The organism is Citrobacter sp. RHBSTW-00944 (assembly GCF_013615435.1).
Classification (GTDB): domain Bacteria; phylum Pseudomonadota; class Gammaproteobacteria; order Enterobacterales; family Enterobacteriaceae; genus Citrobacter; species Citrobacter braakii.
In genome coordinates, this window is record NZ_CP055418.1 from 2,014,290 (window position 1) to 2,241,754 (window position 227,465).

Sequence of the window (227,465 nt, forward strand, 5' to 3'; positions counted from 1 at the left end):
GGTAAACGCGCTGGTTTGCGGTATTAAACGGGCATTGATGATGCCAAAAGTAAACACGGTGGCACGTGATTATGCCGAACGCACGCTGGATAAAGAAAACGTGCTGAGTCAATTTCTTGCAGATATACGGGGTACATGATGAGTCAAAGCAAACTCTTTCCGGTGGTGATGGCCGGTGGCTCAGGGAGCCGTTTATGGCCACTGTCCCGCGTGCTGTACCCAAAGCAGTTCCTGTGCCTGAAAGGCGATCTCACCATGCTGCAGACGACGATTTGCCGTCTGAACGGCGTGGAGTGCGAAAGTCCGGTGGTTATCTGTAATGAACAACACCGTTTTATCGTAGCGGAACAGCTACGACAACTGCACAAGCTGACTGAGAACATCATTCTCGAACCTGCCGGGCGTAATACGGCACCGGCGATAGCGCTGGCCGCGCTGGCGGCAAAACGTCAAAGTCCGGGTGAGGATCCGCTGCTGCTGGTCTTGGCGGCCGATCACATGATTGCCGACGAAGAGGCATTCCGCGAGGCGGTTCGCAATGCGATGCCCTATGCCGGAGCGGGTAAGCTGGTGACGTTCGGTATCGTGCCGGACCAGCCGGAAACCGGCTATGGCTATATCCGCCGGGGGGACGTCTCGCCGACGAATACTGACGCCGTGGCTTTTGAAGTGGCACAGTTTGTTGAAAAGCCCAATCTGGAAACCGCGCAGGCTTACGTGACGAGCGGCGACTACTACTGGAACAGCGGCATGTTCTTGTTCCGGGCCGGACGTTACCTGGAAGAACTGAAAAAGTATCGTCCCGACATTCTTGCAGCCTGTGAGAACGCCATGAGTACGGTCGACCCCGATCTCGATTTTATCCGCGTTGATGAACAGGCGTTTCTCGCCTGCCCGGAAGAGTCTGTGGACTATGCGGTAATGGAACGTACCGCCGATGCGGTGGTGATGCCAATGAATGCAGGCTGGAGCGATGTTGGCTCCTGGTCATCGCTGTGGGAAATCAGTGCCCATACCGCTGAAGGCAATGTGCATCACGGCGATGTCATAAGCCACAAAACGGAAAACAGTTACGTGTATGCCGAATCCGGCCTGGTGACGACCGTCGGGGTGAAAGATCTGGTGGTGGTGCAGACCAAAGACGCGGTGCTGATAGCCGATCGCAACGCGGTGCAGGACGTCAAAAAAGTGGTAGAGCAAATTAAGGCTGACGGGCGTCATGAGCATCATATTCACCGCGAAGTTTATCGTCCGTGGGGCAAGTACGACTCAATTGATGCCGGAGAACGTTACCAGGTGAAGCGAATTACCGTCAAGCCTGGTGAGGGATTGTCTGTGCAGATGCATCATCACCGGGCTGAACACTGGGTTGTGGTTGCCGGTACCGCGAAGGTGACAATCAATGATGATATCAAACTGCTTGCTGAAAACGAGTCTGTCTATATTCCGCTGGGGGCGACCCATTGTCTGGAGAACCCCGGGAAAATCCCGCTCGATCTGATTGAAGTGCGCTCCGGATCTTACCTCGATGAGGATGATGTGGTGCGGTTTGCGGATCGCTACGGGCGCGCGTAACACAACATCATCGTTGCCGGATGGCGGCGTGAACACCTTATCCGGCCTAAAAACTAACGGCTAGTCATTTTGTGAAAAATATCTCCAGTCAGGAGAGGGCTAACTGTTGCCTGAAGAAGGGGAAATCATGACGAAATTAACCTGTTTCAAAGCCTACGATATTCGCGGCAGGCTGGGCGAAGAGCTGAATGAAGAGATTGCGTGGCGAATTGGCCGCGCTTACGGCGAGTTCCTGAAGCCTAAATCTATTGTTCTGGGCGGCGATGTGCGTCTGACCAGCGAGACGCTAAAGCTGGCGCTGGCGAAAGGGCTGCAGGATGCGGGGGTGAATGTGCTGGATATTGGCATGTCGGGCACCGAAGAGATTTACTTCGCCACCTTCCACCTTGGCATTGACGGCGGTATTGAAGTGACCGCCAGCCATAATCCGATGGATTACAACGGCATGAAGCTGGTGCGGGAAGGGGCGCGGCCCATCAGCGGTGATACCGGTCTGCGCGACGTGCAGCGCCTGGCGGAAGCCAACGACTTCCCGGCGGTTGATGCGACAAAACGTGGCCACTATCAGCGTATTACTACCCGCGATGCCTACATCGACCACCTGCTGGGTTACATCAATCCCGGCAGCCTGAAACCGATGAAGCTGGTGCTCAACTCCGGCAACGGTGCGGCAGGTCCAGTGGTTGACGTCATTGAAGCCCGTTTTAAGGCGCTGGGGGTGCCGGTCGAGTTCATCAAAATTCACAATACGCCGGATGGCAACTTCCCCAACGGTATCCCCAATCCTCTGCTGCCGGAATGCCGGGCCGACACGCGCAATGCGGTGATTGAACACGGTGCGGATATGGGGATTGCCTTCGACGGTGATTTTGACCGCTGCTTCCTGTTCGATGAAAAAGGTCAGTTCATTGAGGGCTACTACATTGTCGGCCTGCTGGCAGAAGCGTTTCTGGAGAAGAATCCGGGGGCGAAAATTATCCACGACCCGCGCCTGTCCTGGAATACCGTGGACGTGGTGACGGCGGCAGGCGGTAAACCGGTGATGTCAAAAACCGGGCACGCGTTTATCAAAGAGCGCATGCGCCATGAAGATGCCATTTATGGCGGTGAAATGAGCGCGCATCACTATTTCCGTGATTTTGCTTACTGCGACAGCGGAATGATCCCGTGGCTGCTGGTGGCGGAACTGCTGAGTCTGAAAGGACAGTCGCTGGGTGAACTGGTCCGTGACCGGATGGTGGCCTATCCGGCGAGTGGGGAAATCAACAGCACGCTGGCAGAGCCGGCGGCAGCGATTGCGCGTGTGGAGCAGCACTTTTCCCGTGAGGCGCTGACGGTGGACAGAACGGACGGTATCAGCATGGCGTTTGTCGACTGGCGCTTTAATTTACGCTCTTCCAATACCGAACCGGTGGTGCGCCTGAACGTGGAATCGCGCGGAAATATTCCGTTGATGGAAGCGCGAACGCGCACTCTTCTGGCGTTACTGAATCAGTAATGCCGGTGCTTCCTTTGCCCGCTTATGGGCAAAGGGTGACTAACAGGAACCACGATGACACATCTAAAAAAGCGCGAACGCGCCAAAACCAATGCGTCGTTAATTTCGATGGTGCAACGCTTTTCAGATATCACCATCATGTTTGGCGGGTTGTGGGTGATCTGCGAATTAAGCGGTTTGCCTTTCCTGTATATGCACCTGCTGGTGGCGCTGATCACGCTGGTCGTTTTTCAGATGCTCGGTGGCATAACGGATTTTTATCGCTCCTGGCGCGGCGTCAAAATTTCCACTGAGCTGGTGCTGTTACTACAAAACTGGACGCTGAGCCTGATTTTTAGCGCAGGTCTGATCGCTTTTAATAACGATTTCGATAACCGTCTCGCCGTCTGGCTGGCATGGTATCTCCTTTCAAGCGTCGGCCTGGTGTTGAGTCGTTCGTTTATTCGCTACGGTGCGGGGTGGCTGCGTAATCGTGGTTACAACACCCGCCGGGTGGCGGTGGCTGGCGACCTGCCCGCCGGACAAATGCTGCTGGACAGTTTTCGCCATGAACCGTGGCTGGGATTTGAAGTGGCGGGGGTCTATCACGACCCAATCCCTGGAAAAAACTCCCGCGACTGGGCCGGTAATCTGCAACAACTGGTGGACGACGCCAAAGCTTCACGCATTCATAACGTTTATATCGCCATGTCGATGAGCGATGGCGCCAGCGTAAAAAAACTGGTGCGTGAGTTGGCCGACACCACCTGCTCGGTGATCCTCATTCCTGATGTCTTTACCTTCAACATCCTGCATTCACGGATTGAAGAGATGAACGGCGTTCCGGTCGTACCGCTGTATGACACGCCGCTCTCGGGGATTAATCGTCTGTTAAAGCGCGCGGAAGATATCGTGCTGGCTTCACTGATCCTGCTGCTTATTTCCCCGGTGCTGTGTGGTATTGCGCTGCTGGTAAAACTGACCTCCAAAGGTCCGGTGATTTTCCGCCAGACCCGCTATGGCATGGACGGGAAGCCGATCAAAGTCTGGAAGTTTCGCTCGATGAAAGTGATGGAGAACGACGCGGTGGTAACGCAGGCGACGCAAAACGATCCGCGCGTTACCCCTGTGGGAAATTTCCTGCGCCGGACGTCGCTCGATGAACTGCCGCAGTTTATTAACGTCCTGACCGGGGGGATGTCTATCGTCGGCCCACGTCCGCATGCGGTGGCGCATAACGAACAGTACCGCCAACTGATCGAGGGGTACATGTTACGCCATAAGGTGAAACCGGGCATTACCGGCTGGGCGCAAATCAACGGCTGGCGCGGTGAAACCGATACGCTGGAAAAAATGGAAAAACGTGTGGAGTTTGACCTCGAATACATTCGCGAGTGGAGCGTGTGGTTCGATATCAAAATTGTTTTTCTGACGGTATTCAAAGGCTTTGTGAACAAAGCGGCGTATTAACATGAGCTTACGAGAAAAAACGCTTAATGGCGCAAAGTGGTCGGCGATTGCTACGGTGATCATTATTGGTCTGGGACTTATCCAGATGACCGTCCTGGCGCGAATTATTGATAACCATCAGTTTGGGTTGTTAACCGTGTCGCTGGTGATCATTGCGCTGGCCGATACGCTGTCGGATTTCGGTATCGCCAATTCAATTATTCAGCGCAAAGACATCGGTTATCTTGAGCTGACAACGCTGTACTGGCTCAACGTTGGGCTGGGTATGGTGGTATGTGTGGTGATGTTTCTGCTTAGCGGGACGATTGCCAGCGTGCTCAATAATCCCGAACTGGCGCCACTCATCAAAACCTTATCGCTGGCGTTTGTGGTGATACCGCACGGGCAGCAGTTTCGCGCGCTGATGCAAAAAGAGCTGGCCTTCAACAAAATTGGCATGATTGAAACCAGTTCGGTGTTGGCCGGTTTTACCTTTACCGTGGTCAGCGCCTATTTCTGGCCGCTCGCGCTGACGGCCATTCTCGGGTATCTGGTGAACAGTACGCTACGAACGCTGCTGTTCGGCTATTTTGGTCGCCGGATTTACCGTCCGGGACTGCATTTTTCGCTGGCATCCGTTTCGTCGAACCTGCGTTTTGGCGCGTGGCTGACGGCAGACAGCATTATCAATTACCTCAATACCAACCTTTCCACGCTGGTTTTAGCCAGAACGTTGGGCGCTGGCGTGGCGGGCGGATTCAATCTCGCCTGGAACGTGGCGGTTGTTCCCCCGATCAAACTGAACCCGATTATTACCCGTGTCCTGTTTCCGGCGTTTGCCAAAATTCAGGACGATAGTGAAAAGCTACGGGTGAATTTTTACAAGCTGCTGTCGGTGGTCGGGATCATCAACTTCCCGGTACTCCTGGGGTTGATGGTGGTGTCGAACAATGTGGTGCCGCTGGTATTTGGCGAGAAGTGGAACGGTATTATTCCCGTCTTGCAACTGCTGTGCATTGTTGGACTGCTGCGCTCTGTGGGGAATCCGATCGGTTCACTGCTGATGGCGAAAGCACGGGTCGACATCAGCTTCAAATTCAATGTGTTCAAAACCTTTCTGTTTATTCCCGCCATTTTCATCGGTGGTCATCAGGCCGGGGCGATTGGCGTGACGCTGGGCTTTTTGCTGGTCCAGGTGATTAACACGATCCTCAGTTACTTCGTGATGATCAAACCTGTTCTTGGCTCCAGCTACCGCCAGTACATGCTCAGTCTGTGGCTGCCGTTATATCTCTCTTTACCTACCCTTGTGGTGAGCTATGCGCTGGAGGTAATGCTGCGCAGCCAACTGTCGCCAGGCGCGTTGCTGGGGATCCAGGTAGCGGCAGGAGCGCTGGCGTTTGCGGCGATGATTGTGGTGTCGCGCCATCCGTTAGTGGTGGAAATAAAACGCCAGCTTTGCCGCAGTGAAAAAATGAAAACCTTGCTTCGTGCAGGATAAGAACAACGCTTTAAGAGGTCATAATGAAACTATTAATTTTAGGCAACCATACCTGTGGGAACCGTGGGGATAGCGCGATTCTGCGCGGTTTGCTGGATGCCATTAACGCGTTGCGTCCTGAGACTGAAGTGGATGTTATGAGCCGTTATCCGGTGAGTTCTTCGTGGTTGCTGAACCGCCCGGTGATGGGCGATCCGCTGTATTCGCAGATGAAGCAACACAATAACGCCGCGGGCGTTATGGGACGCGTGAAGAAAGTGCTGCGTCGTCGCTATCAGCATCAGGTGCTGCTCTCGCGTGTCACCGATTCCGGTAATCTGCGCAATATCGCGATCGCCCAGGGGTTTACCGATTTTGTTCGTCTGCTGTCGCGCTACGACGCCATTATCCAGGTCGGCGGATCGTTTTTTGTCGATTTGTATGGCGTACCGCAGTTTGAACATGCTCTGTGTACGTTTATGGCGAAAAAACCGCTGTACATGATTGGCCACAGCGTGGGGCCATTCCAGGATGAACAGTTTAATCAACTGGCGAACTACGTTTTTGGACACTGTAATGCGTTGATTTTGCGTGAATCCGTCAGTCTGGATCTGATGAAGCGCAGTGCAATAAACACGGATAAAGTCGAAACCGGGGTAGATACCGCCTGGCTGGTAAATAACCATGATGAGGATTATGAGCCTGGTTATGCTGTACAGCACTGGTTACACATGGCGGCAAAACAGAAGACCGTTGCCATTACTCTGCGTGAGCTGGCTCCTTTTGATAAGCGTCTGGGGACAACGCAGCAGGCCTATGAGCAAGCTTTTGCTGGGGTAGTGAACCGCATCCTTGATGAAGGTTACCAGGTGATAGCGCTGTCAACCTGTACCGGTATTGATAGTTACAACAAAGATGACCGCATGGTGGCGTTGAACCTGCGCCAGTATGTTAACGACCCGGGCCGTTATCACGTGGTGATGGATGAACTCAACGACCTGGAGATGGGGAAAATTTTGGCTGCATGCGATCTGACGGTGGGGACTCGTTTACACTCGGCCATCATCTCGATGAATTTTATGACGCCAGCCATCGCCATTAATTATGAGCATAAATCGGCAGGTATCATGCAACAACTGGGGTTAGCAGAGATGGCCGTCGATATTCGCCATCTGCTCGATGGCAGCCTGGAAGGAAAGGTCGCCGATGCTCTCGGACAGCTACCTGAGTTGAACATACGTCTCGGCGACGCGGTTAGGCGTGAGCGTGAACGTGGGGTGAACATGGTGCAATCGGTTTTAACGCGTATTGAGGGGGAAAAATGAAGGTTGGCTTTTTCCTGCTTAAATTTCCGCTCTCCTCCGAGACCTTTGTACTCAATCAGATTACCGCATTTATCGACATGGGCTACGACGTGGAAATTGTCGCGTTGCACAAGGGCGATCTTGAAAATACCCATGCTTCATTTAATACCTACCGTCTGGGTGAAAAAACGCGCTGGTTACTGAATGAGCCGAACAGCAAACTGGCGAAGCTTAAGTATAGGGCAGTGGCGGCCCTGCGCGGTATTACCCGCTCAGCCACCTGGAAAGCGCTGAATGTTTCACGCTATGGCGATGAGGCGCGCAATCTGATTTTGGCGGCCATTTGTGGCGCGAACCCGCGGGCGTTTGAAGCGGATGTGTTTATCGCTCATTTTGGACCCGCAGGTGTAACGGCCGCCAAACTGCGTGAGCTTGGGATGATCCGCGGCAAAATCGCCACGGTATTTCACGGCATTGATGTTTCGCATCGGGATGTGCTTGCCCACTACACCCCTGAATATCAGCAACTGTTTGAACGTGGGGATTTGATGTTACCCATCAGCAACCTCTGGGCCGGACGTTTAAAAAATATGGGGTGCCCGCCGCAGAAAATCGCGGTCTCGCGCATGGGAATCGATATGACGCGCTTTACGCCCCGCCAGTTGAAATCGCCAGCCGCCCCGCTGGAGATTATCTCTGTCGCCCGGTTAACTGAGAAAAAAGGACTGCACGTCGCCATCGAAGCCTGTCGTCAGTTGAAAGAGCAGGGCGTTGCATTCCGTTATCGCATCCTTGGCATTGGCCCCTGGGAGCGTCGTCTGCGTACGCTAATTGAGCAATATCAACTTGATGATGTGATTGAGATGCCTGGCTTTAAACCCAGCCATCAGGTGAAGGAAATGCTTGAGCAGGCGGATGTCTTTTTGCTGCCGTCGATCACCGGAAGGGATGGCGATATGGAGGGGATCCCGGTGGCGCTGATGGAGGCGATGGCAGTGGGGATCCCGGTGATTTCCACCGTCCATAGTGGGATCCCTGAACTGGTCGAGTCGGGCAAGTCTGGCTGGCTGGCACCGGAAAACGATGCGCAGGCGCTGGCAGAGCGATTAGCGGCATTTAGCCTGCTCGACAGTGAGCAGGTGCAGCCGATTGTGCAGTGCGCGCGAGAAAAAATTGCAGCTGAATTTAATCAGTTAGCGATCAATAAACAGTTAGCCAGTCTGCTGCAAACGATGTAAATCGAGGTTGTATGTCAGAGAAAAAACTCTCACGCCGTACTTTTCTGGCGGCAGGCTCTGCGCTTGTCGTGCTGCATTCTCCCGTTGTTCGGGCGCTAGAATCACCGGGCAGCGTCAACATTCAGGATTACAACCCACAGGATTGGGTGGCTTCTTTCAGGCAGGCGTTCAAAGAAGGACAAACGGTCGTCGTACCAACAGGCCTGGAATGTAAGGATATCAATACCGCCATCGTTATCCCGCCAGGCAAAACGCTATTCCTGCAAGGGCGAATAAGTGGCAATGGCCGTGGGCGCTTTGTTCTGCAGGATGGATGCAAGGTGATGGGCGAGCAGGGCGGGAGCCTGAGGAACGTTACCCTCGATGTGCGGGGGTCGGACTGTGTGATAAAAGGGATTGCCATGAGCGGTTTCGGTCCGGTGACGCAAATCTATATCGGCGGTAAAACCTCGAGGCTGATGCGTAATCTGACTATCGATGATATTACCGTCACGCGCGCTAACTATGGCATTTTGCGTCAGGGTTATCATAACCGAATGGACGGCGTAAAGATCACGAACAGCCGTTTTAGCGATTTACAGGGTGATGCTATCGAGTGGAATGTAGCGATAAATGACAGCAACATCCTCATTTCTGACCATGTCATTGAACGTATCAACTGTACCAACGGCAACGTGAACTGGGGCATCGGCATCGGTCTGGCGGGGAGTACCTATGACAATACCTATCCTGATGAACTGGCGGTAAAAAACTTTGTGGTAGCGAATATCACCGGTACCGACTGCCGACAGCTAGTCCATGTAGAGAACGGCAAACACTTTATTATTCGTAATATTACCGCGCGAAATATCACCCCGGATTTCAGTAAGAAAGCGGGCATTGATAATGCGACGGTCGCTATTTACGGATGTGATAATTTCGTAATTGATAATATCAATATGGAGAATAGCGCAGGTATGCTCATTGGTTACGGCGTAATCAAAGGGCGTTATTTATCCATTCCACAAAACTTTAAGTTAAATAATATTCATCTGGATAATACGAAACGTGAATACAAATTGCGCGGTATTCAGATCTCCTCTGGTAATGCGACTTCATTTGTGGCGATCACCAACGTGGAAATGAAGCATGCCACGCTTGAGTTGCATAACCAACCACAGCACCTTTTTTTACGTAACATCAGGGTGATGCAGCAATCCGCGACGGGACCCGCACTCAAGATGCACTTCGATCTCCGTCAGGATGTGCGCGGCAAGTTTATGGCTAAACAGGACACATTACTCTCGCTGGCGAATGTTCAAGCGGTAAACGAAACCGGGCAAACCTCAGTTGACATCGACCGGGTAAACCATCAGGTGGTGAATGTCGAAGCGGTGAATTTTCGACTCCCGGGGGAGGAGAGGTAACCTCACTATAATCTTACTGGATATCATTGGCTAAAAGATTATAATCACACAATTACTGTTAAAGCTGGGACTGGGCAGCATTGACTACTCAGGGAAGACGCTCATCTTTATCATATGTTTCTTGTGTTACGAACAGACAAAGTGATTTATGAACGATAAAGTTTTGCTCATCGGTGCCTCTGGATTTGTGGGGACCAGACTCCTGGAGACGACTGTTGCGGATTTTGATATTAAGAATCTGGATAAACAGCAGAGTCATTTCTATCCGCAAATCACGCAAATTGGCGATGTTCGCGATCAACAAACTCTGGATCAGGCGCTTTCAGGCTATGACACAGTCGTTTTGTTAGCGGCTGAACACCGTGATGATGTCAGTCCTACTTCACTCTACTATGATGTGAATGTTCAGGGGACACGCAATGTATTGGCTGCTATGGAAAAAAATGATGTTAAAAACATTATTTTCACTAGCTCTGTTGCGGTCTATGGCCTGAACAAGATCAACCCTGATGAAAATCATCCTCACGATCCCTTCAACCACTATGGTAAAAGCAAGTGGCAAGCGGAAGAGGTCCTGCGTGAGTGGCATGCTAAAGCTCCAGATGAACGTTCGCTGACCATTATCCGCCCGACGGTTATCTTTGGCGAGCGCAACCGCGGCAACGTTTATAATCTGCTGAAGCAGATAGCTGGCGGTAAGTTTATGATGGTTGGAGCTGGTACGAATTATAAATCAATGGCTTATGTAGGCAATATTGTTGAGTTTATCAAGTATAAACTGAAGAATGTGACTGCTGGTTATGAGGTTTATAATTACGTTGACAAACCTGATCTCAATATGAATCAACTGGTTACAGAAGTTGAACAGAGCTTAAGTAAAAAAATCCCCTCAGCACACTTACCTTACGCTTTAGGCATGTTAGGTGGTTATTGCTTTGATATTCTGGGAAAAGTGACAGGCAAAAAATATGCCGTCAGCTCTGTGCGCGTGAAGAAGTTCTGTGCCACAACACAGTTTGATGCAACAAAAGTCCATTCCTCTGGTTTTGTCGCTCCTTACACATTGTCCCAGGGACTGGATCGCACTTTAAAATACGAATTTTTGCACGATAAGAAAGATGACATTACGTTTGTCTCTGAGTGATTGGTGTTTGTAGAGTGTCCGAGGCTTAGTTAACTACGATTTTTCGGAAATGTTATAAAATTGACGAGATTAGCTCGTTTCCGAAGAATCCGAGTTCACCTCGGTGCTGGTGAAGTGTAGAGTTTGCATTCGGTTTACCTTAACCCAGTTATTTCGTGTTAAGGATGGAGCCAGCAATACTGGCTAACGTACGGCTAAAGTCTATACTTTATCAGCCGTTAAGAGGTAGGAGAGAGAATGACTAATTTGAAAGCAGTTATCCCGGTAGCGGGCCTGGGGATGCATATGTTGCCAGCCACGAAGGCAATCCCTAAAGAGATGCTACCGATCGTAGACAAGCCGATGATTCAATACATTGTCGACGAAGTTGTAGCTGCAGGTATCAAAGAAATTGTTCTGGTGACTCATGCGTCTAAGAACGCGGTTGAGAACCACTTCGACACCTCTTACGAACTCGAATCGCTGCTTGAGCAGCGTGTTAAGCGTCAGCTATTAGCCGAGGTTCAGTCTATTTGTCCTCCCGGCGTGACTATTATGAACGTTCGTCAGGCACAGCTGCTCGGTCTGGGTCATTCCATTCTTTGTGCTCGCCCAATTGTTGGGGACAACCCGTTCGTCGTGGTGCTTCCTGATGTTGTTCTTGATACCGCGAGTGCGGACCCTCTGCGTTACAACCTGGCTGCCATGGTTGCCCGCTTCAATGAAACCGGGCGTAGTCAGGTACTGGCTAAACGCATGGAAGGCGATCTGTCCGAGTACTCTGTTATTCAGACCAAAGAGCCTTTAGACAACGAAGGTAAAGTCAGCCGCATCGTTGAGTTCATTGAAAAACCAGACCAGCCGCAAACACTTGATTCCGATCTGATGGCAGTAGGGCGCTATGTGCTGTCTGCTGATATCTGGGCAGATCTGGAAAAAACTGCTCCAGGGGCTTGGGGACGTATTCAGTTGACGGATGCCATTGCAGAACTGGCGAAAAAACAGTCTGTAGATGCTATGCTGATGACCGGCGACAGCTACGACTGCGGTAAAAAAATGGGCTATATGCAGGCGTTCGTGAAGTACGGGCTGCGGAATTTGAAAGAAGGGGCTAAGTTCCGCAAGAGCATTGAGAAGCTACTTAGCGAGTAGAGATTTACAGTTCTTCGTGACGGTAAGCCAGAAAAATAGCGGCAGCTAACATTCCAAAGCCTATGATTTATGCAGCGGAGTGTTACTGTCGTTTTTCATATGAAAAATAAAGAATTACAACAAGTTAACCTACTAAATTTAATCTGTTTTTTGTTGTTTTTTTCCTTGTTTCTGGCTGAATTTGGTAAGACAATTAGCATTTACATTTATTAGAGCTTTGCGATAGCAAACGAAGCAAATTACATCTTAGACATTTAAGTAGTGCACTGGTAGCTGTTAAGCCAGGGGCGGTAGCTTTTTTTTATTTAATAAAGGTCAGTAATTACTCTGCGAGAAAAAATATATGAATGTCACAATTGAGAGAGTGTCAGAGGGATTGCTTAAAAAAATAATCCCATTCTATAAAACAGCCTATGACTCAGAAAATAGGATATTTAATAGTGAATATTTACCATGGCTGTTATATAAAAACCCACATGGAGAGGGAGTAAGTGTAAATATAAAATTAAACGGGGAAATAATATCTAATATGTTCCTCATTCCTATAAATATGATAAAAAATGGGGGCGACAGGAAGGGATATTATGTTGTAGATGTGCTTTCTCACCCGCTACATCGAGATAAAAATCTATTTGTCAAAATGATTCGAGTGACAGTTGAAAAAATCAAAAGTGAAAGAGCTATTTTAATCGGCCATCCAAATAGTAATGCTTTACCAGGCTGGCGCCGTACTAAAATGAATTTTATGCCACCATTGCAGTCATATTTAACAAAACCGAATTGGAAGCTTACTATAAAAAATATAAAAGCAAATAGAGAGTTGGTTTCATCATCAACTATAGGTAAAGAAATAGATAATATAATCGGGAATAGTAGAAATCTTATTATTAATGCCGATGCGCAATTTATTAATTGGCGTTATATAGATCACCCTTGCAAAAAATATAAAGTTACTTTTGTCTATAAAAATAATTCAATGATAGGTCTCAAGGTATCATTTAAATACATGGGTTTTATAGACCGGATTGTTCATTATTTAGTTGAAAGTGGTTGTGAAAAAGAAGTGTTAAGTTCACAAATTACCCCTCAAATTATTTCATTTTCTGGGGCGGTGGGCGTAAAGGAATATAATGATGCTTTCTTTAAAAATAAAATAGGAGGGAAAATAAATTTTTTCTTTACGGATTCTGCTTCAGAATCAGATGTTGGGGATTTTATAACGTTTGCAGCTAGTGATAATTAATCAGAAATGAAGGGTTGTGATGACTAGTTTATTATATAAATTATTTGGACAGGATATTTGGCGTATCGGTTTAGTCAAACTTGACGGTGAAATAAACAATCTTTTGTGGGAGGGCGTGAACTGGCTAGATATACACGGGGGAAGTGATTACGAGGCTGATCCTTTTATTTTTATGTTAGGGAGTAAGTATTATATAGCTTATGAAATATTTAATTACTGCAAAGGTAATGCAAAAATTGAATGTATTGATCTTTCAGGAAAACATTACAATTTCTTTGATGATGTAAACTGTAAACATGGACATAAATCTTTTCCGTTTATTTTTTATGACAATGATTGCTTATATTGCCTACCAGAAACTGCTGATATGCATGCTCTTGAGTTATATAAGTTTGATATTAATAAAAATAAATTTATATTTCACTGTGACTTAATGAAAGATGTAAGGAAAGTGGATTCATTTATATATAAAAAAAATAGCACCTATTTTTTATTTACATCAGAGATTACATCACCTCAGCGCTTGGAATTATTTTTCTCCGAAGACATTGAAGGTCCATATGTGTTACACCCAAGTTCACCTATTGCTGATAACAGCGCATTTGGAAGAAATGGTGGAGGTATTATAAATATTGACTCATCCTTATATAGAGTAGCGCAAAATTGTAGTACTACCTATGGCGGCGGATTGAATTTAATGAAGATTGATGTTTTTGATGAGCTAAATTATAAAGAGACGTTAGCGAGTGAAATTTTGCCTATTAGTCCATATAAAGATGGAATCCATACGTTTTCTAGATGTAATGAGTATATAGTAATTGATGGGAAAGTTTCGATATATAGGTTATCAAATCTATTTCGCAAGTCTATGTATAAATTACTTAAGCTCTTGAAAGTTGAGCTATGATTATATATTTTTCCATAATAGAAAATACCACATGAATCTATTTATTAAAAATTCAGTTGCAGTATTACTTATGCAGGGATTGAATTATGTTATTCCACTTATTTCATTGCCGTATCTAACAAGAGTATTGGGTGTATATGATTATGGTATCTTAAGTACTATACTTACGGTTGGTAGTTATCTTGTACTTTGTATTGACTTTGGTTTTAACCTTAGTGCCACTAGAAAAATTTCAGCCAATAAAAATAATAAAAAAATAATTGAAGAAATATATTGGAATGTGATTCTAGCTAAGTTAATTATTTTAATCGCTGTTACAATAGTAATGTTTGTATTGATTTTTTTTATAGGTCTATTCAGAGAGGTAAGTATATATTTTTTATATATAATTCCTCAGTTGGTTGGTGCGGTTATCTTTCCGTTGTGGCTTTTCCAAGGAGTTGAGCGACTTTATTTAATTTCCTTTTTTTCGGTTTTTTCAAAACTGCTGGCTCTTCCTCTGTTATTTATATTTGTTACAGCGGCAGATAAGTTACATTTTGCGATAATAATATTAAGCCTTCCATCTTTAGTCTCTGGTATCATTAGTTTGTTTTTTATAAGAGATATAGGGATTAATATACTTAAGCCTGTATTCAACTTCCAGTTCATTAAAAAATTAGTTTTAGAATCTTCACCTTTATTTTTTGGTACAGTGGCAATAAGTTTCTATACAGCTTGCACACCCTTAATTTTATCATTTGTTAGTACGTTTACTGAAGTTGGGTATTATAGCGCAGCGGATAAACTTAGAATGGCTATTATCGGCATTTTCTTGATATTAGGGCAAGTTATTTATCCACGGGCAAATTATTTAATGGCGTATAATAAAATAAAATATTATGCCTTTATGCGAAGATTGATAACTTGGCAAATATCAGTTTGTCTATTTGCTTCAGTAATATTTTACTTTATTATGCCTCTGTTAGCGCCACTTATATTAGGTGCGGAATTCAATAATCTTCATTTAATAATGAGAATAATGGCCCCAATGATTATATTAATACCCTTATCGGTTATTCTTTCTAATTGCCTTCTTTTACCTATGAATGATAATTTTACATTCGCAATGGCTCCATTTATTACAGCGGCATTACATTGTACATATGCAATTTTTCTCAGTAAATTATATGGCGCATTAGGGGCTAGCGTGGCAGTGTTGATAACTGAAGTAATTAGTTTAATGATATTGGTGTTTGTTTGTTATAAACGGAAATATCTACATATGATATTTGGAAATTCTGATGGGTAATTATATGGATTATAAAATTTATGTTGTTTCATTACAAAATGAAATAAAAAGAAGAGAGATTATAACTTCTCGGTTAAAAAGTCTGAGATTAGATTATGAATTTGTCAATGCAGTAGATCTACGTAATAAAAGTCATAGGGATCTTGAAGATATAAAACAAGGATATGAAATAAAATCATTGCGAGATATAACGCCAGGTGAATTAGGATGTTCTTTAAGTCATAAGGAAGTATATAAAAGAATAATAAAAGATGATGTGAAATGCGGTATTGTTTTAGAAGATGATGCAATTCTGACTAGTGGCTTTGAAAAACATATAATAGATATTATGAAATTAAATATTTCAGACGATATCGTTATACTAGGATACTCAAAACTATCTGAGAGTGATCAATATTTATTCTACAAAAAGGAACCTATAAAAGTTAAGCATAGAGTGTCCAACTGTAATCTGGGAAAAGTATGGAAAGATTGGTCATGCGGAACAGTTGGCTATCTTATTACAAAGGAAGGTGTGAAAAAAATGATAAGTAAAAACATATTATCTATAGCTGACGATTGGTCCATGCATAAAAATAATTGTGACATAACAATACTCCATTGCCGTCCTTGCATTGTTTTTGAAGATTTTGTTAATATCCCGAGTAGTATAGAATGCGAAAGAAAGGATTACATGAAAAAAAATAATGTGGTTAAGGATATAGCAAGAGTAATAAGAGGTATAATTAGACACATCATGATGTTTTTTATGCGGTAAAAATATGAATAAAACCTTATGTTATTTTATTATTGGACTGCTTTTATGTCTTTTTATCTATAAACCCCCCTTCGACCTTACTGTTCTCAATGCACTGATTATACATTTTTTTGCATTCGTGGCATTATTTGTAATTATTAAACAGGGAGTATATCGAAACGTATTTTATTGTATGTGCGCATTAATAATACCACTTCTATTTTTAACTGTTACTAGCGGTATAGTTGCTGCGTATCCAATGGCAGTAGCTGTAGTGGCAATGTTAGCACTTTCTAATAGTAAATATACGAGACCTATACAACAAGATGATTTTTTTAGCATTCTAGCTTTGTTGATCCTGATTTGTTCTTTTTGGAGTTTATACGAATCACATACTGGAAGATATTCCCTTTTAAATGGAGATCCCAACTATACTAGTTAAATTTTATTAACCATTAATTTGTTAATGTTAAAAATAGTAAAATCTAAAATTTTAAAAAACATAATTTATATGACTATACTTTTTTCGGTGCTTATTACTGGTTCAAGGACTGCTGTATTAGCGCTTCTTGCATATTGTATAGCGTCAAAAATAAAGAGCAAATTTTCTTTCTTTTTAGTGTTGTTGTTTATGTCAGTAACAATACAGTATGTCGCAGCATATATATTGCCTAATCTCTTAACTTATTTTAATTTTGGCCACATTCGCTATCTCAATTTAGATGACCCCAGTAACATAGAAAGGACGATGATTTATAAAGATGCTGTGGATTTCATATTCAATAGAATGGACTATTTTTGGATCAATGGAACTACAGATTATTTTAGTATGAATCCTGACGCTACTAATATACCACATAATTGGTTTGTACAGAGCATATTAGGATTTGGTTTTACATATACTATTATTTACACTCTGGTTTTAATTTTGGTTGTGAGAAAAATTCATTTCGTAAACTATTATTTATATCCTTTTATCTGTTTTTTTATCGTGTATAGTGCTTTTTTAAGTTATTATTCCTTAACTACTCCTCTATTGTTCATCACAACAATTATGTTGATTTTAAATGAAAGATGGAAATTAAAATGAAAATAGCATATGTTATTACAGGGCTGGGACTTGGTGGGGCAGAAATACAGGTTTGCAATTTAGCGGACCAAATGGTGGAAAATGGTCATGAAGTAGTCATCATATCTTTGACTGGTAATGCGATAATAAGCCCACTGAATAATGTCAAGGTGATTGAATTAGGAATGACAAAAGGCTTGTTTAGTGTCGTTGCTACTTTATTTAAAATGCGAAATTTTCTTGTAAATGTAGATGTTGTTCATTCTCATATGTTTCATGCAAATATTTTTTCAAGACTGCTTAAACTTTTTTTCAAAATACCTCCTCTTATTTGTAGTGCTCATAGTAGTAACGAGGGAGGTCGCGCACGTATGTTTGTTTATAGAATTACTGATTTTTTATCTGATCTTAATACTAATGTTAGCCAATCAGCCCTTAATTCATTTATTGAATTAAGGGCTATGCGCAGAGATAATTCTAAAGTAGTTCATAATGCCATTAATCATGAGATATTTTCAAAAGACATCTCAGTCAGAGATAAGTTGCGTAAAGAATTAGGCATCGAAAGTGATTTTGTTTTTATTACTGTTGGAAGGCTTGAGCCTGAAAAAAATCATAAACTATTGCTTGAGGCATTTCATAAAGTCAGTCAGCAAGTTAATTGTGCAAAATTATTAATAGTTGGTAATGGTTCTTGTCGTGAAGAGTTGATGAACATTATTAGAGAGAAAAACCTTAATAACAAAGTTATCATGTTAGGAGCTTTAAGTAATGTAAGTGACTATTTGAATGCTGCTGATGCTTTTGTTTTGTCATCTATATATGAAGGCTTCGGAATGGCACTTGCTGAAGCTATGTCATGCGAAAAAATAGTTTTGTCTACAAGTTGTGGTGGGGTTGAATCTATAGTTCGTTACTCATCTGATATTGTAAGTAATAATTGTGATGAACTGGCTGACAAAATGTTTGAATTAACAAAGAGTTCGGTGTCAGAGCGATGTGAAATTGGAAAAAATAATAGACTATATATTATTGAAAATTTTTCTTTTGACTCTATTGTTTCATCATGGTTAAAATTTTATAGCGGGCTTATTAAATGAAGAATATTGTATTTGTTGTGACTAAAGCAGAAATTGGTGGTGCACAGAAATGGATACTTGAACAAACAAGCATATTGAAAAATGAGTATAATGTATTTATTGTAACTAGCTCCGAAGGTTGGTTAACTGAACATTTCGATAAACAGAAGATTTTTCTAATACCTTCGCTTATTTCATTATTTAGTATTCGTGGCTTAATTCAGTTCTCTGCATTTTTAAAATATATTTCTGCTGATATCGTAGTTAGTAGTTCTGCTAACGCAGGATTATTAGCGAGGATGTCTAAGTTGTTTTATCGACATAGATCAATTTATGTATCACATGGCTGGTCATGTATTTATAATGGAGGGAGATTTAAAAAGATATATTGTTTTATTGAAAAAATACTATCTTACATGACAGATGTGATTCTATGTGTTTCAGAAATGGATAAAATAAATGCCATTAATGTCATAGGTATTCCAGAACAGAAAATAAGAGTTATAAAAAATGCTGTATTGCCCATAGAGTCTAACAAAGTAAATAATGCAGAAAAAGATGTTTTTAAAGTTCTTTACTTAGGAAGAATGTGTCATCCGAAACGGCCTGAATTATTAGCTAAGGTTGTAAATGGTAATCCTAGGTATGAGGCGCATTTTTTCGGAGATGGAGAATATCTTGATCATCTTAAAGATGAGTATAAAACATCAAAAAATATTATTTTCCATGGTTCTGTTTACAATTTTAATGATTTTAACAATTATGATATTTTCGTTTTAGCTTCTGATAGTGAAGGATTACCTATGTCGGCAATTGAAGCTGGCGTGGCAGGAACACCATTATTACTCAGCAATGTAGGGGGATGTAGTGAACTTATCTATTTTGAACCATCAACTAAATGCCATAATGGACGAACTTTTTTAAACAATGTGCAATCGCTGCAAACTGAATTGGATGAAATTTCATCCAATTTTCTTGGTTATGCTTTATCTGCTCAAGCACTTAAATTTAAATTTGATTTGAATCTAAGAGGAAATGAATACATTGACTTATATAATAACTCACTTGACTGATGGTTGGTTATATATTTCTTAATTTTAACAATCCCGTTTAAATACGACTGTATAGTATGAAAATTTAATGTTTTAGTTATAATGCATGATTTTTTTGTGTTTTTTTTGTTGATGCTCAAAAGGAAGTGGTTTTTTAATGTCAGCAAACCTTGAATCTATTTTAGATATGTTTTTGAAAAAGTAGCATTACATAAATTAAATTTATGCGTTAATATATACGGCACGATATTGACCTGTGTTATGATTCGCAGTACCACACCTGACAGGAGTATGTAATGTCCAAGCAACAGATCGGCGTAGTCGGTATGGCAGTGATGGGGCGCAACCTGGCGCTCAACATCGAAAGCCGTGGTTATACCGTCTCCATCTTCAACCGCTCCCGCGAGAAAACTGAAGAAGTTGTTGCCGAGAATCCGGGTAAGAAACTGGTTCCTTATTACACGGTGAAAGAGTTCGTCGAGTCTCTTGAAACCCCACGTCGTATCCTGTTAATGGTGAAAGCGGGTGCTGGCACCGATGCTGCCATCGATTCCCTGAAGCCGTATCTGGATAAAGGCGACATCATCATTGATGGCGGTAACACCTTCTTCCAGGACACTATCCGTCGTAACCGTGAACTGTCCGCCGAAGGCTTTAACTTCATCGGTACTGGTGTTTCCGGCGGTGAAGAGGGTGCCTTGAAAGGTCCTTCTATCATGCCTGGCGGCCAGAAAGAAGCGTATGAGTTGGTTGCACCGATCCTTACTAAGATTGCTGCAGTAGCTGAAGATGGTGAACCGTGCGTAACCTATATTGGTGCTGACGGCGCAGGTCACTACGTGAAGATGGTGCACAACGGTATCGAATATGGCGATATGCAGCTGATTGCTGAAGCCTATTCCCTGTTGAAAGGCGGTCTGAACCTGTCTAACGAAGAGCTGGCTACTACTTTTACCGAGTGGAATGAAGGTGAGTTGAGCAGCTACCTGATTGACATCACCAAAGACATCTTCACCAAAAAAGATGAAGAGGGTAAATACCTGGTTGATGTGATTCTGGATGAAGCCGCGAACAAAGGCACCGGTAAATGGACCAGCCAGAGCTCTCTGGATCTGGGGGAACCGCTGTCTCTGATCACTGAGTCCGTGTTTGCGCGTTACATCTCTTCTCTGAAAGACCAGCGTGTTGCGGCATCTAAAGTACTTTCTGGTCCGCAGGCTAAGCTGGCGGGCGATAAAGCTGAGTTCGTTGAGAAAGTGCGCCGTGCGCTGTACCTGGGCAAAATCGTCTCCTATGCACAAGGTTTCTCTCAACTGCGTGCCGCGTCTGACGAATACAACTGGGATCTGAACTACGGTGAAATCGCGAAGATCTTCCGTGCTGGCTGTATCATTCGTGCACAGTTCCTGCAGAAAATCACCGACGCCTATGCTGATAACAAAGGTATCGCAAACCTGCTATTGGCGCCGTACTTCAAAAATATCGCTGATGAATATCAGCAAGCGCTGCGTGATGTAGTGGCTTACGCTGTGCAGAACGGTATTCCGGTTCCGACTTTCTCTGCAGCGGTAGCGTACTATGACAGCTACCGTTCTGCGGTACTGCCGGCTAACCTGATCCAGGCCCAGCGTGACTACTTTGGCGCACATACGTATAAACGCACTGATAAAGAAGGTGTATTCCACACCGAATGGATGGAGTAAGTCTTCTGACGTGAACTGGCCCGGTTTTTTGACCGGGCTTTTTTTTATCTCAAATTTTATTGATTTAAGTTGATTGCTTAATCTTTACTTAATATTTCTAGCGTACTCTGATAAAGAAAATCTGAATTGTTTTAACTTTCGTTGACCTAATATTCAAAAAAACGTTAAAACATTACCCTCTTATCAAGATGTACGACATCATGATTAAATATTAAGATAATACTGAGAGCATGAAATGAAAATTACCATTTCTGGTACTGGGTATGTTGGTCTGTCAAATAGTCTTCTTATCGCCCAACATCATGAGGTCATTGCTCTGGACATTGTTCCTTCACGTGTCGAGATGCTAAATAATCGGATATCTCCGATAGTTGATCAAGAAATTGAACAGTTTCTGCAATTAAAAGATATAAAATTCGAAGCTACACTAGACAAACACTACGCTTATCAGAGCGCAGAATTTGTCATTATTGCAACCCCAACAGATTACGATCCTAAAACTAATTACTTTGATACTAGCAGCGTCGAGTCAGTCATACTGGATGTTATTGAAATAAATCCAGATGCCTTAATGATAATAAAATCGACAGTTCCTGTCGGTTTTACTCAATCAATGCGTCAAAAATATAGCTCAGACAATATCATCTTTTCCCCCGAATTCCTGCGTGAGGGTAAAGCGCTATACGACAACCTGCATCCGTCTCGTATCGTTATTGGTGAACGTTCCGAACGCGCCGAGCATTTTGCCGCGTTGCTGCAGGAAGGCGCGGTGAAAAAGGACATCCCAACGTTATTTACCGACTCGACTGAAGCGGAAGCAATCAAACTTTTTGCTAATACTTATCTGGCGTTACGCGTGGCCTATTTTAATGAACTGGATAGCTATGCAGAAAGCCTTGGTCTGAACTCACGCCAGATTATCGAAGGGGTGTGTCTGGATCCGCGTATCGGTAATCATTACAACAACCCGTCATTTGGTTATGGTGGCTATTGCCTGCCGAAAGATACTAAGCAGTTGCTGGCAAACTATGCTTCTGTGCCGAATAATATCATTGGCGCGATTGTCGATGCCAACCGCACGCGCAAAGACTTTATTGCAGACTCTATTCTTGCGCGTAAACCTAAAGTGGTTGGCGTGTATCGTTTGATCATGAAAAGTGGCTCCGATAATTTCCGAGCATCCTCTATTCAGGGAATCATGAAGCGCATAAAAGCCAAGGGGGTTACCGTAATTATTTATGAGCCCGTCATCGAGGAAGATGAATTTTTCCACTCTCGGGTGGTTCGTGATCTTAATGCGTTCAAAAATGAAGCAGATATTATTATTTCTAACCGCATGGTGTCAGAATTAGCTGATGTCGCCGATAAAGTATATACCCGCGATTTGTTTGGTAGTGATTAATCTCATCTCCATAAAAAAGGCCTTATAAAAGGCCTTTTTGTTTTAATCAGGTCAGTGATTAAACTTTGTAGCAATCACGGTGCCAGTAAACAAAGTTCTTAACCACAACTTTAACTGTTGTTTCAGACGCAAAAACAATAATATCACTACTGTGCTTTAGTCTCTGCGCTGGTTTCCAGTACATCGCCAGGTTGTAGCGGTAGCATATTTTTCGTAGCTTCAATGCCCAGTGCATCTTCAAGGGCTTGGATGTAGTCCATTAACTCAACCGGTGAGCTATTACCGATATTGTAAACCCGATATGGTGCAATGCTGGCCGCTGGTGTTCCTGTTTCAACGGTCCACTGCTCGTCTGCTTGCGAAATGACATCCTGCAGGCGAATGACTGCTTCGGCGATATCATCAATATAGGTGAAATCACGCTTCATTTTGTTGTAGTTAAAAACGTCAATACTTTTCCCTTCCAGCATCGCTTTGGTGAACTTGAACAGCACCATATCCGGGCGACCCCAAGGGCCGTACACGGTAAAGAAACTTAGGCCGGTGGTGGGCAATCCATACAAATGGGAATAAGTATGGGCCATCAGTTCGTTGGCTTTTTTAGGTTACCGCATACAGAGATACGGGGTGATCGACGGAATCAGCCGTAGATAAAGGCATTTTGCGATTCAGGCCATATATCGGACAGGAGGATGCATAGAGTAAATACTGAATTTTGTTATGGCGACAACCTCCCAGTATGTTTAGAAATCCTGTGAGATTTGAGTCTGCATATGCATCGGGGGGCGAGTGAATAACGTACGGAAGCGTTAGGCATGTCCCTTGACCACTATTTAACCTGTCGTTCGATATTTTGCTCAGAGTAGGAACCCAGAGTATTGACTCTTTTAGTAAACTACTTCTTTTTTTAGTGGTGATTAAGGGTAATGACTCCAACTTATTGATAGTGTTTTATGTTCAGATAATGCCCGATGACTTTGTCATGCAGCTCCACCGATTTTGAGAACGACAGCGACTTCCGTCCCAGCCGTGCCAGGTGCTGCCTCAGATTCAGGTTATGCCGCTCAATTCGCTGCGTATATCGCTTGCTGATTACGTGCAGCTTTCCCTTCAGGCGGGATTCATACAGCGGCCAGCCATCCGTCATCCATATCACCACGTCAAAGGGTGACAGCAGGCTCATAAGACGCCCCAGCGTCGCCATAGTGCGTTCACCGAATACGTGCGCAACAACCGTCTTCCGGAGCCTGTCATACGCGTAAAACAGCCAGCGCTGGCGCGATTTAGCCCCGACGTATCCCCACTGTTCGTCCATTTCCGCGCAGACGATGACGTCACTGCCCGGCTGTATGCGCGAGGTTACCGACTGCGGCCTGAGTTTTTTAAATGGCGGAAAATCGTGTTGAGGCCAACGCCCATAATGCGGGCGGTTGCCCGGCATCCAACGCCATTCATGGCCATATCAATGATTTTCTGGTGCGTACCGGGTTGAGAAGCGGTGTAAGTGAACTGCAGTTGCCATGTTTTACGGCAGTGAGAGCAGAGATAGCGCTGATGTCCGGCAGTGCTTTTGCCGTTACGCACCACCCCGTCAGTAGCTGAACAGGAGGGACAGCTGATAGAAACAGAAGCCACTGGAGCACCTCAAAAACACCATCATACACTAAATCAGTAAGTTGGCAGCATCACCTGATTAAGATGCCAATTAAAATCACATAAATAATCTGTTTTTTTTATCAATAATCCTATGGCATTACACATATTTATGACTAAACTAATGCCAGTTTTAGTCTTTCCTCATTTAGGATATCTATGTCTGTGAGTGATAATAACGTATCCGGGCGCAGTAACGATCCGGAGCAGATTGATCTGATTGATTTATTGATGCAGCTGTGGCGTGGGAAATTGACGATTATTGTTGCTATCGTTATTGCTATTGCCTGTGCTGTCGGTTATTTAGTGGTTGCTAAGGAGAAATGGACCTCTACAGCAATTATCACTCAACCGGATGTTGGACAGATTGCCACGTATAACAACGCACTTAATGTGTTGTATGGTGCCAGCGCGCCTAAGGTGACTGAACTTCAGACCAACGTTATTGGTCGTTTCAGTACCTCTTTCTCTGCATTGGCGGAAACGCTGGATAATCAGGAAAAACCGGAAAAACTGTCGATTGAGCAGTCTGTAAAAGGCCAACAACTGCCGTTAGCGGTTTCTTATGTTGGTGCTTCCCCAGAAGAAGCTCAGCGTCAACTCGCCGAATACATTCAACAAACAGATGAAAAGGTTGCCAAAGAGCTGGAGCTGGACCTCGCAGATAATATCAAATTGCAAACAGCCACGCTGCAGGACTCTCTGAAAACTCAGGAAGTGGTTGCTCAGGAGCAAAAGGATTTGCGTATCAAGCAAATCCAGGAAGCTTTGCGTTATGCAGAACAGGCTGGGGTGGTGAAGCCACAAATTCAGCAAACTCAGGATGTCACGCAGGACAGTATGCTACTGCTGGGCAGTGATGCACTGAAATCAATGATTGAACACGAAGCGACTCGTCCCTTGATCTTCTCTGGTAATTACTACCAGACCAAGCAAAACCTACTGGACATTGAGGCGTTAAATCTTGAAAAGGCAAAACTGCACTCCTACCGCTATGTGTTGAAACCAACGTTACCGATTCGTCGTGACAGTCCGAAAAAAGCAATCACCCTGGTGCTGGCGGTTCTGCTCGGCGGGATGATTGGTGCCGGGATCGTGCTGGGGCAAAATGCGCTGCGCGGTTACAAAGCCAAAGCACAGTAATCCTAAAGCAGTTTTATTCTGACAACAAAAAACCGGGCGAGCCCGGTTTTTTTACGTCTACAGATTACTGATGTCTTTTGCGTAAATTCTCAATCACCGTCGTCAGGTCGAGGTCCTGATCCTGCAGCAGAACCAGCAGGTGATACATCAGATCAGAGGCTTCATTGGTCAGTTCGAGACGATCGTTCACGGTTGCGGCCAGCGCGGTCTCTACGCCTTCTTCGCCTACCTTCTGGGCAATACGTTTAGTGCCGCTGGCATACAGTTTCGCGGTGTAGGAGCTTGCCGGGTCAGCGGTTTTACGTTCGGCCAGTAGTTGCTCCAGTTGATACAGGAACAGCCACTGGTGGCTGGCATCGCCAAAGCAGCTTGAGGTGCCTTTATGGCAGGTCGGGCCAATCGGGTTAACCAGCACCAGCAGGGTGTCGTTGTCGCAGTCAGGCGCGATGCTCACCACGTTCAGGAAGTGACCGGAGGTTTCTCCTTTGGTCCACAGACGCTGCTTGGTCCGCGAGAAAAAGGTCACTTTGCCGCTTTCAAGCGTTTTATCCAGTGCTTCCGGGTTCATATAACCCAGCATTAGTACCTCACCGGAAACCGCATGCTGCACGATGACTGGCATCAGTCCGTCGGTTTTTTCCCAGTCCAGCTCGCGGCATTGTTGCTTCGTTAACATATCCTGATCTCCACGCCCTGTGTTGCCAGGTACGCTTTTAATTCGCCAATATTAATAATTTGCTTGTGAAAGACGGAAGCGGCAAGCGCGCCGTCAACGTCGGCGTCCCGGAATGCTTCAAGGAAGTGTTCCATGGTGCCCGCGCCGCCGGAGGCAATCAGCGGTACATGGCAAACGTCGCGCACTTTTTTCAGTTGCTCCAGGTCATAACCGTTACGCACGCCGTCCTGGTTCATCATGTTCAGGACGATTTCACCCGCGCCGCGCTTCTGTACTTCCTGCACCCAGTCCAGCGTTTCCCACTGCGTGACGCGGGTACGGCTTTCATCCCCGGTATATTGATTAACATGATATTTGCCGGTTTCAGCGTCATACCAGGTATCAATACCCACCACGATGCACTGCACGCCGAAGCGGTCCGCCAGGCGGGTGATAAGCTCCGGTTCGGCCAGCGCCGGGGAGTTGATAGAGATTTTATCCGCCCCGAAGGAGAGGATGCGCGCCGCATCGTCGATGGATTTAATGCCACCGGCAACGCAGAACGGAATATCGATCACTTCCGCCACGCGAGATACCCAGCTTTTATCCACTACGCGGCCATCGCTGGAGGCGGTGATATCGTAGAACACCAGTTCATCTGCGCCTTCATCGGCATAGCGTTTTGCCAGCGGGACAATGTCGCCAATAATCTCGTGATTGCGAAACTGGACGCCTTTTACCACCTGCCCATCACGAACGTCCAGACAAGGAATTATGCGTTTTGCCAGCATTGAATGGCCTCCTCAACGGTGAACTTACCTTCCAGCAGGGCGCGTCCGACGATCACGCCGCGTACGCCGGTTCCACGCAGGGCTGCTACGTCCTCGATCCCGCCAATGCCGCCAGATGACTGGAATGCTACCTGCGGATATTTGGCGCACACTTCTTCATAAAGCGCGACGTTTGAGCCAGCCAGCGTGCCGTCGCGGGAGATATCGGTGCACAGCACGTGCTTCAGGCCGACGGGTAAATAGGTCTCAACCAGTTCTTCCAGAGAAACCCCGGAATCCTCCTGCCAGCCGCTAACCGCTACCTGTTTATTACCACGCTCGTCAATACGCACGTCCAGCGCCAGCACCAGCGCGTCGGCGCCAAAACGGGCAAACCAGCCCTTGACTACCTCGGGGGATTTTACTGCCGTCGAACCTACCACCACGCGCGCCACGCCTGCGTCAAGCAGCGCCGCAACGTCCGCTTCAGTACGCACGCCACCGCCAACCTGTACCGGAACATTGACACCAGCGACCAGCGTTTTAATCAGCGGGATCTGCCGCTGCGCCGGGTCTTTCGCGCCAGTTAAATCAACCAGGTGCAGTACTTCGGCACCCTGAGCTGCGTAATCCTGTAAACGGGGGAGAGGATCATTGCCATAATCACGTTGCGTTGCGTAATCGCCCTGATGAAGACGCACCACCGTGCCGTCGATTAAATCTAATGCCGGAATAATCATTACATCTCCAGAAAGTTTTTCAGCAACTGCGCCCCAGCCGCGCCCGAGCGTTCAGGGTGAAACTGCACGCCAAAGAAATTGTCCTTTTGTACTGCCGCGGTAAACGGTTCGCCGTAATGGCACTGGGCGATGGTCCACGGGTTCACCGGCATAGCATAGCTGTGTACAAAGTAGAAATACGCGCCATCTTCAATGCCCTGGAACAGACGATTTCCCGCCTGCGGATAGACGCGATTCCAGCCCATATGCGGCAGCGGCAGACCGAAATCGGTCATCTTCGGAACGTCCTGCTCAATAATGCCCAGCAGAGAGACACCGTTACTCTCTTCGCTGCGGCGGCCCAGCAGTTGCATGCCTAAGCAGATCCCCAGTACCGGTTGCGTACAGGCTTTAATCAGTTCAATCAGTTCACGCTCGTGCAACTGGTCCATAGCCGCCTGGGCAGTACCGACGCCCGGCAGAAACAGTTTATCGGCACGCAGCACCACGTCCGGGTCACGGTTGACAACCGGGTCGTATCCATGGCGTGCGACGGCGGATTTCACCGAGTGCAGGTTGGCGCAGCCGGTATCAAGGATCACCACGTTCATTACAGCACTCCTTTCGAGGAGGGCAGCGTATCGCCTTCTACGCGAATAGCCTGACGCAGCGTACGACCAAAGGCTTTAAACAGGCTCTCCACACGGTGGTGGTCATTTTTCCCTTTGGTTTTCAGGTGCAAGGTGACACCCATGGTGTAAGAGAGTGAACGGAAGAAGTGTTCAATCATCTCTGTGCTCAGATCGCCAACGCGCTGGTAGGTAAACTCCGCGCGGTATTCCAGGTGCGGACGCCCCGAGATATCCAGCGCGCAACGTGCCAGGCACTCGTCCATCGGCAGCACAAAACCAAAACGGTTGATACCGCGTTTATCGCCTAATGCCAGCTTTAAGGCTTCACCCAGCGCCAGACCGGTATCTTCAACGGTGTGGTGATCGTCAATATAAAGATCGCCCTTGACGGCAATCTCCATGCGAAAACCGCCGTGGGTGGCGATTTGATCCAGCATGTGGTCAAAGAAGCCAACGCCGGTATTGATTTTGCTACGGCCTTCGCGGTCCAGCCAGACTTTGACGTCAATCTGCGTCTCTTTGGTATTGCGCTCAACGTGCGCGTAGCGGTCTCGCTTGGTCAACTGCTCGCCGATCATCGCCCAGTTCAGGATGTCACGGTGGTAGCGTAATCCGCTAATGCCCATGTTTTCTGCGAGCTGAATATCGGTCGCCCGATCACCAATGACGTAGCTGTTTGCCATATCCATGGCCTGTTCAACCAGATACTGCTCAACCAGTTTCACTTTTGGCTTACGGCAATCACACGCGTCTGCTGGCAGGTGCGGGCAGATCAGCACCTCATCAAATGCTACGCCCTGAGAGGTGAAAATTTGCATCATCAGGTTATGCGGACCGTCAAAATCGGCCTGCGGGAAGCTCTGCGTACCGAGTCCATCCTGGTTAGTAATCATCACCAGTTTAAAGCCTGCTTTTTGCAGCTTCAGCAAAACGGGAACGACGTCCGGCTCGAAGGCGAGTTTGTCAAAGCGATCGACCTGAAAGTCACTTGGCGGTTCTGAAATCAGGGTTCCATCACGGTCAATAAAAAGATACTTCTGGCTCATACTTGCTCCGCACGTAAGGCGTCAATGACGCGCTGGCTCTCTTCGCGGGTTCCGACAGTAATTCGCAGGCAGCCGCTTAATGAAGGTTGTTTATTCTGATCTCGTAAGATAATGCCCTGATCCCACAAAGATTTAAATACGCTGCTTGATGCGGTGAAGCGCGCCAGAACATAGTTGGTTTCAGAGTCGAAAACCTGCTCTACACAGCGAATGGTTTTCAGGTTCTCCACCAGATACTGACGCTCTTGCAGGATCTGCTCTACGCGTTCGCGCATGGCGGAAATCCCTTGTGGCGTCAGCGCCTGGGCGGCAATATCCGCTACCGGGGTAGAAAGCGGGTAGGGGGCAATCACCTTTAACAGCAGATTGATAACCTCTTCATTCGCCAGCGTAAATCCGCAGCGTAAACCGGCGAGAGCAAACGCTTTGGACAGCGTACGTAATACTGCCAGATGCGGATACTCAGACAGCCAGCCTGCCAGCGTAGCCTGCGGACAAAACTCAATATAGGCCTCATCAGCGACCACGATGGCTTTACCCTGCGTCATTTCGAGCAGTGAACGTAGGTCCTGCGGATTTATCAGCTGGCCGGTTGGGTTATTGGGGCTGCATACGTAGACCACCTTCACGCCATCAAGCTTGTCCGCGATGCCTTGTAAATCCAGCTGCCAGTTATCCAGGGTCGGGACGGTGCGGCATTCAACGCCAATCGTTTCGGCGCTGACGCTGTACATGCCGTAAGTCGGCGGACAGTAGAGAATGGCATCTTTACCGGGTTCGCAAAAAGCGCGCACCAGCAGTTCGATCCCTTCATCTGCGCCGCGGCTGACCAGCACCTGCTCTGGTTTGACGCCAGCATACTGCGCGTAATTCTCAATTACGGCTTTCGGCTGACACTCCGGATAGCGGTTCAGCGTCTGCTGGCGTAGCTGGAACTCAACGGCGGTTGGGTACTCATTCGCGTTGAGCCACACGTCCCCGTTACCGCCAAGACGACGGGCAGACTGATAGGGCGTTAACTCGCGAACATTCTTACGGGCTAAATCAGTGACGCTGAGAAAGTTGTCAGTGCTCATGCTTGCTCCTTCAGGGCGTTAACGCGCAGGGTGACGGCATTTTTGTGGGCAGTCAGTCGTTCAGCCGCGGCCAGTGTTTCAATGGTGGAGGCCAGGGCAGAGAAACCTTGGGGAGTTAATTCCTGTACCGTCATCCGTTTCTGGAAATCAGCCAGCCCAAGGCTTGAGCAGGTTGCGGTATAGCCGTAGGTCGGAAGAACGTGGTTGGTGCCGGAAGCATAGTCACCAGCTGACTCAGGAGACCAGTCACCCAGGAATACCGAACCAGCGCTGGTGATATCGTCAACCAGTTCACGCGCGTTACGGGTCTGAATAATCAGGTGCTCCGGGCCGTAGGCGTTAGAGATGGCCACGCATTGCTCAAGATCTCTGGCGACGATCAGTCGACTGGCGGCGAGCGCCTGACGTGCGGTGTCGGCGCGGGAAAGCTCGGCAAGCTGGCGTTCAACGGCTTTGGCCACGCCTTCGGCAAGCGTAGCGTCTGGCGTCAGCAGGATAACCTGCGAGTCGGGGCCGTGTTCGGCCTGAGAAAGCAGATCAGAGGCAACAAAGTCAGGCGTCGCGCCGCTGTCGGCGATAACCAGCACTTCAGACGGGCCCGCAGGCATGTCGATAGCCGCGCCGTCAAGACGTTGGCTGACCTGACGTTTGGCTTCGGTCACATACGCATTGCCTGGCCCGAAGATTTTATCGACCTTAGGAATAGATTCGGTACCCAGCGCCAGCGCGGCAATGGCCTGCGCGCCGCCCACGTTGAACACCTCTTTTACGCCACACAGTTGCGCGGCGTAGAGGATTTCATCGGCAATCGGCGGCGGTGAGCAGAGCACCACTTTTTTGCAGCCGGCGATACGCGCCGGGGTCGCCAGCATTAATACGGTCGAGAAGAGCGGTGCCGATCCCCCTGGAATATACAGGCCTACGGAGGCGATAGGGCGAGTAATCTGCTGGCAGCGCACGCCAGGCTGAGTTTCAATATCCACTGGCGGCAGAATTTGCGCGGTGTGGAACGCATCAATATTACGCACCGCCGCCTGCATGGCTTGTTTCAGCTCGTCGCTCAGGCGGCTACTGGCTTGCTGAATTTCTTCTTCGGTGACGCGCAGCGCGCCGACCTCGGTTTTGTCAAACTTCGCACTGTATTCACGCAGCGCCCGGTCGCCGTTATTTTTGACGTTCTCAAGAATCTCGGCCACCGTGCGGCTGATGCTTTCAGAGGCGGATATCGCCGGGCGCATCAGCAGTTCGCGCTGCTGCTCGGGGCTACAGCTATTCCAGTCGATCAGGGTATTGAAGCTCATGGCTATCACTCCATCATCTTCTCAATCGGCAGCACCAGAATGGAGCTGGCGCCGAGCGCTTTCAGTTTTTCCATCGTTTCCCAGAACAGGGTTTCGCTGCTGACCATGTGCATGGCTACGCGCTGTTGGTCACCTGCCAGTGGCAGAATGGTAGGGCGCTCAGCGCCTGGCAGCAGGGCGATGACTTCGTCCAGACGTTCGCTCGGCGCGTGCATCATGATGTATTTTGATTCACGTGCCTGAATGACCCCCTGAATACGGGTCAGCAGTTTGTCGATCAGTTGTTGCTTGGCTTCGGCCATTTCGCCGTCGCGCTGAATCAGGCAGGCTTTAGAGCGGTAAATCACTTCCACTTCACGCAGACCGTTGGCTTCAAGCGTGGCTCCGGTTGACACCAGATCGCAAATCGCATCAGCCAGACCTGCGCGGGGAGCGACTTCTACAGAGCCGTTTAACAGACAGGATTTAAACGACACCCCTTTTTGATCAAGATAACGTTTAAGCAGGTGTGGGTAAGAGGTAGCGATACGCTTACCGTTCAGCGCTGCCGGGCCATCCCAGGCTTCATCAACCGGGGTAGCCAGCGAAAGACGGCAACCGCCGAAGTCCAGACGACGCAGGGTAAAATAGCGCGGATCTTCACCCTGTGCCCGGCGGTTGAGCAGTTCCTCTTCGAGAACGTTTTCCCCGATGATGCCGAGATCTACGACGCCGTCCATCACCAGACCCGGGATATCATCATCACGCACGCGCAGAATATCGATCGGCATATTCTCAGCCATCGCGATCAGGCGCTGGGTGTGAAGATTAATTTTAATGCCGCAACGGGCCAGCAATTCGCGTGAATCATCGCTTAAACGACCTGATTTCTGCATAGCTATGCGTAAACGGGTGTTATCTAACATTCTTTATTCCTCGTTATCCTGTCTGAATCAGTTTGGGTCACGCACAAAAAAAAGCCCCCGGAAGAAATCTTCCGGGGGCTTTCTCATACGCTCATGCACCGCTGGAAGATTTAAATGTCTCCCAGCACACATCGCCTGAAAGACTAGTCAGGATGATGGTGATGATGGTGTTTGAATTGAGCGCGTGTCATAAATTTTCTCGATGAATGTTTATTCATTTGATGTCTTTTAACCTAAACCACTTTAGCTACGGAAAGCAAGGGCTTTTTTTGATCATTAATTCATTTCATATTGATACTATGAATTGTCAGCCACTGTGGGCTAGCGTAGCCTTGCGTTATAGGCCAAAAGTCAGGAGAGAAGGCATGAAAAAGGTCGCAATTGTCGGTTTAGGTTGGTTAGGCATGCCGTTAGCTATGTCGCTGGCGGCGAGAGGCTGGCAGGTTACCGGCAGCAAAACCACATTGGATGGGGTGGAAGCGGCCCGCATGAGTGGTATAGAGAGCTACTCGCTGCGCCTGGAGCCTGAACTGGTCTGTGAGACAGACGATCTCGACGCACTGATGGACGCCGACGCGCTGGTTATTACGCTACCTGCGCGCCGTAGCGGTCCGGGGGAGACATTTTACCTGCAGGCTATGCAGCAGCTGGTCGACAGTGCGCTGGCGTACCGTATCCCGCGGATTATTTTTACCAGTTCGACGTCGGTCTATGGCGATGCACAAGGCATCGTGAAAGAAGGGACTCCGCGTAACCCGGTCACGGCAAGTGGTCGTGTTTTGAAAGAACTTGAAGACTGGTTGCACAATTTACCCGGCACTTCGGTGGATATTTTGCGCCTGGCCGGACTTGTCGGCCCGGGAAGACATCCCGGTCGTTTTTTCGCTGGCAAGACAGCGCCAGATGGACACCATGGCGTCAATCTGGTGCATCTGGATGATGTGGTTTCCGCCATCTCTTTGCTGCTGCAAGCGCCAAAAGGGGGACACATCTATAATATATGTGCGCCTATGCATCCGGCGCGCAATGTGTTCTATCCACAGATGGCCCGCCAGTTGGGGATGGAGCCGCCGGAATTTCGTGGCAATGAGGATAACGGTAAAGGTAAAGTCATTGATGGCAACCGTATTTGTAACGAGCTTGGGTTTGAGTACCAGTATCCTGACCCGCTGGTGATGCCGATGGAGTGACAGACCAGCAGAGTGCCGCTGATACCGCCAGGAGGCGAGTATGAAACCACTGCTGGACGTTCTTATCATCCTCGATGCGTTGGAAAAAGAGGGCAGTTTCGCAGCGGCGTCGGCAAAATTGTTTAAGACGCCGTCCGCGCTTAGCTACACCGTCCATAAGCTGGAAAGCGATCTTAATATTCAGCTACTCGATCGCAGCGGCCATCGGGCTAAGTTTACCCGTACCGGGCAGATGCTGCTGGAAAAGGGGCGGGAGGTGTTGCACACCGTCCGTGAACTCGAAAAGCAGGCGATTAAACTTCACGAAGGCTGGGAGAATGAACTGGTTATTGGCGTAGATGATACGTTTCCCTTTTCGCTGCTGGCCCCACTCATCGAATCTTTCTATCAACACCACAGTGTGACGCGCCTGAAATTTATCAATGGCGTGCTGGGCGGCTCCTGGGATGCCCTCACTCAGGGGCGGGCAGATATTATTGTCGGCGCCACGCATGAACCACCTGCCGCGAGCGAATTTGGCTTTGCGCAGCTAGGGGTTCTGGAGCAGGTGTTTGTGGTTGCGTCGCATCATCCGCTGGCGCAGGAACAGGAGCCGTTAAATCGTCGCACTATTCGGCGTTTTCGCGCGATTGTGGTGGGCGACAATGCACAGCATGCCAACGTCTCCGGCTCCCAGGTGCTTGACGATCAGGAAGCCATCACCGTTTTTGACTTCAAAACCAAGCTGGAACTGCAAATCAGTGGTCTGGGATGCGGCTATATTCCGCGCTATCTGGCGCAGCGATTTCTGGAGAGTGGCGCTCTGATTGAGAAAAAGGTGGTCGCACAAATTATCTTTGAACCCGTGTGGATAGGTTGGAATGAACAGACTGCCGGGTTGGCCAGTGCCTGGTGGCGGGATGAGATTTTAGCAAATAGTGCTATTGCGGGGGTGTATGTTAAAACGGCTGCTGATAAATCAATCAGTTAAGAAAAAATATTCTTTTGTAGTAGCTTCAATCTCTTGTTATTTCTCTCCAAATTAGTGCAAAATACGCCGCTTGCAAAAAATGACATTAACCGACGTTTTAATACGCGTCGGTTATTTTTTTGCATCAAACCAATCATTCATAAAAGAGGCCGGGCTTCGTACCGGATAGATACTTACTTAAAAATCGACAGTTGTTGTCGCTGAGGATTAACAAAAAATGGGGCAATTTTTTGCTTACGCGACGGTTTTCGCCGTAATGGGGGATAACCATGTCGCATAACGCTACTCCAAACACCTCTCGCGTGGAATTACGTAAAACGCTTACGCTGGTTCCGGTTGTCATGATGGGCCTTGCCTATATGCAGCCGATGACGCTGTTCGATACATTCGGTATCGTATCAGGAATGACCGATGGTCACGTCCCGACAGCTTACGCCTTTGCACTGATCGCCATCCTCTTTACCGCACTGAGCTACGGTAAACTGGTGCGTCGCTATCCGTCTGCAGGCTCTGCCTACACTTACGCCCAGAAATCCATTAGCCCGACCGTTGGCTTTATGGTGGGTTGGTCATCACTGCTGGACTACCTGTTCGCACCGATGATCAACATTCTGTTGGCGAAAATTTATTTTGAAGCTCTGGTGCCGTCGATACCGTCATGGATATTCGTGGTGGCGCTGGTGGCCTTTATGACCGCCTTTAACCTGCGCAGCCTGAAATCTGTTGCGAATTTCAACACCGTCATCGTGTTGTTGCAGGTGGTGCTGATTGCAGTGATCCTCGGCATGGTCGTTTATGGCGTGTTCGAAGGGGAAGGTGCCGGTACGCTGGCGAGCAGCCGTCCGTTCTGGTCAGGTGATGCGCATGTGATCCCGATGATCACGGGAGCGACTATCCTGTGCTTCTCGTTCACCGGTTTTGACGGTATCAGCAACCTGTCTGAAGAAACCAAAGACGCTGAACGTGTGATCCCGCGGGCGATTTTCCTGACCGCGCTGATTGGTGGCCTGATCTTTATCGTCTCCACCTATCTGTTGCAGCTGTACTTCCCGGATATCTCGCGCTTCAAGGATCCGGACGCTTCGCAGCCGGAAATCATGCTGTATGTCGCTGGTAAGTTCTTCCAGGTCGGCGCGCTGATTTTCTCTACCATTACCGTACTGGCGTCAGGTATGGCGGCGCATGCAGGCGTAGCGCGTCTGATGTATGTGATGGGGCGTGACGGTGTGTTCCCGAAAAGTTTCTTCGGTTATGTCCACCCGAAATGGCGTACTCCGTCCATGAACATCATTCTGGTTGGTGCGATTGCTCTGCTGGCAATTAACTTCGACCTGGTGATGGCGACGGCGCTGATTAACTTCGGTGCGCTGGTGGCGTTTACCTTCGTTAACCTGTCGGTGATCTCCCAGTTCTGGATCCGTGAGAAGCGTAACAAGACGCTGAAAGACCACTTCCAGTATCTGTTCCTGCCAATGTGCGGTGCGCTGACCGTTGGTGCGCTGTGGGTGAACCTGGAAGAGAGCTCAATGGTTCTGGGTCTGATCTGGGCCGCTATTGGTCTGATTTACCTGGCTTGCGTGACCAAAAGCTTCCGTAACCCGGTGCCACAGTACGACGAAGATATCGCGTAATAGCTGTATTTAGATAAAAAAAACCGGAGACATGTTCTCCGGTTTTTTTATACGTGGGAGTTATACAATCTCTTGCGCATACTGCCAGAGTGACTTCAGCAGCATCAGTTTCTCTTTGTTATCTGCATATTGCTGGCTCAGCATCTGCAATTCATTGGCGTAATTTTGCAAAAACTCCGGCGTGAATATTTGACGACGATGGTCCAGCCAGCGCTGCTGTTCGGCTTCATCCAGCGTTCCGGGGAAGTTACGTGCGCGGTAGTTAAACAGCAGCTTTTCAATGCGCTTATCGACAAAGGAGATATCCAGCGCCGGTAAATTGCGCGGCTCAGTTTCCAGAACGATTTTCATCGCGGCACGGTCGGCATCGCTGAAAAAACCATTGTACAACTGTGCGTCTACGTTATCTGATGGCGTAAAGGGTTCCGCATCGGCGAAGATGGCCACCACTTTGTCGCGAACCTGCGGGTTTTCGCGCAGTATTTTGAGATTATTCAGACAATGCTGGCGGTTAATGCCAAGGCGATCGGCATCTTCCGGGCGCAAGGTATTCGCCTGTGCCAGTACCGGGCATTTGTTGATGTGCACCAGTTTAACCGGCACGGCTGGGTTATCTCCCAGATCAGCTTTAGCAGTGTAGAGCCGCTCACGTAGCGCGTCGCTGTCCAGTTCGAGCAGCGGTGAAATATCACCGGCTAAGTCGACCATAATCACCGCGTTGCGATTCTCAGGATGCCAGGCCAATGGCGCCACCCAACTGGTGTTGCCGCGCCATGCGCCGAACATCCCTGAAACATGGACCAGCGGCTTCATTTGCGGGACATCAATCAGTGCGGCCAGCTTGTGCTTATTGCGATGGCTGTAGAGATAATCAAACAGGCGCGGCTGGCGCGACTTCACTAATTGCGCCATCGCAATTGTGGCGTATACGTCGGCCATCGCATCGTGGGCATTGGCATGTTCAATACCGTTGGCTTTGGTCAAATGCTCCAGGCGAAAGCTGGGTAAGCCGTCGTCGTTTTCCGGCCAGTTAATTCCTTCAGGACGCAGGGCATAGCAGGCGCGCATCACATCCAGCAGATCCCAGCGTGAATTATCGTTCTGCCAGCTCCAGGCGTAGGGATCGTAGAAATTGCGATACAGGATGTTGCGCGTCACTTCATCATCGAAGCGCACGTTGTTATAGCCCAGGATACAGGTTTTCGGCACGGTGAACAGGGCGTGGATGCGAGCAGCAAAGGCGGCTTCATTTTCTCCTTTTTCACGCGCTTCCTGCGGTGTGATACCGGTTATCAGCACCGCCTCAGGCTGCGGCAGATAGTCGTCTACGGGTTTGCAATAAAAGACTTCAGGTTCACCGATAATGTTGAAATCGCTATCTGTGCGGATAGCCGCAAATTGCGCGGGTCTGTCCAGCGCCGGATGGGTACCAAAGGTCTCGTAATCGTGAAAGAGAAAACCAGGTTGCTGCTTGCCGTCATTCATTGTTCAGTTATGTCCGGGATCAATTTAGCGCTCGTCCAAGAATACCAAAAAATAGCGAGGTAATCAGCAAAGCGATTATCAATGCTGAATGATGTACGCAATAAAATTGAGATGAACAGGCTTTAATAGAATTGATTAATAAATTTTGCACTGTTAAGGGAAATTACTGGAATAAATTGTCTGAAATCTATGAGCTGATAAATAATATAAATGAGAACCATTATTGTTATTTGGTGCTGATTTGTTGTGTTCTGGAAATTTTAAAATTCTTTTATAAACAATGGGTTTTTATTTTGGCGGTTAGCTGCTCTATATTCTAATGAAATGTGAGTGAGGTTAAAAATTAATAATTTAAACACCATATAATAATTGGATATATCTAATAACAGGAGGTTATATGAGCATTAGTCGGCGTAATTTTTTGCGAGGAGTGGGTATCGGTTGCTCAGCCTGCGCGATAGGCAGTTTTCCGCCAGGCGCACTGGCGCGAAATTCTCCAGAGAGCATTAAGGGGAAAACATCTCTGACGCCAAGCTTGTGCGAAATGTGTTCTTATCGTTGCCCAATACAGGCACAGGTAATTAATAACAAGACGGTTTTTATTCAGGGGACCCTAATGCGCCTCAACAAGGCACGCGTGTCTGCGCGCGCGGAGGCAGTGGTGTTAGCCTGGTCAACGACCCGCACCGTATTGTCAAACCCATGAAACGCACAGGGCCTCGCGGGAGCGGAGAATGGCAGGTTATTAGTTGGGAACAGGCTTACAAAGAAATTGCCGAAAAAATGACGGCAATAAAAGCGCAGCATGGCCCTCAGGGGGTCGTATTCTCTTCCAAATCCGGTTCGCTTTCGGGTCATTTATTTCAGCTGGCAACGGCGTTTGGATCGCCAAACACCTTTACGCATGCGTCGACATGCCCTGCCGGAAAATCGATTGCCGCCAAAGTGATGATGGGCGGCGATTTGGCTATGGATATCGCCAATACCCGTTATATGGTCTCTTTTGGCCACAATCTCTATGAAGGTATTGAGGTTGCCGAAACGCATGAACTGATGACCGCGCAGGAAAAGGGCGCAAAAATGGTCAGCTTCGATCCCCGTTTGTCAGTTTTCTCCAGCAAGGCGGATGAATGGCATGCGCTCAAGCCGGGCGGCGACTTGCCGGTGTTAATGGCCATGTGTCACGTCATGATTAATGAACATCTGTATGACGCGGACTTCGTTGCGCGCTACACCACAGGGTTTGACCAACTGGCCGAAGCGGTACAAGAGACCACGCCAGAATGGGCGCAAAAGCAGGCTGACGTGCCTGCTGATGTCATTGTTCGGGTCACCCGCGAAATGGCCGCCTGTGCGCCTCATGCTATCATCAGCCCTGGCCATCGCGCGACGTTTTCGCAAGAAGAAATTGATATGCGGCGTATGATTTTCACTCTCAATGCACTGCTGGGAAATATTGAGCGTGAAGGGGGCTTGTACCAGAAAAAAGCCGCGGCAACCTATAATAAGCTGGCCGGAGAGAAGGTCGCTCCGGTGCTGGCAAAACCTGATGCCAAATTGCCCAAACCAACGGCGCAGCGCATCGATTTGGTTGCCCCACAATTCAAGTACATCGCGGCGGGCGGCGGCGTGGTGCAAAGCATCATCGATGCCGTGTTAAACCAGACACCGTATCCGGTGAAGGGATGGATTATGTCCCGTCACAATCCTTTCCAAACCGTGACCTGCCGACCTGATCTGGTCAAAACCGTCGAACAACTCGATCTGGTGGTCAGTTGCGATGTCTATTTAAGCGAAAGCGCGGCATATGCCGATTATCTGTTACCCGAATGCACCTACCTTGAACGCGATGAAGAAGTCTCTGACATGTCGGGCCTGAATCCGGCCTATGCCCTGCGCCAGCAGGTTGTAGAGCCGATTGGGGATGCGCGTCCGAGCTGGCAAATCTGGAAAGAGCTGGCCGTGCAGTTAGGTCTTGGGCAGTTCTACCCCTGGCAGGATATGCAGACACGGCAGCTGTACCAGCTTAATGGCGATCATGCGCTTTCCGCTGAACTGCGCCAGAAAGGATATCGGGAGTGGGGTGTTCCGCTGCTGCTGCGGGAACCTGAAGCAGTGCGTCAGTTTGTGGCGCGTTATCCGGGCGCGGTGGCGGTTGACGGCGACGGTACCTATGGTGAGCAACTGCGCTTTAAATCCCCGTCTGGAAAAATTGAACTCTACTCTGAAGAGCTGGAAGCACTTTTGCCTGGCTACGGTATTCCGCGCGCCCGCAATTTTGCCCTCAAAGGCGACAATGAACTCTATTTTATTCAGGGAAAAGTGGCGGTGCATACCAACGGCGCGACGCAATATGTACCGCTGCTGAGTGAGCTGATGTGGGATAACGCGGTGTGGATCCACCCGCAAACGGCTCGTGAAAAAGGCATCAAAAACGGCGATGAGATTTGGCTGGAAAATGCGACCGGTAAGGAAAAAGGCAAAGCGCTGGTTACTGCCGGAATACGACCCGATACGCTGTTCGTTTATATGGGATTTGGCGCCAAGGCGGGAGCTAAAACAGCGGCGACGACGCACGGTATTCACTGCGGTAATTTGCTGCCGCATGTTACCAGTCCGGTTTCCGGTACGGTGGTGCACACCGCTGGCGTCACGCTTCGTCGGGCATGAGAAAGGAGAACATCATGAATCAATCAACAAACCCTTATGTCATGCTGCATGACGAGAAACGCTGTATTGGCTGTCAGGCGTGTACGGTTGCCTGCAAGGTACTGAATGACGTGCCGGAGGGATTTAGTCGCCTACAAGTGCAGATCCGTTCACCCGAACATGAACCTGAGGTGCTGTCCCACTTCCAGTTTGTTCGCGTTTCCTGTCAGCATTGTGAAGATGCGCCGTGCGTCAGCGTCTGTCCTACCGGTGCTTCATTTCGTGACGAAAATGGCATTGTGCAAGTGGATAAGTCTCGCTGTATTGGTTGTGACTACTGCGTTGCCGCTTGCCCGTTCCATGTCCGCTACCTCAACCCACAAACGGGGATTGCCGACAAATGTAACTTCTGCGCCGATACTCGCCTGGAGGTCGGACAATCGCCAGCCTGCGTTTCCGTTTGTCCGACGGATGCGCTGAAGTTTGGACGTCGCGATGACCCGGAAATTCAGCACTGGATTAATCAAAAAGAGGTTTATCGCCAGCAGGATACGCGTAGCGGCCCGGTAAGTGTCTATCGGCGTAAAGAGATCCATCAGGAGGGTAATGTATGAATTCTATCTGGGGAGCAGAGCTTCACTATGCGCCGGACTACTGGCCGCTGTGGCTCATTTATGCAGGCGTTATTATTGTGCTGATGATTGCGGGCCTGGTCACGCACGCGCTGTTACGTCGGATGCTGGCGCCCAAAACGGCAACCGGGGAAGAGCATCGGGACTACCTTTATTCGCTGGCGGTCCGCCGCTGGCACTGGGGTAATGCGCTGCTCTTTATCCTGCTTCTGCTGAGCGGCCTGTTTGGCCACTTTTCTGTCGGACCGGTGGCCTTAATGGTGCAGGTACATACCTGGTGTGGCTTCGCATTGCTGGCCTTCTGGATTGGCTTTGTGTTAATAAACGCAACCAGCGGCAACGGCTGCCATTATCGCGTGAAATTTAGCGGGTTGATATCACGCTGCCTGCTGCAAACACGCTTTTATCTGTATGGCATTATGAAAGGTGAGCCGCACCCGTTTGCCGCAACGGCAGAGGACAAATTTAACCCGCTGCAACAGCTGGCCTACCTGGCCATCATGTACGCACTGGTTCCACTACTGATCATCACCGGGTTGCTATGTCTCTACCCGCAGGTGGTAGGGGTTGGGCCGGTGATGCTGGTGCTGCATATGGCGTTAGCGATTGTGGGCTTACTGTTCATCTGCGCGCATATTTACCTGTGCACGCTGGGTGACACGCCAGGGCAAATTTTTCGCAGTATGATCGATGGTTATCACCGCCATCGCAGTCATCACGCAGAGACCGCGCCGCGTAAAGGGTAGTTCCGGCGAGATTTGTCTCTGAAACCCTTTCCTGATAGCAAGAAAATGTGCCTTATGTCACATTTTCTTGCAATTTATCCATGTTTGTTCGACAGAACTTCCGTAAAAAGAACGGCTATTTCTCCCTTTCCTGAGGACATGCTGTTGAAACGCCGTTTGTTTATTGCCGCTTCACTATTAACGATGAGTTTTTCGCCCGCCTACGCGAGCGATGCCGTGAGCTTCGCCCCACAACCTCCTGCGATTACTGCCGGGGCATGGGTGTTAATGGATTACACCACGGGCCAAATCCTGACAGCCGGTAATGAACACCAGCAGCGCAATCCTGCCAGCCTGACGAAACTGATGACTGGCTATGTTGTCGATCGCGCAATTGACAGCAAGCGTATTAGTCCGACAGATATTGTGACCGTCGGGCGCGATGCATGGGCAAAAGATAATCCGGTATTTGTCGGTTCATCCTTGATGTTCCTGAAAGAAGGGGATCGCGTTTCGGTACGCGACCTCAGCCGTGGGTTAATTGTTGATTCCGGTAATGATGCCTGCGTGGCACTGGCGGATTACATCGCCGGAGGGCAGCCGCAGTTTGTCGCGATGATGAACAACTATGCGCAAAAGCTGAACCTGCAGGACACCCATTTTGAAACGGTACATGGTCTGGATGCGCCGGGTCAGCATAGCTCCGCGTACGACCTGGCCGTGCTGTCTCGCGCTATCATCCACGGGGAACCGGATTTCTACCATATGTACAGTGAGAAAAGCCTTACCTGGAACGGCATCACACAGCAAAACCGTAACGGTTTGTTGTGGGATAAAACCATGAACGTAGATGGCCTGAAGACAGGGCATACGTCCGGTGCCGGGTTTAACCTGATTGCTTCCGCCGTCGATGGTCAGCGCCGCCTGATTGCGGTGGTGATGGGCGCGGAGAGTGCGAAAGGGCGCGAAGATCAGGCGCGTAAACTGCTGCAATGGGGGCAACACAACTTCGATACAGTGCAGGTTTTGCGTAGCGGTAAGCAGGTTGGCACTGAACGCATCTGGTATGGCGATAAAGAAAAAATCAGCCTCGGAACCGAGCAGGATTTCTGGATGGCCCTGCCTAAAGCAGAAGTCCCTAACATCAAAGCAAAATATGTCCTTGATAAGAAAGAGCTGGTTGCTCCCATCACTGCGCATCAACGTGTGGGGGAAATTGAACTCTACGATCGGGATAAGCTGGTGGCACATTGGCCTCTGGTTACGCTGGAATCTGTCGGCGAAGGCGGCGTTTTCTCGCGCCTGAGCGATTATTTCCACCACAAGGCGTAGTTTTTCCTGATGCGTCTGACTGGCAAGAGTGCGAATCTGCTCACATAATAATCAATATTTCCTTGTGGCCGACATAGCCAGAAATTACACTGTATATAAATACAGTGTAACAGTGGAGGTTGTATGGAGTACGAGATAAAGCTGGTCGAAAAACGCATGATTGCCGGTTTCCATATGGTTGGACCGTGGGAACAAACGGTGAAGCAGGGGTTTGAGCAATTAATGAAGTGGGTCGACGGAAAACAGATTGTGCCGTTGGAATGGATTGCTGTTTATTACGACAACCCTGATGTTGTTCCTGCGGAAAAACTGCGCTGTGATACCGTGGTTTCTGTGCCTGAAGGTTTTGAAATCCCGGAAAACAGCGAAGGGGTGATCCTCACCGAACTGGCGGGTGGCGACTATGCTGTCGCCGTTGCGCGCGTTGAGAATCACGATTTTGCGACGCCTTGGTATCAGTTCTTCGAGCGCCTGTTGCAGGATACGACTTATGCGATAGCCGCTAAACCCTGCTTTGAAGTTTATATGAACAATGGCATGGAGGACGGTTACTGGGACATTGAAATGTACGTGCCAGTGCAGACGAAGTAACTGTTTGGGGTGTAAATCAGGATGATCTTTTCACGCTAAAAACAGGTACAATTCGCTTCTTTGCTATTCCCTGACGGAGTGCATGAGTGCGTGCAGACAAATCGCTGAGTCCTTTTGAAATTCGTTTGTATCGTCATTATCGTGTGGTGCATGGTATTCGCATTGCGCTGGCGTTTCTCCTTACTTTTCTGTTGGTACGCCTGTTAAACATTCCCGAAGGTACATGGCCTCTGATCACGCTGGTGGTGATTATGGGGCCAATATCTTTTTGGGGTAACGTTGTTCCCAGGGCCTTTGAACGTATAGGCGGCACGATCCTGGGCTCGGTCCTGGGACTGGTTGCCCTGCGTCTGGAACTCTTCTCGCTGCCGTTAATGCTGATATGGTGCGCGGTAGCGATGTTTCTCTGCGGCTGGTTGGCGCTGGGTAAAAGGCCGTATCAGGCGCTGCTGATTGGCATAACGCTTGCCGTGGTCGTGGGTGCGCCTGCCGGAGATATGAATACCGCGTTATGGCGCGGTGGTGATGTTATTCTGGGGTCGTTACTGGCGATGCTGTTTACCGGCATCTGGCCGCAGCGAGCATTTATACACTGGCGTATCCAACTGGCGCATTGCGTCACGGGGTACAATCGGGTGTATCAGGCCGCGCTATCCCCCAATCTGCTCGAGCAACCGCGGCTGGAGAAGCATTTACAACAACTGTTGAGCGACGTTGTCAAAATGCGTGGGCTCATCGCTCCTGCCAGCAAGGAAACCCGCATTCAAAAGTCGATCTTTGAGGCTATTCAGACGGTGAATCGCAATCTGGTCTGCATGCTCGAGCTGCAAATTAATGCGCTGTGGGCCAGCCGTACCAGCCACTTTGTCATGTTGAATGCGCATACGCTGCGTGAAACTCAGCTCAGGACCCAGCAGGCACTACTGACAATAACCCACGCCTTGTATGAAGGTAATCCGCAGCCGGTGCTTGCCAATACGGAAAAGCTCAATGACACCGTGGCAGAGCTGCGTCAGCTTATTGCTGAGCATAAAGGCGATAATGTCGCAGAAACGCCCATTCACGGCTACGTTTGGTTGAACATGGAGATGGCTCGACAGCTGGAGTTACTGTCACATTTAATCTGTCGCGCACTGCGCAAATAAAGAGCAGATGAGGGGATTGGTTCTACTGCTGCTTCGATTCAGCAAAGATTAGAGGTATGATACTGAAAAAGGCTAAAACCATTGGTAACTGCAATGGCTTTACCCTCGATAACTCAGGTTTCAACCATGCATTGTCGATGCAGATGCAACTTGAAGTATGGCGGGCATGAAAGTAATGTTGACCCACTTTAGCCGTTGTTTTAACGAATCCGAATCTCACATTATCAGGGGTGTAAAAATGGAAACTACCAAGCCTTCTTTCCAGGACGTGCTGGAATTTGTTCGTCTGTTCCGTCGTAAAAACAAACTGCAACGTGAAATCCAGGACGTTGAGAAAAAGATCCGTGACAACCAGAAACGCGTTCTGCTGTTGGACAACCTGAGCGACTACATCAAGCCTGGTATGAGCGTGGAAGCGATTCAGGGCATCATTGCCAGCATGAAAAGCGATTATGAAGATCGTGTTGATGACTACATCATCAAAAACGCCGAGATCTCTAAAGAACGCCGCGATATCTCTAAAAAGCTGAAAGCCATGGGCGAAGTGAAAAACGGCGAAGCGAAAGCCGAGTAACGATTTTATGCTTGTCCGGGTCGCTGCCGTGCGGCGACCCTTATTGCAGTTCGACCCCGCCCGTTACCATGCGTAACAAATGCTGTTCTGGCCAGTGAATCGTAAGTTTTTTCTGCGTCAGCATCCATTTAATGTAATCCACATCATGACGATTTCTGTCCAGCATCAGTCCGACTACGCTGCCGCTGTGCGCGACGTTGACGCCGTATAAATCACATTCTTCCACCAGTGCTAATAGTGAATCAAAATCTGGCTTTGGTAACAGCAGTTGGCTGGCGATTGCGCTAAGCGTAGCCGCTTCTCCCAACCGGTAAGGATTTTGGCTAATACAGGCTTCCTGTACTTTTTCCCATGCCCGTTGGAGGGCCGCAGCTCCCGCCTGCAAGCCGGACTGACGTGGAATACGGTGATAATCCGCGGTACGCAATGTTTCAGGGCTTTCGAGAACCAGCAGATCGAGTTGAGGCTGAGCTTCACAACCAATTTGCGTGGAGGCGTTGTTATGGTCGAAAAGAGTTAGCTTACGAAATACGGTGCTGTCGGTCGGCTCCAGCGAAACGCAAAGCTGCGCCAGTGTTGGCTCGTCCAGCTGATGGCCCAGATAATGCGCCGCGGCGATGGCCGTGGCGGCAATATCCGCAGTGCTGCTGGCCATTCCTTTCGCGATGGGAATGGTTGACTGAACATCTATCCGGATATCCTGACTGAGATGCGCCGGGTACTGCCAGTGCTGTAATAACCTGTCAACCATTGCCCGAGAAAGTGGACGTTCATCTGTCAGCGGTGAGCCTGAAGTGACCTCAACGGTGCTATACCATTCGACCGGGCAGGAGACCAGTTTCTCACTGCCCAGAATCCAGCCCTGGATAAGTTCTCCGCACGATGCGGGACATTGCGCAACAGCCACGTCTTCACCTTTGTGTTCAGCAATCCTCGGTGCATAGTGTCATGGCGATCGCGCTATTACCATGATTTGCCGCAATTTGCGGTGCGGCAATATCAGGCGGGAATGCCCAATGTCACAGTTTCTGATATCGCTAAACGCATAACGTCCTGGGCTATCATCAGCTCTTCATTGGTATTAATCACCGCCACTTTAACTACCGCATTTTCCGTCTGAATAAAGGTGGCGTTACGCTGATTTTTTTCTTCATCAACGGCCAGACCTAAGAAATTCAGGTTGTGGCAAATCGCGGCGCGAGCCCGCGCTGAATTTTCACCAATTCCCCCGGTAAACACCAGCGCATCCAGACCGCCCATCTGCATAATATAGCTGCCAATAGTGGCGCGAATCCGCTCGGCAAAAAGCGTCAACGCCAGTGCTGCCTGGTGATTGCCCGTATCTGCGGCATGTTCAACATCCCGGTAGTCGGGTGAAACACCAGAAACTCCGAGTAATCCGGACTCATTGTTGAGCAATTGGTTGAGCTGCTGCGGGGTTTTGCCTTCACGCAGGGCAATCCACGGCAGAATGGATGGATCAATATCGCCACTTCGCGTGCCCATCATTACGCCAGACTGCGGCGTAAAACCCATGGAGGTATTTACCGAGTGTCCGCCTTTGATAGCGCAGATGCTGCTGCCGTTGCCCAGATGACAACAAACAACCCGCAGGGCGCTGAGCGGCACGCCCAGCTTTTCAGCAAGCTGAGCGCTGACATACTTGTGGCTGGTACCATGAAAACCATAACGACGAATACCGAGCTCTGAGTAGTAGCGCCAGGGCAGGGGATAGATGAAAGAAGGCTCATCAAGGGTCTGATGAAAAGCTGTGTCAAAAACCGCAACGGCTGGCGTTTTCGGCAGTAGCTGGCGAAATATCGCAATCCCCAACGCATTAACCGGGTTATGAAGCGGTGCCAGTTCCGCTAGGCGTTCGATTTCCGCCAGTGTTTCATCGGTTACCCGTGCGGAATCTTTGAAGGATTCTCCACCGTGTGCGACGCGATGGCCAACGCCGTCGATCTCTTCCAGACTGCTGATAATATTGTGACTGAGCAGTTTTTCCAGTAGCAGCGTTACTGCTTCACGGTGATCGGCTACGGGCAACGTCTCCTGCCATTTTTGCGCTGGTGCTTTTAGGGTGACCTGCGCATCAGACATACCGATACGCTCGATCAGTCCCTGGCAAATCATTTCACCCTGCGGCATCGCCAGGAGCTGAAACTTAAGCGAGGAACTACCTGCATTAATGGCCATTATTTTGTGAGACATGAAGGTTCCTTTGCATTCAGAAAAATGAACATCTCATCGACCCCGGTATTCTCCAGCGCGCTGGTGACAAATACTTGTTGCGCGCCAGCCTGAACTAGCCAACTCTCCACGAGAGAAATACGCTGCGGGCTGGCTAAATCGGCTTTGGTGACGAGGCCGATAACGGGTCGGTTCATCGGGCCAGTAAAACCTGGAGAAAAAGGTGACCACGGCGCGTCAGCATTGAGAACCAGCGCGATGATGTCTGCCTCACAGGCGCTGGCCAGCAGCGCGCTGTACAGGCAGCGGTTTTCGAGATATTCACCCGGTGTGTCTATCGTTGTGGGAGACCAGACAATGGCCTGGGTCTTCTGATAGTGAAGCGCCTCTCCCCGCAGGCACTGCGTGAGTGACGTTTTACCGCACTGGCTGGGGCCAATTAGCATTATGCGTTTCATGAGATTATGTCCGGGTGATGGGACAGGCGGTAAAACGCATCATTTCGCCCAGCGTCCGGGTTACCTGTTTCAGCGCGTACTCAACAGCGGAAACATCGCCTGTCAGTACCACTGCGCCGGTAAAACGGTCGAGAAAACCAATCTCTACCGCCCCGGATTTCGTGGCGATATCACAGGCGATGATTGAGGCTTCGCTGGGGGTAATCGTCAGAATACCGATTGCGGAAACCGACTCTGGTAATCCCAGTTTCTTGAACAAATCTTTACCCGGATTAGCGATAAGATGCGCCAGCGTAACCTGCTTGCCAGGAACATATTCCTGAATCATACGATCCGTGGTGGGTTGTCTTTCCATTATCCCTCCACCATCTGTCGCCACATGCTTTCATGCGGACGAGGGATGACCGAACGGTAAACCAACAGACCTTTTTCACCTGCACTTTCACTGGCAACTGTCACTGCGTTATTCACATCAGACACATCGCCAGCGACAACCATGTAGCACTTGCCGCCAATACCAAATGCCATATGGACGCGTACCAGCGTGACATTGGAGGCTTTAACCGCACGGTCGGCGGCACAGATGCAGGCCGCAACGCTCCATGTTTCAACAATGCCCACGGCCTGACGCTTATCCACGCTGTTAAGTCCACTGATCGCAGGAAGTACGCTGGCGTGAATGTTGGGTAGTACCAGACTATCAACGAGCATATCGCCAGCAAGAGAAGTTCCGGTGGCGATCGCCTGTTGTACTGCGCCTACGTCACCACCGAGCATGAGCAGAAATTTACCCGGGCAGATGGTCTTGCTGACCAGTAAATTAACATTCGCGCTTTTTAACATGGCATCGCCAGCTTCCATTCCTTTGGCAATGCTGGTGAGTTCTAAAATCCCTATAGCCTGAGACATGATTAACCTCTTATTACCGTGATGGATTGCTCAGTAATTTCGCTGACAATACCGTCAATACTGGCGTGGACAGGTGCGCCTAATGCACCGGACGGCACATCGGCAACGCATTGACCGCGAACAACGTGTTCGCCCTGCAGTACACATGGGATGGCGCTGGCACCAATATGCTGGCGTAGCAACAGCGTCGTTTTATCTGTGGGATAATCAGTCTCAGCCAGTGGCGCATCGTGATACCAGTCGCTAAGGCCCAGTTTGGTAATAAGGCGCTTCACCGGAATAAGCCGATACTTCGCCATTTCATCCTCAGGATTTAACGGCCCTTCATAACGATGGTTGAGCGCCCGTAGCTCGCGTTTAAGCATGCGGTTAATTCGCATCGGTGAAATCCCAACCGGACAGGCTACGCTTTCACATACATTGCATTCTGAACAGGTCAGGGCCGTGAGCAGTAACTGCGGTGTGGCCGCCTGCTGATAATTAACCGCGCGAACCAGCAGGTGCGGCGATAATTCATGGCCGATCAAATGTCTTGGGCACAAATCCGTACACAAACGACACTGCTCGCAAACGGTTTTTGCGACGGAAAGCACGGTGCGTTCATCCTGCATCCGCCGCTGAATCAACGCATGAGACTTTGGTAAAACCAGCAGTCCCCCGGTGGTCTTGCTGACTGGGGTATCAAGTGAGGTAATCAGGCCGCCCATCATCGGGCCACCGTTAATAAAACCGGGATCGTCAACGGTAGCACCACCGGCCAGCGCCAGAACCTCACGTAAAGACATTCCGATAGGGACGGTAAGAGTGATTGGTCTGGCGACCGCGCCGTTAACGGTCAGGGTACGACGCGTAACCGGGTATTGCTGCTCAACGGCTCTGGCGATGTTGAGTACAGTCTGGACGTTATTGACCACCACGCCGACGCTGACCGGCAGCGCGGCAGGCGGAACTCTCCGGCCCGTCGCCATCCAGATGGTCAAAACCTCGTCACCAGCCGGGTAGACATCAGGCAAAATATGTAAGCGGATCCCGGCAGGCAGAAGGGGCGTTAACGCATTGATAGCCTTTTGATATTTCTCTTTGAGCGCAATAATACCGGCCCTGGCCCCGGTAGCCGTCATGGCATATTGAACGCCGCGGATAAGTCGCTCAGCCTGAACGGCCATCAATTGCTGGTCAACTTTCAGCATCGGCTCACATTCTGCCGCATTGACCAGAAACGTATCGACCTGCGCCTGTAATTTTACGTGAGCTGGAAAGCCTGCGCCTCCGGCCCCGACAACACCCGCTGCGCGAACGCGTTCGCGAATTGTCTGCGCATCATAAAGCGTGGACTCTGCCGTCATGGCTGTCTTCATAATAATTCCTCAAGCAGTTCCTGCATGGCGCTGGCGCTGGCGTCGGCAACACGAGGATTGGTTTGCAGCGTGACATCAGCCAGCGTGGCCTGAACCATCGACGGTATACGTTGTGACCAGGCTTGCTTTCCGTCTTTAAGCGCGTCAGCAAAAGAAGGTAACGCACACTGTTTTTTGAGTAGCTCTATATGACGAATTAGCGCATTCAGTGCCGCCGTATCGTTCGCGTTATCCGGGCATAGGTGGCAGGCTTTAGCGAAACGGGCGTAGCGCTTCGCGGCCCGCGGATCGCGGGCATTAAAATGAATGACATGGGTCAGCAGCAGCGCATTGGCAAGTCCGTGGGGCAGATGAAACTGGCCGCCCAACTGATGGGCAATCGCATGATTGATACCCAGACCAGCCTGACTGAATGCCATTCCCGCGAGCGTTGACGCGTTGTGCATTTTTCCTCTGGTTGCCAGGCAGTCGCCTTTGCTGACGGCGACAGGCAGGTACTGGAAGACAATTTGTGCCGCTTTTTCAGCCAGCGCATCAGTGAAGTCGCTGGCTTTCGTGGATACGTAAGCCTCCAGCGCATGCGTTAATACGTCCATGCCGGTATTCGCTGTTATGGCTGGTGGAACGCTGACGACCAGCGTCGGATCAAGGATGGCCATGTCCGGATAAAGCGCATTATTAAATAATGGATACTTAATGCCTTTATCCGGATCGCTAATCACGCAGGCGCTGGTCACCTCCGATCCCGTGCCGCTGGTGGTGGGAATTGCAACGCAGGTTTCAATCTCAATACCGAACTGTCGGCTGAACCAGACGATGGCTTTTGCGGCGTCCAGTGCAGATCCACCGCCAAAACCAATGACGACGTCCGGTCGTAGGGACTGCATTTGCGCAATCCCTTGTACTACCGTGCTAATGGTGGGATCGGGGGTGATATCGCTGAAAATGCTGATGCGGTTATCCGCTGGCAGCGCGTCGCGCAGCTTTTCAATCAGGGGAGAACGCGCGAGAAAACCATCGCAGATAATCCAGATATGCTTATTCGTGAAGCGCTTAAGCACATCCAGGCTTCCCTGGCCGCTGTACAATCGAGTTTGCAGTGAAAAGCTTTTCATAACGGCCCCATTAGCGAATAGAAAAACCGTTTGTCAGCACGCAACGACGAGAGCGTGCGAAAGTGCGCGCAGATGTCGTTCCTTCGCCGGTCGGCGTTGCGATGGTGAAGGTGGTAAAGCCTTCACCACCAACGCCAATCCCAGCATAAGAGGGGCCATTTTTCACAAAAATGGAGGTCTGAAGCGTGCGCGCGGCAAGGTTCAGACGTGACACATTTTGCGAATGCATAATGGCGGTGTGATGCAATCCCTCTTCAACCTTCAGGGCCAACGTTAACGCGCTGTCAAAATCGCTCACCGTTACGATGGGGAGCATTGGCATCAGTTGCTCGCTGGTAACCCATGGGTCGTCAGCCTTGACGATACCTATCAGTAATCGAGGTGCTTTTGCCGGAACCGGTATTCCCGCGGCTTCCAGTAAGGTTGCCGGGCTTTTCCCTACCAGTTGTTTATTGGCTATTCCTTCTGGCAGACAAACTGCGCGCAGTTTGTCTATCTCTTCGCTATTGAGTCGCATCGCGCCAAAAGACTGCATTTGTTGAACCAGTCGTTCGGCAACGGCATCAACAACAATCAGACTCTTCTCAGCAATGCAGGGGAGGTTGTAATCAAAGGATGCGCCATTGATGATATCTTCCGCCGCCTTAACCAGGTCGGCTGTTTCATCAACAATGCAGGGAGGATTGCCTGCGCCTGCGCCAATGACTTTTTTCCCGCTTTTCATGCCCATAGCAACAATGCCTGGACCACCGGTAATCGCCAGAACTGCGATTTTAGGGTGCGCCATCATCTGCTGGGTAGCCTCAAAAGTGGGTTCTGTGACCGTGACGACAAGATTCCGAATCCCGCAGCAGCGAAAAGCAATATCTTCAATCATGGTAATCAGCTTCAGTGAGACCGCTTTTGCACCTGGATGTGGGCTAAAATAAACGCTATTTCCCGCAGCCAGCATACTGATGCTGTTGTTAATAATGGTTTCCGTCGGGTTGGTACTGGGGGCGACGGAACCAATCACGCCAAAGGGTGAATACTCGAATAACACCATGCCGCCGTCGCCGGTAAGCGCCGTGGTGGTGAGATCTTCGATACCCGGGGTATTGTCCAACGCAGCTTTATTTTTAAGGAACTTATCCTCTTTGTTGCCCATTCCCGTTTCGGCAGCGCTTTCAGCAGCCAATGAAGCAAGGTGAGGCGTCAGTTCTTCTCGCAGGGCGTTAATGATGGCGCTGCGGGTTTTCAATGGACATTGCTGATAACGCAGAAAAGCCTGATGAGCGGCATCGATCGCTTCGCTAACGGACGGAAAAATTCCATTACCCTTAACTTCTGCTTTTGCCGGTGCAAGTTGCTCACTCAAAATGTTACGAATAAGGGTTTCAAGTTCTGAAGTGTTCATTGATGTGTTCTCACGTTAATTGCCGCAATGGCCGTTTCTGCAATGTCCATATCCTGCTCAACGCTTCCCCCGCTGATGCCAAGACCCCCAAGGAGTAACCCCTCACGCCATAATGCGTACCCGCCACCGAAGGTGACGACTTTTCCCTGCATATGGCTTTCCAGACCGTAAAGCGCGGCGCCTGGCTGCACTGCCGATGTCAGCTCATGCGTGGCGGTTTTCATTGCCACGGCGGTCCAGGCTTTTTTCGGTGCCAGTTCGCTACTGACGAGTAATGCGTCAGGCATGCGCCAGGTCACCGTTTGGGTCCCATTCGCATCAACAATGCTGATGACGACCGGAACCTGAAGTTCTTCTGCTCTCGTTACCGCAGCGCGAGTGAGTTGGTGGAGTTCCTGAAAAGACAGAGACATAGCCGGCTCCCTGGTAGCTGATGTACGGATGGCTGCGAGATAACGCTCCGCCACTTTCTGAATAATGTTGTTTTGATGGGCGTCATGATCTTCTGCTCGTGCAAGCGCATATAAGCAGTCGGACAGGCGATTGATATAACGCATCAGCACGTGTCTGACGGAAATCTCGGTGGAGAGTTCGACCAGTCGCCTCTCTGCGCGGCGGGCCAGCGTGCGGGCAAAGTGCAGACGGCTGGCGGCTTCGCTGCGGCCAGGTAAAATAAAGCTGCGTAGGGAGGGGACTCTTCCCATCGCTGTATCGATAGCGGCCTCCAGCGCGGCAATTTCTTCTGAGCTGATGTAGCGCTGCTCTGGCGCTGGCTGTTCGCTTTCGCTTGCCAGCTCGGCGCTGAACCAAAAAAGCTGCAGTTGAATGTTTTCGAGTAACTGGCGGTGCTGCGGGTTTTTCGCTGCGCAAACACACAGGCTAAGCGCCGCATTAAGTTCGTCCAGCGTACCGTAAGCCTCGACGCGCGGGTGCGTTTTGCTCACGCGTTGCCCGGTAAAGAGGGCCGTTGTGCCGGCATCGCCAGTGCGGGTATAAATCGCCATAGTTCCTCCTAACGAGAAAGCGTGTCGACAATGCCGACGATAGCCAGATCGATGGCCTCATTAGGGCCGGAAAAAACGTGTCTGGCGCTGGAGCCACTGCTGAGTAATACCAGTTCTCCAGTTCCAGCGCCGACAGAATCAACCGCGACTTCATCTCCACTCACAGGGGACGCGGGAAGTTCTTCGTCCGCACTCACCCGACGTACCAGCAACAGTTTCTTCCCCACCAGTGATGGAGATTTTTGCGTGGAAACCACAACGCCTGTAACCCGTGCCAGATGCATAGCTCACTCCTGCTTAATTAATTGGACATTTCGCGTACCGACGGCGTCCTGAGCCAGAGCCGTCACGACACATCGACGACGTAGCACCAGAACGCCCCCCTTCAGTTGGGCGACGTCGGCATAGCTGAGAAGTTTGTCAGGATGCAAAACGATGATTCGCCCCAGCTCGTCACTGAACTCCAGAGGCAGACGCGCGAGTTTTCTAACGGGGATTGCGGGTAACAATCGGTGTTGTAGTGAAATTTTCACGCGGACTCCGCATGCCAGCGCTTCGTGGATCGTTACCACCGATATGTTGTCCGCGCAGCCCTCGGCAATTTGCTCCAGCAATGGCAGGTCCGCCTGCAGGAGGTGGAGCGACGAGTACTGGCAGCACAATGTCCGTGGTTCGATTTCCCGTAACTGCGCGACGCTAAGCGAGAGCGTGCTTTCCGCGCGTTTTTTTAATCGGGAAACAACCTCCTCGATAATGCGTTGCAGCAGTTCGTTGTTCATCGTGGGCTCACCAGTGTGGCAAATGCCTGCGGATTATCTGCGCCCGCAGCATTGGCTTCGTCGGTATCGATATGCATCTCAAGGCGCATATCCGGCGAAACGCGTACGGCGACGTTATCGAAAATCAGTCGACGTTCATCGCCATTAATGGCAACAGAGACTTTATCGCCATGGGAAACGCGCAGGATTAGGGCATCGAGCGGCGACATATGGATATGGCGTTGGGCGACGATTACCCCGGATGCTAAGTCCAGTTCAGCAAATGGACTGATAAGGCGAACGCCTGGCGTGCCCTCGATACTGCCTGACATCCGTAGTGGAGCAGCAATTCCCAACGTACGAGCGTCGGTACGAGAAATTTCGACCTGACTGGTGCTACGCAGTGGGCCGAGTAAGCGCACATTTTTTAACTGACCTTTTGGTCCCACCAGTGTGACGGTCTGGTCTGCTGCATATTGTCCGGGCTGCAGCAGCTCTTTTTTCTCACTAATAGGGTGATTGGGAAACAAGCGGTCGTAATCTTCAGCGCATAGATGAATATGACGATTAGAGATCCCTAGCGGAATAGGGCGCTCACGCATTTCATCCAGAACTTTGGTGACCGTTGTCTCCAGTTGCTGTTTATTCATCACGCTTCACCTCGTTTGCCTGAGTGCAGACAAAGAGAGCGCGGCTCGCCCTTTTGACGGGGGCAGGCAGGGTCAAGACACAGATTGCAGCTAATCAACTCTGCATCTTGCGGCACTTCGGGCGCTGCATGGTCCTCAGGCATCTCTTCATGTGGTACGACCGGTGTCGGGGCGGGCGCTGGCTCAGACTCCGGGGTGACGCTATGTGACAGAATGCCATCCCCTGGTCTGGATATGACTTTATGAGCCACCAGTCCATCTCGCTGGTCAGCGAAACTGACACCGGTGGAAATGGCCGCCTGGACGGAGGCCACATCCCCGATTATCTTGATCACCATCCAGCCTGAACCGTTGGTTTTTTCGAGGCCCACCAGCGTGATGGAGGCGGCTTTCGCCATGACGTCCGCGCAACTGATGGCTAATGCCAGACCACTAACTTCAAGTAATCCCAGTGATTGCTTCACGCTGTGCTCCTTGGTTGCAACGACTTATGCGGATTTAGGTAAAATGGCTTCAACGTCGCTGTGCGGACGTGGGATAACGTGGCAGGATTTCACCTCGCCAACGGCGCTTGCTGCGGCGCTTCCTGCATCTACGGCAGCTTTCACTGCGCCGACATCGCCGCGAACCATAACGGTGATAAGGCCTGAGCCGATTTTTTCGTAACCAACCAACTGCACGTTTGCGGATTTCACCATGGCATCAGCGGCTTCAATAGCGCCGACGAGCCCTTTTGTTTCAACCAGTCCCAGTGCGTTATTCATACTGCTTTTCTCCTGTGGGTTATGAGTGGCATTCCCGAAACGGAATGCCTTTAACCAGCCGCGCAGCGTTATTACCAATGCTGCGTCGAGCATGGTTATCTTGTTGATACGTCAGCGTAAATAGTGGCGCTGATGTGGGTAAGTTTTTATAGTGCACGACCAGTTTTTCGCGACTGCAGCCAATGCCAACCAGCAGCGGCGATTGGCAAGCTGCCAGCCATGCGTTGTGGATAACGTCAGTTGACGGGCTCTCCTGAATCACAAAGGGGATCCCTTCTTCTTCAATACCCAGCAGCACATCACTCCAGACGTCAGTGCATCCAGCAGTGGCGAAGATAACGATGGCTGGCGTGGTGAGATTACTTTCCATGAGCGAATGCCTTGTACCAGGAGAGAATCAGCCCTGTCGCGACCGCGTTGCGCGGACCTTCGGTGCCACGAATGTTGCCGCGCCCGGCAACCAGGCGATAGTGTGCCAGCGCATCGGTGACCAGTTGCGGAACTTCAAAGTCCAGGGATGAGCCGCCAACCAGCACCACAAAGGGAATATCCCGAATGTTCCCGGTCGGACTCACCTGACGTAGCGCTCTGAGTGCGTTGGTGACGAAAACGCGTTCCTTAGCGCTGCGGCGAATGGCCCGGACTTTCTCCAGCGCCAGTTCGCCTGGCAGTGGCACCAGTTCATCGGGTTTTACTACGCATACGCGGGCAAAAACCGTTGGTGGGAGAGGTGTAGGGAAGAACTGGACGCTGCCATCTTCGTGGCGAAGATGGAACAAGCTCTCGACTTTCGCCAGCGGGTACTTTTTGATCTCTTCAGCGAGATAACGGTCTTCCAGCCCCAGTTCACGGGCAATAATCATCGTGACCATATCGCCCGCACCCGCCAGGTGCGTGGCAATAATTTCGCCTTTCGGGTTGATGATGGAGGCATCGGTCGATCCTGCACCGAGGTCCAGAATAGCCAGTGGCCGCGTCGTGCCGGGGGTGGTTAAGGCCCCCAGAATGGCAGCTTCGGCTTCGGCGCCGCCAACCTGGACGTCAATGTTGAGCTTTTGCGTGATTTCCTGAGCAATCATCGCCATTTGCAGGCGGTCTGATTTCACCATGGAAGCAATGCCGACAGCTTGTTCCAGCGAGAACTCACCGGCTAGCCCGCCGGTCACGCTGACGGGAACCGAGGTATCGACTGCCAGCAGGTCCTGAATAAAAATTTCGTGGCTGGGTTTGTTAGTTAATTCAGCCATTGTCTGGCGCACATGCTCCAGCATGCCGCCAATATTGGTGCCAGCCTCTCCGGTGACGTTATCCAGTTTCGGGCATTCACCAACCGCTTTCATAATCGCTTCAGCGCCAGCTGCAACGTCGACCCGTACGGTACGACCCTGTGACTGTAGCTCCAGATTTCCGGCAGGAATGGCTCGTGCTTTCACATCACCTGACGGTGTTTTCACGACCACGGCAGAACGGTTGCCAATCAGCGCCCGCGCCATCGGGACAATGTTTTTAGTCTCGTCGGCGTTGAGGCCAAAAACGGTCGCAATCCCGTAAGGGTTAGAAAGCGTTTCAATGACTTTTCCTGGAATTGCGACCTCAATGGCAGCCAGCATACCTAACGGGATGCGGTCGATATGAAGGACTTCATCGACGATAGGCAGGGGGTGGGTCAGACGATTACTGACCAACACGCCATCGTCCTGCTGCAAAATAACGCCAGTTAACTGGTATCCGGCGCGGACGGAGGCATTAATCATCGTGGCGACATCGGCGAAATCAAAGGCCGATGACACCACCAGAATATAGGGCGTATCCGCCGGACGGCTGAGCAGGTCTTCCGGCGTAATAGTGACGCCAACGCCTAATCCGACGCCGCCCGGCGTTTTAGGGTTATGGCCGATCATGGTGGATTCAGTGATGATGGTTTCGGTTATCGTTTCCATCGCGACGTCGCCAATGACCGGGGTGGCTTCGTTAATACGGATTAGCGAAATATCGCTGACATTGATACCGGCATTTTTTGCTGCCAGCGAAAGTGCCTCCTGAATACCAAACACATTACGTAATGTGCCTTTAATTCCGGTGGTTTCTGCCAGCGCGCTGCCGGTGATGCTCAGTGCGCCAGACTCATCGAGGGTAGCCAGAGCGACTTCCGTTGATGAGTTGCCTATGTCAATGCCAGCTATATATCGCATGATCCTGTCCCTGAGTTAGTCGTCGCCTTTGAGTTTTTTACGCTCAACGTACAGCGCTGCCGCTTCACGAACGAAAGCTGCACAGATCTTTGCCTGATAACGATTTTCGAGATCGTCAGCGATAGCCATCAGCTCGTCTTTCGTTGAGCGGTATGGGCGCAGCGCGTTGTAGATCTCAAGAATGCGATCGTCAGGTACAGCGGTTAGCTCAGCGGCACGCTCGAAGTTCATCGCCAGTCTGTCACGTCCGGCATCTTTGGCGATTTCCGCCTGAAGGCGCAGCGTTTCAGGGGTGATGCGCATGTCCTGCGCCGTCACTTTGTTGCTCAGAACATTTTCGAGCGTGAAGTCATCCAGAGTTTTGTTGGTTGCGGTTTTTACCCACTCAGGATGTTTATTCGCGAGAGGGTAATCCGTGACTTTCGCGGTATGTGCTGATGAACTCGCCGCGGCCGGCGTCGCGGGCTCGCCTTGCAGGCTGTTCATCCGGCTCAGCACATCCCGAACCATCGATTCAATTGCGTCGGTATTCATGGAGTTATCCTTTATCAAAGCGCCACGCGCAGTTCCTGCGGGTTTTTGCCCGTCACGACGTATTTGGTCTCTTTAATGTGCAGAATGGCCGATTTCGCCTGGTACTTAGGACGAGCCATCTGGTCATTCAGAGTAGGGACCGGTTGCGGAGATTCACGCTTGGCATAACGCGCGGCGTTTTTACCGATCTGACGATAGGTTTCCAGCGTCAGAAGTGGTGCCTGAGGGAACAGCTCCAGGTTAGAAAGCGGCGGTAACCCCTGCTGGTGGATTACCGTGGTGCCTTTTGACTGGATGCCGATAGAGATCCCGGAACCGCTCAGACGGTTACCTTCCACGGCGACAAATGCCACATCGGAGGATTTAAAGCAGCGGATAACGCGCGCTTTAATGCCTTCTTCTTCAATACCCGCAATCACTTCGCGCAAGATGTTCTTATGCGGGATCCCTACGATATTGACGGTTTGCGACAGTCCAAACGCGGGACCTACGGCAATAATCACTTCGTCTTGCTGCTGGCCTTGTTTGGCTTCGCCAATCTCGGTCAGAAAGCTGTCGCCCTGCGCCGCTGCAGCCTGTGGCGCGCTAGCCGCTGTCGATGCGCGGAATGAGACGGGTTTGTCGCTGGTTTGCATTTCAGACAGTACGTCTTCAATTATCTGGCGCAGCAGCTTTTCATTGATTTCCATTTTTCACCCCTTAGCCAAGTTCGTTGGGATCAAGTGCGCCAGGGATGTTTTTGATCTCTTCCCAGCGTTCGCCTTGTAGGCGATAACCTGTTGCCGGACCGGCATAGTCATTGACGTCATTTACTGCGGATAGCACCTGTCCGTCGCCAACGATAATGGCGGAGGTATGCAGATAATCCCCGGTTAACTTGGCTTTCTGGATGTTGAGCATGTCCTGAGCGACATCGGTAAACCCGCCCTGAGCAAGGGCTTTCACCACTTCCAGACCGTTACGGTTTTTATTGATGATCTCTTGCGCAAACTTGATATCTTCAACGATGTTTCGCTCCGGCATATCTTTCGAACCGTGGGCGTAAGTCGCCGCTTCCACTTCTTCATCAGTGATTGGCGGTAATCCCATCCCGGCAAAGACGGCCTGCAGTGCACGTGCCGCTTTATTACGAATGGCGATAACGTCTTCTTCACGAACCGGACGCAGACCCCCATCTACCTTGAGGTCTCGCTGGAGAACGTTGTAGTCGTCAAAATCTTCGGCATCCTCGTTCGAGCCCGCAAACATGTTGTCGTAGTTCGGTACAGCGGAATAACCGGAAGAGATGAAGTCAGTACCCGGCAGGAACTGCATCAGCAGGCGGGCAGTACGACGCATATCCGAGTGGGTAAAGGTTTGGTCGTTGCTGGAGGCACACTCCAGATCCAGGGAGGAACAGATCAGGTTTTCAGCTAACACCGCACGAATGCCTGACGGCACAGCGGAAGGCACGCCGATGCAGCTTACTGAGCCATTTTGTAAACCCTGTACGCCAGCGGCTTTGGTGATGTAAATACAGCGGGCTTCAAGGTAAAGCATCGATTTACCTTCGGCGTAACCCATCTGAACTTCTGAGCCAGAACCGGAGGTAAAGCGCATTTTCAGACCGCGTGAGGCGTAGGAAGAGGCGAGGAAACCTTTCGACCATGGCGTGTCATCGCCGTCGGTAAAGACGGGTTCAGTACCATAGACAGAGATGGTTTCCGCGTAACAGGTGTGGCCTAACATACCGAGTTTAAGTTCGGTCGCTTCTTCCAGCGAGCACTGGGTTAATACGCCAGGGCGCCCAACCTGTGAGCCGACTAACAGCGCAATGGCGTTAAAGGGTGCATAACGCGCAACGGCAACCGTCGTTTCTTGTTCGTCAAATCCGCGCCAGGCGCCTTCAGCCGCATCAGCGGCAATCTGCACCGGATTATCTTTAACGTTAGTGACGTGCGCCTGCTGAGACGGTGTACGACGAGCACGCATTTTCTGCATGGCCATCATCATCTCAACGACGTTCATATGGGACACCACTTCGACAATTTTTGCCGGGGTCATTGCGGTGGTCAGCGGCACAATGTCTTTGCGCTTCACGTTAGGGTCGCAAAGCATATTGGCAAGTTTTACTGAGTCCATCGCCATGACTTCTTCAGCGCGCGCCAGGTTAATGCCATAGCGGGCAATGAAATGGTCAATTAAGTCAAATTCACTGGCGGATTTGCCGTCCAGTTCTGTGACTGTACCGTTGACGATTTTAATCGACGGTTTAGGGTCGTTCGGGCTTTCCATCGCAATGAAGCCTTCTTCGATCCACTCCTTAACGAAGCCATCCTGATTCACAGGGCGCTTCGCCAGTGCTTCAAATCTTTTCGATCTCATGAATCAGCCTCACTGATATCAGATGTAGGACGGACGATCGTTTTTCGGTTCTGAGCCGAGGGTCCCGAGTACGGTTTTACCGATTTCGCGGGCGGAGATAACGGCCTGACGCACAGCGCCGGAATCGCCTGAAATGACCAGAATGGCTTCGTTACTGAAGCTGGTGCCATGGGCTGGGGAGCTGTAGGCCACTACTTCCACGTTGGCGGATTTCAGCGCAGTATCAGCCATCAGGACACCAACGGATGCCGGGGCGCCGACGATCACGCCACAGGCACGGCCAATCGGTGCACCAAAGGCTTTTTCCAGCGCGTAGCTGGCGCGTGCGGTGTATTGCATCTCGATGTGACCGGCTTCGTTGGCATACACATCGCCAAAGGTGCGATCCAGTTCTTTCAGCGCAACCTCAATTCCGCGTTTCACGTCGGAAACATCGTTGCCGCCGAGAATAATCAGCGAACCGTGACCCGCGCCGCCTTTGGTATCACGTGGCAACTCAATACTGACGACTTCAGTATTGGTGGCTTTTACCGCTTCATCTGCGGCCATGATGTGCGGGCCTGCACCAGTACGCGCGCCCAGGATGCCAATGGAGCGATACCGTTTTTCAAGTTTCATTGCGTCCAGTAGGGCGCTGTCCACGTTGGCGATTACCAGACCGACGGTGTCGCCAATCGCAGTACCGACAAACTCCGTTAAACTGCAGCTTTTCTCTGCCATAGCCGTTTCTCGTGTTGGAGGATTATTTTCAGGGATAGCCTGCTGTTCCGGCGTTGCCACGCGAGCAATCACCTGCGCCATGATCTGATCAACCAGCTCATTGCTGCTCATTAGCTAATTCCCTTCGGTAAGATTTTTTCTACATCGGTGTGAGGGCGTGGGATGACGTGTACGGCTTTCACTTCTCCCACATTACGTGCTGCGGCGGCACCTGCATCTGTTGCTGCTTTGACTGCGCCAACATCGCCGCGGACAATGACTGTTACCAGCCCCGAACCAATTTTTTCGTAGCCGACCAGCATTACATTGGCTGACTTCACCATTGCATCTGCGGCCTCTATGGCTGCAGTCAAGCCTTTGGTTTCTACCATTCCTAACGCTTCTTGTTGCATAAAGACCTCGCCTGGGTTGTCCCGATGTTCATGACTATAAAAAGAAGCGAGGAAAAAGAATGGCTGACTTGAAATTGAGAGTGAAAAAATAATAGAGGAAAGGTGATGTAAAATTGCTATTAATTATTTTAACTTGTTGTTTTTAATGGGTGTGTTAAATTTTATTAATATGATTATTTAGTTATGTCAGTTCCACATTTACACTTTTTCTGGTGACATTATAAATATCATTTGCTATGCGAAAAAAATGAAATTGTGATGGTGGTTTGAAAACGGATTTCTGCTAATAGCAATATTTTATTGTTTTGAAAATGTCCGTGTAATACGCGAAACCCCGATTGTCTCTAATGTTTTAATAAAGTGTGTAGCAAGAATTTGCTATTGCGCCACGATTTTAAAGGGCAAGCTATCCGCAGAATGCCAACAATTTGCTGATATGGCCTTTTATAGTAAGCCTCGAAGTATTCTACTTGCCAGTAAGGAGTCCGCTGGTAAAGACACGAACTCTGCTTAGAAGGTGTCACAATGAACGATTCACTAAAAGCGCAATGCATTGCTGAGTTTTTGGGTACCGGGCTGTTTTTGTTTTTTGGTATTGGCTGCCTGAGCGCTCTGAAAGTCGCAGGTGCCAGCCTGGGATTGTGGGAGATCTGCATCATTTGGGGTCTGGGGATCTCGCTTGCAGTCTACCTGACGGCCGGGATTTCTGGCGCGCATCTCAACCCTGCTATCACCATCGCACTGTGGCTGTTTGCCTGTTTTCCGGGGCGCAAAGTTTTACCTTACACTGTGGCGCAGGTCGCGGGGGCCTTTGGTGGCGCTTTGCTGGCTTACTTGCTCTACGGCAGTCTGTTTACCGAGTATGAGTCGGCCCACCAGATGGTGCGCGGCAGTCTGGAAAGCCTGCACCTTGCCAGTATTTTTAGTACTTATCCTGCGGCGGCGCTCAGCGTCTGGCAGGCAGCATTGGTCGAAGTGGTGATTACCTCCATTCTTATGGGGATGATCATGGCGCTGACTGACGACGGTAACGGCGTACCTAAAGGTCCGTTGGCACCATTGCTGATTGGTATTCTGGTTGCTGTTATCGGCGCATCCACCGGTCCGCTCACCGGATTTGCGATGAATCCGGCGCGTGATTTTGGTCCTAAATTGTTTGCCTGGATGGCCGGGTGGGGAGATGTTGCGATGACCGGCGGGCGTGATATCCCTTATTTCATTGTACCGATTGTGGCCCCTATCATCGGCGCGTGCGCGGGTGCAGCAATTTATCGTTATTTGATTGGCAAAAATTTACCGTGTAATACGTGTAAGCTGGACGAAAATGAGAGCTAGCTTCACAGAAGAAGTTTATTTTTGAAAAGTAAAAACTGTTTTCGTGATCCGGTATCCTGAACTGCCCAAAAAGTCTCCCAAGAATGGGAGACTTTTGTTATGTTCAATTACGACTTTCATCAATGCTCAGGATGGCAGGGTGAAAATGAATGTGAATAATATGTTTTATTTATAACAATAAATTAACTGAGAGGTTTTATCATGATTTCTGCGAGTGCCCTGAACTCAGAACTCATTAATAAAATCGCACAGGATTTTGCGCAGGCCACCAGTCTGGCCGTTGTGGTTGTCAATATTCACGGTGATGAAATTTCTGAGCTTTTTAATTTCACCCCTTTTTGCCAGTTGATGCGCCAGCATCCTCAGCACAGTACCTGTTGTCGTATGAGCGATCGCTGTGGAGGGCTGGAAGCCTCTAAATCCGATCAACCCTGCATCTATCGCTGTCACGCCGGACTTACCGATTTCTCAATTCCGCTGGTCATTGCGGGGCACCTGGTAGGGTTTGTGCTTTGTGGCCAGGTACGCTTAAGTAACGATGTTGGTTTGGTTGATATTCTGAATGTAGATGACCGCTGGCAAGCCGATCCCGAACTGGTCAACGAGTTTCGTAATGTACCGGAAATGGACTATTCGCGAGTCATCGCCTCAGCGGATCTGCTGAAGCTCATCGTAGAAAATTGCCTTAAGAAACAACTTAATTTTGTGGTTATCAAAGATAACCCGCAGCAGTCAGAGCCGGTACGCGCTAACCGCAGCACCAATCCTCATGACAGCAAAATGAAAAAAGCACTGCGCTATATTGATGCGCATTTATCAGACGAATTGCGTCTGGAGGATGTCGCCTCTCATGTTTACCTTAGCCCTTACTATTTCAGCAAATTGTTCAAAAAATATCATGGTATCGGTTTTAACGCATGGGTAAACCAGCAGCGAATGGCCAGTGCAAAAGAGCTGCTTTGCCACAGTGACTGGAGCATAGCCAGCATTGCGCGCAATTTAGGATTTTCGCAAACCAGTTATTTTTGCAAAGTTTTTCGTCAAACGTATCAGGTCACGCCGCAGGCATTTCGCCAGCAAATAAATGTCATTTCACGTGGCGAATCCGCTTAAATGGCAATATTTTGCTATTGCCGATTTTTGATATAGGGCGCTATGCCAGTCATGGTAATGACTCCAACTTATTGATAGTGTTTTATGTTCAGATAATGCCCGATGACTTTGTCATGCAGCTCCACCGATTTTGAGAACGACAGCGACTTCCGTCCCAGCCGTGCCAGGTGCTGCCTCAGATTCAGGTTATGCCGCTCAATTCGCTGCGTATATCGCTTGCTGATTACGTGCAGCTTTCCCTTCAGGCGGGATTCATACAGCGGCCAGCCATCCGTCATCCATATCACCACGTCAAAGGGTGACAGCAGGCTCATAAGACGCCCCAGCGTCGCCATAGTGCGTTCACCGAATACGTGCGCAACAACCGTCTTCCGGAGCCTGTCATACGCGTAAAACAGCCAGCGCTGGCGCGATTTAGCCCCGACGTATCCCCACTGTTCGTCCATTTCCGCGCAGACGATGACGTCACTGCCCGGCTGTATGCGCGAGGTTACCGACTGCGGCCTGAGTTTTTTAAATGGCGGAAAATCGTGTTGAGGCCAACGCCCATAATGCGGGCGGTTGCCCGGCATCCAACGCCATTCATGGCCATATCAATGATTTTCTGGTGCGTACCGGGTTGAGAAGCGGTGTAAGTGAACTGCAGTTGCCATGTTTTACGGCAGTGAGAGCAGAGATAGCGCTGATGTCCGGCAGTGCTTTTGCCGTTACGCACCACCCCGTCAGTAGCTGAACAGGAGGGACAGCTGATAGAAACAGAAGCCACTGGAGCACCTCAAAAACACCATCATACACTAAATCAGTAAGTTGGCAGCATCACCGCCAGTCATTATAAAATGAAAAGTAGCGACAGCAGTCAATAAATTGTCATAGCGCAACAAAATATTAGTATTAGAGGGATAAACTGCACCAGTTTTTATTTTTGTGATGAGATACAGTGTCTCTGTGAATGACTTTCTTTATTCTTTGTTGGCACTTTCATTCAGAATGCGAGCATATGAATAAGTGGGTTTATGCCAGGTAATTGGTTGAATGAACCCGGCAAGATATTAAATTGAATTATTGTCATGAGGTCGTGAATTTACCTCATAACAGAGAGCTTAATTAATCAGGCTCTTGAACTGACAGGTTTGCCACATTTGTGGTAGGGAAGGGGGTGAGAATCCCCCGCAGCCCCCGCTGCTGTGATGCTGACGACCCCGTATTGACCACTGATCGCAAGATTGGGAAGGACGGGTGAGGATGACGCTAAGCCAGAAGACCTGCCTGTCAGTGACTACCAACAACTTCGGTGGGAAGTGGGTGGTTCAGATGCATACAGTCGAGAGACTGGGTATCTTTACACCCCTACCACCCTGAACAGGATCAGGGTATGGCGGCCAATTTTCACGCTTTTGTTCTTGCAGGTACCGGAAGCGGCTGTGGTAAAACCACGGTGACGCTGGGCTTGTTGAGCTTGTTGAAAAAACGCGGTTTACGCGTCCAGCCTTGCAAAGTAGGCCCCGATTACCTTGATACTGGCTGGCATACCGCGGTATGCGGCACTGCTTCCCGCAATCTTGATAGCTTCATGCTTCCCGTCCCCACCCTGAATGCTTTATTTCGCGAGCACATGAAACATGCGGATATCGCCGTTATTGAAGGCGTTATGGGGTTGTATGACGGATATGGCACCGACCCAAACTACTGCAGCACCGCCGCGATGGCCAAACAGTTAGGCTGTCCGGTTATCCTACTGGTTGATGGCAAAGCCGTTTCCACCTCGATCGCCGCGACGGTAATGGGGTTTCAGCATTTTGATCCAACCCTGAATATTGCCGGCGTTATTGTTAATCGGGTTAACAGCGAAACGCATTACCAGCTCCTGAAAGTGGCAATTGAGCGTTACTGCGCTGTACCCGTCTTAGGCTACGTTCCCCGTATGGAAGGCGTTGCGCTTCCTGAGCGTCATCTGGGTTTGGTTACCGCGCGTGAGTCGGTTATCAACCAGCAGCCGTGGCAGGCGTTTGCTGCGACGCTGGAGCAAACCCTTGATATCGACGCGCTGCTGAGATTAAGCCAGTTAGACACGCTTCCTGCGGGTGAATGGCCAGCGCTGCCCGCCGCAGACGCCGGGGCAGGGCTAACGCTTGCCATCGCCGATGACGAAGCGTTCAATTTCTACTACCCGGACAACATTACGCTACTGGAGCGCACGGGGCTTAAGATTGTCCGTTTTAGCCCGTTGCACGACACCTGTTTACCCGACTGTCAGATGATCTGGCTGGGGGGGGGCTATCCTGAGTTACATGCTGCGGCGTTGGCCCGTAATATTGCAATGCTTAACCAACTGCGGGCGGCGCACCAGCAGGGTGTCGCGATTTATGCCGAGTGCGGGGGGCTGATGTATCTCGGCAGTTCGCTGGAAGACAGCCAGGGTGATACCTGGCTGATGGCGGATATCATTCCCGGTCACAGCAAAATGGGAAAACGTCTGACCCGATTTGGCTACTGCGAAGCGCAGGCCGCGCAGCAGACGTTGTTAGCTGCAGAAGGCGAAGTGCTGCGCGGACATGAATTCCACTACTCCGATTTTACCCCTGAAACCTCCGCGGTGATGAACTGTCGCAAAGTGCGCGATGGCAAAACGCTGCAAGCCTGGTCCGGCGGCTGGCAGGTGGGAAATACCTTTGCCAGCTATCTACACGTTCATTTTGCTCAACGTCCGCAGATGCTTAACCACTGGCTGGCAGCCGCGAGGAGCGCACTATGACCATCCTCGCGTGGTGTGTTGCCTGGCTGCTTGATTTTATCATCGGCGATCCGCAGAACTGGCCGCATCCGGTGCGCTGGATTGGCAATCTGATTTCTGCGGTGCAACGGGTTGTTCGGCGTTACTGCCATAGCGACCGTGCGCTACGCATCGGTGGCGCGGTGATGTGGATTGTGGTGGTGGGGCTGACCTGGGCTGTGTCCTGGGGAGTACTGGCGCTGGCGCACTCTATTCATCCCTGGCTTGGTTGGGTGGTGGAAGTCTGGATGATCTTTACCGTGCTGGCCGGGCGCTGCCTGGCAAATGCCGCGCAGGATGTCGAGCGTCCGCTACGTGCCGGTAACCTTGCTGCAAGTCGGGAAAAGCTGTCATGGATTGTGGGACGAGATACCTCGCAATTACAGCCACAGCAGATCAATCGCGGCGTAGTGGAAACCGTGGCAGAGAACACCGTTGATGGCATCATCGCGCCGCTGTTCTTCTTGCTCCTCGGCGGTGCGCCTCTGGCGATGGCCTACAAAGCGGTAAACACCCTTGACTCCATGGTGGGCTACAAACATGAAAAATACCGCGCTATCGGTATGGTCAGCGCTCGTCTGGACGATGTCGCAAATTATATTCCCGCGAGACTAAGTTGGCTGCTGCTGGGCGCAGCGGCATTTTTATGTCGCCAGGACGGCGCGCGTGCTTTGCAGATTGGCTGGCGCGATCGCTACAACCACAGCAGCCCAAACTGCGCGTGGTCAGAAGCGTCCGTTGCCGGGGCATTAGGAATTCGTCTGGGTGGTCCTAATGACTACTTTGGCGAGCGCGTTGAGAAACCGTGGATCGGTGATGCACAACGCGACATTTCGGTAGACGACATTTCCCATACGATTCGATTGATGTGGGTGGCATCGATGCTGGCACTGGCGCTGTTTATTGCGCTGCGGTGGCTGCTGGTCGGTGTAGCCTGAGGACAACACAATGCAATATATCCAGCAACCCCAGGCGATTGAGGCCAAAAGTTTCGACATTATTGGCGAGATCATCCGTGAAACCCGCCCGGACTATCAGTTTGCCAGCCCGTTACATGAAGCCATTATCAAGCGGGTCATTCACACGACAGCGGATTTCGACTGGCTGGACATTCTGTGGTTTTCCAGTGATGTGCTGGAGCAGTTCTGTGCGGCGCTTAGCCGTTCGAGCGTGATTTATACCGATACCACTATGGCCCTTTCCGGGATTAATAAAACGCTGCTGGCAAAATTCGGTGGCGAATGCCGCTGTTACATCAGCGACCCGCGGGTCGTGCGGACGGCAAAAGAGCAGGGCATTACCCGGTCAATGGCAGCCGTTGACATTGCGGTGAAGGAAGAGGGTGAAAAGCTGTTTGTGTTTGGCAACGCGCCGACAGCGCTGTTCCGCCTGCTTGAGCATGATGTGGACGTCAGTGGTGTCGTTGGCGTACCGGTTGGGTTCGTCGGTGCAGAAGAGTCGAAAGATGCACTGACCCAAAGCAATCTACCCGCCATTGCTGCGTTAGGTCGTAAAGGGGGAAGTAACGTTGCCGCCGCGATCGTCAACGCCATGCTTTATCACATGCAGGGGGCGCGATGAGCGAGTCCTTCGATACGCCGGTGTGGCACAACGGTAAAGCGCTGCGTAAAGGATATACCACGGGATCGTGCGCGACGGCGGCGGCAAAAGTGGCGGCGCTGATGGTATTGCGCCAGCACCTGATCCATCAGGTTTCTATCGTGACGCCATCAGGTGTGACGCTGTGTCTGAACGTAGAGTCACCGCATATCGAAGGACAGCAGGCGATAGCCGCCATCCGCAAAGACGGTGGCGATGATGTGGATGCCACCCACGGCATGCTGATTTTTGCCCGCGTGACGTTAAACGATAGCAAAGAGATAACCCTTCAGGGCGGGGAAGGCGTTGGCACGGTAACCCGCAAAGGGATCGGCCTGCCAGTGGGCAGTTCGGCGATTAATCGCACACCTCGCCAGACCATTGAGTCTGCGGTTCGTGAGGCGATTGGTCCGAATCGTGGGGCGCAAATTGAAATTTTCGCGCCGGAAGGCGAAGAGCGGGCACAAAAAACCTACAACTCCCGCCTTGGCATTCTGGGCGGCATTTCGATCATTGGTACGACTGGGATCGTCACGCCGATGTCAGAAGAAAGCTGGAAACGTTCACTGTCGCTGGAACTGGAAATTAAACGAGCGGCGGGGCTGGAGCGTGTCGTACTGGTGCCAGGAAACCACGGCGAACGTTTTGTGCGTGAGCAGATGGGGATCGACACCCAGGTTGTGGTCACTATGAGCAATTTTGTCGGCTACATGATTGAAGAAGCCGTACGCCTGGGGTTCCGACAAATTGTGCTGGTGGGACACCCTGGTAAGCTCGTCAAAATTGCGGCGGGGATCTTTCATACCCACAGCCATATTGCCGATGCTCGCATGGAAACGCTGGTGGCCCACCTCGCGTTACTGGGTGCGCCGCTGGAACTGCTCACGCTGGTCAGCGACTGCGATACCACCGAGGCGGCGATGGAACACATAGAAGCATACGGTTTTCAGCACATTTACAACCATCTGGCTAAGCGCATCTGTATGCGCGTCCTGCAAACGTTGCGCTTTACCAAAAATCCCCCGACCTGTGACGCCATCATGTTCTCTTTTGATAATCAGGTGCTTGGAAGTAATCGCCCGGTCGCAGAGATTGCTGAGGAGATGCAATGTTAACCGTTGTAGGGATGGGGCCAGCCGGTTTGCATTTGATGACGCCTGCTGCGCGCGAAGCGGTCGCAACGGCTGATGTTCTGGTCGGTGGAAAGCGACATTTGCAGCAATTCCCGGATTTTACCGGTGAACAGTTTGTTCTCGGCGCCAATATTCTCGAACTCTTGAACTGGATTTGCGCGCACCAGGAGCAACGCGTTGTGGTGCTGGCATCTGGCGATCCGCTGTTTTACGGCATCGGGACGCGCATGGTGGCGCATTTCGGTATTGAAAATGTGCGCATTATTCCCGGTATTAGCGCGGTGCAGTACCTGTGTGCGCAGTCCGGTATTGATATGAACGATATGTGGCTGACCAGTAGCCATGGTCGCAGCGTCTGTTTCGATGAACTGGCGCGACATAACAAGGTGGCGATGGTGACAGATGCGCAGTGTGGCCCGCGTGAAATTGCGCAGCAGCTCATTGCACGAGGCAAGGGACATCGCTGGATGGTGATTGGCGAAAACCTGGCAATGGAAAACGAACGGATCCATTTCCTGCCTGTGAACGAAGTTAACGCCGACTATGACATGAATGCAGTGGTGATCCTTGATGAAAGATGAGCTGTTTTTACGTGGAGAGAAAGTGCCGATGACCAAAGAAGCGGTACGTGCACTTGCCCTCTCAAAACTTGAATTACACCGCGCCAGTCACCTGATTGATATTGGCGCGGGAACTGGCAGCGTGTCGATAGAAGCCGCGCTGCAATACCCTGGATTGCGCGTGACGGCAATCGAGCGTAACCCGGCGGCGCTCAGGTTGTTGGATGAAAACCGCCAGCATTTTGCCTGTGCAAACATCGACATTTTTCCCGGTGTTGCGCCGATGACCATCGCTGAAAAAGCCGATGCCATTTTCATGGGCGGCAGCGGTGGCCATTTGACTGAACTGATTGACTGGTCAATGCGTCAATTGCATCCCGCAGGGCGGCTGGTGATGACATTCATCCTCCAGGAAAACCTCAACACCGCGCTGGCACATCTGGACCATCTTGGCGTACCGGGAGTGGATTGCCTGCAGCTACAGGTTTCCTCGCTTACCACGCTTGGCAGTGGTCACTATTTCAAACCGAATAACCCCGTATTTGTTATCGCCTGTCAGAAGGAAGGAAACCATGTCTGAGATTTTTGATCCCCGTAACGTGTGGTTTGTTGGCGCAGGTCCTGGCGATCGCGAGCTGATTACCCTCAAAGGTTACCGGTTGCTACAGCAGGCGCAGGTTGTTATCTACGCCGGATCGCTGATTAACACCGAACTGCTGGAATATTGTCCTGCTGGTGCTGAATGCCACGACAGCGCTGAACTGCATCTGGAGCAGATCCTTGATCTGATGGAAGCCGGAGTGAAAGCGGGTAAGACCGTGGTGCGTCTGCAAACCGGCGATGTTTCGCTGTACGGTTCCGTGCGCGAGCAGGGCGAGGAACTGACCAAACGCGGGATTGACTGGCAGGTTGTGCCCGGCGTCAGTGCATTCCTTGGTGCGGCGGCGGAGTTGGGCGTTGAGTATACCGTGCCTGAGGTCTCACAGAGCCTGATCATTACCCGCCTGGAAGGACGCACGCCGGTGCCGGAGCGCGAACAGCTGGAGTCATTTGCCAGTCACCAGACATCTATGGCGATTTATCTGTCCGTTCAGCGTATTCATCGTGTGGCCGAGCGTTTGATTGAAGGCGGTTATCCGGCGACCACGCCCGTGGCGGTGATCTACAAGGCAACCTGGCCGGAAAGCCAGACTGTGCGCGGTACCCTGGCGGATATTGGTGACAAGGTTCGTGATGCGGGCATCCGTAAAACGGCCCTTATTCTGGTCGGTAATTTCCTGGGCTCGGAGTATCACTACTCCAAACTCTATGCGGCGGACTTTAGCCATGAATACCGTAAAGCCTGAGTCAATTGCGCTTTTTTGCCTGACCCCGGGAGGCGTTACGCTGGCAAAACGTCTGGCGGCCATGCTGCCGGTCACCTGTTTTACCAGTGAAAAGCTGCTGGAGGAGGGATTCATTCCTTTCGAAAACGGCTTTGCGAATACCGCCCGCGAAGCGTTTGCGAATTACTCGGCGCTGATTTTTATCGGTGCGACCGGCATTGCGGTGCGCGTGCTGGCCCCGCTGGTCAACGACAAATTTTGCGATCCGGCGGTGGTGGTCATTGATGAACGCGCCCAGCATGTCATTAGCCTGCTCTCCGGTCACGCGGGCGGTGCCAATGCGCTGGCGCGGTATCTGGCGGGCATGTTGGGCGCCGATCCGGTGATCACCACTGCGACGGATGTCAACGATATGGCGGCACTGGATACGCTGGCATTTCAACTGAATGCCCGGATGAGTGATTTCCGTTCGGCGGTGAAGATCGTTAATCAGATGCTGGTCAGTAATAGGCGGGTGGGGCTGTGGTGGGATGATGAACTGACGCAGGATGTCAGTCATTGCGACCGGCGCGGATTTATCACGGTAACCGATCTCAATCAGCTTCCTGAACTGGATGCGCTGGTGTGTATCACCTTACGCACCAATTTGCCCGATCTGCCTGTTCCGCACTGGAAGCTGGTGCCACAACGTGTTGTGGCCGGAATTGGTTGTCGTCGTGACACGCCGTTCCCGTTGCTGGCCGCGCTGCTTGCCAGGCAACTCGAAGCCCAACAGCTCGATCCGCTGGCGCTAAAAGCGATTGGCAGTATCACGCTGAAAAAAGATGAACAGGGACTTATCCAACTGGCTTCGTGCTGTCGCGTTCCTTTCGAAACCTTTACTGCTGACGCGCTGCGTGAGCATGAACACCGTTTTCCGGCCTCATCGTTTGTTCGCAAAACGGTGGGTACAGGGAGCGTTTCCGGTCCTGCAGCCTGGCTGCTGAGCCACGGAAAACTGTTAGGCGAGACCCTGCGAGAACAGGGCGTCACTATCACTTTGGGAGTTTCACACTGATGTTAAGCGTAATTGGAATTGGCCCTGGCTCGCAGGCAATGATGACCATGGAAGCCGTTGAAGCATTGCAGGCAGCGGAAATCATCGTTGGCTATAAAACCTACACCCACCTGGTAAAAGCGTTCACTGGCGACAAGCAGGTGATCAAAACCGGGATGTGCAAAGAGATTGAACGCTGCCAGGCGGCGATCGAACTGGCGCAGGCAGGTCACAATGTGGCGCTGATCAGCAGCGGTGATGCAGGGATTTACGGTATGGCCGGGCTGGTGCTTGAGCTGGTCAGCAAGCAAAAGCTAGACGTTGAGGTCAGGCTGATCCCAGGAATGACGGCCAGCATTGCCGCCGCCTCTTTGCTGGGCGCGCCGTTGATGCACGACTTCTGCCACATCAGCTTAAGCGATCTGTTAACACCGTGGCCAGTTATCGAAAAACGCATAGTGGCTGCCGGCGAAGCAGACTTTGTAATCTGTTTCTACAACCCGCGCAGTCGGGGTCGCGAAGGTCATCTGGCGCGCGCATTTGAGCTGCTTTCTGCCAGCAAGAGCGCGCAAACGCCGGTGGGTATTGTGAAGTCAGCCGGACGTAAAAAACAGGAAAAATGGTTGACCACCCTGGGTGAAATGGACTTTGAACCGGTTGATATGACCAGCCTTGTGATCGTTGGCAACAAAACAACCTATGTTCAGGACGGCCTGATGATCACGCCACGAGGTTATGTGCTGTGAATTACGGTGATGTGTTGGTCATGGGCGGTACCAGCGATGCGCGCATGCTGTGCCAGCAACTGGACGCAGCCAATGTGGCCTACACCCTGTCAGTTGCGACCCCAACGGGGAAGCAGCTGGCGGGAGATATCAAAGGTCAGGTGCGCTGCGGGCGTCTGGAGCGCGAACAAATGATTGCCTGGCTACAGGAAAATCAGACGCGCTGGGTGATAGACGCCTCGCATCCGTATGCCGAGGTGGTGAGCCGCAACATCATGAACGCCTGCGAAGCAGCGGGGGTATTGCTGAGCCGCTATCAACGTCCTGAGCAGTTGAGCGGTTTAACCCATCCGCAGCTTTATACCGTACAGAGTATTCAGCAAGCCTGCGAGGTTGCGCGCCGTTTCGGTGACCGCGTGCTGCTGACGACCGGCAGTAAAGATCTGGCTATCTGGCGCGAAGGGTTGCCTGAAAAAACGCTGTTGGCGCGCGTCCTGCCTGTACCCGAGGTTATTCAGCAATGCGCGGACCTGGGATTTGGCGTCGGTGAGATTTTTGCATTGTGCGGGCCGTTTAGCGCCGAGTTCAACGCTGCGTTTTATCGCCAGTGTCAGGCTGATGTGGTGATCACTAAGGCATCCGGTGCGGAAGGTGGTTATCAGGAAAAAGTTCAACCCTGTCTGGATGCTGGTATCCCCTGCATCGTGATTACACGTCCGGCACCGTTGGTGACGGGAGAAGAGTTACTGGAAAGTCAGGCCGCCTTTGGGGCGCGTTTAACGCGCTGGCTGGCCGCTGCTTAAGGAGTTAGAGATGAAAAAGGCGCTTCTGGTGGTCAGCTTTGGCACCAGCTATCACGACACCTGTGAGAAAAATATTGTGGCTTGCGAGCGCGATCTCGCAGCCAGTTGCCCTGACCGCGACCTGTTTCGGGCGTTTACCTCCGGGATGATTATCCGCAAGCTCAAGCAGCGCGACGGCATTGAGATCGACACGCCGCTGCAGGCGCTGCAAAAGCTGGCGGATCAGGGGTATCAGGACGTGGCTATTCAGTCGTTGCACATTATTAACGGTGATGAATACGAAAAAATTGTCCGCGAAGTGCAAAGCATGCGCCCGCTTTTTTCTCGCCTGACGCTGGGTGTTCCGCTGCTGAGCAGCCATGACGATTACGCCCAGCTGATGCTGGCGCTGCAACAGCAAATGCCGGTGCTTGGCGAAAATGAAAAAGTGGTGTTTATGGGACACGGTGCCAGCCATCATGCCTTTGCCGCCTATGCCTGCCTCGACCATATGATGACGGCACAGCGCTACCCGGCGCGGGTTGGGGCGGTGGAAAGCTACCCGGAAGTCGATGTGCTGATTGAAAGTTTGTCTCAGGAAGGGGTGACGGCGGTGCATCTGATGCCGCTGATGTTAGTTGCTGGCGATCATGCCATCAATGATATGGCCTCTGACGAAGAGGATTCCTGGAAAACATTGTTCAATGCGGCCGGGATACCGGCTACGCCGTGGCTCAGTGGTCTGGGTGAGAATCCTGCGGTTCGCGCTATGTTCGTGGCGCATTTACAACAGGCGCTTAATGTGGCGCTGGAGGAAGCAGCATGAGCGGAAAACTGTACGCATTAAGCACCGGGCCAGGCGCTTCCGATCTTATCACCGTGCGGGCCGCACGCACGCTGGGTACGCTGGATATTCTCTATGCGCCCGCTGGGCGTAAAGGTGGCGACAGTCTGGCGCTGTCGATCGTACGTGAATATATCGGCGAGCAGACCGAAGTTCGCTGCTGCCATTTTCCTATGAGTGCTGACAGCGCCGAAAAAGAGGCGGTATGGGATGACGTTGCGGCCGCGCTGGTTCAGGAAGTCGAAGCGGGTAAGCAAGTGGGCTTTATTACACTTGGCGACGCCATGCTGTTCAGCACCTGGGTTTTTTTACTCCAGCGTATTGGCTGTCCTGACTGGTTAGAAATCGTCCCGGGCGTGACCTCTTTTGCTGCGATTGCCGCGCGCTCAAAAACGCCGCTCGCCATGGAGCAACAGTCACTGGCCGTGGTCTCCTGTACCGCGCCGGAAGCGGAAATCCAGCAGGCGTTAAAGCAGCATGACAGTCTGGTGCTGATGAAGGTATACGGTCGTTTTGCGCGCATCAAAGCGCTGCTGCAACAAGAGGGTTTGTTGGGCTGTGCATTGATGATGTCTGAAGCCACGCTGCCGGGTGAACAGTGCTGGCGTCATCTCGATGAGGTGAGCGACGATCAGCCGCTGCCTTATTTCTCGACCATTCTGGTCAATAAACAGTGGGAGTATGCACAATGAAGCTTGAACAACAGCTAAAACAGCTGTCTTTCAGCGGGTTGGCTGCGGCGCTATTACTGATGGTTGTTCCTGAACAAGCGTTCGCCATGCACATAATGGAAGGTTTCTTGCCGCCGATGTGGGCGCTGGCCTGGTGGCTGCTGTTTTTGCCGTGCCTGTGGTACGGGCTGGTGCGGCTGCGCCAAATCGTGCAGGAAGATAGTCACCAAAAAGTGTTACTGGCTCTGTGCGGCGCGTTTATTTTTGTGCTGTCGGCGCTGAAAATTCCTTCTGTTACCGGAAGTTGTTCGCACCCTACCGGGGTAGGCCTGGCGGTTATCCTGTTTGGACCGGGCGTGGTGGCAATCCTCGGGGCAATCGTCCTGCTGTTCCAGGCGCTGTTACTGGCGCACGGTGGTTTGACAACGCTTGGCGCTAACGGCATGTCGATGGCGGTGATTGGCCCGGTGGTGGGTTACATGGTGTGGAAAATGGCCTGCCGTGCGGGGTTGCGTCGTGATGTTTGCGTCTTCCTGTGCGCGATGCTGGCGGATCTCGTCACCTATTTCGTGACCTCGGTGCAACTGGGCGTGGCGTTCCCGGACCCATCCGCCGGTGCTACGGGTTCAATCATCAAGTTCATGGGGATTTTCTGCCTGACGCAGATCCCAATTGCGATAGCGGAAGGTCTGCTCACCGTAATGATTTATGACCAGTTAACCAAACGGCAGTTGATTACCGCTCAAGGACATTAACGATGAAAAAGACGCTGATTTTGTTAGGGATGGTAGTGGCGCTGGTGATCCTGCCGTTCTTTATCAACCATGGTGGAGAGTACGGTGGCTCAGACGGTGAGGCGGAGAGTCAGATTCAGGCAATTGCCCCACATTATGAGCCGTGGTTCCAGCCGTTGTATGAACCGGCAAGCGGTGAGATTGAAAGCCTGCTGTTTACGCTTCAGGGATCGCTGGGCGCAGCCGTGATTTTCTACATTCTGGGTTACACCAAGGGCAGGCAACGCCGTGATGACCGGGCTTGACAGGCTTAGCTATCAAAGCCGCTGGTTTCATGTCTCACCCGTGCGGAAATTTCTGCTCTGGCTGATGATGATGATTCTGGCGTTTACTCTGCCCCCGTTGGGGCAGGGTATTGAGCTGTTACTGATTGCCGCGCTGAGCTGCTGGCTGCTGCGCATTTCCTTCTGGCGCTGGTGTCGCTGGATGGCATTACCGTTTGGTTTTCTGACGGTCGGCGTCGTGACCATTCTGTTTAGTTTTAGCCGCGATCCGCAGACGCTGCTGGCCAGCATCCCCGTTGGAAACTATTGGTTAGGCGTTAGCGCGCCAGGGCTTGTCACCGCCAATGAAACCTTCTGGCGCAGCCTGGCTGCGCTGGCGGCAACGTTCTGGCTGGTACTGAATCTGCCGTTTCCGCAATTGATTATCTTACTCAAACGCGCGCACGTTCCTCGCCTGCTCACTGAGCAGATCCTGCTAACCTGGCGCTTTATTTTTATCCTGTTAGACGAGGCGCTGGCTATTCATCGCGCACAAACGCTACGTTTTGGTTATCGTAGCTTGCCGTTGGGCTATCGCTCGCTGGCGATGCTGGTGGGATTGCTGTTTACCCGCGTGTTGATCCGCTACCAGCAAATGACCACCACACTGGATATCAAACTGTATCAGGGTGATTTTCACCTGTAAGGAAAAGTATGCTTGCCACTTCAGCGCTTTGGTTTCGCTATCAGGATGACCCGATCCTCAAAGGGCTAACGCTGGACTTTTCAACGCATGCCGTCACCGGGCTGGTCGGTGCTAATGGCTGCGGGAAATCCACGCTGTTTATGAACCTGAGTGGTTTACTGCGCCCGCAGGAAGGCGCGGTGATGTGGCAAGGCAAACCGCTGGATTACAGCAAGCGCGGCCTGCTGGCGCTGCGTCAGCAGGTGGCAACCGTATTTCAGGATCCCGATCAGCAAATTTTTTATACCGATATCGACAGCGATATTGCCTTCAGCCTGCGCAACCTTGGGGTGGATGAGACTGAAATCTCCCGCCGGGTGGATGATGCGCTCACGCTGGTTGATGCCCAGCATTTTCGCCATCAACCAATTCAGTGTTTAAGTCACGGGCAAAAAAAACGTGTGGCGATTGCCGGGGCGTTGGTGTTGCAGGCGCAGTATTTGCTACTGGATGAACCTACTGCGGGCCTTGACCCATCAGGCCGCACGCAGATGATTGAGATAATCAAACGCATCGTAGCGCAAGGAAACCACGTGGTTATCTCCAGCCATGATATCGATCTTATCTATGAAGTCAGCGATGCAGTGTACGTTTTACGCCGGGGTGAAGTGCTAACGCACGGCTCGCCGGGTGATGTGTTTGCCCGGACGGATCTTATTGAACAAGCGGGATTAACTCAGCCCTGGCTGGTGAAGCTGCATACCGAGCTGGGCTTCCCGCTGTGTAAAACAGAGGCTGAATTTTTTAGCTGTATGCGAGAGAACGCACTGAAGGAGGCGTCATGACGCAGGCAATAATGTTGCAGGGAACGGCATCTGATGTAGGTAAAAGCGTGTTGGTCGCCGGTCTGTGTCGAATTTTTTATCAGGATGGACTGCGTACCGCACCGTTCAAATCGCAGAACATGGCGCTGAACTCTGGCATTACGCCAGAGGGCAAAGAGATGGGCCGCGCGCAAATTTTTCAGGCTGAGGCCGCCGGTATTACGCCAGATGTGCGTATGAATCCGGTGCTGCTTAAGCCGACCAGCGATTGTAAAGCGCAGGTTGTGCTGATGGGCAAAGTGGCAACCGATATGGATGCGGTGAGCTACCACGAGTACAAACCGAAACTACGGGATCAAATCCTGTCTGTTTATAACAGTCTGGCGCAGGAGTTCGATGTGCTGGTACTGGAAGGGGCGGGAAGCCCGGCTGAGATTAACCTGCGCGATCGCGATATCGTCAATATGGGGATGGCTGAAATGGCACAGTGCCCTGTCGTCCTGGTGGCGGATATCGACCGCGGCGGGGTGTTTGCCTCCATTTACGGCACGCTGGCGCTACTGCACGACCATGAACGCGCCAGGGTAAAAGGGGTGATCATCAATAAGTTTCGCGGTGATGTGGCGTTGCTGTATTCCGGGATTGAGCAAATTGAAGCGCTGACCGGCGTTCCGGTCCTGGGCGTCATGCCATGGCTGGACGTTGATCTGGAAGATGAAGATGGCGTTGCGCTGCAAAAGGGCAAATATTTGCGCACAGACAAACGCGACATCGACATCGCCGTTGTTCAGATACCACACATTTCTAACTTTACTGATTTCAATGCGCTTGCCGCACAGCCGGATGTGCGCGTGCGCTATGTTCGCCAGCCTGAAGAGTTGGCGGGGGCCGATCTGGTGATTCTACCCGGCAGCAAAAACACCCTGGGCGATCTGGTGTGGCTGCGTGAAAGCGGGATGGCGCATGGCGTGGTGCAATTACATCGTAATAACGTACCCGTAGTGGGGATTTGCGGTGGCTATCAAATGCTCGGCGAAACCATCATTGATGAAGTTGAGTCAGGACTCGGTACGTTGCCGGGTCTGGGCTTGCTCAATACCGTAACGCATTTTGCCCAGCACAAAACCACGACCCTGGTTGAAGGACAAATGTCCTCCTCGCTGCCGGACTGGCTGGCGGGTACCGCGGGATTATCCGTTCGCGGTTATGAAATTCATATGGGCGAAACGGCATTAACTGAAGAATGCCGGTCGGTGATGACGCTGCGTAAAGACGGCGGTAACGTGGCTGATGGCGCGGTCACTGCCGATGGCCTGGCGTTCGGCACCTATCTTCACGGTCTGTTCGACAGCGATGAATTTACCCGTGCGCTGGTTAATGGCCTGCGAGAACGTAAAGGGTTAGCGCCGCTGGATTCCACCTTCCATTACGCGCAATATAAATCGCAGCAGTTTGATCTGCTGGCGGATGCGATGCGGCAACACATCGATATTGAGAAAATTTATACCATCATGCAGCAACACCGGGAGCCAGTATGATGATTCTGGTGACTGGCGGCGCGCGAAGCGGCAAGAGTCGGCATGCGGAAGCGCTGATCGCAGATTCTCCAAACGTTTTGTATATCGCGACTTCGCAGATTTTTGATGAGGAGATGGCTGCGCGAATTCAGCATCATCGTGACGGACGTCCTGCGCACTGGCGTACAGCCGAACGCTGGCAACATCTCGATGAACTGATTACGGCAGCAAACGATCCACAAGAAGCCATTCTGCTGGAGTGCATCACCACGATGGTGACTAACCTGCTGTTTGCGCTGGGCGGTGACAGCGACCCGGATAGCTGGGATTACGCGGCGATGGAGCAATCTATTGAGGATGAAATTCGTTCGCTGATTGCAGCCTGTCAGCGCTGTCCGGCCAGGGTTGTGCTGGTCACTAACGAAGTCGGAATGGGGATTGTTCCGGAGAACCGTCTGGCACGGCATTTTCGCGATATTGCAGGACGCGTGAACCAGCGACTGGCGGCGGCGGCTGATGAGGTCTGGCTGGTGGTATCAGGAATTGGAGTCAAAATTAAATGAGTAAGTTGTTCTGGGCAATGCTCTCTTTTATTAGTCGCTTGCCCGTTCCTGCTCGCTGGTCGCAAGGACTGGATTTCGAGCACTATTCACGTGGCATTGTGATGTTCCCGCTAATTGGCGTGGTGCTGGGAGGGCTGACGGGGCTGGTCTTTATGGCGCTGCAGCCCTGGTGTGGGGTGCCGTTGGCGGCCCTGTTTGCAGTCCTCACGCTGGCGTTATTGACCGGGGGATTTCATCTCGACGGTCTGGCGGATACCTGTGACGGTATTTTTTCGGCCCGTCGACGCGAGCGGATGCTGGAAATCATGCGTGACAGCCGCCTGGGGACCCACGGTGGACTGGCGTTAATTTTCGTGTTGCTAGCGAAAGTGCTGGTGGTGAGCGAACTGGCTTTGCGGGGCACGCCGATGCTGGCGGCGCTTGCTGCCGCTTGTGTCGCCGGGCGGGGTACCGCTGTTTTGCTGATGTATCGACATCGCTACGCCCGCGAAGAAGGGCTGGGCAACGTCTTTATCGGTAAAGTCACCGGGCGTCAAACCTGCGTCACGTTGGGATTCGCGGCGATCCTGGCTGCCGTGCTTCTTCCTGGCATGCGCGGCGTGGCGGCGCTGGTTGTTACGATAGTGGCGATTTTTATTCTTGGGCAGTTATTAAAACGCACGTTGGGTGGGCAGACCGGCGATACGCTGGGCGCAGCCATTGAACTTGGCGAGTTGATTTTCCTGCTGGCTCTGCTCTGAGTCAGCCAACATACTGGAACCCTTATGCAGACTTTAACCTCTTTACTCCACGCAATCCCTTCACCTGATAGTGCTGCGATGCTGCGTGCACAGCAGCATGTCGATGGCTTGCTTAAACCGCCAGGAAGTCTTGGTCGGCTCGAGTCGCTCGCCGTGCAACTGGCCGGAATGCCGGGTCTGAAGGGCGTACCGCATGTGAATGGCAAAGCGATGCTGGTGATGTGCGCCGATCACGGTGTATGGGATGAAGGGGTTGCTGTTTCGCCTAAAATCGTCACGGCTATTCAGGCTGCTAATATGACGCGTGGCACGACAGGCGTTTGTGTGCTGGCCGCTCAGGCGGGGGCAAAGGTACATGTGATTGATGTCGGCATCGATGCTGAGCTTATCCCTGGCGTGGTGAATATGCGTGTGGCGCGCGGTTGCGGCAATATTGCACAAGGCTCGGCAATGAGTCGTTCGCAGGCCGAGGAACTGCTGCTGGAGGTTATCCGCTATACCCATGAGCTGGCCAAAGATGGCGTAACGCTGTTTGGCGTCGGTGAACTTGGTATGGCAAATACGACACCAGCGGCGGCAATCGTCAGCGTACTGACCGGCAGCGATGCCGAGGATGTAGTGGGTATCGGCGCTAACCTGCCGCTTTCAAGAGTAGGCAATAAAGTCGATGTTGTGCGGCGAGCAATTGCCGTCAATCAACCGGATCGCAATGACGGTATTGATGTGCTGGCTAAGGTAGGCGGGTTTGATCTGGTCGGCATGGCGGGTGTGATGTTGGGGGCGGCCTCCTGCGGCCTGCCGGTCGTGCTGGACGGTTTTCTCTCTTATTCCGCTGCGCTGGCGGCCTGCCAGATTGCGCCGCAGATTAAACCTTACCTGATCCCGTCACATTTCTCCGCCGAGAAGGGGGCTCGCACCGCGCTGGCGCATCTTGAACTGGAGCCGTATCTCAATATGAGGATGCGTTTGGGCGAAGGCAGCGGGGCCGCGCTGGCGATGCCGATTGTTGAAGCCGCCTGTGCAATGTACAACAACATGGGGCAGCTTGCCGCCAGCAATATTGTGCTTCCGGATGGTAAGGAAGCATAGTTACGTGAGTTCCTGATCCCGCCTTATGGCGGGTTTTTTTATGCGGATTTTAGGCGTAACCCACTAAAACAGATAATAAAAGCTATAATTAACGGATATCTGCTGCGGCGAAGGAAAGGAAAAAGATGCGTCGTGTGAAACTGCTTTGTTCACTCATTATGCTGCTCGTGAGTCAGAGCGCGCAGGCGGTGAGTTATCCGCTCCCGCCTGAAGGCAGTCGCCTGGTGGGGAGCCCTTTGACCATTACGGTACCTTCAGGAAACACTCAGCCGTTGGAAGCTTTTGCCGCGCAGTACGGACAGGGGTTGAGCAATATGCTGGAGGCCAATCCCGGCGTGGATGTTTTTCTGCCTAAGTCTGGCTCTACGCTGGTTGTGCCACAGCAACTGATATTACCGGATACTGTACGCGAGGGGATCGTAATCAACGTCGCAGAAATGCGCCTTTACTATTATCCCGCTGGCAGCAATACGGTTGAGGTTTTACCCATTGGCATTGGCCAGGCGGGCAGAGAAACGCCGCGTAACTGGGTGACGGCGGTAGAACGTAAGCAGGAAGCACCAAGCTGGACGCCTACGCCGAATACCCGGCGCGAATACGCAGCACGTGGGGAAAGCCTGCCGGCGTTTGTTCCTGCCGGGCCAGATAACCCGATGGGACTGTATGCGATTTATATCGGCAGGCTTTATGCCATTCATGGCACAAATGCGAATTTCGGTATTGGTCTGCGGGTAAGTCAGGGGTGTATCCGTTTGCGTAATGACGACATTAAATATCTGTTTGATACCGTACCGGTAGGGACGCGTGTGCAACTGATAGACCGACCGGTGAAATACAGCGTAGAGCCGGACGGTAGTCGCTGGGTGGAAGTGCATGAACCACTGTCACGAAACCGGTCGGAATACGAGTCTGACAGAAAAGTTCCCTTGCCAGTCACCCCCGCGCTGCGCACCTTCATCAGCGGGAATGACGTGGATATGAGTCGCGGAAATCAGGCACTGGAAAGACGCTCCGGCATGCCGGTGAATATCAGTCTGATTCAGACCCATTACTAATTTTCAAGGCGACCCTGTGACCTTTAGTCTGGGTGGGTCGCTTTTTTAATTTGATATTGTCCCTTTTTTACCACGCCAATATGGTCTGCCATTAGCTGCGCCTCGTGTTCGCTGTGTGTAACCAGCAGTGCCGTTTGCCCGGCGGCACGCAAAATATCCCGCACCTCGTTGCCAAGACGCTCACGCGTGCGCTTATCAAGGCTGGAGAAAGGCTCATCGAGCAGCAGGATTTCCGGATGCGGCGCCAGCGCGCGCGCAAGAGCGATACGCTGCTGTTGACCGCCGGACAGTTCATGCGGATAACGGCTGGCATGACTGTGCAACTCCACCATTTTTAACAGCTCCGCCACCCGGACCTGCTGCTGCTCACGCGGCATACGTCGTAACCCAAAGGCCACATTTTGTTGCGCCGTCAGGTGAGGGAATAACGCATATTCCTGAAAGACCATGCCGACATGCCGTTTTTCCGGCGGCAGATGAACACCGGAACCGGCAACGCGGCGCTGCGACACATAGATCTCTCCGCTTCTCAGCCGTTCAAATCCGGCAACTGCGCGTAACACGGTGGTTTTTCCGCAACCTGAAGCGCCCAGTAGACAGGCGATCTCTCCTTTACGTACCGACATTGAAAAACCGCTCAGCACCGATTGCTGGCTGTTGCCGTAGGCAACATGCACATCCTGGAGTCGTAATGCAATTTCTGACATTGTTACTCTCTTAACCACGGCGAGTCATCTGGTGACGCACCAACAAAATAACCGGTAGCGTGCCAGCTAAAACAATCATTAGCGCGGCGATAGCACCTTCTTCATAGGTTCCACGGGCGGCTTCTGCATACAGCAACGTTGCCAGCGTTTCGAAGTTTACCGGGCGCAACAGCAACGTTGTTGGCAGTTCTTTCATAGCATCGGCAAAAACCAGCAGGGCGCTACTCACTAACGCCGGGCGCAGCAATGGGAAATGAACTCGTGCAAATGTGCCGGCACCATTCTCACCCAACAGACGAGAAGCCTGCTCCAGCGAAGGCGGAATGCGGCCCAGGCCGGAATCCAGTGCGCCGATAGCAATCGCCTGGAAACGCATGGCACAACAAATTACCAGCAGGATCCCCGCAGACATCAGCGGCAGGCCGCGAACATCCAGTAAATCTGCCAGCCAGCGGTCGACTGCCATGGCGGGGGTTAAAAAACCAATCGCCAGAATTGTACCGGGAACCGCGTAGCCTAAAGAAGCCAGACGCATCACACCACGGCGAAATCCTGGCATCGCGTTATCTGCGGCGCTATGCCGCGCGCTCCAGGCCACCAACATACTGACGCAAACCACCACCAACGTGGTTCCCGCGGCCAGTGATAACGTATTTTGTAATGCAGCCAGTAACGAGGAGGATATAGGGCTCTCGTCACCTATACGTTTGGCGCTTTCCCAGATTAAAAACAGCACCGGGGCCAGAAAGCCCAGCACAACCGGCAGCGAAATAACGACACCGAGTAGCCAGCCACGCCAGCCTTGCACGCGGGTGGGTTGAATTTCCCGCAGGCTACGGCTGCTGAATCCCTGTTTTCTGCGGCCATAAAATTCCAGCGTCAGAATAAAGAATATAAACATCAGCATCATGCAGGCGATTTGCGCTGCGGCAGATAAATCAGAGCGAGAGATCCACGTGGTGTATACGGTAACGGTTAACGTTTGTACCCCGAGAAATTCCGACGCGCCAATATCGTTAAGCGTCTCCAGCAGCGCCAGACTGATCCCGACGGCCAGTGCCGGGCGTGCCATGGGGAGTGCAACACGAAAAAAGGTCCCGGTCGCGCTGCATTCCAGCGTACGCGCTGCTTCCAACAGATGGGCCGGCTGGCTGATAAACATGGCGCGGGTTGTCAGGTACACGTAAGGATAAAGTACTAATCCGAGCAGGATTATTGCGCCGGAAAGGGAACGTAAATCGGGCAGGCGGAACTGTCGCGGGCTGTCAAAGCCCAGTATGAAACGGATAAAGGTTTGCAGGGGGCCAATCGGATGCAGCAGATCGAGCCATGCAAAGGCAACGATGTAGGTCGGCATTGCCAGCGGCAACAGCAGCGCCCAACTGAGAATTTTTCGCCCAGGGAAATCCCATGCCGTTACCGCCCATGCGCTGCCTACGCCAATAACGCCAACCATTATCGCGACACCCGCTAGCAACAGCACGGTGTTTTTGAGCGCTGAAGGCAGTACATATGTCATAAGATTATCCCAGTGGGATAAATCAGCCTGGGTAGCCTGCCAGATCAGCGCAACGATGGGGGTCAGGACGCCAAGCGCGACGCACAACGCGCCAAGATGCAACGGCGTTAATAATGACTGCGGCCCGGAAACCAGGCCGCGTAACGTCGGAAACTGCAGCGATTTATTGATCGAATCCAACTTTATCTACCAGCAAACTAGCTTGTTTACGATACTTCACGATCTCGGTGAGCGGTGTTTTATCGACGTCGATTTCACCGATTGTGGCGCTAATGACCGGGTCAAGCGTTACGCCTTTCAGTACCGGATATTCGAAGTTCGCTTTCGCGTACTGCTGCTGGGCAGGCGCGGAAACCAGATATTCCATCAGCTTAACGGCATCGGCTTTATTCGGCGCATAGCGGGCAACGGCTGCACCGCTGATGTTGACGTGCGTACCACCATTTTCAAAGGTGGGTTTAACGACTTTTATGGCATCGCCCCACTGACGCGCATCGCTGCCTTCTTTGGCGTTCTTCATATGACCGACGTAATAGGAGTTAGCCAGACCAATATCACAAATTCCGCCGAGGATATCGCGGGCAACATCGCGGTCGCCGCCGGTGGCTTTACGTGCCAGGTTAGCCTTCACGCCGCGCAGCCATTCTTCGGTTTTGGCTTCGCCATGATGGGCAATCATCGCGGCGATCAGCGCCGTGTTGTACGGATGCTGGCCGGAGCGAATACAGACTTTTCCTTTGTATTCAGGGCTGGCGAGCTGTTCGTAATGCCAGTTATCGATTGGCAGCGACTTCTCGGCATACAGCACGCGAGCGCGCATAGAAAGCGCAAACCACTGATTATCCGCGCCGCGCAGATTCGCAGGAATGGCGGCTTTCAGTACTTCTGACTCTACCGGCTGGGTTACACCGGCTTCCACTAAATCGATGAGATTTCCGGCATCGACGGTCATCAGCAGGTCGGCAGGGGAGTTTTTGCCTTCAGCCTTAACACGCTCAAGCATACCGTCTTTGATATAGACCGTACTTACTTTGATACCGCTGGTTTTAGTCCAACTATCAAGTAAAGGCTGGATCAGGCCCGGTTCACGGGTGGTGTAAAGCGTTAACGTTTCCTGAGCGAAAGCCGGCAGGCTGACAGAGAAGAGGAGGGCAGAGGCAAGCGTGATACGGCGCAATCCGGTGCGAGTCAGAGCATTCATCGTTTTTATCCCAGAGTAATTGGAACATGCAGTGAACCGAGTCGGGGCTCGTTCTTTTGGCTCGCGTACAATAAATGATAATCACTAGCACTTACAATAATTGCAAAGTTTAAACGATTTACATTTACACAACTTTAATCAACGATGTGATGCGGCATGGAATAGGGAGTTATGGCAGACTGAGCGCTTATAGAGGCAGCTTTTACACAGACATGAAAAGCAAAAAGCCCGCTTAAGTTTCCTTAAGCGGGCTTCTTAAATTTGGCTCCTCTGACTGGACTCGAACCAGTGACATACGGATTAACAGTCCGCCGTTCTACCGACTGAACTACAGAGGAATCGTGTGAACGAGGCGCATATTACTGACCTCATCATGAGGTGTCAACAGTAAAATTAGCGCGTCATTTCAATTGGTTAATTAATCTTCAAATTCAGTGTTAATGCGTGTTTGGTGAGCGATAATCGTCGTCTCCCCGGGTATCGCGTAACCGCTCCATGGGGTTCTGGCGATAAAACTGGATGAAACGCTGCCATAAGGCAGGAAAACGCGGAGCAAATAATTCAGGAGCACTGAAAAAATACTCCGATAGCACGGCAAAGCATTCAGCAGGGTCGGTCGCTGCGTAGGCATCTATACTGCACGCAGTTTCTCCAACCAGATCGATCTCATCCTGAATATTGTTCATTGCAGCATGCAGGTCGTGTTCCCAACCGGCGATATCGCGCAGGGGAATCGCCGGAATACCGCTGGCACGATCGCCATTACGCATATCAAGCTTGTGCGCCACTTCATGGATGATCAGATTAAAGCCGGAGGCATCAAAGGAATCCTGAATATCAAGCCAGTTGAGGATTATCGGGCCTTGTTGCCAACTCTGCCCGGACTGTACCACGCGTTGATTATGCACCAGCCCAATATCGTCTTCCCATTCATCGTCTACGACAAATGGGGCAGGGTAGATGAGAACTTCATGAAACCCGTCGAGCCACTCAATCCCCATTTCCAGAACAGGTAAACAGAATAGCAGAGCAATGCGCGCACTTTTTAGCGGGTCCAGCTCAAACCCCTGAAGAGCGACTAATCTTTTTTGTTGTAAAAAGCGCTCGGCCAGGGCAATAAGTCTGGCTTGTTCTTGCTCGGTGAGATTCACCAAAAGGGGAATAGCCAGGGCGTCGTCCCACGGCCAATCGTCACTCCGGGTTGCTTCTTGTTCTTTCCAGGGCCACTTAATCATCGTTTTGCTCGCAAACTCGTCACTTGAACGAAATTGACGGAACTGGGTCTGTTAAAATGCCAAATTACCTGGCATCATGGCAACCGCCAAAACGGAGAGATGCCAGAGCGGCTGAATGGACCGGTCTCGAAAACCGGAGTAGGGGTAACTCTACCGGGGGTTCAAATCCCCCTCTCTCCGCCACTATTCAAGCACTTAGCACACTTCCTTTCAACGACTCATGTCACACTTGGTATAGTGTTGGTATATTCACTTGGTATAAAACTCGCCATCATCATCTTCTGATTTGCCCAATACTGGAAGATCCAATGTGGGAGAAATTTTCACTTTTCTGTCATAAACCACAACCTGGCTTTCAGTTTTGTGACCTGAGAATACTTGCTTTTACTTACTCTAGCCTTCGTAATCCGATATTCCCTTGGCTTTGAGATGATGAAAAGTACACGGCAGTTTTCTATCTGGTTTTTTTCCTGCTACAGATGACCGTTTCCCGTCCGTCCAAAGTCTTTGCAAGTTCGATGGCGTTATGAAGCCGTTCGGTCCAGACCTTTATTTGCTTAGTCCCGGTCTTTCCTTACTGAATAAAATGCCTTCCTCGCTTACTTGCGACCATTTGAGTGAAAGAACATCAGACAACTATGCGAACAGTTTACGTACCAGCGCAATACACCCCGATACCGGGAACGCTGACCCAGCCGGTGGTAGCTCCATTACCTCCAGTGCGCTGACGTACTGCGAGATCGTAATCTGGATTAAACCTCTTCTTGCAGCAATAGAGAAGGCAAACAACCAACTTGCAGGGATTAGATAAATTGAAGAGATAAAAAGGCAGAGGCCGGTTGGAAGCGATGCGGGTAATTAGAAAGCATAAAAATAATCTCGCCCTATCGGATCATGTAAATTAATTGTAAGTGTGTTTTTTTAATTTCTCATTAATTAATGACATGAACGTGTTTGTCCGAGATAATAACCGCCTCGTTAATTCTTTATGGTTTTTTTTACTATACTATAACCACAGCGACGTGCTGGAAAATAAATTGGAGTTTTCCATGAAATTTTACTCAATGAACATATCTCCTGATCAATCTAAGAACAAGGATAGAAAAAATGATGATGAGGAAAAGAATAAAACTAAAAAAACACAAAAGTAAACATAATGCTTTGTTGTTTTCTTAGTAAGTTAAAGGTGGTTTTATGACAGACCGTCCTGATATAGTTGAACCGATACCTGAAGATTTACCCTTCCCTGGAGAAGATAAACCAATTTATCCAGATGATGGAGAACCCTCAGAGCCAGAGAATCCCGAAATTGACAGGGATTCTCCTAAATGATATGTATCATAATAAACCGTCGTAATCTAGGCGGTTTATTATGTGATGAGAAATCGATGAGAACTGTGTGTGAATGAATTTAAAAAATATAAACTGTGAGTTTTTATTTTCGCTGGTTAAGTGTTCTACGTTATAAATGGCTCGGTATGAGCCATTTATGCTTTAACGGCGGCCCAACAAAAAGCCAATTATAAATGCGGTAGTCGCGGCTACGGCGACGCAAGTTATTGGATTGGACTCTATCTGACTCTTGATGTTATCTGTACTGGTTCGCACTGCATCACTTGCTCTGGATGCGTATTTTCTTGCAGTATCATTAAATTTATGGTCAGGTGACTCCAGAGCCTCACCGTAACTTTCCTCTAGTTCACCATGAATAATATGGTTTTTATCTTTTTTTGTACCAAACATAAACTAAATCTCCAATAATTAATTATCTATAAAGTATAGCAGTTAGAATAAATATACATGGAAATCGCTGGTAATGATTTAACATATATTAAAATGTTCTAATGAACTCCATATGATATAGATTCAAGAACTATATGGAATGCTGTGTGATATCTAACCTAGAATCAAAGTGAATCGATGCCTAAAATTATTGGATAAATAGTTATGACTGTTTTTTTGCGTAGTGCTGTAACAGGAAAAATCGTGACACAAGATGAATGGTTACATTCGTTAAATGAGTGGGAAGATGAAGGCGGTTCATATTATCATGCTGATGAATTTGTAAATAGACCCGTTTTAGTTCCATGCGTTTTTTGAGATCTCGGTAAATAATGGTGCTGTCGGTATTCCTCCGGTGTCATATTGTTCAGTGATTCATGCGGACGTTCACAGTTATATTCTGACACCATTTCTCCGTGATTTCCCGCACTTCATTCAGCATTCTGAACAGATAAAAATCGAGTATTTCTGTACGGTATGTCCGGTTAAAGCGCTCAATAAAAGCGTTCTGTGTCGGCTTACCCGGCTGGATAAATTCCAGTTTTACTGCATATTTCTCTGCCCATTCAGCCAGAGCCAGTGAGATAAATTCCGGATCATTATCAATGCGTAGCATGACAGGATAGCCGCGATTTGCGGCGATCCTGTCGAGTACACGGACCATCCGCAGAGCTGGCAGATTCAGATCGATTTCAATCGACAATGCCTCACGGTTAAAGTCATCAACAACATTGAACGTGCGAAAACGACGGCCACAGACCAGGGCATCATGCATAAAATCGACAGACCAGCTCTGATTCAGCGCTTCCGGCGTGGCCAGTGGCGAGGGATTACGCACCGGCAACCGCTGTTTGCCCTTACGACGAAAGTTCAGCTTCAGCAGACAGTAAATACGGTGGATCCTTTTGTGATTCCACGGGTGTCCCTGCCGCCTCAGAACCTGAAAAAGTTTCGGAAAACCGTATCGTGGGTATCGCTCTGCCACTGCCTGCAACGCGACAATAACGGGTTCGTCACGCGTGGTATCCGGACGGTAAAGGTAAACCGTTCTGCTCAGGTTCAGACTCCGGCAGGCCTGACGGATACTGAGTCCAAATGTCGTTATCAGATGAGTGACCAGCTCACGTTTAAAGGCTGGTTTTAAAGCTTTTTTTCGATAACGTCTTTCAGCGCCCGGCTCTCAAGGCTCAGGTCGGCAAACATCTGTTTGAGACGTCGGTTCTCGTCCTCAAGATCCTTGATCTTTTTAATATCAGAAGCCTCCATGCCGCCGTATCTGGACTTCCTGTTGTAGTAGGTGGCTTCAGAGATACCAGCCTCCCGGCAGACATCTTTAACAGTTCGTCCGGCTTCAACCGACTTAATCACTGCGATGATCTGATGCTCAGTAAAACGGGCTTTACGCATAGCGATCTCCTATGTTGGCAGAGTGATTATGCCGGATGATCTCTAAATGTGAATGGCACGATTATGCGGGATGTTTACATAATGCCTGTGTGATTAAAAATACGCTTCGTTGAACAAAAAAGCCCGCAGCGCGGGCTTTTGAGTTTGTGGAGATTAGAACTGGTACACAATACCCATGGCAAACTGATCGTCAACTGCGTTGCCAGTAATTGCGCCGTCTTCTTTATCCAGCAGGTTAAATTTATACGCTGTGTAGACGTTCATATTTTTATTGAAGTAGTACCAGGTGCCGAGCTCGACGTAATTCACGCGGTCAGCGTTAACACCGCCGGCCAGGTCTTTACCCTGCGAATAAACGTAACCCAGGGATGGACGCAGACCAAAGTCGAACTGATATTGAACGACTGCTTCAATGTTTTGCGTTTTGTTTGCAAAAACCGGATCGGTTCCGGTTCCGATTCTGGTCATATTACGCGTTTCGCCATACATCGCTGCCGCATAAACGCTGTTGGCGTCATATTTTGCTGCCAGGGACCAGACTTCAGCGTTGCTGCCATAGCCATCGATGGATTGTTTGTCCGTACGGTCGGATTTACCATATACCGCAACGAAACCAAAGCCATCTACGTTGTAGTCCACCGACATGCTGTAGCCGTCGCCATTTGCTTCAGTGACAGCGTCATCGTGATTCTTACCCTGGTACTGTAGCGCGAAATCAAGACCCTCAACCATGCCGAAGAAATCTGTGTTGCGGTAGGTCGCCACGCCGTTGGTACGACCGGTCATGAAATTATCCGTCGCAGACCAGGAATCGCCACCCCATTCAACCAGCATATCGGTGTAGGCTGCCGCATCGTAGGCTACGCCATAGTTACGACCATAATCAAATGAGCCGTAATCCGCATATTTCAGACCCGCGAAGGCCAGACGAGTTTTTTGCTCCTGAACTCCTTCCGCATTGCTGGCGTCGAGGTTGTGTTCAAACTGACCAAAACCTGTCAACTCGTTGCTGATCTGGGTTTCACCTTTCACCCCAAAACGGGCGTAAGAGGTGTCAGCATTTTCACTGTTACTGCTATCCGTATTCGACCAGATGCGTTCGCCTACCATCTTGCCGTAAAAATCAATTTTATTGCCGTTCTTATTATAAATTTCAGCCGCATTTGCTGCGCTTGCAGCTAATAAGGCAGGGAGAAGCAGTGCCAGTACTTTTCTTTTCATTATGTATTCCCTTTATATAATAATTAAAATGAATATGTAGCGCTATCTGAAAGACTACATTTGAATACTATCTATGAAGTTCATTTAATTTTAAATATAACATGTAACAAATGTATTTAAGATATTTCAATATGTTTCATTGTTGCTTTTATATAATTAAAATTGCATGGCGTTTGAATTAATATAATTCATATAAATGTATTTTTATCATATAGTTATGATTTCTTTTATTCTATCTTGTTGAATGTATATTATTGATATTTGTTATTTATTTTGCATGCGAGATTATAATTGAACTGCTTGTTTTGAATAATGGATTTATATATTCGTGAGGGTGATGGTTATTAAAGGAATGATATGTGGTGATGATAAAAAAGCGTCGACGGTAGTCTGACATGAGAATTGTTGCTAAGGTTGTTTTCTTTCTGCGAAGAGCGAGAGTATGGAACTACAGTACTGGCAGTCGAAATTTGAAGCCTGGTTACGTGACAATCATTCCGGGCACGACGCTGCCCATGACATCTTTCATTTTCGTCGCGTCTGGATGACATCACAAAAGTTGAGCATGGATGTGACCGTAGACTGGCTGGTGGTGCTGACGGCGTGCTACTTCCACGATCTCGTCAGTTTGCCGAAGAACCATCCCGATCGTCATCGTTCGTCGGTACTGGCAGCCCAGGAAACGCGTCGCGTTTTGAAGCGTGATTTCCCTGATTTCCCACAACAACGATTACCTGCCGTGTGCCATGCTATTGAGGCGCACAGTTTCAGCGCCAAAATCGTACCAGAGACCCTTGAAGCCAAAATCGTGCAGGATGCTGACCGGCTTGAGGCGTTGGGCGCAATTGGTTTAGCACGGGTATTTGCCGTGTCCGGCGCGTTAGGCATGGCGCTGTTTGATGCGGAAGATCCGTTTGCCCGACAGCGTAGCCTTGATGATAAACAGTACGCACTCGATCACTTCCAGACCAAATTGTTGACGCTGCCGCTGACGATGCAAACTGAACACGGTCGGCATTTGGCGCAACATAATGCTGACTTCTTACTGACGTACATGGCGAAGCTGAGTGCGGAGTTAAAAGGAGAATATGAAATGCTGGATCTTGACGCGATTCAACCCTTTAAGCTGCGTTAGTCGCCAGTACAGCCGCAACGTCAACCGCGCTAAATTATGTTAACCTGTCAGCTATCCATTTCGGCCGGTTAAATGTATGCAGGATAATTTTTCAGTAGCAGGTTCCATGAACCCGATGACAGATGATAACGAGGCCGCCGCACAGGTGATTTTGGCTAAGTTGCTTGAAATATATGACGTGAAAACGCTGGTTGCTCATCTGAATGGTGTTGGCGAGAACCGCTGGAGTCCGGCCATCTTCAAACGTGTGGTTGCCAATGAAACGTGGCATCGCCTCAGCGACGGTGAGTTGGCTCATCTGAACGACTTGCTGCCGAGGCCGCCTGCGCATCATCCACATTATGCTTTTCGCTTTATCGATCTTTTTGCCGGTATTGGCGGCATTCGTCGCGGCTTTGAGGCGATTGGCGGGCAGTGCGTGTTTACCAGTGAGTGGAACAAGCATGCGGTGCGCACCTACAAAGCGAATCACTACTGCGATCCTCACCAGCACCATTTTAATGAAGATATTCGCGATATCACCCTCAGTCATCATGATGGTGTGAGTGACCTGCAGGCGGCGGAACATATTCGCCAGCATGTTCCGCAACATGACGTGCTGCTGGCGGGATTTCCTTGTCAGCCATTCTCTCTGGCCGGTGTATCAAAGAAAAACGCGTTAGGGCGGGCTCATGGCTTCGCCTGCGATACGCAAGGCACACTTTTTTTTGACGTGGTGCGCATCATTGATGCGCGTCGGCCGGCAATATTTGTGCTCGAAAACGTCAAAAACCTGAAGAGTCACGATCAGGGGAAAACGTTCCGCATCATTATGCAAACGCTGGATGAGCTGGGTTATGACGTGGCTGATGCACACGATAACGGGCCGGACGATCCGAAAATTATCGATGGGCAACATTTTTTGCCCCAGCATCGCGAACGTATTGTGCTCGTCGGCTTTCGCCGCGATCTGAATCTGAAATCAGACTTCACGTTGCGCGATATTGTCTCCCGCTATCCTCAGCGGCGTACGACGCTGGCGGACCTACTTGAGCCGACCGTCGACGCAAAATATGTGCTCACGCCGGTGCTGTGGAAATATCTGTATCGTTATGCGAAAAAGCATCAGGCACGGGGCAATGGATTTGGCTATGGCATGGTGTATCCCGGCAATCCCGATTGTGTAACGCGCACATTATCGGCGCGTTACTATAAAGATGGGGCGGAGATCTTGATCGACCGCGGTTGGGATATGGCGCTGGGTGAAAAGGATTTTGATGATCCGCACAATCAGCGATACCGTCCGCGCAGGCTGACGCCCAGAGAGTGCGCGCGCCTGATGGGATTTGAATCACCTCAGGGCTATCAGTTCAGGATCCCGGTGTCGGACACACAGGCTTATCGTCAGTTTGGTAATTCGGTGGTCGTCCCGGCATTTGCGGCGGTTGCCAGACTGCTGGAGCCAAAAATCAAACAGGCGGTTGCTATTCGCGAGAAAGAGAAACTGCATGGCAGACGTTCACGATAAAGCGACGCGCAGTAAAAATATGCGGGCGATAGCAACCCGCGATACCGCAATTGAAAAACGCCTTGCCAGCGTACTGACAGAGCAGGGGGTAACGTTTCGCGTGCAGGATGCGACGTTACCCGGTCGTCCCGATTTCGTGGTGGATGATTATCGTTGTGTGATTTTTACCCACGGCTGTTTCTGGCATCATCACAACTGCTATCTATTCAAAGTCCCCGCCACACGAACAGCGTTCTGGCTGGAAAAAATAGGCAAGAATGTCCAGCGTGACGCGCGGGATTGTGAAAAATTGCAGGCTTTGGGCTGGCGCGTACTGATTGTCTGGGAGTGCGCCCTGCGTGGGCGCGAAAAGCTGGGGGAGGACGCGTTGTCCGAACGCGTCATCGAGTGGATCTGCGGCGGTGGCGACAGTGCGCAGATCGACCCCCTCGGTATCCATTTACTGTAACGTCTTTTCCGACGGGGTCGCAACGGCGTCCGCTTTAATGGGAAATAAGTATTTACCGAGTGTGACCAGTACCACCGCAAATACAATCACGCCAAGCGCCAGCCATTCGATGGGTGCCAGACTTTCTCCTCCCAGGCCGGTACCTAACAGTACGGCGACAACCGGATTAACGTAGGCATAGCTAGTGGCTAATGCCGGGCTGACGTTGCGGATCAAGTACATATACGCGTTGATGGCAATAATAGAACCAAACACGGCCAGATAGGCGACCGCCATAAAGCCTGAAAACGTCGGCATAGTGGTCAACTTTTCCCCGGAAATCAGCGAGGCGCACATCAGCACAATACCGGCGGCTAACATTTCAATGGCTCCGGCCATCATGCCAACGGGTAACGTTATGCGCGAGCCGTACACTGAGCCAAACGCCCAGCTTATCGAACCTATCAGGATTAAAATTGCTCCCCATGGATTACCACTCAAATTACCACCGCTGTTCAGCATGATGATCCCCGCGAGTCCAATTGCGATCCCCATCCATTCAAGTTTGCGCGTTTTGATGCCAAAAAAGTGGCTAAAACACAGCGTAAACAGCGGGACGGTGGCGACCACCACGGCGGCAATACCGGAAGGCACATTTTGATGTTCTGCGACGGTGACCAGTCCGTTACCGACAGCCAGCAGCAGGATACCAATTAACGCGGCGTTCAGGAGCACGCGCAGAGGCGGCAGCTTATGTCCGCGGATAAGTAAGAATGCTGTTAATAAAATCCCCGCAGAGAGAAAACGAACGCCAGCCATCATCAACGGCGGCCAGCTTTCAACGCCAATGCGAATAACGAAGTACGTGGAACCCCAAATGATGTACAGCGCGAAAAGCGCACTGAAAAGCGGTAGCAATTGCCTGAAACGCATAATCCCTCACGGTGGAAATAAAAAGGTGCAACATAGTAAACGTCAAAACTATCTTGCTGGCGAGATTTATAATTACGTGCCGATGTTAAAAATTTGTTGACCAGAAAGGTCAGTTTCAGCATTGCGTGTTTTACTTCATACTTATGACTGCAAAAAAATAATATTGAGGGTAAAAATTTTGGCAGGAAGTAGCTTATTGACCTTACTCGATGATATCGCCACTTTGCTGGATGATATCTCTGTCATGGGAAAACTGGCCGCGAAAAAAACCGCGGGTGTGCTGGGAGATGATCTGTCGCTTAACGCGCAGCAGGTGTCGGGTGTGCGGGCGAACCGCGAACTCCCGGTGGTCTGGAGCGTAGCGAAAGGATCGTTTGTTAACAAAGTTATCCTTGTGCCGTTGGCGCTATTGATAAGCGCCTTCATTCCCTGGGCGATCACCCCCTTATTAATGGTAGGCGGGGCGTTCCTCTGTTTTGAAGGTGTAGAAAAAGTTCTCCATACCCTGGAAGCGCGTAAGCACAAAGAAACCCCGGAAGAGCGTCAGCAGCGTCTGACATCTTTGGCAGCGCAGGATCCACTCACCTTTGAGAAAGATAAAATCAAAGGAGCGATACGTACCGACTTTATTTTATCTGCTGAGATTGTCGCGATTACGCTGGGGATCGTAGCGGATGCGCCATTGTTGAATCAGGTGTTGGTGTTATCTGGCATCGCATTAGTGGTGACAGTGGGGGTCTACGGCCTGGTCGGGATTATCGTTAAGCTCGATGATATCGGATACTGGTTGGCAGAAAAGCGCAGTACGCTGGCCCAGTCGCTGGGTAAAGGATTGCTGGTTGTTGCCCCCTGGCTTATGAAAACACTTTCCGTGGTCGGCACGCTGGCGATGTTTTTGGTTGGCGGCGGAATTGTGGTGCACGGAATAACACCGCTGCATCATGCGATTGAACATTTTGCCCAACAGCAAAGTGCATTGATTGCGCTGATGCTTCCGACCCTGCTGAATCTGGTGCTCGGTTTTATCATTGGCGCAATAGTGGTGCTGCTGGTGAAAGGCGTCGCCAGAGTGCGCGGAGTTTCGCATTAATTGTCGCAGGGTTGATTACGCAAAACCCTTCTTTGTCGTCTAAGGTGTAAAGGTTTCTCTTGATACAGGAGGCAGGTATGGTCTTTTCTGTCAGTGAGGAAGTCACATCCAAAGAGGGTGGCCCACGCATGATCGTTACCGGGTATGCCAGCGGAATGGTGGAGTGTCGCTGGTACGACGGCTTTGGCGTCAAACGGGAAGCATTCCGTGAAGATGAACTGGTGCCGGGCGAGCGAAGAAAGCTCTGCCAGGATGCCTGAACACCTGGGGTGCGCGTAACCGGGTGATCTTTCAATCATTAGTTATATTTATCATTTTAGTGAGAATTATTTACTTGTCAGGCAAAAAAATTGCAGATAAGGTTTGTTTCACATCAGATTTCCTGGTGTAACGAATTTTCAAGTGCTTCTTGCATAAGCAAGCTTGATCCCGACCCGATAAGGGCCGGGATTTTTTGTGCACAGAAAACCCCCAGCTAGGCTGGGGGTTCCGGAAAGCTTTCCGCTTTGGGCCAGTTATTAAAACCCCTTTTGATTTGTTAAAACACATTGCGGTCTGGCAACTGCAAATGTTTAACAAGAAATCAAAAGGGGGTCCCAATGGGGGACGAAAAGAGCTTAGCGCACACCCGATGGAACTGTAAATATCACATAGTTTTTGCGCCCAAATACCGAAGACAAGCATTCTACGGGGAGAAACGCAGGGCGATAGGCAGCATTTTAAGAAAGCTGTGTGAGTGGAAAAACGTGCGGATCCTGGAAGCGGAATGCTGTGCGGATCATATCCATATGCTTGTGGAAATCCCACCCAAAATGAGCGTATCCGGCTTTATGGGGTATCTGAAAGGGAAAAGCAGTCTGATGCTGTATGAACAGTTTGGGGATATGAAATTCAAGTACAGGAATAGAGAGTTCTGGTGCCGGGGATACTACGTAGATACGGTGGGTAAGAACACGGTGAAGATACAGGAATACATAAAGCACCAGCTTGCAGAAGATAAAATGGGTGAGCAGTTATCGATCGCTTATCCGGGTAGCCCGTTTACGGGCCGTAAGTAACGAAGTCTGATGCAAATGTCAGATCGTATGCGCCTGTTAGGGCGCGGCTGGTAACAGAGCCTTATAGGCGCATCCGAAAAACCTCCGGCTATGCCGGAGGATATTTATTTTTCGCCCTCAGTCAGCGATTGATCTCCGACACGCTAAAATCATGGATATCAAGCTCGAACGCGTCGGCCAGTTCATGCCACGTGTGGTAATCACGTCCGTCGACGCTGACGCGTTCAGGGTCATCCTGACTGCGATGAATTTCACTCTCGCAGATTTCGTTGATTGCCTTCAGTAGCGCGTCCACATCGACGCTGACTTCACGTTTGGCCGTATCGCTGTACTCTTTCGCGGTTTTCATCCTCATACCTCTCAACCGTTAAGGATACCGGGGGAGCGCATCCAAACATCAGATACGCACAACTTAAGTATAGACCGTCGATAAAACCCGCAATCGCGCGAGCCGGGCGCTGCCAGAAAAAGGAAATTGTTCTACACTGGCACAAAGCCACAGGAGGAAAACTATGAAGGTGAATGATCGGGTCACAGTCAAAACGGACGGCGGTCCTCGTCGACCGGGCGTGGTACTGGCTATCGAAGAGTTTAGTGAAGGCACCATGTACCTGGTTTCGCTGGAAGACTACCCGCTCGGTATCTGGTTCTTTAATGAGTCAGGTCATCAGGATGGTATCTTCGTGGAAAAAGTAGAATAAGGTGAGTTTTGCTGCATAATCCTGACTGGTGGATTCGCCACCAGTCAGAACGTGTTAGCGCGTATTCACAAAGATACCATTGGTAACGTTATCGGTGAGTCTCACAACGTGATAGATAACTTGCTTATTATGCGTCTTTATCTTTCGTTTTATATTCCCCTTATGGGATGACACGGTCTTGGCTTTGATATTCATTTGGTCGGATATCTGTATTGTGCCCTGACCCTCCATCCACATGCGTAGCATGCTGGACTCGGTACGGCTCAATGATAATGTCGGCAGATTCACATCAATGACAAAATCTACTTCTTTTTTCAGAATATCGCCAAGGAGTTCATCCAGTGAATCTGGTTTAATCGACTTAGAACTAATCAATAAATTTTTTCTGACTAATAGATACTCATCAAAATGCACGTTGGCAATTGCCATAAACACAATAAATAATGTGCCAGGATGCTGATTAATGATTTGCTTTATTTGCTGGCTATTAGCAGGATCGTGGATAAAGCAGTCCTCATTAATAAACACCACAGCGGGCTGTTGAGAGACACAGGCGAGACTGAGCTCCTCAACGTTGGAAATGTTGTTGATTTCCCTTTTCTTCACCCCCCGACTTACCAGATATCCGGTCAACCCTAGCCGGGTGTAACTGCACAAATCCATAATAATCGTTGACATGGCATACCCTCACTCAATGCGTAACGATAATTCCCCTTACCTGATTATTTTCATCACAACTAAACGGAATAATAACGACCCAAGATGACGCTTTCGCTGTTTTTCAGGCGAAATTACTATCCCGTAAAGTTGCGTATAATTTGCCAGGAAACATCTTAAAGTAAAGTAAATGTTGCGTTATGTGAGTGAGTCAATAATAAATAAACCGCGACAGAGATATCCTGGTGGATGTTGTCGCTTTTTAAATTTAGGACAATCCTTAGTAAAACAGGATAAAAATTAAGGGTTATTATTTTCCGGGCATTTCGCTGACAATATCAGCCAACAAATTAAAAATTTCGCTGAATAATCGCTCGCAGAATGGCGCAATTAATGGCATCAGGGCCGCCATTAATGAAATACCCACGGCGAGGGTGAGTGGAAAACCGATAACGAAAATCGACAGTTGAGGAGCCATGCGATTCAACAGACCGAGTGCGAGGTTTAGGGTGAGTAGCAGCGTCATTATCGGCAGGGCCAACATTAGCCCGTTGAGGAAAATCAGGCTACCCGCCCGCGCCAGCGCGAGAAACGCATTGCTGTTCACCGGATTGCCGCCGATTGGCAAGGTATGAAATGTATCCACCAACAGCGAAATAAGCCACAAATGGCCGTTAAAAGTCAGGAATAACAGCATGGCGAGCATGTCGATCAGTCTCGCCAGTACCGGCATATTCAGACGGCTGCCGGGATCAAAGAAGGTTGCGAAGGAGAGACCCATTTGCAGACCAATTAATTCCCCGGCGGTACGTACTGCCGCGAAGGCAAACTGCATAGTGAAGCCCAGAGCGATGCCGATCAGGATTTGTTGCATTGCCTGCCATAGCGCCCCGATAGAAAAGATAGGGACGTCTACCGGGGGAATCGACGGAGCGATAACGACGGTTATCATTAACCCCAGCCCCAGTTTTACTCGTTTGGGGATCGCGCGCTCGCTGAGAATTGGAGCCGTTGAGATGAGCGCCAGGATGCGCAGCAAAGGCCAGAAGTAAAGATTCAGCCAGTGGAGCCACTCAACGCTGGTCACCTGCAGCATAATGTCATCTACCCGATGATGTAGGGGATATTGCTGAACAGCGTACGCACGTAGTCGAGCAGCAGGTTAAGCATCCACGGGCCGGCAACAATGATGGCAATAAAAACCGCAACAATTTTGGGAATGAAGGACAGCGTCATTTCGTTTATCTGGGTCGCCGCCTGCAAAATACTGATGATAAGACCTGTGACGAGGGCGACCAACAGCAAAGGCGCGGCAAGGGCCAGGGCGACTTTCATCGCCTCTGTGCCCATCATCATGACCGATTCAGGTGTCATTTCGCGCCTCTAACTGTAAAAGCTTTGAGCTAGCGAGCCGACAAGCAACTGCCAACCGTCTACCAACACAAACAGCATCAGCTTGAACGGTAGCGCGATCGTGGCCGGGGGGACCATCATCATCCCGAGCGCCATCAGCACGCTGGCGATGACCAGGTCGATAATCAGAAACGGAATAAAAATGGTAAAGCCTATCTGGAATGCCGTCTTCAGCTCGCTGGTGACATAGGCTGGAAGCAAAATCCGCATCGGTACGGCTTCTGGTCCCTGTAGGGGACCGCTGTTTGCTAAGCGCGCGAAGAGTGCCAGATCGGCTTCACGGGTCTGGCGCAACATAAACTCACGCAGCGGCTGTGCGCCTTTCTCCATGGCTTCCTGCATAGAGATTTTCTCTTCGCTGAACGGCTGATATGCGTCGACGTAGATTTTGTCGATTACCGGCGACATGATGAAAAAGGTCAAAAATAGCGCCAGGCCCAGTAGCACCTGGTTCGGGGGGGCCGAAGGGGTTCCCAGCGCATTTCGTAACAGACCGAAAACGATGATGATGCGGGTGAAGCTGGTCATCATCAATAAAATGGCGGGCAGGAACGTCAGCGAGGTGATAAACACCAGCGTTTGCACGGGCAAAGACCAGCTTTGTCCGCCGCCAGGCAGCGGCTGGCTAACCAGACCCGGGAGCTGGGCGAGGGCTACTGGGCTGAAAAGCCATAAGCCTGCCAGCGTGATGGATAACAAACGGCGCATCAGGATCTCCCGGGACGCTTAAGCAAACTCTTCATCATGGCCTGGAAATCCGCGGGGGAGGCCGGTTTTTCTTCTGCATCAGCAGGCACCGGGGGCAGGGTGTGCAGCACGTTAATTTGCGAGGCCGTGACGCCCAGTACCAGGCGCGCATCTTCAACCTCAACAATCACCACGCGCTCACGTGGACCCAGTGAGGTACTTGCCGCAACTTTCAGTCCGCGCGTACCGGCGCTTTTTGGGGCAAACCCCATACGCTTAATCACCCAGGCTGCAGCCAGGATCAATACGATGATCCCAAGCAGCGCGCCGCTTACCTGAACCAGCGGTGAGCCGGGTACGGCGGCTGGCTGAGAAACTGTAGCCTGGGTATTCATGATTAACGGCTCAGACGGCGCATGCGTTCAGATGGGGTAATAATGTCGGTGATACGTACGCCGTATTTGTCTGCGACAACCACCACTTCACCCTGGGCAATCAGGTAACCGTTGATCAGGATATCCAGCGGCTCGCCCGCCAGACCATCCAATGCGACGACCGAACCCTGCGTCAGACGCAGCAGCTCTTTGATGGTCATGCGGGTTCGGCCCAATTCGACGGTCAGTTTGACCGGAATGTCCATGATCAGGTCGATGTCCTGCAAGGCACCGCTGACGTCGCCGCCACCTAACTGCTGGAATACCGCATCGGCCGCACTTTTGGTGGGCGTGGTTTTTTGCTCGTTTAACGCGTCAGCCCACAGATCGTCCAATGCACCAGTGTTCTCATCGGACGGATTATTCATATCACTCATTTGGGCTGTTCCTCATTCAGCGAATTCAAAATCGGGTTTATCAGATGTTCTACGCGTAACGCATACTGACCGTTCACCGTGCCATACTGGCTGGTCAGTACAGGCACGCCGTCCACATGAGCAATAATGCGGTCGGGTTTTTCAATCGGCAGTACATCGCCGGGTTTCAGTTTTAAAATCTGGGATAGCCGCAGCGGAATGTCAGCAAAGTTTGCCACCAACTCCAGCTCAGAATGCTGAACCTGACGCACCAGATTATTGCGCCAGTTCTGATCTTCATTACGCGAGTTTTCCAGCGGCGGGTTCACCAGCAGCTCACGCAACGGTTCAATCATGCTGAATGGCAGACAGATGTTAAATTCACCGGTCAGGTTGCCAATTTCAACGTGGAATGGGGTATTGACCACGATGTCGTTAGGAGACGTGGTGATATTGGTAAATTTCACCTGCATCTCGGAACGAACGTATTCCACTTCCAGCGGATTGATGGCCTTCCACGCGTCGCTGTAGCTTTCCAGCGCCAGCTTCAGCATGCGGTTGATAACGCGCTGTTCGGTATGGGTAAATTCGCGGCCTTCCACTTTCGTCGGGAAGCGGCCATCACCGCCAAACAGGTTATCGACGGCGATAAATACCAGACTCGGTGAGAACACCACCAGACCCGTACCGCGCAGCGGCTTCAGGTGGATTAAGTTCAGGTTGGTCGGAACCGGTAAGTTGCGCGCAAACTCGTGGTATGGCTGGATACGGATCGCACCCACGGTAATATCCGGGCTACGGCGCAACAGGTTAAATAACCCCATACGGAACTGGCGCGCGAAGCGTTCGTTAATGATCTCCAGCGCCTGTAAACGCTCACGTACCACGCGGCGCTGGGTGTTGGGATCGTAAGGACGAATATCGCTTTCTTTTGCGATACCGGAAATGGGTTCGTCTTTAGTTTCGCTATCGCCATTAAGCAATGCGTCGATTTCAGCCTGAGAAAGAATACTGTCGCCCATGTCTTTACCGCAGAATAAAAGCTGTATAAAGAACGTCGGTGACAACCTGTTTGGGTTGCCCAACAACGAGCGGAGTCGCAAGCGTCTCTTTGATGGCGGCAATGAGCTGTTGCTTACCTTCTTCGGTGGCAAGCGTAGCCGCGTTCTGACGAGAGAACAGCAGCAGCAAGCGGCTGCGCACTTCCGGCAGATATTCGTTAAGACGTGAACGCGTTGCCTCGTCTTTCATGCGCAGCGTGATACCGATATACAGTACACGGTCCGCATCACCCAGATTGACGGTAAAGGTATCCAGCGCAAAGAATACCGGGGCTGGCGGTGGAGCCGGTTCCGCTTTGACGCTGGCGGACGGTTGCTGCTGCATGCGCCAGTAGCTATAACCCGCAGTTGCGCAGGCGGCGAGGGTAATCAATACCAGCAGAGGGATCCAAATAGCGCGTTTACTTTTTTTGTTAATCGCGGAGTCAGTCATCAGATACGGGCTTCCTGTTTCGGTACAGCTTATGGGCTGATTATCCCGTGTCCTGTCCACGACAAAGCGTGGAAAAGACGCGGATAATCATGCTACCTCTGGCGTTAGGCGAAGATGTCTACTGCTCCATCACCGCGTGCTGCGGCTTGCAGTGAGGCTGGCGCTGCCAGTACGGCGTCATCTTCAGCGGCAAAAATGTCTTGTCCCTGAGCGCGACCCGCCTGCTGTTGCTGCCCGGAAGACTGCTGATTACCGGCAAAGCTTTCACTACTGATACTGCTTTGTCCAAGCTGGATACCGCTTTCAGCCAACTGCGTACGCAGCATCGGTAATGCAGCTTCCAGCGCAGCGCGCACGTGACTGTGTGGCGATACCATTTGCAACTGCGCGAGGTTGTCATCCAGCTTGAGGGAAATGTGCACTTGGCCCAGATCCTGTGGATGCAGACGCAGTTCCGCGCTTTGCTGGCCCTGGCGAGTAAACAGAGTGACGTGCTGGCTCAGTGATTGCTGCCATTCCTGGCTACCCAATGGCGCGCTTAGCACTGGTGCGGCGGTCGGTAACGGCTGAGCGTGGGGCTGCGGGCTACTTAACGGCGCCGTCGCCATGCCAATGCTGGTCGGCGAAGGGGCGCTTTCAATTTCCGCTCTGGTCGTCGCCGCTGCCGTCAACGGGGTTAATGTCGGATTGTTTGTCTGATCTACGCTGCTGGCAGGCGTTGCAATATCTGCTTTGCCTTTTTTGGCATCACCTGGCAGCAATTCGCCAGCATTATCGGCGATAGCGCTGTGTACCGAGCCTCGTGACAACGCCGAAAGCGTCGCATCAACGGGGGCTGGCGCGCTGTCGACGGCCGGCGTGGTCTGCGGTTGTCCTGGCAGCATGGCGAACAATGCGCTCAGGTTGGCGAGATCCTCATCGCTCAGTGCGGTGTTTTTTTCATCCTGCTGAGCGACTTTGCCCAGAGTCGTCAGGGCATTAACTTTCAGTGAGGGCGTGAGGGCAGACAACAGTTGCTGAGCGTCTGTCATGTCGACAAGAGAAGCATCAGTGTGCATCTCTTTTTGCGCCAGTAGTTCGGTCAACTTGAGCGACGGTGCTGAATCGCCATTTTTTTGCAATAACCCTTTTTGCAGTTTGCTACCGGCCGCCTGTAAGTCGGCAAACGACAGCGGGGCGTCTTTACCCTGCGCGTTGTCCGCACCTAATGCACCCGCCAGCAGCGCTAAAAAATCCTCGGGTGAATCAACCGCTTTGCCTGACTGAAGACCTGCGGCTACGTCGGTGTCGGTGGTAATCAGTTGGGGTAAAGTAATCATTCGGGTTTCCTCATAGCTGCACGCTGAGCAAATTCATCCATTTTTTTCTGATCCAGGCGGTTTTCGGCCAGTAACGCCGCCGAGGTTTGTCTGTCCTGCAGAGTCTGCCACGCCTGTAAACGTTGTTTTTTGTCGCGCCAACTGTTCAATGCCTGGTCTACTTTCTGCGTCCACTGATTGAGCTGTTGGCGGTGTTGCTCAATCGCTTTTTCCAGCGTCTGAATAAATTGTTGGTAATTGATCCAGCGATTACTGGTAATACCCTGACCCATGTCACTGTTCAGATTGTTGCGGTACTCATGCTGATAATCGATCAGCATTTTCAACTGCTCTTCCGCCTGCTGACAGCCACGACGCATCTCTCCCAATAAGACAGCGGCGTCATCTACCTCTTTTTCAGCCAGGTCTTTCAGTGTGGCTAATGCACCATGTTGTGCCATGACCTATGCTCTCCTGCTTACTCACACACCAGGGAAAATCAGTTCTAACGCGTGCAGAGAATCTTCCCAGTCCGCTCGTTCAAAAATGCCTTGCTGTAAGAATGCTTCCAGTTGTGGCCATAGGGCGATGGCTTTATCCAGCATGGGATCGCTGCCTTTGGCATACGCCCCCACGCTGACCAGATCGCGGTTGCGCTGGAAGCTGGATAGCAGCTGTTTAAAGTTACGTACCCGCGCATAGTGTTGTTCACTAATGAGCGCGGTCATGGCGCGGCTGATCGAAGCTTCAATATCGATGGCCGGATAGTGACCCGCTTCGGCCAGATGACGGGACAGCACAATGTGGCCGTCCAGAATCGCGCGCGCGGAATCCGCAATGGGGTCCTGCTGGTCGTCACCTTCGGTCAGTACCGTGTAAAACGCGGTAACGGAACCGCCGCCGTGAATACCGTTCCCGGCACGTTCGACCAGCGCCGGTAATTTGGCGAATACTGAGGGGGGATAACCTTTCGTTGCCGGCGGCTCTCCGATCGCCAGGGCGATCTCACGTTGCGCCATCGCGTAGCGGGTGAGGGAATCCATAATCAGCAATACGTGCTGTCCACGATCGCGAAAATCTTCGGCGATACGCGTGGCATAGGCCGCGCCTTGCATACGTAACAGCGGCGAAACATCTGCGGGAGCAGCAATCACCACCGAGCGCGCACGACCGTCGGTACCGAGAATATTTTCAATAAAATCTTTAACTTCACGACCACGTTCGCCAATCAGACCTACGACGATAACATCGGCCTGGGTATAGCGCGCCATCATGCCGAGCAGAACGCTTTTACCGACACCGGAACCTGCGAAAAGTCCCATACGCTGACCGCGACCGACGGTTAACAACGCGTTGATGGGACGTACGCCGGTATCCAGGACGTGTTCAATCGCGGTGCGTTGTAGCGGGTTAAACGGCGGCGTAATCAGCGCCCCGGTTTCGGTGGTATCCGGGGCGGGCAGACCGTCGAGCGGTTTGCCGCTACCGTCAAGCACACGACCCAGCAATGCAGGACCAAGCGGTAATTGCTTCCCGCTTTGCAGGCCTTCTCCGGCAATGTTCTTCGCGTAAACGCGCGCGCCGGGCAGAACGCCTTCAACCTCTTCGAGGGGCATCAGAAACAGACGCTGACCGTTAAACCCCACGACTTCACTTTCGACCTCCTGGGTTTCGTTGCCGTCCTGGCGTTCAATAACGCAGGTGGCGCCCAGCGGCAACTGTAATCCCGTGGCCTCCAGCACCAGCCCAGTGGCGCGGGTCAGGCGACCGTAACGGCGCACCGCAGGCAGCAGCGACATTTTCTCTTCGAAGCTGTCCAGCGTGTTGAGCCAGCGAGTCAGGCGAGTGGTCATTACACGACTCCCGGCGCTGCCAGACGGCAGAGTTCTTGCCAGCGCGTGGCGACGCTGGCATCCAGATCGCCTTCATCGGCTGAGACTTTACAGCCGCCGTGATGCAGCGTCGGATCGCCGCGCAGCCGCCAGCCGTGCAGGCTGAGGGTCGCACCGAGCATTTCTTCTACACGCTGGAGATCGTCCGGATGTACGCGTAGCTGCGGTTTACCGCTAAACAGCGGTTCTTGCTGTAACAGCTGTTGGATTTGTTTAATCAGCGCAGCGTTATCCACAATAGGCGTCTGACCTATAACCTGACGCGCAGCTTCCAGCGCCATTTGCATCAGACGCGAGGCAATGACGCTGTCCAGCGCGTCCAGCGTATTCTGAAACTCGCTCACCAGTTGCTGCATGCGGGCATGGATCGGCGCATGCTGAGCGCGCGCCTGGTTCTGGCCTTGCTCCAGCCCCTGACTCAGTCCTTCCTGATAACCTTGTTCGTGGCCTTTTTGTCGACCTTCCGCCAGACCCGCGTTATAACCTTGCTCATGGGCCTGCAGTTGCAGCTGTGCGAGCTGCTGTTCAAGCTGTTGCTCTGCGGAAAGCTCTGGTTCTGCTGCTTCTTCTGACAGCGGGTTTTCGCTGTGCTCAGCCAGTACGAACTCCGCCATCGGTGGGGCGAGGTCGTCCGGGGTCCAGACTTTCCACGGCAGTTCGTTAGACATAGGTATCCTCGCCGCTGCCTATCACCATCTCGCCGGTTTCCGCCAGACGACGCACAATAAGCAGAATGGCTTTCTGTTCGTTTTCCACCTGCGACAAACGCACCGGGCCGCGGTTGGCGAGGTCGTCGCGCAGAATATCGGCAGCACGTTGCGACATGTTGCGCAGGAACTTCTCGCGCAGCGGCTGTTCGGCACCTTTCAGGGCAATCAGCAACGATTCGGAATCCACTTCCTGCAGCAGGCGCTGGATACTGCGATCGTCGACATCCACCAGGTTCTCGAACAGGAACATCTCGTCGATAATTTTCTGCGCCAGCTCGCCGTCGAATTCGCGTACGGCGGTAATAACCGCTTCTTCCTGCTGGGTTTTCATCAGGTTGATAATTTCTGCCGCCGTTCTCACGCCGCCCATTTTGCTGCGCTTGAGGTTCTGGCCATCGAGCAGGCCGTTGAGTACCTCGGTCAGTTCTGCCAGCGCGGCAGGCTGTACGCCGCCAAAGGTGGCGATACGCAGCATCACGTCGTGACGTAAACGCTCGTCGAACAGTGCCAGTATATCGGCAGCCTGGCCCCGCTTGAGGTGCACCAGAATGGTGGCGATAATCTGCGGATGCTCGTCGCGGATAAGGTCGGCGGCGCTTTGCGGCTCCATAAAGTTAAGCGTTTCAATGCCGCTGGTGGTATCGCGGGTTTCCAGAATATCTTCCAGCAGACTGGAGGCACGTTCTTCGCCCAGCGCTTTCACCAGCACGGAGCGCAGATATTCGTTGGCGTTGATATTCAGCGCGGCAAACTGTTCGGCTTCTTGTTCAAATTCGGCCAGCACTTCCGTCAACTGCTTGTTGGAAATCTGGCGAACGTTGGCCATCGCCGTACTGAGCGCCTGAACTTCGCGCGTGGAAAGGTGCTTAAACACCTCCGCCGCGCGATCTTCGCCAATGGTCATCAGCAGGATGACGCTTTTATCGGTACCGGTAAGATTACTCATGATCGTTACTCATCCACTGGCGAATGACCAGCGCCACGACGCGCGGATCGTTATCTGACATTTCACGAATACGCTGACTCATGACTTCTGCTCCCAGACGCTGATTAGTACGACGCTGCTGGGTTTGTTCGTCTTTGCTGAGGCGAACTTCTACCGCTTCTTCGGTTTCCTGACGGACACGCGTTTGTTCTTGTACGGCTTTCGCTTCTTCACTGCGACGGACCAACTGCGGACGAACGGCTTTCCGCCACAGGATCCACGCCACCAACAGAACCAGCAACCAACGACCTGCGGACATTAACTGATCAATAAAGAACGGCTGTTTCCAGAACGGTAGCTCGCCCATGGAATCGTCGGTCGCCGTGAAGGGAGAGTTCACCACGTTCAGGGTATCGCCACGCTTGTCGGAGAATCCCATCGCTTCGCGGGTCAGATCCTCAATCTGTTTCATCTGCTCGGCGGTTAACGGCAACGGTTTGCCGTCTGGTAACGTTTTGTAGTTGACCACAACAGCCACCGAAAGACGCTGCACATCGCCAACGTTCATTTTGGTATGACGAATGGTGCGGTCAACTTCATAGTTGCTGGTTTCATTGCGCTGAGTATTGCGCGGGCCGGCATTATTACTGTTATTCGCCGTCTGTGCGTTTTGCGTATTTTGCGCGTTTTGCTGATTAGCGGGTGGGTTGGCGATTGGCGCAGTATTTGCCGGAGCGGGCTGATTTGACAACGCGCCCGGTACGCCGCCTGGTGCTCCGCTACCGACCTGCTCACTGACGTTCAACTGACGAGAACGCAGCACGGCCTGGGACTCATCACCGTTTGGACGATACTGTTCTTCGGTTTGCTCTTTGTTGGCAAAATCCAGCTGCGCGGTGACCTGCGCATGTACGTTACCATTGCCGACAATCGGCGACAGAATCGATTCGATACGACGCTGAACGCGGCCTTCGACGTCGCTGGCGTATTTCAGCTGCGCATCGTTAAGATCGCGGCTACTGGTATTTGACTGGGTTAACAGATGACCCGCCTGGTCGACCAGCGTAACGTTGCCCGGCGGCAAGCCTGCAACAGCGCTGGAAACCAGATGCGTGACCGCACTGATCTGACCTTCATCCAGCGCGCGACCCGGTTCCAGGTTGACGGTGACGGAGGCTGAAGGCGCTTTTTGCTCACGCACAAACAGCGACGGTTTCGGCATAGCCAGATGCACGCGGGCGCGTTTTACCGGTCCCAACGTTTCAATCGTACGGGCTAATTCACCTTCCAGCGCGCGCTGGTAGTTGACCTGCTCGCTAAACTGGCTGATACCAAACTTTTCCTGATCCAGCAGTTCAAAACCCACCGCGCCGCCTTTGGGCAGACCTTGCTGCGCCAGGCGTAAACGCAGTTCGTGGACTTTATCGGCAGGAACTTCAATGGCGCCGCTTCCCTCAGTAAAACGGTAGGGAACGTTCATCTGCGTCAGTTGGGTGACGATCGCGCCACCATCCTGATCGGAAAGATTGCTGAACAGCGTGCGGTAGTCAGGTGCTTTGGCCCACAGGACCATCGCCACGATGATCGCGACGGCAGCGGCTCCCGCCACAATCAGAGGAATTCTGGGATTCGCGCGCAGGCGGTTTAACCACTCGAGAGGTTTAAGCTGGGTTGCAGTCGATGCTGTCGCACTCATCTCGCACCTCGTGGCTTATCGTGGACGGCGTTTTTTGCAAAGTGGAACAAGACTCACTCCCGGGTCAGCAAACTCGAAAAATTGACGGTCTCATTATTTGCGGTTTCGAATTTTTCTATGCGTTAAAAACCGTGGTTTTTTATCGTTATTTAACGCCTTTATCTTATTGACTAACTGGTAATCTCAACTACGTAAAAAATTATCCAGGGGATCAGAATGTCGGCAATACAGGGGATTGAAGGGGCCATCAGCCAGCTACAGACCACGGCGATGTCAGCAAAAATGCAGGATATGCAGCCACAACCGACCGTGAGCTTTGCCGGTCAACTGCATGCGGCGTTAGACAGGATCAGCGATGTACAAACCGCGTCCCGTGTGCAGGCTGAGAAATTTACCCTCGGTGAACCGGGTATTGCGCTGAACGATGTGATGACCGATATGCAAAAAGCGTCGGTATCGATGCAGATGGGGATCCAGGTGCGCAACAAACTGGTGTCGGCGTATCAGGAAGTGATGTCGATGCAGGTGTAGCAAGCCGAACATTCTCCCGCTGCGTCGGGCAACGGGAGAATCGCATTACTTCTGAATTAAATAACGAATCGTTGGACCATCCTGCTGAATATCCAGCACCGTATAGCCGTGATTACGCGCATCCAGTGGAATATTGTTGATTGACTGCGGGCAATCGCTCACCACTTCCAGAATCTCACCTTTCTTCAATTGCGGCATCGCTTCCAGTGTGGCGACAGCCGGATACGGACACGGCTCGCCGACCATATCGAGGCGATAATCAGGCACGATATTTTTCATACAGACTCCTTGGCAGGCGTCAGCCCAGCGCGACGGAAGAAGCGTTTTTCCCAGCCGATGATGAGCATCAGCGCGGTAAATAACAGCAGATAGGTTACCAGCAGGCCACCGAGCGGGCCGAAGGTGTTGAGCAGATTCACTTTGTCCCAACTGGTGGCAAGCGCGGGAGCAAAATCATCCCAGTAGTAGGCCAGAATGGTCGAGCCAATAACGTTGCCCAGACCCACCCACCAGTAATGCACCTGGCCTTCAACGGCGCGGTACATCCAGCCTGTTTCACACCCGCCCGCCAGAACAATGCCGAAGCCGAACAGCAAGCCGCCGATCACCGCATTCGGACCTGCCCACATGATTTTAGGCTCGACGCCCAGTTGTACGTAGCTAAAGATACCGATGGCGCTGACCGCCATCCCGAAGATGATCGCTTTCGCCATATGGGTGCGACCGGAAATCCACAGGTCGCGGAAGGCGGAGGTGAAGCAGATTTGCGCCCGTTCAATCAGCAGCCCGAACCCAACGCCGAACAGCATGGCCAAACCAAGTTTGGGCTTATCCATCGCAGTGAGTAGCGCCCAGCCGATCATGGCGATAAACACCAGCATGCCGAGGCGGAAACGGCGACGGGCCTGATCTGGCTTTTGCGTTAACGGAGAAGCGGCGGAGACTTTCTGCATTTTAACCGGAATACGAAACATCGGCAGCAGGGTAAAGCGTGCGCCAAACCATGAGCCAATAGCCGTTGCCAGGGCGAAAAACCAGGCGTGTAGCGAGAACTGTGGAATACCGGTGAAGAATGCGGCCAGGTTACAGCCCATTGCCAGCCGGGCGCCGAATCCGGCAATCATCCCGCCGACAATCGCCTGCATAATGCGCACCCGACTGCGCGGCATGCGTAATTTGACGTTGTTTGCCCACAATGCGGCAGCAAAACAGCCCCCGAACATACCGAGGATCATCATGCCGTCAATGCGGGTCAGGGGTGAGCCTTCGAGATGGATCAGCTTGTAGTATCCCCATTCTTCGGCGTGAACGCCAAACAGTTGCAGGATTTGACCACCCCAGCGAGTGAATTCGCCGGTAACGGCCCAGAAGGTTCCCGTAATGCCGAAATAGTAGGTAGAGAGAATACCCGCTGCGATGACCGCAGGGGCGGGGGCCCAAAATTTGATTAACCAGGCCTGTTTGAAGTGTTGCCATGACATGCGTTGTGCCTCTGAACTCAGAAGGTATGTAACAAGAAGTGTGGATACTACACCGATCAGAATTTTTGACTATGAGTAATAGGAGGTAACACCGTCTGGATCAATCTTTCTCAACCCTGCCGAAAGGCTGGCGACATCAGGCCTTTAATGCCACAATCCCATTTTCTTCGCATGCAGGATGAATGATGAAAAAATTAGCAATCGTTGCTGTATTTCTGGCGCTTACCGGATGCGCCGAAGTAGAAAATTATAACGACGTGGTGAAAACGCCAGCGCCAGCCGGTCTGGAAGGATACTGGCAGTCAAAAGGTCCGCAACGCAGTCTGGTGAGCCCGGAAGCGATTGCCAGCCTGGTGGTAACAAAAGTGGGCGACACGCTGGATTGTCGCCAGTGGCAGCGAGTGATCGCGCTGCCGGGGAAACTGACGATGATCTCTGGCGATCTCACCAACGTGACGGTGAAACGCGAGCTGTATGAAATTGAGCGTGAAGGCAATACGCTGGAATATGACGGTATGACGCTGCAGCGGGTCGACCGCCCGACGCAGGAATGTGCTGACGCGTTAAAGAAAACGCCGCTGGCCACGCCACTGCCATAAGCTATACGCCCCGGTAGCCAACGGCCACCGGGGTTGAGCTTTACAACACGTCTTCAATCACCCACACGCTGACGCTACCGCCGTTACAATAAAACGTCGCTTCACCGTTCTCATCGGTGACCACGCTTTCTTCGCGATTTCCCAGATAGTCGCGCCAGGTTTTATTCCCGTAATTCGCACCGAGATTGATGGTCTTTTCCCCGTCATCGCCGTTAGAAAGAACAACCACACAGCCGGGATCCTCGTCCGTTCCGCTGCGGCTAAAAGCGATACAGTTAGGGTGATCGAAAAAAAGCGTCTGTACGCCGTGCGCGAAGCGCTGGCGCGCGAGGATCAGTTCATCAAGCTGTTCAATGATCGGCATGTCGATAGGATAGGTTTCGCCATCACCCCCGGTGTCTTCGTAATGCGCCCCGTAGAGGTCAGGATAAAACACTGACGGCACGCCGTTTTCGCGCAACAGGATCAGCGCATAGGCCAGCGGCTTAAACCATGGCTCGACAGGGGCTTCCAGCGCCTGCAAGGGCTGAGTGTCGTGGTTGGCCACCAGCGTGACGGCATGAAACGGATCGGCTTCCACCAGGGTGTCGGTGAAAATCTGACTCATGTCGTAATCGCGTCCCTGACGAGAGGCCTCGTGGAATTTCATCTGCAAAGGGGCGTCGAATAACATGGTTTTCCCCTCCACCTGATTAATGTAGGTTTGCAGCTTGTCGACTTCATGCGACCAGTATTCCGCGACGATAAACAGCGGCTTGGGGGCGACTTCCTGCACATGCTCAATCCACTCTTTATAAAACCATGCCGGAATATGTTTCACGGCATCTAACCGAAAGCCGTCACACTGGGTTTGCTCCATCACCCAACGCGCCCAGTATTTGATCTCCTCAGTTACGGCGTGATTGCGAAAATCGATGTTTTCGCCCATCAGATAATCAAAATTACCCAACTCATCATCAACCTGATCGTTCCAGCCTTCGCCGGTGTAGTCGTTCACGATTTTAAAAATGCCGTCTTCGGTTGGGTTTTCGATATGGTCAATACCGCTGAAGCATTTAAAGTCCCAAATGAATTGCGAGTACTGGCCCGCGCGGGCAGGGAAGGTGTAGCGCGTCCAGCCTTCGCATTCGACAATCTCATCGTCTATTTGCGTGCGATCCTCGGCGTTAACCCGCTGTACACGAATATTCTCTTTCTCATCTGCACCCATTTTGTGGTTAACCACCACGTCGAGCAGTACGGCAATATCATTGTGTTTTAGCGCGTCTATCGCCGCCAGCAGTTGGTTTTTATCGCCATATTTGGTAGCGATGGTTCCCTTTTGGTCGAATTCGCCCAGATCAAACAGATCGTAGGAGTCGTAGCCAACGGAATAGCCGCCGGAAGCGCCTTTATAAGCGGGAGGTAACCACACCATATTGATGCCGATGTCATTGAGTCCACCTGCGCGTTCGGCAAGTTCGGGCCAGAGTTGACCGCCCTCGGGGTAATACCAGTGAAAATACTGCAATAACGTGGGATTTTTCATCTTCCGTGCTCCAGAAGTCGTTTGGCCGACCTCTGGAGTATGGAAGATTATTCAGACGAGACGGGAAATTATTGTGGGGCAGTGGGGGCGTCGGGAACTAACAGCATGCCGGAAAGACGGCCATAAGCGTTATTTAGCGTCTTTTGGCGCGTCGACTGACCGATGAGATTGCTGAGTTCATCCAGACGCTGCTGCAACAATGTTTTGAGCAGTTGTTCGTTATCCAGCGTCTGTTTAATGTACCCGGCCACTAAATCCTGAATACTTCGCGTAATGCCTGGTGGAGTTTGCTCTTCCATGACCACTTCAATACTTTGCAGATAGGTAACTTCCTGTTCCAGTAAAAGGTCCCATTCACCGCGCTGCGCCAGTTCCAGCAGTGAGTGACTGAGCAGCGCGATGCGCTGCCAACGGTTGATAAACTCCACGGCTGAGGTCATTAACAAGACTCCTGGGAAGATGCTTTCGGTGAGATCTGTTTCCAGGCATCTGCAATGTTGCCGAGTAACCCTTCGACTTCTTCAATGGCCTGACAATCATTACGCAAGTTAGCTTGCAGTAAACGGCGAATCATATAGTCGTACAGTGAAGACAGACTGGTGGCGATTTCGCCGCCATTCTCTTGATCAAGTCCTGCCTTCAGGCCATTGTCGATAATATTAATGGCTTTACTTAACGCTTCACCTTTAGCGACGATATCACCCTGTTGCATAAACAGGCGAGCGCGCACCAGGGCACTGTTCGCGCCATCAAATAACATTTCAATCAGCTGATGTGGGCTGGCGCTCATCACGCCACTCTCTATGCCGACCTGTGCATAGGCTTTGGTACCGCTCGCGGTATACATGCTTACCTCGTGTTATCAGGATTTATTCATCGCCGTAAATTGCTGACTCAGATAAGTACTGGTGTTGTTGAGCTTGCTCATCATGGTGTCTAACTGCGTAAACTGTGCCGTGTAACGCGCTACCGTGTCATCAATGCTGGCGCTGACCGACAGATACTGTTTGGTCAGTTTTTTCAGCGTTGAGTTAATGCTGTCTTGCGCGCTGTCGATAATACCGTCGTCTGCTAAATAGCTTTTTACTTCGGTGGCAATTTTGGTGGTAATACCGGTTTCTTTGCCGTCGCCGACCAGCAATTCACGCACGGATGCTGTATTTTCGTTCAGGACTTTTTTCAGCTTATCATCGTCAATTTTCAGCTTGCCGGTTGCGCCGTCCTGCTTAATACCAATTTCATTTAATGTCTTAAAAGCGCCATCACTGGCACCGTTGGCAAATTGTGCACGAATTCCACTTTGGATTGTACGAACAACGCTGTCACCAAGCAGCGCTCCGTTATTTTTGTCTTGCGCTTCAGCACCCGGATCAACTTCTTTATATTTGGTCAGCGTGTTAAAGGTATCAATAAGGGAGTTATATGAATCCACCCAACCTTTAATGGCTTCGGTTGCTTTGTCGTTATTCTTTATCACCGTAACGCGAACGTCAGTGACTTTTTTGGTCAGATCAAGCACCACACCCTGAGGGGCATCGGTAATTTTATTACTGGAGCGTTCAATATCGATACCGTTCACGGTTAACAGCGCATTCTGTGCGTTAACCTGTTCCTTCATATTCCCGGTACCGGTTTTGCTGTCATAAGCCAAAAGATCATTGAGTTTGCTGTCTCCCTCAACGGAGATAGTCATTTTATTGGCTTCGCCTTCACTGGCGGTCAGTACCAATTGATAGTCGCCGTCTTTGACTTTGACGATACTGGCTGAAATTCCGCTATCAGCATCGTTTATCGCTTTGCTGATCTCATCCAGTGAGGTCTGATCTTTATTAAGCTTAATTTCCAGCGGGTCTTTACGGCCATCCTGCGTAATTTTAATGGTGCGTGTTTCTGCTGAAGTATCACCCAGCGCGTCTTTTGTTGATGCAATTGTTGTCGTTGAGTTAGTTCTTAAAGATTGCGCTTGTGCCAGTTGGGTGACGCTAATTGTATAGATACCCGGTGCCGCCCCAGCTTCGGTGGTGACTTTCAGGTCTTCATTACTGCTGGTAACGGTCGTGCTTTTGAATATGTCAGCTTTATTCAACGCAGTGTTTGCCGTCTGGAATTTTTCCAGCGCGCTCTTTAATGTGCCGTACGCTGTCAGACGCGCTGTATTGTCGCTTTGCTGCTGCGTGATCGGGTTTAAGCGTTTTTTTTCAGCGATGGTCAGATTGTTTAGCAAGGTATCCAGCGGCAGGTTTGAACCGACGCCGAGAGATGTAAATGAAGCCATGCCTAATTCCTTTTGATTGCAAACAGTAGTTAAGCGGGTTATCGGCAATCTGCGCGCAAAGTTTAATGATAGTTTTGCAAAAATAATGCGCAGAATAGTGGGGCATATTGCGGGTATTTCTGGGGCTAAGAAAAAAGAGGGCGGAAAGTAAAAATTTTCTAAAGTTCGAAATTAAGGTGCCGATACATGGGTTACGGTGAGAAACCGTGGGCAACAGCCCAATAACATCAAGTTGTAATTGATAAGGAAAAGATCATGGCACAAGTCATCAATACAAACAGCCTGTCGCTGTTGACCCAGAACAACCTGAACAAATCTCAGTCTTCCCTGAGCTCCGCTATCGAGCGTCTGTCTTCTGGCCTGCGTATCAACAGCGCCAAAGACGATGCTGCTGGTCAGGCGATTGCAAACCGTTTCACTGCCAACGTTAAAGGCCTGACCCAGGCTTCCCGTAACGCCAACGACGGTATCTCCATCGCGCAGACCACTGAAGGTGCACTGTCCGAAATCAACAACAACCTGCAGCGTGTGCGTGAACTGTCCGTTCAGGCAACCAACGGTACTAACTCCCAGTCTGACCTGGACTCCATCCAGAACGAAATTACCCAGCGTCTGAGCGAAATTGACCGTGTTTCCGGTCAGACTCAGTTTAACGGCGTGAAAGTACTGGCGTCCGACAGCTCCATGAAAATTCAAGTTGGCGCGAACGACGGCGAAACCATCACCATCGACCTGAAAGAAATCACTTCTTCTACACTGGGTCTGAATGGTTTTAACGTGAATGGCAAGGGGTCCATTGCCAATAAAGCAGCAACAGTAAGTAATCTTACTGCTGCTGGGGCAGCAGAAACAGCGACTGGTAGTGGGATTTACACTAAAACCACTACTAATAATGCGTTGAAAGCGAGTGACGCTATCGGAAAAATGAACGATGGCGATAGTATTGCAATTGGTGCAAGCACTTATACTTACAATGCGAAGGACGGCAATTTCAAAACTCCAGTTACAATTGATGATGCAAATGCAGCTGACAGAACTGCTTTAAAAGGTAGTTTAAAGGCTAGCGTTGCTGGTTCTACCGAGAAAGGTACTTGGACGACTCAAACGGGTTCCGTTGATTTTGAAGCAGATTCTTCAGGTAATATTACCATTAACGGCAAAGCCGCATTTGTCGATGAGGATGGTAACTTAAGTACTAACAATGCTGGTAACACAGCAGCAACCACTTCAGTATTGGTTGACAAAGCTATCAATGAAAAAGGCAATGGTGGGACACTCTCTTTTAAAGGGGTTGACTATACCCTTAAAGCTGGTACGACTGGCAAAGAGGGCGATATTAGTTATACAGGAACAATTTCTAAAGATGAAGTTGTAGCAAAAGCAGAAGCAGCTGCCTCTACAGTAACACTGAAGTCAGGTGTATTGTCTTCTACTATTAACTTTGCTACTACAGGTGTATCTGCAGATACGTATCTTGATAGTAATGGTGACATTACCAAGACTAAGGCATATACAACAGGCTATGCTGTTGATAAAGATACTGGTGCTGTAACAGTCAAAAGTTATTCAGCTGTAAATAGTGCTGATACAGCGATTAATGATAATAAGTTCAAACCTGAAGTTGGCGCTGCGGTATTTGTGACTAATGACGGTAAAATTACTACTGAAAAAACAAGCGGTGGCTCTGCAACAAGTGATCCTCTGAAAGCTCTGGATAAAGCGCTGGCACAGGTTGATGCCCTGCGTTCTGACCTGGGTGCGGTGCAGAACCGCTTCGATTCTACCATCACCAACCTGGGCAACACAGTAAACAACCTGTCTTCTGCACGTAGCCGTATCGAAGATGCTGACTACGCGACCGAAGTGTCTAACATGTCTCGTGCTCAGATCCTGCAACAGGCGGGTACTTCTGTTCTGGCACAGGCTAACCAGACCACGCAGAACGTTCTGTCTCTGCTGCGTTAATTTACGCTCATCGCGCAAACCCCGCTCTGGCGGGGTTTTTTACATTCAGCTTTACCCGTAACCCCTAAATAACCCCCCATTTCACCCACTATTCACCCGATTAAAACCCCTGCAGAAACGGATAATCATGCCGATAACTCATTTAACGCAGGGCTGTTTATCGTGAATTCACTGTATACCGCTGAAGGTGTAATGGATAAACACTCGCTGTGGCAGCGTTATGTACCGTTGGTGCGTCACGAAGCATTGCGCCTTCAGGTGCGTTTGCCGGCGAGCGTAGAACTGGATGACCTGCTACAAGCGGGCGGCATCGGGTTATTGAATGCAGTCGACCGATATGACGCTTTGCAAGGAACGGCATTTACCACTTACGCAGTGCAGCGTATTCGTGGAGCGATGCTGGACGAACTACGTAGCCGGGATTGGGTGCCGCGTAGCGTTCGGCGCAATGCTCGCGAAGTGGCACAGGCGATGGGGCAACTGGAGCAGGAATTAGGGCGTAACGCGACGGAAACCGAAGTGGCGGAGCGTCTGGCTATTCCTGTGCAAGAGTATCGTCAGATGTTGCTTGATACCAATAATAGCCAACTCTTCTCCTACGACGAGTGGCGGGAAGAGCATGGCGATAGTATTGAGCTGGTGACAGAAGAACATCAGCAGGAAAACCCGTTACAGCAGCTACTTGAGGGTAACCTCCGCCAGCGCGTGATGGACGCGATCGAAGCGTTGCCGGAACGCGAAAAGCTGGTGTTAACGCTGTACTACCAGGAAGAGCTGAATCTGAAAGAGATTGGCGCGGTACTGGAAGTGGGGGAGTCACGGGTTAGCCAGTTGCACAGTCAGGCCATCAAACGTCTACGCACCAAGCTGGGTAAGCTATAGGGGTACACCATTACCCCTGAACAATGCCGCATTACGAATTGACTACCAGGAGTTCTCATGACGGTGCAGCAATCAAAAAGACGGCCTCTAAGCCGCTACCTCAAAGATTTCAAACACAGCCAGACGCATTGCGCCCATTGCTTTAAGTTGCTCGACAGGATCACGCTGGTTCGCCGCGGGCAAATTGTGAATAAAATCGCCATCGCCCGACTGGACACGTTGCTGAATGAAGCAGAGTGGGAACAGGAGAAAAAAGAGTGGGTGGCACTGTGTCGCTTTTGTGGTGATTTGCACTGCAAAGAGCAGAGCGACTTTTTTGACATTATCGGCTTCAAGCAATTTTTATTCGAGCAGACCGAAATGAGTCACGGCACGGTACGCGAATACGTTGTGCGCCTGCGTCGCCTCGGGAATCATCTGACCGAACAAAATATCTCTCACGATCTGCTGCAGGAAGGGTTTCTCGACGAAAACCTTGCCCCGTGGCTACCGGAAACCAGCACCAACAATTACCGCATCGCCTTGCGTAAGTATGAGCAGTTTAAAGCCCATACGCATATGGGACATATGCAGAAATCCTCCTGGACAGCCAGTTCTGATATATATTAAAAACGAATAAGGTGTAACAGAGTCGTGTTTGTGGATCACGGCAAACGCTTTACACTGTAGTCATAAATGATAGTCACTAATGACAATATTCGGGGTAACTATGAAATTAGCACTTCTGGGACGTCAGGCTCTGATGGGTGTAATGGCTGTTGCACTTGTCGCCGGAATGAGCGTGAAGACTTATGCAGATGAAGGTCTGTTAAATAAAGTTAAAGAGCGCGGCACGCTGCTGGTGGGCCTGGAAGGGACCTATCCCCCGTTTAGTTTTCAGGGCGATGACGGCAAGCTGACCGGTTTCGAAGTGGAGTTTGCCGAGGAACTGGCCAAGCATCTTGGAGTGAAAGCCACACTGAAGCCGACCAAATGGGACGGTATGCTGGCTTCTCTTGATTCCAAACGCATTGATGTGGTCATCAACCAGGTGACTATCTCTGATGATCGTAAGAAAAAATACGATTTCTCTACCCCGTATACGGTCTCTGGTATCCAGGCGCTGGTGAAGAAAGGCAATGAAGGCGTTATTAAGACTGCTGCCGATCTGAAAGGTAAAAAAGTCGGCGTGGGTCTGGGAACCAACTATGAAGAGTGGCTGCGCCAGAACGTGCAGGGCGTGGATATTCGTACCTATGATGATGACCCGACCAAATATCAGGATCTGCGTGTAGGTCGTATCGACGCCATCCTGGTTGACCGTCTGGCCGCGCTGGATCTGGTGAAAAAAACCAAGGATACGCTGGCCGTTACCGGTGAAGCATTCTCCCGCCAGGAGTCCGGCGTGGCGCTGCGTAAAGGCAATGAAGATCTGCTGAAAGCGGTGGATGCAGCCATTGCTGAAATGCAGAAAGACGGTTCGCTGAAAGCCCTGTCTGAAAAATGGTTTGGAGCAGATGTGACGAAATAATCGTCATCTGATGAAAAAAGGCGCCTTTAACAGCGCCTTTTTTTATTTCATTGCGCCTGAACGTGCATAATAAAAGAACATCACAACAACGAATACCGGAGGCTGTATGCCGCTGCATAATTTAACGCGCTTTCCACGTCTGGAATTTATTGGCGCGCCAACGCCACTCGAATATCTTCCGCGCCTCTCAGATTACCTCGGGCGCGATATTTTCATTAAACGCGATGACGTCACGCCGATGGCTATGGGCGGCAATAAGCTGCGTAAGCTGGAGTTTCTGGCCGCAGACGCGCTGCGTGAAGGCGCGGATACGCTGATAACCGCGGGTGCGATTCAGTCTAACCACGTTCGTCAGACGGCGGCGGTCGCCGCTAAGCTTGGCCTGCACTGCGTGGCGCTGTTGGAAAATCCGATAGGCACCACTGCCGAAAACTATCTGACCAATGGCAACCGTCTGCTGCTGGACTTGTTTAATACGCAGATTGAAATGTGCGATGCGCTGACCGATCCGAATGCACAGCTGCAGGCGCTGGCGACGCGGATTGAAGCGCAAGGGTTCCGCCCGTATGTGATCCCGGTTGGGGGTTCCAATGCACTGGGTGCGCTGGGCTATGTGGAAAGCGCGCTGGAAATTGCCCAACAGTGTGAAGGGGCCGTTTCGCTCTCTTCCGTAGTGGTGGCCTCGGGTAGTGCGGGAACGCATGCCGGACTGGCCGTGGGCCTGGAGCAATTGATGCCAGACGTCGAACTCATCGGCGTGACCGTCTCACGCAGCGTGGCGGATCAAAAGCCCAAAGTTGTTGCACTGCAGCAGGATATTGCCCGGGAGCTGGAACTGACGGCCTCAGCGGAAATCCTGTTATGGGACGATTATTATGCGCCGGGATACGGTACGCCAAACGAAGAGGGCATGGAGGCGGTAAAACTGCTGGCGCGTCTGGAAGGCATTTTGTTGGATCCGGTGTATACCGGCAAGGCGATGGCGGGTCTGATTGATGGCATCAGCCAGAAACGCTTCAAGGATGAAGGGCCAATTCTCTTTATTCATACTGGTGGGGCGCCTGCGCTGTTTGCCTACCATCCTCACGTGTAACGACCAGGTAGAAAAACGCTAATGCATGAAAGTATCCAACTGGTGATTGATTCTCTGCCGTATCTGCTCAAGGGCGCAGTTTTTACGCTGCAACTGAGTATCGGTGGGATGTTCTTTGGTCTCGTGCTGGGTTTTATCCTGGCGCTGATGCGTCTGTCGCCGCTGCTGCCTGTGCGCTGGCTGGCGCGCTTTTATATCTCTATCTTTCGCGGAACGCCGTTGATTGCCCAGCTGTTCATGATCTATTACGGTCTGCCGCAGTTTGGTATTGAGCTTGATCCTATTCCGGCGGCGATGATTGGCTTATCGCTTAATACGGCGGCCTACGCAGCGGAAACGCTGCGTGCGGCAATCTCCTCCATCGACAAAGGGCAGTGGGAAGCGGGTGCCAGTATTGGTATGACGCGGTGGCAAACCATGCGCCGGGCAATCCTGCCGCAGGCTGCGCGGGTTGCGCTCCCACCGCTGAGTAACAGCTTTATCAGCCTGGTGAAAGACACCTCTCTGGCCGCGACTATTCAGGTACCGGAACTGTTCCGTCAGGCGCAGTTGATTACCTCGCGTACGCTGGAGGTATTCACGATGTATCTGGCAGCCTCGTTGATTTATTGGGTGATGGCGACGGTGCTTTCTGCACTGCAAAACTATTTTGAAGAGCAACTGAATCGCCAGGAGAGAGAGCCGAAATGAGTGCTATCGAAGTCAGAAACCTGGTCAAAAAATTCCATGGGCAAACGGTGCTGCATGGGATCGATCTTGACGTCAAACCCGGTGAAGTTGTGGCGATTATCGGGCCGAGCGGCTCGGGCAAAACTACGCTGCTGCGCAGTATTAATTTGCTGGAGCAACCGGAGGCGGGCACCATTAAGGTGGGTGAGATTACCATTGATACCGCGCGTTCGTTAACTCAGCAGAAAGGTCTGATTCGTCAGTTGCGCCAGCACGTGGGCTTTGTGTTCCAGAACTTTAATTTGTTCCCGCATCGCACGGTGCTGGAAAACATTATTGAAGGTCCGGTGATTGTTAAAGGCGAACCGAAAGCCGAAGCGACAACCCGAGCGCGCGAACTGCTGGCGAAAGTCGGGTTGGCCGGTAAAGAAACTAGCTATCCGCGGCGTTTGTCCGGCGGGCAGCAGCAGCGCGTGGCTATTGCCCGGGCATTGGCGATGCGACCTGAGGTTATTCTTTTTGATGAACCGACCTCCGCGCTTGATCCTGAACTGGTTGGTGAGGTACTTAATACCATCCGCCAACTGGCGCAGGAAAAACGCACCATGGTGATTGTGACGCATGAAATGAGCTTTGCGCGCGACGTTGCCGATCGGGCGATATTTATGGATCAAGGACGGATAGTGGAGCAGGGGCCAGCTAAATCCTTATTCACGCATCCGCAGCAACCGCGAACCCGTCAGTTTCTTGAAAAGTTTCTGATGCAATAAATAGTGCATGCAGCACTCGTCGAAATTGTTTTTTGACGAGTGTTGTTCGCATAACTATTTATAATTATTGCTTTATTATTAACTCCCAATACTGTTACTTCCTGCCGTCGTTGAGTAATGCTCAAGTAATTGACCATTTGTCCGATAATTTGCATATATAAAATACATTTATGTGTTAGCTTGTTTCATATGTTTGGATGATTATCAATCTCAGGGGTATTACCACTTAGTATGCAGGGTCATGATTTCTTCACCTGGCGACGGAGTATGCTGTTACGCTTTCAGGAAATGGCGACGGCAGAGGATGTCTATAATGAATTACAACAACAGACGCAGCATTTAGAGTTCGATTTTTACGCGCTCTGTGTTCGTCATCCCGTACCTTTTACCCGACCTAAAACGTCGCTTCACACGACCTATCCCAAAGCATGGGTGGCGCATTATCAGTCCGAGAATTATTTCGCTATTGATCCGGTGCTGAAGCCTGAAAACTTCAGTCAGGGGCATTTACCCTGGAACGATACCTTATTTCGCGATGCACAGCCCCTGTGGGATGCCGCGCGCAATCACGGTTTACGTAAAGGGATGACGCAATGCTTAATGTTGCCTAATCGGGCGTTGGGTTTTTTATCGGTATCGCGTGCAAGTGTCCGTAATAGTCGCTTTGCAAACGATGAGGTAGAGCTCAGGATGCAACTGCTGGTGCGGGAAAGCTTGTCGGTACTGACGCGGCTGCAAGATGACATGGTCATGGCGCCAGAGATGCGCTTTAGCAAGCGGGAAAAAGAGATATTGAAATGGACGGCAGAGGGGAAAACCTCTTCAGAGATAGCGATTATTCTGTCGATTTCTGAAAATACCGTTAACTTTCACCAGAAAAATATGCAAAAGAAATTTAATGCACCCAACAAAACGCAGATCGCCTGTTATGCCGCGGCAACCGGGCTGATCTGAGTAAATTATCGTTCTGAGTGTCAGACGCAAACCCGGCTGAGAGCATCGCTGTCAGCCGGGTTCTTATTACTGGCGGTAGGCCTGTTTAATTTGCTTAACAGTGCTGGAAAATACCGCAGCCTGTGATTGATCTTCAATCAGCGCGATCTGTTTTTCCATTTTAAGAATCACGCGCCCTGCATCGGCTTGGCCCATTGCCTGCAGCATCAGCGTTAACATGGCTTTCAGGCAGGTGACTTCGTTGGCCAGTTCCTGGTTATTCTCAGCAGTGGAAAAGTCAGGCGTACTCATTTATTTTCCTCGTTATGTTTCAATGAAAAAGTGCGATGTCAAATCTTAAGGCGCCGGAGTATACCATAAGCGAGGCTAAAAATATCAGCGGTTGTTTTCTGCGCAAACATAAGCCGCGGACATTAAAATAAACAACATGTTGCACTGCATATATTTTCTCCATCTGTTGTTTATTTCGAGTATTTTACTCGTTAATTATTGTTACAACTTTAGCTGCCTATTTTGCATTCAACGGACGAATATGAATTTTTTGTCACTATTCTGAAACAGCTATGCAGATATAACCGTGGCAAAAGGTTGCCATAACAGAAAGTTTCCACTCGTCGTACCTTCTAATTTCCAAAAACGAGAGCAAAATCGAAAGACGGGCGTTTTTTACATTTCAAAGTTGAGATAAAACCCGTTAACATAGGACCGATTAACTATCGGTAGCGTTATCCCTATTCTGGAGATATTCCTTTGATCAACGTTTTTCTTGTTGATGACCACGAACTGGTGCGCGCAGGGATACGACGCATTCTTGAAGATATAAAAGGCATTAAAGTTGTCGGCGAGGCGTGCTGCGGTGAAGATGCGGTAAAATGGTGCCGCTCAAATTCCGTTGACGTTGTGCTGATGGACATGAATATGCCCGGTATTGGTGGCCTTGAGGCAACGCGTAAAATTGCGCGTTCAACGGCTGACATTAAAGTGATCATGCTGACTGTCCATACCGAAAACCCGTTACCTGCAAAAGTCATGCAGGCGGGAGCCGCGGGCTATCTCAGTAAGGGGGCTGCGCCCCAGGAGGTCGTGAGTGCGATTCGTTCGGTTTATTCTGGCCAACGTTATATTGCCTCCGATATCGCTCAGCAGATGGCGCTTAGCCAGATTGAGCCTGAGAAAACGGAAACCCCGTTTGCCAGTTTGTCTGAACGTGAGTTGCAGATTATGCTGATGATCACCAAAGGTCAGAAGGTCAATGAGATCTCAGAGCAACTGAATCTTAGTCCTAAAACGGTGAACAGCTATCGCTATCGAATGTTCAGTAAATTAAACATTCACGGCGATGTTGAGCTGACTCACCTGGCAATTCGCCATGGCCTGTGTAATGCGGAGACATTAACAAGCCAGTGACCGATCAGTTTGATGCCAAAGCGTTCCTGAAAACCGTGACCAGTCAGCCCGGCGTTTATCGTATGTATGATGACGCCGGGACGGTCATCTACGTCGGGAAAGCGAAAGACCTGAAAAAAAGACTTTCCAGCTACTTCCGTAGCAACCTCGCATCGCGTAAGACCGAAGCACTGGTCGCGCAAATACAGCAGATTGATGTCACGGTAACGCACACCGAAACCGAGGCGTTATTGCTTGAGCACAACTACATCAAGCTGTATCAGCCGCGTTATAACGTTTTGCTGCGAGACGATAAATCCTATCCTTTTATTTTCCTCAGCGGCGATACCCATCCTCGCCTGGCAATGCATCGCGGGGCCAAGCATGCCAAAGGCGAGTACTTTGGACCGTTTCCTAACGGCTACGCCGTACGCGAAACGCTGGCGTTGCTGCAGAAAATCTTCCCTATTCGTCAGTGCGAAAATAGTGTTTATCGCAATCGCTCGCGGCCCTGTCTGCAATATCAGATTGGCCGCTGCCTCGGTCCGTGTGTGGCGGGCCTGGTGAGTGAGGAAGAGTATGCGCAGCAGGTTGATTACGTTCGTCTGTTCCTGTCCGGGAAAGACGATCAGGTATTAACGCAGCTGATCGCCCGGATGGAAAAGGCCAGCCAAAATCTCGAGTTTGAAGAGGCTGCCCGCATTCGTGACCAAATTCAGGCCGTACGCCGCGTGACCGAAAAACAGTTTGTCTCTAATACCGGAGACGATCTGGACGTCATCGGCGTGGCGTTTGACGCTGGCATGGCCTGTGTGCACGTGCTGTTTATTCGCCAGGGTAAAGTGTTAGGCAGTCGTAGCTATTTCCCGAAAGTCCCAGGTGGAACAGAACTCGGCGAGGTCGTTGAAACCTTTGTCGGACAGTTTTATCTGCAGGGAAGTCAGATGCGCACCTTACCCGGTGAGATCCTGCTCGATTTTAATCTTAGCGATAAAACCCTGCTGGCAGACTCTCTGTCTGAGCTGGCCGGGCGGAAGATCAACGTTCAGACGAAACCGCGAGGCGATCGCGCGCGGTATCTGAAGCTGGCGCGTACCAACGCGGCGGTGGCGTTAACCACAAAACTTTCCCAGCAGTCGACCATTACTCAACGCCTGACGGCGCTGGCATCAGTACTCAAGTTACCCGCAGTAAAACGCATGGAGTGCTTTGATATCAGCCACACGATGGGTGAGCAGACGGTAGCCTCCTGCGTGGTATTCGATGCCAATGGACCACTGCGCGCCGAGTATCGCCGCTATAACATCACGGGTATTACGCCGGGTGATGATTATGCGGCAATGAATCAGGTTCTCCGCCGGCGCTACGGTAAGGCGATTGAAGAAAGTAAGATTCCGGACGTCATATTGATCGACGGCGGGAAAGGTCAACTGGGGCAGGCGAAAGCCGTTTTTGCTGAGCTGGACGTGCCCTGGGACAAACAGCACCCGCTTTTGTTGGGCGTGGCAAAAGGGGCCGATCGTAAAGCTGGTCTGGAAACGCTGTTCTTTGAGCCGGAAGGTGAGGGCTTTAGCCTTCCGCCGGATTCGCCAGCTTTGCACGTTATCCAGCATATCCGCGATGAATCTCACGATCATGCGATTAGCGGGCACCGTAAAAAACGGGCGAAGGTGAAAAGTACCAGCACGCTGGAGACTATTGAAGGTGTCGGGCCGAAGCGTCGGCAGATGTTGTTGAAATATATGGGCGGTTTGCAAGGTCTTCGTAACGCGAGTATTGAAGAAATTGCAAAAGTGCCGGGTATTTCGCAAGCTCTGGCAGAAAAGATCTTCTACTCGTTGAAACATTAGGCCCTCTGTAGCAACATAGGGGTAATTTTACTGACAACAGATAGTTATCCGTCATATGCAATTTAATATCCCTACGTTGCTCACGCTGTTTCGCGTCATCCTGATCCCATTCTTTGTATTGGCTTTTTATCTGCCATTCACCTGGGCTCCCTTCGTTTGTGCGCTGATCTTCTGTATTGCGGCGGTCACCGACTGGTTTGACGGCTATCTGGCGCGTCGCTGGAACCAAAGCACGCGTTTTGGCGCCTTCCTCGATCCGGTCGCTGATAAGGTGCTGGTGGCTATCGCGATGGTGCTGGTGACCGAGCACTATCACAGTTGGTGGGTAACGCTTCCTGCCGCCACGATGATCGCGCGTGAAATTATTATCTCTGCGCTGCGTGAGTGGATGGCTGAACTGGGTAAACGTAGCAGTGTGGCGGTGTCCTGGATCGGCAAAGTGAAAACCACTTCGCAAATGGCCGCGCTCGCATGGCTGCTGTGGCGTCCAAATATTTGGGTAGAGTACGCCGGGATCGCACTTTTCTTCGTCGCCGCGATACTGACGTTGTGGTCAATGTTCCAGTATTTGAGCGCTGCGTGGGGAGATTTGCTTGAACAGTGATCGTTTCGGCGCAAATTTCAGCAAACGATCGTCAGTGGTGAAAAATATCGTTGACTCATTGCGTCAGGTAAGTAGAATGCAACGCATCGAACGGCAGCACTGATTGCCAGACGATAACAAAATCAAGTGATTAACAAAGTTACTTGATGATGCGGGAATAGCTCAGTTGGTAGAGCACGACCTTGCCAAGGTCGGGGTCGCGAGTTCGAGTCTCGTTTCCCGCTCCAAATTAAAGACATCGGCAATAGCGGATGTCGGCTGAAAAGCCAGAAGATTTCGGCGCGTTAGCAAAGCGGTTATGTAGCGGATTGCAAATCCGTCTAGTCCGGTTCGACTCCGGAACGCGCCTCCAATTTCTTCCCGAGCCCGGATGGTGGAATCGGTAGACACAAGGGATTTAAAATCCCTCGGCGTTCGCGCTGTGTGGGTTCAAGTCCCACTCCGGGTACCATGGGAAAGAAAAGAATAATCAAAGCAATAAGCAGTGTCGTGAAACCACCTACGGGTGGTTTTTTTGTGTCTGAAATTTCCTGCTTCTCGCGCAGCGAACCTTCAAGATCAGAAATCCCCTGGCTTTCATCCTTTGTGCATCACAGGCATTTGGGGTGTGACGCAAGCATATCACCCTGACGGGCTCAACACAGGTACGCCAACGCGATTGCAACTCTTACCGGTCTATTTGCACCATCAATATGCGGTGAACTAACAGATTAGATGAAAACAAGCAGAGTCACTATCAGCGTAAGCGTCGTCTGAGTACCGTCTGGTCCCGAATCCAGGATCCTTTAACTTAAGCACCCACTTATTTTGCAGGTGGACACCTCATGCGCGCTAAAGAAAGACTTCCCCGGAAACACTATTCCCCTGAATTCAAAATGGAACTGGTCAGGCTGGCTCTTGAAGAAGAAGGCAGTATTGCCGCACTGGCCCGGAAACATGACGTCAATGATAACCTGCTCTTTAAATGGATAAGGCTCTGGCAGCGTGAAGGGCGGGTCTGTCGGCCCCGAAAAAACTCATCGTCGCTTCCTGCCCTGATACCCGTGCAGCTTCAGGCGGGCTCTTCTCTCCCAACCTTCGAACTACCATCCTGCTCTCCTCCCGCTACCTGCCACATAAAATGTCGGGGAGGAGAAATAACACTGACTCATCCCTCTGCTGAACTCATGAGCACTGTCCTGCGCGAACTGATGCGGGGGCCGGTATGATAAATCTTCCCGCAGGCACAAAAATCTGGCTGGTTGCCGGTATCACCGATATGCGCAACGGCTTCAATGGCCTCGCCGCAAAGGTGCAGACCGCGCTGAAAGATGACCCGATGTCCGGCCACGTCTTCATCTTCCGGGGACGCAGCGGCAGTCAGGTAAAACTGCTCTGGTCCACCGGCGATGGTCTGTGCCTGCTGACAAAGCGACTGGAACGTGGTCGCTTCGCCTGGCCCTCAGCCCGCGATGGCAAAGTGTTCCTGACGCCGGCGCAACTGGCGATGCTGATGGAAGGTATCGACTGGCGACAGCCAAAGCGGTTACTGACATCCCTGACCATGTTGTAGCGCTCTTTATCCTGGTTGTCGCAGAATAAGCCTGGTAAAATACAGGCTTATGAACGATACCTCTTCTGACGACATCCTTCTGCTGAAACAGCGCCTGGCCGAACAGGAAGCGTTGATCCACGCCCTGCAGGAAAAGCTGAGCAACCGGGAACGCGAAATAGACCATCTGCAGGCGCAACTGGATAAGCTGCGCCGGATGAACTTCGGCAGTCGTTCCGAAAAGGTATCCCGCCGTATCGCGCAAATGGAAGCTGACCTGAACCTGCTGCAGCAGGAAAGCGATACGCTGACCGGCCGGGTGGATGACCCGGCAGTGCAGCGCCCGCTGCGTCAGACCCGCACCCGCAAACCGTTCCCTGAGTCACTCCCACGGGATGAGAAGCGGCTGCTGCCGACTGAGCCGTGTTGCCCGGAGTGCGGTGGTTCGCTGAGTTACCTGGGTGAGGATGCCGCCGAACAGCTGGAGCTGATGCGCAGCGCCTTCCGGGTTATCCGGACAGTCCGTGAAAAGCATGCCTGCCGTCGGTGCGATCGCATCGTTCAGGCCCCGGCTCCTTCGCGCCCCATCGAACGGGGGATCGCCGGACCGGGGCTGCTGGCCCGAGTGCTGACCTCAAAGTATGCAGAGCACACACCGCTGTATCGCCAGTCGGAGATCTATGCCCGCCAGGGTGTAGTGTTGAGTCGTTCTGTACTGTCGGGCTGGGTGGATGCGTGTTGTCGTCTGCTGGCACCGCTGGATGAAGCCCTTCAGCACTATGTCCTGACCGACGGCAAACTCCATGCTGACGATACGCCTGTCCCGGTGCTGTTGCCGGGCAATAAGAAGACGAAGACCGGGCGCTTATGGACGTACGTTCGAGACGACCGCAACGCCGGATCAGCGCTGGCCCCCGCAGTGTGGTTCGCTTACAGCCCGGACAGAAAAGGTATCCACCCTCAGACCCATCTTGCAGGCTTCAGTGGCGTACTGCAGGCTGATGCCTACGCCGGGTTCAACGAGCTCTACCGCGACGGCCATATAAAGGAAGCCGCGTGCTGGGCCCATGCCCGCCGAAAAATCCACGATGTTCACGTCCGTACCCCGTCAGCCCTGACGGAGGAGGCGCTGAAACGGATCGGCGAGCTGTATGCCATCGAGTCGGAGCTCAGAGGTAAAAGAGCAGAGGAACGGCAGGCAGTCCGGCACCAAAAAGTGCTGCCGCTGCTGGCGTCACTGGAGGGGTGGCTGCGGGAGAAACAGAAAACCCTCTCAAGGCACTCAGAACTGGCGAAGGCGTTCGGGTATGCGCTGAACCAGTGGCCGGCGCTGACCCGCTATGCAGAAGATGGCTGGGTGGAGGTGGATAATAACATTGCCGAAAACGCCCTACGACTGGTCAGTCTGGGGAGAAAAAACTGGCTGTTCTTCGGCTCGGATCATGGTGGTGAGCGCGGTGCGTCACTGTACAGTCTTATCGGGACGTGCAAATTAAACGGCGTGGATCCGGAACGCTATCTGCATCATGTACTTGATGTCATCGCCGACTGGCCTGTGAACCGGGTGGGTGCTCTGCTCCCGTGGCGGGTTACTCTGCCTGCCTGACCAGCTTCACTTCGTCAATACGGTTCTCACTGCACGCTTACCTATCAGCGTGCAGCATGAGCTCTTAAGGCCTGTCAGCCAGTCGTTGAGATAGATTTTCTGATACATATGAAACTCTCCCTGTTTTGAAATTCTTTTTTATGATTCCAGAAGTCAGGAGGGGCGGCTACAGGTCATGAGAGATAAACGTTCGCAGCCGAGGGGCCTCGAAGACCATTTATTCGACAAAACTCAACGCGTAATCCGGGGATGAGTACTTCTGAGTCACGGAGACTTAAGGCTGAAATGTGAAGCTGTACATCTTTGCGACCATCGGAGGGGGAGATAAGGCCTTTACCGCTCTTGCAGTCAAAGGCTTTGACAATTCCTGTCATTTTACGAGACAAAAAAATTCCTTAAAGCTAATAACGTGTTGCACTATACACATACCCCTGGATAATGCCAGAAATATTTTTCAGCAATCGTGAGATCTGGATAGCTAAAATAAACATTGATTATTATATACGCCCGTGCGTTAATGGTCGCGTCGGTTTGAAGAACAGACAAAATACAAAGTAGTTTACTAAAGCAGTTCTCATTTCAGGTGTTTTATATTTATCCCTTCTTTGAGTCTCCCCACTAAGCACTAAGCACTAAGTAGTTTCTGTAATAAAACCATGTTCGCCGGAAGGCCAAATTAAGGAATACAAAATGTCAAAAAAGATGAATGGTTTAGTAAAATGGTTTAATGCCGATAAGGGATTCGGTTTTATTTCTCCTGTGGACGGTAGTAAAGATTTATTTGTACATTTTTCTGCTATCCAGAGCGATAATTTCCGCACCTTGTTTGAAGGGCAAAAAGTCTCATACTCCATTGAGAATGGTACTAAAGGTCCGGTTGCTGGCAATGTAGTTATTACAGAGTAAATCCTTTTTTTGTCTGTATGCGATAACGAAGAAGGCTAAAGCCTGAGTAGACATACTGACAAAAGCAATGAATGTATTGTTGGGTCAGTAGAGATGAAATGTTACTGATCCGGCATTCAGGGCAATGGTCAGCATATTTCATCTCTCTTTTGCATGAGAAAGTATGCTGACCATTGTGATTACGTGTAGGTCGCTGCACGAAAAGTCTAACCACTTGCTTTGCACGACAACATACGCAAGAGGATAGCTTTTCCCAGATATCACCATAATTTTTATTTTTTAAATATGAAAATACTAAACCCGCAGCCAGCGGGTTTTCTGTTATCTGTAGCTTGATAAATATTAAAATACAGAGGTGGTGATTCTGTTCCAGAAATAGAGTCTAAAACGGATTCAGGCTGCTTCTTTTTGGTTTGTCTGGAATACTTTATTGCAATGAGGACAGATTAAAAGAGAACCTTTTTGTACTCTTGAAAAACTGTGTTCAGATTGTTGGGTACAGTTTGGGCAGGTGCATTTGACAAGATAGTTGCGGCGTGATTTAGAGTCTTTACGTTCTGACATAGGCTTTTCCTTGAGTGGATGAACTTCAACCATACCCTAATTCGTCCAAAAAATCTTAACTTTATGATGTTTTGGATATGTAAATATAAAGAAAAGGTATCGCAAAGAGCCTGATGATAAGGGCGGCTTCCCAAATTTATTTCTGTAATCCTCAATCTCCCTGGCTGCGTGGTTCTAATGAAAATACGAACAGATTGCTCAGACAGTATTTTTTAAAAGGAGCTGGCTTATCGGTTCGCAGCCAGCAAAGAATTAACATTGTTGCATCCAGCGGTTGAACGCACAGCAAAAAGCGGACGTTTTTGAGCTCAGTAAAAAAGGACGTTATATTTTCGCCTGATTGACGCGGGATGAAAGCTCCTGATGGCTCTCTTTTCGTTCGCTGTAGCGATCGGCAAGGTAATCGGTTTGACCCTTGAGCAGCAGCGTGATTTTAAACAACTCCTCGGCGACATCGACGATACGATCATACCAGGACGAAGGTTTCATTCGCCCGTTCTCATCGAATTCTTGCCAGGCTTTGGCTACTGAGGACTGGTTAGGGATCGTGAACATCCTCATCCAGCGCCCAAGGATACGCATCTGGTTCACGGCGTTAAAAGATTGCGACCCGCCGCAGACCTGCATCACCGCCAGTGTTTTTCCCTGTGAAGGGCGAACGGCCCCTTCGCTTAAGGGTATCCAGTCGATCTGTGCCTTCATCACCGCACTCATTGCCCCATGCCGCTCCGGGGAACTCCACACCATCCCATCACACCATCTGACCAGCTCGCGCAGCTCGGTGACTTTTGGGTGCGTATCTGGGGCATCATCCGGCAGGGGTAAACCTGAGGGGTTAAACAGTCTTACTTCCGCTCCCATCGCCGTCAGCAGGCGTCCCGCTTCTTCTGCGGCAAAGCGACTGTAAGAACGCTCTCTTACCGAGCCATACAGGATCAGTATGCGTGGCGGCTCCTGGAGCTGCAGGCGTTCAGCAATCTGCTGATCGAAGCAATCAGCATTCAGTGCAGGAAAGTGTTCCATTTTTTACTCCTCCGGGAGGTTCTGTGATTTCAAATTCAACACATATGATTTATCATATATGTATTCTAAAGGGAACGGAGTAAAAAATGCTACAGCCTGTTCAGCTTTTTAAAATCCTGTCGGATGAAACCCGTCTCGCGATTGTTATGCTTCTCCGGGAATCCGGCGAACTGTGCGTATGCGATATATGCGCGGCGACCTCTGAATCACAGCCTAAAATTTCTCGCCACATGGCTATTCTGCGTGAAGCAGAGCTGGTGCTTGACCGCCGGGAAGGCAAATGGATTCACTACCGTCTGTCTCCCCACATGCCAGCGTGGGCCTATGAGACGATCACGACGTCCTGGCAGTGTCTGAGGAAAGATGTGGGTGAATGGCTGAAAAAATCAGCCTGCACATCCTGTTGAGAGAATTTGTCATATTCACATAATCATATATAAAGGAATCTAAAATGCTTTTGGCAGGTAGTATTTTTATACTGACGCTGGTCCTGGTCATCTGGCAGCCCAGAGGTCTCAGCATTGGCTGGAGCGCAAGTATCGGAGCCTTACTGGCACTGGGGACGGGGGTCATCCACATTGATGATATTCCCGTAGTCTGGAATATCGTCTGGAACGCAACAGCGGCATTCATCGCGGTGATTATCATCAGCCTGCTGCTTGATGAGTCCGGTTTCTTTGAATGGGCCGCGCTGCATGTCTCCCGCTGGGGTAACGGGCGTGGTCGCCTGCTGTTTACCTGGATAATACTGCTTGGCGCTGCTGTTGCTGCGCTGTTTGCTAACGACGGTGCAGCACTGATACTGACGCCGATTGTGATTGCGATGCTGCTCGCCCTGGGGTTCAGCCAGGCGACGACGCTGGCCTTTGTCATGGCTGCAGGATTTATCGCAGATACTGCCAGCCTGCCGCTGATTGTCTCTAACCTGGTCAATATTGTCTCGGCGGATTTCTTCGGCCTGGGCTTTACACAGTATGCCTCCGTGATGGTCCCTGTGAACCTGGCGGCCATTGCTGCCACGCTGGTCATGCTCCATCTCTTCTTCCGCCGCGATATCCCGGCCAGATATGACGTTTCACTGCTCAAGATGCCTGCCAGTGCGATTAAAGATCCGGCGACGTTCAGGGCGGGCTGGATTGTTCTGCTGTTCCTGCTGGTCGGTTTCTTTGTTCTGGAGCCGCTGGGGATCCCTGTAAGCGCGATAGCAGCAGTTGGGGCTGCGGTGCTGTTCGTGGTAGCCAAGCGTGGCCACGCCATTAATACCGGGAAAGTGCTGCGTGGGGCGCCCTGGCAGATCGTGATTTTCTCGCTGGGTATGTATATGGTCGTCTACGGCCTGCGTAATGCAGGACTCACCGAGTATCTTTCTGCTGTACTCAATATGCTGGCAGACAAAGGTTTATGGGCTGCCACGTTCGGTACCGGCTTCCTGACTGCCTTCCTGTCGTCTGTGATGAACAATATGCCGACGGTGCTGATTGGTGCATTATCCATTGACGGGAGTGCTGCGACCGGCGTCGTCAAAGAGGCGATGATTTATGCCAATGTGATTGGCTGCGATTTAGGTCCTAAAATCACCCCGATAGGCAGTCTGGCAACTCTGCTGTGGCTTCATGTGTTGGCACAGAAAAATATGACCATCACCTGGGGATATTACTTCCGCACCGGCATTATCATGACTCTGCCCGTGCTGTTCGTCACGCTGGCCGCGCTGGCGTGGCGGCTCTCTGTCACTTTGTAATGAGATACTGATATGAGCAACATTACCATCTATCACAACCCGGCCTGTGGCACCTCGCGTAACACGCTGGAGATGATCCGTAACAGCGGTAACGAACCAACTATTATTTATTATCTCGATACGCCCCCGACTCGTGATGAACTGACCAAACTGATTTCAGATATGGGCATTTCAGTACGCGCATTGCTGCGCAAGAACGTTGAACCTTATGAGCAATTGGGTCTTGATGAGGATAAGTTTTCTGATGAGCAGTTGATCGATTTTATGATTCAGCATCCGATCCTGATTAATCGACCGATTGTTGTGACGCCGCTTGGCACGCGTCTTTGTCGTCCCTCAGAAATTGTGCTGGATATTTTACCTGAAGGTCAGAAAGGCTCTTTTACCAAAGAGGATGGCGAAAAGGTCATTGACGAAACAGGGAAACGGGTTAAGTAATCTTTCCGCTTAATAGTATCGGGTGCCTGTTGACTTCATACCGGGGTCTACTCTTGGCTGATAACCCTCGTTCACGACTGGAGAAGCGTATTTGCGGGGGTATCAAAACAGGTTCATTAGCCTGCCCACTTGCCAGAAGAGACATTTGTCTCACTCCGAATGCATTTCGTTTATCAATTATTGAAATAAATATATACATAATAGTTTTTGATTAGCAGAACTTACCGATGCAGGTCAGTTGAGGCAATTTCATTTCCCTTATGGTAAGAGTCAAAAACTATCATGAAACAAGAGCTTGTATTGACAGATGAAGACTTACTTGCACGAGGTAACGATCGTTACGTCTTTCAGCATCCACAGGATAGTAACCTGCTGATCAAAATCGTTATTTCAGATATTGCGAACTATAAAAGCAAGTTACGGGAAGTCTTCCGGGACCTCAAAGAATGCAAGCCTGGTCATCAAACAGACTCTCTTTATATGCAAAAGATCGAAGGTCTTGTTGAAACAAATAAAGGTCTAGGGCAGATCACTGTGAAGGAGTGCGATGAGCATGGCAACATTGCTCAAACTCTTTATCAGCTTGCTCTCAAAAAAGAACTCGATGACAGCAAATTGCAGAAGTTGAATGCTTTTTTAGCATGGTTTGTCAGCACCAAAGTCATTATTAACTCCTTGCATTGTAAAAACATTGTTTATGCCTGGGATAGCGAGCGTCAGGATTATCGCTTCAAAGTCATTGACGGGTTTGGTGACAAAACGTTTTTTCAACTCAGTAAGCTTTCGCAATCAGTTCGCGATAAGAATAAAATCAAATGTCTCAAGCGGATGCTTAACGATTTGAACGGTCTGCAACAAGCTTAACCACGCAGATTAAAAATAATCGAATCACCAGTTTTCTGTTGCCGGACTTCCGATCCCGCATACCTGATTAACACAGGTGTTTACGCAGAAGTAAGTTACATATTAACTTCTTGAAAAATATCCTGAACTGCTCGGCGTTCGTGCTGTGTGGGGGCAAATCCCACACCGGTACCATGGGAAAGAATAGAACAATAAAAGCAATAAGCAGTGTCGCGAAACCACCTACGGGTGGTTTTTTTGTGCCGGCTTTTGACGAACCATAGGTATTTTGCGTCAAGTAAGCCAGCCAGATACGTTAAGCCGCCCGCTACACACTCCCCATTGCCAATCAATCTATCGACGAATCGGTGCATTAAACATAAACCTTCCCCGAGCAGGGTTGTTAATAAAGCCATCCCGGGCGGGATTATAGTTGTGGTCCTGAAAACCATTCATCATGATGGGATCGCCTATGCCATCCTGAATCGCCAAATGTCTGTGGATTCGGTTACGTGTCCTGAATGTGAAAGCGAAATCATCCGTCCCGCCAATGATGGTGACGCCATGTCCTGCAAGAAGTGCCGCGCTTAACTCTTGCTCTCTTGCGGCCTGGTTTTGTAACGCGCTGGCTGCGGCAGACGATGACGCCAGCAGGAATACGAGGACGGCGCATGAAAATACCGGGGGCAGTTTCATGATTAATGCTCATTAAAAGTACGGTTATTAAAGTATAGTCTTATGTTGTCATCTCATCTGAATAGAAAATGAACAATTTAAGCCTGTAGCCTGTACGGAGTCTGAGGGGGCGGGAGAAGAGAGCCGCGCAATTAAGAACTATAATAAAAACAGTCGACAGCTGATGACTCCAGTTTGCAGATAGTACCGATACAGGGGGCGGTTATGCGCATCTCATTTTCTCCGCGAGTTGCGTTCACCGCTACGACATCTGGCTGGATAATTATCACGGACTCCCTGCCAAAGTGATCAGCTATGCGCCAGATGGGCAGCGATTAGAAACTGTTCTTCTGGATGCTATGGTTATCAACACCCGTTTCCCCGTCAATTTTTTCACGCCTTGAGGGAGCCTGCACTATGGCTGACTATCAGTTTTCCACAGTCTGGCGTGTTGAGGCTTCAATTCAGGAGGTATGGGATGTTTTTTCCCATCCGGATAGCTGGCCTGAATGGTGGGGAAGTCTGGAACGCATCGTTGAGATAAGGAAAGGGGATTTACGGGGTATTGGGGCGTTGCATCGTTATACCTGGAAAGGGGCGCTTCCTTATCGCTTAACCTTTGATATCAATGTGTTGAAAATACGGCCTTGCACACTGCTTGAAGGACAAGCCAGCGGCGCGGTGGAAGGGCGAGGGGTATGGTCTTTTACTGCCAATGGTACAGCGACTATTGTCAGATATGACTGGAATGTGCGTACCACGATCCGCTGGATGAATTATCTCGCCCCGCTGGCAGCACCTGTATTTCGCTGGAATCACAATACGGTCATGCGCGAGGGGGCAAGAGGGTTAGCCCGCAAACTGGCAACGACTGTGTATATAGTCTGAACGTATCTCCGCTGCTGTACTTTTTTGGCTGTAAATGGCTTAATAGCGACCTTGCAGTTTCTCACTTCATTCACAGTTAACAGGTCTGTTATTGATGAATAATCTCCATCGACTCGCCTTTTTATGCCAGCCTCTGTCTGCTGTGATGATCGCGTACGGTTTCCCCTTTAGCCGTAGCTCAACTCTTACAACCTGGACAGACAGCAATGCAACGTCGTCAATTTCTCAAAAATAGCGTTCTCCTTTCCGCCGCCGGATTAGTCGGCCCTGCAGTCATTAGCCAGACGGTACGTGCCGCTGAGCCATCCGTTGCGCCAGTGGCTCGTCGACGCTTTGTCTTATCTCAAACGTATAAACTTAATCCTCCTAAGGGATCGAGCGGCGTGGTGAAACTGTGGATCCCGCTACCGGTGGATACCGCGTTTCAACAAATGACGGCGCTTGCCTTTAGCGGAAACTATAAGCAGGCGTACGTCACCACCAATAATACCTATGGCGCGAAAACGCTGTTTGCCACCTGGGCAGACTCGCAGGGTGAATTGTTGGTTAACGTTGATATCGACATTGAAACCGCCGACTGGGAACCGCTGAAGCAGGACGCGCTGAAAAACTGGCAGGCACCTGAGCAGATTATTTATCCGCTGGATGTAAAACCGTATCTGTTGCCGACGGCACATACCCCAGTTGATGGACTGGTCCTGGAAACCGCGCGTAAAATCACCGGTAATGAGCAGGATCCGCTGAAAAAAGCGCGCCTGATTTACGAATGGGTCAGCAGCCATATGGAGCGTGACAACGACGTTATTGGCTGCGGCACGGGGGATGTGGCGGAGATATTAAAAAGCGGTAAGCTCAAAGGAAAATGCACCGACATGAGCTCCGTTTTTGTTGCTCTGGCGCGGGCCAGCGGTATTCCGGCGCGCGAACTGTTTGGCATCCGTCTGGGCAAGGCCAATAAGCTCGAACGTTACTCGAAAAGTGCTTTTGGCACAGCCGACAGTGCAGGCGTTGCCAATGTGAGCGGCGGACAACACTGCCGCGCTGAGTTCTATCTGGCAGGTTACGGTTGGTTACCGTGCGACCCTGCTGACGTGACCAAAATGCGTCTGGCAGAGAAAAAAACGCATCAGGATGCCGATGTCCAGGCGGTTAACGCTTACCTGTTTGGTAACTGGGAAATGAACTGGGTTGGATTCAACTACGGACGTGATTTCGAGTTGTATCCGGCAACGGAGCAGGGGGCCATGAATAACTTTGGTTATCCTTACGCTGAAGTCGATGGCGACCCGATCAATTTTTATGATCCTAAAGCGTTCTCCTACAGCTATGTCGCCACAGAACAACGCTAAAGGTGCGGGGATTACCCTGTTGACGGCTGCTGCGGCCGCCGTCACCGCTGGCTTATGCTGTGTTGGACCGCTACTTTACCTGCTGTTTGGTATTTCGGCGGCGAGCTTCGCCGTTTTCACCCGGTTTGAGTTTTTGCGCACTCCTCTGGTACTGCTGTCCCTGGGATTATTACTGCGTGTCTTCTGGCGGCTCTATTTTTCCAAACGGTTGTGGTGCTCCGGGTGGTTAACTCTGAAGCAAGCGCGCGTTCTCTACTGGTGCGCGCTGGCATTGATTTTGCCGGTGCTATTTTACCCAACGCTTGTTGCCTGGTTTTATGAGGTATTTGAATGAAGATCTTCGCGTTAGTTGCATGCTTGCTGTTGCCGCTGTGGGCTCAGGCGGCCAATCAAAAAGTGGTGCTGGATATACAAAATATGACCTGCTCGTTATGCGTTATTTCGGTCAATCAGGCGCTACGTGAAACCGACGGCGTGATTAAAGCAAAATCCTCTCTCAAAACCCGGCAGGCAGAAGCCATCGTGCCAGAAGGTTTCCCAACCGATACTCTACTTAACGCAGTAGCGAAAACGGGCTATACCGCAACGCTCAACCGTATTGAACAACAGTAAACCACCTGCGGGTGGTTTTATTGTGTTTTCCCGGTATGATGCCCGGCGGCTTAGTGTTCTCTTTTGTGCGTTAACTACCGGAATTCCCCTCTTTTCCTGTTAACCTGAACAGGCGGCTGCTGTAAGCCGCATATGCCCATTTATATCTGTTATCCCTCCAGCCATGTAGGATGATCACAGGCAAGATTTTTTGACTAAGGAAAAGCGTTATGAAAACGGGACCATTAAACGAGAGCGAACTGGAATGGCTGGATGATGTACTGACTAAGTACAATACGGATAAGGCTATTCTGGATGTGTCAGAACTGGATGGTTTACTGACGGCGGTACTGAGTTCACCGTATGAAATTGAACCGGAGCAGTGGCTGGTCGCTATTTGGGGCGGCGCGCAGTATGTTCCTCGCTGGTCCTCCGAAAAAGAAATGACGCGTTTCATGAACCTGGCGTTTCAACATATGGCGGATACGGCCGATCGCCTGGATGAATATCCTGAGCAGTTTGAGCCGCTGTTTGGTTTGCGTGAAATTGACGAGCATGAACTGACCATCGTTGAAGAGTGGTGTTTTGGTTATATGCGCGGCGTCGCGCTGTCGGACTGGTCCGCGTTACCAGACTCGTTAAAACCGGCGCTCGAGGCTATTGCGCTGCACGGTACGGAAGAAAACTTTGCGGTCGTTGAGAAAATGACGCCAGAAGCGTTCGAAGAGAGCGTGGATGCCATCCGCCTGGCGGCGCTGGATCTGCATGCTTACTGGATGGCGCATCCTCAGGAAACGCCGATGAAAGTACCGGTCAAAGTGGATGCCAAGGTAGGGCGCAATGACCCTTGTCCGTGCGGTAGCGGTAAAAAATATAAGCAGTGTTGTTTGCATTAAGAAAAAGGGGCATTAAGCCCCTTTTGTTTTAACCCACTTCCGGTAGTAATCCTGCTGCAATAGAAAACTGTACGGCTATCACCACAATGCCGCACAAAAATACCAGCGCCAGCGCCGGAGCACCCCCTGCCACGCGGTAGTTAGCCTGTGGATTCTGTTTTCTGCTCTGCCATGCCAGCATCGAGGGAATGAGCAGCGCCAGCACCGCCAGGGCAACGCCCGCATACCCCAGGGCCATGACGAAACCACGCGGATAGAACAGCGCGAATGCCAGCGGCGGCAGGAAGGTCACCACGCCGGTTTGCATTCTTCCTGCTACGTTATTGCGGCGCTGGAAGAGGTCGGCCAGGTAGTCAAATAATCCCAGTGCGACGCCGAGGAAAGAGGTTGCCAGCGCAAGGTCGGCAAACAGATGCACCGCCAGTTCGACGTGCGGCGAAGCCACGACTTCACGTAATGCTTGTAATAAACCGTTTAAACCAGCGTGGTTGGCTAACAGCCCCATGAACGTTGAGGAGTTAATACTTCCAAGCGTAGCCAGTTGCCAGAAGATATAGGCGACCAGCGGAATGGCGCTACCGGTGATAAACACCCAACGCAGTTTACGGATGTTACCGTTCATATAGCTGACGATACTGGGGACGCTGCCGTGAAACCCGAACGAAGTGAAGATAACCGGGATTGCAGACAGTGCCAGCCCCTGCTGAAGCGGCAACGTAAGCAGGTTTACTTTATGGATATGCGGCATTAACAGGGCCAGCATCACCACCAGGAAGATTATCTTGGCACTGAACAACAGACGGTTGAACAGATCGACCAAAGATGTGCCAACGCAAACCACACCACCGGCAACAAAGGTGAACAGCAGTACGCCTGTTGTCGGGGAGAGCGTTGTCCCGGTCCAGTCGCTGATGCTGGAAGCCAGCAACTCACCAGCGCCACTGATATACGCCGCCGTCAACGCGTACATTAAAAACATCATGCTAAAGCCCGTTACCCATTGTCCGTAACGACCAAGATAACGTTTTGCCAACGTACCCAACCCGGTGTCTGCCGGTACGTGTTGATACACTTCAAGCAGCAACAGCGCGGTGTAGCACATTAGCGCCCAAAGACTCACTAACAATACCAGTGTGACGCTAAACCCCACGCCTGCCGCGGCCAGCGGCATTGCCAACATACCGGCACCAATCGTGGTTCCCGCCACGATAAAAATACTACCCAGGGTTCTGTTTTTCACGCTTTCCTCTGTCCCAGAGATAATCAACGGTTATATCTGCGGCGCAGGTTAAGGCAAAACGCTATTTTCGTCAAATCACCGTTACAATGAGTGTACATTAATCTTTACGAAGTTTGGCGCGTTAAGATGTATCACAAATGATATTTATCTGCGGGTAAACCTGCGTTAGCGCAAAGCAAGGCCGTGCCGTTCACATTAGGCTACGGACTTTATTGAGGAGGTAGTATGGAATCTATTCACGGTCACGAAGTGCTCAACATGATGATTGAATCTGGCGAGCAGTATTCAAATGCCAGCCTTGAAGCGGCGATTGCGGCACGGTTTGGCGAGCAGGCTCGTTTTCACACCTGTTCTGCGGCGGATATGTCGGCAGCTGAGCTGGTGGCGTTTTTAGCGGCGAAGGGAAAATTTATTGCAAAAGAAGACGGCTTCTCTACGCACGAAAGCAAGATCTGCCGTCACTGATTTTAGCGGGTAATGATGGCGGGTTGCCTTCATTACCCCACAACATTAATTCTGTGTATCAAGCGTAGCCAGTTCTTTATCGATGAAATAAAGACCTTCGCCACTTTTCCCTGCCAGCGATAACTTATCAATGACAGATTTAAATAATTTCTCTTCTTCATGCTGCTCGGCAACATACCATTGCAGGAAATTAAACGTCGGATAATCCTGGTGGGTCATTGCCGCGTGTGCCAGCTCATTAATTTTCTGGGTGATCAACTGCTCGTGTTCGTAAGTAACACGGAACAGTTCGTCCAGAGACGCATATTCAGCAAAGGGGGAAGGAACGGTGTTAATACACGGCAAGCTGCCGGTATCGGTCAGGTAGTCAAACAGACGCTGCATATGCGTCATCTCTTCCTGGGCGTGACGGCGCAGGAACGCGGCGGCACCTTCAAAGCTATGATAGCTGCACCACGCGCTCATCTGTTGGTAGAGCAGAGATGAATATAATTCAAGGTTCATTTGCTCATTCAGTTGGTCGATCATTTCTGTTTTCAGCATGGTTGTGCTCCACAAACGTTATTATATATTAGCGTGGCGTCACTATAATTTGTTATTTAATTATTTGCAAAAGGTAAAATAATAAATTTATTTATTAAAAATGCGAATGGGAATAAAACGCATTAACGCTATTAAGCGGGGAATATAAATAATGAAAAGGCAGAAGACCAGCAATAATGTGCTGGTCGAAAATATTAATAATTGAAGGCAGGCGACTGGGATACCGCAACGCCGTGACACTGCCAGGCGAGCGTGATTTTGGTATTTAAGCACAGAGAACCGGCATATACGCTACAGGTTGACACCGGCTGACCAAACGCCATTGCGTTGGCATAGCCCAGGCGCTGACACTCTTTGGTGGCTGTGCCTTGGGTAAGGTAGTCATCGGTACGCGCCGTTTGTAGCATGGCCTGGTTGTAGGTCAGGCGAACGACGCCGGTGATGGCACTGGCTTCGCTGACCTGCGCCTGTTTAGTAATAGTGCATCCTGTCAGCACGAGCGGCAAAAGGGCAAGGATAAAGGTCTTCATATGATCGCTCTGAAAGTTCGGAGATAGGCTATCATGGCATATGTGGTGGCGCATCAATGGCTTGAATAGCCTGAAGATCACCTGCGATTAATCGCAACGACGTCATTTTATTGAGGCTATTCTGAGCTGTCTCAGGAAAAATGTGAGCACCTCATTATTTTATAAAACAAAATTTCATTAAATTTGAAAGTGAGTTTGCAAAATAGTAATGTGGCCTGAATGTTATGACTTTCAGCGGGCCTCCGCAGCGCATTCAGGAGATTACAGAATGAAAATTGCATTGATGATGGAAAACAGCCAGGCAAGCAAAAATGCCATCATTCATAACGAGCTTAAAGCCGTTGCGGATGAGAAAGGTTTTCCAGTGTATAACGTCGGGATGAGCGACGAAAATGACCATCATCTGACCTACATCCATTTAGGGATTATGGCCAGCATCCTGCTCAATTCCAAAGCCGTGGATTTTGTGGTTACGGGTTGCGGTACGGGTCAGGGGGCAATGATGTCACTGAATATTCATCCGGGCGTGGTGTGTGGTTACTGTCTCGATCCGGCAGACGCATTCTTGTTCTCTCAGATCAACAACGGGAATGCGCTTTCTCTGGCATTCGCCAAAGGTTTTGGCTGGGGTGCTGAGCTGAATGTGCGCTATATGTTTGAAAAAGCATTCACTGGTCGTAACGGCGAAGGGTATCCACCAGAGCGTAAAGAGCCGCAGGTGCGTAACGCGGGGATCCTGAACCAGGTGAAAGCGGCGGTGGTAAAAGAAAACTATCTGGACACTCTGCGCGCTATCGATCCTGAACTGGTAAAAACCGCCGTATCTGGCCCGCGCTTCCAGCAGTGCTTCTTTGAAAACTGTCAGGACAAAGCGATCGAAGCGTTTGTACGCGAGATAGTTGGCTAAATCCTGTTGGCCCGGCGGTGTTCGCCTGCCGGGCTACTTGTTCTTGTTAGAAACCGCGCTTCCAGCATCATGGGCAAGCCGCAGCGTATCAACCATACCTACCAGACAAATAATCGCAATAGCGACAAAGGCCAGCCGGAAACTGATCCCCGGAATATTGCCTAACGCCAGCCATTCACTCACCTCATCACCGATACGGATCCCGATAGCGGCCAACGAAATGCCCAAGCCTACCGCTAATTGTGTTGCCGTACTGAACAGCGTATTGGCGTAGCTCATTTGTGGCCCGGGGACGTCCGCAAAGGCAAGCGTGCTGATGCCGGTAAACTGAATTGAGCGGAACACGCCGCCCAGATACAACACCAACAAAATAACCCACACCGGGGTCTGCGGCGTAATTAATGCACAGGCCAACAGCGCCAGGACGTTTAACGCACCGTTGATTAACAGTAGTTTCTTAAAGCCCAGCCAGCGTATCAACGGCGTGGTGGCAGGTTTTATCGTCAGATTGCCCACAAACACCGCCAGAACCAGCGAACCCGCGTGAAAAGCGTTCATGCCAAAACCTACCTGGAACATTAACGGCAGCAGAAATGGTACAGCGCTAATAGATGCACGAAATAGCGACCCGCCGTACAGGGTGACGCGAAAAGTAGGGACGCTCATGGCATCAAGACGAATCATCGGCCAGGTAGTGTGACGAAAATGATGCAGGGCAAACAGAAAGGTCGCGGTTCCTAGCGCCAGCAGCCCGGCGGTTAGCCAGCCCTGCGGCTGCTGGGTTCCCAGTAACTCCATAGCATACACCAGGCTAACCATCGCAACTGAGGTCGCGATAAAACCCGCTATATCAAATGGACGGTGCTCGTCGTCATGAATATCCGGGATAAAACGTAGCGCCAGCGCGATCGCTAAAACTCCCAGCGGTACGTTAATAAAGAAGATCCAACGCCAGTTAGCATAGCTGGTAATGAATCCTCCAAGCGGTGGTCCGATGATAGGCGCGACTAACGCGGGCCAGGTCAGGGTAGCTATGGCGGTGATCAACTGATGTTTAGGCGTGGTGCGCAGTACCGCGAGACGGCCAACAGGAACCATTAGCGCGCCACCCACACCCTGTAAAATTCGCATTGCTACAAAGCTCTCAAGGCTTTCGGACAAACCGCATAAAACCGAAGCGAGAGTAAAAATCGCCAGCGCCAGGGTAAACACTTTTCGGGCACCGAAGCGATCCGCAATCCAGCCGCTGGCGGGGATAAGCACCGCGAGGGTGATCAAGTAGGCGCTGATACCAATGTTCAGGTCTACCGCCTGTACGCCAAAGCTTTTGGCCATGTCGGGTAGGGCTGTGGCAATCACCGTGCCGTCAATAAATTCCATAAAGAAAGCCCCGGCAACAAGTAATGCTGCCGGGGAAAGACCGCGTTGGTTCTCAACCGCTAACTGTTCACTCATGTTGTGCTTGCCATCTCAAAAGAAACTGACTGGACCTTTTTTATTTTCAGCGCATTTGTAATGTGTGCGCGGCTATCGTTTCGATCGCTGAATAGGTACTATGACGACCTTTCTATAAGGAGCTCACTATGTCCCAAACATTGAATGCCGATCAGGAACTGCTCTCGGACGTTGTTGCCTGTCAGCTGGTTATCAAGCAAATTCTGGATGTTCTTGATGTTATTGCCCCGGTAGAAGTTCGGGAAAAAATGTCCAGCCAACTGAAAAACATCGATTTTTCCAGCCATCCTGCAGGGGCCGATCCGGTCACTATGCGCGCAATACAAAAAGCGGTTGCCTTGATCGAGTTGAAATTCACGCCGCAGAATGAATCCCACTAAAATAAACCGTTGTTTCAGATTTTAGAAAGGTTTTTTTGCGCCTCGCAGAATGGGAGGCGCGTGCCAGGGAAAATCAGAGGTTGACCGGATAAGGTGCGCTGCATCGCTATCCGGCATTAACGCGATGAAAACTGAAGATTAGTGATGCTGGTAGTTAACGACGTTGAGCAAGTGCTTATCGGTTTGCGCCATGCACAGCCCCGCGCGTTTGGCGCTGCGGACTTCATCAAGAATCGTCTGTAACAGCACGCCATCCTGCTGCTGCTCTTTTTCCAGGTCGTGAAGAAAATCAATGGTTGGCGCATCGTTTAATGCTTCAGCTTCATTGGTTAAACGCGAGAGTTTACTCGAACGCTGTTGATATTCATCCAACGTTTTCTGAAACAATTCTTCAAGGGAACTCAGTTCATCACCCGGCACATCCATGGCCTTGACGATGGGATTAGCCCCGGCACTTTTCATAAAATTGAACATACGCATCATTTGAGTCACGTTACCTTGCGCCTGCGTGCGTAGAAACGTGGCTGTACCTGTCAGGCTATGTTCGTAGCACCATTCGCTGAGATGCAGGTAAAGATTCGAGGCGTAGAACTCGAGGTTCATTTGTGTATTGAGTTTATGAACAATTCCAACTGCAGCCATATCAATATCCTTATTTCCAGAAAGGGGTATGTACGTTACTCACGCCAGTACAGCGGGCTGCCGCTGCACTTCACCTCTACGTACAATTAAAACTGTTAGCAGAATAAATCCGTTCCGCCGGTCCTTTAGTGATCACGAATTATATTCGCTCCGATCGAGATTCAGCATAACGCTTGCCCTGGTATAAGAAAATCCTTAAATCTGCGTATTTATGTTTTTTTACATATTGTCATAACAGTATTCATGCTACTGCTGTTTTGGCATATAGATGACATGAATGTAAGGGGTTGAAATTTATGTCATTAAATGATTTTTATGATAATGAAATGGTGTTTCATATCACAAAATTAAATTCCACAATAAGGTATTGTCTGGCATCTGATGATTATCTGCCCAAGTTGAAAGGCAATTTCACGATCGGGATGAATTAGTACAAATTATCTGATGGCTAATTTTTTGCGCCAGATCAGTTTTAATCAAATTGAGAAATTTAACAGTCTGCACTGGTCGTCATTAATTGTTTCGTTTATGTGGATTAAGCAAGGAGTTACATATGAAGAAGGTTGCGGTGCTGCTGGCACCCGGTTTTGAAGAGGCGGAGGCGATTGTTACCCTTGATATTCTGCGTCGCCTGAATATCGAAGTCGAAACCCTGGCCTGCGCAGAGTCACGTGCGGTGGTGAGTTATCATGACGTACCGATGGTGATGGATAGCACGCTGGCCGCGCGCCAGACGTATCTCTACGATGCCGTCGTATTGCCAGGCGGGCCGCAGGGCAGCGTTAATCTTGCCGCCAGTGAGGCGGTCATCCAGTTTGTATCTCGTCATGATCAGGCAGGAAAGCTCATTTGCCCCGTATGTTCTGCGGCCGCGCGCGTGTTGGGCGGCAACGGTCTGCTGAAGGGGCGTCGCTATGTTTGCTCAGGAGATCTGTGGCAAAACGTCACGGACGGGGAATATATCGATGCGCCGGTTGTTGAAGATGGCAATCTGATTAGCGGCAAAGGATTAGGGCATATTTTCGATTTTGCGTTGACGCTTGCGGCGCGCCTGCTGGGAGATGACATTCCGGTTCGCGATCACGCTGACCACATTTATTACCGATGGTAATCATGTTCCCGAATGCTTCGGTATTCGGGAACAAGGATTCGTTGGCTGATGTTATGGATTAATTTGCTATCCCTCTTTTTTCCCGTCGACAAAACCGCGTTTTTTTATGTCATTTCCCGCTGAATTTATGTACGCAATTACTGTAATTCTGTGGTGTGATGCCGCTCTCTTATGGAGAATCAATTTCCCGCTAAAACTACTCTCAGCACTGGCATTGATCTTCTCACTAAAAGGTAATGCCTTGTTTTACGTCCGAATTACAAAAAATCGTCTGATTTTACCCTACATAAAAGAACGTTAAAGCTGGAGTTAACCATGCACAAATTCACTAAAGCGCTGGCTGCCATCGGTCTGGCTGCCATTATGTCACAATCCGCTATCGCTGAATCCATGAAGCTCGGTTTCCTGGTCAAACAACCGGAAGAACCGTGGTTCCAGACTGAATGGAAATTTGCCGATAAAGCCGGTAAAGACCTTGGCTTTGAGGTGATTAAAATTGCCGTCCCGGATGGTGAGAAGACCCTTAACGCCATCGACAGCCTGGCTGCAAGTGGCGCAAAAGGGTTTGTGATTTGTACGCCGGACCCCAAACTCGGGCCTGCCATTATGGCCAAGGCGCGTGGCTACGATATGAAAGTCATTGCCGTCGATGACCAGTTTGCTAACGCCAAAGGTAAGCCGATGGATACCGTACCGCTGGTGATGATGGCTGCAACCAAAATTGGTGAGCGCCAGGGCCAGGAGCTGTATAAGGAGATGCAAAAGCGCGGTTGGGATGTGAAATCCACAGCGGTAATGGCCATTACCGCGAACGAACTCGATACCGCGCGTCGCCGTACATCGGGTTCAATGGAAGCGCTTAAAGCCGCAGGCTTCCCGGAAAAACAGATCTACCAGGTCCCCACTAAATCGAATGACATCCCCGGGGCATTCGATGCCGCTAACTCCATGCTGGTTCAGCACCCTGAAGTCAAACACTGGCTGATTGTCGGCATGAACGACAACACCGTGCTGGGCGGCGTACGTGCGACCGAAGGGCAGGGCTTCAAAGCGCCGAATGTGATTGGTATCGGCATCAACGGCGTTGATGCCGTGAGCGAACTCTCCAAAGGCGAAGCGACCGGGTTCTACGGTTCACTCCTGCCAAGCCCGGACGTTCACGGCTACAAATCAAGTGAGATGCTCTACAACTGGGTAACGAAAGGTGCAGAGCCACCGGCGTTTACTGAAGTGACGGATGTGGTGCTGATTACCCGCGATAACTTTAAAGAAGAACTGGCGAAGAAAGGCTTAGGCGGTAAATAACACAAATGCCGGATGCGACGCCAACGCGTCTTATCCGGCATACGAATTGCGTACTCAGTCGGCCGGATAAGGCAAAGCCGCTATCCGGCATAAAGATCTGACTCACGGAGACGTTATGCAACAGTCTACCCCGTATCTCTCATTTCGCGGCATTGGCAAAACGTTCCCCGGCGTTAAAGCGCTCACGGATATCAGTTTCGACTGCTATGCCGGTCAGGTGCATGCGCTGATGGGCGAAAATGGCGCCGGGAAATCAACACTATTAAAAATTCTCAGCGGTAACTATGCGCCAACGACGGGATCTTTGGCGATCCGCGGACAAGAGGTTTCGTTTGCGGACACCAATGCTGCGCTGAACGCCGGTGTTGCCATTATTTACCAGGAGCTGCATCTCGTCCCGGAAATGACCGTTGCCGAGAATATTTATTTAGGGCAGATGCCGCACAAAGGCGGGATTGTGAACCGCTCGCTGCTGAACTATGAAGCGGGTCTCCAGCTTAAGCATCTGGGCATGGATATCGATCCCGATACGCCGTTGAAATACCTCTCCATTGGTCAATGGCAAATGGTGGAGATTGCGAAAGCGCTGGCGCGCAACGCCAAAATTATCGCGTTTGATGAACCGACCAGCTCCCTTTCAGCGCGCGAGATTGAGAATCTGTTTCGCGTCATCCGTGAGCTACGCAACGAAGGGCGCATCATCCTGTACGTTTCGCACCGTATGGAGGAGATCTTTGCCCTTAGCGATGCCATCACCGTGTTTAAAGATGGTCATTACGTCAAAACGTTCACGGATATGCAGCAGGTCGATCACGACGCGCTGGTGCAGGCGATGGTCGGGCGCGACCTCGGTGATATTTATGGCTGGAAATCCAGACCTTATGGTGCAGAGCGCCTGCGTTTGCATGATGTCAAAGCCCCTGGCGTGCGTACCCCGATCAGTTTATCGGTGCGCAGTGGTGAAATTGTCGGATTGTTTGGACTGGTGGGCGCCGGACGTAGCGAATTAATGAAAGGTCTGTTTGGCGGCACGCGTATCACGGCAGGCCAGGTGTTTATCGATGAACAGCCTATTGATATCCGTAAACCGAGCCACGCCATTGAAGCGGGGATGATGCTGTGCCCGGAAGATCGCAAGGCTGAAGGGATCATTCCGGTCCATTCGGTGCGTAACAACATCAACATCAGTGCCCGTCGTAAACATGTTCTGGGCGGATGCGTGATCAACAACGGCTGGGAAGAGACCAATGCCGATCACCATATTCGCTCACTCAATATTAAAACGCCGGGCGCGGAGCAACTGATTATGAACCTCTCCGGCGGTAATCAACAGAAGGCTATTCTCGGCCGTTGGTTATCGGAAGAGATGAAAGTGATTTTGCTGGACGAACCTACACGCGGTATTGATGTGGGCGCCAAGCATGAAATTTATAACGTGATTTATGCCCTCGCGGCGCGCGGCGTGGCCGTGCTGTTTGCTTCCAGCGATCTGCCAGAAGTGCTCGGTGTCGCCGACCGTATCGTGGTGATGAGAGAAGGCGAAATTGCCGGTGAGTTACTTCATGAACAGGCGGATGAGCGCCAGGCGTTAAGCCTTGCTATGCCAAAAGTTAGCCAGGCTGTAGCCTGAATAAGGAGAGAATGATGTCTTCCGTTTCAACATCGGGTTCAGGTGCTGCAAAGTCGGCGCTAAATCTTGGTCGCATTTGGGATCAATACGGGATGCTGGTCGTGTTCGCCGCGCTGTTCCTGGTTTGTTCCCTCTTTGTGCCTAACTTTGCCTCTTTCATCAACATGAAGGGGCTGGGGCTGGCGGTATCGATGTCGGGTATGGTCGCGTGTGGGATGCTGTTTTGCCTGGCATCCGGTGACTTCGACCTGTCCGTTGCCTCCGTGATTGCCTGCGCCGGGGTCACTACAGCCGTGGTCATTAATATGACCGAAAGCCTGTGGATTGGCGTGGCTGCCGGGCTACTGCTCGGTATTCTATGTGGTCTGGTGAATGGATTCGTGATTGCGCGGCTGAAAATTAACGCCCTGATCACGACCCTTGCGACGATGCAGATTGTGCGTGGTCTGGCCTACATTATTTCCGACGGTAAGGCGGTAGGGATTGAAGACGAGCGCTTCTTCACTCTCGGCTACGCCAACTGGTTTGGTCTGCCGGCACCTATCTGGATCACGGTCGTCTGTTTCATCGTTTTTGGCTTACTGCTCAATAAAACCACGTTTGGTCGTAACACGCTGGCCATTGGGGGGAATGAAGAGGCGGCACGTCTGGCTGGGGTTCCGGTCGTTCGTACCAAAATTATTATCTTTATTCTGTCCGGGCTGGTTTCCGCCATTGCCGGGATTATCCTCGCATCACGTATGACCAGCGGCCAGCCAATGACCTCAATCGGCTATGAGCTGATCGTGATTTCCGCGTGCGTGTTAGGGGGCGTTTCGCTTAAAGGCGGCATCGGAAAAATCTCATATGTGGTAGCCGGGGTGTTGATTCTGGGAACGGTTGAGAATGCAATGAACCTGCTGAACATCTCTCCGTTCGCACAGTATGTCGTACGTGGTCTGATCCTGCTGGCGGCGGTGATCTTCGACCGTTACAAGCAAAAAGCGAAGCGTACTGTTTGATGATTTTAACCCCAACTTTTTAGTCTAGCTTTAGCTCATCGCCAGCCGCTACCCGGCTGGCGATTGTTTTTCCAAATGGCGAGCATGGTCACACTGTCTATACTTATATCCGTCATACATCATATATACGGCGCGATCCGCGCGGCGTACAGACCATGATGAGGAGGATAACCGGGTGACAGCATCACTGATCTTACCCCCTGAACAATCTGCAAGCTGTGCTTATTTTTTTGATCTCGATGGGACACTGGCTGAGATCAAACCTTATCCAGACCAGGTCGTTGTCCCTCAGACAATCCTGCAGTTATTACATCAGTTGGCGACGCATAATGCGGGTGCGCTGGCATTGATTTCAGGGCGCTCGATGGTTGAGCTTGACGCGCTTACCACTCCCTTTCGTTTTCCGCTCGCCGGAGTGCATGGGGCAGAGCGCCGTGACATCAATGGTCAAACTCATATAGTGCGCCTGGCTGCGGCAATAGAGCGCGAAGCAGGAGAGCTATTAAGTACCGCCTTGGCGACGATGCCGGGTACAACGCTTGAAGCAAAAGGGATGGCGTTCGCACTGCACTATCGCCAGGCCCCGGAACATGAAGCGGCGCTAATTAATCTGGCTGAGCGCATCACGCACAGATGGCCGCAGTTGGCTTTACAGCACGGAAAATGCGTTGTGGAGATTAAACCAAAGGGTACGAACAAAGGTGACGCAATTGCCGCATTTATGCAGGAAGCACCTTTTGCCGGACGGGTCCCCGTTTTTTTTGGTGACGATCTGACGGACGAAACAGGATTTGGCGTGGTTAATCGCGCAGGGGGCATTTCCGTGAAGGTGGGGAATGGAGCGACGCAGGCGACATGGCGTCTGGATGGCGTGAGTGATGTCTGGCACTGGCTGGAACAAATTAACTCTTCGCAGCAAGAATCGAAAGCAACGAATAACAGAAGAGGTGGCTATGAGTCGTTTAGTCGTAGTATCTAATCGTATCGCCTCACCCGATGACAAAGGGAGCGCAGGTGGGCTTGCCGTCGGTGTGCTGGGCGCGTTGAAGGCTGCTGGTGGCCTGTGGTTTGGTTGGAGTGGCGACACGGGTAATGAGGACAAACCATTAAAAAAAGTCACGCGTGGCAATATTACCTGGGCTTCGTTTAATTTGAGTGAACAGGATTACGAAGAGTATTACTGCCAGTTTTCTAATGCGGTTTTATGGCCTGCATTTCATTATCGCCTCGATTTGGTGCAGTTTCAGCGTCCTGCATGGGAGGGCTATCAGCGGGTGAATGCCTTGCTGGTAGATAAACTGCTGCCGCTGCTCAGCGATGACGACATAATCTGGGTTCATGATTACCATCTGTTGCCGTTTGCCAGCGAGCTGCGTAAACGCGGCGTGAATAACCGTATCGGTTTTTTCCTGCACATCCCTTTTCCGACGCCGGAAATTTTTAATGCCTTACCCCCACATCAGATGCTACTTGAGCAGATGTGTGATTTTGATTTACTCGGTTTCCAGACCGAGAACGATCGTCAGGCTTTTCTGGATTGTCTGGCAGCCCAGACTCAGGTAACCAAGCACCACCGAGCATGGGGAAAAGCGTTTCGTACCCAGGTCTATCCCATCGGTATTGAGCCGGATGAGATCGCCCGCCAGGCTTCAGGACCTTTGCCGCCGAAGCTGGCGCAACTGAAAGCAGAACTCAAAAATGTGCAGAATATCTTCTCCGTTGAGCGTCTGGATTATTCTAAAGGTTTGCCGGAGCGCTTTCAGGCCTATGAGGCTCTGTTGGAACACTATCCGCAGCACCACGGTAAAATTCGCTACACCCAGATAGCGCCAACTTCGCGTGAAGAAGTGCAGGCCTACCAGGATATTCGGCACCAACTGGAGACTGAAGCGGGGAGGATTAACGGTAAATATGGGCAGTTGGGCTGGACGCCGCTCTATTATTTAAACCAGTACTTTGATCGTAAATTGCTGATGAAAATCTTCCGCTACTCTGATGTAGGGCTGGTGACGCCGCTGCGAGATGGTATGAACCTGGTTGCGAAAGAATTCGTGGCCGCGCAGGATCCTGCCAACCCCGGCGTGCTGGTGTTATCGCAATTTGCCGGGGCCGCGAATGAGCTAACTGCCGCGCTTATTGTTAATCCTTATGACCGCGACGAAGTGGCTGGCGCATTAAACCTGGCTCTGACGATGCCGCTTGCTGAGCGTATCTCCCGCCACGCTGAGATGCTCGAAACTATCATTAAAAACGATATCGACAACTGGCAGGCGAAGTTCATTTGCGATCTGGAAAAAGTCATCCCACGTCAGAGTAAACAGCCATTGCCAGACAACGTTTCTCCCTGCACTAAACTGGCGTAACGCTCAGAAAACGCAGGTCAATCTCCAGCCAGTGGAACCAGCAGAACATCCACGTGGCTGGCACCGATCACGCTTTTTGCTGAGCAGGACGCGCGCGAAAAGAAGCTGTGGTTATGGTTGCCATAAATGACCAGATCGACCGCGTGTTTACGGCATACATCCAGAATATGTTCATTCAGTGCCCCATAGGTAATAAAGGTATGCTCAATGGGGTACTGTGCTTCTTTGCTGAGCTTGTCGATAAAATCCTGAGTCTCCTCTTGCATCACTTCACGCAGGTCCTCCAGCATAGGTGCTGCAAACTGATTATACAGTTCAGGGTCTGAGACCAGGGTTATCAGGCTAATACGAGCGTTGACAGGGCGAGCGATTGAAACCGCCTTGGCTAACAACTGCTGGCTTTCAGGGGTGGCGGCAACGGCCACAAGAATGTGTGTATAGCTCATAACTCGCTCCTTTTTTCAAGAATTATGAGAGGGTTTCTCAGCATTGCTCAGCTTACTCCATACTGCAACGTTTCCTTCCTGGATAGTGTGAATGTCATCATGCTTATTCATTAATTATTCTTATAAATAGAATAATTGCGTCATATAACTTGTAAATACGTTCAGCTTACTTAAGTAAAACTCACCGCTAATGAAAACAATGTGTTAATTAAAAATTAACAAAAGTTAACATTTAATGGGTTATCACTACCCGGTATTAATTAATCACCCTTAATATTTAAGTCATTGTTTATAAAGGATTTAATTGAAATGGTGTTTTACATTAAATATGTGATCAAGCTCGCTATTTCACAACGTGATATTAACGTTTGTGAACAAAATACTATTCGCTTTTATTGCAAGAATATTCGTATGTCAGGAATTGAAATGGCGAATTTGAGGTTAAAAAATAAGCAAAGTAAAAGCTGTGCTGATGGATTTATGTTAAGTGTTTAGCTGGTTTATGTGATCTATGTCACATATTCTTCAAATTCGCAGCATAGCTACGTTGTATGTGTAACGGGCGGCGGGTAGAGTTGCGTCGAATTAGGAAAAATCTTAGACATTTGTAAGAATTGATGTGAGCTTGTAAGGGGCGCGGCTTTCTGAAAAGGGAATGTTTAGACAACGCGTAAGTGCCGTCATGCTGCTATGTATTTGACCTTTTGCTTTTTTTTTACCGGGCCTTCCCGGCGACATCACGGGGTGCGGTTTCACCGCATGAAAACAATGTTGGTTATTATGGATGCAAATAATGCATACATCCGAGTTGCTGAAACACATCTATGACATCAATTTGTCATATTTATTGCTTGCACAGCGTTTGATCGTTCAGGACAAAGCATCAGCGATGTTTCGCCTTGGTATCAGCGAAGAAATGGCGGACACGTTGGCAACATTAACACTTCCACAAATGGTCAAACTGGCTGAAACAAACCAACTGGTCTGTCATTTCCGTTTCGACGATCACCAGACCGTTACTCGCCTGACGCAAGGCTCCCGCGTTGACGATCTTCAGCAAATTCATACCGGTATCATGCTTTCAACGCGACTGTTAAGCGACATCGATGAAGCAGCGCGCAAGAAAAGGGCTTGATGATGAGCGAAAAAAGCATTGTTCAGGAAGCGCGTGATATCCAGCTGGCAATGGAATTAATCACATTGGGCGCCCGTTTGCAAATGCTGGAAAGCGAAACGCAATTAAGCCGTGGCCGACTTATCAAGCTGTATAAAGAATTACGCGGCAGCCCTCCGCCAAAAGGGATGCTGCCTTTCTCCACCGACTGGTTTATGACATGGGAACAAAACATTCATGCTTCGATGTTTTGCAACGCATGGCAATTCCTGCTCAAAACTGGTTTGTGCAGCGGCGTGGATGCCGTGATCAAAGCGTATCGTTTATATCTTGAGCAGTGCCCGCAGCCAGAAGAAGGGCCACTGCTGGCGTTAACTCGCGCATGGACGTTGGTGCGTTTTGTCGACAGCGGATTGCTGGAGTTGTCCCGATGCAATTGCTGCGGTGGGAATTTTATTACCCACGCTCACCAACCCGCAGGCAGCTTTGCCTGCAGTTTATGCCAACCGCCATCACGCGCCGTAAAAAGACGTAAACTTTCCCAGAATGCTGCCGATATTATTCCACAACTGCTGGATGAACAGATCGAACAGGCTGTTTAACTGATACGGTGTGGACAAACACTCCAGCAGCGGTAAGCGATTACCGCTGCTTTTTTTTGTCCTGACCTCGAGTTAACTGCCCGACTGCGCATCCTGTCATAGTCAATTGCGAAAGGATGATGTCGTGCTTATCTTATTAGGTTACCTGGTTGTTATTGGTACAGTTTTCGGCGGTTACATGATGACCGGCGGACACCTTGGGGCACTCTATCAACCGGCTGAGCTGGTGATTATCGGTGGCGCGGGTATTGGGGCATTCATCGTCGGCAATAACGGGAAAGCCATTAAGGGGACGATGAAAGCCATCCCGATGCTTTTTCGTCGTTCAAAATACACCAAAGCGATGTATATGGATCTGCTGGCGCTGTTGTATCGCCTGATGGCCAAGTCACGTCAGCAGGGCATGTTCTCGCTTGAACGCGATATCGAAAACCCCAAAGAGAGTGAAATTTTCGCCAGCTATCCGCGCATTCTTGCTGATGCCGTGATGCTTGATTTCATTGTCGATTATCTGCGTCTGATCATCAGCGGCAACATGAACACGTTTGAAATTGAAGCGCTGATGGATGAAGAGATTGAGACGCACGAAAGTGAGGCCGAAGTCCCGGCCAACAGTCTGGCGATGGTGGGGGATTCATTACCGGCGTTCGGGATCGTGGCGGCGGTCATGGGGGTTGTCCATGCGCTGGCTTCTGCCGATCGTCCGGCGGCTGAACTGGGTTCGCTGATTGCACATGCCATGGTAGGGACATTCCTCGGTATTTTACTGGCCTATGGATTTATTTCTCCGCTTGCCAGCGTTCTGCGCCAGAAAAGCGCTGAAACCACCAAAATGATGCAGTGTGTGAAGATAACTCTGCTCTCCAATCTGAATGGTTACGCGCCGCCAATTGCCGTCGAATTTGGTCGTAAGACTCTGTATTCCAGCGAACGTCCATCGTTTATCGAACTGGAAGAGCATGTTCGTGCGGTGAGAAATCCAACTGCGCAGCAGACGACCGAGGACGCATGAAAAATCAGGCCCATCCCATTATCGTTGTAAAGCGACGCAAGCATAAAGGTCACGGTGGTGGGGCGCATGGTTCGTGGAAAATCGCCTACGCCGATTTTATGACCGCGATGATGGCCTTCTTTCTGGTGATGTGGCTCATTTCCATCTCTAGCCCTAAAGAATTGATCCAGATTGCCGAATATTTCCGTACGCCGCTGGCTACTGCGGTAACCGGGGGAAATCGTATTTCGAATAGCCAAAGTCCCATTCCAGGCGGCGGGGATGATTACACCCAGCAGCAGGGAGAGGTGAACAAGCAGCCGAATATCGATGATCTGAGAAAACGCATGGAACAAAGCCGCTTGAGCAAACTTCGCGGCGATCTCGATCAGTTGATTGAATCTGACCCCAAACTGCGTGCGCTGCGCCCGCATTTGAAAATTGATTTAGTTCAGGAAGGGCTGCGGATACAGATTATCGACAGTCAGAATCGCCCGATGTTTAAAACCGGTAGCGCTGAGGTGGAACCGTATATGCGCGATATCCTGCGAGCCATAGCGCCAGTGCTTAACGGCATTCCTAATCGAATCAGCCTCTCCGGCCATACGGATGATTACCCTTACGCCAATGGTGAAAAAGGGTATAGCAACTGGGAGTTGTCCGCCGATCGCGCTAACGCGTCGCGTCGCGAACTGGTTAGCGGCGGTCTGGATGATGGAAAAGTATTACGTGTGGTAGGTATGGCCGCCACGATGCGTCTGAGCGATCGCGGTCCTGAAGACGCTATCAACCGCCGTATTAGCCTGCTGGTTCTCAATAAGCAGGCGGAAGAGGCCATTTTGCATGAAAACGCTGAAAGCCAGAATGAGCCGGTAAGTGTCTTACAACAGCCAGCGGAACTCCCGCCGGCAAGCGTTCCCACATCGCCACCAGCCAATCCGAGGTGATAGCGTGAGCATGGATATAAGCGATTTTTATCAAACATTTTTTGATGAAGCTGACGAACTGTTGGCTGACATGGAGCAACACCTGCTTGATTTGGTTCCTGAAGCCCCGGATTCCGAACAGCTGAATGCAATTTTTCGTGCTGCGCACTCGATAAAAGGCGGGGCGGGCACCTTCGGCTTTACCATTTTGCAGGAAACGACCCATCTGATGGAAAACCTGCTGGATGAAGCGCGGCGTGGCGAGATGCAGCTCAATGCCGACATTATCAACCTGTTTTTGGAAACGAAAGATATTATGCAGGAACAGCTCGACGCCTATAAAAACTCAGAGGAGCCGGATGCCGCCAGCTTTGAGTACATTTGTAATGCGTTACGACAGTTAGCGCTCGAAGCGAAAGGTGAAACCGCACCGGCAGTCGTCAACACCGCAAAACTGAGCGTTGTTGACAGCGCTGCAATGCAGGAAGAGGCGGTTGCACAGCCTGAGTCCGCAAGCGAAGAGAGCAAGAAACGCATTATTCTCACGCGCCTGAAAGCCAATGAAGTGGATTTACTGGAAGAGGAACTGGGGAACCTGGCGACCTTAACCGATGTGGTGAAAGGGAGCGACACGTTGTCAGCAACGCTTGATGGCAACCTCGCAGAAGATGACATCATCGCGGTGCTGTGCTTTGTGATCGAAGCTGATCAGATTGAATTCGAAACCGTCAGCGCAGCGCCGGTAGCCGTTGAAACTGAAGCAGAAGCTGAAGCAGAAACGGTAGCCGTTGTCGCGAAGCCGCAGCCGGTTGCCGTTGCGCCAGCGGCGAAAGCCGCCGCCAGCGAAGCGCCAAACGGACGCGCGGAACGCGACAAACCCGCCCGTGCCAGCGAGTCAACCAGCATCCGCGTAGCGGTTGAGAAGGTCGATCAGCTCATTAACCTGGTCGGTGAGTTGGTCATCACCCAGTCTATGCTGGCACAACGTTCTAACGAACTGGATCCCGTCAATCATGGCGATCTCATCACCAGTATGGGGCAGTTACAACGTAACGCCCGCGACTTGCAAGAGTCGGTGATGTCGATTCGTATGATGCCCATGGAGTATGTGTTCAGTCGTTTTCCGCGTCTGGTGCGTGACCTGGCCGGTAAGCTGGGTAAACAGGTCGAACTGACACAGGTGGGAAGCTCAACCGAACTCGACAAGAGCCTGATTGAACGCATCATCGATCCGTTGACGCACCTGGTGCGTAACAGCCTCGATCACGGTATTGAACTGCCGGAAAAACGCCTTGAAGCCGGGAAAAGCCCAATCGGGAATCTGACGCTTTCCGCGGAGCACCAGGGCGGGAATATCTGTATTGAAGTCACTGATGATGGCGCCGGTCTGAACCGTGAACGAATCCTCGCCAAAGCTATCTCCCAGGGGATGCCGATCCACGAAAACATGAGCGATGACGAAGTCGGTATGCTGATCTTCGCCCCGGGCTTCTCGACCGCTGAACAGGTGACGGATGTCTCTGGCCGCGGCGTGGGTATGGATGTGGTGAAGCGAAATATCCAGGAGATGGGGGGGCATGTTGAGATCCAGTCCAAACAGGGACAGGGGACGACTATCCGAATTCTGCTGCCGCTGACGCTGGCGATCCTCGACGGCATGTCCGTGCGCGTGGCCGACGAAGTCTTTATTCTGCCGCTGAATGCCGTTATGGAATCACTGCAACCGCGCGAAGAAGATCTCCATCCGCTGGCCGGAGGAGAGCGCGTGCTGGAAGTGCGTGGCGAATATTTACCGCTGGTTGAGCTGTGGAAAGTCTTTGAGGTTGAAGGCGCAAAAACCGAAGCGACTCAAGGCATTGTGGTGATTTTGCAAAGTGCAGGGCGTCGCTACGCGCTGCTGGTCGATCAGTTAATTGGTCAACACCAGGTGGTCGTCAAAAACCTGGAAAGCAACTACCGCAAAGTGCCAGGTATTTCTGCAGCAACGATCCTCGGCGACGGCAGCGTCGCGCTGATTGTCGATGTCTCTGCATTGCAGGGATTAAACCGCGAACAACGTGTGGCGATCACAGCCGCCTGATTGAGTGAGAAGGGAATAATATGACCGGTATGAGTAATGTAACTAAACTGGCCGGCGAACCGTCAGGTCAGGAATTCCTCGTGTTTACGCTGGGGGATGAAGAGTACGGTATCGATATCCTGAAAGTGCAGGAAATCCGTGGGTACGATCAGGTGACGCGTATTGCTAACACGCCTGCGTTTATCAAAGGTGTCACCAATCTGCGCGGTGTGATTGTGCCGATTGTTGACCTGCGCGTGAAGTTTAGCCAGAGCGATGTGGATTACAACGAAAACACCGTGGTGATTGTGCTGAATCTGGGTCAGCGGGTGGTCGGGATTGTGGTCGATGGCGTCTCGGATGTGCTGTCGCTGACAACAGATCAAATCCGTCCGGCACCGGAATTTGCCGTAACGCTGTCGACGGAATACCTGACGGGACTGGGGGCGCTGGGTGACCGGATGCTGATCCTGGTTAACATTGAGAAGCTGCTCAATAGCGAAGAAATGGCGCTGCTGGATATTGCCGCCAGCCACGTCGCGTAACCGCTATACCGTATCCGGCCTACAATGATTGCGGTTGTAGGCCGGACACGCGTAGCACATCCGGCAGATTTCCCCTTACGCTTCCCGCTCAACCAGCTCCGGTTCTTCTTCCAGTAAACCTTCATCTTGTGCCAGCATCGCCGTTGCAATCCCGTTACCTAATACGTTGATTGCTGAACGTCCCATATCCAGGAAGTGGTCAATACCCATCAGTAACAGAATCCCGGCAACCGGAATATTAAAGCTCGGAATGGTTGCTGCCAGCACCACCAGCGCAGAACGCGGCACGCCGGCAATCCCTTTTGACGCCAGCATCAGCGTCAGCATCAGGACGGTGATTTCTGCAAAGGAGAGGTGAATGTTATAGGCCTGCGCGATAAACATCGAGGCAAATGAACAGTAAACCATCGAGCCGACCAGGTTAAATGAATAACCGATAGGCAATACAAATGACACGATGTTAGGCGAGCAACCAAATTTGGTTAATTGCTCCAGCGTTTTTGGATAGGCGGCTTCCGAGCTGCTGGTAGTAAATGCGACCAGAACCGGATCTTTCAGCATGCTTACCAGACGAAAAACCTCTTTTTTCAGCATGACATAACCGACCGCCAGCAGAACCAGGCAGGTCAGCAAAATAGCCACATAGTAGCCGCCGATGAACGACGCATAGTTAAGCAGGATCCCCAAACCCTGGGTGGAGATAACGGAGGAAATGGCGGCGAAAATGGCCAGCGGCGCAACGTACATCACGTAGCCAGTCACCTTAAGCATAATGTGGGAGACCACATCCAGCGCGGCAACCAGCGGGGCATTGAACTTCTCACCAAGGGATGCGCCACCAATACCGAAGAACATCGAGAACACCACAATTTGCAGGATCTCATTGTTGGCCATCGCCTCGGCTATGCTGGTTGGGATGGTGTGAGTCAGAAAACCTTTCAGGCTCATGCCGCTCACGGCCAGGCCGGTATCAGTGGCTTCCAGCGGGATCGCCAGGTTCAGGCCGCTGCCGGGTTGCTCAAGAGAAACCACAAACAGACCGACCAGAATAGACAGTATGGAAGAGCTGATAAACCAGATCATCGCTTTGCCGCCTACGCGCCCGATGGTGGACGTTTCCCCCAGGCGCATAATACCGACGGTCAGGGTGCTGAATACTAAAGGTGCGATCACCATTTTAATCAGGCGCAAAAAGATGTCGGTGAGAAGCGTAATATTATCGGCCCAGGCGGTCACTACGCCGGGGGCGGCATAAGAGTGGATCACCGCCCCTGACAGGATCCCCGCCAGCATGAAGATCACGATAAACAACGTGAGTTTGTTTGCATTTGCCACTAAAAAGCCCTCAGTAAGGATTTAACATTTATTGTTCGGTTACTCATTTTTTATATTTATTAATTGGTAACTAAGTATTCATCATATAAATTGAATTAAAGCGCCAGCTGATACAACTTTTTTTAATTTTTTATCCATTTTGTTGTGGTGCAGAGGATATGTATTTGTGATCCTTGTCACGAAATAATGACTGTTTCATCCAATATGACCGCGCCCACAGATAAATTTGAATGTTATTCACATGATAATTGTGACGTTTTTATGTGAATGATTTGTGGTTGCCGTACACCCGTCTTCCCCTCCTTCCGCGAGGCTTCACGTCCCTTCAGGATTTCCTTTTCGCAAACGTAAAGTTATCTCAGCGACTGCCGATAACGTTGATAACTCGTTTTCAGGAAGGTGCCTTATGTTTAACCGTATCCGCGTTGTCACAATGCTGATGATGGTGCTGGGGGTTTTCGCACTGCTACAGCTTGTTTCCGGTGGTCTGTTGTTTTCTTCATTGCAGCAGAATCAGCAAAGTTTTGTTATTTCTAACGATCTTCGACAGCAGCAAAGTGAACTCACCTCAACATGGGATCTGATGCTGCAAACACGTATCAATTTAAGCCGTTCTTCTGCACGCATGATGATGGACGCGTCCAACCAGCAAAGCAGCGCGAAAAACGATCTGCTGAAGAATGCGAAAGCATCGTTGGCGCAGGCCGAAACACATTACGCAAAATTTAAAAACATCACACCGTTACCCGAGATGGCAGAAGCCAGCGGTAACGTTGAGGAGAAATATCAGCAGTACCATGCGGCTTTAACAGAACTGGTTCAGTTTCTGGAGAACGGCAATATGGATGCCTATTTCGCGCAACCGACTCAGGGTATGCAAAACGCGCTCGGTGAGGCGCTGGGCAAGTACGCCAGCGTTAGCGAAAAGCTTTACGCTCAGGCATTCGATAAAAGCGCGCGGGATTACCATTTCGCCCAATGGCAGCTTGGCGTGCTGGCCGTAGTGCTGGTGCTGATTCTGGTGGTGGTGTGGTACGGCATCCGCCATACCCTGCTTAATCCTCTGTCTCGCGTCATTGCCCATATTCGGGAAATCGCCAGCGGTAACCTGACCGCGACCCTGGCCGTCAGCGGTCGTAATGAAATCGGCGAGCTGGCCAGTACGGTTGATCATATGCAGCGCTCGCTGACGGAAACCGTCAGCCTGGTACGTGAAGGTTCTGATGCGATTTATTCCGGGACCAGCGAAATTGCCAGCGGGAACACCGACCTTTCATCTCGTACTGAACAGCAGGCCTCTGCGCTGGAAGAGACCGCAGCCAGCATGGAACAGTTGACCGCAACCGTGAAGCAAAATGCGGACAACGCGCGTCAGGCCTCGCAACTGGCGAAAAGTGCCTCCGATACCGCACAGCATGGTGGCAAAGTGGTTGATAGCGTGGTGAACACCATGCACGAAATCGCCGATAGCTCGAAGAAAATCGCCGACATCATCAGCGTTATTGATGGTATTGCTTTTCAGACCAACATTCTCGCACTGAACGCGGCGGTTGAAGCGGCGCGTGCCGGTGAACAAGGCCGTGGCTTTGCTGTGGTTGCGGGCGAAGTGCGTAATCTGGCAAGTCGCAGTGCGCAGGCGGCGAAAGAGATCAAAGCGTTGATTGAGGATTCGGTTTCCCGAGTGGATACCGGGTCCGTATTGGTAGAAAGCGCAGGCGAAACGATGAACGACATCGTAAATGCCGTAACGCGGGTGACCGACATTATGGGCGAGATTGCCTCGGCCTCCGACGAGCAAAGCCGGGGGATTGATCAGGTAGCGCTCGCGGTATCCGAGATGGATCGCGTTACGCAGCAGAACGCCTCGTTGGTACAGGAATCGGCTGCCGCTGCCGCTGCTCTTGAAGAACAGGCCAGCCGCCTGACGCAGTCGGTGTCGACTTTCCGCCTTGCGTCACGTCCGGCGTCGGCTAAGCCGCGCGATACACGATTACCTGCAACGGCGGCCGCATCCTATCCGCGCCAGAACAATGAGCAAGATACGAATTGGGAAACATTTTGACTGATAGTTAAACCGCGGCCAGTGCCGCCCAATGGGAGCGTTGATGTTTAATCGTATTCGAATTTCGACCACGCTGTTTTTGATTTTAATCCTCTGCGGTGTTTTGCAGATTGGCAGTAATGGCTTGTCCTTCTGGGCATTTCGGGACGGTTTTCAGAACCTGAATCAGGTCGAACGAAGTAATCAGCAACGCGCTGCGCTGGCCCAAACCCGCGCTGTGTTATTACAGGCCAGTACGGCCCTTAATAAGGCAGGGACGCTGACCGCCCTGAGCTATCCGCCAGAGGATATCAACACGCTGATGACCCTCGCACGTGATAGCCTGGCGCAGTCTGAATTGATGTTTAAACGCTTTATGGCGACATCGGATACGACGGCACAAGGGAAGGCGCTGTTTGGCGCAACGGAGAAAAGTTACAGCCAGTGGCACAGCGCTCTCGCGCATCAGGCCACCTGGCTTGAAAACAATCAGTTGTCAGATTTTCTGACCGCGCCGGTGCAGGCTGCTCAGGATGCTTTTGATGCAAATGTGAATGCGTGGCAGAGCAACATCGATCGCGTGTTGCAAACGGCAGGAGAGCAGAGCCAGCGAAATTACCATATGTCGGGGGTGATTTTCGCCACCATGGTGGTACTGGCGGCACTGCTCACCAGCGGTGCGCTGTACTGGTCGCGCAAGATGATTGTCCAGCCGCTGGCTATCGTGGGCAGTCATTTCGACAGCATTGCCGCGGGTAATCTGGCCCGGCCAGTAGCGGTTTATGGGCGCAATGAGATCTCAGCCATTTTTGCCAGTCTGAAGAAGATGCAGCAGGCACTGCGTGAAACGGTAAGCGAAGTACGCCAGGGCAGCTCAGCCATGCATAGCGGCATTTCAGAAATCGCGATGGGCAATAACGATTTGTCTTCGCGCACTGAACAGCAGGCGGCCGCGCTGGCGCAAACGGCAGCCAGCATGGAACAACTGACCGCCACCGTAGGGCAGAATGCGGATAACGCGCGCCAGGCGTCAGGAATTGCCAAAAGTGCGGCAGATACAGCGCATAAAGGCGGCGAACAGACGTCCCGGGTCGCCAGCACCATGCATGAGATTTCCGCGAGCTCGCAGAAAATTGGCGACATCATCGGTGTGATTGATAGCATTGCCTTTCAGACCAATATCCTCGCGCTGAATGCTGCGGTTGAGGCCGCTCGCGCGGGTGAGCAGGGGCGTGGTTTTGCCGTGGTTGCGGGCGAAGTGCGCAATCTGGCAAGCCGTAGCGCACAGGCGGCGAAAGAAATTAAGGGGCTCATTGAGGAGTCTGTCACCCGAGTGCATCAGGGCTCGCAGTTGGTTGATATGGCAGCGCGCACCATGACGGAAATTGTCAGCTCGGTTACCCGGGTTAACGACATCATGGGCGAGATTGCTTCTGCTTCTGATGAACAGCGCAGAGGCATCGAGCAGGTGGCGCAGGCCGTCAGCCAGATGGACTCCGTGACGCAGCAAAACGCCGGGCTGGTGGAAGAAGCCGCATCCGCCACCGGACAACTTGCCATGCAGGCCGATAATCTTTCTGCCTGTGTCGCATTTTTTAAGCTTGAAGAGCAAACCGTAGCAAAACAAGAATTGGCACAGCCGCAGGTTGTGCCCGTTGTATCCTGAATGTGATTGAGAAGGCGCTATGACATCATCTCTGCCCCCTGGGCAAACGTCATTATTGTTACAGATGACCCAGCGCCTCGCGCTGTCTGACGCGCATTTTCGTCGGATATGTCAATTAATCTACCAGCGTGCGGGGATCGTACTGGCCGACCATAAGCGGGACATGGTTTATAACCGCCTGGTCCGCCGTCTGCGAACCCTGGGACTGGATGACTTTGGTCGCTATCTCAGCATGCTGGAAGCTAACCAGAACAGTGCTGAGTGGCAGGCTTTTATTAACTCTCTGACTACCAATCTGACCGCATTTTTTCGCGAAGGGCATCATTTTCCAGTGCTGTCAGATCATGCTCGTCGGCGCAGTGGTGAATACCGTGTCTGGAGCGCGGCGGCGTCAACCGGAGAAGAGCCGTACAGCATTGCGATTACGCTCGCCGATACCTTAGGTATGGCTCCGGGCCGCTGGCGTGTTTTTGCCAGCGACATTGATACCGAAGTTCTGGAAAAAGCCAGAAGCGGCATCTACCGCCTTGATGAGTTAAAGACGCTGTCACCGCAGCAGCTACAGCGTTATTTCATGCGCGGCACCGGACCGCATGAAGGACTGGTACGCGTTCGGCAGGAACTGGCGGGACATGTTGAATTTTCCAGCGTGAATTTACTGGATAAGCAGTACAACGTGCCAGGCCCCTTCGATGCCATATTTTGCCGTAACGTAATGATCTATTTCGACAAAACGACGCAGCAGGACATTTTGCACCGTTTTGTTCCACTTCTTAAACCAGATGGGCTGCTGTTTGCAGGTCATTCAGAAAACTTTAGCAACCTCGTGCGCGAGTTTAGCTTGCGTGGACAGACGGTGTATGCGCATGCGCCAGGTAAGGATAAAGCATGAGTAAAATCAGGGTTTTATCGGTTGATGATTCTGCACTGATGCGTCAAATCATGACCGAAATTATTAACAGCCACAGTGATATGGAAATGGTGGCGACGGCGCCGGATCCGTTGGTTGCCCGGGATTTAATCAAAAAATTCAATCCCGACGTCCTGACGCTGGATGTGGAAATGCCGCGCATGGACGGCCTCGACTTTCTTGAGAAGCTGATGCGACTGCGTCCGATGCCAGTGGTTATGGTCTCTTCGCTGACCGGTAAAGGTTCTGAGGTCACGCTGCGGGCGCTGGAGTTGGGGGCGATTGATTTTGTCACCAAACCACAGTTGGGGATCCGTGAAGGGATGTTGGCCTACAGCGAAATGATCGCTGAGAAGATCCGCACCGCGTCGCGGGCAAAACTGGCGGCCCACAAACCCATGACGGCACAGGTGACCTTGAAAGCGGGGCCGTTACTCAGTTCTGAAAAACTGCTGGCGATTGGCGCCTCAACCGGAGGAACAGAGGCAATTCGCCATGTACTCCAGCCATTGCCGCTTTCAAGTCCCGGTATTCTTATTACCCAACATATGCCGCCAGGATTTACCCGCTCATTCGCCGAGCGTCTGAACAAACTGTGTCAGATCACCGTGAAAGAGGCTGAGGACGGGGAGCGAGTGCTCCCAGGGCATGCGTATATCGCCCCTGGTGACAAGCATATGGAACTGGCGCGCAGCGGGGCGAACTACCAGATCAAAATTCATGATGGTCCACCGGTTAACCGGCATCGGCCTTCAGTGGATGTGCTGTTCCATTCGGTGGCAAAACATGCGGGGCGTAATGCCGTGGGAGTGATCCTGACGGGTATGGGCAACGATGGCGCCGCCGGAATGTTAGCGATGAACCAGGCGGGTGCCTGGACCATTGCGCAAAACGAAGCAAGTTGTGTGGTGTTCGGCATGCCGCGCGAGGCCATCAATATGGGTGGCGTAAGCGAAGTGGTCGATCTTAGCCAGGTAAGCCAGCAAATGCTGGCGAAAATCAGTGCCGGACAGGCAATACGTATTTGAATCAGGAGTTTATTTTTTATGGCGGATAAAGAGCTTAAGTTTTTGGTTGTGGATGACTTTTCCACCATGCGTCGCATCGTGCGTAACCTGCTCAAAGAACTGGGTTTCAACAATGTTGAAGAGGCTGAAGACGGCGTGGACGCGCTGAATAAGCTGCAGGCTGGGGGATTTGGTTTTGTCATTTCCGACTGGAATATGCCGAACATGGATGGCCTGGAACTGCTGAAAACCATTCGTGCTGATGGCGGAATGTCGGCCCTGCCGGTGCTGATGGTTACGGCGGAAGCGAAGAAAGAGAATATCATTGCGGCGGCACAGGCTGGCGCCAGTGGTTATGTCGTGAAACCGTTCACGGCGGCGACGCTAGAAGAGAAACTCAATAAAATCTTTGAGAAACTGGGCATGTGAGGGTGTGATAATGATGATGCAACCACAAATTAAACCTGCTGACGAACATTCAGCCGGGGACATCATCGCGCGCATCGGCAGTTTGACCCGAATGCTGCGCGACAGCCTGCGTGAACTGGGGCTGGATCAGGCCATTGCCGAAGCGGCAGAAGCGATTCCCGATGCCCGCGATCGTCTTGATTACGTTGTGCAGATGACCGCACAGGCGGCCGAGCGCGCGCTGAACAGTGTGGAAGCTTCGCAGCCGCACCAGGACGCGATGGAAAAAGGGGCCAAAGACCTGACCAAACGCTGGGATGAATGGTTCGAAAATCCGATCGAGCTGTCTGACGCCCGTGAACTGGTCACCGATACCCGCCAGTTCCTGGGTGATGTGCCAGGGCATACCAGCTTTACTAACGCTCAACTGCTGGACATCATGATGGCGCAGGATTTCCAGGACCTCACCGGTCAGGTCATCAAGCGCATGATGGATGTTATCCAGGAGATTGAACGTCAGCTGCTGATGGTTCTGCTGGAAAACATTCCAGAGCAGGGCGCTCGTCCAAAACGTGAAAACGAAAGCTTGCTTAACGGCCCGCAGGTTGACACCTCAAAAGCCGGCGTGGTGGCAAGTCAGGATCAGGTTGACGACCTGCTGGATAGCCTCGGGTTCTGATCCGTAGCGTTTTTATTTGCTGGCCCGGCAGGCGCTCGCCGCCGGGCATTCTAACCGATAACGGCTTGCGCGTTATCCGGCCTACAGATACCTATCGTTCTCTTTACTTAATATCCATTTTTACGGTGACGTTGCCTTCATATTTACCGGCTACCGGTTTCCTCTCGGTGGTGCTCACTGGGGCGGCGGTCATTTTAATTACGCCGTTGCCCTGTTCATCCAGGGTTATCGGGAAGTCAAACGAGCCATCGAGCTTGACGGCTGTATCGTTGTCGTCATACATCCTGACGCCGATATCGTCGCGGCCTAACATTTTGGCAATGTAGCCGTCGCTGCCGCTATTCCCGTGGTCGGCGGTTAGGGTCATTTTGATTTTGTCCTGATTATCTGTGGCGGGATTGTCACAATGGTAAGAGATATCGACCGATTTAATGCCATTAGCAGGCGGAACGCCTGGCGTGGTAAATGCGCTGGTAGTGAGAACCGGAAACTCAACCTCAATCTGACTCCCCGCGTTAATGGTGCAACTGAGCGGGGCGCGGAGAACGCCGCCGAGGCGAATCTCGGACACCTTCTCAGGTACGGTACAGCCGTTAGGATTGTTGCTGGAACCGTAGTACAGGCAGGCATAGTTTTCCACGACGGTTTGTGGCTGGAAAATCTCTTCACCAAACACCGGTTTTTTAAGATAGAAAGTGGCGGCAATGACATTCCACTGAAACTGGCGTTTTACCGTGCTGGCGCCGACAGGCCGGGTTTCATCACTGCATACGGATTGCTGTGATTCCGTGGATTTTGTGTTGGCGTCGGCATATTTCTTCATGGTCCGGTTGTGGGTGTAATCGGTAATGTCGATATTGACCATGTTATTACCATCCTGGTGATTGATGGCATCAGGATATCCTGCCAGCTTAACATCCAGCTTTTCGGTGAGGAAACCAACGCCCTCTCTTGAAGTCCCTGACGGTAATGGACTACCAGCAAAAGATATGGAATAAACAGTGGCCCCGCTGTCGATTGGCATGTTTGATGGGCAGCGACAGTTGGCGGTGATAGGCCCACCCGCAGAGACAATGTGTCCCGCATTGTGTGTCATTCCGGAAAGATTGTTGGCCGCCACGACGTCTTGTTCGATATGGGTCGTATAGATGCCCGGCGAGCTAAAGCAGCTTTGTAGTGGCGTAGCTGCGCAAGATCCTGCGGCGCTGAAGAGTATCAGACCGGCGAGCCCGCGCTTTTGGTTAAGGCTGAGCATGTTTTTTCTCCTGAAGACACTGTGCGCGCGTGTTACGTATTCCAGTTGGGTTGTTACTATCAGAATCGGTTGCCAGGGCCAGCGTTGCACGGCACTGCTGTTCTGGCCCATCGCCCCATTTCACTGTAATGGTCATGCCATCGGTGATACCTGCCAGGTAGAGCACACCGTTTTCATCGACAATACCGGTTTGTGTTTGCCCATCGACACTAGCAAACGCGCCAAAGGGGACGGGACTGCCGCTTTCACGCCGCAAGGTGACCAGTACACGATAACCAACCCAGGTGCTGAAATGGGCGGTGACGGCTGCGTTGCGGGTGGGAACCACGGTGACGACGGTGGCATTGGTATCGACATCATCCGGCAATGTGGTGGTGTCCAGCACAATGCGATTTTCCTGATAGGCGGAAAGGGATGGAATGATCGCGTTGCCAAAGCTATCGCTCTGCACGCCACGCTGATTCTGAAAGCGCAAGCCGGAAGCCTCATCGGTATCGACGATGGCAAATTCGCTACTTAACGGCTGTGCCAGGGTGACGCCGTGAGGATGCGCCACTACGGCGCCGCTGACGCTGTAGCTGATCTGTCGGGAATCGTCAGACGCATAATAATAGCCGCCGCTTAAGTTGGCGTACTGCGAGCGGTAGGTGCTGTAAATGCTGCTGTTATCCGTGCCGTCATGGTTGGTGTGGCTCTGCTGTAGTGAATAACTCAAGCGCTGGTCGTCAAGTAATGTGCCGCCCAGCCCAACATTCTGGTTGGTATCGCCGCGTTGGCTGTTGCTGATGTTATAGCTCGCCCAGCTATTCGGCAGCCAGCGGCTCAGCGGCACACTAAGGCTGAAGGAGACGATTCGATCGCTGTCGCTATCGTCATTTTTGCTGTAGGTATAGGCCAGATGGTAGCTGATGCCGTTGACGGTGGTGCTAAAGCCTGCGGATAAATTACGTTCTTTGCGTGAGGTTCCCCAGTAATCCTGTTGGTAGCCGTTAAGATACAGGCTGCTGGAGAAAATGCTTTGGCTGATGCTGGCCTGAATGCGGTTACGTTTATTGTACTGATAGCGCCAGTCATCATCGCCATTATCATCATCTATTCTCTGATTGGCATCAGCAAAGCTGTAATAGCCGCTGGTGGAATAACGATAACTGGCCAGTGTGATGTTGGTGTCGGTAGTTTCAATATTTTTGCTGTACAGCAAGCGGTAAGACTGCCCATCGTGCTGTTCACCGTTATCCAGCGTGGTTTTTGCCCAGGTGACATCTGCGGAAACAGATCCAATAGTGCCCAGCGCGATGCCGACGCCGCCAACGCCAGCCTGATAATCCTCCGCAGCCGTTAGCCCACCAAACAACGTGAAAATATTGTTCAGACCATAAATGGCGCTGCCCTGCACAAACATCGGCTCTTTGTCGCCGCTGTTGTTATTGGCACGATAACGGGCGGCAGTGACTTCATATTTTACCCGACCAGGGCGTAGCATGACCGCCACGCTGGAGTAGGGTTGGGTAAAGTGGCGCTCGCTGCCATCGGCTTCTTTAATCGTTACTTCCATGTCACCGCTGTTAGAGGTGGACGAGATATCGTTAATTTCAAACGCCCCTGGCGCGACGTTAGCCTGATAAATCAGGTAGCCATTTTGCCGCACGGAGACTTCAGCATTGCTGTTGGCAATACCGCGAATGGTTGGCGCGAAGCCTCGCTGGCTAAAGGGCAGCATATTCTCGTCGGAAGCGAGGTTAACACCCTGATATTGCACGCTGTCGAACACCTCACCACGGGTGCTGTTTTCACCAGCGGTGAACTGAGACTTGAGAAATTGTACGTCATGCTGAATATAAGTTTGCAGCGACTGCCAGGACTGCTCATCGTCGTTTTTGTCCCAGGTGGCATAATTACGCAACCGCCAGCCGCCGAGATTTAGCCCACTTTGTAGGTTCAGGTATTGGTTTTTGTCAGTGCCGCCATTGCCGCTGTCATTTTGCGAGCCAGAAAATGCATAGTTGGCAAACAGAACCGGCACGCCGTTGTCCCAGCGCGAAGGATCTACCGAGCCGCGGCTGTGTTCATCCAGCGCCGCCTGCGGCATACTGATACGCAGCATCATGGCGTTAAAATCGAAGATCGCCGTGGCTGCCGTAATGTACTCCCCCAGTGCTTTGGGCAGTGGTTTATCAGTGGGCAGTGCGGCCAGTTCGCTAAAGGCCTCCACGCGTACGCCCCAGTCGCGCAGCATCGCGGGGGTAATCTGCGGCTGTAATTCGCCGCTGGCGTCGTTGAGGTAGTTGATATCCTGCTGTTTTGAACGCTGCTTGTTAATCACAATCGTTGATGAGTAAGTCCCGGGGAGCTGCGCTTTATTGTTGGAAAACAATGATAGATCAACATCCTCGTGCAGCGCCGCATCGCCTTCCAGCCCGGTGGGTGGAAAGTAGTATTCGCGGGCGTACGGCTGAGTTGAGAACAAAAGCAGAACCGCACCTAGCGCTTGTAATAGCGGGTTGAGCCGCCAGTGTGGCTGGGGCTGTGTCAACGTTTTTACCATTCGAATTATCCCTTTGACAGCGAGGTAGTAAAGGGAGGGGTCGCGTTGCCGTAATCGCTAATACAGCGCCAGGTGACCGATTGCCCGTTGGCATTGGCCGGTAGCGGGATCTCCGCGCTGCTTTTTGGTGTCACCATGTCGGCTTTTTTAAGCAGTGTGCCACCCAGCTTCACAGAGTCGAAGATGCTGTGGAAAGCTCCCTCGTTGACCACGCGCAGGACGTTGCCGTTACGGCTAAAACGCAGGTTTTTGCAGTTTTCGCCCGGCGAACCTGCCAGACCTTTGGGGCGAAAGAACAGTTTGAGTCGGGTTTTATAAATCAGCCGGAGGACGTTTTTGTCGATACTGCCATCTTCTTTGGCGACGGCGGGTATCGTACGGACGTTAATGTAAAATAGTGACTCTTTGTCCTGGGCGACGGCTGCGCCTGACCAGGCGATACGCAGGTTTTGCTCTTTTTGCGGGTCAAGGCGAAACAGCGGCGGGGTAATAATAAAGGGGCCACGGGTTTTCCCGTCGCCGGTGTCGGTCCATGACTGAACCAGCCACGGTAATTCGTTATCCTCGTTAGCGAGCGATAATGCGACCTCTTTTTTATTGGCATCGTAAACGACACGGGTGCGACCAATACGAATACCTGCTGCATCGCAGGGAGCCACGGTGCTAATGATAAGAGGCAGCAGCAAAAAAGCAGATGAAATTATTTTACGCATCGCAAATCCCTGCGAAATAGCGAAAGAACCCGTTAAACAGAGCCAGTGGCGACTGGCTCTGTTTAATATTAAACAACGGTCTGTATTGCGGTGTGATTAACGATAGACAATATTCACGGTCATATCGGCGTCTGCCGCACCCGCGGTAGTGACCGCTGCGAAGGATTTATAGCGGGCATTAAACTCAGCAATAATGGCATCACCCGCTGTATCGGGCAGGTCGATATAGACCTGGCCTTCGGTGGCGTCCATCGTTAACAATGTCGTATCTGCACCCGCAGGTGAAACGGCAATACCCACACCGGTGGCAACTGGGTTATTGCCGCCAGGGTTTTCAGCCGCGGCGGTAATCGCGCTGACATCCAGTAAGCTGGAGCTGCCTGTTAACGCGTGGGTGCCTTGAAAGGTGAGTTGCACTTGTGGCAGACCTGTGGTGGCAACCGGGCAGTTTTTCAGCACAATAGTAAACGGTTTCAACGGCGACTCGGTACCTACGTTGCCTTCGTTAAACAACGACGTTGGATAAGTCCCTAAAGGAACGGTGCTATCGGTATCTGTATCGCCCTCAATGACACAACTTGGCTCTATCAGTTCACCGGTGAAATGAATCTTTCCGGCATTGGCTTCATCAGCGAATGCACTACTGGTGGTCGCCATCGTGAGAATGACTGCGGATATTAATTTATAACGTAACTTCATGTTAACAAACTCCATCTGTTAATAATATTATTAATCCATTCACTGTAATTCTACTTAAGAGATTGATAATCTTTTAGTGAATAGCGTAACCGGTGTATCAATCCCTGCTATTAGATATAAGCCTTGCTGATTTTTGCGGATTATAATTTGATTTCTTTTTTTTATCAATAGCGCATAAGATCTATTTTTAATTGTTTGGTGATATTTATGTGTTAATGTTTATTAATTTGTTTTTAATATGGTGTGGGGTGTGCGTTTATTATAAAATAATAAATGTAAATCCTATGGTGCGTAAACAGTTCGCGTAGAATGATTCACCTATATATATTCCCTTCACTAATAGCCTACGAGAACCGGTTGAATGCCTGGATGAAGTGGGTTCATCTGCACGGCGTATATCCTCTTTTTTATGCCATAACTTGGCGGTTATTTGCCGAAATGATGCTGAGGTCACAGCAGGTTACGCCTGAGTGACAGTGCGATATATAGACTTGTCATAATAATTGCAGTTAAATGGTTATCAGTGCAAGGCAATATATTATGTCAGTAGGTTATTTATCGATATCCCGAGTGTTTTTACTCGAATAGCGGCGGGGGAGATATGCGAATTTTACGTGAGAATGATTTTTTTCATTCAGAGCAACATGCGTTTTGTCTTTTTTCGATGAATAACCAATTAATGGAAGGTGTGCACGGGCATGATTTTGATGAACTGGTGATTGTCCGTAGCGGTAGCGGGTTTCATATTATTAATGACTTGGTTCGTTTTATCTGTCAGGGTGACTTTTTTTTAGTGACCGCTAACGATACCCATAGTTATGTTTCAACTAATAATCTGTCGGTTATTAATATATTGATTCGTCGCCCGCGCAGTTTTCATTTTTTACAGCACATTGATAATTTGCTCGATTGTATAAAAGAAAAACTTCTACAGCCTACCGCGCTGGCGTTAACTCAGGGAGCGCTGGCGCGTATTGAGGTATTGAGCCAGGAGATAATCTCACGTAACGAGAGTAACTATGACGTGCTCTATTTTTCATTGTGTGAAGTCGCTTTGCTGAACATCATCAACACGCTTTGCCAGTGCGACCGCCAAACCGAGGCGCTTAGCCCTGATGAGCGAGGGCGAGCCAACCTGATCCGTATGCTCAAGACCAGTAGCTTGCGTCATTTAGACTGGAATGTGTTGAGTGATGATAACGGTGTCGCCAGGCGCACGATGTATCGCTTAATTAAGCGAGTGACCGGTTATACTCCGGTTAAATTCCAGATGTTGTATCGTGTATTAAAAGCTCAAGAATTACTGCGCACTACGGATAAAACCATCAGTGAAATTGCGGCACGTTGTGGTTTTATGAATGCGATCAGGTTGACTGAATCGTACCGACGGTATTTTCATTATCCTCCAAGCCATGAACGTGAACTTCATTCACGAGTTTTAATAGCGATTTAATTGTTAGGTTAATAACAATAAAAAATTATTACTACCATCCATCGTGACGGGGGTAGGCCATACGCTTATTTCTCGCCATACTGTCTGTAAATTTAAGGGAATCGTTATGTCAAAAAATAAAACACCTAACCCCTGGTATATTGGGGTGGTGTCTGGAATGGCATCATATATTGATTCGGCGGCTATTGTTTCCAGTGGTACAGCCTTAGTCATTTATCAAAAAACAATGGGTATTACTGCACTACAAATTGGCATTTTATCTGGATTATTAACGCTGAGTATTGCCGCTGGGGCTTTTGGTGGCGGTCGTCTTGGAGACCGTATTGGTCGTCGTAATGTTTTTATTATTACGATGGCGATGATTTTTATCGGCACGCTGGCGCTGGCCTTTGGTTTGAACTTCCCGTTCCTGGTGCTGGGCACACTCTTGGTGGGGCTGGCGACAGGGGCTGATTTACCCGTCTCTCTGGCGACTATCTCCGAAGCGGCGAACGATGAAAACCGCGGCAAAATTATCGGCTTGTCCAATTTACTCTGGCTGGTGGGAATTGGCGCCACGATGGGGATCTCCGCTATCGTCGGCGACTGGGGGGTGATTGGCGCGCAAATCATGTATATGCACGTTGGGCTGGTGGCGGTTGTGCTGATGATCCTGCGTTGGTCTATCCCTGAGTCGCCGCTGTGGTTGGCGGCAAAGGATGAACTGCGTCGTGGCATCGCCACCGTGCGGGCGCAGAAAACCGGCTGGCGCGATCTGCTCGAAGGCAAATACCTGTGGCCGTTTATCTCGCTGTGTATCTTTTATACCTTCACCAATCTGGCGGCCAATACCGGCGGGCAGTTTGGGGCTTATGTAGCGGTAAATGTGGTGGGCATTTCGGTCAGCACGCACTCGCTGTGGGGGCTGTTGATTCTGCCAGTGAGCGTGGCGTCTGGGTTGATGTTTATGCGCGTCGTTGATACCTCAAAACGGGTTCCATTCTTTATTTTTGGCGCGGTGATGATGTCCGGTGGTTATTTCGTGCCGGTGCTGTTTAATTTCTCGCCACTCTCCTGGTTCTGCTGCCTGCTGTTTACCAATATCGGCACAGGATTTGCCTTCGAAGGCATCATGAAAGTGTGGGCGCAAGAGTCATTCCCCACCATGCTACGCGCCACCGCGCAAGGAGTGATTGTCGGTGTCGCCCGTCTGACCTGCGGCTTGTTGGCGTTCGTCACTCCTGTGCTGTTGAGCGCGGGGCCGGTGGTTCTTTATTGCCTGCTGACGGCGATTGTGGCGATAGGCATGGTTATCGGCTGGCTGTGCTTCCACGGCAAGCAACGTAATGAATTTAATGCAGAAACAGAAATGGTGGCGACGCCTGATAACGGACAGGCGTCGCACGATACTTTGCGGGCCAAAGCCTGAATATGAGCCACTGAGGGAAAAATTATGTTGGCAGTAGAAAAGATTACGCTCAACTATGAAACCACGCTGACGGGCTGCGAAACGCTGCCGGTTTTCGGCTGGATAATCACCAGTACCTTGCGCGATGTACAGCAGCGTAGCTGGCGTTTGCAACTGTCGGCGCAAGAAGATTTTGCCCAATGCCTGTTTGACAGCGGCGAAATGCACGATGACCGCTCCAGTAATATCGAATTGCCCGACGTCGCCTGCCAGCACTCGACGCGCTATTTTGTGCGGGTGCATATTACCGACAACCACGGTGAAGAGAGCGGCTGGAGCCCGGCGGCAACGTTTATTACCGGCCTGCCAGCGCAAGCGTGGCAAGGGGTGTTTATCTCGGCTGAAACGCCGCAGGATAAAGACAACTCAAAAGGCACGTTGTTGCGCCATGCGTTCAGTTTGCCCGACGGTGATGACATTGTTTCGGCGGTGGTACACGCCAGCGCGCTGGGGCTGTACCAACTGTGGATCAACGGCGAAAAAGTCGGGCGTGATGAGTTATCGCCCGGCTGGACGAGCTACCACCACCATCTGTTGTATCAAACCTGGGATGTGACCGAGCACCTGCGAGAAGGCGAAAACGTGATTGGCGCGATGGTGGGAGCGGGTTGGTATAAAGGGGATATGAGCTTCAACCGCTATCGCAACTATTACGGCCAGCAGACGGGGTTTATTTGCCATATGGTGGTGACGCTCCGCGATGGTAGCCAGCGGATAATCGCCACGGATGCACACTGGCAGGGCTGCGATGACGCGATTTTGTTTGCTGAAATTTATGATGGCGAAGTGTATGACGCACGTCGGGAGCAGCGCGGCTGGAGCGAGCCAGCGTTTAGCGCCGGGCATTGGCGTGCGGTGACGACGCTTGCGGCAGAGACTTCGGTGCTGCAACCGCAAACGGCCTGCCCGGTACAAGAAATAGAACGGCTTGCGCCGTGCTCAATCATCACGACGCCAAAAGGCGAGACGGTGCTTGATTTTGGCCAGAACCTCAGCGGCTGGGTGGAGTTTCGGGTGCGCGGTGCGGCAGGTGAGCGCGTGGTGCTGCGCCATTTTGAAGTGCTGGATGCCGAAGGCAATGTTTATCTGGCGAACCTGCGCACCGCCAAACAGTGCATTGATTACACCTTACGCGGCGATGGCGAAGAATGTTATCACCCGCATTTTACCTTTCAGGGTTTCCGTTATGTGCTGATTGAACGTTGGCCTGGCACGCCGACGCGGGATGATTTTGTCGCGGTCGTGCTGCATTCCGCGATGACGCCGACGGGTCACATTGAAACCTCAAACGCGGATCTCAACCAACTGCATCACAACATCATGTGGGGGCTTAAGGGCAATTTCGTCGATATCCCAACCGACTGCCCGCAGCGCGATGAACGTCTGGGATGGACGGGCGATGCGCAAATTTTCTGCCGCACCGCCAGTTATCTGATGCAGACGCGCACTTTTTTTGCCAAATGGCTGACCGATCTTCAGCATGACCAAACGCCGGAGGGCGGTGTGCCGCACGTCATCCCCGATATCCTCACCGGCAAATGCGACAACGACCGCTTTTTATCCCACGGGCGCACCCATTCCGCCGCAGCCTGGGCCGATGCGGCGGTGATTAACCCGTGGACGCTGTACCTGATGTACGGCGATAAACAGACGCTGGCCCGCCAGTACGACAGCATGAAAGCCTGGGTGGAGTTTATGCATGACAACGCTGTTGAGAACCAGTGGTCGTGGAAACTGCAGTTTGGCGATTGGGTTGCGCTGGATGCCAAAGAGGGTAGCTATTTTGGCGCAACGCCGAATGAACTGACCTGCATGGCCTACTATGCGTTGTCCACGCTGCTGCTGGCGAAATCAGCCAAAGCACTGGGAAATGACGTTGATCACACCCATTATCAGGCGCTGCATACCGCGATTGTCGAAAGCTTCCGCAATGAGTTTTTTACCGCCACCGGGCGGCTGGCGGCGCGCACGCAAACGGCGCATATTCTGGCGCTTTACTTCCAGTTAGTGCCGGACGCGCACCGCGAGCGCACCGTGCAAACGCTGCTGGAACTGCTGGCGGAAAATGACGGTCATCTGGTGACGGGGTTTGTCGGCACCCCCTATTTCTGTCACGCATTGAGCGAAAACGGACAGGCCGACGCGGCGTGGCAATTACTGATGAAAGAGGACTTCCCAAGCTGGTTGTATCAGGTAAAAGCCGGGGCGACGACGATTTGGGAACACTGGGATGGCGTGAAACCGGACGGCACAATGTGGAGCCCGGACATGAACTCCTTCAACCATTATGCCTACGGGGCGATCGGTGAATGGCTGTATCGCGTGGCGGCGGGAATAAATACCGAAGAACACGCGCCGGGCTTTAAATCTTCGGTGCTGCGGCCTATTCCGGGCGGTGGCCTGACATGGCTGAAAGCGCGATACGGCTCGGTATATGGTGATATTGCCGTCCACTGGACGCAGGAACCGGCGCGCGATGGCTTGCAGACCATCACTCTTGAGGTAGATATTCCGCCGAATACTCACTCAATGGTGATCCTCGATGGCGCACAAACGCTGCTCGATACCGATGGCCTCGACTTCGCGCCAGTAGACGGCGGCTATGGCGCGCAGGTGGGATCGGGCCATTATCGCGTTATCTGGCAGCGCTAACCGCGTGATTGTCACGGCAGCGTTCGCGCTGTCGTGGCAAACGAACGCTCGAATTCCTCTGTTTTCGTTTCGCTATTCGACGCATTGGCAATGGTTGCGGTCGCGATAATACTCGTGACCGTGACGACGAGAGTAATGCCGTGGCAGAAGAAAGCGACGACGACAAAACAGAAGCCCCCACACCCCACCGACTTGAAAAAGCACGGGAAGAAGGGCAGGTCCCCCGATCCAAAGAACTGACCTCACTGCTTATTTTGCTGGTGGGCGTGTGCATTATCTGGATTGGCGGGGAGTCGCTTGCCCGCAGACTGGCCGGTATGCTGTCGGCCGGATTACGTTTTGACCACAGTATGGTCAATGACCCTAACCTGATCCTCAGCCAAATCATCCTGCTGATTAAAGACGCGATGATTGCGCTGTTACCGTTGATTACCGGCGTCGTTCTGGTGGCATTAATCTCCCCGGTGATGCTTGGCGGCTTGATTTTCAGCGGTAAATCTCTGCAGCCCAAGTTCTCTAAGCTGAATCCGTTGCCGGGCATTAAACGCATGTTTTCAGCGCAAACCGGAGCGGAACTGCTCAAAGCGATACTGAAATCCACGCTGGTGGGGAGCGTGGCCGGATTTTATCTCTGGCATAACTGGCCGGCGATGATGCGTTTGATGGCGGAATCGCCGATTACGGCGATGGGCAACGCCCTGGATTTAGTTGGTATGTGCGCGCTGTTGGTGGTGCTTGGCGTTATTCCGATGGTGGGGTTCGACGTTTTTTTCCAGATTTACAGCCATCTGAAAAAGCTGCGCATGTCGCGTCAGGATCTCCGTGACGAATTTAAGCAAAGCGAAGGCGACCCGCACGTTAAGGGCAAAATACGCCAAATGCAGCGCGCGGCCGCGCAGCGTCGCATGATGGCGGATGTGCCGAAAGCGGACGTGATTGTTACCAACCCCACGCACTATTCGGTGGCGTTGAAGTATGACGAGAACAAAATGAGCGCGCCGAAAGTTGTTGCCAAAGGCGCGGGGCTGGTGGCGCTGCGCATTCGTGAGATTGGCGCTGAACATCGAGTCCCTACGTTAGAAGCGCCACCGCTGGCGCGTGCGCTATACCGTCATGCTGAGATTGGTCAACAAATACCGGGTCAATTATATGCCGCCGTTGCCGAAGTGCTGGCATGGGTATGGCAGCTAAAACGCTGGCGTCTCGCCGGCGGCAAGCGTCCACCACAACCTGAAAACCTTCCGGTGCCTGAAGCACTGGATTTCATGAACGAGAAGAATACTGATGGCTAATCTGGTCGCGATGTTGCGTTTGCCCAGCAACCTGAAATCCACGCAACTGCAAATCCTTGCCGGACCGATCCTTATCCTGCTGATCCTGTCGATGATGGTGTTGCCGTTGCCGGCTTTCGTCCTCGATTTGCTGTTCACGTTTAACATTGCGCTGTCGATCATGGTGCTGCTGGTGGCGATGTTCACCCAGCGTACGCTGGAGTTTGCCGCATTCCCGACGATTTTGCTGTTTACCACATTATTACGCCTCGCCCTGAACGTTGCGTCGACGCGTATCATTTTAATGGAAGGGCATACCGGCGCGGCGGCGGCGGGAAAGGTGGTTGAAGCTTTTGGTCACTTCCTGGTGGGCGGTAACTTTGCGATCGGTATCGTGGTCTTCGTTATTCTCGTCATTATCAACTTTATGGTTATCACCAAAGGTGCCGGGCGTATCGCCGAGGTTGGCGCGCGCTTCGTGCTGGATGGTATGCCCGGCAAGCAGATGGCGATTGATGCGGATTTGAATGCGGGTCTGATTGGCGAAGATGAAGCCAAAAAACGACGCTCGGAGGTGACGCAGGAAGCGGATTTCTACGGCTCTATGGACGGTGCGAGTAAATTCGTACGTGGAGATGCCATCGCCGGTATTTTGATCATGGTGATCAACGTGGTCGGCGGTCTGTTAGTCGGGGTGTTGCAGCATGGTATGAGCATGGGTAGCGCAGCGGAAAGTTATACCCTGCTGACCATCGGTGACGGGCTGGTGGCGCAAATTCCTGCGCTGGTAATCTCCACCGCGGCGGGGGTTATCGTGACCCGCGTGAGTACCGACCAGGACGTAGGCGAACAGATGGTGACCCAACTGTTCAGTAATCCTAGTGTCATGCTGCTTAGTGCGGCGGTGCTTGGCCTTTTGGGTCTGGTTCCGGGGATGCCGAACCTGGTGTTTTTGATGTTTACCGCCGCGTTACTGGGTCTGGCCTGGTGGATGCGTGGTCGTGAGCAGAAAGCTCCCGATGAGCCGCAGCCGGTGAAAATGCCGGAAAACAACTCCGTGGTGGAAGCAACATGGAATGACGTACAGCTGGAGGATTCACTGGGGATGGAGGTAGGCTACCGCCTGATCCCAATGGTGGACTTTCAGCAAGATGGCGAGTTGCTGGGGCGAATTCGCAGTATTCGTAAGAAATTTGCCCAGGATATGGGTTTTCTGCCGCCGGTGGTACATATCCGCGACAATATGGATCTGCAGCCAGCCCGCTATCGTATTTTGATGAAAGGGGTGGAAATTGGTAGCGGTGACGCCTATCCGGGACGCTGGCTGGCCATTAACCCTGGTACCGCCGCCGGGTCGCTGCCGGGCGAGAAAACGGTCGATCCGGCTTTCGGTCTGGACGCTATCTGGATTGAAAGCGCATTGAAGGAACAGGCGCAGATTCAGGGCTTTACGGTTGTTGAAGCCAGTACCGTTGTCGCCACGCACCTTAATCACCTGATTGGGCAGTTCGCTGCTGAGCTGTTTGGCCGTCAGGAGGCGCAACAGCTACTGGACCGCGTTTCGCAGGAGATGCCAAAACTGACAGAAGACCTGGTTCCGGGCGTCGTGACGCTCACTACGCTGCATAAAGTGCTGCAGAACTTACTGGATGAGAAAGTACCGATTCGCGATATGCGCACCATTCTCGAAACGCTGGCTGAACATGCACCGCTGCAAAACGATCCGCATGAGCTTACCGCGGTGGTACGTGTTGCGTTGGGACGCGCCATCACTCAGCAGTGGTTCCCGGGTAATGAAGAGGTTCAGGTTATCGGCCTTGATACTCCGCTCGAACGTTTGCTTCTGCAGGCGCTGCAGGGCGGCGGCGGTCTGGAGCCAGGTCTTGCAGACCGACTGCTGGCCCAGACTCAGGAAGCGCTGTCCCGTCAGGAAATGTTGGGTGCGCCGCCGGTCTTGCTGGTCAACCACGCGTTGCGTCCGTTACTGGCACGCTTTTTACGTCGCAGCATTCCGCAACTGGTGGTGTTATCGAATATGGAGCTGTCTGACAACCGCCATATCCGTATGACGGCGACTATTGGAGGTAAGTAATGCGTAAATTACTGTGGTTGTTGATTTTTCCTCTGGTAGCGCAGGCTGCCGGAGAAGGCGCCTGGCAGGCCAGCGGCATGGGGATTACTTTAAATCACCGCGGCCAGTCAGCCTCGTCTGCACCTCTGACGCCCAGCCAGCCGGTCTCGGGGTTGATGACGCTGGTGGCTTGGCGCTATGAGCTCAATGGCCCAACGCCCGCGGGTTTACGGGTGCGTTTATGTTCTCAGTCCCGCTGTGTTGAGCTGGACGGGCAAAGCGGGACCACCAACGGATTCAATAATGTTCCCGCCATCGAACCGATGCATTTTGTCTGGGAAGTACCCGGTGGCGGTCGCCTGATCCCCGCCTTACAGGTTCAGAGCAATCAGGTGATTGTGAACTATCGTTAACGCCTCCCTTCATTCCGGCCAGCAGCAGAAACTGCTGGCTACTTCGCAATTCTAGTCCGCCTCTTTGATTAAATAGAAACGCTGTTTTATAAAATAGGTGACATACGTTGCCGGACTCTTTGTGCTGTTGCCATTTCACGAATACCCCTGGCAAAAATAGAAAGGTTTCACTTGCTGTTAGCTTTTACTGTGGCCGTGTAAGGAGGCCCAATGTCAAAGCGAGGATTGCGGGGCCTCCCAATAATGTGCAGGGGTAACGGCAATGAATACACGTAAAATTGGGTTGGTTAACTATTTCGCCTACGGTTCGGGGGATTTTTTAGGCGCAGGCACCACGGCGTTAACCGCGGCCTGGCTACTCTATTTTTACACGACGTTCTGTGGCCTGACGCCAATCGAAGCAACCTTTATCTTCGCTACCGCCAGGGTGTTGGATGCTGTTGTTAGCCCATTAATGGGTTTTTTAACCGATAACTTTGGCTCCACCTGGCTCGGCAAACGCTTTGGGCGACGTAAGTTTTTTATTTTGTTGGGGATCCCCTGTGTCTTTAGCTACTCACTAATGTGGGTGGGTGATATGGGGTTCTGGTACTACCTGCTCACCTATCTGATTTTTGACGTGGTCTACACCATGATTCTGGTGCCATACGAAACGCTGGTACCCGAAATGACCGATGACTTTAAACAGAAAACCAAATTCTCCGGCGCGCGCATTTCGATGGCGCAAATGTCTGCCATTCTGGCCTCATTCTTACCTGGCGTTCTGCTGACGCTGTTTGGCAAGGACAACCCCGTCTCTTTTTTCTACGCCAGCCTGGTGTTTTCTGTGCTGTGTGCACTGATGCTGACCTTCGTCTGGTTCTTTACCTGGGAACGCCCACGGGAAGAGTGGACTGAGGCGGCGCTGCGAGCCGAAGAAGAGAAGAAAAGCCTGACCTTGAGTCAGAGTATGAACCGTTTATTTGTGGAACTGAGTTCAACACTGCGCATCCGTATCTTTCGCCAGCATTTAGGAATGTATCTTGGCGGCTATATTGCCCAGGACGTCTTTAACGCCGTCTTTACTTACTATGTGGTGTTTGTGCTGATGCAGGAAGCATCAATGGCGTCAAACCTGCTGGGTACGATGGCTATCTTCCAGTTTATTGCCGTTATCGCCATGATCCCATTGTGCATCCGTTTCGGACCTGCGCCGTCTTATCGCATGGTGGTCGTCCTGTTTGGCCTCAGTTCACTCTCCTATGCGGGGCTGTATTACGCCGGATTAAGCGATGTTTATTCTCTGTTGCTATTGGTTTCCGCCGTTGCGGGTTTAGGACGCGGTGGTATCAACTACGTTCCCTGGAATATCTACACCTATATTGCCGACGTTGACGAAGTGATTACCGGTCAGCGTCGGGAAGGGATCTTCGCCGGCATTATGACGTTAACGCGAAAAGCGTCGCAGGCTGGAGCGGTGATGCTGGTGGGGATTGTGATGCAGTTGTCTGGTTTTGTCTCCGGTCAGAGCGCACAACCCGCGGCGGTCAGCCATACCATCCTGTTAATTCTGAGCTGCGGAACGCTGATTGTTCTGGCGCTGGGTTTCCTGGTTTCCTTGCGCTTCAAACTGAACCTGCAAACGCACAGCACCCTGCGTGAAGAGACAGCAAAAATGCGTGAGTCCGGGCAACCCGTGCTGGAAGGACTTTCCGCTAAAGGACGCGCGACCGTAGAGATGCTATCGGGCATGCCTTATGAATCACTTTGGGGTAACAACAATATTGGTTACCTGAATCGTAATAAACCAGCGGCACCAAAACTGGAAAAGGGTGCTGTATTGAATTCGACATTGACAGAGGTTAAGTAAATGATTGTTTATCCGGTTAAACACAGTCTATTGTTGCGCCAGCCAGAACATTTTATTGCCAGGGATGAATTAAAAGCGTTGATCAAAAAGGTGACGCATAACCTGGTCAATATTCATGATGAGACCGGCGAGTTCTTGCTACGTCTGGATGACGGACGCGTTATTGATACCAAAGGCTGGGCGGGATGGGAGTGGACGCACGGCATCGGCTTGTACGGGATGTATCAGTATTATCAGCAAACCGGCGATGCCACGATGCGCGATATTATCGACAGCTGGTTTGCCGATCGCTTTGCGGAAGGTGCAACGACCAAAAACGTCAACACCATAGCGCCGTTTTTAACGCTGGCATATCGCTATGAAGAGACGCGTAATCCCGCGTATCTGCCGTGGCTCGACAGCTGGGCTGAGTGGGCAATGCATGATATGCCGCGTACCCAATTCGGCGGTATGCAGCACATTACGCTGGCGGAAGAAAATCACCAGCAGATGTGGGATGACGCGTTGATGATGACGGTCTTACCGCTGGCGAAGATTGGCAAGTTGCTCAACCGTCCCGAGTATATTGAAGAGGCAACCTATCAGTTCCTGCTGCACGTGCAAAACCTGATGGATAAAGAAACGGGGCTGTGGTTCCACGGCTGGAGCTATGAAGGACAGCATAACTTCGCCAACGCTCGCTGGGCGCGTGGCAACAGCTGGTTAACTATAGTCATCCCGGATTTCCTCGAATTACTTGATTTGCCGGAAAACAATGCAGTGCACCGCTATCTGGTGCAGGTTTTGAACGCGCAAATCGCGGCGCTGGCGAAGTGCCAGGATGAAAGCGGACTGTGGCACACCTTGCTGGACGACCCGCAGTCGTATCTGGAAGCCTCGGCAACCGCCGGATTTGCCTATGGGATCCTCAAAGCGGTACGTAAACGCTATGTCGGACAAGACTATGCGGCTGTAGCCGAAAAAGCGATCAGAGGCATTGTGCAACATATTTCGCCGGAAGGTGAATTGCTGCATACCTCGTTTGGTACCGGGATGGGCCACAATCTCGATTTCTACCGCAACATCCCCCGGACCTCCATGCCTTACGGTCAGGCGATGGCGATGCTGTGCCTTACCGAATACTTGCGTAAGTATTTTTGATATCGGTGTCCGATGGCGTTGCGGCTATCGGACCCGCTTGAGCGTCGTCGTCCTGCGCAGCAAACAGATGATCCATGATTTGACGCATGACTGGTGCGGCGGTGACGCCATCGCTGCCGCCGTTTTCCAGAATTAACGCTATGGCGACTTTTGGGTTCTTATATGGCGCAAATGCGGTATAGAACACGTGGTCGCGCAGACGCACGGGGATCATTTTCGCATCGTAGGTCTGATTTTCTTTCAGGCTAAAGACCTGTGATGTGCCACTTTTCGCTGCAATGCCGTAAGGCGCGGTGTGAAAGAACTTATAACCGGTACCATTTGGCTCATTCGCCATGCCGAACATCGCTTGACGCACCAGCCCCCAGTAGGGGGACGAAGCAGAGGCAATTTGTGACGGTGCTTCGGGAGCCTGATACGGCGTGATGACTTTTCCGCTCTCTTCATCACGTAGCAGGTGAGGGGCGATAACCTTGCCGTTGTTAATCAGCGCGACCATGGCTTTAACCATCTGGATCGGCGTGGCAATCCAGTAGCCCTGACCGATGCCAACCGAAATGGTATCTCCCTGATACCAGGCTTTTTTATGCACTTTCTGCTTCCATTCGCGGCTCGGGAGCAGGCCGTTATACTCCTCACCAAGATCGATGCCGGTCGGTTTGCCATAGCCAAACTGGCTGAGCATGCTGTTAATACGGTCAATCCCCATCATATATGCCACCTGATAAAAGAACGTGTCGGCGGATTCTTCAATTGCTTTGGTGACATCCAGCATACCGTGGCCCGTTTTTTTCCAGTCACGGTAATGTCGCTCCGTGCCGGGGAGCGTCCAGGTGGGGGCGCCGAAGAAACGGGTCTGCGGCGTGATCACGCCGTCCAGTAATGCTGACATCGCCATATACGGTTTGACCGTGGAGGCGGGAGGATACAACCCTTGCGTGACGCGGTTGATTAACGGCAGATCCTTATCCTGAAGCAGCTTGTTATAGTCCTGATAGCTAATACCTTTGACAAACGGGTTGGGGTCATAGCTGGGGTTCGAAACCATTGCCAGCACGGAACCGTCATGCGGATCCTCAACCAAAACGGCGGCCCGCTGGCCCACCAACAGACTCTCAATATATTGCTGTAAATGGAGGTCCAGCGTCAGGTGGATATCTTTTCCGGCAACGGGCGGCACATCTTTGATCAGGCGTACGATGCGTCCGTGGTTATCAACTTCGACCTCCTGATAACCGGTTTTCCCATGCAGTTCATTTTCATAGTAGTGCTCGATACCCTGCTTACCGATGTTGTGATCGGCGGCGTAGTTCTCCGTCAGGCCTTTTTGATCCAGCGCTTTCAGGTCGTTGTCATTGATTTTTGATACATAGCCAAGGACATGCGCCAGCGCTGCGCCATAAGGGTACTGGCGGTCTTCATAGCTATTGATATTGACGCCGCTGAAATGAAACTGGTTAACCGAGAAGCGGGCGATTTCCACATCGGTCAGCGCATTTTTTAGCACGACCGGGCGATAGCGGCTGCTGGCTTTCAGCGCATGGCGAAACTGGTCAATGTCATCAGGAGTGAGGTCAATGATAGGCGTGAGCTGCCTGATCAGGGCATTCATATCACTGATTTTATAAGGCGTAACGGAAATGTCGTACCAGGTTACATTGCGCACCAGCGGGATGCCGTTGCGATCGTAAATCATGCCGCGCGTCGGGGCCACGGGCAGCATTTTGATGTCGTTTGCATTCGAGCGGGTGGTGTAATACTGGTGCTGACAGATTTGTAAGTTGTAGAGATTGTAAATCAGGATGCCAAAGCAGATGACCACCAGGCCAAAGGCCACCAATACACGCCGCTGGAAGAGTTTTTCCTCCGCCTCAAAATCTCTGAATGTCATTGACCCGTACCCGATTAATTCGCCGCCTCATGATACGGAGGCTTAAACGGGATGACAGGCAAAAAATGTTCCATATCTCTACGGAAATGTGTCATTCCTTGTGAGTTGTTACAGATGGCCTGTTACAGAAATAAAAAAGGCCTGAGTCCGAATTTCGGAGTCAGGCCTGATAGATGAGCTGATTTACATACGTTCTACGGTTTCGATACCCAGCGTATCCAGACCCAGCTTCAGGGTTTTCGCCGTCAACTGTGCCAGTTTCAGGCGGCTGTTACGAATCTCTTCGTTTTCAGCGCTAAGGATTGGGCAGTGCTCGTAGAAGCCGGAGAACAGACCGGCAACGTCGTACAGGTACGCACACATCACGTGCGGCGTACCTTCACGTGCAACAACGGTCAACGTTTCTTCAAACTGCAGCAGACGCGCAGCCAGCTGAGCCTCGCGATCTTCACTGATAATCACCTGCGCATTTGCCAGCGCGCTTTCGTCGATATCCGCTTTACGGAACACGGACAGTACGCGGGTGTAAGCGTACTGCATATACGGCGCAGTATTCCCTTCGAACGCCAGCATATTGTCCCAGTCGAAGATGTAGTCGGTGGTACGGTTTTTGGACAGATCGGCATATTTCACCGCGCCGATACCGACCGCATTCGCCAGTTTTTCCAGCTCGTCGGCAGGCATGTCCGGGTTCTTCTCCGCTACCAGACGGCGTGCGCGTTCCAGCGCTTCATCCAGCAGATCGGCCAGTTTAACCGTGCCACCCGCACGGGTTTTGAACGGCTTGCCGTCTTTACCCAGCATCATACCGAACATGTGATGTTCCAGCGGCACAGAGTCCGGCACATAACCGGCTTTACGCACGATGGTCCAGGCCTGCATTAAGTGCTGATGCTGACGGGAGTCGATGTAATAAAGTACGCGGTCGGCATGCAGCGTTTCATAACGGTACTTGGCGCAGGCGATGTCGGTCGTGGTGTAGAGATAGCCGCCATCTTTCTTCTGAATGATTACGCCCATCGGTTCACCTTCCTTGTTCTTATACTCATCAAGGAATACGACGGTAGCGCCTTCGCTTTCAACAGCCAGGCCTTTAGCTTTGAGATCGGCCACGATGCCAGGCAGCATCGGGTTGTACAGGCTTTCACCCATGACGTCTTCACGGGTCAGGGTGACGTTCAGGCGATCGTAGGTTAACTGGTTTTGCGACATGGTGATGTCGACCAGTTTGCGCCACATCTCACGGAAGTACTCGTCGCCGCCTTGCAGTTTCACGACATAACTCCGGGCACGTTCCGCGAAGGCTTCATCTTCGTCGTAATGTTTTTTCGCATCACGGTAGAAACCTTCAAGGTCAGCCAGCGCCATCTCGCCAGCATTTTCCTGCTGCTGTTTTTCCAGCCATGCGATGAGCATACCGAACTGAGTACCCCAGTCGCCGACGTGGTTGGCGCGGATAACATTGTGGCCGAGGAACTCCAGCGTACGCACCGCAGCGTCACCGATGATGGTGGAACGCAGGTGACCAACGTGCATCTCTTTCGCTACGTTAGGTGCGGAGTAATCAACCACAACGGTTTGTTTAGCCGGTTGGGTGACGCCCAGACGATCGGAAGCCAGCGCCTGCTGAACGTGCTGCGCCAGAAATGCCGGATCGAGAAAAATATTGATAAAGCCCGGGCCTGCAATTTCAACTTTGCTGGCGATCCCGTTGAGATCCAAATGAGTCAGCACCTGCTCAGCCAGTTGTCGCGGCGCCATACCCAGTTTTTTAGCGACAGCCATCATGCCGTTAGCCTGATAGTCGCCGAACTGTACTTTTGCTGACTGACGAACCTGCGGTTCGCAATCTGCAGGCGCGCCTGCAGCAATCATGGCCTGACTGACTTTTTCTGAGAGAAGAGCCTGAATATTCACCGGAATACCTTACATTTATGAAGCGGCTTAAAATGCACCGCACCAGTTTAAGAATTAAGGGCGGGAGTATACTGCAAATGCCCGTTGCCGTCAGCATTGCGAGTATCGCCAGCAGCCTGAAATATAAACATTGTCATTACGTATAATTATTCATATTGCGCTTAAGAAAATCAGCAGTTGGTTGGGGCTGCGCAACAGGGTAAATTAGCGGCTTTGAATATGGATATGAGCTTTCATTATGGCGAACTGGCAAACAGTTGCAGAACTGCATGATATTTCCGCAGATTTACCGCATTTCATTCAGGCGTTAACGGATCTTTCCACTCGCCTTGGGCTGGATGTCTCATCGCTTGAAGCCGATCACATTTCTCTGCGTTGTCATCAAAATACCACCGCAGAGCGCTGGCGTCGTGGGTTTGAACAGTGCGGCGAATTGCTGTCAGAAAATATCATCAATGGCCGACCGATTTGCTTGTTCAAACTCGATGAGCCAGTTTGTGTGCAACACTGGCAATTTACTATCGTAGAACTGCCGTGGCCGGGCGAAAAGCGCTATCCGCATGAAGGCTGGGAGCATGTTGAAATTGTTCTGCCGGGTGAGGTGGAAACGCTGAATGCACGAGCGCTGGCGCTGCTTTCAGATCACGGGCTGAGCCAGCCGGGTATATTTGTAAAAACCAGTTCGCCAAAAGGCGAGCGCGAACGTTTACCGAATCCAACGCTGGCGGTCAGCGATGGCAGCGTGACGATAAAATTCCATCCGTGGTCGATTGAAGCCATTGTGGCAAGCGAACGTCAGGAGTGAGTATGGCATTACTGGAAATCTGCTGTTACAGCATGGAGTGCGCACGCACGGCGCAGCAAAACGGCGCGGATCGCATTGAGCTTTGCTCGGCGCCCAAAGAAGGGGGCTTAACGCCGTCCCTGGGCGTCTTGCGTTCGGTTCGCCAGCATATCTCGATTCCGGTCAATCCCATTATTCGCCCGCGCGGGGGCGACTTTTGTTACACCGACGGTGAATTCGCTGCAATGCTGGATGATATTGCAATGGTAAGAGATCTGGGGTTCTCAGGGTTGGTAACCGGCATTTTAGATGCAGAGGGTGATGTCGATATGCCGCGCATGGAGAAAATAATGATCGCGGCGGGACCGCTGCACGTCACTTTTCATCGGGCCTTTGACATGTGCGCTAACCCACTCAATGCTCTAAAAAAATTAGCTGATTTGGGCATCGCCAGAGTGCTGACTTCCGGGCAAAAATCAGATGCGGCGCAAGGTTTAACAAAAATTATGGAACTTATTGCGCAGGTGAATGCTCCAATCATTATGGCCGGAGCGGGGGTTCGCGCCTCGAATTTGTCCCTGTTCCTTGATGCTGGAGTGCAGGAAGTCCACAGTTCTGCCGGAGTATGGTTGGCTTCCCCCATGCGTTATCGCAATTCGGGGTTGTCGATGTCTTCGGATGCACAGGCGGATGAGTATTCACGCTATGCGGTAGACGGGGCGGCGGTTGCGGAAATGAAAGCAATCATTGCACACCACCAGGCCAGCTGATTTTTACCGTTGCATCATGTCGCCCAATATGATGCTTGCTCGTACCAGGCCCCTGCAATTTCAACAGGGGCCTTTTTTTATCCTGCATATTTCAAGCCGCAGCGGAGTTGTCTGCCTTGCTGCAAGTTGAACTATTTTGCAGAAAGAGTGCTATCTGGCAAAAATGATTACGGCTTACGTGCAATCAATACCGCGCGTAATGGGGCCGGGTAGCCTTCCACCGTTTTGCTGTGATCGTTCGGGTCGAGGAAGTCGGCCAGGGATTCGGTTATCATCCACTCGGTGCGGCGCTGCTCTTCGGTGGTGGTGACGCAGACATCAGCGATGCGCACATCAACAAACCCACATTTTTCCAGCCAGTTTTTTAACGCCAGCGCAGAAGGAATAAAGTAAACGTTACGCATCTGTGCGTAGCGATCGCCCGGTACCAGTACGGTATTTTCATCACCTTCGACGACCAGCGTTTCCAGTACCAGTTCGCCATCTTTCACCAACTGATCCTTCAACTGCCACAGGTGTTCCAGCGGTGAACGGCGGTGATAAAGCACTCCCATGGAGAATACGGTATCAAAGGCGTTGAGCGCCGGAAGCTGCTCAATACCCAGCGGCAGCAGGTGAGCGCGCTGGTCATTGCCCAGCAGTTTACGCACTGCCTCGAACTGGCACAGAAACAGTTGGGTAGGATCGATGCCAACTGCCAGATGCGCCCCCGCGCCAATCATGCGCCACATGTGATATCCACTCCCGCAGCCGACATCAAGAATGGTGCGCCCGGTGAGGTCAGACAAGTGCGGCAGAACGCGATCCCATTTCCAGTCCGAGCGCCACTCGGTATCTATATTGACGCCGTACAACGAGTACGGCCCTTTACGCCATGGCATCAGGTTACGCATCAGGGTGTCGATACGTTTGAGCTGACCGTCGCTGAGCGGCTCATCGCTTTCGGCGGTAACGCTATGCAGTAAGTCCAGGCGATGCGGCGTTAGCTCGGGCAGAAACTCGACCGCATTTGACCACTGCTTAAACAAGCCGTGCTGATCGCGCTGCCAGGTCGCGATTTGCGCCGGGAGCGTTTCCAGCCAATGGGAAAGGTGATTTTTGGCAATCAGTTGATAAAAGTTACCAAAGTCGATCATGCGCTAACCTCAGCTTTCAGTGCCACCAGAGAACCAAAGTTGAAGCACTGGAACCACAATTCGCTGTGTTCAAAGCCCGCCTGATGCAGTCTCGCTTTGTGCGTTTCGACCGAGTCGGTCAGCATCACGTTCTCCAGCATGCTGCGCTTTTGGCTGATTTCCAGCTCGCTATAGCCATTTGCCCGTTTGAAATCGTGGTGCATGTTGAACAGCAGCTCGCCAACGTTAGCGTCTTCGAAACTGAATTTTTCAGACAGTACCAGCGCGCCGCCGGGGTTCAGCCCCTGATAAATCTTATCCAACAATGCCTGGCGCTCAGGTGGCTCAAGGAATTGCAGGGTAAAATTCAGCACCACCATCGAGGCGTTTTCGATAGTAATGTTGCGAATATCGCCTTCGACAACGTCAACCGGTGTCGGCGCTTTATAGGCGTCAATATGACGGCGGCAGCGCTCAACCATAGCCGGGGAGTTATCAACGGCAATAATTTTGCAATTCTCGTGATGAATATTGCGACGCACCGAGAGCGTCGCAGCGCCCAGAGAACAGCCCAGATCGTAGACCTGTGTGTTGGGTTGTACGAAACGTTCGGCCAACATCCCAATCATAGAAATGATATTGGAATAGCCAGGAACGGATCGCTGGATCATATCCGGGAAGACTTCAGCTACCCGTTCATCAAAGGTCCAGTCACCCAGACTGGCGATAGGCGCAGAAAAAAGCGTGTCGCGGTGAGACATAACGTAAAAATCCGGGAAAAATAAAGTGGCGTATTGTGCGCTAATGCAGGGAGAAAACCAACTCCCAGGGCATATACCAAAGATTCGCCAGCACCATTAGCAACAGCGAACACCAGGTCGCGCTCATGCCTGAACGGCGCCAGCGGAAAAGCCGGTGATGGAATCCGTAATAATGCATCAGTCGTCCGGCAATCAAAATCAGCCCGCAAATATGCACCATCCACGTTTCAGCGCCGTTCATTTCCATAAATAACAGCAGCACCAATGCGACGGGAATATATTCCACCGCATTACCGTGAATGCGGATAGCGCTTTGTAGTTCGCTAAAACCTCCGTCACCATATGCAACGCGGTATTGCATGCGCAGGCGAACGACGTCAAAGGAGAACTTGATTAACAATAACGCACCCAATACGGCATAAAGCGCGCTTACCATACAAACTCCCTTTTAAAATGGCTGATGGCATTGACTATGATAGGTGGCATTTTCAGAAAAGAGAAGATTGCTGTGGAATAGACGGCGCTGATCCGATCTCTGGCAGGGCGCTGCGTAAATTTGCCCATAGCGTATCGACAAGCTCCGGGGCCTGCGCGATATCCGGGGTATGTAAAAACAGATACGGCGTTGTGGTTTGTTGCCATTGCGACAGCTTGGTCAGCCAGACGGCAAAAAGCGCGCTGTTTTGTGCCATATTATCGCTGCCGATAAAGCGTACCATCGGATGGTTTGCCGTCACCACCGCATGCACCGGAACCTTTGGCTTCTTGCGCTGGGCGTCGCGTATCGCTTCAGTATGTGGTATGGCGGCATGTACCGGTCGACTGTCCAGAATCACCCGATTTACCCCGCGCTCATGTAGGCCACGATTGAATAGCTGCTCTGTTTCGCCTTTGGCAAAAAAGTCCGGATGGCGAACTTCCACACCGTAGGTAAAGGATTTGGGGAGCGCATCGAGAAACTGCCACAAGGCTGGCGTGTCGTGCGGGCCAAAAGTTGCGGGTAATTGCAGCCAGTATTGTCCAATGCGTGATTCAAGTGGCGACATGCGCGTGAAAAACTCTTGTACCAGGTCATCGCAATTACGCAGCGCGGCCTGATGCGAAATGGTGGCCGGAAACTTAAAACAAAATCGAAACGCATCGGTAGTCTGCGCATGCCAGCGGGCCACAATGTCGGCTTTTGGCAGCGCGTACAGCGTGGTATTGCCCTCCACACAGTTAAAGTGGCGGGCATACTCTTCAAGGCTGGTGATCCCCAGACGCACCCATTTGGGATGCGCCCACTGGGGTAAACCGATATAAATCATAGCGCTTGCAGGATCTCATCCACGCTGCGTACGCGTGCGATACGCGGGAAAATATGCGTCATGCTGCCCTGATGTTGCTCAGCGCTGGCGGCACTACAGGCGTTTTCTGCAACGATCAGATTAAAACCCAGCTCCCACGCATTTCGCGCCGTTGACTCCACGCCAATATTTGTGGAAATGCCGCACAGGACGATGGTCTCGATGCCCCGACGACGCAGTTGTAATTCCAGATCGGTGCCGTAGAAAGCTCCCCACTGGCGTTTGGTCACTTCGAGGTCGCTGGCGCATTTACCCAGAGCGCCCGGGTAATTCCACCAGTTTTCGGGTAACGCTTTGGCCGGAGCGTGAGCATCAACTGGCTGTTTCAGCGCTTCGGCATAATCGTCAGACCAGCCGACGCGCACCATTACCACCGGGGAACCGTGGGCACGGAATTTTTCCGCCAACTGCGCGGCGCGGGCAACCACGTCGTTTGCCGAGTGTGGGCCGCCAGCGAAAGGCAGGATACCTTCCTGTAGATCAATAACAACAAGAGCGGTTGTTTTTGCGTTCAGTTCCAGCATGATCACTCCAGTAAAAAAAGAATTCCGTTACACCTTAATCGCGAATCAGTGTGAAAGGGACGACAATTTTTGTTATTTTTTGTGAGATTACGCAATGCCCGTCCAGGAAACAGGCGTACAGTCAGTACCGGACTTATCGTGCGGCAGAATTTCCAGTATAATAGCCGCCTTTTTTCATTCAGTTGTGACATTCAGCTAAAGCTGCGACTTCGTCACCTGCGAGACAGGTGACAATCCGCCTGCGGCAAAGTTAAGGGATATCTCATGCGTACAGAATATTGCGGGCAGCTACGTCTGTCCCACGAGGGGCAGCAGGTGACTCTGTGTGGTTGGGTCAACCGTCGTCGTGATCTTGGTAGCCTGATCTTTATCGATATGCGCGACCGCGAAGGTATCGTGCAGGTATTTTTCGATCCGGACCGTGCGGATGCGTTAAAGCTGGCCTCCGAACTGCGTAATGAGTTCTGTATCCAGGTTACGGGCACCGTGCGTGCGCGTGACGCGAAAAACGTCAACGCCGATATGGCGACTGGCGAAATTGAAGTGCTGGCCTCCGATCTGACCATCATCAACCGTTCAGACTCGCTGCCGCTGGACTCTAACCATGTAAACACTGAAGAAGCGCGACTGAAGTATCGCTACCTGGATCTGCGTCGCCCTGAAATGGCGCAGCGCCTGAAAACGCGTGCCAAAATTACCAGCCTGGTGCGTCGTTTTATGGACGATCACGGCTTCCTCGACATCGAAACTCCGATGCTGACCAAAGCTACGCCGGAAGGCGCGCGCGATTACCTGGTTCCTTCTCGTGTTCATAAAGGTAAGTTCTACGCGCTGCCGCAGTCTCCTCAGCTGTTTAAACAACTGCTGATGATGTCCGGTTTTGACCGCTACTATCAGATCGTAAAATGCTTCCGTGATGAAGACTTACGTGCTGACCGTCAGCCTGAATTTACTCAGATCGACGTTGAGACTTCCTTCATGACCGCGCCGCAGGTGCGTGAAGTGATGGAAGCGCTGGTGCGTAACCTGTGGCTGGAAGTTAAAGGTGTGGATCTGGGTGATTTCCCGATCATGACCTTTGCCGAAGCCGAGCGTCGTTACGGTTCCGATAAACCAGACCTGCGTAACCCGATGGAACTGGTTGACGTTGCCGATCTGGTGAAAGGCGTTGAGTTCGCCGTGTTCTCTGGTCCGGCGAACGATGCGAAAGGCCGCGTGGCTGCCCTGCGTGTACCGGGCGGTGCGAGCTTAAGCCGTAAGCAGATCGACGATTACGGTAACTTTATTAAGATTTACGGCGCGAAAGGTCTGGCTTACATCAAAGTCACCGAGCGTGCGAAAGGCCTGGAAGGCATCACCAGCCCGGTTGCTAAGTTCCTGAACGCAGAAATCGTAGACGCGATTCTGGAGCGTACTGGTGCGCAAGACGGCGACATGATTTTCTTCGGTGCCGACAACAAGAAAGTGGTTGCCGACGCGATGGGCGCGCTGCGTCTGAAACTGGGCAAAGACCTGAACATTACCGACGAAGCCAAATGGGCGCCGCTGTGGGTTATCGACTTCCCGATGTTTGAAGACGATGGTGAAGGCGGTCTGACCGCGATGCACCACCCGTTCACCGCGCCAAAAGACATGACTGCCGCTGAGCTGAAAGCTGCGCCGGAAGACGCGGTTGCCAACGCGTACGATATGGTCATCAACGGCTATGAAGTGGGCGGTGGTTCCGTGCGTATTCACAACGGTGATATGCAGCAGACTGTATTCGGCATTCTGGGCATTAACGAGCAAGAACAGCGCGAGAAGTTCGGCTTCCTGCTGGATGCGCTAAAATACGGTACACCGCCGCATGCGGGCCTGGCGTTTGGTCTGGATCGTCTGACTATGCTGCTGACCGGTACTGACAACATTCGTGACGTTATTGCCTTCCCGAAAACCACGGCTGCAGCATGTCTGATGACTGAAGCACCAAGCTTTGCCAATGAAGCCGCGCTGGCGGAACTGAGCATTCAGGTTGTTAAGAAGGCCGAGAATAACTGATATGAGATACAAACAGCCTGTCTCGGTGTTAGTCGTGATTTATGCAAAGGACACCGGGAGAGTGCTGATGTTACAGCGACGCGACGATCCTGATTTCTGGCAGTCGGTCACCGGCAGCCTTGAAGAGGGTGAAACCGCGTCGCAAGCCGCGATGCGCGAAGTAAAGGAAGAGGTCGCCATTGATGTTGCGACTGAGCAACTGACCTTAATTGACTGTCAGCGCACGGTGGAATTTGAGATTTTTAGCCATTTACGTCATCGCTATGCGCCGGGAATTGAGCGTAATACTGAATCCTGGTTTTGCCTGGCACTTCCCTCTGAACGAGAGATCGTGTTCACCGAACATCTGACCTACCGTTGGGTTAATGCGCACGAAGCCGCGCAGTTAACCAAGTCGTGGAGTAACCGGCAGGCGATTGAAGAGTTTGTAATTAACGTCGCCTGAGAAGGCGCGCTTTTTGGAGAGATTATTTATGGCAGGTCATAGTAAATGGGCCAACACCAGACATCGTAAAGCAGCGCAGGATGCTAAACGCGGTAAAATTTTCACCAAAATCATTCGTGAGCTGGTGACAGCAGCCAAACTGGGCGGCGGCGATCCGGATGCTAACCCACGTCTGCGCGCCGCGGTTGATAAAGCGCTGGCAAATAACATGACCCGTGACACCCTGAACCGTGCAATCGCGCGTGGTGTTGGTGGCGACGATGATGCGAACATGGAAACCATCATCTATGAAGGTTACGGTCCTGGCGGAACAGCCGTTATGATTGAGTGTCTGTCTGACAACCGTAACCGTACCGTTGCGGAAGTGCGTCACGCATTCACTAAAACGGGCGGCAACCTCGGTACCGACGGTTCCGTAGCTTACCTGTTTAGCAAAAAAGGCGTGATCTCTTTTGAACAAGGCGACGAAGACGCCATTATGGAAGCGGCACTGGAAGCGGGCGCTGAAGACGTTGTGACCTTCGACGACGGCGCGATTGACGTTTACACCGCGTGGGAAGAGATGGGCAAAGTGCGTGATGCGCTGGAAGCGGCTGGTCTGAAAGCGGACGCGGCTGAAGTGTCTATGATCCCCTCCACCAAAGCGGATATGGATGCAGAAACGGCACCGAAGCTGATGCGTCTGATCGATATGCTGGAAGACTGCGACGACGTGCAGGAAGTTTACCACAACGGCGAAATCTCCGATGAGGTTGCTGCAACGCTCGAATGATGTGGTTAAGCCATAAACTAACAGGAGATGCGTGATGTCTATCATTCTCGGCATTGATCCGGGGTCGCGCATCACCGGTTATGGCGTAATCCGTCAGGTCGGCAGACAGCTGACCTACCTCGGTAGCGGCTGCATTCGCACCAAAGTCGACGATCTTCCATCACGTCTGAAGTTGATTTATGCGGGCGTGACGGAAATCATCACCCAGTTCCAGCCCGACTATTTTGCCATTGAGCAGGTCTTTATGGCGAAGAATGCCGACTCGGCGCTAAAGCTGGGGCAGGCGCGCGGCGTGGCGATCGTTGCGGCTACCAATCAGGATCTTCCGGTCTTTGAATACGCGGCCCGCCAGGTAAAACAGACCGTGGTGGGTATCGGCAGCGCGGAAAAAAGCCAGGTTCAGCATATGGTGCGCACGCTGCTAAAACTCCCGGCAAATCCGCAGGCGGATGCCGCGGATGCGCTGGCGATTGCTATTACCCATTGCCACGTCAGCCAGAACGCCATGCAAATGAGCGAGTCGCGGCTGAATCTGGCGCGAGGTCGGTTACGTTAGTGACAAATGAGGCTGGATATCTATCCAGCCTTTTTTTATGATAGCGCATTACCTTTTAGCCCTTAACGCAGGAGCGTCACGTGATAGGCAGACTCAGAGGCATCATTCTTGAAAAACAACCCCCGCTGGTCCTTCTGGAAACCTGCGGAGTAGGCTATGAAGTCCATATGCCGATGACCTGTTTCTACGAGTTGCCGGAAGCCGGGCAGGAAGCGATTATCTTCACCCATTTTGTGGTGCGTGAAGACGCTCAACTGCTATATGGTTTTAACAACAAACAAGAACGCACGCTGTTTAAAGAGTTAATCAAAACCAATGGCGTCGGGCCGAAGCTGGCGCTGGCGATCCTCTCCGGTATGTCTGCACAGCAGTTCGTTAATGCCGTTGAGCGCGAAGAGCTTGGCGCGCTGGTGAAATTACCGGGCATAGGTAAGAAAACCGCAGAGCGTTTGATTGTGGAAATGAAAGACCGCTTTAAAGGCCTGCATGGCGATCTCTTCACGCCGGCGGCGGACCTGGTCCTGACCTCTCCGGCCAATCCTGCAACGGATGACGCCGAGCAGGAAGCGGTTGCTGCGCTGGTGGCGTTAGGCTATAAACCACAGGAAGCCAGCCGCATGGTGAGCAAAATTGCTCGCCCTGATGCCAGCAGTGAAACCCTGATTCGTGAAGCGCTTCGCGCGGCATTGTGAGGTAAAGGATGATTGAAGCAGATCGCCTGATTTCGGCTGTCAGCACGACCCCTGAAGATCTGGTGGATCGCGCGATCCGCCCCAAATTGCTGGAAGAGTATATTGGCCAGCCTCAGGTGCGTTCGCAAATGGAGATTTTTATCCAGGCGGCGAAGCTGCGCGGTGAAGCCCTCGATCACCTGCTGATTTTCGGTCCTCCAGGTCTCGGTAAAACCACGCTTGCCAATATTGTTGCCAATGAAATGGGCGTTAATCTGCGCACCACTTCCGGTCCGGTACTGGAAAAAGCGGGCGATCTGGCGGCAATGCTCACCAACCTTGAACCGCACGATGTGCTGTTTATCGATGAAATCCATCGCCTGTCGCCGGTGGTGGAAGAGGTGCTGTATCCGGCGATGGAAGATTATCAGCTGGATATCATGATTGGCGAAGGACCAGCCGCACGTTCGATTAAGATCGATCTGCCGCCGTTTACCCTGATCGGGGCGACGACGCGCGCCGGTTCGTTAACGTCTCCGCTGCGTGACCGCTTCGGTATAGTACAGCGCCTGGAATTCTATCAGGTGGCAGACCTGCAGCACATTGTTGGACGCAGCGCCCGCTTTATGGGACTGGAAATGAGCGATGAAGGCGCATTGGAAGTGGCACGCCGCGCCCGTGGTACGCCGCGTATCGCCAACCGTTTATTACGCCGGGTACGCGACTTCTCCGAAGTGAAGCATGACGGCACAATTTCAGCAGATATCGCCGCTCAGGCACTGGATATGCTCAATGTGGATGCGGAAGGATTCGATTATATGGACCGTAAGCTGCTGCTGGCGGTTATCGATAAGTTCTTCGGCGGACCGGTAGGACTGGATAACCTGGCGGCGGCGATTGGGGAAGAGCGTGAAACCATTGAGGACGTGCTGGAGCCGTATCTGATTCAGCAAGGTTTTCTGCAGCGAACTCCGCGCGGACGAATGGCAACGGTGCGGGCGTGGAACCACTTTGGTATTACACCGCCGGAAATGCCATAAGATTCAATAATCCCTGATGGCGCTACGCCTGGCAGGCCTACGATATGATGCAGGCCTGACAGGCGTAAAACAGATTACTTCAGTTCATCAACCATGGTGATGGCGCGACCAATGTAATTGGCCGGCGTCATTGCTTTCAGGCGCGTTTTCTCGTCTTCAGGCAGCGCAAGACCGTCGATAAACTGCTTCATACCTTCGGCGTCAACGCGTTTGCCGCGGGTCAGTTCCTTCAGCTTCTCGTATGGTTTTTCAATGCCATAGCGACGCATCACGGTCTGGATCGGCTCTGCCAGCACTTCCCAGTTATGATCCAGTTCGTCCAGCAGATGATCGCGGTTCACTTCCAGTTTGCTCACACCTTTCAGCGTGGACTGATAAGAGATCAGCGCATAGCCAATCCCCACGCCCAGGTTACGCAGAACGGTAGAGTCCGTCAGATCGCGCTGCCAGCGGGAGACCGGCAGTTTGCTCGCCAGATGCTGCAGAACCGCGTTAGACAGGCCCAGGTTACCCTCGGAGTTTTCGAAATCGATTGGGTTCACCTTGTGCGGCATGGTGGAGGAACCAATTTCACCCGCGATGGTTTTCTGTTTGAAATGGTTCAGCGCCACGTAACCCCAGACATCGCGGTCGAAGTCGATCAGGATAGTATTGAAACGGGCGATGCAATCAAACAGCTCGGCAATGTAGTCGTGCGGCTCAATCTGTGTGGTGTACGGATTCCACTGGATGCCCAGCGAGGTGACAAATTCTTCGCTGAACTGATGCCAGTCCACTTCCGGATAAGCGGCGATGTGGGCGTTATAGTTACCGACTGCACCGTTGATTTTGCCGAGAATTTCGACCTGATTGAGCTGGCGGTACTGACGCTCCATACGGTAAGCCACGTTAGCCATTTCTTTGCCCAGCGTAGACGGGGTGGCTGGCTGACCGTGGGTACGGGAGAGCAGAGGAATATCGCGATACTGGACGGAAAGATCTTTCACCGCGTCGATAAGCTTGCGCCAGTACGGCAGAACCACTTCGTCACGGGCGGTTTTCAGCATCAGCGCGTGAGACAGGTTGTTGATGTCTTCTGAGGTACACGCGAAGTGGATGAACTCGGAAACAGCGTGCAGTTCCGGGATATCCGCCACTTTCTCTTTCAGGAAATACTCAACTGCCTTCACGTCATGGTTGGTCGTACGCTCAATGGTTTTGATACGCGCAGCATCTTCTTCATTGAAGTTAGCGACAATCGCATCAAGGAAACCGATTGCGTCGGCAGCAAAAGCAGGAACTTCCTTGATCGCTGCGTGCGCGGCCAGTTTTTGCAGCCAGCGTACTTCAACTTGTACACGGAATTTCAGCAAACCGTATTCGCTGAAAATCCCGCGCAGCGCGCTGACTTTATCGCCGTAGCGTCCATCGACAGGGGAAACGGCGGTCAGTGAGGATAATTCCATAGATCACAACTCCGGGGTTAAATGAGCAAGAATTTGTTTAGCCTGAGTCGTCAGGCGATTACGAGAAAACATGAGTTGCAGACGGCCTCCACCAACCTGATGCCAGAGCACGGCAGCGCGAATGCCAGCCAGCAGGGAAGCGCGTACTTTAGCCTGAACCTGTGGGCTCTGAAGGATGGCCGGGGAGCCCGTAACCTGAATACGTGGGCCGAGTGGGCTGATGACGTCAACATAAATGCCTGCCATCGCACTCATCAACGTTTCTGACTGCAAATCAAAATGGTCCAGTTGGCGCTGCAAGCCGTTGATGCGGTCTCCCAGCGTGTCCATCGCGCCTTTAGCGGCTGACAGCTTACGCTCCAGCACCATCAGGCTTAACGTGTAGCGGGTGAGTTCCGCGTTCAGCCCCTGACGACTGCTGGCGTTGAGCACGCCGAGCATCGTTTCCAGACCTAAACGCAGGTTGGCCTCGCTGCCGCCAAACACGCCCAGCGTAGAGCTGGGATTCATGTCGATGACACTGTTCAGTGAAACGTGCAATGCATCGGCATCACAATGCCCCTGGTGCGCCAGTTCCTGCACCAGGCGTGCCGACTGACAAATGCCTGCCAGAGCGAGGGTGATGTCATAATAATTCTTTGCCACGTTCACTGCTTCCTTGTATTAGATGTGTAAGTAATTATACCGGCAGAGGCAATCGTTGTTCGATAATGCCGCCGCCGAGGCACACTTCGCCATTGTAAAAGACAGCCGACTGACCCGGCGTTACCGCCGCGACTGGCTCGTCGAAAATGACTTCAATACGCTCAGCATCCAGCGCCTTAACGGTGCACGGAATGTCGGTCTGACGATAGCGGGTTTTCACCGTGCAGCGCATTGTGCCGGTGAACGGTTCGCGATCGACCCAGTGCAGCTGTTGCGCCACCAGGCCAACGGACATCAGACGCGGGTGTTCATGACCCTGAGCAACAACCAGAATGTTGTTCTCGACGTCTTTATCCACCACGTACCACGGATCTTCCGTGCCTTCTTTCGTCCCGCCAATGCCCAGACCTTTACGCTGACCCAGCGTGTGGTACATCAGCCCCTGATGTTGGCCAATCTCTTCGCCATCAACGGTGATGATTTTGCCAGGCTGAGCCGGCAGGTAACGACCGAGAAACTCGCGGAACTTACGTTCGCCGATGAAGCAGATACCGGTTGAGTCTTTTTTCTTGGCCGTAATCAGACCGAGATCTTCGGCAATTTTACGCACCTGCGGTTTTTCCAGTTCGCCGACCGGGAACAGGCTTTGCGCGATTTGTTCATGACCGAGCGTGTAGAGGAAATAGCTCTGGTCTTTATTGCCATCGAGTCCACGCAGCAGGCGGCTTTTGCCGTCGACGTCGGCGCGGCGCACGTAGTGACCGGTGGCGATATAATCGGCACCTAAATCTTCGGCGGCAAACTCGAGGAAGGCTTTAAACTTGATTTCTTTATTGCACAGAATATCGGGGTTTGGCGTACGGCCCGCTTTGTACTCTTCAAGGAACAGTTCAAAGACGTTGTCCCAGTATTCTGCGGCAAAGTTGACGGTATGCAGTTCAATGCCGAGTTTGTCACAGACAGCCTGCGCATCCGCAAGATCGGCGGCCGCTGTGCAATATTCCTCGCCATCGTCCTCTTCCCAGTTCTTCATGAACAGGCCTTCTACCTGATAACCCTGTTGTTGCAACAGCCAGGCAGAAACGGAGGAATCGACACCGCCGGACATGCCGACGATCACTTTTTTTGGGCTTTCAGACATAGGAATACTCACGACATTGAACTTCAAGGCGGCATATTCTAGCACGCAGCCCCTTACTTGACACCCTCTGTAAACGGCCAGTTAAATTCGCCGATCATCGCCAGCGGGTAGCGCTGTCCGCTCTGATAGCAACGAATACTCTCCGCAACCAACGGCGAACGCAGATTTGGCGCTGAGAGAACCTCTTCTGCGCTGACCCAGCGGCAGCAATCTATATCGCTGTCATGAGGTTCAGTAGCGCACATATTGGCAAGCTCGATAGAAAACAGAAAACGTAAAAAGGGCGTTTTGTCCGGCGCAATCCATTGATGCATCCGGATGAAGTGTTGCGGCTGCGCTTTGATGCCCGTCTCTTCCCACAGTTCGCGAGCGGCGGCTTGCACCAGGGTTTCATCCGCTTCCAGATGTCCTGCAGGTTGATTCCACAGGGCTTTGCCATTGATTGTTTCCTCAACGACTAAGAACTTATCTTCTGCATGCACAATGCAGGCGACCGTGACGTGCGGTTTGAACATACCTGTTCCTTATTCAGTTAGTTGCATCCCGCCATTGACCGTTGGCGAGATTTTCCAGCGTGTAATCTCCCATGGCATAGCGGATGAGGCGCAGCGTCGGGAATCCAACATGCGCTGTCATACGACGAACCTGGCGGTTACGGCCTTCATATAAAGTAACTTTCAGCCAACGGGTGGGGATATTTTTCCGTTCCCGAATAGGCGGATTTCTCGGCCACAGCCAGGTGGGTTCCTCTACTATTTCAATACCTGCGGGTAGCGTGGGACCATCATTGAGCGTCACCCCGGTACGCAGCGCATCCAGCGCTTCTGCTGTCGGCTCGCCTTCGACCTGGACGTAATAGATTTTCCCCGTGCGCTTGCCGGGTTGCGTTAACCGCGCCTGCAGCGCGCCGTCATTGGTCAGCACCAAAAGTCCTTCGCTGTCCCGGTCGAGTCGGCCCGCAGCATAGATTCCCGGCACGGGAATAAAATCTTTTAACGTGCTTCTGCCCGCCTCGTCAGTAAATTGTGGCAAAACATCGTAGGGTTTATTGAACAAAACCACGCGTTTTGGCTGGTTTTCTTTACGCTGTTTGGTGACTTGTCGTGAGCTGAATCGCTCAACCCGGTGATTTCTAAAAGAAGTTTTTTGCATGGTATTTTCAGATTATATCAATTGCCGCATTATAGCCTAAGAACGAGTGTCTTTCATGGCGACGAACATTAGGGTAGTATTGACATGCTCATTACAAAACATTAACAAAAAATTGCTCTAACGCATTCGTGCAGCAGGACGCAAACGCACATGCAGCGCGATGACAGACGAGCAGAACCAGAAGCGCTCGAAGGAGAGGTGAATGGAAAGCAAAGTAGTTGTTCCGGCGGAAGGTAAGAAGATCACCCTGCAAAACGGCAAACTCAACGTTCCTGAAAATCCGATTATCCCGTTCATTGAAGGCGACGGTATCGGCGTTGATGTAACCCCACCGATGATCAAAGTTGTCGATGCTGCTGTCGAGAAAGCCTATAAAGGCGAGCGTAAAATCTCCTGGATGGAAATCTACACCGGCGAGAAATCCACTCAGGTTTATGGCCAGGACGTCTGGCTGCCTGCTGAAACCCTTGATCTGATTCGTGAATATCGTGTTGCCATCAAAGGCCCACTGACCACCCCAGTTGGCGGCGGTATTCGCTCTCTGAACGTTGCCCTGCGTCAGGAACTTGACCTGTATGTCTGCCTGCGCCCGGTGCGTTATTACCAGGGCACGCCTAGCCCGGTTAAGCACCCTGAACTGACCGACATGGTCATCTTCCGTGAAAACTCCGAAGATATCTACGCAGGTATCGAATGGAAAGCGGACTCTGCAGATGCCGAGAAAGTGATTAAATTCCTGCGCGAAGAGATGGGCGTGAAGAAAATCCGCTTCCCGGAGCATTGCGGTATTGGTATCAAACCGTGTTCTGAAGAAGGGACTAAACGTCTGGTCCGTGCGGCGATCGAATACGCCATCGCTAACGATCGTGATTCTGTTACCCTGGTACACAAAGGTAACATCATGAAATTCACCGAAGGCGCGTTCAAAGACTGGGGCTACCAGTTAGCGCGTGAAGAATTCGGTGGTGAACTGATCGACGGCGGTCCTTGGGTGAAAATCAAGAACCCGAAAACCGGCAAAGAGATCGTGGTTAAGGATGTTATCGCCGATGCGTTCCTGCAACAGATCCTGCTGCGTCCGGCTGAATATGATGTGATTGCCTGTATGAACCTGAACGGCGACTACATCTCCGATGCGCTGGCCGCACAGGTTGGTGGTATTGGTATCGCGCCGGGCGCGAACATCGGCGACGAATGTGCGCTGTTCGAAGCAACCCACGGTACTGCACCGAAGTATGCAGGTCAGGATAAAGTGAACCCAGGTTCCATTATTCTGTCCGCTGAAATGATGCTGCGCCACATGGGTTGGGTAGAAGCGGCTGACCTGATCGTTAAAGGTATGGAAGGCGCAATTAACGCCAAGACCGTAACCTATGACTTCGAACGTCTGATGGACGGCGCTAAGCTACTGAAATGTTCAGAGTTTGGTGACGCGATCATCGAAAACATGTAATCCACATTCTGGGTTGTATGAGAACGGGAGCCGATTGGTTCCCGTTTTTTTATGCCCTCGAAAATTCTTCCCCAAAACTTTCCCCAAAACTCTTCCCCAAAACCCCCTCGTTTTTACCCCGTTTTTACCCCAACAACGACCCAGCCTTTCCCTCGATCGTCGTTATATTTATCCGTCATTTTTCTGGTCTTGTGACCCAGTAGTTTCTGAGTATCCAGACCCTGTTCACGATACAGTCGCTCCGATAAAGAACGCTGTTCATGGAAAGTTGGGGGCGTACCGTTTTTCCACTCCAGGCCACTTTTGTCTCTGGCTTTTTTAAAAGTGGATGTCAGGCAGTTGCTCGACACTCGATCACCTCTATTGGCCTGGGATGTGGTGTGCCTGAAATGAACAAGATATTTACTGACAACCGCATCCCGACATTTTGAAATAACATCTCTGAGAGTGAGGCCCAGCACCTCGCATTTAAGATCTAATGGAATAGCCAGACGAGAACCTGTTTTTTCCTGCTCGATATGGAGCATGTCATCCCATACATCGGTGAACTTCATATTGCATATATCACCAAGACGCTGACCAGTGATTAGTGCTAATAACATGCCACACTGAAGATAAGGTTGCTGCTGTCCCGCCGTCTTATAAATAACGCTCCATTCTTCAAAGGAAAGACGCTGCCTTGTTATTCTGTTTCTCGGTTGCTTAGTGGCTTGCGCCGGATTGTATCCGGGGGCAACGTGTCCAGCATGTTGCGCCTCTTTAAAAACATCGATGAGCACCATTCTGACTACCTGAGCCATGCGATTGTGGCCTTCGGCTTTAATGGTATCCGTTATTTCTGCAATATCGAGGGCTGAAATATCCTTTAGATGTTGCAGGCCACAGTGTTCTCTGAATAAACGAACAGGCTTACCTTTTTGAAGAAAGGAGTTTGGTTTAAGCTCGTTATTTTTAAGCCTTTCCTCCTGAATGCCTATGTATTTATCGAGCCACTCAGTAACAGTAATCTCAGTGCGCCTGCCTTTCATCCGTGCCAGGCGATCATTCACGCTCAGGATCTGCCTAGTTCGCTGTTCAGCTATGATTATGTTAGCTTCTGTGGCGACTTGTTTAGCCTCGGATTCATCGGTTCCAAGGCTGTGAAAACGACCTGAAATAGGATGTTTATATTGCCAATATACCTTACCGGTGCGCTTATCCAACTTGCAGTACAGGTTAGGGATTGGTATTTTGTGAGTGCGTGGTCTAGCAGCCATCAGCAATTATCCGTTGTAATCTTGGGCTGGCCGAAGTCGGAATTTTCGGTTCTGCAAGCATCCCTACAAATCGAGCATTACGATCAACCATCCAGCAGCGACCAACCTTAATTGCTGGAGGAGCCATCATTTTTCCCTTTGCATATTTTTTCAATATGCGTTCACTTGGTGCTTGCTCTCCAAATTCCTCTTTTGCCCAGTCAAGTAAGGGGATCATTCGCGACATTATTTTCTCCATACAACCCGGCTGCACCCGGGCTTACAAAATTATAATTTACTGCTAGCTGGCATAGGTGGGACAGCATAGAGCGGTCCTGGCGCAACATCGTGACGACGCCATCGGATATCGCAGGTTCTTTCTTCACCTTCTTTGTGCCAGGCAACGACATCTGCCACTGGCTCGGCGTTCCTACCTGCCAACACCTCATCTACCACCTTCAACATATCAGCGAGAATGTAAGCTCTGTTCCCTCCGTTTGAGTACTGGGTATCATGCTGCAGGTGTTCGCGTATCTGGTGCAGGCGATCGAGTGATACAGGACCTTGCACCGGGTGGTTGTTAGTTGCCATGAGTTAGTCCTTCACAAAAATAATCCAGTGGGTTTTGTCGTTCTTCCCGGTACGCTGTCCAATTGCAGGTTTCACATCTGTAAGCGCCAGAATCTGGCTAACCGGGATCTGCGTCTCGTTCCATTTGAATATGAGCACGCCATGTGGCCGCAGTACGCGAAAAGCCTCTTTGAAACCGGCGCGTAAGTCAGAGCGCCACGTTTTTTTGTTCAGTCGCCCGTATTTTTTGCCCATCCAGGCAGACTGGCCAACGCGCTCGAGGTGCGGTGGGTCAAACACCACAACTGGAAAAGAAGAATCAGCGAACGGCAGTGAACGAAAGTCTGAAATCAGGTCGGGACTGATAACCAGGCGCCGACCGTCGCACAGCTCGTGCTCTTCGGCGCGAATATCAGTGAAAACGGCGCGGGTGTCCTGCTTGTTGAACCAGAACATGCGGGAGCCACAGCACATATCGAGAATGGAGTGCTCAACCATTCCAGGCCTCCAGCTCGTTCTGGATTTCCTCGTCGATCTCGTCATTGGTGGCGTCTTCGTTCAGATAGTCGCGCGCCTCTTTGAGATACTGTTCACGGCGTTCGTGGTACCAGGCAGAGAACTCCGGCGACCATCCTCGATTAGCCCCCTGAAAATCTACCATCGCATTATCCTCAGCCATACGTTCGACCATGCAATCAGCGGTGGTCAGGGCGCATTCCCGGATGTAACTGCGAAGGTGGTGCTTACGCCAGTACGGACCGTATTTTGAATCGCAGCAGCTTTTAAATTCGACAGTCCAGCGACGGATGCAACGTGCGTTCAGTGATTTACTCATTGTGTTGCTCCCTGTCTGGCTCTATTCAATAACTGGTTAAACATCATGGTTAGGCTGTTACTGCACCCAAACGGCATATCGTTAACACGGTATGTTGGAATGCCCTTGCGAACACCAGACTTCACGATCCGGCCGGTGCCATAGAGTTGCGATAATGCGCCAGCGACCGCGGGCGTCGTTTTGTTCATACCTTTGGCGATTTCACCGCTGGTGGTATTCGGATGAGCCTGGAGATATTCAAATACGGTCATGGCGTTTTACCTTTACGTTCCTGTTCCAGTTGCACCAGAGACTCTTTTAATGCTGCGAACGTAGCTTCCAGTCTGGTGGCTACTTCGCGCATAAGCGGTGCATGCTTTGGTGGCAATTCAGCAACGGAGGCAAAAGCCTCCGCAACGAGTTCTTTTACCTTCATGCGGCGCATTGGCGCAGCTCCACAAGTTCGTTAAAGCGATTCATGAACAGGCCATAGGCTTGACCAGGACGGAGGGGGATAACCTGAACGAGATCAGAGCAGGGAATACCTTCAAGAATTTGCCACTTCGAACCGTCATCTATTTCCAGATCACGGCGCTCGGTAGCTAACATGGTTAGATCGGCATATTTCACGACGGCAGCTTGCTCAAGCTGGATACCGAATTTAAAGCGGATAAGACCATCAATATAAGTTTCCATGCGCTGGTAGTCAGGCAGCAAGGCTTTGAGCGGGGCCGGAATATCCTGGCAATATGCCTCCGCAGCGTCGTGCATCAGCGCTTCAAAGGCGAACTCTGGCGGCACAATCTGGCTTACAAGCACAGAGTGCTGAGCCACGCTATAGAACTCTGGGAGATGCCCAGCGAATCGACAGATGTTGGAAAGAGCAGTCGCGATATCCTCAACATCGATATCGTCGATTGTGGCGGTCAGGTAGTTAAATTTTTTACCGGATAATGTCTGAATGTAGCTCATGGTTTTCTCCATATTGGCGCGCTGCACCGCGCAGATTTTGGTTGCAAGAATCCCTCGCCGGGTGGCGATAATTAATGGAATTACGCTTCAATAAATCCCCGCGGCGCCGGGGATTTAATGCAGAGCAATTAGGCTTTAAAGTTACCGATGAAAGTTTCCACTGATTCACCTTCGAACTTGCTGATCAGCAAATCGCGGAATTCGTTGGCGATCTCTTCTTCCTGGGCTTCAAGTTGGACGATGCGCAGAACAAAGCAGGGTTCATCGCTGGTCAGCAGGCTGTTACGCAAGCTAAAGCGGCGTTCGCCCAGACCTTCATACGGCACACATTTGAACTCGAACGCCACAGGCATTACGTCTTTGCTGCTTGCTTCAACGCTTTGCATCAGCGATTTTTTACCAGCGAAATCACCAGTTTCATGGTCTTGCTGTGTTGCTTGCTGAATAGTGATACGACGCACAGCCTGAGCAGCCTGGGAAATCTGCATCGTATTGCCATCAGCATCAAACGCCAGAAGGTAATCGCTCCAGTCTTCCAGCCATTCGGCGATTTGCTTTTGCTTCAGGCGTTGACCATCGATCTGCAGTAGCGCGCGGAACGGGGCGGTTTTCTTCAGGGTGATTGAAGCAACGTTATCGGCGTGACCGGGATTATCCAGGGTGCCGATGTTGAACACTGAACGAGCGGTCATGTTGTCAGCGTCAATAAAGCAACGAGCTGGCTCACTGTCGCTGGCGTAACCTTTAGAATAACGTGCGAAGTCATCAATACTGGTTGTGGTCATTGCACCACGAAAGCGGAAACGCTCCAGAGAAAAGCGCTCGAGGCTTTCAATGCCAGTACCCTCTGGCAGTAATGCGGTCGGGCAGGCCAGGCCATGAATATCATTCAGGTGATAACCGGAAAGAACCAGGTCTTTGACCTGCTTGAAGGTGCCGCTGTCTAACTGAGACATAAAAATTCCTTATTAACTGATGATCAAATTGGTATCAATGAGTTTGTTGTTGCGGATCATTGAGCCGCTTTAAGCTTTCCATCTACCGCGCCAGTGATCCCGAACAGCTGACCCTGATCTTCTTGCAGGATGGTGAGCTTCCCGCCTTTGTTGACCCACATCGGGGTTTCGGTTGTGTCCTCCTCGGAGGCTTTACCACGCGGTGTTGGGGTGCTGTAGTTCAGCTTGTGCTTGATCTTGACGCGCTTCTCTTCAACGGAATTACCCATGCGCTCAAAATCAAATGTGAGGACTACTTTGCCTTTGTTGCCGTTGTTCAGAACCCCAAGCGCGGTGGTATTAAGTGCTGCCGCGATTTTGTTCATGAACACGCCGGCATCCAGTTCGCCAAGAAAATCTGGCACTACGGTCATGCGGTCATTACTCATGGTTTTACCCTCGTTAAGGCGGCTGCCACCGCCGAACTTTCTCCATACACAACAGAGAAGGGCACCTGCATTGGTCGGCGGCTTGCAGATACCGCTTTCTTTTTACCCGGGTGGATTGGGTTATGAGCCCGTCGCCCGGTGATGCCCTTTTCTGTTGCGTAAAAAGGGCGGTACCGAGATAGAACATTATCTTCGTCCCCCTTGCATAAGGTTGAAGACCCTGGTACCGCCAAGACTACACACAGCAATACTGGAACTACGGTTATCACGGTCCTAAGCGTGATTTGGTTGTGGTTGCTGGTGCTGAACTCCAGCTCAGTGGCGCGGTGTTTCAATATCGTAACCGCCCGTTCCATCCGCGTTCGATCAGTCCGTATGTTCGCTTAGAACGTTTCGCCTGCTTATCTTTTCTCAACCGTTTGACGGTCAGCCCCGCCATTTACCACAACGAAGAGAGCACTGCCGGTGTTCGAATCGAACGAACCTTTTCCCTGCCCAACCCTCCCAACTGAATGGGACTGTCTGGAATCGAACCAGCACTTATGCCTTGCTCGTCAATGCTCTCGTCGTTGCGCCCTGAAAAAGGCTGGCGGTTACCGGACAAGTGGGAAAACACCGGGCCGCCAGAACAGGGAGTTACTTGTTATTGCTTTAGCCTGCTTTTAACCACATCAGGCGCGGTGGTAGGTATCTTCGGGCGGGGCGCTGGCGACCAACCAGCTACAACCCCTACGGTATTTACACTCCACGCCGTGGGTTAACGGCTCCGTATCGTGGCTGAGTTTCTGTTGCTGGTGGTCAAGCCAGCTTCGCAACCCCTCCCGAAGACACCTGTCAGCGAATCATCCGGTTATTCATACGCCACCGGCGGCTACTTCGTGGGCGTCCTGCCTGTTCGCTACTGATGAATGAAATCTAACTTAACTTAGCTTTTAGATCAAGAAAAAACACCAAACTATTCTTAGCTTGATGTTAAGAGGAAGGTTAGAGGTGGGTTAAAGCTCGTACTGAACGCCTTTGACAACTCCGATGATCAGGCAATTACCGTTTATTGAAATGTTTGGATAGCGTGGATTTAAGGGAACTAAGAACTTTTGAGGCCCATCGATGACTAGTTTTTTTACAGTAGCCTCGTTTGTCCCATCAAGTCTGGCTACGACTATCTTTCCATTAAGTGGCTCTGCATCAGGGTCCACTATGACTGTTGCCCCTTCAGGGATTGTCGGAAGACCATTAGGGTTTGTCATCGAATCACCTTTGACCTCCAATGCAAAGGAGCTATCACCAATCCTGAGTGATGTTTCTACCCACTTATCTACTTCACTGAAAACTTCTGCTGCTTTACATTCTGTAAACTGTCCAGCCTGAACCCAAGAGATCACCGGAATCCTTCGCATCTTGGTTATCAGATTTCCTTCGAATTCAGTGCCATAGAGTATGTAATCAATTGAAGTATTGAAATACTTTGCAAGTTTCGAAAGTGACTCACCGCCTGGCACATTAATGTCTTTTTCCCAATACCCAACCGCCACATCGCTAACACCACAGAACTTACCCAGTTCTTTCTGCGAAGTTTTGGTTACGCGCCTGAGAGCTTTGATACGCTGACCGACAGTTTCCATTTGAACACCATAAAAAATTAAAAGGCTAAGCAATCTTAGTTTTTATTGACCAAAGTTAGATTGGTTATTAATATCTAATCAAACTTAGCTGAGGAGGCATTATGACAACCGATGACATTGAAAACTACTTCGGCAGTACTGAGAAAGTTGCCGAATTTTTTGGAATCACAAGCGAGGCCGTTTACCAGTGGCGTAATAGAACTGGTCGCCTAATCCCGAAAGGACGTGCAGCAGAAGCAGCCTATCGGACTGGGGGGAAATTGGTTTTCCATCCCGACCTTTACGAAAAGCGTAGTGAAGCTTCAGTAAAACTCAAACCACAGGAAAAAGGAATAAACCGTGGGTAACGAACCTATTTGGAAAGTCGAACGTCAGCCAGCCTGGCTGGTGGTCGCGATTAAAAAGACGATTACCGATCTGCCTGGTGGCTACGCCGAAGCTGCGGAATGGTTGGGCGTGACAGAGAACGCATTGTTTAACCGCCTTCGTGTGGATGGGGATCAGATCTTCCCTATGGGATGGGCGATGGTGCTACAGAAAGCAGCCGGTGTTAGCTACATAGCAGATGCGTTTTCTCGTCAAACAGATAACGGTATTCATATCCCTGGCGCAGCACCAGAAACAGAGAACGAAGAAATTGGCTTAAAGCTGGCTGAGCTGGTGGGCAGGCTTGGGGATCTGGTCAACGCATACCGTCGATACATCGATGATGGTGTAGTTGATAAAGGGGAGTGGGACAGCCTGAATGAAATCGCCTACCAGTTCCGGGTAACGCTTATGACGTTCCTGAACCTGATTTCACGAGTTTATTGCCTTCCAGAAAAGAGTGACGCCCGCGAGTGTGCAGCTCCGGGCGCCTTGGCGAACAACTCTTCGAGTATGGAGAAATAATCCGCATGAGCAGTTTAACGGCTTTTAACCGTCTACCGCAACTCAGGATGATCCCGGTTTCGGGTACTCCGTTGTTTCGGTATGAGCGCAGATTATCAAACCGCTGGGTTCCGTGTAACCACAGTAGGGCGGTTTCAATTGTGGGGGTCTACAACCGGAGGGCAAAACGCCTGTGCGCGAACTTAACCGAAGGTTCAAAGATCACCGCGGAGTGCCTGTCCGTGTTATCCGCTGGGAGCCAGAAACACAGCGTGTTATCTACCTGCGTGATGGCTACCCGCACGAATGCTTCAGCCCACTTGAGCAGTTCCTACGGAAATTCAGGGAAATGAATAAATCGAGTAGTGTAAGCATTGAGAATCACTACCTAAATCAACCTGAAGGAAAAGACCATGACTGAAGCCGATATCGTATTTGATTACAAATTTAACAGCCCATTACATCGTTTAATCATGTTGTTTATCCAAGTAAGCGGAAGCGGTGATGGGGGTAAAGAAAAGCTTATTTCAGATAAGAGATTTACAGACATATGCTGTTGCAGCTCAGCAGATTTTATAAGCGCTATCAATTACCTGACCGAAAACGGCTTTCTTTTGAGAAAAAATTACGGGATGCAGTTCGGTGAGGCTACCAGCGGTTATGTCATTACTGTGCCGGATTGGTTAAGGAAGGAACCATGGGAACATTGATTCAGTTACTTGATCGTCCAATTGCTTACAACCCGGCTTTTGCCAAGCTGAGAGTTGGCAAAGTTAAAGCTGGCCCGGTTGCGGCTGTTTTTCTTTCGCAGATGGTCTACTGGCATAACCGTATGGATGGCGGCTGGATGTATAAGACCCAGGCAGATATTGCCAGCGAGACTGCATTAACCCGTGATGAACAGGAAACGGCTCGCAAACGTCTGATACAGCTTGGCGTTCTGGAAGAAGATCGCCGTGGTGTCCCAGCAACGATGCACTACCGCATTAATCCTGAACGCCTGGAAGCGCTGCTGCTTGAAACTACGCAGTCAGTGAAGAAGGCCGCACCTCAGAACAAAACCAGATTGCGGAACATCCAGAATGTGGAAATGCCGCAATCTGGATTGGTGCAGTCCCGCAAACTAGATTGCGGTGATTCCACAAACAAGGATGTGGAAACCCCGCAAACAAGTATGGGACAACCCAACGAACAAGCCTGCGGGGATCCCACAAACTTTCATACAGGAGATTACACAGAGAATACTCAGGAGAGTACACAGGATAAAAAAACTTATTGTCCGGTTGCGCAGCAACCCGACCCTGAAGTTGTGATTACCGACCAGGCAAAAAAGGTTTTAACCCATTTGAACCAGACCACCGGCTCAAGATTCCAGGTATGCAAAACCTCGCTTGAGCATATCCGCGCTAGGCTGCGAGAAGGTTTTACCCCTGAAGAGATGGTGATGGTCATCGACTACAGCAAAGAAAAATGGGGGGCTGATATCAAGATGGCTGAATACCTCCGCCCAACAACGCTGTTTATCCCGTCAAATTTTCCTGGCTACCTCCAGTCTGCAAATCGCTGGGATTCTGCTGGGCGTCCGGAACGTAAGGATTGGGGAAGGGCACGAAAGCATGACCCAATGAAATTCGGCCCGGTCGATACCAAAATCCCAGAGGGGTTCAGAGGGTGACGTTAAACAAATATTGCCAGGCGCTGGCGGTACTGCGTAGCCAACCAACCCATGAATTGAAAGAAGTTGGCGATCAGTGGCGGACACCGGATCTGCTTTTTTGGGGGATCAACGCGCAATTTGGTCCATTAGTTCTGGACCTGTTTGCAGACGACGACAACGCGAAGTGCCCGGCATGGTACACCGCCGAAGATAACGCGCTGACGCAGGACTGGTCTGAACGTCTGGCAGAACTGGGTGGCGCTGGCTATGGCAACCCACCGTATAGCCGTTCGCAGTACCACGAGAAACAGGCGATCACTGGTATGACGCACATCATGAAGTACGCAGCAGCCCAGCGCGAGAAGGGCGGTCGCTATGTATTCCTGATAAAAGCTGCGCCGAGTGAAACGTGGTGGCCGGAAGATGCCGATCACATTGTATTCATTCGCGGGCGCATTGGGTTCGATCTGCCTGTGTGGTTTGTACCTGCTGACGAAAAACAGAAACCCACCAGCGCGTTTTTTGCCGGTGCCATAGCTGTATTCGATAAGTCATGGCGTGGTGAGCGGTTCAGCTATATCAACCGCACAGAACTGGAGGAAAAAGGTCGGGCATTTATGGCGCTGGCTCAATTCGCTGTTGGAAAAGAGCCGACAATTGCAATGCGTGCACCCCAGGAGCCAGTCATACCATCGGAAACTGAGTCACGTATCTGGCCTCTCGAAGTTGGTCTGGTGTTTAACCAGGTGGAAGGCGTTGACGTATTGAGTGAGGCTCAGCAGAACAAGCTGAAAGCCAACATCAATCAACTCTGGTTGGAACGAACGGCCACCAGCGAAATCATTACTGCAGCCTCTGAACTTGTTCGCAATATGCGGGGAGAGGCCGCGTGAAACTGATCCTGCCTTTTCCTCCGAGCGTGAACACTTACTGGCGCGCCCCTAACAAGGGGCCGCTGGCCGGTCGTCACCTCATTAGCGCTGATGGCCGTAAATACCAAAGCGCTGCCTGCGTGGCGATCATTGAGCAATTACGACGTCTCCCGAAGCCATCGACTGAACTGGCAGCGGTAGAAATCACTCTGTACCCGCCGGATGCGCGCCGCCGGGATATCGATAATTACAACAAAGCCCTGTTTGACGCGCTGACGCATGCGGGTGTCTGGGAAGACGACAGCCAGATTAAGCGCATGCTGGTGGAATGGGGACCCGTAGTGCCGAAAGGTCGGGTAGAGATAACGATCAGCAGATATGAACCGGCGGGTGCAGCCGCCTGATATGGAGAAAAGTATGAGCCAATTAGCAACAACAGCATTAACCATGTCCAGCAGCGATATTGCTGAGCTGGTGGAATCACGACATGACCATGTTAAACGGTCCATTGAACGCCTGGCAGAGCGCGGTGTTATTGAACTCCCCCCAATGGGGGAAGTTAAAAATCACCTCAATCAGTCGGTATCGGTTTATCTGATAGGGAAGCGGGACAGTTATATCGTTGTCGCGCAGCTGTCGCCGGAGTTTACCGCGCGTCTGGTTGATCGCTGGCAGGAGCTTGAGCAGGCACAGCAGCAGACGATTCCTCAATCATTCTCTGAAGCCCTACGTCTTGCAGCTGACCTTGCAGAACAAAAACAGCAGTTGACTAACGAACTGGCTGCCGCGGCGCCGAAGGTAGCGTTTGTTGATCGGTACTGTACAGCCAGTGGGTCAATGTCATTCCGCCAGGTGGCAAAACTGCTTAAGGCCAAAGAGCCAGATCTGCGGTTATTCCTCCTTGAGAACGACATCATGTATCGCCTTGGCGGAACGATGACTCCACGGCATCAGCATATTGATGCGGGCCGTTTTGAAGTGAAAACCGGCACATCCGTAACCTCAAATCATGCATTCAGCCAGGCACGTTTCACGGCGAAAGGCGTGCGCTGGATTGGTGGACTGTGGGCAGAACACATTGCCAGGGGGCAGGTCGCGTGAGAGCTCTGCTTACCCCCGAGATCGCCCATCGTATGGGGATTGTGCTGTTCCGTCCCGGAGCGGAACTGATGCACCTCTTCATGCGTGGTCGCGTTCTGCTCGAGCCTGAACCAGAAGAAATGGCGTCATTCAGTACCGGGGCTGTTCCGGCAGCCATTCAGCCGCTGGCTGATGATCCGGTAATGCGTCAGGTCTTCGAGAATGAGAGGGTTATTCAGCGTGCCGGTGGGATTTCTTCCCTTGAGCAATGGTTGAGTAATCGGTTTGAATGCCAGTGGCCACATTCAACGTGGCACGACAAGAACTTCACAACAATGCGGCACCCACCAGGAAGCATTCGCCTGTGCTGGCATTGCGATCACACTTTGTCGGGGCAGCATACCGAACAGCTTGCAGGTATAGCGGCCGGAAACCTGGTATCCTGGATTCTGGAAGTCATTCGGCGTGATTCTGGTTTTCCCGAGTCGCATATCCTGACGCTTCCGGAACTGTGCTGGTGGATGGTCAGAAACGACCTGGCTGATGTTATTCCGGAAAGCGTTGCGCACAAGGGGCTACGCCTTCCGGATGAGAAGATCCGCTCGGTCATGAGGGAAAGCGACATTGTGCCTTCCGCTTCTGCAACCAGCCTCGTGCAGGAGAAGGCGAAGAAGATCCTCACGCTCTCTGTTGATCCGGAATCTCCAGAATCTTTCATGCTCAGGCCAAAGCGACGCCGCTGGATAAATGAGACTTACACCCGCTGGGTTAAAACACAACCCTGTGAGTGTTGCCGACGGCCAGCAGATGATCCGCACCATATCGTAGGGCACGGTATGGGGGGGACAGCAACAAAAGCCCATGACCTCTTCGTGATCCCTCTGTGCAGAGAGTGCCACGACGAGTTACACGCCGATGTACCTGCATTCGAGCAGAAGCATGGTACGCAGCTTGAGCTGCTACTGCGTTTTATGGATCGGGCGCTGGCGATCGGCGTAATTGCGAAAGCTTAAGTGTATGGAGAAAAGTAATGCGTGATATTCAAATGTTGCTCGAAAGATGGGGGGGGTGGGCTGCCAGTGACAGCTCTGGTGTGGACTATTCTCCTATTGCTGCAGGATTTAAGGGGCTGTTGCCGCAAACAGGTAGAGCCCGACCGTCATGTACTGACGATGATGCGCTGATCATCGAAGGGTGCCTGGCGCGATTGAAAAACCGAAAACCATATGAGCATTCACTTCTTGTTGCCCACTACCTATACGGAATATCTAAGAGGAAGATTGCGAAAGCGCGTAAAAAAGATGAGAAATTGATACGCATCGAGATACAGATGGCAGAAGGATTTATAGACGGATGTTTGGCTATGCTTGATATTCGACTTGACATGGATGATTGATTGTTAAAATCAAGACTGCCGGTTAGCCTTGAGGCCCGGCAGTATCTGGTAGTTGGCTCGAACGTGATGAGGCTTCAAGGATAGAGTCGCTGCCAATAGAAACGAGTATTTCAATTGTCTTGGCCTTTGCCTGCATCAGCCTGGCTTCAATTTCAGGGGTTAAATGCTCTGAGCTTAGCTGTTTTTCGATCTCAGCTAAATCTCGTTTACACTTCGCTCGTTTAGCTGCATCTTCTGGTGATTCAAACCCATGCCTAGAAATGAACCAATTCATCACGTAGGTAAGGACAGCAGCAACACCAGGCACAAGGGCATAAGCAACCGTCCTCCACACGCTGTTGGGGTCTGTAAGAACTGCACCAACTAAAACGCTAAGTATTGCTCCCCAACCACCAGTGGAAAGTGTCGCTTTTCCAGTACTTAAACCTTTACTTTGAGAACTCATTTTGGTTTTGAATTCTCCGAAATAGCCTCATCAATAAGGCTGGTAAGCATTTTGCCGTTTTTTCTTGGTACCTTAACTATGAGTGTTTTAGTTGTACCAGTATCTTCATCGTGATACCGGAACTCAAAGGTCCTGGTAGGAAACAATCGACGCCATAGCAAAGCAGATGCCGAATAGCAGAAACGACTAAAGGTAGGAATGATCATAATCACTCCTATCCAGAAGATCAGTTGTGCTATCTGCAAGTTTAATGCCACGTTAATCAAACCTCAGCAGGGCGTTTTCGCTTAACTTTGGTTATAGCATACTTGGTTGAAGCATTACGTGCAGTGAAAGTTTTTGTTGTTTTGAGGTCAACGACAAACAAATCTTCTTTGGTGAAACTAACGATACCATTTTGGACTTGATGTATAAAAAGTTGATCCTCAAACGAAACTGCATGTTCCTCTCCGAGGTACTCAATCCTCCAACCTTTTGTTCCTTCAAAGTTTATTTGGACGAATCTTACGTTTACTTCTTCCACTGATTCTTCTTTTTCCAGCAAAGTGCCCCTGGGAAGTGGTTTTATTTCCTCAGTTTCTTCACCTTCCAGGCGGACGACTTCGATACCGTCTTCATTCAGAACTTTGAACACTGCGCCTTCTTTCCCGTCTAAAGGTGCGCGCACAACGTTCACTAAAGCATTCCTAATTTCTGGATCAGTCACTAGCTTTGCTACAGAATCATGACAAACAATCTCTTCACCTTCGAGCTCAAGAACGGATTGGTTTGTACCTGCTCGTTTCGTGATGGAAATGACTTTCTTACTTCCCAACTGTCGAATTAACGATAATGCAGGTGCACCAATTGCTGCGCCGGCTAACCCTGTCAATCCGATCACTTTCGCAACATTGATTGCATGTGGGACAAGTTCCATCATCGTATAGGATACGCCGAGAGAGCCAGCCTCAGCCGGGTTTGTCACCATCAACTTCACAGTTTGTTGACCGTCGTTAAGCCGTTTATCGGCGGCTGAAATTAAATCAGCCATAGAACCTATGGAAATGCTAAGTGTTTTTGCATCAATTTTATGCTGTGCCAATTCAGTGTCTTCTGCATCATAGAAGATCTGAAAAGAAGTAGTATTGGTCACTATTTGCTCGCTATGGTTTGATTTTTTTCCATAAAATACCTGTTTTAATAATAAAAAACATTATTGCGGTCCGCAAAAAGTAATGTAACGTGTTAAGAGTGGTTACTTAGACGCGTACTTAACATCATTAAAAACCTCGCTACAGCGGGGTTTTGTCGTATTCAGGGCTGCCATTTGGCGGCCTTTTCTATTTCAGGCTCTGGGAATCACCCTTACTTTTACCTTTGCATAAGAGCCCAGAAGCCTGATCCTCCTTTCATCACACAGCGCCATCCGAAGAATCGGAGGTGAGAGACCATGAAAATGCACAACGACCCTCACTCCTGGACGGAGTTAATTGAGTTACTTCATAGCTGGTGGCGCGGTGATACGCCAATTGGCGCAGTTCTTTTATCGGTAGCGATGGCTGTACTGCGGATTGCATATGGTGGTGGCGGCTGGAAAAAGATGGCGCTGGAAGGGTTGATGTGTGGCGCTATGACGCTGACGGCTGTTTCCGCACTCGAGTATTTCAGCCTTCCACAGTCTCTTTCCATTGCTATTGGTGGCGCGCTGGGTTTCGTTGGCGTTGAGCAGGTGCGCTCAGTGGCCACACGCGTTTTCAATGTTCGCTTTGGTGGCGACGCCAAGTAAGGGATCCCCATGAACCAACAACAATTTCAGCAGGCGGCTGGTATCAGCGCCGGGCTTTCTGCACGCTGGTTTCCGCACATTGATGCTGCAATGAAAGAGTTTGGAATCACAGCAGTTACCGATCAGGCCATGTTCATTGCACAAGTTGGGCATGAATCTGCTGGTTTTACCTCGCTGGTCGAGAGCTTCAACTACTCGGTCGACGGGCTGAAGAAAACCTTTGGTAAACGCCTGACGCCTTATCAGTGTGAAATGCTGGGGCGTGTCGATGGTAAGCAGGTGGCCCACCAGCCGCAAATAGCCAATCTGGTTTATGGTGACCGCATGGGGAATAACAGCCAGGGTGACGGCTGGAAATATCGCGGTCGTGGCCTGCTTCAAATCACCGGCCGCGAGAACTACGCCAAATGCGGTGCGGCGCTGAAGCTGGATCTGATCAGCACACCTGAGTTGCTGACACAGGAGAAACATGCAGCCCGTTCTGCTGCATGGTATTTCACATTACGTGGTTGTCTGATGTATTCAGGTGATGTTGTCCGTGTAACGCAGATCATCAACGGTGGCCAGAATGGACTGGCTGACAGAAATAGTCGTTATAACAAAGCGCGGGCGGCGTTGCTGGTATGACAGCGGTCTTTGCTTTTGTTAAGGGGCGGTGGAAAACAATCATTGTTTTGCTGATGTTGGCTGGTGCATTTCTTGCCGGGAACATCTGGAGTGAGCGGGGCTGGCAAAAGAAGTGGGCTGACCGCAATAGCATGGAATCTTCACAGGAAGCGAACGCGCAGACTGCCGCACGCTGGATTGAACAAGGGCGCATAATTGCCCGTGATGAGGCTGTAAAAGATGCACAAGCACAAGCCGCAAAATCTGCTGCCACTGCTGCTGGTCTGTCTGCCACTGTTAGCCAGTTGCAGCAGCAAGCCAAAAAACTCGCCACCCGCCTGGACGCCGCAAAGCACACCGCAGATCTTGCCACTGCCGTCAGAAGCAAAACAGCCGGAGCCCATGCCAGAATGCTCGCCGACATGCTCGGACGCCTTGCAGAAGAAGCTCGATATTATGCTGAACGATCTGATGAAAGCCACAGGGCAGGAATGACATGTGAGCGTGTTTACGACTCGGTAAGAGAGTCGAATAACAAAAGGGTTGAATGATGAATGTCGAAAATCTGACCGAAGCATATTACATCAACAACGGGATAAAAGAGCTACAACGACAGAAAGGCATACTGGAAAGTGGTGATGGGCTTGGTGTGACAATTCAGTCCACCTATCAGGATAAAGCCTTTCTCGATGCTATTCGCCCGCATGCAGTGGCTGAACTTAATCGCCGAATTGAGGAAAAGAAAGCCGTGCTGGTTAGTCTTGGCATCTCATTCACTTAATGTGATGGGCATTACAGCAGGAGTTCAGTATTCCTGCTGTAGATTACGATAATTTAGAATTGAACCCCGAGCTTCTTACAGAGTCTGGTTAATAGTTCGCCAGTGTTGTAGTAGTCCTGCACCCCAATCGCAGCCCCACACGATGAGCACTGAATAAACATAACCCTATAACGGGACCCAGCTACAACAGTTTCCTTCATTTCAAACCTAGTTGAAGTACATTTAGGACATGTAGTTACAGCCATTAAAAGCTCCTCAAGAGGAAATCAGTCATTCCTCTATAGAATAATTCGCCAACGTCCCACCGCTGGCGGACTGAGAATTCAGATTATCCCCTTTCGTAAACTCATTCAATTGATATGGTTTTTGCGCATCGCACGCGCACATCAAAGAGAGTCTTTCAGTAGTGAGCTTGGGTAAACCGTTAACTCTTGGCGGTTTTACCGTGCGACAGGCTCACGTCTAAAAGGAAATATCCCATGAGTAACAAAATAATTACGCTATCTGGCGCTGCTGCAGATGTGTTGTATGCACTGTTTTTCCGCGGAGCATTGCTGTCTGGTGACCTGCCGTCTAAATCTGGTACCGCCGAACTTCGCGAGCTGGGTTTTGCCGAAACCCGCCACACCGCAACTGAATACCAGAAAGAAAATCACTTTACCTTTCTGACATCAGAAGGGCAGAAATTTGCCGTAGAACACCTGGTCAATACGCGTTTTGGTGAGCAGCAATATTGCGCTTCGATGACGCTTGGCGTTGAGATTGATATCTCTGCCGCACAGAAGGCAATCGGCGAGCTGGAACAGCGCATACACCGTAACACCCTCGCCTTCGAACATCTTCGCAATGGAGTGCCATTCATCAAGGACGCCACTATCGCCAATGGAGCTATCCGCGCAGCGGCAATCGAAACACATCAGCCGGTGACCAATATCTACAACATCAGCTTTGGTGTTCGCAGTGATGAACCGGTGCAGAACAAGGTAACCGTCAGTGCCGATAAGTTCGAAGTTAAACCTGGTGTTGATACCAATCTCGAAACGGTGCTCGAAAATGTGCTGAAAAACGCTGCTGAATGTGCGGCGCGTGATGTCGCAAAGCAGGTGGCAGCAGACAAGAAAGCGATGGATGAACTGGCAAAAACAATCCGCAAAGCTATTCACAATGAATGCCTGGCTGGTGGGATTATTTGGCAAAGATTCAACCGATAGGATGCAATTGATAATTATTATCAAAAGGTACTCCCGGAGGGGGACCCTGCCACGGGGCGGCTGGCTCGCGGAAAACGGCTAGTTTTTCGGATCTAAGGTCATCATCATCATTTGCGCAGGTTATTGATCTCATTAGAGGCGATTTCGTGCAGATGTCGAATCGTTTAAAAAGTGTTCACCATCATGGACCAGGAAATTGCCACTTTAAAACTGAACATCAACCAGCTGGCGGGGATCACTGGCGTACACCGTCAGACGGTTGCCGCCAGGCTGAAAAATATTGAACCGGCACCAGGTAGCAACAGCAAATTAAAGCTTTACCTGATCACCGACATTCTGACCGAACTGATGATCCCTACTGTGTCAGCCAATATCGATGACATGCCGCCATCGGACAGGCTTTCCCACTGGAAAGCTGAGAATGAGCGACTTAAGTTTGAGCAGGACACGGGGCAGCTCATTCCCGCCGATGAAGTTGCGCGCGAATTCTCATTGATGGCGAAAGCCGTCGTCATGGTACTTGAAACCCTCCCTGATGTACTTGAGCGTGACTGTGCATTAACGCCTGTTGCGGTTTCTCGCGTGCAGAGCGTTATCGATGACCTGCGCGATCAGATGGCGGAGAGGGTACAGGATGCTGAAGCAGAGGAGGAAGAGCCAGAGGAGGACTGATGGCAAAGCGGGCATCTGCCAGAGGCATCCGCCGCGATGTTTCTGGTATCTTACGTGCCCCGCGTCGAATGCAGGTGGCCGATGCGGTCAGTACTTATATGCGCGTGCCAATGGGGGCGGGTAACTCCGTTCCATGGGATCCGGATCTGGCACCTTACGTGATTGAACCGATGAACTGTCTGGCATCACGTGAATATGACGCGGTGGTGTTTGTTGGTCCGGCGCGAACCGGTAAAACCATTGGTCTGATTGATGGCTGGATTGTTTACAACGTTGTTTGTGATCCTGCTGATATGCTCCTGATTCAGATGACTGAGGAAAAGGCGCGCGAGCACTCCAAAAAGCGTCTTGATCGTACATTCCGTTGCAGCCCTGAAGTGAAATCCCGACTGAGCCCGAGGCGTAACGATAACAACGTATATGATCGCACGTTTCGTGCCGGGAACTACCTGAAAATCGGCTGGCCATCGGTCAATATTATGTCCTCATCGGACTATAAATGCGTGGCACTGACCGATTATGACCGTTTCCCGGAAGACATTGACGGGGAAGGTGACGCCTTTTCACTGGCATCAAAGCGAACCACAACGTTCATGTCATCAGGTATGACACTGGTTGAGAGTTCGCCGGGCCGCGATATACGTGACACAAAATGGCGCCGTAGCTCACCACATGAAGCACCTCCCTCAACGGGGATTCTGGCGCTGTACAACCGTGGTGATCGCCGTCGCCTTTACTGGCCGTGCCCACATTGCGGTGAATATTTCCAGCCTGAAATGGACAACATGACAGGTTATCACGATATCGCAGACCCTGTTCAGGCCAGCGAGAAAGCGAGTCTTCAATGCCCTGCCTGTAAAGATCACATCACGCCGGATATGAAGCGTTCGCTGAATATGAAAGGCGTGTGGCTACGCGATGGGCAA

General features: G+C 51.2%; 240 protein-coding genes, 5 tRNA genes, 7 pseudogenes, 1 riboswitch and 1 other annotated feature (2 of these 254 cut by a window edge). Of the genes and pseudogenes, 146 read left to right on the plus strand and 106 right to left on the minus strand.

The features are described from left to right. From wcaI to ugd, 18 genes are all read left to right on the plus strand, one after another. Nucleotides 1-139 carry the end of a colanic acid biosynthesis fucosyltransferase WcaI gene (gene wcaI / locus HV334_RS09530; RefSeq protein ID WP_181221551.1) on the plus strand. The gene continues 1,088 nt to the left of window position 1, outside the view, so the window shows 139 of its 1,227 coding nt (coding positions 1,089-1,227); its start codon lies off the left edge, out of view; its stop codon occupies nt 137-139. Then, nucleotides 139-1,575 carry a mannose-1-phosphate guanyltransferase gene (cpsB, locus tag HV334_RS09535; RefSeq protein ID WP_181221874.1) on the plus strand — a complete coding sequence of 479 codons (1,437 nt, stop codon included), beginning with the start codon at nt 139-141 and terminating at the stop codon, nt 1,573-1,575. Before wcaI ends, cpsB begins: the two co-directional genes overlap by 1 nt. Before the next feature lie 127 nt (nt 1,576-1,702). Then, nucleotides 1,703-3,073 (plus strand): colanic acid biosynthesis phosphomannomutase CpsG, encoded by a 1,371-nt coding sequence (gene cpsG, locus HV334_RS09540; RefSeq protein WP_181221553.1) that lies wholly within the window; start codon nt 1,703-1,705, stop codon nt 3,071-3,073. A gap of 54 nt (nt 3,074-3,127) precedes the next feature. Then, the gene (gene wcaJ / locus HV334_RS09545; RefSeq protein ID WP_016156914.1) at nt 3,128-4,522 is read left to right on the plus strand and encodes an undecaprenyl-phosphate glucose phosphotransferase; all 1,395 of its coding nucleotides are present in this window, start codon (nt 3,128-3,130) and stop codon (nt 4,520-4,522) included. A gap of 1 nt (nt 4,523) precedes the next feature. Next, nucleotides 4,524-6,002 (plus strand): colanic acid undecaprenyl disphosphate flippase WzxC, encoded by a 1,479-nt coding sequence (gene wzxC, locus HV334_RS09550; RefSeq protein WP_181221555.1) that lies wholly within the window; start codon nt 4,524-4,526, stop codon nt 6,000-6,002. A gap of 23 nt (nt 6,003-6,025) precedes the next feature. After that, the gene (gene wcaK / locus HV334_RS09555) at nt 6,026-7,306 is read left to right on the plus strand and encodes a colanic acid biosynthesis pyruvyl transferase WcaK (RefSeq protein WP_047359119.1); all 1,281 of its coding nucleotides are present in this window, start codon (nt 6,026-6,028) and stop codon (nt 7,304-7,306) included. Then, nucleotides 7,303-8,523, plus strand: coding sequence for a colanic acid biosynthesis glycosyltransferase WcaL (gene wcaL / locus HV334_RS09560; RefSeq protein WP_181221557.1), 1,221 nt, complete (start codon nt 7,303-7,305; stop codon nt 8,521-8,523). Before wcaK ends, wcaL begins: the two co-directional genes overlap by 4 nt. An 11-nt stretch (nt 8,524-8,534) precedes the next feature. Beyond that, nucleotides 8,535-9,929, plus strand: a complete 1,395-nt coding sequence (gene wcaM, locus HV334_RS09565) for a colanic acid biosynthesis protein WcaM (protein ID WP_181221559.1) — start codon at nt 8,535-8,537, stop codon at nt 9,927-9,929. A 148-nt stretch (nt 9,930-10,077) separates the two neighbouring features. After that, nucleotides 10,078-11,073, plus strand: a complete 996-nt coding sequence (locus tag HV334_RS09570; RefSeq protein WP_181221561.1) for an SDR family oxidoreductase — start codon at nt 10,078-10,080, stop codon at nt 11,071-11,073. Nucleotides 11,074-11,310: 237 nt separating this feature from the next. After that, entirely contained in the window at nt 11,311-12,204 is an 894-nt protein-coding gene (galF, locus tag HV334_RS09575; RefSeq protein ID WP_181221563.1) for a GalU regulator GalF, read from the plus strand. A gap of 343 nt (nt 12,205-12,547) precedes the next feature. Next, nucleotides 12,548-13,447: a GNAT family N-acetyltransferase gene (locus HV334_RS09580; RefSeq protein ID WP_168978150.1), complete on the plus strand. Its 900-nt coding sequence runs from the start codon at nt 12,548-12,550 to the stop codon at nt 13,445-13,447. 19 nt (nt 13,448-13,466) lie between these two features. After that, complete coding sequence (locus tag HV334_RS09585) at nt 13,467-14,354, plus strand: hypothetical protein (RefSeq protein WP_181221564.1); 888 nt, start codon at nt 13,467-13,469, stop codon at nt 14,352-14,354. 31 nt (nt 14,355-14,385) lie between these two features. Beyond that, a complete protein-coding gene (locus tag HV334_RS09590; RefSeq protein WP_181221566.1) occupies nt 14,386-15,645 on the plus strand; it encodes an oligosaccharide flippase family protein in 1,260 nt (419 codons plus the stop codon). A gap of 4 nt (nt 15,646-15,649) precedes the next feature. Next, complete coding sequence (locus HV334_RS09595; protein ID WP_181221568.1) at nt 15,650-16,402, plus strand: glycosyltransferase family 25 protein; 753 nt, start codon at nt 15,650-15,652, stop codon at nt 16,400-16,402. A 1,065-nt stretch (nt 16,403-17,467) separates the two neighbouring features. Beyond that, the gene (locus HV334_RS09600; protein ID WP_181221570.1) at nt 17,468-18,550 is read left to right on the plus strand and encodes a glycosyltransferase; all 1,083 of its coding nucleotides are present in this window, start codon (nt 17,468-17,470) and stop codon (nt 18,548-18,550) included. Next, complete coding sequence (locus tag HV334_RS09605; protein ID WP_181221572.1) at nt 18,547-19,602, plus strand: glycosyltransferase; 1,056 nt, start codon at nt 18,547-18,549, stop codon at nt 19,600-19,602. The genes HV334_RS09600 and HV334_RS09605 overlap by 4 nt, the downstream gene beginning before the upstream one ends. A 275-nt stretch (nt 19,603-19,877) precedes the next feature. Then, nucleotides 19,878-21,284: an NADP-dependent phosphogluconate dehydrogenase gene (gene gndA / locus HV334_RS09610; RefSeq protein WP_181221573.1), complete on the plus strand. Its 1,407-nt coding sequence runs from the start codon at nt 19,878-19,880 to the stop codon at nt 21,282-21,284. A 235-nt stretch (nt 21,285-21,519) separates the two neighbouring features. Continuing rightward, the gene (ugd, locus tag HV334_RS09615; RefSeq protein ID WP_181221575.1) at nt 21,520-22,686 is read left to right on the plus strand and encodes a UDP-glucose 6-dehydrogenase; all 1,167 of its coding nucleotides are present in this window, start codon (nt 21,520-21,522) and stop codon (nt 22,684-22,686) included. Between the two features lie 58 nt (nt 22,687-22,744). Here ugd and HV334_RS09620 read toward each other — a convergent pair. Then, nucleotides 22,745-23,463 (minus strand): annotated as a pseudogene (locus tag HV334_RS09620) (NAD-dependent epimerase/dehydratase family protein); the annotation flags it as partial. Nucleotides 23,464-23,623: 160 nt separating this feature from the next. After that, nucleotides 23,624-24,321, minus strand: a protein-coding gene (locus tag HV334_RS09625; RefSeq protein ID WP_095033700.1) for an IS1-like element IS1B family transposase whose coding sequence is annotated in 2 segments (ribosomal slippage) — nt 23,624-24,072 and nt 24,072-24,321 — 699 coding nt in all. Because the reading frame shifts where the segments join, the coding sequence is not laid out codon by codon here. 177 nt (nt 24,322-24,498) lie between these two features. On the opposite strand from HV334_RS09625, the gene wzzB reads away from it, so the two are divergent. Further along, a complete protein-coding gene (wzzB, locus tag HV334_RS09630) occupies nt 24,499-25,482 on the plus strand; it encodes an LPS O-antigen chain length determinant protein WzzB (protein WP_181221577.1) in 984 nt (327 codons plus the stop codon). 64 nt (nt 25,483-25,546) lie between these two features. Here wzzB and hisIE read toward each other — a convergent pair whose 3' ends face one another. From hisIE to hisL, 9 genes are all read right to left on the minus strand, one after another. Further along, nucleotides 25,547-26,158, minus strand: coding sequence for a bifunctional phosphoribosyl-AMP cyclohydrolase/phosphoribosyl-ATP diphosphatase HisIE (hisIE, locus tag HV334_RS09635; RefSeq protein ID WP_103766463.1), 612 nt, complete (start codon nt 26,156-26,158; stop codon nt 25,547-25,549). After that, nucleotides 26,152-26,928 carry an imidazole glycerol phosphate synthase subunit HisF gene (hisF, locus tag HV334_RS09640; protein ID WP_019077116.1) on the minus strand — a complete coding sequence of 259 codons (777 nt, stop codon included), beginning with the start codon at nt 26,926-26,928 and terminating at the stop codon, nt 26,152-26,154. Before hisF ends, hisIE begins: the two co-directional genes overlap by 7 nt. Next, nucleotides 26,910-27,647: a 1-(5-phosphoribosyl)-5-[(5-phosphoribosylamino)methylideneamino]imidazole-4-carboxamide isomerase gene (gene hisA / locus HV334_RS09645; protein ID WP_046275331.1), complete on the minus strand. Its 738-nt coding sequence runs from the start codon at nt 27,645-27,647 to the stop codon at nt 26,910-26,912. The genes hisF and hisA overlap by 19 nt, the downstream gene beginning before the upstream one ends. Beyond that, nucleotides 27,647-28,237 (minus strand): imidazole glycerol phosphate synthase subunit HisH, encoded by a 591-nt coding sequence (gene hisH, locus HV334_RS09650; RefSeq protein ID WP_181221579.1) that lies wholly within the window; start codon nt 28,235-28,237, stop codon nt 27,647-27,649. Before hisH ends, hisA begins: the two co-directional genes overlap by 1 nt. Then, nucleotides 28,237-29,304: a bifunctional histidinol-phosphatase/imidazoleglycerol-phosphate dehydratase HisB gene (gene hisB, locus HV334_RS09655; RefSeq protein WP_181221581.1), complete on the minus strand. Its 1,068-nt coding sequence runs from the start codon at nt 29,302-29,304 to the stop codon at nt 28,237-28,239. Before hisB ends, hisH begins: the two co-directional genes overlap by 1 nt. Further along, nucleotides 29,301-30,380, minus strand: a complete 1,080-nt coding sequence (gene hisC / locus HV334_RS09660) for a histidinol-phosphate transaminase (RefSeq protein ID WP_103766461.1) — start codon at nt 30,378-30,380, stop codon at nt 29,301-29,303. Before hisC ends, hisB begins: the two co-directional genes overlap by 4 nt. Continuing rightward, the gene (gene hisD / locus HV334_RS09665; RefSeq protein WP_046275333.1) at nt 30,377-31,681 is read right to left on the minus strand and encodes a histidinol dehydrogenase; all 1,305 of its coding nucleotides are present in this window, start codon (nt 31,679-31,681) and stop codon (nt 30,377-30,379) included. Before hisD ends, hisC begins: the two co-directional genes overlap by 4 nt. 5 nt (nt 31,682-31,686) lie before the next feature. After that, a complete protein-coding gene (hisG, locus tag HV334_RS09670) occupies nt 31,687-32,586 on the minus strand; it encodes an ATP phosphoribosyltransferase (RefSeq protein WP_003834191.1) in 900 nt (299 codons plus the stop codon). 45 nt (nt 32,587-32,631) lie between these two features. Beyond that, nucleotides 32,632-32,754: a sequence feature (His leader region), on the minus strand. Next, the gene (hisL, locus tag HV334_RS09675) at nt 32,730-32,777 is read right to left on the minus strand and encodes a his operon leader peptide (protein WP_100250077.1); all 48 of its coding nucleotides are present in this window, start codon (nt 32,775-32,777) and stop codon (nt 32,730-32,732) included. It overlaps the preceding feature by 25 nt. A 174-nt stretch (nt 32,778-32,951) precedes the next feature. Between hisL and HV334_RS09680 the strand changes: the two genes are divergently transcribed. The 3 genes and pseudogenes from HV334_RS09680 (at nt 32,952) to plaP (ending at nt 36,377) form a co-directional block, all read left to right on the plus strand. Next, a complete protein-coding gene (locus HV334_RS09680; protein WP_141875394.1) occupies nt 32,952-33,776 on the plus strand; it encodes an SDR family oxidoreductase in 825 nt (274 codons plus the stop codon). 40 nt (nt 33,777-33,816) lie between these two features. After that, nucleotides 33,817-34,801, plus strand: a pseudogene (locus HV334_RS09685) (LysR substrate-binding domain-containing protein). A 214-nt stretch (nt 34,802-35,015) separates the two neighbouring features. Beyond that, nucleotides 35,016-36,377, plus strand: a complete 1,362-nt coding sequence (gene plaP, locus HV334_RS09695) for a putrescine/proton symporter PlaP (protein ID WP_016153551.1) — start codon at nt 35,016-35,018, stop codon at nt 36,375-36,377. A gap of 60 nt (nt 36,378-36,437) precedes the next feature. On the opposite strand, the gene sbcB is transcribed toward plaP, so the two are convergent. Beyond that, a complete protein-coding gene (gene sbcB, locus HV334_RS09700; RefSeq protein ID WP_181221583.1) occupies nt 36,438-37,862 on the minus strand; it encodes an exodeoxyribonuclease I in 1,425 nt (474 codons plus the stop codon). Between the two features lie 397 nt (nt 37,863-38,259). On the opposite strand from sbcB, the pseudogene phsA reads away from it, so the two are divergent. The 7 genes and pseudogenes from phsA (at nt 38,260) to HV334_RS09735 (ending at nt 45,510) form a co-directional block, all read left to right on the plus strand. Then, nucleotides 38,260-40,532: pseudogene (gene phsA, locus HV334_RS09705) on the plus strand (thiosulfate reductase PhsA). A gap of 14 nt (nt 40,533-40,546) precedes the next feature. Next, a complete protein-coding gene (gene phsB, locus HV334_RS09710; protein WP_016153548.1) occupies nt 40,547-41,125 on the plus strand; it encodes a thiosulfate reductase electron transport protein PhsB in 579 nt (192 codons plus the stop codon). Beyond that, on the plus strand, nt 41,122-41,889 hold the full coding sequence (phsC, locus tag HV334_RS09715; RefSeq protein WP_181221584.1) for a thiosulfate reductase cytochrome B subunit: 768 nt from the start codon (nt 41,122-41,124) through the stop codon (nt 41,887-41,889). The genes phsB and phsC overlap by 4 nt, the downstream gene beginning before the upstream one ends. A gap of 138 nt (nt 41,890-42,027) precedes the next feature. Beyond that, on the plus strand, nt 42,028-43,200 hold the full coding sequence (dacD, locus tag HV334_RS09720; RefSeq protein ID WP_181221586.1) for a serine-type D-Ala-D-Ala carboxypeptidase DacD: 1,173 nt from the start codon (nt 42,028-42,030) through the stop codon (nt 43,198-43,200). A gap of 123 nt (nt 43,201-43,323) precedes the next feature. Further along, nucleotides 43,324-43,791 (plus strand): DNA gyrase inhibitor SbmC, encoded by a 468-nt coding sequence (gene sbmC / locus HV334_RS09725; protein WP_016153545.1) that lies wholly within the window; start codon nt 43,324-43,326, stop codon nt 43,789-43,791. 86 nt (nt 43,792-43,877) lie between these two features. Next, the gene (locus HV334_RS09730; protein ID WP_016156885.1) at nt 43,878-44,936 is read left to right on the plus strand and encodes an FUSC family protein; all 1,059 of its coding nucleotides are present in this window, start codon (nt 43,878-43,880) and stop codon (nt 44,934-44,936) included. Between the two features lie 238 nt (nt 44,937-45,174). Further along, nucleotides 45,175-45,510, plus strand: a complete 336-nt coding sequence (locus HV334_RS09735; protein WP_003834176.1) for a DUF496 family protein — start codon at nt 45,175-45,177, stop codon at nt 45,508-45,510. Nucleotides 45,511-45,550: 40 nt separating this feature from the next. Here HV334_RS09735 and HV334_RS09740 read toward each other — a convergent pair whose 3' ends face one another. The 21 genes from HV334_RS09740 to pduA all read right to left on the minus strand — a co-directional run bounded on the left by HV334_RS09740 (nt 45,551) and on the right by pduA (nt 62,317). Next, nucleotides 45,551-46,417 carry an L-threonine kinase gene (locus tag HV334_RS09740; protein WP_181221588.1) on the minus strand — a complete coding sequence of 289 codons (867 nt, stop codon included), beginning with the start codon at nt 46,415-46,417 and terminating at the stop codon, nt 45,551-45,553. A gap of 92 nt (nt 46,418-46,509) precedes the next feature. Beyond that, the gene (locus tag HV334_RS09745; RefSeq protein WP_047499004.1) at nt 46,510-47,724 is read right to left on the minus strand and encodes an acetate/propionate family kinase; all 1,215 of its coding nucleotides are present in this window, start codon (nt 47,722-47,724) and stop codon (nt 46,510-46,512) included. Then, nucleotides 47,709-48,161 (minus strand): propanediol utilization protein PduV, encoded by a 453-nt coding sequence (gene pduV / locus HV334_RS09750; RefSeq protein ID WP_181221590.1) that lies wholly within the window; start codon nt 48,159-48,161, stop codon nt 47,709-47,711. Before pduV ends, HV334_RS09745 begins: the two co-directional genes overlap by 16 nt. Before the next feature lie 4 nt (nt 48,162-48,165). After that, the gene (pduU, locus tag HV334_RS09755) at nt 48,166-48,516 is read right to left on the minus strand and encodes a propanediol utilization microcompartment protein PduU (protein ID WP_016156881.1); all 351 of its coding nucleotides are present in this window, start codon (nt 48,514-48,516) and stop codon (nt 48,166-48,168) included. Then, nucleotides 48,516-49,070 (minus strand): propanediol utilization microcompartment protein PduT, encoded by a 555-nt coding sequence (gene pduT / locus HV334_RS09760; protein WP_003030201.1) that lies wholly within the window; start codon nt 49,068-49,070, stop codon nt 48,516-48,518. The genes pduU and pduT overlap by 1 nt, the downstream gene beginning before the upstream one ends. Nucleotides 49,071-49,072: 2 nt before the next feature. After that, on the minus strand, nt 49,073-50,428 hold the full coding sequence (pduS, locus tag HV334_RS09765; RefSeq protein WP_047499008.1) for a cobalamin reductase PduS: 1,356 nt from the start codon (nt 50,426-50,428) through the stop codon (nt 49,073-49,075). Beyond that, nucleotides 50,425-51,543: a 1-propanol dehydrogenase PduQ gene (locus tag HV334_RS09770; RefSeq protein WP_181221591.1), complete on the minus strand. Its 1,119-nt coding sequence runs from the start codon at nt 51,541-51,543 to the stop codon at nt 50,425-50,427. Before HV334_RS09770 ends, pduS begins: the two co-directional genes overlap by 4 nt. Before the next feature lie 10 nt (nt 51,544-51,553). Then, nucleotides 51,554-52,939 carry a CoA-acylating propionaldehyde dehydrogenase PduP gene (pduP, locus tag HV334_RS09775; protein ID WP_047415486.1) on the minus strand — a complete coding sequence of 462 codons (1,386 nt, stop codon included), beginning with the start codon at nt 52,937-52,939 and terminating at the stop codon, nt 51,554-51,556. Beyond that, a complete protein-coding gene (gene pduO, locus HV334_RS09780; protein ID WP_141875387.1) occupies nt 52,936-53,943 on the minus strand; it encodes a two-domain cob(I)yrinic acid a,c-diamide adenosyltransferase PduO in 1,008 nt (335 codons plus the stop codon). Before pduO ends, pduP begins: the two co-directional genes overlap by 4 nt. 8 nt (nt 53,944-53,951) lie before the next feature. Then, nucleotides 53,952-54,227 (minus strand): EutN/CcmL family microcompartment protein, encoded by a 276-nt coding sequence (locus HV334_RS09785; RefSeq protein ID WP_181221593.1) that lies wholly within the window; start codon nt 54,225-54,227, stop codon nt 53,952-53,954. Between the two features lie 3 nt (nt 54,228-54,230). Next, the gene (gene pduM, locus HV334_RS09790) at nt 54,231-54,722 is read right to left on the minus strand and encodes a microcompartment protein PduM (RefSeq protein WP_016156875.1); all 492 of its coding nucleotides are present in this window, start codon (nt 54,720-54,722) and stop codon (nt 54,231-54,233) included. Further along, nucleotides 54,719-55,351 (minus strand): phosphate propanoyltransferase, encoded by a 633-nt coding sequence (locus HV334_RS09795; protein WP_181221595.1) that lies wholly within the window; start codon nt 55,349-55,351, stop codon nt 54,719-54,721. The genes pduM and HV334_RS09795 overlap by 4 nt, the downstream gene beginning before the upstream one ends. Further along, nucleotides 55,351-55,815 carry a BMC domain-containing protein gene (locus HV334_RS09800; RefSeq protein WP_181221597.1) on the minus strand — a complete coding sequence of 155 codons (465 nt, stop codon included), beginning with the start codon at nt 55,813-55,815 and terminating at the stop codon, nt 55,351-55,353. Before HV334_RS09800 ends, HV334_RS09795 begins: the two co-directional genes overlap by 1 nt. Before the next feature lie 24 nt (nt 55,816-55,839). Next, on the minus strand, nt 55,840-56,115 hold the full coding sequence (pduJ, locus tag HV334_RS09805; protein WP_001057752.1) for a propanediol utilization microcompartment protein PduJ: 276 nt from the start codon (nt 56,113-56,115) through the stop codon (nt 55,840-55,842). 19 nt (nt 56,116-56,134) lie between these two features. After that, nucleotides 56,135-56,485, minus strand: coding sequence for a glycerol dehydratase reactivase beta/small subunit family protein (locus HV334_RS09810; protein WP_016156873.1), 351 nt, complete (start codon nt 56,483-56,485; stop codon nt 56,135-56,137). Next, nucleotides 56,475-58,307 carry a diol dehydratase reactivase subunit alpha gene (locus HV334_RS09815; protein ID WP_019077098.1) on the minus strand — a complete coding sequence of 611 codons (1,833 nt, stop codon included), beginning with the start codon at nt 58,305-58,307 and terminating at the stop codon, nt 56,475-56,477. Before HV334_RS09815 ends, HV334_RS09810 begins: the two co-directional genes overlap by 11 nt. 15 nt (nt 58,308-58,322) lie before the next feature. Continuing rightward, nucleotides 58,323-58,841, minus strand: coding sequence for a propanediol dehydratase small subunit PduE (gene pduE / locus HV334_RS09820; RefSeq protein ID WP_016156871.1), 519 nt, complete (start codon nt 58,839-58,841; stop codon nt 58,323-58,325). Nucleotides 58,842-58,855: 14 nt separating this feature from the next. After that, on the minus strand, nt 58,856-59,530 hold the full coding sequence (gene pduD, locus HV334_RS09825) for a propanediol dehydratase medium subunit PduD (protein ID WP_003844241.1): 675 nt from the start codon (nt 59,528-59,530) through the stop codon (nt 58,856-58,858). A gap of 10 nt (nt 59,531-59,540) precedes the next feature. Next, nucleotides 59,541-61,205, minus strand: coding sequence for a propanediol dehydratase large subunit PduC (pduC, locus tag HV334_RS09830; protein ID WP_003030249.1), 1,665 nt, complete (start codon nt 61,203-61,205; stop codon nt 59,541-59,543). Between the two features lie 18 nt (nt 61,206-61,223). Then, nucleotides 61,224-62,036, minus strand: coding sequence for a propanediol utilization microcompartment protein PduB (gene pduB, locus HV334_RS09835; protein ID WP_016153528.1), 813 nt, complete (start codon nt 62,034-62,036; stop codon nt 61,224-61,226). After that, nucleotides 62,036-62,317 carry a propanediol utilization microcompartment protein PduA gene (gene pduA, locus HV334_RS09840; RefSeq protein WP_003030255.1) on the minus strand — a complete coding sequence of 94 codons (282 nt, stop codon included), beginning with the start codon at nt 62,315-62,317 and terminating at the stop codon, nt 62,036-62,038. Before pduA ends, pduB begins: the two co-directional genes overlap by 1 nt. A gap of 525 nt (nt 62,318-62,842) precedes the next feature. On the opposite strand from pduA, the gene pduF reads away from it, so the two are divergent. Further along, nucleotides 62,843-63,652, plus strand: coding sequence for a propanediol diffusion facilitator PduF (gene pduF / locus HV334_RS09845; protein WP_016153527.1), 810 nt, complete (start codon nt 62,843-62,845; stop codon nt 63,650-63,652). A 201-nt stretch (nt 63,653-63,853) separates the two neighbouring features. Continuing rightward, entirely contained in the window at nt 63,854-64,765 is a 912-nt protein-coding gene (gene pocR / locus HV334_RS09850) for a regulatory protein PocR (protein WP_181221598.1), read from the plus strand. A 68-nt stretch (nt 64,766-64,833) separates the two neighbouring features. On the opposite strand, the gene HV334_RS09855 is transcribed toward pocR, so the two are convergent. After that, a protein-coding gene (locus HV334_RS09855; RefSeq protein WP_095033700.1) for an IS1-like element IS1B family transposase occupies nt 64,834-65,531 on the minus strand; the annotation gives its coding sequence in 2 pieces (ribosomal slippage) (nt 64,834-65,282 and nt 65,282-65,531; 699 coding nt in all). A gap of 343 nt (nt 65,532-65,874) precedes the next feature. Beyond that, a riboswitch (cobalamin riboswitch) is annotated at nt 65,875-66,050 on the plus strand. A gap of 87 nt (nt 66,051-66,137) precedes the next feature. Here HV334_RS09855 and HV334_RS09860 point away from each other — a divergent pair. The 21 genes from HV334_RS09860 to ldtA all read left to right on the plus strand — a co-directional run bounded on the left by HV334_RS09860 (nt 66,138) and on the right by ldtA (nt 83,680). Then, entirely contained in the window at nt 66,138-67,517 is a 1,380-nt protein-coding gene (locus tag HV334_RS09860; RefSeq protein ID WP_103766455.1) for a cobyrinate a,c-diamide synthase, read from the plus strand. After that, the gene (cbiB, locus tag HV334_RS09865) at nt 67,514-68,473 is read left to right on the plus strand and encodes an adenosylcobinamide-phosphate synthase CbiB (RefSeq protein WP_047357938.1); all 960 of its coding nucleotides are present in this window, start codon (nt 67,514-67,516) and stop codon (nt 68,471-68,473) included. Before HV334_RS09860 ends, cbiB begins: the two co-directional genes overlap by 4 nt. A gap of 10 nt (nt 68,474-68,483) precedes the next feature. Continuing rightward, entirely contained in the window at nt 68,484-69,116 is a 633-nt protein-coding gene (locus tag HV334_RS09870) for a cobalt-precorrin-8 methylmutase (RefSeq protein WP_103847945.1), read from the plus strand. Next, nucleotides 69,113-70,249: a cobalt-precorrin-5B (C(1))-methyltransferase CbiD gene (cbiD, locus tag HV334_RS09875; RefSeq protein WP_016153523.1), complete on the plus strand. Its 1,137-nt coding sequence runs from the start codon at nt 69,113-69,115 to the stop codon at nt 70,247-70,249. The genes HV334_RS09870 and cbiD overlap by 4 nt, the downstream gene beginning before the upstream one ends. Further along, nucleotides 70,243-70,848, plus strand: coding sequence for a cobalt-precorrin-7 (C(5))-methyltransferase (locus HV334_RS09880; RefSeq protein WP_019077093.1), 606 nt, complete (start codon nt 70,243-70,245; stop codon nt 70,846-70,848). The genes cbiD and HV334_RS09880 overlap by 7 nt, the downstream gene beginning before the upstream one ends. Then, the gene (locus HV334_RS09885; RefSeq protein WP_016153521.1) at nt 70,838-71,407 is read left to right on the plus strand and encodes a decarboxylating cobalt-precorrin-6B (C(15))-methyltransferase; all 570 of its coding nucleotides are present in this window, start codon (nt 70,838-70,840) and stop codon (nt 71,405-71,407) included. Before HV334_RS09880 ends, HV334_RS09885 begins: the two co-directional genes overlap by 11 nt. Further along, a complete protein-coding gene (locus tag HV334_RS09890) occupies nt 71,400-72,173 on the plus strand; it encodes a cobalt-precorrin-4 methyltransferase (RefSeq protein ID WP_174329146.1) in 774 nt (257 codons plus the stop codon). Before HV334_RS09885 ends, HV334_RS09890 begins: the two co-directional genes overlap by 8 nt. Beyond that, a complete protein-coding gene (gene cbiG / locus HV334_RS09895) occupies nt 72,154-73,209 on the plus strand; it encodes a cobalt-precorrin 5A hydrolase (RefSeq protein WP_103766454.1) in 1,056 nt (351 codons plus the stop codon). The genes HV334_RS09890 and cbiG overlap by 20 nt, the downstream gene beginning before the upstream one ends. Next, nucleotides 73,209-73,934 (plus strand): precorrin-3B C(17)-methyltransferase, encoded by a 726-nt coding sequence (locus HV334_RS09900; RefSeq protein ID WP_003030278.1) that lies wholly within the window; start codon nt 73,209-73,211, stop codon nt 73,932-73,934. The genes cbiG and HV334_RS09900 overlap by 1 nt, the downstream gene beginning before the upstream one ends. After that, on the plus strand, nt 73,931-74,716 hold the full coding sequence (locus HV334_RS09905; RefSeq protein WP_047357942.1) for a cobalt-precorrin-6A reductase: 786 nt from the start codon (nt 73,931-73,933) through the stop codon (nt 74,714-74,716). Before HV334_RS09900 ends, HV334_RS09905 begins: the two co-directional genes overlap by 4 nt. A gap of 10 nt (nt 74,717-74,726) precedes the next feature. Beyond that, nucleotides 74,727-75,521, plus strand: coding sequence for a sirohydrochlorin cobaltochelatase (locus HV334_RS09910; protein WP_016153518.1), 795 nt, complete (start codon nt 74,727-74,729; stop codon nt 75,519-75,521). Beyond that, nucleotides 75,518-76,231 carry a cobalt-factor II C(20)-methyltransferase gene (locus tag HV334_RS09915; protein WP_016156863.1) on the plus strand — a complete coding sequence of 238 codons (714 nt, stop codon included), beginning with the start codon at nt 75,518-75,520 and terminating at the stop codon, nt 76,229-76,231. The genes HV334_RS09910 and HV334_RS09915 overlap by 4 nt, the downstream gene beginning before the upstream one ends. Further along, complete coding sequence (gene cbiM, locus HV334_RS09920; protein WP_016153516.1) at nt 76,228-76,965, plus strand: cobalt ECF transporter S component CbiM; 738 nt, start codon at nt 76,228-76,230, stop codon at nt 76,963-76,965. Before HV334_RS09915 ends, cbiM begins: the two co-directional genes overlap by 4 nt. Before the next feature lie 2 nt (nt 76,966-76,967). Beyond that, nucleotides 76,968-77,249 carry an energy-coupling factor ABC transporter substrate-binding protein gene (locus HV334_RS09925; RefSeq protein ID WP_006683999.1) on the plus strand — a complete coding sequence of 94 codons (282 nt, stop codon included), beginning with the start codon at nt 76,968-76,970 and terminating at the stop codon, nt 77,247-77,249. Continuing rightward, nucleotides 77,236-77,913: an energy-coupling factor ABC transporter transmembrane protein gene (locus HV334_RS09930; protein ID WP_103766451.1), complete on the plus strand. Its 678-nt coding sequence runs from the start codon at nt 77,236-77,238 to the stop codon at nt 77,911-77,913. Before HV334_RS09925 ends, HV334_RS09930 begins: the two co-directional genes overlap by 14 nt. An 8-nt stretch (nt 77,914-77,921) precedes the next feature. After that, nucleotides 77,922-78,737: an energy-coupling factor ABC transporter ATP-binding protein gene (locus HV334_RS09935; RefSeq protein ID WP_016153514.1), complete on the plus strand. Its 816-nt coding sequence runs from the start codon at nt 77,922-77,924 to the stop codon at nt 78,735-78,737. Next, nucleotides 78,734-80,254 carry a cobyric acid synthase gene (locus HV334_RS09940; protein ID WP_103766449.1) on the plus strand — a complete coding sequence of 507 codons (1,521 nt, stop codon included), beginning with the start codon at nt 78,734-78,736 and terminating at the stop codon, nt 80,252-80,254. Before HV334_RS09935 ends, HV334_RS09940 begins: the two co-directional genes overlap by 4 nt. Then, on the plus strand, nt 80,251-80,796 hold the full coding sequence (cobU, locus tag HV334_RS09945; protein ID WP_016153512.1) for a bifunctional adenosylcobinamide kinase/adenosylcobinamide-phosphate guanylyltransferase: 546 nt from the start codon (nt 80,251-80,253) through the stop codon (nt 80,794-80,796). The genes HV334_RS09940 and cobU overlap by 4 nt, the downstream gene beginning before the upstream one ends. Then, a complete protein-coding gene (gene cobS, locus HV334_RS09950; protein ID WP_019077089.1) occupies nt 80,793-81,536 on the plus strand; it encodes an adenosylcobinamide-GDP ribazoletransferase in 744 nt (247 codons plus the stop codon). Before cobU ends, cobS begins: the two co-directional genes overlap by 4 nt. A 24-nt stretch (nt 81,537-81,560) precedes the next feature. Next, nucleotides 81,561-82,625, plus strand: a complete 1,065-nt coding sequence (gene cobT / locus HV334_RS09955) for a nicotinate-nucleotide--dimethylbenzimidazole phosphoribosyltransferase (protein WP_181221601.1) — start codon at nt 81,561-81,563, stop codon at nt 82,623-82,625. A gap of 125 nt (nt 82,626-82,750) precedes the next feature. Then, entirely contained in the window at nt 82,751-83,680 is a 930-nt protein-coding gene (ldtA, locus tag HV334_RS09960) for a L,D-transpeptidase (RefSeq protein ID WP_016153509.1), read from the plus strand. Between the two features lie 23 nt (nt 83,681-83,703). Here ldtA and HV334_RS09965 read toward each other — a convergent pair whose 3' ends face one another. The 5 genes from HV334_RS09965 to mtfA all read right to left on the minus strand — a co-directional run bounded on the left by HV334_RS09965 (nt 83,704) and on the right by mtfA (nt 88,342). Next, entirely contained in the window at nt 83,704-84,387 is a 684-nt protein-coding gene (locus HV334_RS09965) for an ABC transporter ATP-binding protein (RefSeq protein ID WP_016153508.1), read from the minus strand. Between the two features lie 10 nt (nt 84,388-84,397). Then, nucleotides 84,398-86,086, minus strand: a complete 1,689-nt coding sequence (locus tag HV334_RS09970; RefSeq protein WP_181221602.1) for an iron ABC transporter permease — start codon at nt 86,084-86,086, stop codon at nt 84,398-84,400. Next, on the minus strand, nt 86,070-87,107 hold the full coding sequence (locus HV334_RS09975) for an extracellular solute-binding protein (protein WP_181221604.1): 1,038 nt from the start codon (nt 87,105-87,107) through the stop codon (nt 86,070-86,072). The genes HV334_RS09970 and HV334_RS09975 overlap by 17 nt, the downstream gene beginning before the upstream one ends. A 262-nt stretch (nt 87,108-87,369) precedes the next feature. Next, a tRNA-Asn gene (locus tag HV334_RS09980) sits at nt 87,370-87,445 on the minus strand. Between the two features lie 99 nt (nt 87,446-87,544). Beyond that, nucleotides 87,545-88,342 carry a DgsA anti-repressor MtfA gene (gene mtfA / locus HV334_RS09985; protein WP_047357950.1) on the minus strand — a complete coding sequence of 266 codons (798 nt, stop codon included), beginning with the start codon at nt 88,340-88,342 and terminating at the stop codon, nt 87,545-87,547. Between the two features lie 93 nt (nt 88,343-88,435). Here mtfA and HV334_RS09990 point away from each other — a divergent pair. Next, a tRNA-Ser gene (locus HV334_RS09990) sits at nt 88,436-88,525 on the plus strand. Nucleotides 88,526-88,591: 66 nt separating this feature from the next. Here the strand turns inward: HV334_RS09990 and HV334_RS25285 are convergent. Then, nucleotides 88,592-88,984 (minus strand): annotated as a pseudogene (locus HV334_RS25285) (integrase); the annotation flags it as partial. A 552-nt stretch (nt 88,985-89,536) separates the two neighbouring features. Between HV334_RS25285 and HV334_RS09995 the strand changes: the two are divergent. Further along, complete coding sequence (locus HV334_RS09995; protein ID WP_153690256.1) at nt 89,537-89,674, plus strand: hypothetical protein; 138 nt, start codon at nt 89,537-89,539, stop codon at nt 89,672-89,674. A gap of 162 nt (nt 89,675-89,836) precedes the next feature. On the opposite strand, the gene HV334_RS10000 is transcribed toward HV334_RS09995, so the two are convergent. The 3 genes and pseudogenes from HV334_RS10000 to HV334_RS10010 form a co-directional block, all read right to left on the minus strand. Further along, the gene (locus HV334_RS10000; RefSeq protein ID WP_072034090.1) at nt 89,837-90,085 is read right to left on the minus strand and encodes a CsbD family protein; all 249 of its coding nucleotides are present in this window, start codon (nt 90,083-90,085) and stop codon (nt 89,837-89,839) included. A 336-nt stretch (nt 90,086-90,421) separates the two neighbouring features. Continuing rightward, nucleotides 90,422-91,531, minus strand: a pseudogene (locus HV334_RS10005) (IS3 family transposase). 153 nt (nt 91,532-91,684) lie between these two features. Next, complete coding sequence (locus tag HV334_RS10010) at nt 91,685-92,752, minus strand: porin (RefSeq protein ID WP_181221606.1); 1,068 nt, start codon at nt 92,750-92,752, stop codon at nt 91,685-91,687. Between the two features lie 442 nt (nt 92,753-93,194). Between HV334_RS10010 and HV334_RS10015 the strand changes: the two genes are divergently transcribed. The 3 genes from HV334_RS10015 (at nt 93,195) to HV334_RS10025 (ending at nt 95,842) form a co-directional block, all read left to right on the plus strand. Beyond that, nucleotides 93,195-93,887, plus strand: coding sequence for a phosphohydrolase (locus HV334_RS10015; protein ID WP_181221608.1), 693 nt, complete (start codon nt 93,195-93,197; stop codon nt 93,885-93,887). 76 nt (nt 93,888-93,963) lie between these two features. Beyond that, nucleotides 93,964-95,394, plus strand: coding sequence for a DNA cytosine methyltransferase (locus HV334_RS10020; protein WP_181221610.1), 1,431 nt, complete (start codon nt 93,964-93,966; stop codon nt 95,392-95,394). Then, nucleotides 95,375-95,842, plus strand: coding sequence for a very short patch repair endonuclease (locus tag HV334_RS10025; RefSeq protein ID WP_181221612.1), 468 nt, complete (start codon nt 95,375-95,377; stop codon nt 95,840-95,842). The genes HV334_RS10020 and HV334_RS10025 overlap by 20 nt, the downstream gene beginning before the upstream one ends. Here the strand turns inward: HV334_RS10025 and yedA are convergent. Then, entirely contained in the window at nt 95,834-96,754 is a 921-nt protein-coding gene (gene yedA, locus HV334_RS10030) for a drug/metabolite exporter YedA (protein WP_016156848.1), read from the minus strand. The genes HV334_RS10025 and yedA overlap by 9 nt on opposite strands. Nucleotides 96,755-96,932: 178 nt before the next feature. Here yedA and HV334_RS10035 point away from each other — a divergent pair, with 178 nt between their 5' ends. From HV334_RS10035 to tnpA, 3 genes are all read left to right on the plus strand, one after another. Next, nucleotides 96,933-97,844, plus strand: coding sequence for a DUF808 domain-containing protein (locus tag HV334_RS10035; RefSeq protein ID WP_016156847.1), 912 nt, complete (start codon nt 96,933-96,935; stop codon nt 97,842-97,844). A gap of 77 nt (nt 97,845-97,921) precedes the next feature. Then, nucleotides 97,922-98,104 (plus strand): DUF2158 domain-containing protein, encoded by a 183-nt coding sequence (locus HV334_RS10040; RefSeq protein WP_016153498.1) that lies wholly within the window; start codon nt 97,922-97,924, stop codon nt 98,102-98,104. A 339-nt stretch (nt 98,105-98,443) separates the two neighbouring features. Beyond that, entirely contained in the window at nt 98,444-98,902 is a 459-nt protein-coding gene (tnpA, locus tag HV334_RS10045) for an IS200/IS605 family transposase (protein WP_131381019.1), read from the plus strand. 121 nt (nt 98,903-99,023) lie between these two features. Here the strand turns inward: tnpA and yodD are convergent, their stop codons facing one another. Further along, nucleotides 99,024-99,251, minus strand: coding sequence for a YodD family peroxide/acid resistance protein (gene yodD, locus HV334_RS10050; protein WP_003030417.1), 228 nt, complete (start codon nt 99,249-99,251; stop codon nt 99,024-99,026). A 163-nt stretch (nt 99,252-99,414) separates the two neighbouring features. On the opposite strand from yodD, the gene dsrB reads away from it, so the two are divergent. Further along, complete coding sequence (dsrB, locus tag HV334_RS10055) at nt 99,415-99,603, plus strand: protein DsrB (protein WP_003030419.1); 189 nt, start codon at nt 99,415-99,417, stop codon at nt 99,601-99,603. A gap of 54 nt (nt 99,604-99,657) precedes the next feature. Here the strand turns inward: dsrB and rcsA are convergent, their stop codons facing one another. The 14 genes from rcsA to fliF form a co-directional block, all read right to left on the minus strand. Continuing rightward, complete coding sequence (gene rcsA / locus HV334_RS10060; RefSeq protein ID WP_016153497.1) at nt 99,658-100,281, minus strand: transcriptional regulator RcsA; 624 nt, start codon at nt 100,279-100,281, stop codon at nt 99,658-99,660. A gap of 289 nt (nt 100,282-100,570) precedes the next feature. Then, nucleotides 100,571-101,356, minus strand: a complete 786-nt coding sequence (gene fliR, locus HV334_RS10065; RefSeq protein ID WP_019077076.1) for a flagellar biosynthetic protein FliR — start codon at nt 101,354-101,356, stop codon at nt 100,571-100,573. Nucleotides 101,357-101,364: 8 nt separating this feature from the next. After that, nucleotides 101,365-101,634: a flagellar biosynthesis protein FliQ gene (fliQ, locus tag HV334_RS10070; protein ID WP_003030425.1), complete on the minus strand. Its 270-nt coding sequence runs from the start codon at nt 101,632-101,634 to the stop codon at nt 101,365-101,367. Between the two features lie 9 nt (nt 101,635-101,643). Then, the gene (fliP, locus tag HV334_RS10075) at nt 101,644-102,381 is read right to left on the minus strand and encodes a flagellar type III secretion system pore protein FliP (protein WP_006684053.1); all 738 of its coding nucleotides are present in this window, start codon (nt 102,379-102,381) and stop codon (nt 101,644-101,646) included. After that, nucleotides 102,381-102,758 carry a flagellar biosynthetic protein FliO gene (gene fliO, locus HV334_RS10080; RefSeq protein ID WP_103766440.1) on the minus strand — a complete coding sequence of 126 codons (378 nt, stop codon included), beginning with the start codon at nt 102,756-102,758 and terminating at the stop codon, nt 102,381-102,383. The genes fliP and fliO overlap by 1 nt, the downstream gene beginning before the upstream one ends. Further along, entirely contained in the window at nt 102,758-103,171 is a 414-nt protein-coding gene (fliN, locus tag HV334_RS10085) for a flagellar motor switch protein FliN (protein WP_003030433.1), read from the minus strand. Before fliN ends, fliO begins: the two co-directional genes overlap by 1 nt. Then, complete coding sequence (gene fliM / locus HV334_RS10090; RefSeq protein WP_003030434.1) at nt 103,168-104,172, minus strand: flagellar motor switch protein FliM; 1,005 nt, start codon at nt 104,170-104,172, stop codon at nt 103,168-103,170. Before fliM ends, fliN begins: the two co-directional genes overlap by 4 nt. Before the next feature lie 4 nt (nt 104,173-104,176). Further along, nucleotides 104,177-104,644, minus strand: coding sequence for a flagellar basal body-associated protein FliL (gene fliL, locus HV334_RS10095; protein WP_016153493.1), 468 nt, complete (start codon nt 104,642-104,644; stop codon nt 104,177-104,179). Between the two features lie 104 nt (nt 104,645-104,748). Then, on the minus strand, nt 104,749-105,963 hold the full coding sequence (gene fliK, locus HV334_RS10100) for a flagellar hook length control protein FliK (protein WP_181221614.1): 1,215 nt from the start codon (nt 105,961-105,963) through the stop codon (nt 104,749-104,751). After that, a complete protein-coding gene (gene fliJ, locus HV334_RS10105; RefSeq protein ID WP_016153491.1) occupies nt 105,960-106,403 on the minus strand; it encodes a flagellar export protein FliJ in 444 nt (147 codons plus the stop codon). The genes fliK and fliJ overlap by 4 nt, the downstream gene beginning before the upstream one ends. 21 nt (nt 106,404-106,424) lie before the next feature. Further along, nucleotides 106,425-107,795: a flagellar protein export ATPase FliI gene (fliI, locus tag HV334_RS10110; RefSeq protein WP_016153490.1), complete on the minus strand. Its 1,371-nt coding sequence runs from the start codon at nt 107,793-107,795 to the stop codon at nt 106,425-106,427. Further along, the gene (gene fliH / locus HV334_RS10115; RefSeq protein ID WP_181221616.1) at nt 107,795-108,502 is read right to left on the minus strand and encodes a flagellar assembly protein FliH; all 708 of its coding nucleotides are present in this window, start codon (nt 108,500-108,502) and stop codon (nt 107,795-107,797) included. Before fliH ends, fliI begins: the two co-directional genes overlap by 1 nt. Then, nucleotides 108,495-109,490 carry a flagellar motor switch protein FliG gene (fliG, locus tag HV334_RS10120; RefSeq protein ID WP_016153488.1) on the minus strand — a complete coding sequence of 332 codons (996 nt, stop codon included), beginning with the start codon at nt 109,488-109,490 and terminating at the stop codon, nt 108,495-108,497. Before fliG ends, fliH begins: the two co-directional genes overlap by 8 nt. Then, the gene (gene fliF, locus HV334_RS10125) at nt 109,483-111,165 is read right to left on the minus strand and encodes a flagellar basal-body MS-ring/collar protein FliF (RefSeq protein ID WP_047357996.1); all 1,683 of its coding nucleotides are present in this window, start codon (nt 111,163-111,165) and stop codon (nt 109,483-109,485) included. Before fliF ends, fliG begins: the two co-directional genes overlap by 8 nt. 216 nt (nt 111,166-111,381) lie before the next feature. On the opposite strand from fliF, the gene fliE reads away from it, so the two are divergent. After that, on the plus strand, nt 111,382-111,696 hold the full coding sequence (fliE, locus tag HV334_RS10130) for a flagellar hook-basal body complex protein FliE (RefSeq protein ID WP_181221617.1): 315 nt from the start codon (nt 111,382-111,384) through the stop codon (nt 111,694-111,696). Between the two features lie 45 nt (nt 111,697-111,741). Here fliE and yedF read toward each other — a convergent pair whose 3' ends face one another. Beyond that, nucleotides 111,742-111,975 carry a sulfurtransferase-like selenium metabolism protein YedF gene (gene yedF, locus HV334_RS10135; protein ID WP_000790504.1) on the minus strand — a complete coding sequence of 78 codons (234 nt, stop codon included), beginning with the start codon at nt 111,973-111,975 and terminating at the stop codon, nt 111,742-111,744. Beyond that, entirely contained in the window at nt 111,972-113,177 is a 1,206-nt protein-coding gene (yedE, locus tag HV334_RS10140) for a selenium metabolism membrane protein YedE/FdhT (protein ID WP_047416083.1), read from the minus strand. The genes yedF and yedE overlap by 4 nt, the downstream gene beginning before the upstream one ends. 185 nt (nt 113,178-113,362) lie before the next feature. On the opposite strand from yedE, the gene yedD reads away from it, so the two are divergent. Then, nucleotides 113,363-113,776: a lipoprotein YedD gene (gene yedD / locus HV334_RS10145; protein ID WP_181221876.1), complete on the plus strand. Its 414-nt coding sequence runs from the start codon at nt 113,363-113,365 to the stop codon at nt 113,774-113,776. Between the two features lie 40 nt (nt 113,777-113,816). On the opposite strand, the gene amyA is transcribed toward yedD, so the two are convergent. The 4 genes from amyA to fliD form a co-directional block, all read right to left on the minus strand. After that, nucleotides 113,817-115,304 (minus strand): alpha-amylase, encoded by a 1,488-nt coding sequence (gene amyA / locus HV334_RS10150; RefSeq protein WP_016156839.1) that lies wholly within the window; start codon nt 115,302-115,304, stop codon nt 113,817-113,819. A gap of 68 nt (nt 115,305-115,372) precedes the next feature. Continuing rightward, nucleotides 115,373-115,744 (minus strand): flagella biosynthesis regulatory protein FliT, encoded by a 372-nt coding sequence (gene fliT / locus HV334_RS10155; RefSeq protein ID WP_003030458.1) that lies wholly within the window; start codon nt 115,742-115,744, stop codon nt 115,373-115,375. Further along, entirely contained in the window at nt 115,744-116,151 is a 408-nt protein-coding gene (gene fliS / locus HV334_RS10160; protein ID WP_181221619.1) for a flagellar export chaperone FliS, read from the minus strand. Before fliS ends, fliT begins: the two co-directional genes overlap by 1 nt. 15 nt (nt 116,152-116,166) lie before the next feature. Continuing rightward, entirely contained in the window at nt 116,167-117,579 is a 1,413-nt protein-coding gene (gene fliD / locus HV334_RS10165; RefSeq protein ID WP_181221621.1) for a flagellar filament capping protein FliD, read from the minus strand. Between the two features lie 255 nt (nt 117,580-117,834). Here fliD and HV334_RS10170 point away from each other — a divergent pair, with 255 nt between their 5' ends. From HV334_RS10170 to sdiA, 8 genes are all read left to right on the plus strand, one after another. After that, complete coding sequence (locus HV334_RS10170; RefSeq protein WP_181221623.1) at nt 117,835-119,544, plus strand: FliC/FljB family flagellin; 1,710 nt, start codon at nt 117,835-117,837, stop codon at nt 119,542-119,544. A 162-nt stretch (nt 119,545-119,706) separates the two neighbouring features. After that, complete coding sequence (gene fliA / locus HV334_RS10175; protein WP_016153479.1) at nt 119,707-120,426, plus strand: RNA polymerase sigma factor FliA; 720 nt, start codon at nt 119,707-119,709, stop codon at nt 120,424-120,426. A gap of 57 nt (nt 120,427-120,483) precedes the next feature. Beyond that, nucleotides 120,484-121,035 (plus strand): flagella biosynthesis regulatory protein FliZ, encoded by a 552-nt coding sequence (gene fliZ, locus HV334_RS10180; protein WP_016153478.1) that lies wholly within the window; start codon nt 120,484-120,486, stop codon nt 121,033-121,035. Nucleotides 121,036-121,135: 100 nt separating this feature from the next. Beyond that, the gene (gene tcyJ / locus HV334_RS10185) at nt 121,136-121,936 is read left to right on the plus strand and encodes a cystine ABC transporter substrate-binding protein (RefSeq protein WP_016156835.1); all 801 of its coding nucleotides are present in this window, start codon (nt 121,136-121,138) and stop codon (nt 121,934-121,936) included. 106 nt (nt 121,937-122,042) lie between these two features. Then, nucleotides 122,043-123,029, plus strand: a complete 987-nt coding sequence (dcyD, locus tag HV334_RS10190; protein WP_016153476.1) for a D-cysteine desulfhydrase — start codon at nt 122,043-122,045, stop codon at nt 123,027-123,029. Nucleotides 123,030-123,050: 21 nt separating this feature from the next. Then, nucleotides 123,051-123,719 (plus strand): cystine ABC transporter permease, encoded by a 669-nt coding sequence (tcyL, locus tag HV334_RS10195; protein WP_003030474.1) that lies wholly within the window; start codon nt 123,051-123,053, stop codon nt 123,717-123,719. Beyond that, nucleotides 123,716-124,468: an L-cystine ABC transporter ATP-binding protein TcyN gene (gene tcyN, locus HV334_RS10200; RefSeq protein ID WP_137367473.1), complete on the plus strand. Its 753-nt coding sequence runs from the start codon at nt 123,716-123,718 to the stop codon at nt 124,466-124,468. The genes tcyL and tcyN overlap by 4 nt, the downstream gene beginning before the upstream one ends. 231 nt (nt 124,469-124,699) lie before the next feature. Then, entirely contained in the window at nt 124,700-125,422 is a 723-nt protein-coding gene (gene sdiA, locus HV334_RS10205; RefSeq protein ID WP_016156833.1) for a transcriptional regulator SdiA, read from the plus strand. Between the two features lie 66 nt (nt 125,423-125,488). On the opposite strand, the gene HV334_RS10210 is transcribed toward sdiA, so the two are convergent. Beyond that, on the minus strand, nt 125,489-125,713 hold the full coding sequence (locus tag HV334_RS10210) for a DUF2594 family protein (protein WP_016153474.1): 225 nt from the start codon (nt 125,711-125,713) through the stop codon (nt 125,489-125,491). 459 nt (nt 125,714-126,172) lie between these two features. Here HV334_RS10210 and uvrY point away from each other — a divergent pair, with 459 nt between their 5' ends. The 8 genes from uvrY (at nt 126,173) to HV334_RS10255 (ending at nt 132,399) form a co-directional block, all read left to right on the plus strand. Next, entirely contained in the window at nt 126,173-126,829 is a 657-nt protein-coding gene (gene uvrY, locus HV334_RS10215; RefSeq protein WP_006684079.1) for a UvrY/SirA/GacA family response regulator transcription factor, read from the plus strand. Then, the gene (gene uvrC, locus HV334_RS10220) at nt 126,826-128,658 is read left to right on the plus strand and encodes an excinuclease ABC subunit UvrC (protein WP_016153473.1); all 1,833 of its coding nucleotides are present in this window, start codon (nt 126,826-126,828) and stop codon (nt 128,656-128,658) included. Before uvrY ends, uvrC begins: the two co-directional genes overlap by 4 nt. Before the next feature lie 55 nt (nt 128,659-128,713). Continuing rightward, nucleotides 128,714-129,262 (plus strand): CDP-diacylglycerol--glycerol-3-phosphate 3-phosphatidyltransferase, encoded by a 549-nt coding sequence (pgsA, locus tag HV334_RS10225; RefSeq protein WP_016153472.1) that lies wholly within the window; start codon nt 128,714-128,716, stop codon nt 129,260-129,262. Nucleotides 129,263-129,413: 151 nt separating this feature from the next. After that, nucleotides 129,414-129,489, plus strand: a tRNA-Gly gene (locus tag HV334_RS10230). A 51-nt stretch (nt 129,490-129,540) separates the two neighbouring features. Then, nucleotides 129,541-129,614, plus strand: a tRNA-Cys gene (locus HV334_RS10235). 12 nt (nt 129,615-129,626) lie between these two features. Further along, nucleotides 129,627-129,713, plus strand: a tRNA-Leu gene (locus HV334_RS10240). Nucleotides 129,714-130,466: 753 nt separating this feature from the next. Beyond that, nucleotides 130,467-130,814, plus strand: coding sequence for an IS66 family insertion sequence element accessory protein TnpB (tnpB, locus tag HV334_RS10250; protein WP_000609174.1), 348 nt, complete (start codon nt 130,467-130,469; stop codon nt 130,812-130,814). Between the two features lie 49 nt (nt 130,815-130,863). Then, nucleotides 130,864-132,399 (plus strand): IS66 family transposase, encoded by a 1,536-nt coding sequence (locus HV334_RS10255; RefSeq protein WP_001000406.1) that lies wholly within the window; start codon nt 130,864-130,866, stop codon nt 132,397-132,399. Between the two features lie 173 nt (nt 132,400-132,572). On the opposite strand, the gene cspH is transcribed toward HV334_RS10255, so the two are convergent. Beyond that, a complete protein-coding gene (cspH, locus tag HV334_RS10260; RefSeq protein WP_049040548.1) occupies nt 132,573-132,785 on the minus strand; it encodes a cold shock-like protein CspH in 213 nt (70 codons plus the stop codon). Nucleotides 132,786-133,089: 304 nt separating this feature from the next. Between cspH and cspA the strand changes: the two genes are divergently transcribed. Next, a complete protein-coding gene (gene cspA, locus HV334_RS10265; RefSeq protein ID WP_016153470.1) occupies nt 133,090-133,305 on the plus strand; it encodes an RNA chaperone/antiterminator CspA in 216 nt (71 codons plus the stop codon). A gap of 393 nt (nt 133,306-133,698) precedes the next feature. Here the strand turns inward: cspA and HV334_RS25160 are convergent, their stop codons facing one another. After that, a complete protein-coding gene (locus HV334_RS25160; RefSeq protein ID WP_162835200.1) occupies nt 133,699-133,869 on the minus strand; it encodes a YnfU family zinc-binding protein in 171 nt (56 codons plus the stop codon). 131 nt (nt 133,870-134,000) lie between these two features. On the opposite strand from HV334_RS25160, the pseudogene HV334_RS25165 reads away from it, so the two are divergent. Further along, nucleotides 134,001-134,135, plus strand: a pseudogene (locus HV334_RS25165) (IS30 family transposase); the annotation flags it as partial. A gap of 58 nt (nt 134,136-134,193) precedes the next feature. Here the strand turns inward: HV334_RS25165 and arsH are convergent. Beyond that, nucleotides 134,194-134,892, minus strand: a complete 699-nt coding sequence (arsH, locus tag HV334_RS10270; RefSeq protein ID WP_016153469.1) for an arsenical resistance protein ArsH — start codon at nt 134,890-134,892, stop codon at nt 134,194-134,196. Between the two features lie 86 nt (nt 134,893-134,978). On the opposite strand from arsH, the gene HV334_RS10275 reads away from it, so the two are divergent. The 4 genes from HV334_RS10275 (at nt 134,979) to HV334_RS10290 (ending at nt 137,935) form a co-directional block, all read left to right on the plus strand. Further along, nucleotides 134,979-135,299: a transcriptional regulator gene (locus HV334_RS10275; RefSeq protein ID WP_181221625.1), complete on the plus strand. Its 321-nt coding sequence runs from the start codon at nt 134,979-134,981 to the stop codon at nt 135,297-135,299. Nucleotides 135,300-135,343: 44 nt separating this feature from the next. After that, nucleotides 135,344-136,633, plus strand: a complete 1,290-nt coding sequence (locus HV334_RS10280; RefSeq protein ID WP_047502092.1) for an arsenic transporter — start codon at nt 135,344-135,346, stop codon at nt 136,631-136,633. A 12-nt stretch (nt 136,634-136,645) separates the two neighbouring features. Then, on the plus strand, nt 136,646-137,071 hold the full coding sequence (arsC, locus tag HV334_RS10285; protein WP_019077061.1) for a glutaredoxin-dependent arsenate reductase: 426 nt from the start codon (nt 136,646-136,648) through the stop codon (nt 137,069-137,071). A gap of 282 nt (nt 137,072-137,353) precedes the next feature. Beyond that, on the plus strand, nt 137,354-137,935 hold the full coding sequence (locus tag HV334_RS10290) for a YrbL family protein (protein WP_047502094.1): 582 nt from the start codon (nt 137,354-137,356) through the stop codon (nt 137,933-137,935). Between the two features lie 333 nt (nt 137,936-138,268). Here HV334_RS10290 and HV334_RS10295 read toward each other — a convergent pair whose 3' ends face one another. Next, nucleotides 138,269-138,610, minus strand: a complete 342-nt coding sequence (locus tag HV334_RS10295) for a hypothetical protein (protein WP_181221627.1) — start codon at nt 138,608-138,610, stop codon at nt 138,269-138,271. Between the two features lie 233 nt (nt 138,611-138,843). Between HV334_RS10295 and HV334_RS25490 the strand changes: the two are divergent. The 6 genes and pseudogenes from HV334_RS25490 to HV334_RS10320 form a co-directional block, all read left to right on the plus strand. Next, a pseudogene (locus HV334_RS25490) lies at nt 138,844-138,993 on the plus strand (DUF1571 domain-containing protein); the annotation flags it as partial. A 13-nt stretch (nt 138,994-139,006) separates the two neighbouring features. Then, nucleotides 139,007-139,477, plus strand: a complete 471-nt coding sequence (locus HV334_RS10300) for an SRPBCC family protein (RefSeq protein ID WP_053389504.1) — start codon at nt 139,007-139,009, stop codon at nt 139,475-139,477. 206 nt (nt 139,478-139,683) lie between these two features. After that, nucleotides 139,684-140,826 carry a transglutaminase domain-containing protein gene (locus HV334_RS10305; RefSeq protein WP_181221629.1) on the plus strand — a complete coding sequence of 381 codons (1,143 nt, stop codon included), beginning with the start codon at nt 139,684-139,686 and terminating at the stop codon, nt 140,824-140,826. Further along, nucleotides 140,804-141,160: a mercuric transporter MerT family protein gene (locus HV334_RS10310; protein WP_047416569.1), complete on the plus strand. Its 357-nt coding sequence runs from the start codon at nt 140,804-140,806 to the stop codon at nt 141,158-141,160. Before HV334_RS10305 ends, HV334_RS10310 begins: the two co-directional genes overlap by 23 nt. Beyond that, on the plus strand, nt 141,157-141,438 hold the full coding sequence (locus HV334_RS10315) for a heavy metal-associated domain-containing protein (protein ID WP_016153460.1): 282 nt from the start codon (nt 141,157-141,159) through the stop codon (nt 141,436-141,438). Before HV334_RS10310 ends, HV334_RS10315 begins: the two co-directional genes overlap by 4 nt. A gap of 209 nt (nt 141,439-141,647) precedes the next feature. Then, nucleotides 141,648-142,313 carry a YecA family protein gene (locus tag HV334_RS10320; RefSeq protein WP_047502102.1) on the plus strand — a complete coding sequence of 222 codons (666 nt, stop codon included), beginning with the start codon at nt 141,648-141,650 and terminating at the stop codon, nt 142,311-142,313. A gap of 28 nt (nt 142,314-142,341) precedes the next feature. Here HV334_RS10320 and tyrP read toward each other — a convergent pair whose 3' ends face one another. Beyond that, a complete protein-coding gene (tyrP, locus tag HV334_RS10325; RefSeq protein WP_047502104.1) occupies nt 142,342-143,553 on the minus strand; it encodes a tyrosine transporter TyrP in 1,212 nt (403 codons plus the stop codon). Nucleotides 143,554-143,778: 225 nt separating this feature from the next. On the opposite strand from tyrP, the gene HV334_RS10330 reads away from it, so the two are divergent. Further along, nucleotides 143,779-144,018, plus strand: coding sequence for a YecH family metal-binding protein (locus tag HV334_RS10330; RefSeq protein WP_049283072.1), 240 nt, complete (start codon nt 143,779-143,781; stop codon nt 144,016-144,018). 45 nt (nt 144,019-144,063) lie between these two features. On the opposite strand, the gene ftnA is transcribed toward HV334_RS10330, so the two are convergent. Continuing rightward, on the minus strand, nt 144,064-144,561 hold the full coding sequence (gene ftnA, locus HV334_RS10335) for a non-heme ferritin (protein ID WP_016153456.1): 498 nt from the start codon (nt 144,559-144,561) through the stop codon (nt 144,064-144,066). Between the two features lie 194 nt (nt 144,562-144,755). After that, the gene (gene yecR, locus HV334_RS10340; RefSeq protein WP_181221631.1) at nt 144,756-145,091 is read right to left on the minus strand and encodes a YecR family lipoprotein; all 336 of its coding nucleotides are present in this window, start codon (nt 145,089-145,091) and stop codon (nt 144,756-144,758) included. Between the two features lie 268 nt (nt 145,092-145,359). Here yecR and HV334_RS10345 point away from each other — a divergent pair, with 268 nt between their 5' ends. Further along, nucleotides 145,360-145,998, plus strand: coding sequence for an RpiB/LacA/LacB family sugar-phosphate isomerase (locus tag HV334_RS10345; RefSeq protein ID WP_016153454.1), 639 nt, complete (start codon nt 145,360-145,362; stop codon nt 145,996-145,998). A 33-nt stretch (nt 145,999-146,031) separates the two neighbouring features. On the opposite strand, the gene HV334_RS10350 is transcribed toward HV334_RS10345, so the two are convergent. After that, complete coding sequence (locus HV334_RS10350; protein ID WP_181221633.1) at nt 146,032-147,453, minus strand: MFS transporter; 1,422 nt, start codon at nt 147,451-147,453, stop codon at nt 146,032-146,034. A 128-nt stretch (nt 147,454-147,581) separates the two neighbouring features. Here HV334_RS10350 and HV334_RS10355 point away from each other — a divergent pair, with 128 nt between their 5' ends. Beyond that, nucleotides 147,582-147,833 (plus strand): DUF2766 family protein, encoded by a 252-nt coding sequence (locus HV334_RS10355; RefSeq protein WP_016153452.1) that lies wholly within the window; start codon nt 147,582-147,584, stop codon nt 147,831-147,833. A gap of 138 nt (nt 147,834-147,971) precedes the next feature. Here HV334_RS10355 and HV334_RS10360 read toward each other — a convergent pair whose 3' ends face one another. Then, nucleotides 147,972-148,475 (minus strand): non-heme ferritin-like protein, encoded by a 504-nt coding sequence (locus HV334_RS10360; RefSeq protein WP_016153451.1) that lies wholly within the window; start codon nt 148,473-148,475, stop codon nt 147,972-147,974. Between the two features lie 553 nt (nt 148,476-149,028). Between HV334_RS10360 and HV334_RS10365 the strand changes: the two genes are divergently transcribed. The 6 genes from HV334_RS10365 to otsA all read left to right on the plus strand — a co-directional run bounded on the left by HV334_RS10365 (nt 149,029) and on the right by otsA (nt 155,885). Next, nucleotides 149,029-149,586, plus strand: a complete 558-nt coding sequence (locus tag HV334_RS10365) for a DJ-1/PfpI family protein (RefSeq protein WP_019077051.1) — start codon at nt 149,029-149,031, stop codon at nt 149,584-149,586. 315 nt (nt 149,587-149,901) lie between these two features. Beyond that, entirely contained in the window at nt 149,902-150,891 is a 990-nt protein-coding gene (locus HV334_RS10370; protein WP_003034602.1) for an arabinose ABC transporter substrate-binding protein, read from the plus strand. Between the two features lie 115 nt (nt 150,892-151,006). Then, the gene (gene araG / locus HV334_RS10375) at nt 151,007-152,521 is read left to right on the plus strand and encodes an arabinose ABC transporter ATP-binding protein AraG (RefSeq protein WP_016156817.1); all 1,515 of its coding nucleotides are present in this window, start codon (nt 151,007-151,009) and stop codon (nt 152,519-152,521) included. A 14-nt stretch (nt 152,522-152,535) separates the two neighbouring features. Next, a complete protein-coding gene (araH, locus tag HV334_RS10380) occupies nt 152,536-153,522 on the plus strand; it encodes an L-arabinose ABC transporter permease AraH (RefSeq protein ID WP_047502108.1) in 987 nt (328 codons plus the stop codon). A 175-nt stretch (nt 153,523-153,697) separates the two neighbouring features. Beyond that, the gene (gene otsB / locus HV334_RS10385; RefSeq protein ID WP_181221635.1) at nt 153,698-154,501 is read left to right on the plus strand and encodes a trehalose-phosphatase; all 804 of its coding nucleotides are present in this window, start codon (nt 153,698-153,700) and stop codon (nt 154,499-154,501) included. After that, nucleotides 154,476-155,885: an alpha,alpha-trehalose-phosphate synthase gene (otsA, locus tag HV334_RS10390; protein ID WP_181221637.1), complete on the plus strand. Its 1,410-nt coding sequence runs from the start codon at nt 154,476-154,478 to the stop codon at nt 155,883-155,885. Before otsB ends, otsA begins: the two co-directional genes overlap by 26 nt. 17 nt (nt 155,886-155,902) lie before the next feature. On the opposite strand, the gene uspC is transcribed toward otsA, so the two are convergent. Then, on the minus strand, nt 155,903-156,331 hold the full coding sequence (gene uspC / locus HV334_RS10395) for a universal stress protein UspC (protein ID WP_016153445.1): 429 nt from the start codon (nt 156,329-156,331) through the stop codon (nt 155,903-155,905). 793 nt (nt 156,332-157,124) lie between these two features. Between uspC and flhD the strand changes: the two genes are divergently transcribed. The 6 genes from flhD (at nt 157,125) to cheW (ending at nt 162,568) form a co-directional block, all read left to right on the plus strand. Next, the gene (flhD, locus tag HV334_RS10400; RefSeq protein ID WP_181221639.1) at nt 157,125-157,466 is read left to right on the plus strand and encodes a flagellar transcriptional regulator FlhD; all 342 of its coding nucleotides are present in this window, start codon (nt 157,125-157,127) and stop codon (nt 157,464-157,466) included. Beyond that, nucleotides 157,463-158,047: a flagellar transcriptional regulator FlhC gene (gene flhC, locus HV334_RS10405; RefSeq protein ID WP_085951062.1), complete on the plus strand. Its 585-nt coding sequence runs from the start codon at nt 157,463-157,465 to the stop codon at nt 158,045-158,047. Before flhD ends, flhC begins: the two co-directional genes overlap by 4 nt. A gap of 124 nt (nt 158,048-158,171) precedes the next feature. Beyond that, nucleotides 158,172-159,059: a flagellar motor stator protein MotA gene (gene motA, locus HV334_RS10410; RefSeq protein WP_016153442.1), complete on the plus strand. Its 888-nt coding sequence runs from the start codon at nt 158,172-158,174 to the stop codon at nt 159,057-159,059. Beyond that, complete coding sequence (motB, locus tag HV334_RS10415) at nt 159,056-159,985, plus strand: flagellar motor protein MotB (RefSeq protein WP_016153441.1); 930 nt, start codon at nt 159,056-159,058, stop codon at nt 159,983-159,985. The genes motA and motB overlap by 4 nt, the downstream gene beginning before the upstream one ends. Before the next feature lie 4 nt (nt 159,986-159,989). Next, nucleotides 159,990-162,044 carry a chemotaxis protein CheA gene (cheA, locus tag HV334_RS10420; protein ID WP_016156813.1) on the plus strand — a complete coding sequence of 685 codons (2,055 nt, stop codon included), beginning with the start codon at nt 159,990-159,992 and terminating at the stop codon, nt 162,042-162,044. Nucleotides 162,045-162,064: 20 nt separating this feature from the next. Next, entirely contained in the window at nt 162,065-162,568 is a 504-nt protein-coding gene (cheW, locus tag HV334_RS10425; RefSeq protein ID WP_003034638.1) for a chemotaxis protein CheW, read from the plus strand. A gap of 75 nt (nt 162,569-162,643) precedes the next feature. Here the strand turns inward: cheW and HV334_RS10430 are convergent, their stop codons facing one another. After that, entirely contained in the window at nt 162,644-163,903 is a 1,260-nt protein-coding gene (locus HV334_RS10430) for a dicarboxylate/amino acid:cation symporter (protein WP_016153439.1), read from the minus strand. Between the two features lie 406 nt (nt 163,904-164,309). Between HV334_RS10430 and tar the strand changes: the two genes are divergently transcribed. From tar to cheZ, 6 genes are read left to right on the plus strand one after another with little or no spacing between them, the layout of a single operon-like run. After that, nucleotides 164,310-165,965: a methyl-accepting chemotaxis protein II gene (gene tar, locus HV334_RS10435; protein WP_181221641.1), complete on the plus strand. Its 1,656-nt coding sequence runs from the start codon at nt 164,310-164,312 to the stop codon at nt 165,963-165,965. 43 nt (nt 165,966-166,008) lie between these two features. Beyond that, nucleotides 166,009-167,610 (plus strand): methyl-accepting chemotaxis protein IV, encoded by a 1,602-nt coding sequence (gene tap / locus HV334_RS10440; protein ID WP_181221643.1) that lies wholly within the window; start codon nt 166,009-166,011, stop codon nt 167,608-167,610. Between the two features lie 19 nt (nt 167,611-167,629). Then, complete coding sequence (cheR, locus tag HV334_RS10445; protein ID WP_016153436.1) at nt 167,630-168,502, plus strand: protein-glutamate O-methyltransferase CheR; 873 nt, start codon at nt 167,630-167,632, stop codon at nt 168,500-168,502. Next, the gene (locus HV334_RS10450) at nt 168,499-169,548 is read left to right on the plus strand and encodes a chemotaxis response regulator protein-glutamate methylesterase (protein ID WP_016153435.1); all 1,050 of its coding nucleotides are present in this window, start codon (nt 168,499-168,501) and stop codon (nt 169,546-169,548) included. Before cheR ends, HV334_RS10450 begins: the two co-directional genes overlap by 4 nt. An 18-nt stretch (nt 169,549-169,566) precedes the next feature. Then, complete coding sequence (gene cheY, locus HV334_RS10455) at nt 169,567-169,956, plus strand: chemotaxis response regulator CheY (RefSeq protein WP_016153434.1); 390 nt, start codon at nt 169,567-169,569, stop codon at nt 169,954-169,956. Between the two features lie 13 nt (nt 169,957-169,969). Beyond that, nucleotides 169,970-170,614, plus strand: a complete 645-nt coding sequence (cheZ, locus tag HV334_RS10460; RefSeq protein ID WP_029139578.1) for a protein phosphatase CheZ — start codon at nt 169,970-169,972, stop codon at nt 170,612-170,614. A gap of 103 nt (nt 170,615-170,717) precedes the next feature. Here cheZ and HV334_RS10465 read toward each other — a convergent pair whose 3' ends face one another. The 4 genes from HV334_RS10465 to HV334_RS10480 all read right to left on the minus strand — a co-directional run bounded on the left by HV334_RS10465 (nt 170,718) and on the right by HV334_RS10480 (nt 175,826). Beyond that, entirely contained in the window at nt 170,718-171,869 is a 1,152-nt protein-coding gene (locus tag HV334_RS10465; protein WP_181221645.1) for a fimbrial protein, read from the minus strand. After that, the gene (locus HV334_RS10470; protein ID WP_181221647.1) at nt 171,856-174,414 is read right to left on the minus strand and encodes a fimbria/pilus outer membrane usher protein; all 2,559 of its coding nucleotides are present in this window, start codon (nt 174,412-174,414) and stop codon (nt 171,856-171,858) included. The genes HV334_RS10465 and HV334_RS10470 overlap by 14 nt, the downstream gene beginning before the upstream one ends. A gap of 5 nt (nt 174,415-174,419) precedes the next feature. Further along, on the minus strand, nt 174,420-175,127 hold the full coding sequence (locus HV334_RS10475) for a molecular chaperone (protein WP_047502122.1): 708 nt from the start codon (nt 175,125-175,127) through the stop codon (nt 174,420-174,422). A 96-nt stretch (nt 175,128-175,223) separates the two neighbouring features. Beyond that, nucleotides 175,224-175,826 (minus strand): fimbrial protein, encoded by a 603-nt coding sequence (locus HV334_RS10480; protein WP_049283062.1) that lies wholly within the window; start codon nt 175,824-175,826, stop codon nt 175,224-175,226. A 601-nt stretch (nt 175,827-176,427) separates the two neighbouring features. Here HV334_RS10480 and HV334_RS10485 point away from each other — a divergent pair. From HV334_RS10485 to HV334_RS10520, 8 genes are all read left to right on the plus strand, one after another. Further along, entirely contained in the window at nt 176,428-177,279 is an 852-nt protein-coding gene (locus HV334_RS10485) for a helix-turn-helix domain-containing protein (protein ID WP_016153432.1), read from the plus strand. Between the two features lie 106 nt (nt 177,280-177,385). Beyond that, nucleotides 177,386-178,687: an MFS transporter gene (locus tag HV334_RS10490; RefSeq protein WP_047502128.1), complete on the plus strand. Its 1,302-nt coding sequence runs from the start codon at nt 177,386-177,388 to the stop codon at nt 178,685-178,687. A 24-nt stretch (nt 178,688-178,711) separates the two neighbouring features. Continuing rightward, nucleotides 178,712-181,378: an alpha-L-rhamnosidase gene (locus HV334_RS10495; RefSeq protein WP_181221649.1), complete on the plus strand. Its 2,667-nt coding sequence runs from the start codon at nt 178,712-178,714 to the stop codon at nt 181,376-181,378. Nucleotides 181,379-181,518: 140 nt separating this feature from the next. Continuing rightward, on the plus strand, nt 181,519-182,670 hold the full coding sequence (flhB, locus tag HV334_RS10500) for a flagellar biosynthesis protein FlhB (protein WP_181221878.1): 1,152 nt from the start codon (nt 181,519-181,521) through the stop codon (nt 182,668-182,670). Continuing rightward, complete coding sequence (gene flhA / locus HV334_RS10505) at nt 182,663-184,741, plus strand: flagellar biosynthesis protein FlhA (protein ID WP_016153428.1); 2,079 nt, start codon at nt 182,663-182,665, stop codon at nt 184,739-184,741. The genes flhB and flhA overlap by 8 nt, the downstream gene beginning before the upstream one ends. Beyond that, nucleotides 184,741-185,133, plus strand: a complete 393-nt coding sequence (flhe, locus tag HV334_RS10510) for a flagellar protein FlhE (protein WP_181221651.1) — start codon at nt 184,741-184,743, stop codon at nt 185,131-185,133. Before flhA ends, flhe begins: the two co-directional genes overlap by 1 nt. A 262-nt stretch (nt 185,134-185,395) precedes the next feature. After that, nucleotides 185,396-186,982: an MFS transporter gene (locus tag HV334_RS10515; protein ID WP_016153426.1), complete on the plus strand. Its 1,587-nt coding sequence runs from the start codon at nt 185,396-185,398 to the stop codon at nt 186,980-186,982. Continuing rightward, nucleotides 186,983-188,122, plus strand: coding sequence for a glycoside hydrolase family 105 protein (locus tag HV334_RS10520; RefSeq protein ID WP_181221652.1), 1,140 nt, complete (start codon nt 186,983-186,985; stop codon nt 188,120-188,122). It abuts the gene before it with no gap. Here the strand turns inward: HV334_RS10520 and mrdA are convergent. After that, nucleotides 188,094-190,013 (minus strand): penicillin-binding protein 2, encoded by a 1,920-nt coding sequence (mrdA, locus tag HV334_RS10525; protein ID WP_016156805.1) that lies wholly within the window; start codon nt 190,011-190,013, stop codon nt 188,094-188,096. The two genes, HV334_RS10520 and mrdA, sit on opposite strands and share 29 nt — an antisense overlap. Before the next feature lie 183 nt (nt 190,014-190,196). Then, entirely contained in the window at nt 190,197-191,930 is a 1,734-nt protein-coding gene (argS, locus tag HV334_RS10530; RefSeq protein ID WP_181221654.1) for an arginine--tRNA ligase, read from the minus strand. Between the two features lie 238 nt (nt 191,931-192,168). On the opposite strand from argS, the gene HV334_RS10535 reads away from it, so the two are divergent. Beyond that, nucleotides 192,169-192,735, plus strand: a complete 567-nt coding sequence (locus HV334_RS10535) for a VOC family protein (protein ID WP_047502136.1) — start codon at nt 192,169-192,171, stop codon at nt 192,733-192,735. Between the two features lie 2 nt (nt 192,736-192,737). Further along, nucleotides 192,738-193,484 (plus strand): copper homeostasis protein CutC, encoded by a 747-nt coding sequence (cutC, locus tag HV334_RS10540; protein ID WP_049283055.1) that lies wholly within the window; start codon nt 192,738-192,740, stop codon nt 193,482-193,484. 167 nt (nt 193,485-193,651) lie between these two features. Here cutC and cmoB read toward each other — a convergent pair whose 3' ends face one another. From cmoB to HV334_RS10565, 5 genes are read right to left on the minus strand one after another with little or no spacing between them, the layout of a single operon-like run. Continuing rightward, nucleotides 193,652-194,620 carry a tRNA 5-methoxyuridine(34)/uridine 5-oxyacetic acid(34) synthase CmoB gene (gene cmoB / locus HV334_RS10545; protein WP_016153420.1) on the minus strand — a complete coding sequence of 323 codons (969 nt, stop codon included), beginning with the start codon at nt 194,618-194,620 and terminating at the stop codon, nt 193,652-193,654. Continuing rightward, the gene (cmoA, locus tag HV334_RS10550) at nt 194,617-195,360 is read right to left on the minus strand and encodes a carboxy-S-adenosyl-L-methionine synthase CmoA (protein ID WP_016153419.1); all 744 of its coding nucleotides are present in this window, start codon (nt 195,358-195,360) and stop codon (nt 194,617-194,619) included. Before cmoA ends, cmoB begins: the two co-directional genes overlap by 4 nt. A gap of 40 nt (nt 195,361-195,400) precedes the next feature. Continuing rightward, the gene (locus HV334_RS10555) at nt 195,401-195,796 is read right to left on the minus strand and encodes an MAPEG family protein (protein WP_016153418.1); all 396 of its coding nucleotides are present in this window, start codon (nt 195,794-195,796) and stop codon (nt 195,401-195,403) included. A 52-nt stretch (nt 195,797-195,848) separates the two neighbouring features. Then, nucleotides 195,849-196,667, minus strand: coding sequence for a DUF72 domain-containing protein (locus HV334_RS10560; RefSeq protein ID WP_181221656.1), 819 nt, complete (start codon nt 196,665-196,667; stop codon nt 195,849-195,851). After that, nucleotides 196,664-197,230 (minus strand): hydrolase, encoded by a 567-nt coding sequence (locus tag HV334_RS10565; protein ID WP_181221658.1) that lies wholly within the window; start codon nt 197,228-197,230, stop codon nt 196,664-196,666. Before HV334_RS10565 ends, HV334_RS10560 begins: the two co-directional genes overlap by 4 nt. Before the next feature lie 264 nt (nt 197,231-197,494). On the opposite strand from HV334_RS10565, the gene aspS reads away from it, so the two are divergent. From aspS to ruvB, 6 genes are all read left to right on the plus strand, one after another. Next, nucleotides 197,495-199,267 carry an aspartate--tRNA ligase gene (gene aspS, locus HV334_RS10570; protein WP_016153415.1) on the plus strand — a complete coding sequence of 591 codons (1,773 nt, stop codon included), beginning with the start codon at nt 197,495-197,497 and terminating at the stop codon, nt 199,265-199,267. 1 nt (nt 199,268) lies between these two features. Next, the gene (gene nudB / locus HV334_RS10575) at nt 199,269-199,712 is read left to right on the plus strand and encodes a dihydroneopterin triphosphate diphosphatase (RefSeq protein WP_016153414.1); all 444 of its coding nucleotides are present in this window, start codon (nt 199,269-199,271) and stop codon (nt 199,710-199,712) included. A 28-nt stretch (nt 199,713-199,740) separates the two neighbouring features. After that, nucleotides 199,741-200,484: a YebC/PmpR family DNA-binding transcriptional regulator gene (locus tag HV334_RS10580; RefSeq protein WP_016153413.1), complete on the plus strand. Its 744-nt coding sequence runs from the start codon at nt 199,741-199,743 to the stop codon at nt 200,482-200,484. A gap of 34 nt (nt 200,485-200,518) precedes the next feature. Next, nucleotides 200,519-201,040 (plus strand): crossover junction endodeoxyribonuclease RuvC, encoded by a 522-nt coding sequence (gene ruvC / locus HV334_RS10585; protein WP_003034867.1) that lies wholly within the window; start codon nt 200,519-200,521, stop codon nt 201,038-201,040. Nucleotides 201,041-201,120: 80 nt separating this feature from the next. After that, entirely contained in the window at nt 201,121-201,732 is a 612-nt protein-coding gene (gene ruvA / locus HV334_RS10590; protein WP_181221660.1) for a Holliday junction branch migration protein RuvA, read from the plus strand. 8 nt (nt 201,733-201,740) lie between these two features. Next, nucleotides 201,741-202,751 (plus strand): Holliday junction branch migration DNA helicase RuvB, encoded by a 1,011-nt coding sequence (ruvB, locus tag HV334_RS10595; RefSeq protein ID WP_016153411.1) that lies wholly within the window; start codon nt 201,741-201,743, stop codon nt 202,749-202,751. Between the two features lie 74 nt (nt 202,752-202,825). On the opposite strand, the gene purB is transcribed toward ruvB, so the two are convergent. Genes purB through rluE form a run of 5 tightly spaced genes read right to left on the minus strand, consistent with a single transcriptional unit; the run spans nt 202,826 to nt 207,134 of the window. Further along, entirely contained in the window at nt 202,826-204,196 is a 1,371-nt protein-coding gene (gene purB / locus HV334_RS10600; RefSeq protein WP_181221662.1) for an adenylosuccinate lyase, read from the minus strand. Nucleotides 204,197-204,199: 3 nt separating this feature from the next. Then, complete coding sequence (gene hflD, locus HV334_RS10605; protein WP_016153409.1) at nt 204,200-204,841, minus strand: high frequency lysogenization protein HflD; 642 nt, start codon at nt 204,839-204,841, stop codon at nt 204,200-204,202. A gap of 34 nt (nt 204,842-204,875) precedes the next feature. Further along, entirely contained in the window at nt 204,876-205,982 is a 1,107-nt protein-coding gene (gene mnmA, locus HV334_RS10610) for a tRNA 2-thiouridine(34) synthase MnmA (RefSeq protein ID WP_003832402.1), read from the minus strand. A 53-nt stretch (nt 205,983-206,035) separates the two neighbouring features. Further along, entirely contained in the window at nt 206,036-206,497 is a 462-nt protein-coding gene (locus HV334_RS10615; protein ID WP_016153407.1) for an NUDIX hydrolase, read from the minus strand. Nucleotides 206,498-206,510: 13 nt separating this feature from the next. Further along, the gene (rluE, locus tag HV334_RS10620) at nt 206,511-207,134 is read right to left on the minus strand and encodes a 23S rRNA pseudouridine(2457) synthase RluE (protein ID WP_049040526.1); all 624 of its coding nucleotides are present in this window, start codon (nt 207,132-207,134) and stop codon (nt 206,511-206,513) included. A gap of 202 nt (nt 207,135-207,336) precedes the next feature. Here rluE and icd point away from each other — a divergent pair, with 202 nt between their 5' ends. Then, the gene (gene icd, locus HV334_RS10625; RefSeq protein ID WP_003030769.1) at nt 207,337-208,587 is read left to right on the plus strand and encodes an NADP-dependent isocitrate dehydrogenase; all 1,251 of its coding nucleotides are present in this window, start codon (nt 207,337-207,339) and stop codon (nt 208,585-208,587) included. 113 nt (nt 208,588-208,700) lie between these two features. Here icd and HV334_RS10630 read toward each other — a convergent pair whose 3' ends face one another. The 11 genes from HV334_RS10630 to HV334_RS10680 form a co-directional block, all read right to left on the minus strand. Next, complete coding sequence (locus HV334_RS10630; RefSeq protein WP_181221664.1) at nt 208,701-209,843, minus strand: phage integrase Arm DNA-binding domain-containing protein; 1,143 nt, start codon at nt 209,841-209,843, stop codon at nt 208,701-208,703. Then, nucleotides 209,833-210,069 (minus strand): excisionase, encoded by a 237-nt coding sequence (locus tag HV334_RS10635; RefSeq protein ID WP_048241187.1) that lies wholly within the window; start codon nt 210,067-210,069, stop codon nt 209,833-209,835. The genes HV334_RS10630 and HV334_RS10635 overlap by 11 nt, the downstream gene beginning before the upstream one ends. A 41-nt stretch (nt 210,070-210,110) precedes the next feature. Further along, nucleotides 210,111-210,413 carry a hypothetical protein gene (locus HV334_RS10640; RefSeq protein WP_181221666.1) on the minus strand — a complete coding sequence of 101 codons (303 nt, stop codon included), beginning with the start codon at nt 210,411-210,413 and terminating at the stop codon, nt 210,111-210,113. A 3-nt stretch (nt 210,414-210,416) separates the two neighbouring features. Next, on the minus strand, nt 210,417-210,890 hold the full coding sequence (locus HV334_RS10645) for a class I SAM-dependent methyltransferase (protein ID WP_048241184.1): 474 nt from the start codon (nt 210,888-210,890) through the stop codon (nt 210,417-210,419). Then, nucleotides 210,883-211,227 carry a hypothetical protein gene (locus HV334_RS10650; RefSeq protein ID WP_181221668.1) on the minus strand — a complete coding sequence of 115 codons (345 nt, stop codon included), beginning with the start codon at nt 211,225-211,227 and terminating at the stop codon, nt 210,883-210,885. Before HV334_RS10650 ends, HV334_RS10645 begins: the two co-directional genes overlap by 8 nt. Beyond that, nucleotides 211,224-211,478, minus strand: a complete 255-nt coding sequence (locus HV334_RS10655; RefSeq protein ID WP_181221670.1) for a hypothetical protein — start codon at nt 211,476-211,478, stop codon at nt 211,224-211,226. Before HV334_RS10655 ends, HV334_RS10650 begins: the two co-directional genes overlap by 4 nt. Then, nucleotides 211,475-211,651: a hypothetical protein gene (locus HV334_RS10660; protein ID WP_001253787.1), complete on the minus strand. Its 177-nt coding sequence runs from the start codon at nt 211,649-211,651 to the stop codon at nt 211,475-211,477. Before HV334_RS10660 ends, HV334_RS10655 begins: the two co-directional genes overlap by 4 nt. Beyond that, nucleotides 211,639-212,178 (minus strand): HD family hydrolase, encoded by a 540-nt coding sequence (locus tag HV334_RS10665; RefSeq protein ID WP_181221672.1) that lies wholly within the window; start codon nt 212,176-212,178, stop codon nt 211,639-211,641. Before HV334_RS10665 ends, HV334_RS10660 begins: the two co-directional genes overlap by 13 nt. A gap of 128 nt (nt 212,179-212,306) precedes the next feature. Next, entirely contained in the window at nt 212,307-213,134 is an 828-nt protein-coding gene (locus HV334_RS10670; RefSeq protein ID WP_181216600.1) for a DUF2303 family protein, read from the minus strand. Between the two features lie 56 nt (nt 213,135-213,190). Then, nucleotides 213,191-213,562: a hypothetical protein gene (locus tag HV334_RS10675; protein WP_001515608.1), complete on the minus strand. Its 372-nt coding sequence runs from the start codon at nt 213,560-213,562 to the stop codon at nt 213,191-213,193. A gap of 995 nt (nt 213,563-214,557) precedes the next feature. After that, nucleotides 214,558-215,184 carry a LexA family transcriptional regulator gene (locus tag HV334_RS10680; RefSeq protein ID WP_048217445.1) on the minus strand — a complete coding sequence of 209 codons (627 nt, stop codon included), beginning with the start codon at nt 215,182-215,184 and terminating at the stop codon, nt 214,558-214,560. A 101-nt stretch (nt 215,185-215,285) separates the two neighbouring features. Between HV334_RS10680 and HV334_RS10685 the strand changes: the two genes are divergently transcribed. The 10 genes from HV334_RS10685 to HV334_RS10730 all read left to right on the plus strand — a co-directional run bounded on the left by HV334_RS10685 (nt 215,286) and on the right by HV334_RS10730 (nt 221,059). Then, a complete protein-coding gene (locus HV334_RS10685) occupies nt 215,286-215,531 on the plus strand; it encodes a Cro/CI family transcriptional regulator (protein ID WP_000205493.1) in 246 nt (81 codons plus the stop codon). After that, nucleotides 215,524-216,075 carry a YmfL family putative regulatory protein gene (locus tag HV334_RS10690; RefSeq protein WP_045445262.1) on the plus strand — a complete coding sequence of 184 codons (552 nt, stop codon included), beginning with the start codon at nt 215,524-215,526 and terminating at the stop codon, nt 216,073-216,075. The genes HV334_RS10685 and HV334_RS10690 overlap by 8 nt, the downstream gene beginning before the upstream one ends. A 172-nt stretch (nt 216,076-216,247) precedes the next feature. Next, nucleotides 216,248-216,475: a DUF4222 domain-containing protein gene (locus HV334_RS10695; RefSeq protein WP_232190547.1), complete on the plus strand. Its 228-nt coding sequence runs from the start codon at nt 216,248-216,250 to the stop codon at nt 216,473-216,475. Beyond that, nucleotides 216,468-216,764 carry a hypothetical protein gene (locus tag HV334_RS10700; protein ID WP_047411977.1) on the plus strand — a complete coding sequence of 99 codons (297 nt, stop codon included), beginning with the start codon at nt 216,468-216,470 and terminating at the stop codon, nt 216,762-216,764. The genes HV334_RS10695 and HV334_RS10700 overlap by 8 nt, the downstream gene beginning before the upstream one ends. Next, nucleotides 216,752-217,729, plus strand: a complete 978-nt coding sequence (locus tag HV334_RS10705) for a conserved phage C-terminal domain-containing protein (RefSeq protein ID WP_080076403.1) — start codon at nt 216,752-216,754, stop codon at nt 217,727-217,729. Before HV334_RS10700 ends, HV334_RS10705 begins: the two co-directional genes overlap by 13 nt. After that, complete coding sequence (locus HV334_RS10710; protein ID WP_080076404.1) at nt 217,726-218,604, plus strand: phage N-6-adenine-methyltransferase; 879 nt, start codon at nt 217,726-217,728, stop codon at nt 218,602-218,604. Before HV334_RS10705 ends, HV334_RS10710 begins: the two co-directional genes overlap by 4 nt. Beyond that, nucleotides 218,601-218,987, plus strand: coding sequence for a RusA family crossover junction endodeoxyribonuclease (locus tag HV334_RS10715; protein WP_000767088.1), 387 nt, complete (start codon nt 218,601-218,603; stop codon nt 218,985-218,987). Before HV334_RS10710 ends, HV334_RS10715 begins: the two co-directional genes overlap by 4 nt. Before the next feature lie 13 nt (nt 218,988-219,000). After that, nucleotides 219,001-219,684 carry a phage regulatory protein/antirepressor Ant gene (locus tag HV334_RS10720; RefSeq protein WP_001704138.1) on the plus strand — a complete coding sequence of 228 codons (684 nt, stop codon included), beginning with the start codon at nt 219,001-219,003 and terminating at the stop codon, nt 219,682-219,684. Then, nucleotides 219,681-220,676: a DUF968 domain-containing protein gene (locus tag HV334_RS10725; protein WP_181221674.1), complete on the plus strand. Its 996-nt coding sequence runs from the start codon at nt 219,681-219,683 to the stop codon at nt 220,674-220,676. The genes HV334_RS10720 and HV334_RS10725 overlap by 4 nt, the downstream gene beginning before the upstream one ends. Nucleotides 220,677-220,693: 17 nt before the next feature. Next, nucleotides 220,694-221,059, plus strand: coding sequence for an antiterminator Q family protein (locus HV334_RS10730; protein WP_069219402.1), 366 nt, complete (start codon nt 220,694-220,696; stop codon nt 221,057-221,059). A 22-nt stretch (nt 221,060-221,081) separates the two neighbouring features. On the opposite strand, the gene HV334_RS10735 is transcribed toward HV334_RS10730, so the two are convergent. Both HV334_RS10735 and HV334_RS10740 read right to left on the minus strand, forming a co-directional pair. After that, nucleotides 221,082-221,504, minus strand: coding sequence for a hypothetical protein (locus HV334_RS10735; protein WP_003826156.1), 423 nt, complete (start codon nt 221,502-221,504; stop codon nt 221,082-221,084). Between the two features lie 262 nt (nt 221,505-221,766). Continuing rightward, nucleotides 221,767-222,636 carry a hypothetical protein gene (locus HV334_RS10740; RefSeq protein WP_069219401.1) on the minus strand — a complete coding sequence of 290 codons (870 nt, stop codon included), beginning with the start codon at nt 222,634-222,636 and terminating at the stop codon, nt 221,767-221,769. A 297-nt stretch (nt 222,637-222,933) separates the two neighbouring features. Here HV334_RS10740 and HV334_RS10745 point away from each other — a divergent pair, with 297 nt between their 5' ends. The 7 genes from HV334_RS10745 to HV334_RS10775 all read left to right on the plus strand — a co-directional run. Then, complete coding sequence (locus HV334_RS10745; protein ID WP_181221676.1) at nt 222,934-223,269, plus strand: phage holin, lambda family; 336 nt, start codon at nt 222,934-222,936, stop codon at nt 223,267-223,269. A 9-nt stretch (nt 223,270-223,278) separates the two neighbouring features. After that, entirely contained in the window at nt 223,279-223,896 is a 618-nt protein-coding gene (locus HV334_RS10750; RefSeq protein WP_087051087.1) for a glycoside hydrolase family 19 protein, read from the plus strand. After that, a complete protein-coding gene (locus HV334_RS10755) occupies nt 223,893-224,426 on the plus strand; it encodes a DUF2514 domain-containing protein (protein WP_181221678.1) in 534 nt (177 codons plus the stop codon). Before HV334_RS10750 ends, HV334_RS10755 begins: the two co-directional genes overlap by 4 nt. Beyond that, a complete protein-coding gene (locus tag HV334_RS10760) occupies nt 224,426-224,656 on the plus strand; it encodes a hypothetical protein (RefSeq protein ID WP_181221880.1) in 231 nt (76 codons plus the stop codon). The genes HV334_RS10755 and HV334_RS10760 overlap by 1 nt, the downstream gene beginning before the upstream one ends. Before the next feature lie 479 nt (nt 224,657-225,135). Next, nucleotides 225,136-225,867, plus strand: coding sequence for a Fur-regulated protein (locus HV334_RS10765; protein WP_181221680.1), 732 nt, complete (start codon nt 225,136-225,138; stop codon nt 225,865-225,867). Between the two features lie 183 nt (nt 225,868-226,050). Beyond that, complete coding sequence (locus HV334_RS10770; protein WP_088903408.1) at nt 226,051-226,539, plus strand: DUF1441 family protein; 489 nt, start codon at nt 226,051-226,053, stop codon at nt 226,537-226,539. Next, a protein-coding gene (locus HV334_RS10775) for a phage terminase large subunit family protein (protein WP_181221682.1) crosses the window boundary here: on the plus strand, nt 226,539-227,465 show its beginning. It continues 1,176 nt past the right edge of the window; the window shows 927 of its 2,103 coding nt (coding positions 1-927); its start codon is at nt 226,539-226,541; the stop codon falls past the right edge of the window. The genes HV334_RS10770 and HV334_RS10775 overlap by 1 nt, the downstream gene beginning before the upstream one ends.

Bases quoted from the DNA above. Each gene is read 5' to 3' on its own strand.
- cpsB (WP_181221874.1), top strand. From the start codon at position 139: ATGAGTCAAAGCAAACTCTTTCCGGTGGTGATGGCCGGTGGCTCAGGG.
- cpsG (WP_181221553.1), top strand. From the start codon at position 1,703: ATGACGAAATTAACCTGTTTCAAAGCCTACGATATTCGCGGCAGGCTG.
- wcaJ (WP_016156914.1), top strand. From the start codon at position 3,128: ATGACACATCTAAAAAAGCGCGAACGCGCCAAAACCAATGCGTCGTTA.
- wzxC (WP_181221555.1), top strand. From the start codon at position 4,524: ATGAGCTTACGAGAAAAAACGCTTAATGGCGCAAAGTGGTCGGCGATT.
- wcaK (WP_047359119.1), top strand. From the start codon at position 6,026: ATGAAACTATTAATTTTAGGCAACCATACCTGTGGGAACCGTGGGGAT.
- wcaL (WP_181221557.1), top strand. From the start codon at position 7,303: ATGAAGGTTGGCTTTTTCCTGCTTAAATTTCCGCTCTCCTCCGAGACC.
- wcaM (WP_181221559.1), top strand. From the start codon at position 8,535: ATGTCAGAGAAAAAACTCTCACGCCGTACTTTTCTGGCGGCAGGCTCT.
- HV334_RS09570 (WP_181221561.1), top strand. From the start codon at position 10,078: ATGAACGATAAAGTTTTGCTCATCGGTGCCTCTGGATTTGTGGGGACC.
- galF (WP_181221563.1), top strand. From the start codon at position 11,311: ATGACTAATTTGAAAGCAGTTATCCCGGTAGCGGGCCTGGGGATGCAT.
- HV334_RS09580 (WP_168978150.1), top strand. From the start codon at position 12,548: ATGAATGTCACAATTGAGAGAGTGTCAGAGGGATTGCTTAAAAAAATA.
- HV334_RS09585 (WP_181221564.1), top strand. From the start codon at position 13,467: ATGACTAGTTTATTATATAAATTATTTGGACAGGATATTTGGCGTATC.
- HV334_RS09590 (WP_181221566.1), top strand. From the start codon at position 14,386: ATGAATCTATTTATTAAAAATTCAGTTGCAGTATTACTTATGCAGGGA.
- HV334_RS09595 (WP_181221568.1), top strand. From the start codon at position 15,650: ATGGATTATAAAATTTATGTTGTTTCATTACAAAATGAAATAAAAAGA.
- HV334_RS09600 (WP_181221570.1), top strand. From the start codon at position 17,468: ATGAAAATAGCATATGTTATTACAGGGCTGGGACTTGGTGGGGCAGAA.
- HV334_RS09605 (WP_181221572.1), top strand. From the start codon at position 18,547: ATGAAGAATATTGTATTTGTTGTGACTAAAGCAGAAATTGGTGGTGCA.
- gndA (WP_181221573.1), top strand. From the start codon at position 19,878: ATGTCCAAGCAACAGATCGGCGTAGTCGGTATGGCAGTGATGGGGCGC.
- ugd (WP_181221575.1), top strand. From the start codon at position 21,520: ATGAAAATTACCATTTCTGGTACTGGGTATGTTGGTCTGTCAAATAGT.
- wzzB (WP_181221577.1), top strand. From the start codon at position 24,499: ATGTCTGTGAGTGATAATAACGTATCCGGGCGCAGTAACGATCCGGAG.
- hisIE (WP_103766463.1), bottom strand. From the start codon at position 26,158: ATGTTAACGAAGCAACAATGCCGCGAGCTGGACTGGGAAAAAACCGAC.
- hisF (WP_019077116.1), bottom strand. From the start codon at position 26,928: ATGCTGGCAAAACGCATAATTCCTTGTCTGGACGTTCGTGATGGGCAG.
- hisA (WP_046275331.1), bottom strand. From the start codon at position 27,647: ATGATTATTCCGGCATTAGATTTAATCGACGGCACGGTGGTGCGTCTT.
- hisH (WP_181221579.1), bottom strand. From the start codon at position 28,237: ATGAACGTGGTGATCCTTGATACCGGCTGCGCCAACCTGCACTCGGTG.
- hisB (WP_181221581.1), bottom strand. From the start codon at position 29,304: ATGAGCCAGAAGTATCTTTTTATTGACCGTGATGGAACCCTGATTTCA.
- hisC (WP_103766461.1), bottom strand. From the start codon at position 30,380: ATGAGCACTGACAACTTTCTCAGCGTCACTGATTTAGCCCGTAAGAAT.
- hisD (WP_046275333.1), bottom strand. From the start codon at position 31,681: ATGAGCTTCAATACCCTGATCGACTGGAATAGCTGTAGCCCCGAGCAG.
- hisG (WP_003834191.1), bottom strand. From the start codon at position 32,586: ATGTTAGATAACACCCGTTTACGCATAGCTATGCAGAAATCAGGTCGT.
- HV334_RS09680 (WP_141875394.1), top strand. From the start codon at position 32,952: ATGAAAAAGGTCGCAATTGTCGGTTTAGGTTGGTTAGGCATGCCGTTA.
- plaP (WP_016153551.1), top strand. From the start codon at position 35,016: ATGTCGCATAACGCTACTCCAAACACCTCTCGCGTGGAATTACGTAAA.
- sbcB (WP_181221583.1), bottom strand. From the start codon at position 37,862: ATGAATGACGGCAAGCAGCAACCTGGTTTTCTCTTTCACGATTACGAG.
- phsB (WP_016153548.1), top strand. From the start codon at position 40,547: ATGAATCAATCAACAAACCCTTATGTCATGCTGCATGACGAGAAACGC.
- phsC (WP_181221584.1), top strand. From the start codon at position 41,122: ATGAATTCTATCTGGGGAGCAGAGCTTCACTATGCGCCGGACTACTGG.
- dacD (WP_181221586.1), top strand. From the start codon at position 42,028: ATGCTGTTGAAACGCCGTTTGTTTATTGCCGCTTCACTATTAACGATG.
- sbmC (WP_016153545.1), top strand. From the start codon at position 43,324: ATGGAGTACGAGATAAAGCTGGTCGAAAAACGCATGATTGCCGGTTTC.
- HV334_RS09735 (WP_003834176.1), top strand. From the start codon at position 45,175: ATGGAAACTACCAAGCCTTCTTTCCAGGACGTGCTGGAATTTGTTCGT.
- HV334_RS09745 (WP_047499004.1), bottom strand. From the start codon at position 47,724: ATGTCTCACAAAATAATGGCCATTAATGCAGGTAGTTCCTCGCTTAAG.
- pduV (WP_181221590.1), bottom strand. From the start codon at position 48,161: ATGAAACGCATAATGCTAATTGGCCCCAGCCAGTGCGGTAAAACGTCA.
- pduU (WP_016156881.1), bottom strand. From the start codon at position 48,516: ATGGAAAGACAACCCACCACGGATCGTATGATTCAGGAATATGTTCCT.
- pduT (WP_003030201.1), bottom strand. From the start codon at position 49,070: ATGTCTCAGGCTATAGGGATTTTAGAACTCACCAGCATTGCCAAAGGA.
- pduS (WP_047499008.1), bottom strand. From the start codon at position 50,428: ATGAAGACAGCCATGACGGCAGAGTCCACGCTTTATGATGCGCAGACA.
- HV334_RS09770 (WP_181221591.1), bottom strand. From the start codon at position 51,543: ATGAAAAGCTTTTCACTGCAAACTCGATTGTACAGCGGCCAGGGAAGC.
- pduP (WP_047415486.1), bottom strand. From the start codon at position 52,939: ATGAACACTTCAGAACTTGAAACCCTTATTCGTAACATTTTGAGTGAG.
- pduO (WP_141875387.1), bottom strand. From the start codon at position 53,943: ATGGCGATTTATACCCGCACTGGCGATGCCGGCACAACGGCCCTCTTT.
- HV334_RS09785 (WP_181221593.1), bottom strand. From the start codon at position 54,227: ATGCATCTGGCACGGGTTACAGGCGTTGTGGTTTCCACGCAAAAATCT.
- pduM (WP_016156875.1), bottom strand. From the start codon at position 54,722: ATGAACAACGAACTGCTGCAACGCATTATCGAGGAGGTTGTTTCCCGA.
- HV334_RS09795 (WP_181221595.1), bottom strand. From the start codon at position 55,351: ATGAATAAACAGCAACTGGAGACAACGGTCACCAAAGTTCTGGATGAA.
- pduJ (WP_001057752.1), bottom strand. From the start codon at position 56,115: ATGAATAACGCACTGGGACTGGTTGAAACAAAAGGGCTCGTCGGCGCT.
- HV334_RS09810 (WP_016156873.1), bottom strand. From the start codon at position 56,485: ATGGAAAGTAATCTCACCACGCCAGCCATCGTTATCTTCGCCACTGCT.
- HV334_RS09815 (WP_019077098.1), bottom strand. From the start codon at position 58,307: ATGCGATATATAGCTGGCATTGACATAGGCAACTCATCAACGGAAGTC.
- pduE (WP_016156871.1), bottom strand. From the start codon at position 58,841: ATGAATACCGACGCAATTGAATCGATGGTTCGGGATGTGCTGAGCCGG.
- pduD (WP_003844241.1), bottom strand. From the start codon at position 59,530: ATGGAAATCAATGAAAAGCTGCTGCGCCAGATAATTGAAGACGTACTG.
- pduC (WP_003030249.1), bottom strand. From the start codon at position 61,205: ATGAGATCGAAAAGATTTGAAGCACTGGCGAAGCGCCCTGTGAATCAG.
- pduB (WP_016153528.1), bottom strand. From the start codon at position 62,036: ATGAGCAGCAATGAGCTGGTTGATCAGATCATGGCGCAGGTGATTGCT.
- pduA (WP_003030255.1), bottom strand. From the start codon at position 62,317: ATGCAACAAGAAGCGTTAGGAATGGTAGAAACCAAAGGCTTGACTGCA.
- pduF (WP_016153527.1), top strand. From the start codon at position 62,843: ATGAACGATTCACTAAAAGCGCAATGCATTGCTGAGTTTTTGGGTACC.
- pocR (WP_181221598.1), top strand. From the start codon at position 63,854: ATGATTTCTGCGAGTGCCCTGAACTCAGAACTCATTAATAAAATCGCA.
- HV334_RS09860 (WP_103766455.1), top strand. From the start codon at position 66,138: ATGGCGGCCAATTTTCACGCTTTTGTTCTTGCAGGTACCGGAAGCGGC.
- cbiB (WP_047357938.1), top strand. From the start codon at position 67,514: ATGACCATCCTCGCGTGGTGTGTTGCCTGGCTGCTTGATTTTATCATC.
- HV334_RS09870 (WP_103847945.1), top strand. From the start codon at position 68,484: ATGCAATATATCCAGCAACCCCAGGCGATTGAGGCCAAAAGTTTCGAC.
- cbiD (WP_016153523.1), top strand. From the start codon at position 69,113: ATGAGCGAGTCCTTCGATACGCCGGTGTGGCACAACGGTAAAGCGCTG.
- HV334_RS09880 (WP_019077093.1), top strand. From the start codon at position 70,243: ATGTTAACCGTTGTAGGGATGGGGCCAGCCGGTTTGCATTTGATGACG.
- HV334_RS09885 (WP_016153521.1), top strand. From the start codon at position 70,838: ATGAAAGATGAGCTGTTTTTACGTGGAGAGAAAGTGCCGATGACCAAA.
- HV334_RS09890 (WP_174329146.1), top strand. From the start codon at position 71,400: ATGTCTGAGATTTTTGATCCCCGTAACGTGTGGTTTGTTGGCGCAGGT.
- cbiG (WP_103766454.1), top strand. From the start codon at position 72,154: ATGAATACCGTAAAGCCTGAGTCAATTGCGCTTTTTTGCCTGACCCCG.
- HV334_RS09900 (WP_003030278.1), top strand. From the start codon at position 73,209: ATGTTAAGCGTAATTGGAATTGGCCCTGGCTCGCAGGCAATGATGACC.
- HV334_RS09910 (WP_016153518.1), top strand. From the start codon at position 74,727: ATGAAAAAGGCGCTTCTGGTGGTCAGCTTTGGCACCAGCTATCACGAC.
- HV334_RS09915 (WP_016156863.1), top strand. From the start codon at position 75,518: ATGAGCGGAAAACTGTACGCATTAAGCACCGGGCCAGGCGCTTCCGAT.
- cbiM (WP_016153516.1), top strand. From the start codon at position 76,228: ATGAAGCTTGAACAACAGCTAAAACAGCTGTCTTTCAGCGGGTTGGCT.
- HV334_RS09925 (WP_006683999.1), top strand. From the start codon at position 76,968: ATGAAAAAGACGCTGATTTTGTTAGGGATGGTAGTGGCGCTGGTGATC.
- HV334_RS09930 (WP_103766451.1), top strand. From the start codon at position 77,236: ATGACCGGGCTTGACAGGCTTAGCTATCAAAGCCGCTGGTTTCATGTC.
- HV334_RS09935 (WP_016153514.1), top strand. From the start codon at position 77,922: ATGCTTGCCACTTCAGCGCTTTGGTTTCGCTATCAGGATGACCCGATC.
- HV334_RS09940 (WP_103766449.1), top strand. From the start codon at position 78,734: ATGACGCAGGCAATAATGTTGCAGGGAACGGCATCTGATGTAGGTAAA.
- cobU (WP_016153512.1), top strand. From the start codon at position 80,251: ATGATGATTCTGGTGACTGGCGGCGCGCGAAGCGGCAAGAGTCGGCAT.
- cobS (WP_019077089.1), top strand. From the start codon at position 80,793: ATGAGTAAGTTGTTCTGGGCAATGCTCTCTTTTATTAGTCGCTTGCCC.
- cobT (WP_181221601.1), top strand. From the start codon at position 81,561: ATGCAGACTTTAACCTCTTTACTCCACGCAATCCCTTCACCTGATAGT.
- ldtA (WP_016153509.1), top strand. From the start codon at position 82,751: ATGCGTCGTGTGAAACTGCTTTGTTCACTCATTATGCTGCTCGTGAGT.
- HV334_RS09965 (WP_016153508.1), bottom strand. From the start codon at position 84,387: ATGTCAGAAATTGCATTACGACTCCAGGATGTGCATGTTGCCTACGGC.
- HV334_RS09975 (WP_181221604.1), bottom strand. From the start codon at position 87,107: ATGAATGCTCTGACTCGCACCGGATTGCGCCGTATCACGCTTGCCTCT.
- mtfA (WP_047357950.1), bottom strand. From the start codon at position 88,342: ATGATTAAGTGGCCCTGGAAAGAACAAGAAGCAACCCGGAGTGACGAT.
- HV334_RS09995 (WP_153690256.1), top strand. From the start codon at position 89,537: ATGACAGACCGTCCTGATATAGTTGAACCGATACCTGAAGATTTACCC.
- HV334_RS10000 (WP_072034090.1), bottom strand. From the start codon at position 90,085: ATGTTTGGTACAAAAAAAGATAAAAACCATATTATTCATGGTGAACTA.
- HV334_RS10010 (WP_181221606.1), bottom strand. From the start codon at position 92,752: ATGAAAAGAAAAGTACTGGCACTGCTTCTCCCTGCCTTATTAGCTGCA.
- HV334_RS10015 (WP_181221608.1), top strand. From the start codon at position 93,195: ATGGAACTACAGTACTGGCAGTCGAAATTTGAAGCCTGGTTACGTGAC.
- HV334_RS10020 (WP_181221610.1), top strand. From the start codon at position 93,964: ATGCAGGATAATTTTTCAGTAGCAGGTTCCATGAACCCGATGACAGAT.
- HV334_RS10025 (WP_181221612.1), top strand. From the start codon at position 95,375: ATGGCAGACGTTCACGATAAAGCGACGCGCAGTAAAAATATGCGGGCG.
- yedA (WP_016156848.1), bottom strand. From the start codon at position 96,754: ATGCGTTTCAGGCAATTGCTACCGCTTTTCAGTGCGCTTTTCGCGCTG.
- HV334_RS10040 (WP_016153498.1), top strand. From the start codon at position 97,922: ATGGTCTTTTCTGTCAGTGAGGAAGTCACATCCAAAGAGGGTGGCCCA.
- tnpA (WP_131381019.1), top strand. From the start codon at position 98,444: ATGGGGGACGAAAAGAGCTTAGCGCACACCCGATGGAACTGTAAATAT.
- yodD (WP_003030417.1), bottom strand. From the start codon at position 99,251: ATGAAAACCGCGAAAGAGTACAGCGATACGGCCAAACGTGAAGTCAGC.
- dsrB (WP_003030419.1), top strand. From the start codon at position 99,415: ATGAAGGTGAATGATCGGGTCACAGTCAAAACGGACGGCGGTCCTCGT.
- rcsA (WP_016153497.1), bottom strand. From the start codon at position 100,281: ATGTCAACGATTATTATGGATTTGTGCAGTTACACCCGGCTAGGGTTG.
- fliR (WP_019077076.1), bottom strand. From the start codon at position 101,356: ATGCTGCAGGTGACCAGCGTTGAGTGGCTCCACTGGCTGAATCTTTAC.
- fliQ (WP_003030425.1), bottom strand. From the start codon at position 101,634: ATGACACCTGAATCGGTCATGATGATGGGCACAGAGGCGATGAAAGTC.
- fliP (WP_006684053.1), bottom strand. From the start codon at position 102,381: ATGCGCCGTTTGTTATCCATCACGCTGGCAGGCTTATGGCTTTTCAGC.
- fliN (WP_003030433.1), bottom strand. From the start codon at position 103,171: ATGAGTGATATGAATAATCCGTCCGATGAGAACACTGGTGCATTGGAC.
- fliM (WP_003030434.1), bottom strand. From the start codon at position 104,172: ATGGGCGACAGTATTCTTTCTCAGGCTGAAATCGACGCATTGCTTAAT.
- fliL (WP_016153493.1), bottom strand. From the start codon at position 104,644: ATGACTGACTCCGCGATTAACAAAAAAAGTAAACGCGCTATTTGGATC.
- fliK (WP_181221614.1), bottom strand. From the start codon at position 105,963: ATGATTACTTTACCCCAACTGATTACCACCGACACCGACGTAGCCGCA.
- fliJ (WP_016153491.1), bottom strand. From the start codon at position 106,403: ATGGCACAACATGGTGCATTAGCCACACTGAAAGACCTGGCTGAAAAA.
- fliI (WP_016153490.1), bottom strand. From the start codon at position 107,795: ATGACCACTCGCCTGACTCGCTGGCTCAACACGCTGGACAGCTTCGAA.
- fliH (WP_181221616.1), bottom strand. From the start codon at position 108,502: ATGTCTAACGAACTGCCGTGGAAAGTCTGGACCCCGGACGACCTCGCC.
- fliG (WP_016153488.1), bottom strand. From the start codon at position 109,490: ATGAGTAATCTTACCGGTACCGATAAAAGCGTCATCCTGCTGATGACC.
- fliF (WP_047357996.1), bottom strand. From the start codon at position 111,165: ATGAGTGCGACAGCATCGACTGCAACCCAGCTTAAACCTCTCGAGTGG.
- fliE (WP_181221617.1), top strand. From the start codon at position 111,382: ATGTCGGCAATACAGGGGATTGAAGGGGCCATCAGCCAGCTACAGACC.
- yedF (WP_000790504.1), bottom strand. From the start codon at position 111,975: ATGAAAAATATCGTGCCTGATTATCGCCTCGATATGGTCGGCGAGCCG.
- yedE (WP_047416083.1), bottom strand. From the start codon at position 113,177: ATGTCATGGCAACACTTCAAACAGGCCTGGTTAATCAAATTTTGGGCC.
- yedD (WP_181221876.1), top strand. From the start codon at position 113,363: ATGAAAAAATTAGCAATCGTTGCTGTATTTCTGGCGCTTACCGGATGC.
- amyA (WP_016156839.1), bottom strand. From the start codon at position 115,304: ATGAAAAATCCCACGTTATTGCAGTATTTTCACTGGTATTACCCCGAG.
- fliT (WP_003030458.1), bottom strand. From the start codon at position 115,744: ATGACCTCAGCCGTGGAGTTTATCAACCGTTGGCAGCGCATCGCGCTG.
- fliS (WP_181221619.1), bottom strand. From the start codon at position 116,151: ATGTATACCGCGAGCGGTACCAAAGCCTATGCACAGGTCGGCATAGAG.
- fliD (WP_181221621.1), bottom strand. From the start codon at position 117,579: ATGGCTTCATTTACATCTCTCGGCGTCGGTTCAAACCTGCCGCTGGAT.
- HV334_RS10170 (WP_181221623.1), top strand. From the start codon at position 117,835: ATGGCACAAGTCATCAATACAAACAGCCTGTCGCTGTTGACCCAGAAC.
- fliZ (WP_016153478.1), top strand. From the start codon at position 120,484: ATGACGGTGCAGCAATCAAAAAGACGGCCTCTAAGCCGCTACCTCAAA.
- tcyJ (WP_016156835.1), top strand. From the start codon at position 121,136: ATGAAATTAGCACTTCTGGGACGTCAGGCTCTGATGGGTGTAATGGCT.
- dcyD (WP_016153476.1), top strand. From the start codon at position 122,043: ATGCCGCTGCATAATTTAACGCGCTTTCCACGTCTGGAATTTATTGGC.
- tcyL (WP_003030474.1), top strand. From the start codon at position 123,051: ATGCATGAAAGTATCCAACTGGTGATTGATTCTCTGCCGTATCTGCTC.
- tcyN (WP_137367473.1), top strand. From the start codon at position 123,716: ATGAGTGCTATCGAAGTCAGAAACCTGGTCAAAAAATTCCATGGGCAA.
- sdiA (WP_016156833.1), top strand. From the start codon at position 124,700: ATGCAGGGTCATGATTTCTTCACCTGGCGACGGAGTATGCTGTTACGC.
- HV334_RS10210 (WP_016153474.1), bottom strand. From the start codon at position 125,713: ATGAGTACGCCTGACTTTTCCACTGCTGAGAATAACCAGGAACTGGCC.
- pgsA (WP_016153472.1), top strand. From the start codon at position 128,714: ATGCAATTTAATATCCCTACGTTGCTCACGCTGTTTCGCGTCATCCTG.
- tnpB (WP_000609174.1), top strand. From the start codon at position 130,467: ATGATAAATCTTCCCGCAGGCACAAAAATCTGGCTGGTTGCCGGTATC.
- HV334_RS10255 (WP_001000406.1), top strand. From the start codon at position 130,864: ATGAACGATACCTCTTCTGACGACATCCTTCTGCTGAAACAGCGCCTG.
- cspA (WP_016153470.1), top strand. From the start codon at position 133,090: ATGTCAAAAAAGATGAATGGTTTAGTAAAATGGTTTAATGCCGATAAG.
- HV334_RS25160 (WP_162835200.1), bottom strand. From the start codon at position 133,869: ATGTCAGAACGTAAAGACTCTAAATCACGCCGCAACTATCTTGTCAAA.
- arsH (WP_016153469.1), bottom strand. From the start codon at position 134,892: ATGGAACACTTTCCTGCACTGAATGCTGATTGCTTCGATCAGCAGATT.
- HV334_RS10275 (WP_181221625.1), top strand. From the start codon at position 134,979: ATGCTACAGCCTGTTCAGCTTTTTAAAATCCTGTCGGATGAAACCCGT.
- HV334_RS10280 (WP_047502092.1), top strand. From the start codon at position 135,344: ATGCTTTTGGCAGGTAGTATTTTTATACTGACGCTGGTCCTGGTCATC.
- arsC (WP_019077061.1), top strand. From the start codon at position 136,646: ATGAGCAACATTACCATCTATCACAACCCGGCCTGTGGCACCTCGCGT.
- HV334_RS10290 (WP_047502094.1), top strand. From the start codon at position 137,354: ATGAAACAAGAGCTTGTATTGACAGATGAAGACTTACTTGCACGAGGT.
- HV334_RS10295 (WP_181221627.1), bottom strand. From the start codon at position 138,610: ATGAAACTGCCCCCGGTATTTTCATGCGCCGTCCTCGTATTCCTGCTG.
- HV334_RS10300 (WP_053389504.1), top strand. From the start codon at position 139,007: ATGGCTGACTATCAGTTTTCCACAGTCTGGCGTGTTGAGGCTTCAATT.
- HV334_RS10305 (WP_181221629.1), top strand. From the start codon at position 139,684: ATGCAACGTCGTCAATTTCTCAAAAATAGCGTTCTCCTTTCCGCCGCC.
- HV334_RS10310 (WP_047416569.1), top strand. From the start codon at position 140,804: ATGTCGCCACAGAACAACGCTAAAGGTGCGGGGATTACCCTGTTGACG.
- HV334_RS10315 (WP_016153460.1), top strand. From the start codon at position 141,157: ATGAAGATCTTCGCGTTAGTTGCATGCTTGCTGTTGCCGCTGTGGGCT.
- HV334_RS10320 (WP_047502102.1), top strand. From the start codon at position 141,648: ATGAAAACGGGACCATTAAACGAGAGCGAACTGGAATGGCTGGATGAT.
- HV334_RS10330 (WP_049283072.1), top strand. From the start codon at position 143,779: ATGGAATCTATTCACGGTCACGAAGTGCTCAACATGATGATTGAATCT.
- ftnA (WP_016153456.1), bottom strand. From the start codon at position 144,561: ATGCTGAAAACAGAAATGATCGACCAACTGAATGAGCAAATGAACCTT.
- yecR (WP_181221631.1), bottom strand. From the start codon at position 145,091: ATGAAGACCTTTATCCTTGCCCTTTTGCCGCTCGTGCTGACAGGATGC.
- HV334_RS10345 (WP_016153454.1), top strand. From the start codon at position 145,360: ATGAAAATTGCATTGATGATGGAAAACAGCCAGGCAAGCAAAAATGCC.
- HV334_RS10350 (WP_181221633.1), bottom strand. From the start codon at position 147,453: ATGAGTGAACAGTTAGCGGTTGAGAACCAACGCGGTCTTTCCCCGGCA.
- HV334_RS10355 (WP_016153452.1), top strand. From the start codon at position 147,582: ATGTCCCAAACATTGAATGCCGATCAGGAACTGCTCTCGGACGTTGTT.
- HV334_RS10360 (WP_016153451.1), bottom strand. From the start codon at position 148,475: ATGGCTGCAGTTGGAATTGTTCATAAACTCAATACACAAATGAACCTC.
- HV334_RS10365 (WP_019077051.1), top strand. From the start codon at position 149,029: ATGAAGAAGGTTGCGGTGCTGCTGGCACCCGGTTTTGAAGAGGCGGAG.
- HV334_RS10370 (WP_003034602.1), top strand. From the start codon at position 149,902: ATGCACAAATTCACTAAAGCGCTGGCTGCCATCGGTCTGGCTGCCATT.
- araG (WP_016156817.1), top strand. From the start codon at position 151,007: ATGCAACAGTCTACCCCGTATCTCTCATTTCGCGGCATTGGCAAAACG.
- araH (WP_047502108.1), top strand. From the start codon at position 152,536: ATGTCTTCCGTTTCAACATCGGGTTCAGGTGCTGCAAAGTCGGCGCTA.
- otsA (WP_181221637.1), top strand. From the start codon at position 154,476: ATGAGTCGTTTAGTCGTAGTATCTAATCGTATCGCCTCACCCGATGAC.
- uspC (WP_016153445.1), bottom strand. From the start codon at position 156,331: ATGAGCTATACACACATTCTTGTGGCCGTTGCCGCCACCCCTGAAAGC.
- flhD (WP_181221639.1), top strand. From the start codon at position 157,125: ATGCATACATCCGAGTTGCTGAAACACATCTATGACATCAATTTGTCA.
- motB (WP_016153441.1), top strand. From the start codon at position 159,056: ATGAAAAATCAGGCCCATCCCATTATCGTTGTAAAGCGACGCAAGCAT.
- cheW (WP_003034638.1), top strand. From the start codon at position 162,065: ATGACCGGTATGAGTAATGTAACTAAACTGGCCGGCGAACCGTCAGGT.
- tar (WP_181221641.1), top strand. From the start codon at position 164,310: ATGTTTAACCGTATCCGCGTTGTCACAATGCTGATGATGGTGCTGGGG.
- tap (WP_181221643.1), top strand. From the start codon at position 166,009: ATGTTTAATCGTATTCGAATTTCGACCACGCTGTTTTTGATTTTAATC.
- cheR (WP_016153436.1), top strand. From the start codon at position 167,630: ATGACATCATCTCTGCCCCCTGGGCAAACGTCATTATTGTTACAGATG.
- HV334_RS10450 (WP_016153435.1), top strand. From the start codon at position 168,499: ATGAGTAAAATCAGGGTTTTATCGGTTGATGATTCTGCACTGATGCGT.
- cheY (WP_016153434.1), top strand. From the start codon at position 169,567: ATGGCGGATAAAGAGCTTAAGTTTTTGGTTGTGGATGACTTTTCCACC.
- cheZ (WP_029139578.1), top strand. From the start codon at position 169,970: ATGATGCAACCACAAATTAAACCTGCTGACGAACATTCAGCCGGGGAC.
- HV334_RS10465 (WP_181221645.1), bottom strand. From the start codon at position 171,869: ATGCTCAGCCTTAACCAAAAGCGCGGGCTCGCCGGTCTGATACTCTTC.
- HV334_RS10470 (WP_181221647.1), bottom strand. From the start codon at position 174,414: ATGGTAAAAACGTTGACACAGCCCCAGCCACACTGGCGGCTCAACCCG.
- HV334_RS10475 (WP_047502122.1), bottom strand. From the start codon at position 175,127: ATGCGTAAAATAATTTCATCTGCTTTTTTGCTGCTGCCTCTTATCATT.
- HV334_RS10480 (WP_049283062.1), bottom strand. From the start codon at position 175,826: ATGAAGTTACGTTATAAATTAATATCCGCAGTCATTCTCACGATGGCG.
- HV334_RS10485 (WP_016153432.1), top strand. From the start codon at position 176,428: ATGCGAATTTTACGTGAGAATGATTTTTTTCATTCAGAGCAACATGCG.
- HV334_RS10490 (WP_047502128.1), top strand. From the start codon at position 177,386: ATGTCAAAAAATAAAACACCTAACCCCTGGTATATTGGGGTGGTGTCT.
- HV334_RS10495 (WP_181221649.1), top strand. From the start codon at position 178,712: ATGTTGGCAGTAGAAAAGATTACGCTCAACTATGAAACCACGCTGACG.
- flhA (WP_016153428.1), top strand. From the start codon at position 182,663: ATGGCTAATCTGGTCGCGATGTTGCGTTTGCCCAGCAACCTGAAATCC.
- flhe (WP_181221651.1), top strand. From the start codon at position 184,741: ATGCGTAAATTACTGTGGTTGTTGATTTTTCCTCTGGTAGCGCAGGCT.
- HV334_RS10515 (WP_016153426.1), top strand. From the start codon at position 185,396: ATGAATACACGTAAAATTGGGTTGGTTAACTATTTCGCCTACGGTTCG.
- HV334_RS10520 (WP_181221652.1), top strand. From the start codon at position 186,983: ATGATTGTTTATCCGGTTAAACACAGTCTATTGTTGCGCCAGCCAGAA.
- mrdA (WP_016156805.1), bottom strand. From the start codon at position 190,013: ATGACATTCAGAGATTTTGAGGCGGAGGAAAAACTCTTCCAGCGGCGT.
- HV334_RS10535 (WP_047502136.1), top strand. From the start codon at position 192,169: ATGGCGAACTGGCAAACAGTTGCAGAACTGCATGATATTTCCGCAGAT.
- cutC (WP_049283055.1), top strand. From the start codon at position 192,738: ATGGCATTACTGGAAATCTGCTGTTACAGCATGGAGTGCGCACGCACG.
- cmoB (WP_016153420.1), bottom strand. From the start codon at position 194,620: ATGATCGACTTTGGTAACTTTTATCAACTGATTGCCAAAAATCACCTT.
- cmoA (WP_016153419.1), bottom strand. From the start codon at position 195,360: ATGTCTCACCGCGACACGCTTTTTTCTGCGCCTATCGCCAGTCTGGGT.
- HV334_RS10555 (WP_016153418.1), bottom strand. From the start codon at position 195,796: ATGGTAAGCGCGCTTTATGCCGTATTGGGTGCGTTATTGTTAATCAAG.
- HV334_RS10560 (WP_181221656.1), bottom strand. From the start codon at position 196,667: ATGATTTATATCGGTTTACCCCAGTGGGCGCATCCCAAATGGGTGCGT.
- HV334_RS10565 (WP_181221658.1), bottom strand. From the start codon at position 197,230: ATGCTGGAACTGAACGCAAAAACAACCGCTCTTGTTGTTATTGATCTA.
- aspS (WP_016153415.1), top strand. From the start codon at position 197,495: ATGCGTACAGAATATTGCGGGCAGCTACGTCTGTCCCACGAGGGGCAG.
- nudB (WP_016153414.1), top strand. From the start codon at position 199,269: ATGAGATACAAACAGCCTGTCTCGGTGTTAGTCGTGATTTATGCAAAG.
- HV334_RS10580 (WP_016153413.1), top strand. From the start codon at position 199,741: ATGGCAGGTCATAGTAAATGGGCCAACACCAGACATCGTAAAGCAGCG.
- ruvC (WP_003034867.1), top strand. From the start codon at position 200,519: ATGTCTATCATTCTCGGCATTGATCCGGGGTCGCGCATCACCGGTTAT.
- ruvB (WP_016153411.1), top strand. From the start codon at position 201,741: ATGATTGAAGCAGATCGCCTGATTTCGGCTGTCAGCACGACCCCTGAA.
- purB (WP_181221662.1), bottom strand. From the start codon at position 204,196: ATGGAATTATCCTCACTGACCGCCGTTTCCCCTGTCGATGGACGCTAC.
- mnmA (WP_003832402.1), bottom strand. From the start codon at position 205,982: ATGTCTGAAAGCCCAAAAAAAGTGATCGTCGGCATGTCCGGCGGTGTC.
- HV334_RS10615 (WP_016153407.1), bottom strand. From the start codon at position 206,497: ATGTTCAAACCGCACGTCACGGTCGCCTGCATTGTGCATGCAGAAGAT.
- rluE (WP_049040526.1), bottom strand. From the start codon at position 207,134: ATGCAAAAAACTTCTTTTAGAAATCACCGGGTTGAGCGATTCAGCTCA.
- icd (WP_003030769.1), top strand. From the start codon at position 207,337: ATGGAAAGCAAAGTAGTTGTTCCGGCGGAAGGTAAGAAGATCACCCTG.
- HV334_RS10630 (WP_181221664.1), bottom strand. From the start codon at position 209,843: ATGGCTGCTAGACCACGCACTCACAAAATACCAATCCCTAACCTGTAC.
- HV334_RS10635 (WP_048241187.1), bottom strand. From the start codon at position 210,069: ATGTCGCGAATGATCCCCTTACTTGACTGGGCAAAAGAGGAATTTGGA.
- HV334_RS10640 (WP_181221666.1), bottom strand. From the start codon at position 210,413: ATGGCAACTAACAACCACCCGGTGCAAGGTCCTGTATCACTCGATCGC.
- HV334_RS10645 (WP_048241184.1), bottom strand. From the start codon at position 210,890: ATGGTTGAGCACTCCATTCTCGATATGTGCTGTGGCTCCCGCATGTTC.
- HV334_RS10650 (WP_181221668.1), bottom strand. From the start codon at position 211,227: ATGAGTAAATCACTGAACGCACGTTGCATCCGTCGCTGGACTGTCGAA.
- HV334_RS10655 (WP_181221670.1), bottom strand. From the start codon at position 211,478: ATGACCGTATTTGAATATCTCCAGGCTCATCCGAATACCACCAGCGGT.
- HV334_RS10660 (WP_001253787.1), bottom strand. From the start codon at position 211,651: ATGCGCCGCATGAAGGTAAAAGAACTCGTTGCGGAGGCTTTTGCCTCC.
- HV334_RS10665 (WP_181221672.1), bottom strand. From the start codon at position 212,178: ATGAGCTACATTCAGACATTATCCGGTAAAAAATTTAACTACCTGACC.
- HV334_RS10670 (WP_181216600.1), bottom strand. From the start codon at position 213,134: ATGTCTCAGTTAGACAGCGGCACCTTCAAGCAGGTCAAAGACCTGGTT.
- HV334_RS10675 (WP_001515608.1), bottom strand. From the start codon at position 213,562: ATGAGTAATGACCGCATGACCGTAGTGCCAGATTTTCTTGGCGAACTG.
- HV334_RS10680 (WP_048217445.1), bottom strand. From the start codon at position 215,184: ATGGAAACTGTCGGTCAGCGTATCAAAGCTCTCAGGCGCGTAACCAAA.
- HV334_RS10685 (WP_000205493.1), top strand. From the start codon at position 215,286: ATGACAACCGATGACATTGAAAACTACTTCGGCAGTACTGAGAAAGTT.
- HV334_RS10700 (WP_047411977.1), top strand. From the start codon at position 216,468: ATGACTGAAGCCGATATCGTATTTGATTACAAATTTAACAGCCCATTA.
- HV334_RS10705 (WP_080076403.1), top strand. From the start codon at position 216,752: ATGGGAACATTGATTCAGTTACTTGATCGTCCAATTGCTTACAACCCG.
- HV334_RS10720 (WP_001704138.1), top strand. From the start codon at position 219,001: ATGAGCCAATTAGCAACAACAGCATTAACCATGTCCAGCAGCGATATT.
- HV334_RS10730 (WP_069219402.1), top strand. From the start codon at position 220,694: ATGCGTGATATTCAAATGTTGCTCGAAAGATGGGGGGGGTGGGCTGCC.
- HV334_RS10735 (WP_003826156.1), bottom strand. From the start codon at position 221,504: ATGAGTTCTCAAAGTAAAGGTTTAAGTACTGGAAAAGCGACACTTTCC.
- HV334_RS10745 (WP_181221676.1), top strand. From the start codon at position 222,934: ATGAAAATGCACAACGACCCTCACTCCTGGACGGAGTTAATTGAGTTA.
- HV334_RS10750 (WP_087051087.1), top strand. From the start codon at position 223,279: ATGAACCAACAACAATTTCAGCAGGCGGCTGGTATCAGCGCCGGGCTT.
- HV334_RS10755 (WP_181221678.1), top strand. From the start codon at position 223,893: ATGACAGCGGTCTTTGCTTTTGTTAAGGGGCGGTGGAAAACAATCATT.
- HV334_RS10760 (WP_181221880.1), top strand. From the start codon at position 224,426: ATGAATGTCGAAAATCTGACCGAAGCATATTACATCAACAACGGGATA.
- HV334_RS10765 (WP_181221680.1), top strand. From the start codon at position 225,136: ATGAGTAACAAAATAATTACGCTATCTGGCGCTGCTGCAGATGTGTTG.
- HV334_RS10770 (WP_088903408.1), top strand. From the start codon at position 226,051: ATGGACCAGGAAATTGCCACTTTAAAACTGAACATCAACCAGCTGGCG.